At 62.7% G+C, this 230,686-nt stretch carries 202 protein-coding genes, 2 tRNA genes, 13 pseudogenes and 1 riboswitch (2 of these 218 only partly in view); of the genes and pseudogenes, 96 read left to right on the top strand and 121 right to left on the bottom strand.

All coding sequences use genetic code 11. From position 1 onward, the window contains the following. Positions 1 to 927: the 5' portion of a bifunctional phosphopantothenoylcysteine decarboxylase/phosphopantothenate--cysteine ligase CoaBC gene (coaBC, locus tag A7A09_RS02365; RefSeq protein ID WP_106689867.1), read on the bottom strand. It extends 300 nt beyond the left edge of the window; only the first 927 of its 1,227 coding nucleotides appear in the window; its start codon is at positions 925 to 927; its stop codon lies off the left edge, out of view. A gap of 121 nt (positions 928 to 1,048) precedes the next feature. On the opposite strand from coaBC, the gene A7A09_RS02360 reads away from it, so the two are divergent. Next, the gene (locus A7A09_RS02360; protein ID WP_106690047.1) at positions 1,049 to 2,563 is read left to right on the top strand and encodes a YifB family Mg chelatase-like AAA ATPase; all 1,515 of its coding nucleotides are present in this window, start codon (positions 1,049 to 1,051) and stop codon (positions 2,561 to 2,563) included. Positions 2,564 to 2,625: 62 nt separating this feature from the next. Here the strand turns inward: A7A09_RS02360 and gshB are convergent, their stop codons facing one another. The 3 genes from gshB to rsmI all read right to left on the bottom strand — a co-directional run bounded on the left by gshB (position 2,626) and on the right by rsmI (position 4,987). Next, positions 2,626 to 3,582, bottom strand: a complete 957-nt coding sequence (gshB, locus tag A7A09_RS02355) for a glutathione synthase (RefSeq protein WP_106689866.1) — start codon at positions 3,580 to 3,582, stop codon at positions 2,626 to 2,628. Between the two features lie 66 nt (positions 3,583 to 3,648). After that, positions 3,649 to 4,029, bottom strand: coding sequence for a YraN family protein (locus A7A09_RS02350; protein WP_245999110.1), 381 nt, complete (start codon positions 4,027 to 4,029; stop codon positions 3,649 to 3,651). A gap of 100 nt (positions 4,030 to 4,129) precedes the next feature. Beyond that, the gene (rsmI, locus tag A7A09_RS02345; RefSeq protein ID WP_245999109.1) at positions 4,130 to 4,987 is read right to left on the bottom strand and encodes a 16S rRNA (cytidine(1402)-2'-O)-methyltransferase; all 858 of its coding nucleotides are present in this window, start codon (positions 4,985 to 4,987) and stop codon (positions 4,130 to 4,132) included. Positions 4,988 to 5,188: 201 nt separating this feature from the next. On the opposite strand from rsmI, the gene A7A09_RS02340 reads away from it, so the two are divergent. The 6 genes and pseudogenes from A7A09_RS02340 to gfa form a co-directional block, all read left to right on the top strand. Beyond that, on the top strand, positions 5,189 to 6,400 hold the full coding sequence (locus A7A09_RS02340) for a penicillin-binding protein activator (protein WP_106689863.1): 1,212 nt from the start codon (positions 5,189 to 5,191) through the stop codon (positions 6,398 to 6,400). A 29-nt stretch (positions 6,401 to 6,429) separates the two neighbouring features. Next, positions 6,430 to 9,186 (top strand): [protein-PII] uridylyltransferase, encoded by a 2,757-nt coding sequence (locus A7A09_RS02335; protein WP_436277774.1) that lies wholly within the window; start codon positions 6,430 to 6,432, stop codon positions 9,184 to 9,186. Positions 9,187 to 9,190: 4 nt separating this feature from the next. Beyond that, positions 9,191 to 10,717 (top strand): murein biosynthesis integral membrane protein MurJ, encoded by a 1,527-nt coding sequence (gene murJ, locus A7A09_RS02330; RefSeq protein ID WP_106689861.1) that lies wholly within the window; start codon positions 9,191 to 9,193, stop codon positions 10,715 to 10,717. A 156-nt stretch (positions 10,718 to 10,873) separates the two neighbouring features. Continuing rightward, positions 10,874 to 11,038 carry a hypothetical protein gene (locus A7A09_RS20715; protein WP_170166995.1) on the top strand — a complete coding sequence of 55 codons (165 nt, stop codon included), beginning with the start codon at positions 10,874 to 10,876 and terminating at the stop codon, positions 11,036 to 11,038. A 58-nt stretch (positions 11,039 to 11,096) separates the two neighbouring features. Continuing rightward, the gene (locus tag A7A09_RS02325) at positions 11,097 to 11,609 is read left to right on the top strand and encodes a CAP domain-containing protein (RefSeq protein WP_245999085.1); all 513 of its coding nucleotides are present in this window, start codon (positions 11,097 to 11,099) and stop codon (positions 11,607 to 11,609) included. A gap of 120 nt (positions 11,610 to 11,729) precedes the next feature. Further along, positions 11,730 to 12,299 (top strand): annotated as a pseudogene (gene gfa / locus A7A09_RS02320) (S-(hydroxymethyl)glutathione synthase); the annotation flags it as partial. A 187-nt stretch (positions 12,300 to 12,486) separates the two neighbouring features. Here gfa and trpS read toward each other — a convergent pair. Beyond that, positions 12,487 to 13,521 carry a tryptophan--tRNA ligase gene (trpS, locus tag A7A09_RS02315; protein WP_106689858.1) on the bottom strand — a complete coding sequence of 345 codons (1,035 nt, stop codon included), beginning with the start codon at positions 13,519 to 13,521 and terminating at the stop codon, positions 12,487 to 12,489. Between the two features lie 76 nt (positions 13,522 to 13,597). Here trpS and A7A09_RS02310 point away from each other — a divergent pair, with 76 nt between their 5' ends. Next, complete coding sequence (locus A7A09_RS02310; protein WP_106690046.1) at positions 13,598 to 14,299, top strand: rhomboid family intramembrane serine protease; 702 nt, start codon at positions 13,598 to 13,600, stop codon at positions 14,297 to 14,299. An 87-nt stretch (positions 14,300 to 14,386) separates the two neighbouring features. On the opposite strand, the gene A7A09_RS02305 is transcribed toward A7A09_RS02310, so the two are convergent. The 9 genes from A7A09_RS02305 to thiC all read right to left on the bottom strand — a co-directional run bounded on the left by A7A09_RS02305 (position 14,387) and on the right by thiC (position 26,360). Next, positions 14,387 to 15,631: an AGE family epimerase/isomerase gene (locus A7A09_RS02305; RefSeq protein WP_106690045.1), complete on the bottom strand. Its 1,245-nt coding sequence runs from the start codon at positions 15,629 to 15,631 to the stop codon at positions 14,387 to 14,389. A 14-nt stretch (positions 15,632 to 15,645) separates the two neighbouring features. Then, positions 15,646 to 17,973, bottom strand: a complete 2,328-nt coding sequence (locus tag A7A09_RS02300) for a Tex family protein (protein ID WP_106689857.1) — start codon at positions 17,971 to 17,973, stop codon at positions 15,646 to 15,648. Between the two features lie 60 nt (positions 17,974 to 18,033). Then, entirely contained in the window at positions 18,034 to 20,553 is a 2,520-nt protein-coding gene (locus A7A09_RS02295) for a cation:proton antiporter (protein ID WP_106689856.1), read from the bottom strand. A 285-nt stretch (positions 20,554 to 20,838) separates the two neighbouring features. Next, positions 20,839 to 21,840, bottom strand: a complete 1,002-nt coding sequence (locus A7A09_RS02290; RefSeq protein ID WP_106689855.1) for a HesA/MoeB/ThiF family protein — start codon at positions 21,838 to 21,840, stop codon at positions 20,839 to 20,841. Beyond that, positions 21,827 to 22,438, bottom strand: coding sequence for a thiamine phosphate synthase (locus A7A09_RS02285; protein WP_106690044.1), 612 nt, complete (start codon positions 22,436 to 22,438; stop codon positions 21,827 to 21,829). The genes A7A09_RS02290 and A7A09_RS02285 overlap by 14 nt, the downstream gene beginning before the upstream one ends. 2 nt (positions 22,439 to 22,440) lie before the next feature. Continuing rightward, on the bottom strand, positions 22,441 to 23,199 hold the full coding sequence (locus A7A09_RS02280) for a thiazole synthase (RefSeq protein ID WP_106689854.1): 759 nt from the start codon (positions 23,197 to 23,199) through the stop codon (positions 22,441 to 22,443). A 3-nt stretch (positions 23,200 to 23,202) separates the two neighbouring features. Beyond that, positions 23,203 to 23,400, bottom strand: a complete 198-nt coding sequence (gene thiS, locus A7A09_RS02275) for a sulfur carrier protein ThiS (protein ID WP_106689853.1) — start codon at positions 23,398 to 23,400, stop codon at positions 23,203 to 23,205. After that, positions 23,390 to 24,319, bottom strand: coding sequence for an FAD-dependent oxidoreductase (locus A7A09_RS02270; RefSeq protein ID WP_106689852.1), 930 nt, complete (start codon positions 24,317 to 24,319; stop codon positions 23,390 to 23,392). The genes thiS and A7A09_RS02270 overlap by 11 nt, the downstream gene beginning before the upstream one ends. Positions 24,320 to 24,536: 217 nt before the next feature. Further along, a complete protein-coding gene (gene thiC, locus A7A09_RS02265) occupies positions 24,537 to 26,360 on the bottom strand; it encodes a phosphomethylpyrimidine synthase ThiC (RefSeq protein ID WP_106689851.1) in 1,824 nt (607 codons plus the stop codon). Positions 26,361 to 26,457: 97 nt separating this feature from the next. Beyond that, a riboswitch (TPP riboswitch) is annotated at positions 26,458 to 26,599 on the bottom strand. A gap of 255 nt (positions 26,600 to 26,854) precedes the next feature. Between thiC and A7A09_RS02260 the strand changes: the two genes are divergently transcribed. Continuing rightward, positions 26,855 to 27,808: an alkene reductase gene (locus A7A09_RS02260; RefSeq protein WP_366465314.1), complete on the top strand. Its 954-nt coding sequence runs from the start codon at positions 26,855 to 26,857 to the stop codon at positions 27,806 to 27,808. 536 nt (positions 27,809 to 28,344) lie between these two features. Further along, positions 28,345 to 29,118 (top strand): hypothetical protein, encoded by a 774-nt coding sequence (locus tag A7A09_RS02255; RefSeq protein WP_106689850.1) that lies wholly within the window; start codon positions 28,345 to 28,347, stop codon positions 29,116 to 29,118. Positions 29,119 to 29,197: 79 nt separating this feature from the next. Here A7A09_RS02255 and A7A09_RS02250 read toward each other — a convergent pair whose 3' ends face one another. After that, positions 29,198 to 30,850, bottom strand: coding sequence for an NAD(P)H-hydrate dehydratase (locus A7A09_RS02250; RefSeq protein WP_106689849.1), 1,653 nt, complete (start codon positions 30,848 to 30,850; stop codon positions 29,198 to 29,200). Between the two features lie 155 nt (positions 30,851 to 31,005). Between A7A09_RS02250 and A7A09_RS02245 the strand changes: the two genes are divergently transcribed. Together A7A09_RS02245 and glnA are read left to right on the top strand one after the other, a co-directional pair. After that, complete coding sequence (locus A7A09_RS02245; protein WP_106689848.1) at positions 31,006 to 31,344, top strand: P-II family nitrogen regulator; 339 nt, start codon at positions 31,006 to 31,008, stop codon at positions 31,342 to 31,344. A gap of 72 nt (positions 31,345 to 31,416) precedes the next feature. Then, on the top strand, positions 31,417 to 32,823 hold the full coding sequence (gene glnA / locus A7A09_RS02240) for a type I glutamate--ammonia ligase (RefSeq protein WP_106689847.1): 1,407 nt from the start codon (positions 31,417 to 31,419) through the stop codon (positions 32,821 to 32,823). A gap of 100 nt (positions 32,824 to 32,923) precedes the next feature. Here glnA and arsJ read toward each other — a convergent pair whose 3' ends face one another. The 4 genes from arsJ to parC all read right to left on the bottom strand — a co-directional run bounded on the left by arsJ (position 32,924) and on the right by parC (position 38,552). Next, positions 32,924 to 34,177: an organoarsenical effux MFS transporter ArsJ gene (gene arsJ / locus A7A09_RS02235; protein ID WP_148043604.1), complete on the bottom strand. Its 1,254-nt coding sequence runs from the start codon at positions 34,175 to 34,177 to the stop codon at positions 32,924 to 32,926. Then, positions 34,174 to 35,175 (bottom strand): ArsJ-associated glyceraldehyde-3-phosphate dehydrogenase, encoded by a 1,002-nt coding sequence (locus A7A09_RS02230; RefSeq protein ID WP_106689846.1) that lies wholly within the window; start codon positions 35,173 to 35,175, stop codon positions 34,174 to 34,176. Before A7A09_RS02230 ends, arsJ begins: the two co-directional genes overlap by 4 nt. Then, positions 35,172 to 36,011 (bottom strand): arsenate reductase/protein-tyrosine-phosphatase family protein, encoded by an 840-nt coding sequence (locus A7A09_RS02225; RefSeq protein WP_106689845.1) that lies wholly within the window; start codon positions 36,009 to 36,011, stop codon positions 35,172 to 35,174. Before A7A09_RS02225 ends, A7A09_RS02230 begins: the two co-directional genes overlap by 4 nt. A 318-nt stretch (positions 36,012 to 36,329) precedes the next feature. Next, positions 36,330 to 38,552 carry a DNA topoisomerase IV subunit A gene (parC, locus tag A7A09_RS02220; protein ID WP_106690042.1) on the bottom strand — a complete coding sequence of 741 codons (2,223 nt, stop codon included), beginning with the start codon at positions 38,550 to 38,552 and terminating at the stop codon, positions 36,330 to 36,332. A 136-nt stretch (positions 38,553 to 38,688) separates the two neighbouring features. Between parC and A7A09_RS02215 the strand changes: the two genes are divergently transcribed. The 9 genes from A7A09_RS02215 to betC all read left to right on the top strand — a co-directional run bounded on the left by A7A09_RS02215 (position 38,689) and on the right by betC (position 46,193). Then, entirely contained in the window at positions 38,689 to 39,222 is a 534-nt protein-coding gene (locus A7A09_RS02215) for an SH3 domain-containing protein (RefSeq protein WP_106689844.1), read from the top strand. Positions 39,223 to 39,226: 4 nt separating this feature from the next. Further along, a complete protein-coding gene (locus A7A09_RS02210; protein ID WP_106690041.1) occupies positions 39,227 to 40,045 on the top strand; it encodes an SDR family NAD(P)-dependent oxidoreductase in 819 nt (272 codons plus the stop codon). Positions 40,046 to 40,069: 24 nt separating this feature from the next. Further along, complete coding sequence (locus A7A09_RS02205; RefSeq protein WP_106689843.1) at positions 40,070 to 40,270, top strand: twin transmembrane helix small protein; 201 nt, start codon at positions 40,070 to 40,072, stop codon at positions 40,268 to 40,270. After that, the gene (locus A7A09_RS02200) at positions 40,270 to 40,842 is read left to right on the top strand and encodes a cob(I)yrinic acid a,c-diamide adenosyltransferase (protein WP_106689842.1); all 573 of its coding nucleotides are present in this window, start codon (positions 40,270 to 40,272) and stop codon (positions 40,840 to 40,842) included. The genes A7A09_RS02205 and A7A09_RS02200 overlap by 1 nt, the downstream gene beginning before the upstream one ends. 112 nt (positions 40,843 to 40,954) lie before the next feature. Continuing rightward, positions 40,955 to 41,713 (top strand): electron transfer flavoprotein subunit beta/FixA family protein, encoded by a 759-nt coding sequence (locus A7A09_RS02195; protein ID WP_106689841.1) that lies wholly within the window; start codon positions 40,955 to 40,957, stop codon positions 41,711 to 41,713. After that, entirely contained in the window at positions 41,713 to 42,639 is a 927-nt protein-coding gene (locus A7A09_RS02190) for an electron transfer flavoprotein subunit alpha/FixB family protein (protein ID WP_106689840.1), read from the top strand. Before A7A09_RS02195 ends, A7A09_RS02190 begins: the two co-directional genes overlap by 1 nt. A gap of 170 nt (positions 42,640 to 42,809) precedes the next feature. Continuing rightward, positions 42,810 to 43,685, top strand: coding sequence for a 3-hydroxybutyryl-CoA dehydrogenase (locus tag A7A09_RS02185; protein ID WP_106689839.1), 876 nt, complete (start codon positions 42,810 to 42,812; stop codon positions 43,683 to 43,685). A 73-nt stretch (positions 43,686 to 43,758) separates the two neighbouring features. After that, positions 43,759 to 44,703 carry a choline ABC transporter substrate-binding protein gene (gene choX, locus A7A09_RS02180; RefSeq protein ID WP_106689838.1) on the top strand — a complete coding sequence of 315 codons (945 nt, stop codon included), beginning with the start codon at positions 43,759 to 43,761 and terminating at the stop codon, positions 44,701 to 44,703. Continuing rightward, positions 44,700 to 46,193 carry a choline-sulfatase gene (gene betC, locus A7A09_RS02175; protein WP_281277330.1) on the top strand — a complete coding sequence of 498 codons (1,494 nt, stop codon included), beginning with the start codon at positions 44,700 to 44,702 and terminating at the stop codon, positions 46,191 to 46,193. The genes choX and betC overlap by 4 nt, the downstream gene beginning before the upstream one ends. A 41-nt stretch (positions 46,194 to 46,234) precedes the next feature. Here the strand turns inward: betC and A7A09_RS02170 are convergent, their stop codons facing one another. The 6 genes from A7A09_RS02170 to A7A09_RS02145 all read right to left on the bottom strand — a co-directional run bounded on the left by A7A09_RS02170 (position 46,235) and on the right by A7A09_RS02145 (position 49,626). Continuing rightward, on the bottom strand, positions 46,235 to 46,603 hold the full coding sequence (locus A7A09_RS02170; protein ID WP_245999084.1) for a DUF2852 domain-containing protein: 369 nt from the start codon (positions 46,601 to 46,603) through the stop codon (positions 46,235 to 46,237). A 228-nt stretch (positions 46,604 to 46,831) separates the two neighbouring features. Continuing rightward, a complete protein-coding gene (locus tag A7A09_RS02165) occupies positions 46,832 to 47,449 on the bottom strand; it encodes a TetR/AcrR family transcriptional regulator (RefSeq protein ID WP_106689835.1) in 618 nt (205 codons plus the stop codon). Positions 47,450 to 47,461: 12 nt separating this feature from the next. Further along, positions 47,462 to 47,740 carry an HPr family phosphocarrier protein gene (locus A7A09_RS02160; RefSeq protein ID WP_106689834.1) on the bottom strand — a complete coding sequence of 93 codons (279 nt, stop codon included), beginning with the start codon at positions 47,738 to 47,740 and terminating at the stop codon, positions 47,462 to 47,464. Beyond that, positions 47,737 to 48,159, bottom strand: a complete 423-nt coding sequence (locus tag A7A09_RS02155) for a PTS sugar transporter subunit IIA (RefSeq protein WP_106689833.1) — start codon at positions 48,157 to 48,159, stop codon at positions 47,737 to 47,739. Before A7A09_RS02155 ends, A7A09_RS02160 begins: the two co-directional genes overlap by 4 nt. 28 nt (positions 48,160 to 48,187) lie before the next feature. Further along, entirely contained in the window at positions 48,188 to 49,162 is a 975-nt protein-coding gene (gene rapZ, locus A7A09_RS02150) for an RNase adapter RapZ (protein ID WP_436277773.1), read from the bottom strand. Positions 49,163 to 49,203: 41 nt separating this feature from the next. Further along, the gene (locus tag A7A09_RS02145) at positions 49,204 to 49,626 is read right to left on the bottom strand and encodes an HPr kinase/phosphorylase (protein WP_245999082.1); all 423 of its coding nucleotides are present in this window, start codon (positions 49,624 to 49,626) and stop codon (positions 49,204 to 49,206) included. Positions 49,627 to 49,822: 196 nt separating this feature from the next. Here A7A09_RS02145 and A7A09_RS02140 point away from each other — a divergent pair, with 196 nt between their 5' ends. Continuing rightward, positions 49,823 to 51,418 carry a phosphoenolpyruvate carboxykinase gene (locus tag A7A09_RS02140; RefSeq protein WP_106689831.1) on the top strand — a complete coding sequence of 532 codons (1,596 nt, stop codon included), beginning with the start codon at positions 49,823 to 49,825 and terminating at the stop codon, positions 51,416 to 51,418. A gap of 101 nt (positions 51,419 to 51,519) precedes the next feature. Here A7A09_RS02140 and argF read toward each other — a convergent pair whose 3' ends face one another. The 4 genes from argF to A7A09_RS02120 form a co-directional block, all read right to left on the bottom strand. Continuing rightward, positions 51,520 to 52,446: an ornithine carbamoyltransferase gene (gene argF, locus A7A09_RS02135; protein WP_106689830.1), complete on the bottom strand. Its 927-nt coding sequence runs from the start codon at positions 52,444 to 52,446 to the stop codon at positions 51,520 to 51,522. A gap of 121 nt (positions 52,447 to 52,567) precedes the next feature. Beyond that, positions 52,568 to 53,044, bottom strand: a complete 477-nt coding sequence (locus A7A09_RS02130; RefSeq protein WP_106689829.1) for a GNAT family N-acetyltransferase — start codon at positions 53,042 to 53,044, stop codon at positions 52,568 to 52,570. Beyond that, positions 53,037 to 54,209: an aspartate aminotransferase family protein gene (locus tag A7A09_RS02125; protein ID WP_106690039.1), complete on the bottom strand. Its 1,173-nt coding sequence runs from the start codon at positions 54,207 to 54,209 to the stop codon at positions 53,037 to 53,039. The genes A7A09_RS02130 and A7A09_RS02125 overlap by 8 nt, the downstream gene beginning before the upstream one ends. A 144-nt stretch (positions 54,210 to 54,353) precedes the next feature. Next, positions 54,354 to 55,172, bottom strand: a complete 819-nt coding sequence (locus A7A09_RS02120) for an ABC transporter permease (protein ID WP_245999080.1) — start codon at positions 55,170 to 55,172, stop codon at positions 54,354 to 54,356. A 116-nt stretch (positions 55,173 to 55,288) separates the two neighbouring features. On the opposite strand from A7A09_RS02120, the gene A7A09_RS02115 reads away from it, so the two are divergent. Beyond that, positions 55,289 to 55,882, top strand: coding sequence for a GcrA family cell cycle regulator (locus A7A09_RS02115; RefSeq protein ID WP_106689828.1), 594 nt, complete (start codon positions 55,289 to 55,291; stop codon positions 55,880 to 55,882). A gap of 4 nt (positions 55,883 to 55,886) precedes the next feature. Further along, entirely contained in the window at positions 55,887 to 56,315 is a 429-nt protein-coding gene (locus A7A09_RS02110; protein WP_106689827.1) for an NUDIX hydrolase, read from the top strand. A gap of 139 nt (positions 56,316 to 56,454) precedes the next feature. Here the strand turns inward: A7A09_RS02110 and fmt are convergent. From fmt to def (A7A09_RS02095), 3 genes and pseudogenes are all read right to left on the bottom strand, one after another. Further along, positions 56,455 to 57,339 (bottom strand): annotated as a pseudogene (fmt, locus tag A7A09_RS02105) (methionyl-tRNA formyltransferase); the annotation flags it as partial. Positions 57,340 to 57,405: 66 nt separating this feature from the next. Beyond that, positions 57,406 to 57,909, bottom strand: a complete 504-nt coding sequence (gene def, locus A7A09_RS02100) for a peptide deformylase (RefSeq protein WP_106689826.1) — start codon at positions 57,907 to 57,909, stop codon at positions 57,406 to 57,408. A gap of 15 nt (positions 57,910 to 57,924) precedes the next feature. Beyond that, complete coding sequence (gene def, locus A7A09_RS02095; RefSeq protein WP_106689825.1) at positions 57,925 to 58,446, bottom strand: peptide deformylase; 522 nt, start codon at positions 58,444 to 58,446, stop codon at positions 57,925 to 57,927. Between the two features lie 82 nt (positions 58,447 to 58,528). Here def (A7A09_RS02095) and A7A09_RS02090 point away from each other — a divergent pair, with 82 nt between their 5' ends. The 4 genes and pseudogenes from A7A09_RS02090 to A7A09_RS02075 all read left to right on the top strand — a co-directional run bounded on the left by A7A09_RS02090 (position 58,529) and on the right by A7A09_RS02075 (position 61,923). Then, positions 58,529 to 59,713, top strand: coding sequence for a MalY/PatB family protein (locus A7A09_RS02090; RefSeq protein ID WP_106689823.1), 1,185 nt, complete (start codon positions 58,529 to 58,531; stop codon positions 59,711 to 59,713). Beyond that, on the top strand, positions 59,710 to 60,258 hold the full coding sequence (locus A7A09_RS02085; protein ID WP_106689821.1) for a L,D-transpeptidase family protein: 549 nt from the start codon (positions 59,710 to 59,712) through the stop codon (positions 60,256 to 60,258). Before A7A09_RS02090 ends, A7A09_RS02085 begins: the two co-directional genes overlap by 4 nt. Positions 60,259 to 60,334: 76 nt before the next feature. After that, a pseudogene (locus A7A09_RS02080) lies at positions 60,335 to 61,293 on the top strand (acetyl-CoA carboxylase carboxyltransferase subunit alpha). Positions 61,294 to 61,692: 399 nt separating this feature from the next. Next, entirely contained in the window at positions 61,693 to 61,923 is a 231-nt protein-coding gene (locus A7A09_RS02075) for a hypothetical protein (protein ID WP_148043603.1), read from the top strand. A 26-nt stretch (positions 61,924 to 61,949) separates the two neighbouring features. Here A7A09_RS02075 and A7A09_RS02070 read toward each other — a convergent pair whose 3' ends face one another. Genes A7A09_RS02070 through A7A09_RS02055 form a run of 4 tightly spaced genes read right to left on the bottom strand, consistent with a single transcriptional unit; the run spans position 61,950 to position 64,912 of the window. Beyond that, positions 61,950 to 62,552 (bottom strand): pyridoxamine 5'-phosphate oxidase family protein, encoded by a 603-nt coding sequence (locus A7A09_RS02070; protein WP_106689818.1) that lies wholly within the window; start codon positions 62,550 to 62,552, stop codon positions 61,950 to 61,952. Further along, positions 62,530 to 63,315: a lysophospholipid acyltransferase family protein gene (locus A7A09_RS02065; RefSeq protein ID WP_106689816.1), complete on the bottom strand. Its 786-nt coding sequence runs from the start codon at positions 63,313 to 63,315 to the stop codon at positions 62,530 to 62,532. Before A7A09_RS02065 ends, A7A09_RS02070 begins: the two co-directional genes overlap by 23 nt. After that, positions 63,312 to 64,217: a cell division protein FtsX gene (locus A7A09_RS02060; protein ID WP_211341024.1), complete on the bottom strand. Its 906-nt coding sequence runs from the start codon at positions 64,215 to 64,217 to the stop codon at positions 63,312 to 63,314. The genes A7A09_RS02065 and A7A09_RS02060 overlap by 4 nt, the downstream gene beginning before the upstream one ends. 20 nt (positions 64,218 to 64,237) lie before the next feature. Then, a complete protein-coding gene (locus A7A09_RS02055; protein WP_106689812.1) occupies positions 64,238 to 64,912 on the bottom strand; it encodes a cell division ATP-binding protein FtsE in 675 nt (224 codons plus the stop codon). Positions 64,913 to 65,005: 93 nt separating this feature from the next. On the opposite strand from A7A09_RS02055, the gene A7A09_RS02050 reads away from it, so the two are divergent. Then, complete coding sequence (locus tag A7A09_RS02050) at positions 65,006 to 65,779, top strand: zinc-ribbon domain-containing protein (RefSeq protein WP_170166994.1); 774 nt, start codon at positions 65,006 to 65,008, stop codon at positions 65,777 to 65,779. A 23-nt stretch (positions 65,780 to 65,802) separates the two neighbouring features. Here the strand turns inward: A7A09_RS02050 and A7A09_RS02045 are convergent. The 4 genes and pseudogenes from A7A09_RS02045 to argH all read right to left on the bottom strand — a co-directional run bounded on the left by A7A09_RS02045 (position 65,803) and on the right by argH (position 71,159). Then, positions 65,803 to 68,240 (bottom strand): annotated as a pseudogene (locus A7A09_RS02045) (DUF4175 domain-containing protein). A gap of 113 nt (positions 68,241 to 68,353) precedes the next feature. Then, positions 68,354 to 69,619 carry a diaminopimelate decarboxylase gene (gene lysA, locus A7A09_RS02040; RefSeq protein ID WP_106689809.1) on the bottom strand — a complete coding sequence of 422 codons (1,266 nt, stop codon included), beginning with the start codon at positions 69,617 to 69,619 and terminating at the stop codon, positions 68,354 to 68,356. After that, positions 69,619 to 69,756 carry a hypothetical protein gene (locus A7A09_RS20710; RefSeq protein ID WP_170166993.1) on the bottom strand — a complete coding sequence of 46 codons (138 nt, stop codon included), beginning with the start codon at positions 69,754 to 69,756 and terminating at the stop codon, positions 69,619 to 69,621. The genes lysA and A7A09_RS20710 overlap by 1 nt, the downstream gene beginning before the upstream one ends. After that, entirely contained in the window at positions 69,753 to 71,159 is a 1,407-nt protein-coding gene (gene argH / locus A7A09_RS02035) for an argininosuccinate lyase (RefSeq protein ID WP_106689808.1), read from the bottom strand. The genes A7A09_RS20710 and argH overlap by 4 nt, the downstream gene beginning before the upstream one ends. Before the next feature lie 21 nt (positions 71,160 to 71,180). Between argH and A7A09_RS02030 the strand changes: the two genes are divergently transcribed. Beyond that, positions 71,181 to 71,729 carry a TlpA disulfide reductase family protein gene (locus A7A09_RS02030; protein ID WP_106689806.1) on the top strand — a complete coding sequence of 183 codons (549 nt, stop codon included), beginning with the start codon at positions 71,181 to 71,183 and terminating at the stop codon, positions 71,727 to 71,729. Here A7A09_RS02030 and A7A09_RS02025 read toward each other — a convergent pair. Beyond that, entirely contained in the window at positions 71,704 to 72,282 is a 579-nt protein-coding gene (locus A7A09_RS02025) for a DNA-3-methyladenine glycosylase I (protein ID WP_106689804.1), read from the bottom strand. The genes A7A09_RS02030 and A7A09_RS02025 overlap by 26 nt on opposite strands. A 54-nt stretch (positions 72,283 to 72,336) precedes the next feature. On the opposite strand from A7A09_RS02025, the gene A7A09_RS02020 reads away from it, so the two are divergent. The 3 genes from A7A09_RS02020 (at position 72,337) to phbB (ending at position 75,314) form a co-directional block, all read left to right on the top strand. After that, positions 72,337 to 73,194, top strand: a complete 858-nt coding sequence (locus tag A7A09_RS02020) for an EAL domain-containing protein (RefSeq protein ID WP_106689802.1) — start codon at positions 72,337 to 72,339, stop codon at positions 73,192 to 73,194. 132 nt (positions 73,195 to 73,326) lie between these two features. Continuing rightward, positions 73,327 to 74,499 carry an acetyl-CoA C-acetyltransferase gene (locus A7A09_RS02015; RefSeq protein ID WP_106689800.1) on the top strand — a complete coding sequence of 391 codons (1,173 nt, stop codon included), beginning with the start codon at positions 73,327 to 73,329 and terminating at the stop codon, positions 74,497 to 74,499. A gap of 89 nt (positions 74,500 to 74,588) precedes the next feature. Then, on the top strand, positions 74,589 to 75,314 hold the full coding sequence (phbB, locus tag A7A09_RS02010) for an acetoacetyl-CoA reductase (protein ID WP_106689798.1): 726 nt from the start codon (positions 74,589 to 74,591) through the stop codon (positions 75,312 to 75,314). A gap of 83 nt (positions 75,315 to 75,397) precedes the next feature. Here the strand turns inward: phbB and A7A09_RS02005 are convergent, their stop codons facing one another. From A7A09_RS02005 to A7A09_RS01995, 3 genes are read right to left on the bottom strand one after another with little or no spacing between them, the layout of a single operon-like run. After that, positions 75,398 to 75,562 (bottom strand): YdcH family protein, encoded by a 165-nt coding sequence (locus A7A09_RS02005; protein ID WP_106690035.1) that lies wholly within the window; start codon positions 75,560 to 75,562, stop codon positions 75,398 to 75,400. A 60-nt stretch (positions 75,563 to 75,622) separates the two neighbouring features. Continuing rightward, positions 75,623 to 76,381 carry a tRNA1(Val) (adenine(37)-N6)-methyltransferase gene (locus A7A09_RS02000; RefSeq protein ID WP_106689796.1) on the bottom strand — a complete coding sequence of 253 codons (759 nt, stop codon included), beginning with the start codon at positions 76,379 to 76,381 and terminating at the stop codon, positions 75,623 to 75,625. Next, positions 76,374 to 76,583 (bottom strand): putative signal transducing protein, encoded by a 210-nt coding sequence (locus A7A09_RS01995; RefSeq protein ID WP_106689794.1) that lies wholly within the window; start codon positions 76,581 to 76,583, stop codon positions 76,374 to 76,376. Before A7A09_RS01995 ends, A7A09_RS02000 begins: the two co-directional genes overlap by 8 nt. Positions 76,584 to 76,658: 75 nt before the next feature. On the opposite strand from A7A09_RS01995, the gene A7A09_RS01990 reads away from it, so the two are divergent. After that, complete coding sequence (locus A7A09_RS01990; RefSeq protein ID WP_106690034.1) at positions 76,659 to 77,660, top strand: polyprenyl synthetase family protein; 1,002 nt, start codon at positions 76,659 to 76,661, stop codon at positions 77,658 to 77,660. An 81-nt stretch (positions 77,661 to 77,741) separates the two neighbouring features. Here the strand turns inward: A7A09_RS01990 and A7A09_RS01985 are convergent. Further along, positions 77,742 to 79,072, bottom strand: a pseudogene (locus tag A7A09_RS01985) (ammonium transporter). A 353-nt stretch (positions 79,073 to 79,425) separates the two neighbouring features. Here A7A09_RS01985 and A7A09_RS01980 point away from each other — a divergent pair. Continuing rightward, on the top strand, positions 79,426 to 81,732 hold the full coding sequence (locus A7A09_RS01980) for a transglycosylase domain-containing protein (protein ID WP_106689792.1): 2,307 nt from the start codon (positions 79,426 to 79,428) through the stop codon (positions 81,730 to 81,732). 399 nt (positions 81,733 to 82,131) lie between these two features. On the opposite strand, the gene A7A09_RS01975 is transcribed toward A7A09_RS01980, so the two are convergent. The 12 genes and pseudogenes from A7A09_RS01975 to A7A09_RS01920 form a co-directional block, all read right to left on the bottom strand. Beyond that, positions 82,132 to 83,208 (bottom strand): flagellar basal body P-ring protein FlgI, encoded by a 1,077-nt coding sequence (locus tag A7A09_RS01975; RefSeq protein WP_170167003.1) that lies wholly within the window; start codon positions 83,206 to 83,208, stop codon positions 82,132 to 82,134. A 20-nt stretch (positions 83,209 to 83,228) separates the two neighbouring features. Further along, the gene (locus A7A09_RS01970) at positions 83,229 to 84,245 is read right to left on the bottom strand and encodes a flagellin family protein (RefSeq protein ID WP_106689788.1); all 1,017 of its coding nucleotides are present in this window, start codon (positions 84,243 to 84,245) and stop codon (positions 83,229 to 83,231) included. Positions 84,246 to 84,247: 2 nt separating this feature from the next. Then, positions 84,248 to 85,705, bottom strand: a complete 1,458-nt coding sequence (gene flgK, locus A7A09_RS01965) for a flagellar hook-associated protein FlgK (RefSeq protein ID WP_170166992.1) — start codon at positions 85,703 to 85,705, stop codon at positions 84,248 to 84,250. Between the two features lie 40 nt (positions 85,706 to 85,745). Continuing rightward, positions 85,746 to 87,062 (bottom strand): flagellar hook protein FlgE, encoded by a 1,317-nt coding sequence (locus A7A09_RS01960; protein WP_106689784.1) that lies wholly within the window; start codon positions 87,060 to 87,062, stop codon positions 85,746 to 85,748. Positions 87,063 to 87,145: 83 nt separating this feature from the next. After that, on the bottom strand, positions 87,146 to 87,910 hold the full coding sequence (locus A7A09_RS01955; RefSeq protein WP_106689782.1) for a flagellar motor protein MotB: 765 nt from the start codon (positions 87,908 to 87,910) through the stop codon (positions 87,146 to 87,148). Between the two features lie 96 nt (positions 87,911 to 88,006). Next, positions 88,007 to 89,227 (bottom strand): phenylacetate--CoA ligase family protein, encoded by a 1,221-nt coding sequence (locus tag A7A09_RS01950; RefSeq protein WP_106689780.1) that lies wholly within the window; start codon positions 89,225 to 89,227, stop codon positions 88,007 to 88,009. Positions 89,228 to 89,236: 9 nt separating this feature from the next. Further along, positions 89,237 to 90,058 (bottom strand): ABC transporter ATP-binding protein, encoded by an 822-nt coding sequence (locus A7A09_RS01945; protein ID WP_106689778.1) that lies wholly within the window; start codon positions 90,056 to 90,058, stop codon positions 89,237 to 89,239. Positions 90,059 to 90,110: 52 nt separating this feature from the next. Beyond that, a complete protein-coding gene (locus tag A7A09_RS01940) occupies positions 90,111 to 91,394 on the bottom strand; it encodes an ABC transporter substrate-binding protein (protein WP_106689776.1) in 1,284 nt (427 codons plus the stop codon). Positions 91,395 to 91,452: 58 nt separating this feature from the next. Beyond that, positions 91,453 to 92,529 carry a branched-chain amino acid ABC transporter permease gene (locus A7A09_RS01935; RefSeq protein WP_106689774.1) on the bottom strand — a complete coding sequence of 359 codons (1,077 nt, stop codon included), beginning with the start codon at positions 92,527 to 92,529 and terminating at the stop codon, positions 91,453 to 91,455. Positions 92,530 to 92,667: 138 nt separating this feature from the next. Next, on the bottom strand, positions 92,668 to 93,651 hold the full coding sequence (locus A7A09_RS01930; protein ID WP_436277769.1) for a branched-chain amino acid ABC transporter permease: 984 nt from the start codon (positions 93,649 to 93,651) through the stop codon (positions 92,668 to 92,670). Positions 93,652 to 93,675: 24 nt separating this feature from the next. Then, positions 93,676 to 94,488 carry an ABC transporter ATP-binding protein gene (locus tag A7A09_RS01925; protein WP_106689770.1) on the bottom strand — a complete coding sequence of 271 codons (813 nt, stop codon included), beginning with the start codon at positions 94,486 to 94,488 and terminating at the stop codon, positions 93,676 to 93,678. Further along, a pseudogene (locus A7A09_RS01920) lies at positions 94,485 to 96,460 on the bottom strand (AMP-binding protein). The gene A7A09_RS01925 and the pseudogene A7A09_RS01920 overlap by 4 nt, the downstream one beginning before the upstream one ends. A 208-nt stretch (positions 96,461 to 96,668) precedes the next feature. Here A7A09_RS01920 and A7A09_RS01915 point away from each other — a divergent pair. From A7A09_RS01915 to A7A09_RS01905, 3 genes are all read left to right on the top strand, one after another. Next, entirely contained in the window at positions 96,669 to 98,540 is a 1,872-nt protein-coding gene (locus A7A09_RS01915) for a PAS-domain containing protein (protein WP_106689769.1), read from the top strand. Continuing rightward, positions 98,537 to 99,238, top strand: coding sequence for a response regulator transcription factor (locus A7A09_RS01910; RefSeq protein ID WP_106689767.1), 702 nt, complete (start codon positions 98,537 to 98,539; stop codon positions 99,236 to 99,238). Before A7A09_RS01915 ends, A7A09_RS01910 begins: the two co-directional genes overlap by 4 nt. 137 nt (positions 99,239 to 99,375) lie before the next feature. Beyond that, positions 99,376 to 99,762: a PaaI family thioesterase gene (locus A7A09_RS01905; RefSeq protein ID WP_211341011.1), complete on the top strand. Its 387-nt coding sequence runs from the start codon at positions 99,376 to 99,378 to the stop codon at positions 99,760 to 99,762. A 110-nt stretch (positions 99,763 to 99,872) separates the two neighbouring features. Here A7A09_RS01905 and A7A09_RS01900 read toward each other — a convergent pair whose 3' ends face one another. Then, entirely contained in the window at positions 99,873 to 101,327 is a 1,455-nt protein-coding gene (locus A7A09_RS01900) for an aldehyde dehydrogenase family protein (RefSeq protein ID WP_106689765.1), read from the bottom strand. A gap of 174 nt (positions 101,328 to 101,501) precedes the next feature. Between A7A09_RS01900 and A7A09_RS01895 the strand changes: the two genes are divergently transcribed. Both A7A09_RS01895 and A7A09_RS01890 read left to right on the top strand, forming a co-directional pair. Then, entirely contained in the window at positions 101,502 to 102,158 is a 657-nt protein-coding gene (locus A7A09_RS01895; protein WP_106689764.1) for a peroxiredoxin, read from the top strand. Positions 102,159 to 102,237: 79 nt separating this feature from the next. Then, positions 102,238 to 103,035: a hypothetical protein gene (locus tag A7A09_RS01890; protein WP_148043602.1), complete on the top strand. Its 798-nt coding sequence runs from the start codon at positions 102,238 to 102,240 to the stop codon at positions 103,033 to 103,035. Between the two features lie 3 nt (positions 103,036 to 103,038). On the opposite strand, the gene A7A09_RS01885 is transcribed toward A7A09_RS01890, so the two are convergent. From A7A09_RS01885 to A7A09_RS01860, 6 genes are all read right to left on the bottom strand, one after another. Beyond that, complete coding sequence (locus A7A09_RS01885; protein WP_106690033.1) at positions 103,039 to 103,815, bottom strand: hypothetical protein; 777 nt, start codon at positions 103,813 to 103,815, stop codon at positions 103,039 to 103,041. Positions 103,816 to 103,988: 173 nt separating this feature from the next. After that, positions 103,989 to 106,133 carry a polyribonucleotide nucleotidyltransferase gene (gene pnp, locus A7A09_RS01880; RefSeq protein WP_106690032.1) on the bottom strand — a complete coding sequence of 715 codons (2,145 nt, stop codon included), beginning with the start codon at positions 106,131 to 106,133 and terminating at the stop codon, positions 103,989 to 103,991. A 110-nt stretch (positions 106,134 to 106,243) separates the two neighbouring features. Next, positions 106,244 to 106,513 carry a 30S ribosomal protein S15 gene (gene rpsO / locus A7A09_RS01875; protein ID WP_106689760.1) on the bottom strand — a complete coding sequence of 90 codons (270 nt, stop codon included), beginning with the start codon at positions 106,511 to 106,513 and terminating at the stop codon, positions 106,244 to 106,246. Positions 106,514 to 106,688: 175 nt separating this feature from the next. Beyond that, positions 106,689 to 107,192: a DUF1643 domain-containing protein gene (locus A7A09_RS01870; protein ID WP_106689758.1), complete on the bottom strand. Its 504-nt coding sequence runs from the start codon at positions 107,190 to 107,192 to the stop codon at positions 106,689 to 106,691. A gap of 128 nt (positions 107,193 to 107,320) precedes the next feature. Then, positions 107,321 to 107,446, bottom strand: coding sequence for a type B 50S ribosomal protein L36 (gene ykgO / locus A7A09_RS01865; protein ID WP_076527305.1), 126 nt, complete (start codon positions 107,444 to 107,446; stop codon positions 107,321 to 107,323). Between the two features lie 81 nt (positions 107,447 to 107,527). After that, positions 107,528 to 107,602 (bottom strand) — tRNA-Val (locus A7A09_RS01860). 175 nt (positions 107,603 to 107,777) lie between these two features. Here A7A09_RS01860 and A7A09_RS01855 point away from each other — a divergent pair. Then, entirely contained in the window at positions 107,778 to 108,629 is an 852-nt protein-coding gene (locus A7A09_RS01855) for an N-formylglutamate amidohydrolase (RefSeq protein WP_106689757.1), read from the top strand. A 30-nt stretch (positions 108,630 to 108,659) separates the two neighbouring features. After that, on the top strand, positions 108,660 to 109,556 hold the full coding sequence (locus A7A09_RS01850) for an SPFH domain-containing protein (protein WP_106689755.1): 897 nt from the start codon (positions 108,660 to 108,662) through the stop codon (positions 109,554 to 109,556). A 340-nt stretch (positions 109,557 to 109,896) separates the two neighbouring features. Here the strand turns inward: A7A09_RS01850 and glgX are convergent, their stop codons facing one another. From glgX to glgB, 4 genes are all read right to left on the bottom strand, one after another. Further along, the gene (glgX, locus tag A7A09_RS01840) at positions 109,897 to 111,987 is read right to left on the bottom strand and encodes a glycogen debranching protein GlgX (protein ID WP_106689753.1); all 2,091 of its coding nucleotides are present in this window, start codon (positions 111,985 to 111,987) and stop codon (positions 109,897 to 109,899) included. Between the two features lie 127 nt (positions 111,988 to 112,114). Next, a complete protein-coding gene (gene glgA / locus A7A09_RS01835) occupies positions 112,115 to 113,536 on the bottom strand; it encodes a glycogen synthase GlgA (protein ID WP_106689752.1) in 1,422 nt (473 codons plus the stop codon). Then, positions 113,533 to 114,792, bottom strand: a complete 1,260-nt coding sequence (glgC, locus tag A7A09_RS01830; protein WP_106689750.1) for a glucose-1-phosphate adenylyltransferase — start codon at positions 114,790 to 114,792, stop codon at positions 113,533 to 113,535. Before glgC ends, glgA begins: the two co-directional genes overlap by 4 nt. A gap of 31 nt (positions 114,793 to 114,823) precedes the next feature. Then, positions 114,824 to 116,983 carry a 1,4-alpha-glucan branching protein GlgB gene (glgB, locus tag A7A09_RS01825; protein WP_106689748.1) on the bottom strand — a complete coding sequence of 720 codons (2,160 nt, stop codon included), beginning with the start codon at positions 116,981 to 116,983 and terminating at the stop codon, positions 114,824 to 114,826. A gap of 148 nt (positions 116,984 to 117,131) precedes the next feature. On the opposite strand from glgB, the gene A7A09_RS01820 reads away from it, so the two are divergent. Both A7A09_RS01820 and A7A09_RS01815 read left to right on the top strand, forming a co-directional pair. Beyond that, a complete protein-coding gene (locus tag A7A09_RS01820) occupies positions 117,132 to 118,736 on the top strand; it encodes an alpha-glucosidase (RefSeq protein WP_106689746.1) in 1,605 nt (534 codons plus the stop codon). A 12-nt stretch (positions 118,737 to 118,748) separates the two neighbouring features. Further along, on the top strand, positions 118,749 to 119,291 hold the full coding sequence (locus A7A09_RS01815) for a 5' nucleotidase, NT5C type (RefSeq protein WP_106689744.1): 543 nt from the start codon (positions 118,749 to 118,751) through the stop codon (positions 119,289 to 119,291). A gap of 12 nt (positions 119,292 to 119,303) precedes the next feature. Here the strand turns inward: A7A09_RS01815 and A7A09_RS01810 are convergent, their stop codons facing one another. From A7A09_RS01810 to A7A09_RS01785, 6 genes are all read right to left on the bottom strand, one after another. Next, positions 119,304 to 119,486, bottom strand: coding sequence for a hypothetical protein (locus tag A7A09_RS01810; protein WP_106690031.1), 183 nt, complete (start codon positions 119,484 to 119,486; stop codon positions 119,304 to 119,306). Between the two features lie 160 nt (positions 119,487 to 119,646). Beyond that, positions 119,647 to 121,155 (bottom strand): malonate--CoA ligase, encoded by a 1,509-nt coding sequence (locus tag A7A09_RS01805; RefSeq protein WP_106689743.1) that lies wholly within the window; start codon positions 121,153 to 121,155, stop codon positions 119,647 to 119,649. Beyond that, positions 121,152 to 122,459, bottom strand: a complete 1,308-nt coding sequence (locus A7A09_RS01800) for a malonyl-CoA decarboxylase (RefSeq protein ID WP_106689741.1) — start codon at positions 122,457 to 122,459, stop codon at positions 121,152 to 121,154. Before A7A09_RS01800 ends, A7A09_RS01805 begins: the two co-directional genes overlap by 4 nt. Then, on the bottom strand, positions 122,456 to 123,772 hold the full coding sequence (locus A7A09_RS01795; protein ID WP_106689739.1) for a TRAP transporter large permease: 1,317 nt from the start codon (positions 123,770 to 123,772) through the stop codon (positions 122,456 to 122,458). Before A7A09_RS01795 ends, A7A09_RS01800 begins: the two co-directional genes overlap by 4 nt. After that, positions 123,772 to 124,278 carry a TRAP transporter small permease gene (locus A7A09_RS01790; RefSeq protein ID WP_170166990.1) on the bottom strand — a complete coding sequence of 169 codons (507 nt, stop codon included), beginning with the start codon at positions 124,276 to 124,278 and terminating at the stop codon, positions 123,772 to 123,774. Before A7A09_RS01790 ends, A7A09_RS01795 begins: the two co-directional genes overlap by 1 nt. A 5-nt stretch (positions 124,279 to 124,283) precedes the next feature. After that, positions 124,284 to 125,273 (bottom strand): TRAP transporter substrate-binding protein, encoded by a 990-nt coding sequence (locus A7A09_RS01785; protein WP_211341010.1) that lies wholly within the window; start codon positions 125,271 to 125,273, stop codon positions 124,284 to 124,286. A gap of 117 nt (positions 125,274 to 125,390) precedes the next feature. Here A7A09_RS01785 and A7A09_RS01780 point away from each other — a divergent pair, with 117 nt between their 5' ends. The 4 genes from A7A09_RS01780 to A7A09_RS01765 all read left to right on the top strand — a co-directional run bounded on the left by A7A09_RS01780 (position 125,391) and on the right by A7A09_RS01765 (position 129,043). Next, the gene (locus A7A09_RS01780; RefSeq protein WP_106690030.1) at positions 125,391 to 126,056 is read left to right on the top strand and encodes a GntR family transcriptional regulator; all 666 of its coding nucleotides are present in this window, start codon (positions 125,391 to 125,393) and stop codon (positions 126,054 to 126,056) included. A 187-nt stretch (positions 126,057 to 126,243) separates the two neighbouring features. Then, a complete protein-coding gene (locus A7A09_RS01775) occupies positions 126,244 to 126,681 on the top strand; it encodes a c-type cytochrome (RefSeq protein ID WP_106689734.1) in 438 nt (145 codons plus the stop codon). 191 nt (positions 126,682 to 126,872) lie between these two features. Beyond that, on the top strand, positions 126,873 to 128,549 hold the full coding sequence (gene ctaD, locus A7A09_RS01770) for a cytochrome c oxidase subunit I (RefSeq protein ID WP_106689732.1): 1,677 nt from the start codon (positions 126,873 to 126,875) through the stop codon (positions 128,547 to 128,549). Continuing rightward, a complete protein-coding gene (locus A7A09_RS01765) occupies positions 128,465 to 129,043 on the top strand; it encodes a DUF2244 domain-containing protein (RefSeq protein WP_436277768.1) in 579 nt (192 codons plus the stop codon). Before ctaD ends, A7A09_RS01765 begins: the two co-directional genes overlap by 85 nt. Before the next feature lie 69 nt (positions 129,044 to 129,112). On the opposite strand, the pseudogene A7A09_RS01760 reads toward A7A09_RS01765, so the two are convergent. Beyond that, positions 129,113 to 129,900 (bottom strand): annotated as a pseudogene (locus A7A09_RS01760) (phosphatidate cytidylyltransferase). A 161-nt stretch (positions 129,901 to 130,061) separates the two neighbouring features. Then, entirely contained in the window at positions 130,062 to 130,727 is a 666-nt protein-coding gene (locus tag A7A09_RS01755) for a lysophospholipid acyltransferase family protein (RefSeq protein WP_106689728.1), read from the bottom strand. Between the two features lie 539 nt (positions 130,728 to 131,266). On the opposite strand from A7A09_RS01755, the gene A7A09_RS01750 reads away from it, so the two are divergent. The 6 genes from A7A09_RS01750 to A7A09_RS01725 are packed head-to-tail and all read left to right on the top strand — an operon-like array spanning position 131,267 to position 137,849. Then, complete coding sequence (locus tag A7A09_RS01750) at positions 131,267 to 132,859, top strand: ABC transporter substrate-binding protein (protein WP_106689726.1); 1,593 nt, start codon at positions 131,267 to 131,269, stop codon at positions 132,857 to 132,859. Between the two features lie 55 nt (positions 132,860 to 132,914). Further along, positions 132,915 to 134,009, top strand: coding sequence for a M24 family metallopeptidase (locus tag A7A09_RS01745; RefSeq protein ID WP_106689725.1), 1,095 nt, complete (start codon positions 132,915 to 132,917; stop codon positions 134,007 to 134,009). Continuing rightward, on the top strand, positions 134,009 to 135,016 hold the full coding sequence (locus A7A09_RS01740) for an ABC transporter permease subunit (RefSeq protein WP_106689723.1): 1,008 nt from the start codon (positions 134,009 to 134,011) through the stop codon (positions 135,014 to 135,016). The genes A7A09_RS01745 and A7A09_RS01740 overlap by 1 nt, the downstream gene beginning before the upstream one ends. Then, on the top strand, positions 135,016 to 135,918 hold the full coding sequence (locus tag A7A09_RS01735) for an ABC transporter permease subunit (RefSeq protein WP_106689721.1): 903 nt from the start codon (positions 135,016 to 135,018) through the stop codon (positions 135,916 to 135,918). The genes A7A09_RS01740 and A7A09_RS01735 overlap by 1 nt, the downstream gene beginning before the upstream one ends. Positions 135,919 to 135,921: 3 nt before the next feature. Continuing rightward, complete coding sequence (locus A7A09_RS01730; RefSeq protein ID WP_106689719.1) at positions 135,922 to 136,899, top strand: ABC transporter ATP-binding protein; 978 nt, start codon at positions 135,922 to 135,924, stop codon at positions 136,897 to 136,899. Next, positions 136,896 to 137,849, top strand: coding sequence for an ABC transporter ATP-binding protein (locus tag A7A09_RS01725; protein WP_106689717.1), 954 nt, complete (start codon positions 136,896 to 136,898; stop codon positions 137,847 to 137,849). The genes A7A09_RS01730 and A7A09_RS01725 overlap by 4 nt, the downstream gene beginning before the upstream one ends. Before the next feature lie 202 nt (positions 137,850 to 138,051). Here A7A09_RS01725 and A7A09_RS01720 read toward each other — a convergent pair. Then, a pseudogene (locus A7A09_RS01720) lies at positions 138,052 to 138,515 on the bottom strand (GatB/YqeY domain-containing protein). Positions 138,516 to 138,697: 182 nt separating this feature from the next. Here A7A09_RS01720 and carA point away from each other — a divergent pair. Then, the gene (gene carA, locus A7A09_RS01715) at positions 138,698 to 139,846 is read left to right on the top strand and encodes a glutamine-hydrolyzing carbamoyl-phosphate synthase small subunit (RefSeq protein WP_106689715.1); all 1,149 of its coding nucleotides are present in this window, start codon (positions 138,698 to 138,700) and stop codon (positions 139,844 to 139,846) included. A gap of 79 nt (positions 139,847 to 139,925) precedes the next feature. Continuing rightward, complete coding sequence (locus A7A09_RS01710; protein ID WP_106689714.1) at positions 139,926 to 141,980, top strand: glycosyltransferase; 2,055 nt, start codon at positions 139,926 to 139,928, stop codon at positions 141,978 to 141,980. Between the two features lie 33 nt (positions 141,981 to 142,013). Here the strand turns inward: A7A09_RS01710 and A7A09_RS01705 are convergent, their stop codons facing one another. Then, a complete protein-coding gene (locus A7A09_RS01705; protein WP_106689712.1) occupies positions 142,014 to 144,815 on the bottom strand; it encodes a [protein-PII] uridylyltransferase family protein in 2,802 nt (933 codons plus the stop codon). 188 nt (positions 144,816 to 145,003) lie between these two features. Here A7A09_RS01705 and A7A09_RS01700 point away from each other — a divergent pair. The 3 genes and pseudogenes from A7A09_RS01700 to ilvN all read left to right on the top strand — a co-directional run bounded on the left by A7A09_RS01700 (position 145,004) and on the right by ilvN (position 148,390). Further along, positions 145,004 to 145,842, top strand: a pseudogene (locus A7A09_RS01700) (arginyltransferase). A gap of 163 nt (positions 145,843 to 146,005) precedes the next feature. Then, positions 146,006 to 147,760, top strand: a complete 1,755-nt coding sequence (locus tag A7A09_RS01695) for an acetolactate synthase 3 large subunit (protein ID WP_106689710.1) — start codon at positions 146,006 to 146,008, stop codon at positions 147,758 to 147,760. Between the two features lie 69 nt (positions 147,761 to 147,829). Then, entirely contained in the window at positions 147,830 to 148,390 is a 561-nt protein-coding gene (gene ilvN / locus A7A09_RS01690) for an acetolactate synthase small subunit (RefSeq protein WP_106689708.1), read from the top strand. 47 nt (positions 148,391 to 148,437) lie between these two features. On the opposite strand, the gene A7A09_RS01685 is transcribed toward ilvN, so the two are convergent. Beyond that, positions 148,438 to 148,764, bottom strand: coding sequence for a hypothetical protein (locus A7A09_RS01685; RefSeq protein WP_148043601.1), 327 nt, complete (start codon positions 148,762 to 148,764; stop codon positions 148,438 to 148,440). A 269-nt stretch (positions 148,765 to 149,033) separates the two neighbouring features. Then, a complete protein-coding gene (locus A7A09_RS01680; protein ID WP_106689704.1) occupies positions 149,034 to 149,795 on the bottom strand; it encodes a M48 family metalloprotease in 762 nt (253 codons plus the stop codon). A 141-nt stretch (positions 149,796 to 149,936) separates the two neighbouring features. On the opposite strand from A7A09_RS01680, the gene A7A09_RS01675 reads away from it, so the two are divergent. Then, a complete protein-coding gene (locus tag A7A09_RS01675; protein ID WP_106690029.1) occupies positions 149,937 to 150,182 on the top strand; it encodes a DUF8831 family protein in 246 nt (81 codons plus the stop codon). Here the strand turns inward: A7A09_RS01675 and A7A09_RS01670 are convergent. After that, positions 150,179 to 150,427, bottom strand: coding sequence for a DUF167 domain-containing protein (locus A7A09_RS01670; protein ID WP_106689702.1), 249 nt, complete (start codon positions 150,425 to 150,427; stop codon positions 150,179 to 150,181). The genes A7A09_RS01675 and A7A09_RS01670 overlap by 4 nt on opposite strands. A gap of 118 nt (positions 150,428 to 150,545) precedes the next feature. Between A7A09_RS01670 and A7A09_RS01665 the strand changes: the two genes are divergently transcribed. Then, on the top strand, positions 150,546 to 151,118 hold the full coding sequence (locus A7A09_RS01665; protein WP_106689701.1) for a nitroreductase family protein: 573 nt from the start codon (positions 150,546 to 150,548) through the stop codon (positions 151,116 to 151,118). Further along, positions 151,115 to 151,834 carry an EI24 domain-containing protein gene (locus A7A09_RS01660; RefSeq protein WP_106689699.1) on the top strand — a complete coding sequence of 240 codons (720 nt, stop codon included), beginning with the start codon at positions 151,115 to 151,117 and terminating at the stop codon, positions 151,832 to 151,834. The genes A7A09_RS01665 and A7A09_RS01660 overlap by 4 nt, the downstream gene beginning before the upstream one ends. Here the strand turns inward: A7A09_RS01660 and A7A09_RS01655 are convergent. Further along, complete coding sequence (locus A7A09_RS01655) at positions 151,785 to 152,057, bottom strand: DUF1467 family protein (protein WP_106689697.1); 273 nt, start codon at positions 152,055 to 152,057, stop codon at positions 151,785 to 151,787. The genes A7A09_RS01660 and A7A09_RS01655 overlap by 50 nt on opposite strands. After that, on the bottom strand, positions 152,057 to 152,461 hold the full coding sequence (gene mce / locus A7A09_RS01650; RefSeq protein ID WP_106689695.1) for a methylmalonyl-CoA epimerase: 405 nt from the start codon (positions 152,459 to 152,461) through the stop codon (positions 152,057 to 152,059). The genes A7A09_RS01655 and mce overlap by 1 nt, the downstream gene beginning before the upstream one ends. A 173-nt stretch (positions 152,462 to 152,634) precedes the next feature. Here mce and A7A09_RS01645 point away from each other — a divergent pair, with 173 nt between their 5' ends. After that, positions 152,635 to 153,327 (top strand): response regulator, encoded by a 693-nt coding sequence (locus A7A09_RS01645; RefSeq protein ID WP_106689693.1) that lies wholly within the window; start codon positions 152,635 to 152,637, stop codon positions 153,325 to 153,327. A gap of 15 nt (positions 153,328 to 153,342) precedes the next feature. On the opposite strand, the gene A7A09_RS01640 is transcribed toward A7A09_RS01645, so the two are convergent. From A7A09_RS01640 to A7A09_RS01620, 6 genes and pseudogenes are all read right to left on the bottom strand, one after another. Beyond that, positions 153,343 to 154,056, bottom strand: a complete 714-nt coding sequence (locus A7A09_RS01640; protein ID WP_106689691.1) for a GNAT family N-acetyltransferase — start codon at positions 154,054 to 154,056, stop codon at positions 153,343 to 153,345. A 14-nt stretch (positions 154,057 to 154,070) separates the two neighbouring features. Beyond that, positions 154,071 to 155,845, bottom strand: a pseudogene (aspS, locus tag A7A09_RS01635) (aspartate--tRNA ligase). A gap of 61 nt (positions 155,846 to 155,906) precedes the next feature. Beyond that, complete coding sequence (locus tag A7A09_RS21255; protein WP_245999076.1) at positions 155,907 to 156,224, bottom strand: CPBP family glutamic-type intramembrane protease; 318 nt, start codon at positions 156,222 to 156,224, stop codon at positions 155,907 to 155,909. Beyond that, entirely contained in the window at positions 156,185 to 156,565 is a 381-nt protein-coding gene (locus A7A09_RS21250) for a hypothetical protein (RefSeq protein ID WP_245999074.1), read from the bottom strand. Before A7A09_RS21250 ends, A7A09_RS21255 begins: the two co-directional genes overlap by 40 nt. Continuing rightward, complete coding sequence (locus tag A7A09_RS01625) at positions 156,538 to 157,326, bottom strand: glycoside hydrolase family 25 protein (RefSeq protein ID WP_106689689.1); 789 nt, start codon at positions 157,324 to 157,326, stop codon at positions 156,538 to 156,540. The genes A7A09_RS21250 and A7A09_RS01625 overlap by 28 nt, the downstream gene beginning before the upstream one ends. 108 nt (positions 157,327 to 157,434) lie before the next feature. Continuing rightward, positions 157,435 to 158,814: an FAD-binding oxidoreductase gene (locus A7A09_RS01620; protein ID WP_106689687.1), complete on the bottom strand. Its 1,380-nt coding sequence runs from the start codon at positions 158,812 to 158,814 to the stop codon at positions 157,435 to 157,437. Positions 158,815 to 158,956: 142 nt separating this feature from the next. Between A7A09_RS01620 and A7A09_RS01615 the strand changes: the two genes are divergently transcribed. The 3 genes from A7A09_RS01615 to A7A09_RS01605 all read left to right on the top strand — a co-directional run bounded on the left by A7A09_RS01615 (position 158,957) and on the right by A7A09_RS01605 (position 162,445). After that, entirely contained in the window at positions 158,957 to 159,850 is an 894-nt protein-coding gene (locus A7A09_RS01615) for a glycosyltransferase (RefSeq protein WP_245999073.1), read from the top strand. After that, positions 159,850 to 160,674 carry an NAD-dependent epimerase/dehydratase family protein gene (locus A7A09_RS01610; RefSeq protein WP_106689685.1) on the top strand — a complete coding sequence of 275 codons (825 nt, stop codon included), beginning with the start codon at positions 159,850 to 159,852 and terminating at the stop codon, positions 160,672 to 160,674. The genes A7A09_RS01615 and A7A09_RS01610 overlap by 1 nt, the downstream gene beginning before the upstream one ends. Positions 160,675 to 160,810: 136 nt before the next feature. Beyond that, positions 160,811 to 162,445: a chloride channel protein gene (locus A7A09_RS01605; RefSeq protein WP_245999072.1), complete on the top strand. Its 1,635-nt coding sequence runs from the start codon at positions 160,811 to 160,813 to the stop codon at positions 162,443 to 162,445. 47 nt (positions 162,446 to 162,492) lie between these two features. Here A7A09_RS01605 and A7A09_RS01600 read toward each other — a convergent pair whose 3' ends face one another. Continuing rightward, complete coding sequence (locus A7A09_RS01600; protein WP_245999071.1) at positions 162,493 to 163,920, bottom strand: alkaline phosphatase D family protein; 1,428 nt, start codon at positions 163,918 to 163,920, stop codon at positions 162,493 to 162,495. Between the two features lie 256 nt (positions 163,921 to 164,176). Here A7A09_RS01600 and A7A09_RS01595 point away from each other — a divergent pair, with 256 nt between their 5' ends. The 6 genes and pseudogenes from A7A09_RS01595 to A7A09_RS01575 all read left to right on the top strand — a co-directional run bounded on the left by A7A09_RS01595 (position 164,177) and on the right by A7A09_RS01575 (position 171,623). Next, positions 164,177 to 165,973 carry a TonB-dependent siderophore receptor gene (locus tag A7A09_RS01595; protein WP_281277324.1) on the top strand — a complete coding sequence of 599 codons (1,797 nt, stop codon included), beginning with the start codon at positions 164,177 to 164,179 and terminating at the stop codon, positions 165,971 to 165,973. Continuing rightward, a complete protein-coding gene (locus A7A09_RS21745) occupies positions 165,970 to 166,269 on the top strand; it encodes a TonB-dependent receptor domain-containing protein (RefSeq protein ID WP_281277323.1) in 300 nt (99 codons plus the stop codon). Before A7A09_RS01595 ends, A7A09_RS21745 begins: the two co-directional genes overlap by 4 nt. Beyond that, positions 166,263 to 167,171 carry an ABC transporter substrate-binding protein gene (locus A7A09_RS01590; RefSeq protein ID WP_106689683.1) on the top strand — a complete coding sequence of 303 codons (909 nt, stop codon included), beginning with the start codon at positions 166,263 to 166,265 and terminating at the stop codon, positions 167,169 to 167,171. The genes A7A09_RS21745 and A7A09_RS01590 overlap by 7 nt, the downstream gene beginning before the upstream one ends. After that, a pseudogene (fhuB, locus tag A7A09_RS01585) lies at positions 167,168 to 169,143 on the top strand (Fe(3+)-hydroxamate ABC transporter permease FhuB). The gene A7A09_RS01590 and the pseudogene fhuB overlap by 4 nt, the downstream one beginning before the upstream one ends. Further along, entirely contained in the window at positions 169,107 to 169,913 is an 807-nt protein-coding gene (locus tag A7A09_RS01580) for an ABC transporter ATP-binding protein (protein ID WP_436277767.1), read from the top strand. The pseudogene fhuB and the gene A7A09_RS01580 overlap by 37 nt, the downstream one beginning before the upstream one ends. Positions 169,914 to 169,923: 10 nt before the next feature. Further along, a pseudogene (locus tag A7A09_RS01575) lies at positions 169,924 to 171,623 on the top strand (ABC transporter ATP-binding protein). A 76-nt stretch (positions 171,624 to 171,699) separates the two neighbouring features. On the opposite strand, the gene A7A09_RS01570 reads toward A7A09_RS01575, so the two are convergent. The 3 genes from A7A09_RS01570 to A7A09_RS01560 form a co-directional block, all read right to left on the bottom strand. Next, complete coding sequence (locus A7A09_RS01570) at positions 171,700 to 172,674, bottom strand: siderophore-interacting protein (protein WP_106689681.1); 975 nt, start codon at positions 172,672 to 172,674, stop codon at positions 171,700 to 171,702. 94 nt (positions 172,675 to 172,768) lie between these two features. Continuing rightward, positions 172,769 to 173,539 (bottom strand): SDR family oxidoreductase, encoded by a 771-nt coding sequence (locus A7A09_RS01565; RefSeq protein WP_106689679.1) that lies wholly within the window; start codon positions 173,537 to 173,539, stop codon positions 172,769 to 172,771. A 2-nt stretch (positions 173,540 to 173,541) separates the two neighbouring features. Next, positions 173,542 to 174,741, bottom strand: a complete 1,200-nt coding sequence (locus A7A09_RS01560; RefSeq protein ID WP_106689677.1) for a mandelate racemase/muconate lactonizing enzyme family protein — start codon at positions 174,739 to 174,741, stop codon at positions 173,542 to 173,544. A 98-nt stretch (positions 174,742 to 174,839) separates the two neighbouring features. On the opposite strand from A7A09_RS01560, the gene A7A09_RS01555 reads away from it, so the two are divergent. The 6 genes from A7A09_RS01555 (at position 174,840) to A7A09_RS01535 (ending at position 179,255) form a co-directional block, all read left to right on the top strand. Continuing rightward, on the top strand, positions 174,840 to 175,496 hold the full coding sequence (locus tag A7A09_RS01555) for a GntR family transcriptional regulator (RefSeq protein WP_170166989.1): 657 nt from the start codon (positions 174,840 to 174,842) through the stop codon (positions 175,494 to 175,496). Beyond that, entirely contained in the window at positions 175,493 to 175,633 is a 141-nt protein-coding gene (locus A7A09_RS20705; RefSeq protein WP_170166988.1) for a hypothetical protein, read from the top strand. Before A7A09_RS01555 ends, A7A09_RS20705 begins: the two co-directional genes overlap by 4 nt. Before the next feature lie 86 nt (positions 175,634 to 175,719). Beyond that, entirely contained in the window at positions 175,720 to 176,730 is a 1,011-nt protein-coding gene (locus A7A09_RS01550; protein ID WP_106689673.1) for a TRAP transporter substrate-binding protein, read from the top strand. A 120-nt stretch (positions 176,731 to 176,850) separates the two neighbouring features. Continuing rightward, positions 176,851 to 177,360 (top strand): TRAP transporter small permease subunit, encoded by a 510-nt coding sequence (locus A7A09_RS01545; RefSeq protein WP_245999105.1) that lies wholly within the window; start codon positions 176,851 to 176,853, stop codon positions 177,358 to 177,360. An 8-nt stretch (positions 177,361 to 177,368) separates the two neighbouring features. Continuing rightward, entirely contained in the window at positions 177,369 to 178,685 is a 1,317-nt protein-coding gene (locus A7A09_RS01540; protein WP_106690024.1) for a TRAP transporter large permease, read from the top strand. 54 nt (positions 178,686 to 178,739) lie between these two features. Further along, a complete protein-coding gene (locus A7A09_RS01535) occupies positions 178,740 to 179,255 on the top strand; it encodes a gluconokinase (protein ID WP_106690023.1) in 516 nt (171 codons plus the stop codon). 257 nt (positions 179,256 to 179,512) lie between these two features. Here the strand turns inward: A7A09_RS01535 and A7A09_RS01530 are convergent, their stop codons facing one another. From A7A09_RS01530 to chvE, 15 genes and pseudogenes are all read right to left on the bottom strand, one after another. Then, positions 179,513 to 180,136, bottom strand: a complete 624-nt coding sequence (locus A7A09_RS01530) for a 2-dehydro-3-deoxy-6-phosphogalactonate aldolase (protein ID WP_106689669.1) — start codon at positions 180,134 to 180,136, stop codon at positions 179,513 to 179,515. Then, positions 180,133 to 181,035 carry a 2-dehydro-3-deoxygalactonokinase gene (locus tag A7A09_RS01525; protein ID WP_106689667.1) on the bottom strand — a complete coding sequence of 301 codons (903 nt, stop codon included), beginning with the start codon at positions 181,033 to 181,035 and terminating at the stop codon, positions 180,133 to 180,135. The genes A7A09_RS01530 and A7A09_RS01525 overlap by 4 nt, the downstream gene beginning before the upstream one ends. After that, the gene (locus tag A7A09_RS01520) at positions 181,035 to 182,015 is read right to left on the bottom strand and encodes an aldose epimerase family protein (RefSeq protein WP_106689665.1); all 981 of its coding nucleotides are present in this window, start codon (positions 182,013 to 182,015) and stop codon (positions 181,035 to 181,037) included. Before A7A09_RS01520 ends, A7A09_RS01525 begins: the two co-directional genes overlap by 1 nt. After that, positions 182,012 to 182,858: pseudogene (locus A7A09_RS01515) on the bottom strand (SMP-30/gluconolactonase/LRE family protein). The gene A7A09_RS01520 and the pseudogene A7A09_RS01515 overlap by 4 nt, the downstream one beginning before the upstream one ends. Next, on the bottom strand, positions 182,855 to 183,829 hold the full coding sequence (yjfF, locus tag A7A09_RS01510) for a galactofuranose ABC transporter, permease protein YjfF (protein WP_106689663.1): 975 nt from the start codon (positions 183,827 to 183,829) through the stop codon (positions 182,855 to 182,857). The pseudogene A7A09_RS01515 and the gene yjfF overlap by 4 nt, the downstream one beginning before the upstream one ends. Beyond that, positions 183,826 to 184,839 carry an ABC transporter permease gene (locus tag A7A09_RS01505; RefSeq protein ID WP_106689661.1) on the bottom strand — a complete coding sequence of 338 codons (1,014 nt, stop codon included), beginning with the start codon at positions 184,837 to 184,839 and terminating at the stop codon, positions 183,826 to 183,828. The genes yjfF and A7A09_RS01505 overlap by 4 nt, the downstream gene beginning before the upstream one ends. After that, complete coding sequence (locus A7A09_RS01500) at positions 184,839 to 186,350, bottom strand: sugar ABC transporter ATP-binding protein (RefSeq protein ID WP_106689659.1); 1,512 nt, start codon at positions 186,348 to 186,350, stop codon at positions 184,839 to 184,841. Before A7A09_RS01500 ends, A7A09_RS01505 begins: the two co-directional genes overlap by 1 nt. A 57-nt stretch (positions 186,351 to 186,407) precedes the next feature. Continuing rightward, positions 186,408 to 187,367 carry a galactofuranose ABC transporter, galactofuranose-binding protein YtfQ gene (ytfQ, locus tag A7A09_RS01495; RefSeq protein WP_106689657.1) on the bottom strand — a complete coding sequence of 320 codons (960 nt, stop codon included), beginning with the start codon at positions 187,365 to 187,367 and terminating at the stop codon, positions 186,408 to 186,410. 48 nt (positions 187,368 to 187,415) lie between these two features. Beyond that, on the bottom strand, positions 187,416 to 188,927 hold the full coding sequence (locus tag A7A09_RS01490) for an aldehyde dehydrogenase (NADP(+)) (protein ID WP_106689655.1): 1,512 nt from the start codon (positions 188,925 to 188,927) through the stop codon (positions 187,416 to 187,418). Positions 188,928 to 188,938: 11 nt separating this feature from the next. Next, entirely contained in the window at positions 188,939 to 189,850 is a 912-nt protein-coding gene (locus A7A09_RS01485) for a Gfo/Idh/MocA family protein (RefSeq protein ID WP_106689653.1), read from the bottom strand. Further along, on the bottom strand, positions 189,850 to 191,592 hold the full coding sequence (gene araD / locus A7A09_RS01480; protein WP_106689651.1) for an L-arabinonate dehydratase: 1,743 nt from the start codon (positions 191,590 to 191,592) through the stop codon (positions 189,850 to 189,852). The genes A7A09_RS01485 and araD overlap by 1 nt, the downstream gene beginning before the upstream one ends. Before the next feature lie 8 nt (positions 191,593 to 191,600). Then, a complete protein-coding gene (gene araD1, locus A7A09_RS01475; protein ID WP_106689649.1) occupies positions 191,601 to 192,590 on the bottom strand; it encodes an AraD1 family protein in 990 nt (329 codons plus the stop codon). 3 nt (positions 192,591 to 192,593) lie between these two features. Beyond that, positions 192,594 to 193,781, bottom strand: coding sequence for a multiple monosaccharide ABC transporter permease (gene mmsB / locus A7A09_RS01470; protein ID WP_106689647.1), 1,188 nt, complete (start codon positions 193,779 to 193,781; stop codon positions 192,594 to 192,596). 6 nt (positions 193,782 to 193,787) lie between these two features. Beyond that, the gene (gene mmsA / locus A7A09_RS01465; RefSeq protein WP_106689645.1) at positions 193,788 to 195,308 is read right to left on the bottom strand and encodes a multiple monosaccharide ABC transporter ATP-binding protein; all 1,521 of its coding nucleotides are present in this window, start codon (positions 195,306 to 195,308) and stop codon (positions 193,788 to 193,790) included. 148 nt (positions 195,309 to 195,456) lie between these two features. Then, a complete protein-coding gene (gene chvE, locus A7A09_RS01460) occupies positions 195,457 to 196,512 on the bottom strand; it encodes a multiple monosaccharide ABC transporter substrate-binding protein (protein WP_106689643.1) in 1,056 nt (351 codons plus the stop codon). Between the two features lie 144 nt (positions 196,513 to 196,656). On the opposite strand from chvE, the gene A7A09_RS01455 reads away from it, so the two are divergent. Then, positions 196,657 to 197,610, top strand: coding sequence for a LysR family transcriptional regulator (locus A7A09_RS01455; protein WP_106689641.1), 954 nt, complete (start codon positions 196,657 to 196,659; stop codon positions 197,608 to 197,610). Between the two features lie 82 nt (positions 197,611 to 197,692). On the opposite strand, the gene A7A09_RS01450 is transcribed toward A7A09_RS01455, so the two are convergent. From A7A09_RS01450 to A7A09_RS01435, 4 genes are read right to left on the bottom strand one after another with little or no spacing between them, the layout of a single operon-like run. Further along, positions 197,693 to 198,406, bottom strand: coding sequence for a chloride channel protein (locus tag A7A09_RS01450; protein WP_106689639.1), 714 nt, complete (start codon positions 198,404 to 198,406; stop codon positions 197,693 to 197,695). Further along, positions 198,328 to 198,858, bottom strand: a complete 531-nt coding sequence (locus A7A09_RS01445) for a voltage-gated chloride channel family protein (protein ID WP_148043600.1) — start codon at positions 198,856 to 198,858, stop codon at positions 198,328 to 198,330. Before A7A09_RS01445 ends, A7A09_RS01450 begins: the two co-directional genes overlap by 79 nt. Continuing rightward, positions 198,855 to 199,193 (bottom strand): potassium channel family protein, encoded by a 339-nt coding sequence (locus A7A09_RS01440; protein WP_106689635.1) that lies wholly within the window; start codon positions 199,191 to 199,193, stop codon positions 198,855 to 198,857. The genes A7A09_RS01445 and A7A09_RS01440 overlap by 4 nt, the downstream gene beginning before the upstream one ends. Positions 199,194 to 199,218: 25 nt before the next feature. Continuing rightward, entirely contained in the window at positions 199,219 to 200,769 is a 1,551-nt protein-coding gene (locus A7A09_RS01435; RefSeq protein WP_106689633.1) for a phospholipase D family protein, read from the bottom strand. A gap of 230 nt (positions 200,770 to 200,999) precedes the next feature. Here A7A09_RS01435 and A7A09_RS01430 point away from each other — a divergent pair. The 8 genes from A7A09_RS01430 to A7A09_RS01390 all read left to right on the top strand — a co-directional run bounded on the left by A7A09_RS01430 (position 201,000) and on the right by A7A09_RS01390 (position 209,649). Further along, positions 201,000 to 201,076: transfer RNA gene (locus A7A09_RS01430), tRNA-Arg, on the top strand. A 318-nt stretch (positions 201,077 to 201,394) separates the two neighbouring features. After that, positions 201,395 to 202,426 (top strand): substrate-binding domain-containing protein, encoded by a 1,032-nt coding sequence (locus tag A7A09_RS01425; RefSeq protein ID WP_106689631.1) that lies wholly within the window; start codon positions 201,395 to 201,397, stop codon positions 202,424 to 202,426. Between the two features lie 74 nt (positions 202,427 to 202,500). Further along, a complete protein-coding gene (gene pstC / locus A7A09_RS01420; RefSeq protein WP_106689629.1) occupies positions 202,501 to 203,706 on the top strand; it encodes a phosphate ABC transporter permease subunit PstC in 1,206 nt (401 codons plus the stop codon). Beyond that, positions 203,703 to 205,058, top strand: a complete 1,356-nt coding sequence (gene pstA, locus A7A09_RS01415; RefSeq protein ID WP_106689627.1) for a phosphate ABC transporter permease PstA — start codon at positions 203,703 to 203,705, stop codon at positions 205,056 to 205,058. Before pstC ends, pstA begins: the two co-directional genes overlap by 4 nt. A gap of 24 nt (positions 205,059 to 205,082) precedes the next feature. After that, complete coding sequence (gene pstB / locus A7A09_RS01410; RefSeq protein WP_106689625.1) at positions 205,083 to 205,880, top strand: phosphate ABC transporter ATP-binding protein PstB; 798 nt, start codon at positions 205,083 to 205,085, stop codon at positions 205,878 to 205,880. Between the two features lie 17 nt (positions 205,881 to 205,897). Beyond that, entirely contained in the window at positions 205,898 to 206,626 is a 729-nt protein-coding gene (phoU, locus tag A7A09_RS01405; RefSeq protein WP_170166987.1) for a phosphate signaling complex protein PhoU, read from the top strand. 3 nt (positions 206,627 to 206,629) lie between these two features. Next, positions 206,630 to 207,319, top strand: coding sequence for a phosphate regulon transcriptional regulator PhoB (gene phoB, locus A7A09_RS01400; RefSeq protein WP_106689623.1), 690 nt, complete (start codon positions 206,630 to 206,632; stop codon positions 207,317 to 207,319). Between the two features lie 467 nt (positions 207,320 to 207,786). After that, positions 207,787 to 209,649 carry a PhoX family protein gene (locus A7A09_RS01390; protein ID WP_106689621.1) on the top strand — a complete coding sequence of 621 codons (1,863 nt, stop codon included), beginning with the start codon at positions 207,787 to 207,789 and terminating at the stop codon, positions 209,647 to 209,649. A gap of 545 nt (positions 209,650 to 210,194) precedes the next feature. On the opposite strand, the gene A7A09_RS01385 is transcribed toward A7A09_RS01390, so the two are convergent. The 3 genes from A7A09_RS01385 to A7A09_RS01375 are packed head-to-tail and all read right to left on the bottom strand — an operon-like array spanning position 210,195 to position 213,549. After that, positions 210,195 to 211,088, bottom strand: a complete 894-nt coding sequence (locus A7A09_RS01385) for a plasmid partitioning protein RepB C-terminal domain-containing protein (RefSeq protein ID WP_106689619.1) — start codon at positions 211,086 to 211,088, stop codon at positions 210,195 to 210,197. Beyond that, on the bottom strand, positions 211,085 to 211,981 hold the full coding sequence (locus tag A7A09_RS01380) for a plasmid partitioning protein RepB C-terminal domain-containing protein (RefSeq protein ID WP_232845092.1): 897 nt from the start codon (positions 211,979 to 211,981) through the stop codon (positions 211,085 to 211,087). Before A7A09_RS01380 ends, A7A09_RS01385 begins: the two co-directional genes overlap by 4 nt. Beyond that, positions 211,978 to 213,549: a recombinase family protein gene (locus A7A09_RS01375; RefSeq protein WP_106689618.1), complete on the bottom strand. Its 1,572-nt coding sequence runs from the start codon at positions 213,547 to 213,549 to the stop codon at positions 211,978 to 211,980. Before A7A09_RS01375 ends, A7A09_RS01380 begins: the two co-directional genes overlap by 4 nt. Positions 213,550 to 213,613: 64 nt before the next feature. On the opposite strand from A7A09_RS01375, the gene A7A09_RS20485 reads away from it, so the two are divergent. Further along, a complete protein-coding gene (locus tag A7A09_RS20485; protein WP_147391963.1) occupies positions 213,614 to 214,003 on the top strand; it encodes a hypothetical protein in 390 nt (129 codons plus the stop codon). Between the two features lie 139 nt (positions 214,004 to 214,142). Here the strand turns inward: A7A09_RS20485 and A7A09_RS01370 are convergent, their stop codons facing one another. The 5 genes from A7A09_RS01370 to A7A09_RS01355 form a co-directional block, all read right to left on the bottom strand. Continuing rightward, the gene (locus A7A09_RS01370; protein ID WP_106689616.1) at positions 214,143 to 215,978 is read right to left on the bottom strand and encodes a TniQ family protein; all 1,836 of its coding nucleotides are present in this window, start codon (positions 215,976 to 215,978) and stop codon (positions 214,143 to 214,145) included. Then, positions 215,975 to 216,952: a TniB family NTP-binding protein gene (locus tag A7A09_RS01365; RefSeq protein WP_211341009.1), complete on the bottom strand. Its 978-nt coding sequence runs from the start codon at positions 216,950 to 216,952 to the stop codon at positions 215,975 to 215,977. Before A7A09_RS01365 ends, A7A09_RS01370 begins: the two co-directional genes overlap by 4 nt. After that, positions 216,924 to 218,294, bottom strand: a complete 1,371-nt coding sequence (locus tag A7A09_RS20980) for a TnsB C-terminal domain-containing protein (RefSeq protein ID WP_211341008.1) — start codon at positions 218,292 to 218,294, stop codon at positions 216,924 to 216,926. The genes A7A09_RS01365 and A7A09_RS20980 overlap by 29 nt, the downstream gene beginning before the upstream one ends. A gap of 170 nt (positions 218,295 to 218,464) precedes the next feature. After that, the gene (locus tag A7A09_RS20975) at positions 218,465 to 219,070 is read right to left on the bottom strand and encodes a hypothetical protein (protein ID WP_211341007.1); all 606 of its coding nucleotides are present in this window, start codon (positions 219,068 to 219,070) and stop codon (positions 218,465 to 218,467) included. Next, entirely contained in the window at positions 219,067 to 219,747 is a 681-nt protein-coding gene (locus A7A09_RS01355) for a PDDEXK family nuclease (RefSeq protein WP_123225467.1), read from the bottom strand. The genes A7A09_RS20975 and A7A09_RS01355 overlap by 4 nt, the downstream gene beginning before the upstream one ends. Positions 219,748 to 221,029: 1,282 nt before the next feature. Here A7A09_RS01355 and A7A09_RS21740 point away from each other — a divergent pair. From A7A09_RS21740 to A7A09_RS01310, 8 genes are all read left to right on the top strand, one after another. Further along, positions 221,030 to 221,152 (top strand): hypothetical protein, encoded by a 123-nt coding sequence (locus A7A09_RS21740; protein ID WP_281277315.1) that lies wholly within the window; start codon positions 221,030 to 221,032, stop codon positions 221,150 to 221,152. Between the two features lie 536 nt (positions 221,153 to 221,688). Continuing rightward, positions 221,689 to 221,913, top strand: coding sequence for a hypothetical protein (locus A7A09_RS20970; protein WP_106689610.1), 225 nt, complete (start codon positions 221,689 to 221,691; stop codon positions 221,911 to 221,913). Next, on the top strand, positions 221,906 to 223,129 hold the full coding sequence (locus tag A7A09_RS01335) for an AAA family ATPase (RefSeq protein ID WP_106689609.1): 1,224 nt from the start codon (positions 221,906 to 221,908) through the stop codon (positions 223,127 to 223,129). The genes A7A09_RS20970 and A7A09_RS01335 overlap by 8 nt, the downstream gene beginning before the upstream one ends. Before the next feature lie 481 nt (positions 223,130 to 223,610). After that, on the top strand, positions 223,611 to 225,539 hold the full coding sequence (qatA, locus tag A7A09_RS01330; RefSeq protein ID WP_106689607.1) for a Qat anti-phage system ATPase QatA: 1,929 nt from the start codon (positions 223,611 to 223,613) through the stop codon (positions 225,537 to 225,539). Beyond that, positions 225,539 to 226,411: a Qat anti-phage system associated protein QatB gene (qatB, locus tag A7A09_RS20480; RefSeq protein WP_148043599.1), complete on the top strand. Its 873-nt coding sequence runs from the start codon at positions 225,539 to 225,541 to the stop codon at positions 226,409 to 226,411. Before qatA ends, qatB begins: the two co-directional genes overlap by 1 nt. After that, on the top strand, positions 226,408 to 227,751 hold the full coding sequence (qatC, locus tag A7A09_RS01320; RefSeq protein WP_106689603.1) for a Qat anti-phage system QueC-like protein QatC: 1,344 nt from the start codon (positions 226,408 to 226,410) through the stop codon (positions 227,749 to 227,751). Before qatB ends, qatC begins: the two co-directional genes overlap by 4 nt. Continuing rightward, complete coding sequence (gene qatD / locus A7A09_RS01315; RefSeq protein ID WP_106689601.1) at positions 227,741 to 228,487, top strand: Qat anti-phage system TatD family nuclease QatD; 747 nt, start codon at positions 227,741 to 227,743, stop codon at positions 228,485 to 228,487. The genes qatC and qatD overlap by 11 nt, the downstream gene beginning before the upstream one ends. Before the next feature lie 347 nt (positions 228,488 to 228,834). Then, on the top strand, positions 228,835 to 229,815 hold the full coding sequence (locus tag A7A09_RS01310; protein ID WP_106689599.1) for an Abi family protein: 981 nt from the start codon (positions 228,835 to 228,837) through the stop codon (positions 229,813 to 229,815). Between the two features lie 106 nt (positions 229,816 to 229,921). Here the strand turns inward: A7A09_RS01310 and A7A09_RS01305 are convergent, their stop codons facing one another. Further along, positions 229,922 to 230,686, bottom strand: the 3' portion of a protein-coding gene (locus A7A09_RS01305; RefSeq protein WP_245999070.1) for an HNH endonuclease. The gene runs 225 nt beyond the window's last position; the window shows 765 of its 990 coding nt (coding positions 226-990); its start codon lies beyond the right edge, outside the window; its stop codon occupies positions 229,922 to 229,924.

Genomic DNA, 230,686 nt, shown 5'->3' with positions numbered 1-230,686 from the left:
CAGCGCCGGAGGATTGCCCGAACCGTCCTTCTTGATCTTCCTTTCCACCGCGTTGGTGACGCGCCAATCTGCTACCGCCGCCGCCATGACGGCAACATCGGCGGGCAGCGCGGCCTCGACGGCATCGCGCATCTGCCGGGCCGTCTCGACCCGGATGACATCGACGCCATCGGGCGGCGGAACACTCGCCGGGCCGGTGACGAAACTGACCTTCGCGCCCAGATCACGCAGTGCCGCCGCAATCGCCGCCCCCTGCGCTCCCGAAGAGCGGTTGGCGATATAGCGTACCGGGTCGATCGGCTCATGCGTCGGCCCGGACGTCACCACCACATGCCGCCCCAGGAGTGGTCCCGGCATCGTCCGCGCTTCCGGCTGTAACTTCAGCGGAGCATCCAGCGCCTCGCGGATCGCCGCCATGATCGCCTCGGGCTCGGCCATCCGGCCCGGTCCGAACTCGCCGCAGGCCATGTCACCCTCGTCCGGGCCGACGGTCAGGATACCGTCATCGCGCAAAACGGCCAAGTTGCGCTGCGTGGCCGGGTGGTTCCACATCCGCACATTCATCGCGGGCGCGATCAGCACCCGCTTGTCGGTGGCCAGCAGCAATGTCGAGGCAAGATCGTCGGCCAGCCCCTGTGCCATCTTGGCCATCAGATCGGCCGTCGCGGGCGCGACCACCACCAGATCGGCATTGCGGGAAAGCTGGATATGCCCGATCTCGGCTTCGGTCGAGATCTCGAACAACCCTTCATGCGCCGCCTCTCCGGCCAGCACCGAAAGGGTCATCGCCGTTGTGAACTCGGCCCCCGCCCGCGTCAGCACGGGCGTCACTGCCATGCCCTCGGCCCGGATCAGCCGAATCAACAGCGGCAGCTTGTAGGCCGCGATACCGCCGCCGATGATCAGAAGGATACGCTTGCCGTTCATTTCACCCCCAGGTTCTGTCCGACAGATAGCGATGCAACCCGCAACCCGCAAGAAAACCCGCCGATTAACCTGTTCTTAGCCGGGAGCGTTCATGTTCCCGATAAACGCAGACGGGGTCATGATGGTCGCAATCGCCTATTCGGTCGCCTTCGAAGGGATCGAGGCGCGCCTGGTCGAGGTGCAATGCTCGGTTGCGGCCGGGTTGCCGGGCTTTGCCATCGTGGGCCTGCCCAACAAGGCCGTCAGCGAGGCGCGCGAACGGGTCAGGGCGGCGTTCGGTGCGCTGTCGATTGCCCTGCCCAGCAAGCGGCTGACGGTGAACCTGTCTCCCGCCGACATGCCGAAAGAGGGATCGCATTTCGACCTGCCCATCGCATTGGCGATCCTTGCCGCGCTCGAGATCATCCCGGTCGAGGAACTGGGCCGCTGCGTCTGTCTTGGGGAACTGGCGCTGGACGGAAGGCTGGTGCCGGTCGCCGGCGCCCTGCCCGCCGCCATGACTGCCGCCGAGGACGACCGTGCCCTGATCTGCCCCCGCCCCTGCGGCGCCGAGGCGGCATGGGTCGAGACGGTTCCCGTCTTCGCCCCTGCCACGCTGCGCGACGCGGTCGATCACCTGACCGACCGCCGCCCGATGGCCCGCGCCATCCCCGGCACGATCGGCGACATCCCGGCGGCAGGCTGCCTGTCGGAGGTCAAGGGCCAGGAACGCGCGAAACGTGCCCTCGAGATCGCCGCCGCGGGACGCCATCATATGCTGATGGTCGGACCGCCAGGTGCAGGAAAATCCATGCTGGCGGCGCGATTGCCCGGCCTGATGCCACCACTCAGCCCGATCGAGGCGCTGGAAACCTCGATGATCCACTCCCTGGCCGGATTGCTGAAGGATGGTGGTATCTCGCGGCTCACGCCATTCCGCGAACCCCATCACACCGCCTCGATGGCCGCGATCGTCGGAGGCGGGCGGGGCGCCAAGCCGGGCGAGATCAGCCTCGCCCATAACGGCGTGCTGTTCATGGACGAGTTCCCCGAATTCCCCCGGCAAGTGCTGGAAACCCTGCGCCAACCCATCGAGACGGGCGAAGTCACCGTCGCCCGGGCCAATGCCCATATCCGCTATCCATGCCGCTTCCTGCTGATCGCCGCCGCCAATCCGTGCCGCTGCGGATATCTGGCGGATGCGGCACGGGCTTGCTCACGCGCGCCGAATTGCGGTGCCGATTACATGGGCAAGATTTCCGGGCCGCTCATGGATCGATTCGACCTGCGCCTCGAGATCCCTGCAGTCAGCTTCCACGATCTCGAATTGACCGCCGATGGCGAAAGCTCGGACAAGATCGCCTCCCGGATCGCGGCCGCGCGTGCGGTTCAAGCGCATCGTTTCCGGGACCACCCCCGCCTGCATGTCAATGCCGAAGCCTCTGGTGCGCTTCTGGACGACATCGCCAGCCCCGACAGCGAGGGCCGAGACCTGATCGCCAGGGCCTCCGAACGCCTCGGGCTGACAGCCCGAGGCTATCATCGCATTCTGCGTACAGCCCGCACGATTGCCGATCTCGATGGTGCCGAAAATGTCCGGGCGCCGCATCTGGCCGAAGCCATAAGCTATCGCCTGCCCTTCATCACGGGCGGCTGAACCGCCGATTCTTCTTTGTGGAAATACCTTCAAGGGCCACCGGAACGGCAATGGCCGCGTCGCTAGGACGGCCCCTGCCCCGAGGCCCGTTTCTCGATCGCCTCCCATATCAACGCCGCCGCGTTGATGCCATCGAAACGTTCCAGCTCCTGGATCCCGGTCGGAGAAGTGACATTGATCTCTGTCAACCAGCCGTCGATGACATCGATACCGGTGAAGATCAGCCCCTTCTCGCGCAGCACCGGCCCGATTCGCCGGCAAATCTCGCGCTCCCTCCCGGTCAGGTCGATCTTCTCCGCCCGCCCTCCGACATGCATGTTCGAACGCGCCTCACCCTCTTGCGGAACGCGGTTTATCGCCCCGACGGGCTCTCCATCGACCAGGATGATCCGCTTGTCGCCGCGCGCGACCGCCGGCAGGTACTTCTGCGCGATCATCGGCTCCCGGTTGATCCCGGCAAAGGTCTCGAGCAGGGCGGAAAGGTTGGGATCGCCGGGACGAAGATGGAACACGCCGGCCCCGCCATTGCCGTAAAGCGGCTTGACGATGATCTCTCCGTGACGCTCGCGAAACCGCCGGAAATCGGACAGGTCGCGAGCGATCATGGTCGGTGGGGTCAAATCCGGGAAATCCAGAACCATCAGCTTTTCGGGGCAGTTGCGCACCCAGAACGGATCATTGACGACCAGCGTTCCAGGATGCACCCGATCCAGCAGATGGGTCGAGGTCACATATCCCATGTCGAAAGGCGGATCCTGCCGGAGCCAGACAACGTCGAATTCGGTCAGTTCGACCTCGGCCCAATCACCGAAAGTCACATGATCGCCTTCAATGCGCCGCAACGTGACCGGACGGCCCCGCGCGATAACGCGCCCCTCGTCATAGCGAAGCTGATCGACCGTATACTGGAACAACCGGTGCCCGCGTGCTTCAGCCTCCAACCCGATGCGGAAGGTGCTGTCACCGTTGATGTCAACAGCCTCGATCGGGTCCATCTGCAATGCGACGTAAAGGCTCATCCCGCCCTCCTGAAATTCGTCGCTCGCTTGTCGCCCGAGGAACGGGCGGATGCAAGTGGCCCGGCATTAGCCGCCAAAAGCGTTCTCGATCACCTGGACCCGCCCCAGGCCATCCACCAACGCCGCATCGAAGCGCATCTCGCTCAGCAGCCCCGCGGGACGATCCCCGCAAAACTCGCAGGCAGCCATGCAGATGCGGTCCATCTGCCTGCGCAACAGCCGCTCCGCCGCCTGTGCATGGCTGGGGGCGGATTTCACCTCGACAAAGATCAGGGCGCCGCCGTGCTCACAGACCAGATCGATCTCTCCCGCCTTGCCCCGCCAACGCCGCGCAAGCACCTGATATCCCTGAGCCTCGTATTGAGCTTCCACCCGCTCCTCCGCGAGCAGGCCCGAGATCGCCGCGACCGCGCCCCGCCTTGCCCGCCCGCCGGAGTTCCGCCGCACTCGCGGGGTGGCGCGCCCGACATCGACATGGGTCTGATCTTCGAAAAACCGTGGTTGATAACCCATTGCGAACCATTCTCCTCAAAGGCAAAGCGTCGCCTCAATCCTCATCGCCTGCACCCCGCCCGGCAAGCGCGAGAGCGGTCTGATACACATCCCTTCTGCGAAGCCCCAGATCAAGCGCCACCTCGCGCGCGGCATCCTTGACCGTCATGCTGCGCAATCTTTCCTGCAGGGCAGACCGAAGCTGATCCTCATCGACGACAGCCGGAGCAGGACGATCCAGCACCAGAACCACCTCGCCCTTCAGGCTTTGCATACGCGGATCGGCCACCAGTTCTGCCGCCGTTCCCCGAATCACCTCTTCGAATTTCTTCGTCAGTTCCCGGGCCACGACGATAATTCGATTCGCCTCGATTTCGAACAACTCTTCCACTGTCTGGTTAACCCGCCTCGGGCTTTCGAAAAGGATCACCGTCGCATCGATCAACGCCCATTGCCGCAGCCATGTCGCGCGGGCAGCCTTGGTCGCGGGCGGAAATCCGGCGAACAGGAACCGATCGCTCGGCAGGCCCGACAGGCTCAGAGCCGCGAGTGCAGCGGACGGGCCGGGAACCGCATGCACCCGGCTCCCCTGTGCGGCCGCGTCGCGCGCCAGCCGATAACCGGGATCGGCGACCAGCGGCGTGCCGGCGTCGGATGCATAAGCCACGCTGCGCCCCTCGCGCAGCGCAGCCAGGATCGCCGGGCGCTGCCGGTCGGCGTTATGGTCGTGATAGGCCATGATCCGGCGCCCGCGCAGGGGCACTCCATGGATATCCATCAGGTGGCGCATCACCCTTGTATCCTCGGCCGCCAGCAGCTCCGCCGAGTTCAGAACGTCCAGCGCATGCAGGGTGATGTCCCGCGCCGCACCGATCGGGGTGGCAACCAGGTGGAGGCCGGGCTCCAGCGCCACCGCCTCGACATGCGCCGAAAGTCGGCGCGCCGGCTCGTCCGGGGTGGCACGGCCGCCTGTATTTCGGGGTGCTGGCCTTTCGCTCACGGGCATCTCCTTTTGCCGCTTTCGGACCCTTCGCCTGATTGCCAATCGCGGGCGATGGACATAGGCTGCTGCCCGTGATCCGCCGATACCTACATTACAGCAGGGAAATTTCATATGTTCGCAATTATCACAAGCCGGGGACCGAATCCGTTCCGCCGTCTGGCATTGCGTGCCGGGGCAGTCCTGTCCGCCTTCGTCATCGCCGCCTGTGAGCCGACGGGCGGAGGCAATGTCACCTCGGTCGGACCCGAGGCCGGCCAGATGATCGACCCCGGCCAGCCGGTCAAGGTGGCCTTGCTGGTGCCCGGCGGCACCGGAAACCCCAATATCGAGACACTGGCGCGCAGCCTGAAGAACGCCGCCCGCATGGCCGCCTCCGACGCGCAGGGGGCAAGCATCGACCTCGCCATCTACGACACGGGCGGAAATACCCAGCAGGCCGTCGCGCGGGCGAATGCCGCCGCCGATGCCGGGGCCCAGATCATCGTCGGGCCGCTTTACGCCGAGGCGGCGAATGCCGTCGGCGCAGCCATGATGCCCCGCAATATCAACGTATTGTCATTTTCCAACAATACCGAGGTGGCGGGTGGCAATGTCTTCGTGATGGGCACCAATTTCGCCAATATCGCCGATCGATTGGTCGGATATGGCGTCCGCCAGGGCAAGCGCAACGTCTATGTCGTGGCCGAGGACGACGTGGCGGGCCAGATCGGCGGCCGTGCCATCGAGGCCGCCATCGCCCGCAAGGGCGCAAGGCTGGCCGGGCGCAGCAATCACCCGGTCTCGATCACCGGCATCGACTCCGTCGCCCCGCAGATCACCGCGGCAGCGAAATCGGGCCAGGTGGATGCGATATTCATGACCGCCAATCATCAGGCCGTCCTGCCCTATCTGACCGAGAAACTGGCCGCTGCGGGCGTCACCTCGCAGGTCACCCAGTTCATGGGGCTGACCCGTTGGGACGAACCCCGCTCGCGCATGACATTGCAGCAGTTGCAGAACGGCTGGTTCGCGATCCCCGACCAGCGGCTCGCTCAGCAATTCAACGCCCGCTACCAGGCCGCCTATGGCGAAGCACCACACGCGCTGGCCCCCCTGGCCTATGACAGCATCGCGGCGATCGCCTCTCAGGTTCGTGCCGGCAAGCGCAACGCCCTGACCACCAGCGGGCTGACCCAGCGTTCCGGCTTCGCAGGGGTGGGCGGAGTCTTCCGGCTGCGGCCCGACCGCACCGCCGAACGAGGACTGGCCGTGGCCACGATCCGCAACAACCAGATGGTCGTCCTCGACCCGGCCCCGCGCGGCTTCGGCGGCTTCGGCTTCTGACCTTGAGCGACGCATCCACCGATACCGTCGTGCAAAGCGCCCCGGCATTGCCCGGGGCGCATGCCATATTCGAACCCGGCAATTTCCTGCCCCGACTGGACGCCGAATTGTCGGGCCTGGACCAGCCGCGCAACATCCGGAGCGCGACGGTTGCGGCGCTCGCCGAAGCGCGCGCCGCCGCGATGGCCGATATCGAGGCGGGCTTCCTCGGTCATCCGCGCGCCGCCCGCGAGTCCGTCCGTGCCATCGCCATGCTGACCGACGGCATCGTCACCGCGATCCATCACGTCGCCACGACCCACCTGCATCCGCTGCGCTCCCCTTCGGATGCCGAGCGGCTGGCGGTTCTGGCCGTCGGAGGATACGGGCGGGCCGAGATGGCCCCGGCATCCGATGTCGACCTGCTGTTCCTGACGCCCTACAAGATCACCCCTTGGGCAGAGAGCGTGGTCGAATCCATGCTCTACATGCTGTGGGACCTGAAGCTGAAGATCGGCCATTCGATCCGCACCGTCGATGACTGCCTGCGCCTTGGCACGGGCGACATGACCATCCGGACCTCGCTGGTGGAGCATCGGCTCGTCACCGGCCACGCCCCGCTCGCGCAGGAGCTCGGCACCCGGTTGTGGTCCGAACTGTTCGAGAAGACCATCCCCGAATTCGTCGAGGCCAAGCTGGAGGAGCGCGCCGCGCGCCATCAACGCCAGGGCGGTCAGCGCTATGTGCTGGAACCCAATGTCAAGGAGGGCAAGGGCGGGCTGCGAGACCTGCAGACGCTCTACTGGATCGCGAAATATATCCACCATGTCGATCGCGCCGTGGAACTGGTCGACCTGGGCGTCTTCACCCGCGACGAGCATCTCGCCTTCTGGCAGGCCGAGGATTTCCTCTGGGCCGTGCGCTGCCATCTGCACCTGATCGCGGGACGGCCGGTGGACGTGCTGTCCTTCGACATGCAGGTCGAGGTGGCGAAACGCATGGGCTATGCCGACAATGCCGCCCGGCGCGGGGTCGAATATTTCATGCAGGACTACTTCCGCCACGCCACCCGTGTCGGCGAGCTGACCCGGGTCTTCCTGACCGAACTCGAAGCCCGCCATGTCCGCAGCGCCCCGTTCCTCGGCCGCCTCTTCCGCAGGCGGCGCAAGCTGAAGGCGGGCTTTGTCGATCAGCATGGCCGGCTGGCGATCCAGGACGAGGCAGCGTTCGTCCAGGACCCGCTGAACATCCTGCGCCTGTTCGAAGAGGCGCTGCGCACCGGCATCCTGATCCATCCCGACGCCATGCGTCTTGTCGCCGCTAATCTCGACCTGATCGACGACCAGGTCCGATCGGATCCCGAGGCGATCCGCATCTTCATGGATCTGCTGCTCAGGCACGGCAATCCCGAACGCTCGCTGCGCCGGATGAACGAGCTTGGCGTGCTGGCCGCCTTCATCCCGGAATTCGAGCCGGTCGTGGCGATGATGCAGTTCAACCTGTATCACCATTACACGGTGGACGAGCATTCCATCCAATGCGTGGCCGCCCTGGCCGAGATCGAACGGGGCGAACACCCCGAGGATCTGCCCCTATCCAGCGAGATCATCAACGAGGGCATCAACCGGCGCGTCCTCTACCTGGCCACCTTGCTGCACGATATCGGCAAGGGCCGGCCCGAGGATCACTCGATCCTCGGCGCCCGCATCGCCCGCCGCATCGCGACCCGCTTCGGTTTTTCTCCCGAGGATGTCGAGACGGTGGAATGGCTGGTGCGCAATCACCTGCTGATGTCGGACGTGGCGCAAAAGCGCGACATCTCGGATCCCCGCACCCTGCGCGATTTCGCCAAGGCGGTGAAAACCCGCAAGCGGCTGGACCTGTTGCTGGTTCTGACAACCTGCGACATCCGCGGTGTCGGCCCGAACACATGGAACAACTGGAAGGCGGTTCTGCTGCGCAAGCTGCACCAGGAAACCGCCGCCGCCCTGGATAACGGGCTGGAAGAACTGAACCGCGACAAGCGCCAGAACGAGGCGAAACGCTCCCTGCGCCACCTGCTGATCGCCAAGGGTTGGGAAGCCAGGGAGATCCGCTCCGAGATCTCGCGCCATTACGACGCCTACTGGCCCGGATTGCCGACCGAGACACAGGCGGTCTTCGCCCAGCTTCTGCACCGGATCGGCCATGACGAGATCCGCATCGACCTGCATCCCGACACCGACCGCGACGCGACGCGCACGGCCTTCGTGCTGGCCGATCATCCGGGCATCTTCTCGCGGCTGTGCGGGGCGCTGACGCTGATGGGGGCGAATGTCGTGGACGCGCGCACCTACACGACGCGCGACGGCTATGCCACGGCGGTGTTCTGGATACAGGACGCCGAGGGCCATCCCTTCGCCGAAGACCGCCTGCCCCGGCTGCGCCAGACCATCCTGCGCACGCTCAAGGGCGAGATCGTCGCGCGAGAGGCTTTCGCCACCCGCGACAAGCCCAAGAAGCGCAACCGCGAATTTCGCTTTCCCACCCATGTCACCTTCGACAACGAGGGCAGCGACATCTACACGATCATCGAGGTCGATACCCGCGACCGTCCGGGCCTGCTCTATGACCTGACCCGGACGCTTGCCGCCAATCATATCCAGATCGTGAGCGCCGTGATCGCCACCTATGGCGCGCAGGTGGTTGACAGTTTCTACGTCAAGGACATGTTCGGGCTGAAGCTGCACAGCGAGTCCAAGCGGCTTTCGCTGGAAAAGAAACTGCGTTCGGCGATCGCCGACGGGGCAAAACGGGCAGAGGAATAGGCCAATGAAATCGGGGCTGGTGCGCGGATTCCTGTCTGTGGGGATCTGGACCTTCATTTCCCGCGTGTCGGGTTTCGTCCGCGATATCCTGATGGCGGCATGGCTGGGCACCGGGCCGGTGGCCGAAGCCTTCCTGATCGCGCTGTCGCTGCCCAACATGTTCCGCCGCTTTTTCGCGGAAGGCGCGTTCAATACCGCGTTCGTGCCGATCTTTTCCAAGAAACTGGAAGACCGTGCCGATGCCGAACGATTTGCCGCCCAAGCATTTTCGGGTTTGTTCACGGTGGTTCTTATCCTGACGGCGTTGGCGATGATTGCCATGCCCGGACTGGTCTGGCTTATGGCCTCGGGCTTCGCGGGGGACGAACGTTTCGCGCTGGCGGTCGAATATGGCCGGATCACGTTTCCCTATATCCTGCTGATCTCGCTGGCCTCGATGATCTCGGGCGTGCTGAACGCCAATGGCCGTTTCACCGCCGCCGCCGCCGCGCCTGTCCTGTTGAACCTGTTGTTCATCGTGGCGATGGGGCTGGGCCGCTGGCTGGGCTGGGACCTGGGGCTGACGCTGGCATGGGCTACGCCGCTGACGGGAATTGCGCAGCTTGGGCTGGTCTGGTGGGACGCGCATCGCAATGGCTGGACCTTCCGGCCGCGCCGCCCGCGCCTGACGCCCGATATGCGCCGCCTGCTGGCCGTGGCCCTGCCCGCCGCCTTTGCCGGGGGCGTGGTGCAGCTCAACCTGCTGATCGGGCGGCAGGTCGGCTCGCGTTTCGAGGGCGCCATCGGTTGGCTGGCCTATTCCGACCGTCTCTATCAACTGCCCCTTGGCGTCGTAGGAGCGGCTGTCGCCGTGGTCCTGCTGCCGGAACTGGCCCGTCGGCTGCGGGCCGAGGATCACGCTGGCGGGCAATCCGCCTATTCCCGCGCCACCGAGTTCGGGCTGTTCCTGACCCTGCCCGCCGCCTTCGCCATCGCCGTCATCGCCGAGCCGATGGTCGCGACCCTGTTCGAGCGCGGCCAGTTCAGCGCCCATGACACCAGCCAGACCTCCAAGGCGCTGATCGTCTATGCGCTTGGCCTGCCCGCCTTCGTGCTGCAGAAGATCCTGCAGCCGCTCTATTTCGCACGCGAGGATACGAAGACCCCGTTCCGCTTTGCCGCGATGTCGATGGTCGTGAACGCGGTCGTCGCTTTCGGGCTGATGCCGCTGATCGGGTTCCTTGCCGCCGCCATCGGCACTACCGTCGCGGCATGGGTCATGGTCGGCCAGCTCTGGTGGGGAACCGGCGCCATGGGACAGGCCGCCCGCGCCGATGCCCGGCTGCTGCGTGCCGCCCCCCGGATCGCACTGGCCTCGGCGCTGATGGCGCTCGCCCTGTGGTTCATGAAGGGCTGGCTCGACACCGCCGGAATCGGCCGCATTCCCGGCCTCGCCATCCTCGTCTTCGGCGGCGCCGTGATCTACTTTGCCCTCAGCTTCGCGACCGGGGCCTACCGGCTGTCGGAATTGCGGGCGGCGGTCCGGCGCTAGGACAGATCGGTTCCCGCCGGAACCGGCTGCCTGCTGCACCCTCTTCGGATCGGGTCCAGCGAAACACTGCTCACCTCTGCCCGGCTTTGCGCAATATCCGGCCATAGGGAAATCCACCCTCTGCCGTTCCACAACTCTACGGGGTATCCTGCGCAGATGCCTATTCTGCTTTTACTTCCCATCGCGGCGGTCGCCGCATTCCTGGCGGGATGGGACCGCCATGGTCTGCCCCGCTTACTGCTGCTGACATTCGGTATATTCGCAGCCGCGATCTGGCTGTGGATCGCGATCGCCTTTCTTGCCGTGAACAGGCCGCTGTGACGCATCGCAAGTCGTTCAGCCCGCCGCCGAACATCCCGACCGTCCAAGGAGAAGGACGGTGAGGTCCTCTCTGGTGGCGCTATGCTGCATGGCGCTCGGTGCATGCGCCGGGCCGGATATTTCGGGCGGTCCTCTGTCGCATGGGGCTTCGCCGGGAAATGTGACCTGCCTCGGGACCTCGTCCGGGATGAACGGCGCGGCGGTGCGGACTACCAATGCGACTCGCAGCCGCAGCGGTCTTTCGCCACTTCAATCCGACACGGTGCTGGCCAAGGCGGCGGCCCAGCATGCCTGCGACATGGCCAGGCTGGGCCGTATGAGCCATCGCGGCAGTGCGACCAGCAGTCCGGCCGACCGCGTGAAAGCCGGAGGATACAGGCCGAGACTGGTGGCCGAGAATATCGCGGCGGGCCCTTATGACATGGACCAGGTCCTGCGGGTATGGACAGACTCGCCCGGGCATCTCGGCAATATCATGATCCCGCAACTGCGGGATTTCGGCATCGGGCAGGCGATCGGCGCGGATGGGAGAACACGCTATTGGACAGCGGTCTACGCTACGCCCGAATGATTTCCTTCCGGGTGTTCCCACGGCATTCCGGGCTTCCGGATGCTGCCACCTTCCGCTGACTTGCCGATTCTTCCCGTCTGCGCGACGCTGTGACATGCTCGGTCATCGGAGGAGAGGACCATGGCGAATACAGATGGGGTGTTGATCCACCCTGCCGTCGATAACGGCATCAAGCAAACCGATCCGAATTTTTCAGGCGGCGTATTGAGTTGTCTCTGTAGTACCAACCCGGTGAAAGTCCGGGTCAGCGCTCAGACCGCGCATAACCATGTCTGCGGTTGCACCAAGTGCTGGAAACCCGAAGGGGCGGTCTTCAGCCAGATCGCGGTGGTTTCGCGCGATGCGGTCGAAGTGCTGGAAAACGGCGACAAGCTGGAGATCGTGAATGCCGATGCGCCGATCCAGCGGCACCGCTGCCGCGAATGCGGCGTGCATATGTATGGCCGGATCGAGAATACCGGCCATCCGTTCCACGGGCTCGATTTCGTGCATACCGAATTGTCGCCCGAAGAGGGCTGGTCGGCACCGGAATTCGCGGCCTTTGTCAGCTCGATCATAGAATCAGGTGTTGATCCGTCGCGGATGGATGGCATCCGGGCGCGCCTGCGCGAGTTGGGCCTGCATCCCTATGACACCTTGTCGCCGCCGCTGATGGACGCCATCGCCGCGCATGTGGCGAAAACCTCGGGTGTCACCAGCAGGGCCGCGCCGCAAGAGGAAAAATCGGACACTCGCCGCGACGAGGAAACCGCAGCCGGAAACGAAAACCGGGAAACGGCCAGCGCGAGCACGCCGCCCCCGCCGCCGCCGCCCGCCGAATCCGGTTCGATCATCGGCAGGCTCCTGAACCGCTTGCTGGGCGGCAGCCGCTAGGGAATCAGGAGCGGCTGCGAAGCAGCCCCATGATCTCCTTGGTGCGCTCAAGGATCGGGGTTGCCACTTCGTCGGCACGATCTGCGCCATCGCCAAGGATTCGGTCGATCTCGGCCGGGTCGTCCATGAACTCGCTCATCTTGCGGGTGATGGGCGAGAGCGCCTCGACGGCGACTTCCGCCAGCGCGGGCTTGAAGGCCCCGAAACCCTGCCCCTCGAACCGGGCCAGAACCTCGTCGGGGGTCTGATCCGCGAGGGCGGCAAAGATATTGACCAGGTTCCGCGCCTCCGGACGATCCTTGAGGCCCTCGATGCTGCCGGGCAACGGATCGGCATCGGTGCGGGCCTTGCGGATCTTTTGCGCGATGGCGTCGGCATCGTCGGTCAGGTTGATGCGGCTGGCATCCGACGGGTCGGATTTCGACATCTTCTTCGAGCCGTCACGCAGCGACATGACACGGGTGGCGACGCCTTCGATCAGCGGCTCGGTGATCGGGAAATGCTCGATCTTGTAATCGTGGTTGAACTTGGCGGCGATGTCGCGGGTCAGTTCCAGATGTTGCTTCTGATCTTCGCCCACCGGCACGGCGGTGGCCTGATAGGTCAGGATGTCAGCAGCCATCAGCGCCGGATAGGCCAGCAGGCCGAGGCTGGCATTCTCGCTGTTCTTGCCCGCCTTGTCCTTGAACTGGGTCATCCGGTACATCCAGCCGACCCTTGCCACGGTGTTGAACAGCCAGGCCATCTCGGCATGGGCGCTGACTTGCGACTGGTTGAACAGGATCGACTGGCGCGGATCGACGCCCGAGGCCATGAATGCCGCCGCACCCTCGCGGATGCGCTGGCGCAGGACATCCGGATCCTGCCAGACGGTGATCGCGTGCAGATCGACGATGCAATAGACCGTTTCCGAGCCACTGCCCTGCAATGCGGCAAAACGCTTCAGAGCGCCCAGGTAGTTCCCGAGCGTCAGCCCGCCTGAGGGTTGGATTCCCGAAAAGATGCGGGGGGTAAAGCGCGTATTGGTCGTCTCGCTCATGTCCGGGCCTGCTTGGAATTTCTTCGAAGCTGGCTTAGCTGTTGGCGCAAGCGACCGCAACAGCGAAGGAACGCCCATGCGCGAGGGGACAAACGAACCACCCATCAACCCGCTGCCCGCCGTTGTCTGGCTGCTGGCCATGCCCATCATCGCCAGCGAGGCGGTGTTCGGGCTGGGCCGGCTTGGGCTGATCGGCGGAGCCGAAGGGGTGGGGCTGCGCCTGTCCGGGCTGCAGATGAGTGCCTATGCGCCCGAGATGGTGCAGCGGATGTGGGCCGTGGGAGAGATCGATTGGGGGCAGGCCTACAGGTTGCTGAGCTATCCCTTCGTCAATTCCTCGATGATGCAGGCATTGTTCGTGCTGGCCTTCACGCTGGCGCTCGGCAATCTGGTCGCACGGGAATTCCGGCCCTGGGCGGTGGTGGCGCTGTATCTGGGATCTGCTGTGGGCGGGGCGCTGGTCTACACGGTGGCGATGTCCTTCCTGCCCGGCCGTCCCGCACCGCTGATCGGCGGCTATCCGTCGGTCTACGGGCTGGTCGGCGCCTTTACCTTCCTGCTCTGGACAAGGCTTGCGGCGGCGAATGCCAACCGGATGCGGGCCTTCACGCTGATCGGGATGCTGCTGCTGTTCCAACTGGTTTTCGGCATCGTCTTCGGTGGCGCAGGCTATGGCTGGATCGCCGAGATCGCCGGTTTCGCCATGGGCTTCGGGCTCAGTTTCCTGCTGGTGGATGGCGGAATGGCACGAGCCTTGCGGCATCTCAGGCAAAGATGATCGACGCGATCACAGGAGCCGGACATCCCGGGACCGCGTCGGAATTTGCCGATATGGCGGGTATACGGGTTCGGCCAAGCGCGCCCGTCAGGCCATTGGCCGCGCCTTGTCCAACACCTCTGCCGCGCGAGACAAGCCCGGCGCCAATGGCAACAGATCGGCTTGCAAGGCATGGTAAATATCCGGTTTGCCCGGGAATTGCGTCGCTGCGGGGAGATTGTTTTCGTCCAGTTCCGGGAACCAGCCGCCTCGCGCATGATCAATCAGACTGGCATCGGCGAATTGCCAGAGCCGCCGATACCATGCCTCATCGCTGTCCCGGCCTTCCAGCTTGATCAGCGCGGCCAGCGCCCCGATCGCCTCGGTCACCGGCCACCAGTAGCGCGCCGGGTTATCGACCTCTCCGCCGAATTTCAGCGTATAGGCAAAGCCCTGCCTTTCCTCGTTCCAGGCATCCGCCAAGGCGCGTTCGACCAGCGCCCGCGCGTGCATGGGCGCCTGCCCCTCCGGCCGTCCCGCGAGATCCCAATATTGGAGCAGCAAACGCGCCATCTCGAAGGAATGGCCCGGAGTGGTCCCGGCGGGTCGGAACATCGGATTGCCCGCATAGCCCCGATCGGGCTGCCAGTCCTCGTCGTAATGTTCGGGGATGCGCCAATCCTCCGCCGCCGCCTGCCCGGCGATGAAGAAATCCAGGATACGCCCGGCGCGGGCCAGGTATTCCGCCTCTCCGGTCGCCTCATGGGCGGTCAGCAGCGCCTCGACCCCGTGCATATTGGCGTTCATGCCGCGATAGGTCGAAAAGGGCTGCCAGTCGTGGGCGAACTCGTCGCGGAACAGACCCCGTTCCTCGTCCCAGTAGTGCCGGTCCAGCACTTCGGCGATATCGGCCAGTAGCCGGTCGGCATCCGGATGGCCGGCCATTTTCGCGCTCGAGGCCGCCAGCAGCACGAAGACATGACCGTAAGCCAGCTTGGTGCCATCCGCCGCGCCGTTCCCGTCAACCGACCACAGATAGCCGCCATGCTGCGGGTCGCGATGCTTGTTCCACAGGAAATCCATGCCCCGGTCGATGATACCGGCGCGATCCTCGCGCCCGGCCATCCGCGCCAGGGCATAGGAATGCACCAGCCGCGTTGTGGTATGCAGTTCCTGCACTTCCCCCGCCAGCGGCCTGCCCGCCAGATCCAGCGTATGGAAGCCGCCGCCCTCGCGCGGGCTGGCATCGAAGAAATCCAGCGCAAGCCGCGCATCGCGGACCAGCCAGGCATGATGGGCCGGGTCTTCCAGCCAATGGGTTTGCGCCTCGGTATTGCCGGGTCCGTCGATCATCCGTTCCTCCACATTCAGCGTTTACGCATGGCGTCCATGAGCGCGGCCCCGAAAGAGCCTTGCCCGCCATTCTCGGCTCGCGGAGCCGCTTTTCCACCCTTTGGCCCGTCCCGCCCCGGCTTGCCGTTCTGCATGGGGGCGCCCTTCTTCGCCGGACCTCCTCGCTCTGCCTGTCCGCCGCCATCCTTGCGCATGGTCAGCCCGATGCGCTTGCGGGGAATATCTACCTCGGTCACGCGCACCTTCACCACGTCGCCAACCTTGACGACCTCTCCCGGGTCCTTGACGAAACGGTCGGCAAGCTGGCTGATATGCACCAGCCCATCCTGATGCACGCCGATATCGACGAAGGCTCCGAAAGCCGCGACATTGGTCACCGTGCCCTCCAGAGACATGCCCGGACGCAGATCCTTGATATCCTCGATCCCGTCGGCGAATGACGCGGTGACAAAGCCGGGGCGCGGGTCGCGGCCCGGCTTTTCCAGCTCGGTCAGGATGTCGCGGATGGTGGGCAGGCCGAAATGCGCATCCACGAAATCCTCGGCCCTGAGGCTCTTCAGTGCCGACCCATCGCCCATGATCGCGCGAATGTCGCGCCCGCAGGCCTTCACGATCCGGCGCGCAACCCCATAGGCCTCGGGATGGACCGCCGAAGCGTCCAGCGGTTCGTCGCCTTCGCGGATACGCAGGAAACCGGCGCATTGTTCATATGCGCGGGGGCCAAGGCCCGCCACGTCCTTCAGCGCCGCGCGCGAGCGGAACGCGCCATTGCCGTCGCGATGCGCCACGATGGACCCGGCAAGCCGCGGCCCCAGCCCGGCCACATGGGCGAGCAAGGCGCTTGACGCCGTGTTCAGGTCGACGCCGACCGCGTTCACCGCGTCCTCGACCACCGCTTCCAGTGCCTTGGTCAACTGCCGCTGGTCCACGTCATGCTGATATTGCCCCACGCCGATGGATTCGGGCGGCACCTTGACCAGTTCCGCCAGCGGGTCCTGCAAGCGCCGGGCGATCGAGACCGCGCCGCGCAGCGACACGTCCAGATCGGGGAATTCCTTCGCCGCCAGTTCCGAGGCGGAATAGACCGAGGCCCCCGCTTCGGACACGACCACCTTGGTCGGCGCCTTCACACCCTTGGGCAGGCGTTTCAGCATATCGGCAACCAGCCGTTCGGTCTCGCGACTGGCGGTGCCGTTGCCGATGGCGATCAAATCGACATCGTGACGCGCGATCAGCGCCAGCAGCGTGGCCTCGGCCCCCGCGACGTCTTTCCTGGGCGGAAAGGGATACAGCGTCGCGGTATCCAACAGCTTGCCGGTCGCATCCACCACCGCCAGCTTGACGCCGGTGCGGATGCCGGGATCGAGCCCGATGGTCGCCTTGGCCCCGGCGGGTGCGGCCAGCAGCAGATCCCGCAGGTTGCGGCCAAAGACCCGGATCGCCTCGTCATGGGCGCGGTGCCGCAACTCGGTCAGCAGGTCGATATACATGGTATTCGACAGCCGCACCCGCCATGTCCAGCCCGCCACCTGCCGCAGCCATTGGTCCCCGGGCTGATCGCCCAGCCTGCCCATCGCCTGCACGACGATCCCCTCGGCCCGCGCCGCGCCGGTTTCGGGATCGGGCGAGATGTCGATGGTCACGACCTCTTCCTTGGCTGCCCGCAGGATCGCCAAGGCCCGGTGCGCGGGAATATCGGCCCATTTCTCGCGATGGTCGAAATAGTCCGAGAATTTCGCCCCCACCTCTTCCTTGCCCGTCACGACCTTGGCAGCAATATGGGCCTCCATCCGCATGAAGTCGCGCAGCTTCCCCAGCAGTGCAGCATTCTCGGACAGTTCCTCGACCAGAATATCGCGCGCACCGTCCAGCGCCGCTTTCACGTCCGGCACAGCCTCGGTCACATAGCCTTGCGCCAGCACCTGCGGATCGGCCGCGCGCTCGTTCTGGATGGCGCGCAGCAGGGGTTCCAGCCCGTTCTCGCGGGCGATCATCGCCCTGGTGCGGCGCTTGGGCTTGAAGGGCAGGTAGATGTCCTCGAGCGCGGCCTTGGTTTCGGCCCCGGCGATGGCGCGGGCCAGATCGTCGGTCAGCTTGCCCTGCTCGCGGATCGAACCGAGGATCGTCTCGCGCCGTGCTTCCATTTCGCGCAAGTAACCCAAACGATCGGCCAGGTTCCGCAACTGCGTGTCGTCCAGCCCGCCCGTCACCTCCTTGCGATAGCGCGCGACGAAGGGAACCGTTGCCCCGCCATCCAGCAATTCGGCCGCCGCGGTCACCTGCGCGGGACTGGCACTGATCTCGGTCGCGATGATGCGGGCGATGCGTTGGGCTGAATCCATGTGATCCTCTCTCAGTCCGGGACCGCAGTCTTAGCCTTGCCGCGCATTCCCGCCAAGCATCTAATCAAGCTGCAACTCCGGCATATTCGCCGCCTCCTCCTGCAGGGCCTTGTCGCCCACGCTGTCACGCACCGCCTCGCGCAGCGCGCGAGAGCGTTTCAGCACCCGGCGGAAACTGGTCTCGTTGAGTTCCAGCAGGCTGGTCGGCGTGATCGCCCTGACCTCGGCGCGCCGTGGCTTGCCGGTCAGGACCCCGATCTGCCCGAACATGTCGCCACGTCCAAGGCGGGTGGTCTGGCCGGCGATCTCCTGTTCGACCGCGCCCGAGGCCACGAAGAACACGCTGCGGGACGGGCTGTCCTTGCGCGCGATGATCTTGCCTGCGTTGATATAACGGGTGCGCAACGCGCGGCCGAGCCGGCGCAGCTCGGCCTCGTCCAGATCGGCAAAAAGCGGAAATTGCCGGACCAGTTCCTCCTTGCGCAGGGCAAGATCCAGATGCGGGCGGCCTTCGGTTTCCGTGCGGCGGCGGCCGATATCCTGCATCAGGGCAGTGTGCAGCTCGGCCCCGATCAGCCCGTCCTCGCGCATGGCGTTGTATTCGCCCTCTTCGAGCCGCAGCGCCGTTCGGCGGATGAAACGGCGCTCCAGCTTTTCGGCATAGCCGGGATATTGCAGCCTCAGCCCCTCGATCGCCGTGGCCACGGCCTCGACCCTGCGGTTCAGCAATTCATGCAGCAGTTCCGCCACCCGGCGGCCATGAATACGGCGGATGCGGTGGTCGATGAAGCCATGCAGATCGCGCAGGATCAGCCGCTTGGCCAGCAGCATCTCGAACCGGTCGGCGGTCATTCGCGCCAAGGGCCGCGCGATCCTGAGCCGGTTGCGCAGGAACGCCGCCAGCCGGAAATCCGCGCCATAGCGCAGGCTGCGCCGGGCCGCCCGCTGATAGCCCGTTCGCCCGCCGGTCCGCGCCGCCTCGATCAACCGGTCGGCGTCGAACAGCATCTGCTCGGACAGCCGGGCGCTGATGGCGCGTTCGCGAAAACGCTCGAGGATCACCTCGCGTTCATAGCCCGCCAGCGCGATCAGCCCCAGGGTGATGCGGTCACGGTCGAGGATCTCGGTATTGTCCTCGGCCTCGGCGCGCTCGACCGCCGCATCCAGCCGCTCGGCAAAACGCTTGGCCTCGGAGCGGACGGTTTCCCGCGTCAGTTCGTAATTCTCGGTGGTCTCGGCGATCTCCTCGCGCACCGTCTGCAGGGAGACGGCGATCACCTGGTTGGAGAGCGCCACGTCCAGCGGGGACAGCTTGTCCAGCCCCAGCCTGCCGATCACCCATCGCAGGCTCGTGCCCTGCACCAGCAGCGTGAACAGGGTGAAACCGGTCGCGAGGATCCCCACCAACCGCTTGGTCTCGACCGGCACGCGCAGGCTTTCCGTCACCGCCAGCGCCAGCGCCAGCGTGACCGCACCGCGCAGCCCGCCCCACAGGATCGCGGTGCGGTAGCGCCGGTCTACATTGGGCGAGACGCGCAGCGCCGACAGCAGCGGCATCAGCCCGAACAGCACGATGGCACGGGCGAGCAGTGCCGCGCCGATGACCACCAGCACCAATGCGAAATCACCGGGCCGAGCCTCGCCCAACAGGCGGGGAATCAACAGCGCGGCAAGGATGAAGATCAGCGCCCCGGCCCAATGCGCCAGCAGGTCCCAGACCTCGCGCAGATTGGTCCAGAAAGCGGGCGACAGCCGCCCGGGTCCGATGATGTTCATGGTCAGCCCGGCCACCACCACACCGATCACGCCCGAGGCTCCGAAAAGCTGCTCCGAAATGATGTAGGCAAGGTAGGGCACTGCGACCGAGACCGAGATCTGCGCCAGTTCGAACCGCGCGAACAGGACCATCATCGCCACGGCGACACGCGCGGTCAGCCAGCCCCCTATGGTGCCGCCGACGAACAGCATCGGAAAGCCCCTGATCGCCTCGCCCAGGCCAGGATCGGGCAGGCCCAGCATGACGAAGCCCATGAACAGGCCGAACAGCGCAATGGCGGCGGCGTCATTCAGCAGGCTTTCGCCCTCGATGATCCGTGCCAGCCGGCGCGGGGCCGAGAGAGAGCGGAAGATCCCCACAACCGCCGAGGGGTCCGTGGTCGACACGATCGAGCCGATCAGCAGGCAGACCACCAGCGGCAGCCCGCTGACCCAGGACAGGGCGTAGCCGATGGTCGCCGTGGCAACGAAGACCGCCACCACCGCCAGCGTGAGGATCGGCACCCAGTCATCCAGCATCCGCCTGACATTCATCCCCAGTGTCGCCTGGAAGATCAGCGTCGGCAGGAAGACATAGAGGAACACGTTCGAGCGGATCGGAAGTCCCAGGATCGCCTCGGCCACCGGGTTCAGCGCATCGGTCAGTTCGGTGCGCAAAAAGAAGATCGCCCCCGCCCCGATCAGCGTGCCCAGAACCGCAAGGATCACGCTGTAAGGCAGCGACAATCGCGCCGCCAAGGGTTCCGCGAGGCCGATGACGACGAAAAGCGATGCCGCGATGGTAGTCAGAAGAACGATATCCATATCCTTGCGATAGCGGGAAAACCCCGGGCAGGGAATATCACGGAGCGTCTCGGGGGTCGGATATTTTCCAATCTGCCTTGCGGCGCGCGCGCCGGATCGGGATCTGCCCGGGTTGCGGTTCGATCGGACAAACCCACGCTAGGGCTTGCGTCCTGCGATGGCCGGGGGATTTCGCATCCCCGTCGCCGGATGGTTCTCAAACCAGTGGTGCACCACCCGACAACCCTCAGCGGGATATTTGCATGAAGAAGAACGGCCATAACTCTGGCGAACCGCCAGCCCGGCCTATGACTGGTGTTCAACGATAGCGTTTGATGTGTCAGCAGCCCCGGCCGCCAGAAGCGCCAGATCGTGATGCCCCCTCCCGGCCAGTTCCACCGCCGCGCGCCATGCCCGCAACCCGCTGCGGCAGCACAGCACCACGCGCCGCCCCGCCGGGGGCTGCCACGCGGCCATCGCCTCGGGGGCAAGCCGCAGGGCACCGGCCGTGATCTTGCATGGAGCCTCGCTTTCGGGACGCAGCTCGACCACGCAATCGGCGTCGCGCAGATCGGCCCGTGCGACAAAGGGCAGCGCGGGTCCCTCGGGCTCGGGCGCATCGTCAAAGCGGAAACTGCCGAAACGCCACGCGGCCAGATCGACCGTCACCGCTTGCCCGATAGGCGAGGGCTTTACCCCCAGTAGAATCGACAGCGCCATCTGCGCCTGCAACGCCCCCATCACTGCGACGACAGGCCCCATGACCCCTGCCGTCGCGCAGCTTTGGGCCTGTCGCGGCAGATCGGGAAACAGCGCACGCAGGCTTGGCCCGGTGCCGCAGAACCCGCCCACATATCCCTGCCGCCCCAGCACCGAAGCGGCGATCAGCGGCAGGCGGCGGTGCATGCAGGCATCCGAGAGGATATAACTTACGGCGAAACTGTCCGCCGCGTCGATCACCAGATCGGTGTCCTCCAGCATCGCACCGACCGTCACCGGGTCCAGCCAGCCGCGAACCGCCTCGGCCATGATCTGCGGGTTCAGCGCCATCGCCTCGCGCGCGGCGCAATCGGCCTTGGGCCTGCCTATATCGGCTTGGCGGAACATCGTCTGGCGATGCAGGTTGCTTTCATCGACGCGATCGCCATCGACGATCCGCAGATGCCCCACGCCCGCCCCGGCCAGCGCCGGAATCACGGTCGCACCCAGTCCCCCCGCACCGACGATCAGCACCCGGGCAGCGGCCAGCCTCGCCTGCCCCTCGGTACCGATCTCGGGCAGGATCACCTGCCGGTCATAACGGGACATGCGCACCCTCCCGCGTGGCCGCGATCCATTCCCGGCAGCGCGCCTCGGGATCGGAGGCGGTCTGGATGTCAGTGACCACCGCCGCGCTGTCCGCGCCCGCCGCAAAAACACCGGGCAGGCGTTCGGGTGTCAGCCCGCCAATGGCAACCAGCGGCACATCGCCCACCCGCCGTTTCCAGTCGCGAACACGATCCAGCCCCTGCGGACCCCATTTCATCTTTTTCAGCAGCGTCGGATAAACCGGCCCAAGCGCCACATATTCCGGGCCGAAGGACAGTGCGCGGTCCAGTTCCGCCTCGTCATGGGTGGACAGGCCAAAGCGCACCCCGCCCCGGCGCAGCGCGTCGAAATCGGTGCTGTCCATATCCTCCTGCCCCAGATGGACGAAATCCACGCCCATCTCCAGCGCCAGTTGCCAGTAATCGTTCAGCACCAGTTGCGCCCCATGCGCCGCGCAGCAATCGCGCGCCCGTGCCACCTGATCGCGCAGGGCAGCACCTTCGGCGTCCTTGACCCGCAACTGCACCAGCCGCACGCCCAGGGGCACCAGCCGCTCCAACAGGTCCGCGCTGGCAGTGATGAGGTAAAATCGATCCAGCCTCATGACAGCGCCGCCATGCCGAATATCGGGGTCGAGGCCACCGCCATGTCGCGCTGCCCCATCAGCCCCGCCTCATGCGCCAGCCTCCCGGCCTGAACCGCCCCGGCAAAGGCTCGCGCCATCGTCACCGGATCGCCTGCCTTGGCCACGGCAGTGTTCAGCAATACCGCGTCAAAGCCCATCTCCATCGCCTTCGCCGCCTGTGACGGAGCGCCGATCCCCGCGTCGATGACCAGCGGGACATCCGGGAAATGCGCCCGCATCGTGCGCAGCGCATCCTCGTGCCGCAGCCCCTGCCCCGAGCCGATCGGCGCGCCCCATGGCATCAGCACTTGGCACCCGGCCTCGACCAGCTTCTCGCCCAGGATCAGGTCCTCGGTCGTATAGGGAAACACTTCGAAGCCATCGGCACACAGGATTCGCGCCGCCTCGACCAGCGCGAATGGATCGGGTTGCAATGTATCGGCATGGCCGATCACCTCCAGCTTGATCCAGTTGGTGCCGAACAACTCGCGCGCCATCTGCGCCGTGGTGACTGCCTCGCGGGCGCTGTGGCAGCCCGCCGTGTTGGGCAGAAGCCGGCAGCCGCTGGCCTTGATCAGGTCGCGAAACCCCGCGCCCCCTGCCCCTTCCCGGCGCAGGCTGACAGTGATGATCTCTGCCTCCGAAGCGGCAATCGCGTCACCCAGCACCCTGGGTGAAGGATATTGCGCCGTTCCCAGCATCAGCCTTGATTTCGGCGTAATCCCGTAAAACATCGCTCAGCCCCCTTGCATGGGTGACAGCACTTCGATCCGCGCGCCATCGGTCAAGACGGTCCCGTCCCGCATGCCGCGCGGCACGAACTCACCATTCAGCGCTGTGGCGACCGAGGGCGCGGCAAGCCCCTGCTCCTCGATCAGTTCGGACAGGGTGGCGGCGGCGGTCTCGACCTGCTCGCCATTCAGTTCAACTCGCATCTCGCATCTCCATCTTCAGGCGGTCCGCCAGGGTTTCGGCCAGTGCCGGAGCCATCAGGAAGCCGTGGCGATACATGCCGTTGACATGGATGCGCCCGTCTTGCTCGCGGATCGCGGGAATATTGTCGGGGAATGCAGGGCGCAGCCCCGCACCTGCCTCGACCAGCCGCGCCTCGGCAAAACCGGGATGCAGGGCATAGGAGGCGGAGAGCAGTTCCATGATCGCGCGGGCAGTGATCGGGCCGGGATCATCGGTCTCGACCATGGTTGCGCCGATCATGTAGCGCCCCTGCCCGCGCGGCACGACATAGCAGGGAAAGCGCGGATGCAGCAGCCGGACCGTTCGGGTCAGTTCCAGATCCTGGGCCTCGACGATCAGCATCTCGCCCCTGACCCCGCGCAGATCGGGCAGCATGTCGCGCGCGGCCATCCCCCGGCAATCGATCACCCGCCCACGCGGCTCGCCCCGCCGGATCGGCACGCCCTTGCCGGTCAATTGGTCCCGCAGAGCGGTCATGGCGGCGCGCGGATCCAGATGCGCCTCGTCGGGGAAGCAAAGCCCGCGTGCAAAACGCCCCGCAAGCTCAGGCTCCAACGCGCCGGGATCAGCGGCGTCATGCCCCCGCGTCAGCCGCGCGAAACGGTCCAGTTCCACAGCATCCCGAGGCGGAGCCACGACCAGCGTGCCGCGCCGGACCACCCCCGGCACCCGCGCCGCCCACCAATCGGCGGCACCCGCCCCGGCGGTCACGACCTCGGATGGCGCGGATTCCCCTTCGCATCCCGGAGCCAGCATTCCCCCGGCCCAATGCGAGGCCGGGGTGGAGTTGTCAGTGAGCAGTTCGACGGGCAAGCCCCGCTCGGCCAAGGCGGTTGCGACGCAAAGGCCGGTGACACCGCTACCGATGATCGAAAACATCAGCTTGCCCCACGCGCGGAATCAACACCCAACAAGCCGCCGCGTAGCGCCCGTCCGCCCCGTCGTGCCTTGCATGCATTCGCATGTTGGGCAGGCGCTTTGGTGCCGTCATCCTGCAGGACAGAAGTTGTCCGGGACTGCACCATGAAATGCAGTCCAAGACCTGATGCCGCCCACGCAACGGACGGGTGCCGCGCAGCCCGGTTCCGAAACAGGGTCATCCCTCCGCCTTCTCGATTTCCTCGACCGGCATGTAGAGATCACCGCCCTCGCGATATTTCCCTGCCATTTCCTCCATGCCCTTGGCGCGCGCCTCGGCCCGGATGTCATGGCTGATCTTCATCGAGCAGAATTTCGGCCCGCACATCGAACAGAAATGCGCCACCTTATGCGCCTCTTTCGGCAAGGTCTGGTCGTGGAACTCACGCGCCGTGTCAGGATCGAGCGAGAGGTTGAACTGATCCTCCCACCGGAACTCGAACCGGGCACGCGACAGCGCGTCATCACGCAATTTCGACGCCGGGTGTCCCTTGGCCAGATCGGCCGCATGGGCGGCAATCTTGTAGGTGATCACGCCGGTCTTCACATCGTCCCGGTCGGGCAGACCCAGATGCTCCTTGGGCGTGACATAGCACAGCATCGCCGTGCCGAACCAACCGATCATCGCCGCGCCGATGGCACTGGTGATATGATCGTATCCCGGCGCAATGTCCGTCGTCAGCGGCCCGAGCGTGTAGAAGGGCGCCTCGCCGCAATGGGTCAGCTGCTTGTCCATGTTCTCCTTGATCTTGTGCATCGGTACATGGCCGGGGCCCTCGATCATGACCTGGCAGTCTTTCGCCCAGGCGATCTGCGTCAGCTCGCCCAGGGTTTCCAGCTCGGAGAATTGCGCCGCGTCATTGGCATCGGCAATCGAGCCGGGGCGCAGCCCGTCGCCAAGGCTGAAGCTGACATCATAGGCGCGCATGATGTCGCAGATCTCGTCGAAATGTTCATAGAGGAACGACTCGCGGTGGTGATGCAGGCACCATTTCGCCATGATCGAGCCGCCACGGCTGACGATCCCCGTCACCCGCTCGGCGGTCAGGTGAATGAAGGGCAGCCGCACGCCCGCATGGATGGTGAAATAGTCCACCCCCTGCTCGGCCTGTTCGATCAGCGTGTCGCGGAACACCTCCCATGACAGGTCCTCGGCCACCCCGTTCACCTTCTCCAGCGCCTGATAGATCGGCACGGTGCCGATGGGAACGGGGCTGTTGCGGATGATCCAGTCGCGAATATTGTGGATATTGCGCCCGGTGGACAGGTCCATGACCGTATCCGCGCCCCAACGGATCGCCCAGACCATCTTTTCAACCTCTTCCTCCATCGAGGAAGTGACCGCGGAATTGCCGATATTGGCGTTGATCTTGACCAGGAAGTTGCGGCCAATCGCCATCGGCTCGATCTCGGGATGGTTGATATTGGCCGGGATGATTGCGCGGCCCGAGGCGATTTCCTGCCGCACGAATTCCGGCGTGACGTGATCGGGAATGGCCGCGCCCCAGTCATTGCCATCGCGGATCAGCTTTTCCTTCGCCGCCTTCCGGCCCAGGTTCTCGCGGATGGCGACGAATTCCATCTCGGGCGTGATGATTCCGGCGCGGGCATAGGCCATCTGCGTCACCGCCCCGTTCTTCGCCCTGAGCGGTTCATGCCGCAAAGGGAACCCCGGCACCAGCCGCTCGCCCGTGGCAAAGCCGTTATCCTCGGGTTTGACCACCCGGCCATCATAGCGCTCGACATCCCCGCGCCCGGTGATCCAGTTCTCGCGCAGACGCGGCAGCCCCTTGGCGATATCGATCACCTCCTGCGGATCGGTATAGGGTCCCGAGCTGTCATAGACCGTCACCGGCGGTTCCATGGCCGAAGGGTGCAACTCGATCTCGCGCATCGGCACGCGGATATCGCGATGCATCTCTCCCGGGTGCCAGGCCTTGCGCGAGGCGGGCAAGGGGCCGGTGGTGATTTCCGGTGCGGCGGGTTGGCTGTGCTTATTCATGGCGTCTCCTCAAGCATCACTCGAAAAGACCCAGAATGACGTTTGAGGCAGAAAGCGACCGGTCTGCGGTCCTTGCGGGGCCGCCACGGCCCAAAGAGCGGATGCCCTTCGGTCTTCCTACGCCAGTATCAACTGGGTCAGGTTCAAAGGGTCGCTGCACCGTGACACAGGTCATTCGCATGACACATGGCACCAATCAGCCTCTCAGTCCCTTGGGCGGGACTCCCCTGACATCCGTTACGGTCACAAACGCGGCGGCACTTGTCAAGCGCCCGTTTGCGCAGCGCGGGATACGGCTATGCGCGAGGGCATATTGAAAGGCTCTGTCGGGGGGCACAGTTCATATCGGCAAAAGCATTCGTCACGAAGAAAGGACATTCGATGACATCCCTTTTCGATCCGCTGAAACTGGGGCCGCTCAACCTGAAAAACCGCGTCATCATGCCCCGCTGACCCGCAGCCGGGCCGGGACAGAGCGTGTCGCGAATGCGCTGATGGCCGAATATTACCGCCAGCGCGCAGGTGCCGGGCTGATCCTGACCGAGGCAACCAGCGTCACCCCGATGGGTGTCGGCTATGCCGACACGCCCGGCATCTGGAACGAGGAACAGGTCGAGGGCTGGAAGGCTGTTACCAGCGCCGTACACGAGGCGGGCGGGGTGATTTTCCTGCAGCTGTGGCATGTCGGACGCATCTCGCACCCGATGTTCCTGGGTGGCGAATTGCCGGTTGCACCAAGCGCGATCCAACCCGCCGGCCATGTCAGCCTGGTGCGCCCGAAAACCACCTATGTCACGCCACGGACGCTTGAAACCGACGAGATCCCCGGCATCGTCGAAGCCTATCGCCAGGGTGCCGAGAACGCGAAACGCGCCGGTTTCGACGGGGTCGAGATCCATGCGGCCAATGGCTACCTGATCGATCAGTTCCTTCAGGATCGCAGCAACCGGCGGACCGACCGCTATGGTGGTTCGATCGAGAACCGGGTGCGGCTGCTGAACGAGGTCACCGATGCGGTGATCGATGTCTGGGGCGCGGATCGTGTCGGCGTGCATCTGGCTCCACGTGGCGACAGCCACGACCTGGGCGACAGCGATCCCGCCGCCCTGTTCACCCATGTCGCCCGTGACATGGCGGCACGCGGCGTGGCATTCCTCGCCCTGCGTGAGCGTATCGCAGAGGACAGCCTGCTGCCCGCAATCAAGCAGGCTTTCGGCGGCGTGATCATCGCCAATGAAGGACTGACCGGTGAAAGCGCCTCGCGATTGTTGGCCGAAGGCCAGGCCGACGCCGCCGCCTTCGGGCGCGACTTCATCACGACGCCCGACCTGCCCGAACGCCTCCGCAAGGGGTTGCCGCTGAACGAGGCGAGGCCGGACAGCTTCTATGCCGGTGGGGCAGAAGGCTATACCGATTACCCGATCGCGGAAACGGTCGCCGCAGGGTAGCAACTGCCGTCCCGCGCCACCTTCCCGGCGGGCGCGGGACAGGATGGCGATCAAAGCGGATCGCCGCCCAGATTGCGCGCATCAAAGCACGCAAGACAAGATCGGCATGAGATCCTCACCCGTCGGGGCCGAATGGTTCCGGCGGGATATTTCGACGGCGCTGCCCGCTACGCAGCGACGGCAGAACAAGCCTGTCCGGACCACGCGCTCCCACCCGAATACCGAAATGGCTGACGCGGCTGAAAATTCCGGATTGGCTCTCTGCCGGGACGCTCTCCACCCCAAGACCTTCGCGGTTCCGAACCCGATTTCCGCCCTGCCCATATCGCTTTCGTGACCGGGCCAGCGGGAACTTGCCGTGTCGAATCGGGATTTCGGGGCAAATGGGACATCCAAATCCGGAGAGGTGACATGCTCGTGAAAACCCGGCCGGAACCCATGCATGGCAGAGGTGTTGCGGTGCCACGGTCCGCAGGCGATCGCCGCCTTCGGATCGAACGGAAGAACCGAGCAGAAAGATCTGAAGGAGATCCGCTATGAAAAACCATGCGATGCTGACCGGCGCCGCCGCACTTCTTGCCGCGGCACTAGCGACGACCTCATACGCGCAGGACGACGCGACCAGCTCAACCGGGCTGAGCGCAGATGCGGAGCTGTCCACCGAAGCTGGCTCTGCCGAAGTTGGGGCCGGGCTGGAGGGTTCGGCTGAAACCACCGACGGCCTGGCAGCCGATGCAGAAGCCGAAGGCAGCCTCACTGCCGGAACCGAGGACGAGGCCGCTTCGACGGACGCGGTGACGGCTGAAGGCTCTGCCGAAACAGAGACCGAAAGCGTCGAGGGCGAAACCACCGATCTCGAAGCCGGAGCCGAGACGGCGACAGATACGGAACTCGACAGCGAAACCGGCATGGAAGCCGAAACGGATGCCGGGATGGAAGCCGAGACCGAGACCGAGACCGAGACCACCGAGATGTCCTCGGACGAGGAGTCCAAGCTCAATTATGGCTCGCTGATCTCGACACTGCGTTCGGGCTCGGATACCGCGGTCGATCTGGAAACGATCGATGACACGGCAGAGATCGAGACCGTGAAGCTGAGCGAATTCCAGGGCGAGGCCGCATCCAATGCGCAGGCGCTCGACAAGGCACTCGAGGATGGCGCGGACGCGCTCGCTGCAACGCGCGAAGCCGTCAGCGCAAATGCCACGATCGGCGCGCTTCTGGAAGCGGAGGGCTTCACCGCCGATGATGTGATCGCGGTCAGCAGCGACGCCAGCGGCGCCGTCCAGATCATCGTCGACGACCGCTGATCATTCCATCACGCAGGGCTACGCGGACCCGATGCCGCGCGGTCAACGGCAAGGCTGTCCCGGGAAACCGGGGCAGCCGTCATTTTCGCCCCCACTCATCCAGGCCCAGTTCCCGGAAGAGGAAGGGTAGTTGTTCAGGCAGATCGTCGGCGATCAGGCCGGGGCCGAAGCGGCGGGCGGCCCGGGCATGGAGCAAAACGGCAAGCGCCGCAGCTTCAAAAGCCGCAATGCCGCGCGCCAGAAAACCGGTGATCAATCCGGCGAGGACGTCCCCCGTTCCTGCCGTGGCCAGCCATGGCACATCGCTGGCCGAATGGATGCAGGCCTGCCCGTCGGGCGCGGCGATCACCGTATCGGGGCCTTTCAGAAGCACGACGGCACCGCAACGACTTGCCGCCTCGCGCAGGGCATCTGTGCGGGAAAAGGCGGGCCCGCGCATGGGCGTCTCGGCCAGCCGCGCGTCAAGATCGGGAAAGAGCCGGGCGAATTCCCCGGCATGGGGCGTCAGAACACAGTTATCCGAAAGCCCCCCCGGCCAATGCGGCGCCTGTGCCAATGCCGTCAGGGCATCCGCATCCAGAACGCAGGGGCCTGCATGATCCAGCACCACTGGCAACAGACCAGCGGCACGATTCACGCCACAACCGGGACCGAGGCAGAGCGCGGTAATGCGCGGGTCGGTCAACATAGCCCGCATCTGCGTGGCATTGTCCAATCCCCGCCGCATCAGCGCATCGGGCGGTCCGGCATGCTCCGCCATGGCGGCGGCGGGCGGGCAGAGAGTCACCAATCCGGCCCCGCCCCGTAACGCGGCCCGTGCGGCCAATCTTGCCGCTCCGCCATGCCCGGCGGGACCCGCCACGACCAACGCATGACCATGGCTGTATTTGTGCCCGGCGGGATGCCCCGCCGATATTCCCTTGCCTAGGGCGATCCGGGCGCAGGACCCCACATCGACCATTCGGCTGTCCCGAACGGGAAATTCCGGCCAGATGGCACGAAGCGCAGGCGGGCACATGGCATCCGCCCGCGTATCCGCTCGCCTTTCGCGCCAGTGCCGCAATCCGATATCGGCGATCATCAGCTTGCCGCAGGCTGTGGGCCCCCACTGCAAGAGATGACCGGGCTTGGGGCTGTCGAACGCGACCGTCAGACCCGCATGCAGCGGCACGGGAGCCGTATCTTCCCCATGGTCCGGATGCAGCCATTCCCCGCTATCCATGCACAGCCCCGACGGGCAATCGACGGCGACAAGGCACGGGTAGCCTTCACCATCGCCGGTCATCCTGCCAAGTTGGCGCAGGACGGCGGCGATCTGCCCTTCGGGCGGACGGGTCAGGCCGGTCCCGAAAATGGCGTCGATGCAGATATCGCTGGCAGGGGATTGCCGCAGTCCGGCTTCGGTCAGCGGCGCGATGGGACCGATCCGCCGCCAGCGGCGCTTCATCTCGGCGGCATCCGGACCGGGAGCGTTATCCAGCCCCAGGACATGCAGCTGCCAGCCCGCTTGCGCCAACAGGCGGGCGATCACATAGCCATCACCGCCATTATTGCCCGGCCCGCACAGAACTGTCGCGCGTCCCGGTTTGGGCCAGCGCAGGCGAATCTCTCCTGCCACCGCCGCGCCGGCCCGCTCCATCAATGTCAATCCGCTCACCTTGCCGCTCACCATGGCGGCGGATTCGATGGCGCGCATTTGGGCGGTGGTGAGGATTTCTGTGCCAAATAGCATCGCATCTGCCTATATTACGTGCAATCTGCCCAAAAAACAGACATGCGGGCCCAGAGCACGGTTTATGCCGCCCGATCCGGAGCGTGCCGCATTTACCCGCGCCATGAAACCCGCCAATCAGGCTTCAGGCAAGCCGCGAGGAAGGATCAATAGCGATGAAGAAGATCGAGGCGATCATCAAGCCGTTCAAACTGGACGACGTGAAAGAGGCGCTGCAGGAAGTGGGCGTGCAGGGGCTGTCGGTCACCGAAGTCAAGGGCTTCGGGCGTCAGAAGGGCCATACGGAACTTTATCGCGGCGCTGAATATGTCGTCGATTTCCTGCCCAAGGTGAAGATCGAGATGGTGCTGCCCGACGATCAGGTCGAAGCGGCGATCGATGCTATCGTGGATGCCGCGCGCACCGAGAAGATCGGCGACGGCAAGATTTTCGTGTCCCCCGTCGAACAGGCCATCCGGATCCGGACTGGCGAAACCGGCGACGACGCGGTTTAAGGATAACTGACGACTGATACCTGCGCCCGGCCGTGATGACTGCCGGGCCGCATCTACGAAGAAAGGGAAGAGATGCAGATCAAAGAGGTATTGAAGCTGATCGAGGACGAGGACGTCGCCTATGTCGATGTCCGCTTCACCGATCCCAAGGGCAAGCTTCAGCATGTGACGCTGGACAAGGACCTGGTGGACGAGGACTTCTTCGAGGAAGGCTTCATGTTCGACGGCAGCTCGATCGCCGGCTGGAAGTCGATCGACCAGTCCGACATGAAGCTGATCCCGGATACCGCGTCAGCCTATATCGATCCGTTCTATGCCGAGAAGACGCTCTGCGTGCATTGCAATGTCGTCGAGCCGGACACGGGCGAGCCCTATAGCCGCGACCCGCGCGGAACCGCCGTGAAGGCAGAGGCTTACCTGAAATCCTCGGGCATCGGCGATGCCGCCTATTTCGGGCCGGAAGCCGAATTCTTCATCTTCGACGACGTCCGCTACTCGGTGACGCCGCAAAAGGTAGCCTACGAGATCGACGCCGTGGATGCGGCCTGGAACACCGATAGCGAATACGAGATGGGCAACCAGGGTCATCGCGCCGGTCACAAGGGCGGCTATTTCCCGGTCAACCCGGTTGACGCGGCCCAGGATATCCGCAGCGAAATGCTGTCCACGATGAAACGCATGGGCATGAAGGTGGACAAGCACCACCACGAGGTCGCCTCGGCGCAGCATGAGTTGGGACTGATCTTCGGTTCGCTGACCGAACAGGCGGACAACCTGCAGAAATACAAATATGTCATCCACAATGTCGCCGCCGCCTATGGCAAATCGGCGACCTTCATGCCCAAGCCCATGAAGGGCGACAACGGGTCCGGGATGCATGTGAACATGTCGATCTGGAAGGACGGCAAGCCGTTGTTCGCAGGCGACAAATATGCCGATCTCAGCCAAGAGGCACTGTATTTCATCGGCGGCATCCTCAAGCACGCCAAGGCGCTGAACGCGCTGACCAACCCCTCGACCAACAGCTACAAGCGGCTGATCCCGGGCTTCGAGGCTCCGGTCCTGCGCGCCTATTCGGCTCGCAATCGTTCGGGTTGCGTACGGATTCCGTGGACGGAAAGCCCCAAGGCCAAGCGCGTCGAGGCCCGCTTTCCCGATCCGGCGGCGAACCCCTATCTGTGCTTTGCCGCCCTGCTGATGGCCGGGCTGGACGGGATCAAGAACAAGATCGATCCGGGTTCGGCCTCGGACAAGGACCTGTATGATCTGCCGCCCGAGGAACTGGCCGAGATCCCGACCGTCTGCGGCAGCCTGCGCGAAGCGCTGGAAGAGCTGGAGAAGGACATGGACTTCCTGCTGGCGGGGGATGTCTTTACCCGCGATCAGTTGGAAGGTTACATGGCGCTGAAATGGGAAGAGGTCTATGCCTATGAGCACACGCCTCACCCGGTCGAGTATCAGCTTTACTACTCGGTCTGATCCGGCACGGATTGAAGAAAAGGGCGCCTCTTCGGGGGCGCCCTTTTTCGGTTTCGGGACATGTCGCATCGCGCGGCCCCGGGCCTCCACGGTCAGCGGATCACGCTGACCGCAACCGCCCGGCCCCCACCCAGCTGAGAGCGATCAGCAAGGCCGCGGTCGCAAGGCAGAGCGACAGCCCGCCAAGCTGGTAGCTGAGCCCCGACAACAGCGTGCCAAGCAACCGGCCAGCTGCATTGGCCATGTAGTAGAACCCCACATCCATCGTCACTCGCCCGGAGGTCGAGAAGGCGAGGATCAGGTAGGAATGCAGCGAGGAATTGACCGCGAAGATGGCACCAAAGACCAGCAGGCCAATGACGATCGCGGCCGTCAGCCCCGCGCCCGGTGCGCCCACGCTCCAGATCAGCACGGCCAGAACCGCCGGGACGACGAACAGGAACCCGGCCCATCGCCGGGCCTCCCGGATCAATTCCGCCTCGGGGCGCTTGGCTGCGCCAAGCAGGCGCGGCGCCGCCGCCTGCACCGCCCCGTAAAGGATCGTCCAGACCGCCATGAACGTGCCGATCATGAAGAAGGCGGCGCGGTTGCCCTCTTCCGATCCGTCGGACAGGACCGCGTAGAAATAGATCGGGATGCCGACGACGAACCAGACATCGCGGGCGCCGAACAGGAACAGCCGCGCTGCTGACAGCCGGTTGATATTCCGGTCCTTGGAAAATACTTCGCGGAACTTCGCGCCTTTCCTGCCCTGCGGCAGCCCCGCCGGCATCTTCAGCAGCACCGCCAGCAGGATCAGCGCCAGCACCGCCGCCATCGACAGGATCGCGGGCACGAAGCCCAGAACGGCCAGCAGCACCGCCCCAAGCAGGAAGCCCGCCCCCTTCACCGCGTTCTTGGAACCGGTCAGCAGCGCCACCCACCGAAACAACCCGCCCTCGCCCGAGGGGGCAAGCAGCTTGACGGCGCTTTTCGCGCTCATCTTGGCGAGGTCCTTGGCCACGCCCGAAGCACCCTGCACCGCCATGACATAGATAACCGAGGCCCAAAGGCTCCAGCCCGGATCAAGCGTCGCCAACGCCAGAAGCGCCAGCACCTGGATGCCCAGCCCCGCGTAAAGCGTCGAGGTCAGGCCGAAGCGCGCGGCGATCCAACCCGCCGAGAGATTGGTGACGATGCCCGCCACTTCGTAAAGCAGGAACAGGTAGGCCAACTGCACCGGCGAGAAACCAAGCGTGTGGAAATGCAGCAGCACCAGCATCCGCAGGGCGCCATCGGTCAGCATGAAGGCCCAATAGGCGGCGGTCACCGTGATATAGGCGGCAAGCCCTTCGGGCCGGGCCGCGGCACTCACAGTGACGCCCCGACCATGCGCGCGACATCCACCAGCCGGTGAGCATAGCCCATCTCGTTGTCATACCATGCGTAAATCTTGACCTGCGTGCCCGCGACCACCATCGTTGACGGTCCGTCCACGATGCAGGACCTTTTATCGTTCACGTAATCGGCCGAAACCAGCGGGCGGTCCTCGAAGCCAAGGATACCTTGCAGCGGCCCCTCGGCGGCGGCGCGCAGCATCGCGTTCACCTCGTCCACGCTGGTCTCGCGGGCCAGTTCGAACACGCAATCGGTCAGCGAAGCGTTGAGCAACGGCACCCGCACCGCGTGACCGTTCAACCGCCCCTTGAGCTCGGGATAGATCAGGGTGATCGCCGTGGCCGAGCCGGTCGTGGTCGGGATCAGCGAATTCAACGCCGAGCGGGCGCGGCGCAGATCCTTGGCCGGGCGGTCCACGATGGTCTGGGTATTGGTCACGTCATGGATCGTGGTGATCGAGCCATGGCGGATTCCCAGCCCCTCATGGATGACCTTGACCACCGGGGCGAGGCAATTCGTCGTGCAGCTTGCCGCCGTGATAATGTCATGCCGGGCAGGGTCATAGGTTTCGTGATTGACGCCATAGACGATATTCGCGACCGGCCCATCCTTGACCGGCGCGCTGACAACCACTTTCTTCACACCGGCGGCGAAATAGGGGGCGAGCTTCGCCTCGCTCTTGAACACCCCGGTGCAATCGATCACCACATCGACGCCCCCCAATGGCAAATCCTCGATGCGCTTCGCGTTATGCACCGGCAGGCGGGTGCCATTGACGCCGATACTGTCCGGGTCATGGCTGATCTTGGCGGGCCATCGGCCATGCACGCTGTCGAATTCCAGCAGATGGGCATGCATCTCGGGATCGCCCACCGCATCGTTGATCCAGGCGATTTCGGCCCCGTTTTCCAGCAGTGGCCGCAGCGCCAGCTTGCCGATCCGGCCAAGCCCGTTCAGCGCATAGGTGGTGGTCATTGCGCCTCCAGGTCGCGGGCGATGTCGTCCACGCGATGTTGCAGGGAAATGCGATCAAGGCTGTCCAGCGGCAAGGCGGTAAAGGCGAGGATGCGGTTGCGCAAACCGGCATAGGCTTGCTGGAAGGCCAGCTTCCGTTCGGCCTCGGTTCCCTCGGCTTTCACCGGATCGGGCATACCCCAATGCGCGCTGATGGGCTGGCCTGCCCATGCCGGGCATTCCTCGTTCGCGGCGCGGTCGCAGACGGTGAAGACGAAATCCATGACCGGCGCGTCATCACCCTGGAACTCGGCGATATTCTTGGCCCGCAGGGCGCCGATGTCATGCCCCTTGTGATCGAGCATCTCGACAGCGAACGGGTTCAGTTCGGAATAGGGATGCGTGCCGGCGGAATAGGCGTTGAAGCGGTCCCCGGCCTCGAAACGCAGGATCGATTCGCCAAAGATCGAGCGGGCGGAATTGCCCGTGCAGATGAACAGGACATTGTATTTCCGATCGGACATGGGTCTTTCTCCGGAAGGGACGGGTTGGACAAATGGCTGGCAAAGATCGGGGCGTCCACGGCAGCAATCGGCGATCAGGTAGCTGATCAGCGCTGCGGATTGCTCCATCTCGGCGCGGTAAAGCAGGGATCGACCCTCACGGGCCTGGGATATCAGCCCGGCGGCACGCAGCGATGCGAGGTAAGACGACAAGGTATTCTGTCGCGCATCGATGGCCTCGGCCAATTCTCCGGCGGAAACCCGATCCGGATAGCGCCGCACCAGCAGGCGGAACAGGGCCAGCCGTTGCGGATGGGCGAGCGAGGCGAGTTGATCGATGCGATTCGTATCCATATTTCGAGAATATTCGATATATTAGATTTTGGCAACCCATGAATTGTGCCGCCCTAACTCGAAGTAGCGCCTTGCATGGAGGGTCGGCCACGTGCCAATCCCACCTCTCTCACGGTTAATCCTGACGAAACGGTTTCTTCACCAAGCGTTCACAGATGACCTGGCGTCAGCCGCGCAACAGGCGCAATCTGTGTACGTTCTGTGTACAGGTTGTGTACGCGCGGTGTACGCATTGTGCAGCCGAAATCCCAGCATTTGCCGTGTCAACGGCATGATCAACCGCGCACGCCCGCAACAGCAACGTACGCTGCTGTTGCGTCAGGCGAATTTGTTGTCGCGCGGGAACCCTCTCGGCGCCATCCGGCCCGCCCCGGCCCGCTTGCCCAGCCATTCACCAAGATCGCTTTCGGTGCGCGTCTTGCCGCCCGTCATAGGCCAGCTAAGCCCGTCGGTCAGCGTCAGGCAGATCGCGTCGGACAACCCGCCATCCTTGTATTTCTGCAACCGGACGCCCTTGCCACGACCCATCTCGGGCAATTCATCCAGCGGAAATACCAGCATTTTCCGGTTCTCACCGACTACCGCGACATGATCGCCGCTGACCGGCCTACACAACAGCGCCTCGCCGTTCAGCACCTGCTTGCCGGTCTTGGTCTGCGCGAGGATATCACCCGATTGCACCACGAAACCGTTGCCCTCTTTCGAGGCCACCAGGTATTTCTCGCCCTCACGCCACGGAAAGACCGAGATCACCTCGGCCTCATTGGGCAGATCGACCATCAGCCGCAGCGGCTCCCCCATCCCGCGGCCTCCGGGCAAGCCATTGGCGGGCAAGGTATAAAACCGCCCGTTGGACGCGAATACCATCAGCTTGTCGGTGGTCTCGGCATGCAGCGCAAGACCCGGCCCGTCGCCATCCTTGAACTTCAGTTCGGCATCCAGCGGCTGATGGCCCTTCATCGCCCGGATCCAGCCCATCTTGGACAGGATGATTGTCAGCGGTTCGCGTTCGATCATCGCGTCCATGTCGATCGGCGCGACATCTTCGGCCTCGGTGATCTGTGTGCGGCGCAGCCCCTCTGACGTTGATTTTCCAAAGAGATTCCGAACCTCTTTCAACTGGTCCGCGATCCGCGCCCATTGCGCGCCCTCATCGGCCAGCATCGCCTCCAGACCCTCGCGCTCTTCCAGCAGGTTGTCGCGCTCGGCCCGCAACTCGATCTCTTCCAGCTTGCGCAAGGCGCGCAGGCGCATGTTCAGGATCGCCTCGACCTGCACATCGGTCAGGCCGAATTCGGCCATTATGATCTTCTTGGGCTCGTCCTCGTTGCGGATGATCTCGATCACCCGGTCGAGGTTCAGATAGGCGATCAGGTAACCTTCCAGCACCTCCAAACGCGCGGCGATCTTTTCCAGCCGGTAATTCGCGCGCCGGACCAGCACCTCGCGGCGGTGATCCAGAAAGGCCCGCAGAACCTCCTTGAGACTGCAGACCTTGGGCACCCGCCCGTCGATCAGCACGTTCATGTTCAGGCTGAAACGAACCTCCAGGTCGCTAACCTTGTACAGCGCGGCCATCAGTTGATCCGGGTTCACGCTGCGCGATTTCGGCTCCAGCACGATGCGGACATCCTCGGCGGATTCGTCGCGCACATCGGCAAGGATCGGGATCCTGCGGGTCTGGATCAGCTCGGCAAGCCGCTCGATCAGCTTGGATTTCTGCACCTGATAGGGGATCTCGGTGACGACGATCTGCCATTGGCCACGGCCCAGATCCTCTTGCTCCCACCGGGCGCGGACACGAAAGGCTCCGCGCCCCGTCCGGTAGGTCTCGGCGATCGTTTCGCGGCTTTCGACGACCACCCCGCCTGTGGGGAAGTCCGGTCCCTGGACGATCCCGGCCAGCGTATCGTCACGCGCGTCGGGCGTCTTGATCAGGTGCAGGCAGGCGTCGATCACCTCGTGCAGGTTATGCGGCGGGATATTCGTCGCCATCCCCACCGCGATTCCCGAGGCGCCATTGGCCAGCAGGTTCGGGAATGCCGAGGGCAGCACCACCGGCTCTGTCAGGGTGCCGTCGTAATTGGGACGGAAATCGACCGAATCCTCGGCCAGCCCGTCCATCAGCGCCTCTGACGCCATCGCCAGCCGCGCCTCGGTATAGCGGGCGGCGGCGGGATTATCGCCGTCGATATTGCCGAAATTGCCCTGCCCGTCGACCAGCGGATAGCGCATGGCGAAATCCTGCGCCAGCCGCGCCATGGCATCATAGATCGCGGCATCGCCATGCGGGTGGTAATTGCCCATCACGTCGCCGGTGATCTTGGCGGATTTGCGGAAAGCGCCATTCGGGGCCAGCCGCAATTCGCGCATCGCGTAAAGGATGCGGCGATGCACCGGCTTCAGCCCGTCGCGGGCATCCGGCAGGGCGCGGTTCATGATCGTGGACAGCGCATAGGTCAAGTAGCGCTCGCCGATGGCGCGGCTGAGCGGCTCGGCCTGGGTGTTCCGTTCGGGGTCGATGGGCAGATCGTCTGACATGTCGCATTGGATAGGCCCCCACGCGCCGGCGGTCCAGATGAAAATCATGCCGGGAACAAGCTGCCACATAATGGCGTTGGAAACGCGAATAGGGTAACGAAGCTGTGAGAGGCCAGCAGGGGACGATGGCAGCGGAATGATACGATTGTTGTTTCTACTGGTGACGACGCTGGCGGCAATTTTCGTCGTGCTGTCGGTTTACGGCTCGGGCAACCTCCGGGCAGGACACCAGACCGACGAGACCGGGCAGGCCGCATCGCAGGAAAGCGAGGCCGCCACGCCCCCCTTGCCGGAGTTGCCCGAAACACCTGCATCGGTGGGCGCAGATGGCAAACCACCGGCCGACCTCGTGCAGGCAGCCACGCAAACCCCGGAACGCGTGCAGCAATTTCCTGGCCCGGATCTGCGTCCGTCGCCCGAATATGCGGGTGAGACTCCGGAACCCGCCGCAGCGCCCACGGATGCGCAAGGACCAATCCTCTATGTCACGGGAACCAGCGTGAATTTCCGCTCCGGCCCTTCCACCAATGACCGGGTGATCGGCGCGCTGGAGGGCGGCGCGGCGGTCGAGGCGCTTGGGCCGACCAATGGTGACTGGGTGCATATCCGCGATGGCGGTGGGCGCATCGGCTATATTTCGGGGCAATTCCTGTCCGCCGATGTCCCATGACAGCATGACGAAGCGGGTTCTCATCACCGGCTGCTCCTCGGGCATCGGACTTGACGCGGCAAGGCGGATGCAGGCCGAGGGCTGGCAGGTCATCGCCACCTGCCGCAAGGACGAGGACATCGCCGCCCTCCGGGCCGAGGGGATGGAGTGCCATCACCTGGAACTCGCCGATCCCGACAGCGTCGTAGGGCTAGTGAATCAGGTGCTCGACGGCGGAACATTGCATGCGCTGGTCAACAATGCGGCCTTCGCCCTGCCCGGCGCGGTCGAGGACATGCCGCGCGGCGCTCTGCGCGCGATTTTCGAGGCGAATCTCTTTGGCACCCATGACATGACCGTCCGGCTGATCCCGCATTTCCGCCAGCATGGCGGTCGGATCGTGAATATCAGCTCGGTCCTCGGACTGGTCGGCATCCCGTGGCGCGGTCCCTATGTCGCCACCAAGTTCGCGCTGGAAGGGCTGACCGACGTGCTGCGGCTGGAAATGCGGGGAACCGGCGTCAAGATCGTGCTGATCGAACCCGGCCCGATCACCAGCCGCATCCGCGAAAACGCCATCCCGCATTTCGAGCGATGGGTGAACTGGCAGGACAGCGCAAGGGCAGAGGAATATCGCGCCGGTTTGCTGAAGCGGCTCTATGAACCGGGCGGCAAGGATCGGTTCGAACTGCCGCCCTCTGCCGTCAGCGACCGGATCCTGCATGCGCTGACCGCAGCGAATCCCGACCCGCGCTATTATGTCACGGCACCGACATGGATTTCCGGGATCGGCCGCAGGCTTTTGCCCACCCGCGCACTGGACTGGTTCGCCCGCCGCAGCTAGGCTCGCCCGCGAAAGGCGGTTCCCATGCAAGACAAACCCCTCTTCTTTCTCGTCATCCTCGCGGGACTCGTGGTCCTGGCCATCCTGGCGACCGGGATCGGCGGCTTTGCCCGCGGCGGCGAGTTCAACCGCAAGCACGGCAACCGGCTGATGCGCTGGCGGATCATCGCGCAGGCGATCGCCATTGCATTGATCATGCTGTTTATCTGGATGAGGTCTTCCTGATGGTTGTTCTGAACAAGATCTATACCCGCACCGGCGACAAGGGCGACACGGCGCTGTCGGATGGCAGCCGCGTGGCCAAGCACGACCCACGCGTCGAAGCCTATGGCACCGTGGACGAGTTGAACGCGACGCTCGGACTGTGCCGTCTTCACGCCGCCGACAAGCTGGCGGACAGGCTGTCGGTGATCCAGAACGACCTCTTCGACCTGGGTGCCGACCTGTCGCGTCCGAACATGGATGCCGACGACCAGGCAGGCTATCCGGTCCTGCGAATCGTCCAGTCACAGGTCGAACGGCTGGAACGCGAGATCGACGAGATGAACGCCGACCTGCAGCCGCTGCGCAGCTTCATCCTCCCCGGCGGCTCGGTGCTGGCGGCGCATCTGCACCTGTCGCGCACCGTCGCCCGCCGGGCCGAACGCCACGCGACCGAACTGGCCCAGGCCGGGGATGTCAATCAGGCGGCGGTGCGTTATCTCAACCGCCTGTCGGATTGGCTTTTCGTGGCGGCGCGTCAGGCAAATGGCGGCGGCACCGAGGATGTCCTGTGGGTGCCGGGGGCGAGCCGTTAGCGGCTGACAGCCGCAAACGTCACGTCGGAAGGCGTTTTTATGCTGTAAATCCGCAAAATCTGTCGATAACACTGCCCCCGGACAGATGACGCAAACTAAGGGAGAGAGGCCGATGAAGGTTCTCGTGCCGGTCAAGCGTGTGATCGATTACAACGTGAAGGCCCGTGTGAAAGCGGACGGATCGGGTGTCGATCTGGCGAATGTGAAGATGTCGATGAACCCGTTCGACGAGATCGCGGTGGAAGAGGCAATCCGCCTGAAGGAAAAAGGCGTGGCCGAAGAGGTCGTCGCCGTCTCCATCGGCGTGAAACAGGCCGCCGAAACGCTGCGCACCGCGCTCGCCATGGGCGCCGACCGCGCCATCCTGGTGGTCGCCGCCGATGACGTGCATCAGGACATCGAGCCGCTGGCCGTCGCCAAGATCCTCAAGGCCGTGATCGACGAGGAACAGCCGAAGCTGGTCATCGCCGGCAAGCAGGCCATCGACAACGACATGAACGCCACCGGCCAGATGCTCTCGGCGCTGTTGGGCTGGTCTCAGGCCACCTTCGCCAGCAAGATCGAGATCGAGGGCGAAGCCGCCAAGGTCACGCGCGAAGTAGATGGCGGCTTGCAGACCATCGAGGTCAAGCTGCCCGCCATCGTCACCGCCGACCTGCGCCTGAACGAGCCGCGCTATGCCTCGCTGCCCAATATCATGAAAGCCAAGAAGAAACCGCTCGATGAGAAGACGGCGGCGGATTACGGCGTCGATGTGACCCCGCGCCTCGAGATCGTCTCGACCGGCGAGCCCGAGGGCCGCAAGGCCGGGATCAAGGTCGGATCCGTCGATGAGCTGGTGTCGAAACTGAAAGAAGCGGGGGTTGTGTGATGGCTGTTCTGCTGCTGGGAGAAGTCACCGGGGGTGAACTGAACGTTGATGCGACCTCCAAGGCCGTGGGCGCAGTGAAGGCACTTGGCGATGTGACGGTGCTCTGCGCCGGATCCTCGGCCAGGGAGGCCGCGCAGGAAGCGGCGAAGATCGACGGCGTCGCCAGGGTCCTGGTCGCCGAGGATGCGCGCTACGGCCACCGCCTGGCCGAGCCGACGGCGGCGCTGCTGGTCAGCCTCGCGGGCGATTACGAGCATATCGTCGCCCCGGCCACGACGGACGCCAAGAACATCATGCCCCGCGTGGCGGCGCTGCTGGATGCGATGATCATCTCGGATGCCTCGGCGGTGATCGATGCCGAGACCTTCGAACGCCCGGTCTATGCCGGCAATGCCATCCAGACGGTGAAATCGAAGGATGCCAAGAAGGTGCTGACAGTCCGCACCGCCAGCTTCGAGGCGGCGGGCGAAGGCAGCCCGGCACCGGTCGAGGACGCCACGCTGGCGGACGATCCGGGCCTGTCGAAATGGGTTGCCGACGAGTTCGCCGAAAGCGACCGTCCCGAACTGACCTCGGCTGGCCGCGTGGTCTCGGGTGGCCGCGGTGTTGGCTCCAAGGAGGACTTCGCGCTCATCGAGAAGCTGGCCGACAAGCTGGGTGCCGCCGTGGGCGCCAGCCGCGCCGCCGTCGATTCGGGCTATGCCCCGAATGACTGGCAGGTTGGCCAGACCGGCAAGGTCGTCGCGCCCGAGCTCTACGTGGCCGTCGGCATCTCCGGCGCGATCCAGCACCTCGCGGGGATGAAGGACTCCAAGGTCATCGTCGCGATCAACAAGGACGAGGAAGCCCCGATCTTCCAGATCGCCGATTACGGCCTCGTCGGCGACCTTTTCAGCGTCGTCCCGGAACTGACCGAAAAGCTCTGACAGCTTCTTCTTCATGAAAATATCCCGGGGGAGTCGCGCAACGCGCGGCGGGGGCAGAGCCCCCTTTCCCGGCGAAACCTCACCGCCTCCGGCCATCCCGGAGGCGGTTTTGCATTGCGACAGGGAACCGCTCCCCCTATCGTCGCGGCGATCAGACAAGAGAGGCGGACATGGCGATTCAAAAGGTAGGCGTGATCGGAGCGGGGCAGATGGGCAACGGGATCGCCCATGTCTTTGCGCTGGCGGGCTATGACGTATTGCTCAACGACATCAGCCAGGACGCGCTGGACAAGGCCGTCGCGCTGATCGACCGCAACCTGGAGCGCCAGGTCAGCCGTGAAAAGATCAGCGCCGAGGACAAGAAGACCGCGATGGGGCGGATTTCGACCACGCTGACCCTGACCGATCTTGGCCAGACCGACCTTGTGATCGAGGCCGCGACCGAGCGGGAAACGGTCAAGCAGGCGATCTTCGAGGACCTGGTCCCGCATCTGAAGCCCGACACGATCCTGACCTCGAACACCTCGTCGATCTCGATCACCCGGCTGGCCAGCCGCACCGACCGGCCCGAGAAATTCATGGGCTTCCATTTCATGAACCCGGTCCCGGTCATGCAACTGGTCGAGCTGATCCGCGGCATTGCCACCGACGAGGCGACCTACAAGGCGCTGCACGAGGTGGTCAACAAGCTGGGCAAGACCGCAGCCTCGGCCGAGGACTTCCCGGCCTTTATCGTGAACCGGATCCTGATGCCGATGATCAACGAGGCAGTCTATACGCTTTACGAGGGCGTGGGGAACGTCAAATCCATCGACGAATCGCTGAAACTGGGCGCCAACCATCCGATGGGGCCGCTGGAACTGGCCGATTTCATCGGGCTCGACACCTGCCTTGCGATCATGAACGTGCTGCATGATGGGCTCGCGGACACGAAATACCGCCCCTGCCCGCTTTTGACCAAATATGTTGAGGCGGGCTGGCTTGGCCGCAAGACCGGGCGTGGCTTTTACGATTATCGCGGAGAAAGCCCCATCCCGACGCGTTAACTTTTTGGATGAAATCCTGCCGGGAATCTGTCATTGATTGGACAGTCAATCAAAAACCGACAGGAGAGAAACAATGCCGATTCTGAAACGCATGAGTGCCGCGCTGATCCTGACGGTCGGTGCGGCGATGCCTGCGATGGCCGATGATCCCGCGACATGCGGCACGGTGCATCTGTCCGATCCGGGCTGGACCGATATCACCGCCACGAATGGCGTTGCCGCCGTCGTCCTGTCAGCCCTTGGCTATACACCCGACATCGCCACCCTCTCCGTCCCGGTGGGTTACGAGGCGCTGAAGAACGGCCAGACCGATGTCTTCCTGGGCAACTGGATGCCCGCGCAGCAGAAATTCCGCGACGACCTGGACGCGACCGGAGATATCGAGGAACTGGTCCAGAATCTCGAAGGCGCGAAATTCACGCTTGCGGTGAACAAGGCAGGCGCCGATGCGGGCGTGGCCGATTTCGCCGATCTCGACGCGCAGAAGGACGCTTTCGAAGGCAAGATCTACGGCATCGAGCCCGGCGCCCCCGCGAACCAGTCGATCCAGGCGATGATCGAGGCGGATGAATTCGGACTCGGAGACTGGGAGCTGGTCGAAAGCGGTGAACAGGCGATGCTTGCGCAAGTGGGCCGGAACGAGGGCGCGGGCACGCCAACGGTCTTCCTGGCATGGGCCCCGCATCCGATGAACGAGGCGATCGAGATCACCTATCTCTCGGGCGGCGACGAACAGTTCGGCCCGGATTTCGGCGGCGCGACCGTGCATACGCTGGCGCGCAAGGAATGGGTTGCCTCCTGCCCCAATGCCGCGAAACTGTTCGGCCAGCTGACATTCGATATCGGCATGGAGAATGTCCTGATGGGCAAGATTCTCGATGACGGCATGGATGCGCAAGACGCGGCGAAGGAATGGATTGCCGCCAATCCCGACGCGGTCAAACCATGGCTCGACGGCGTGACCACGCTGGAAGGCGAACCGGCAGAAGACGCATTGATGGCAGCGGTGGCAGAGTGAAACCGAATATCCTGATCCTGATGGCGGATCAGCTGTCGGGGGTCTTGTTCCCCGACGGCCCCGCCCCTTTCCTGCATACTCCAAATCTGCGGCGGCTGGCGGAGCGTTCGACGCGTTTTGCCAATACCTATACTGGCAGCCCGCTTTGCGCGCCCGGTCGCGCCAGCTTCATGTCGGGGCAATTGCCCCGGCGCACGCGGGTCTATGACAATGCGGCCGAGTTCGCCTCGGACATCCCGACCTATGCGCATCACCTCCGCCGGGCGGGTTATCAGACCTGCCTGTCGGGCAAGATGCATTTCGTCGGCCCGGACCAGTTGCATGGTTTCGAGGAACGGTTGACGACCGACATCTATCCCGCCGATTTCGGCTGGACGCCGGATTATCGCAAGCCGGGCGAGCGGATCGACTGGTGGTATCACAATCTCGGCTCGGTCACGGGCGCGGGCGTGGGCGAGATCAGCAACCAGCTCGAATATGACGACGAGGTTGCCTATAACGCCTGCCGGAAACTGTATGATCTGGCGCGCGGCGGGGACGAGCGGCCCTGGTGCCTGACGGTCAGCTTCACCCATCCGCATGATCCCTATGTCGCGCGGCGCAAATACTGGGATCTCTATGAGGACGCGCCCGAGCTGACCCCGCCCGAGGCTGTCGCATACGAGGATCAGGACCCGCATTCGCAGCGGCTGATGGATGCGTCGGACTGGCGGGCCTTCGACATCACCGAGGATCACATCCGCCGCGCACGGCGGGGATATTTCGCCAATATCAGCTATATCGACGACAAGATCGGCGAGATCATGGACGTGATGGAGACCACCGGGCAGGAAGCGATCATCCTGTTCGTGTCCGACCACGGCGACATGCTGGGCGAGCGTGGCTTGTGGTTCAAGATGAGCTTCTACGAAGGCTCGGCGCGGGTGCCGCTGATGATCTCGGCCCCTTCCATGGCGCCGGGGCGGGTCGATCAGCCTGTCAGCACCATCGATGTCCTGCCGACGCTCTGCGACCTTGCGGGTTTGCCGATGGACGAGATCGCGCCATGGACCGACGGCGTATCGCTGGCCGATGGCGGGGCCAGTCGCGGGCCGGTGCCGATGGAATATGCCGCGGAAGGCAGTATCACTCCACTGGTCGCGATCCGTGACGGGCGGTGGAAATATATCGCCTGTGACGCCGATCCCGAGATGCTGTTCGATCTGGACACCGACCCGGATGAGCGGCGCAACCTGGCCGGCGATGCGGACCAGGCCGATACGCTGGAGCGTTTGCGGGACATGGCAGGTCAGCGTTGGGATCTGGGCGCCTATGACGCCGAAGTGCGCCAATCGCAAGCCCGCCGCTGGATCGTCTACGAGGCATTGCGGAACGGATCCTATTACCCGTGGGATTACCAGCCGCTCATGCAGGCGTCAGAGCGTTACATGCGCAACCACATGGACCTGAACGTTCTCGAAGAGAACCAGAGATTTCCGCGCGGTGAATAAGCGAAGGGGCCGGTCGTCCCGGCCCCGTTCATCTGTCCCGATCAGTGATCGGCCTTGGTGTCGCGCTGCTCCATGAACTGGTCGAACTCCGCCTTGTCCTTGGCTTCGCGCAGTTTCTGCAGGAAGTCCATGAACTCGCCGTGTTCGTCCTCCAGCCGCTTCAGCGTTTCCTCGCGATAGGCGTCGAAAGCCGAGTTTCCGGTCGGCACCGCGTGATAGCGGGAAGCGTGACTGCGCTTGTTGCATCCGAACATACGTTTACTCCAGATCATATAGGCGAGAAGGGCGAGGCCAATCGGCCAGAAGACGACAAAGCCCAGGATCATGGCGATGAGCCATGCGGCCTTGCCGCGTTCGTCCAGCCAGTCGCGTGCCCGTCCGATAGGCCCCGGACCCGCATTTCGCGGCATGTGATAGTTTGGCAAGCTGTGCGAGGCACTGTGCATTTTCCGTGATCCCCTCATGTTAATGTTAATCACATTTACATAGATGGGCTCGGCAATCTCCGCGTCAAGAGGTATCTGCGGATTTTTATTCCGGGCAAGCCGAGACAGTGATTTGGCGGGCATTTCCGCGGCAGTTCGAGCCGGGCTTTCGGCTCGCGCACATCGAGCCACCATCTGCCGCCGGATCACCGGTCAATCGTCGGGAATCAGCCCCAACCCGCGCAGATAGATGATCACGCCGCTTTCCAGCATTTCTGCCGGTTCGACCGGCGCCCGCCTGCCCGGTCTGCCGCGCGAGAACAATTCGACCACGCCATGGCTCATTGCCCAGATATGATTGGCGACCATCCGGGCAGGCGGGCGCTGGTTCTCGGGCAAGCGGCTGGCCAAGGCCTTTGCCGCGTGCAACAGAACCCCCTGCGCCTTCTCGGATGCCTGCGACAATTCGGCATTCCCGGCAATCGAGATCCCCGATTCGAACATCGCCATGTAATAACCGGGCCGTTCCCGCGCAAAGTCCAGGTAAGCCTGACCCATCCGCAGGAACGCGGTCAGGGTCCGGGGGTGGCCGTCGTCGAAGGCTGCATCCAGCCTTTCGGTGAATTCGAGAAAGCCGAGACGCGCTACCTCTTCGATCAGGTCGTCGCGCCCCTTGAAATGCCGGTATGGCGCCGCCGGGGAAACCCCTGCCCGGCGCGCTGCCTCGGACATGGTGAATGCCTGCGGGCCAAGTTCCTCGATCAGCGCGGCGGTCGCCTCGACCAGCGCCTGACGCAGATTTCCGTGATGATAGCTCTTGCGGTCGGCCAATTCACTGCCGCCCTACATGCCTTCGCCGAAATAATCGGCCACCAGTTCCTCGAGCGCATCGGCCAGCGCCGCCGCGTCGGGCCCGGTCGTCGTCACGGTGATCTCGCTGCCGCGTGGAGCGGTCAGCATCAGCAATCCCATGATCGAATCGCCCGACACGCTCATCCCGTCCTTTTCGACCGTCGCCTGCGCGTCGAAACGCTCGACCACATCGACGAATTTCGCGCTGGCCCGTGCATGCAGGCCCTTGACGTTGATGATGGAAAGGTCACGGGTGACGGAAGAACTCATCTCGCATGGGTTCCCGTATTGAGGACGGCCTCGATCGGAACGTTGTAGGAATTGATGTATTTGCGCCCCGCCTCCTTGGCAAAGGCCACCGCGTCGGACACCGGCAGATGCCGCGACTTGGCCAGCTTGACCAGCATCGGCAGATTGGCGCCATACAGGATCGTGCGGTTCCGCATCGCGCAGGCGGGCACCGACAGGTTCGAGGGCGACCCGCCGAACAGATCCGTCACCACCACCACGCCATCGCCGTGATCGACGGCATTCGCGGCGGCCTGGATCTCGGCCGTCTTCACCGCCCGGTCGTGATCGTCCTCGATCGAGACAGCGGCGATGCCGCTTTGCGGCCCCACGACATGCTCGACCGCAGACAGATATTCCCGTGCAAGTCCGCCATGTGCGACGATGACAATTCCGATCAACGCGTTCCACCAGTACTAAAGCCATGCATCACGACGCGTTCCCCGGGTTAGTGGACGCCTGCCCTGCCTTGCCGACAGGCAAATCATCGCCAATAGCCGAGGGCACCGTCATGCGGCGTTCGAGTTCCCTATGCCTTATTGACACCGGCCATCCCGCATCTGCAAGCGCTACTGCCATTTTTTCAACCAAAGTAACCGAACGGTGTTGCCCTCCGGTACACCCGAAGCCGATTGCCAGATGAGTCTTGCCTTCCTCGAGATGCGCCGGCAGCAGAAAAAGAATCAGATCTCGAATCCGCGAAAAGAATTCCCCGTAGCGCGAATCACCACAGACGAAGTCCTGGACCTCGGCCTGTGTTCCGTTCAGTTCACGCAAGCCCTTCTCCCAATGCGGATTGGCCAGGAACCGGCAGTCGAACATCAGGTCGAGGCCGCGCGGAACGCCCCGCTTGTAGGAAAATGAATGAACCGACACGCTCAATCGCCGGTCGGGCCGGGTATCGAACCAGCGCGCAAGCTCGGCCTTTAGGTCATGGGGCGACAATTCCGTCGTATCCACCAGCACATCCGCCCGCCCCTTGATCGGTGCAAGAAGGTCGATTTCGCTTGTCACCCCCATCAGCGGCGATCCGTCAGGGGCCAGCGGATGCCTGCGCCGCGTCTCGTTATATCGGCGCAGCAAGGTGTCGGGCGCGCAGTCAAGATACAGCACCTCGGGCGCATAAAGCGGATCGCGGGTCAGGCGGTCGATCAATTCGATCACGTTCGTCGCCGAGAAATCCCGGTTGCGCACATCCAGCCCCAGGGCCAGCGGACCCGGACGCGACGGCCCGTCCAGCAGGCGCGGGACCAGCGACAGGGGCAGGTTGTCGATTGCCTCGAAGCCCAGGTCCTCCAGCACATTGATGGCCGTCGAACGTCCCGCACCGGACGGGCCCGTCACCAGGACGACGCGCTGCATCGCCCTCGGGTCGAGATCGTTTCGGTCACCCTCGCGAGCCATCCGGTTTTCGGCCATGCGATCCGGTCTCCTTCCGCTTGCTGCTAATCGGCGCGTCCGGCCAGCAGATACTGCCGCAATGCAGCATAAAGATGCGGTCGATAAGGGCCCAGTGCAAGTGGCAACCGGATTCCCAGCAACTCGCGATACCGATGAGGCGGCAGCCGCATATCCTCGCCCTGCCCCAGATCCACCACCAGCGACAGTGCCACCGGTCCTGCCGCCTTCGCGTGCAGGATGCCCAGGCCCCGCGCCTCGATCCGGCCGGACAGGGTGGAAGGGGCCGCGGCGATGATCCTGTCCCCTTCCCGTTGCAGAACGGTCCGGTCGTCGCTGACCAGCCCGGCCCCCACTGCCATGAGTTGCAGCGCAAGGGTGGATTTTCCCGAACCGGACGGCCCGAGGATCAACAGCCCCTTGCCGTCCAGCGCGACCGTGGTCCCATGTAGCTGCTCGGTCCGAATCACTTTGCCTCCGATCATGGGCGAGCTTGCCAGCTTTTCCAGCTTTCACCATTCCGCAAGCCGCTTGATGGCGTTAACATATGAAGTTTGCGCTAACTAGGATCGCTAGCTTCTTTTTTAACGGGAACCCTGTGCTATAGGCCCGACTTACTGCGTCACATTCCTTTGCAGGCGCCCAGTAAGTCAGGAGCAATATCACATGACCACGCGCGTAAACCCGAATTGCCGGTTGGAGGATCAGGGAATCGAAGGACTCGGCCGGGTTTATTACAACCTGCTGGAACCTGCCCTGATGACCGAGGCCGTTGCCCGTGACGAGGGCAGGATCGGCCTTGGCGGCACCTTCCTCGTCACGACCGGCGCGCATACTGGCCGCTCCCCCAAGGACAAGTTCGTCGTCCGCACGCCCGCCGTCGAAGACTCGATCTGGTGGGAAAACAACAAGCCGATGACGCCCGACGCCTTCGACCGGCTGCATGCCGACATGCTAGCCCATATGAAGGGGCGCGACTATTTCGTGCAGGATCTCTTCGGCGGCGCCGATCCCGAGGAGCGGCTGGATGTCCGGGTCGTGACCGAACTGGCCTGGCACGGCCTTTTCATCCGCCACATGCTCCGCCGTCCCGAAGCCGGGGAACTGGCCGGTTTCACCCCCGAGTTCACCATCATCAACTGCCCCAGCTTCAAGGCCGATCCCGAACGTCACGGCTGCCGCAGCGAAACGGTGATCGCGCTGAATTTCGAGAAGAAGCTGATCCTGATCGGCAACTCGGCCTATGCGGGTGAGAACAAGAAATCCGTCTTCACGCTGCTCAACTACTTCCTGCCGGCCAAGAATATCATGGCGATGCATTGCAGCGCCAACCACGCCCCCGGCAATCCCGATGACAGTGCCGTCTTCTTCGGCCTTTCTGGCACCGGCAAGACGACGCTTTCGGCCGATCCTTCGCGCGTGCTGATCGGCGATGACGAGCATGGCTGGTCCGATCGCGGCATCTTCAATTTCGAGGGCGGCTGCTATGCCAAGACCATCAGCCTGTCACCCAAGGCCGAGCCCGAGATCTACGCCACCACATCGCGCTTCGGCACCGTGATCGAGAACATGGTCTATGACGAGGACAGCCTGGAGCTGGATTTCGAGGACAACTCGATCACAGACAACATGCGCTGCGCCTATCCGCTAGACGCGATCTCGAACGCCTCGGAAACCAGCCTCGGCGGGCATCCGAAGAATATCATCATGCTGACCTGCGATGCCTTCGGCGTGCTGCCCCCCATCGCCCGCCTGACTCCGGCGCAGGCGATGTATCACTTCCTCTCGGGCTTCACCTCGAAAACGCCGGGCACCGAGGTCGGTGTGAAGGAACCGATCCCGACCTTCTCGACCTGCTTCGGCGCACCCTTCATGCCGCGCCGCCCCGAGGTCTATGGCAAGCTGCTGCAGGAAAAGATCGCCAAGCATGGTTCAAGCTGCTGGTTGGTCAATACCGGCTGGACCGGCGGGGCTTTCGGCACCGGCTCGCGCATGCCCATCCAGGCGACCCGCGCCCTGCTGGCCGCCGCACTGGATGGCAGCCTGAACGATGCCGAGTTCCGACGCGATCCGAATTTCGGCTTCGAGGTTCCGGTCAGCGTGCCGAATGTCTCGGATGTGCTGCTCGATCCGCGCAAGACCTGGGACAGCCCGGAAGCCTATGACATGCAGGCCCGGAAGCTGGTGCAGATGTTCAGCGACAATTTCGCGCAATATCTGCCGGGTATCGATGATGAGGTTCGCGCCGCTGCAATCGGGTAACCGCCCTTATTGCATCCCGCGACTGTCGGGGGGCTGCCTGCCCCCCGCGCCCTAGCAATACAGCCTGCGCCTGCTGTCACCGTCAGGGATAAGCGGCAGCCCTACAGCCCCAGGCAGTGCCGCATCACCGCCTTTTGCGCGTGCAGCCGGTTCTCGGCCTCGTCCCAGATCACCGAATGCGGCCCGTCCATGACGGCGCTGGTGACCTCGTCCTCGCGATGGGCGGGCAGGCAATGCATGAACAGCGAGTCGGGCTTGGCCCGCGCCATCAATTCCTCGTTCACCTGGTAGCCGCGCAACTGGTTATGGCGACGCTCCCTGGCGGATTGCGGATCATGCATGCTGACCCATGTATCTGCAAAGACCAGGTCGGCACCCTCGACCGCCTTGTGGGGATTGCGCTCGATGGTCACGCCAACCCCTTGTTTCCGAGCGAATTCCAGGGCTTCGTTCTCGGGGTCCAGCGGTGGCGGGCCGGTGAAGGTGAAATCGAAGCCGAACTGCCCGGCGGCGTGGATCACGCTGGCGCAGACATTGTTGCCATCGCCCACCCAGACCACTTTCCGGCCCCGGATCGGGCCGCGATGTTCCTCGAATGTCATCACATCGGCCATGATCTGGCAGGGATGGGTACGGTTGGTCAGCCCGTTGATGACCGGCACGCTGGCATATTCGGCCATCTCCTGCAGCGTCGCCTCTTCGAAGGTGCGGATCATGATCAGATCGACATAGCGCGACAATACCCGCGCCGTGTCGGCGATGGTCTCGCCATGGCCGAGCTGCATTTCCGAGCCCGACAGCACCATGGTCTGCCCGCCCATCTGCCTCACACCAACATCGAAGCTGACGCGGGTACGGGTCGAGGGTTTCTCGAAGATCAGCGCGACCATACGCCCCGCAAGCGGCAATTCGTCATCGGGCGTGCCCTTGGGGCGGCCGTTTCTGGCGGTTTTCATGGCATGCGCCTGGTCGATGATCGAGCGGAGTTCGTCCTTGGAGGTCGCGTGGATGTCTAGAAAATGTTTCATCTGGATGTCTTTCGGCGATTTGGGCCAGCAAGCCCGCTTGTGGCGGCGGGGTCAAGGGGGCGCTGCCCCCGCCACCGTATCGGTGGCTCCCCCGGGATATTTGCATGAAGAAGAAAGGGCGTCATCGTAGGCGGGTCATGATCCGCACGGACTGCCCCTCGGAATCGAGGCGGACGGTATCGCCTGTGAAACCGGCCTTTTCATAGGCGCGGATGGCGCGGCGATTGTCCGGGGATGGGTCGATCACGAGCAGCGAGGTTTCGCGCAGCAGCAGATCTCCGAGTGCGCGCAGCCATGCACCGCCATGACCCCGGCCCTCGGGCGCGCCGAAGACGTCGATGGCGATGGTATCCGGGGGCAGGTCGTGGAAATGCGGGGCGGGCCAATGATGGGCCGGGTAGCATTGCGCATAGCCGACAGGCTTTTCACCATGCAGCGCAATGAATTGCCGCATGACGGCCCGATCCAGGTCCTCGGTCACCAGGGTGAGCTGATGATCCGGAACCGGCCACCATTCGGCGACCAGCGGATCGCGCAGCCATTCGGCCAGCATCGGCAGGTCGTCCCGATCTACCGGCCTGAAGTGATAATCAGGCATCGAGACTTTCCGCCGCCTTGTCGAGCCTTGCCACGGCTTCGGCGATCTCCTCGTCCGAGATGTTCAGCGGAGGCAGCAGGCGCAGCGTATCATCAGCGGCAGGCACGGTCAGGATATGCTGGGCATAGCCCGCCCTGACCAGATCGGCGGGCGCGGATTTGCATTTCAGGCCCAGCATCAGCCCCTGCCCGCGCACGGATTCGAACAGGTTGGGATGAGCAGCGATCAGCCCTTCCAGCTTTTGCCGGAACAGGGCGGCCTTGCGGTTCACCTCGGCGAGGAAGGTATCATCGGCGACGATCTCCATCACCCGCGCGCCGACCGCGCAAGCCAGCGGGTTGCCGCCATAGGTCGAGCCATGCGTGCCCGCGACCATCCCCGCCGCCGCCTGTTCGGTGGCCAGCACCGCGCCCAGGGGAAAGCCGCCGCCGATACCCTTGGCCACCATCATGATATCGGGTGCGATTCCCGCATATTCATGCGCGAAGAGCCGCCCGGTCCTACCCATGCCGCATTGCACCTCGTCCAGCACCAGCAGGGTGCCGGTCTTGTCGCAGAGCGCCCGGATTTCACGTAGCTCCGCATCGTCGAGCGGACGGATGCCGCCCTCTCCCTGGATCGGCTCCAGCAACACTGCGGCGGTGCGATCGGTGATGACGGCTTTCAGCGCCTCGATATCGCCCCAGGGCAATTGCCGGAAACCGGGCATGAGCGGGCCGAAACCCTTGACCATCTTGTCCGATCCGGCCGCCGCGATGGCCCCGGTCGAGCGGCCATGGAAGGCGCCGTCGAAGGTCAGGATCTCGATGCGCTCGGGATCGCCCTGGTGATCCCAGAACTTGCGCACCATCTTGATTGCCAGTTCCGCCGCCTCGGTGCCGGAATTGGTGAAGAATACCGTATCGGCGAAGGTTTTCTTGACCAGCAGATCGGCCAGTTTCTCCTGTTCCGGGATCTGGTAGAGATTCGAGACATGCCAGATCCGCCCCGCCTGTTCGGTCAGCGCCGCCACCAGATCGGGATTGGCATGACCCAGCACATTCACCGCGATCCCGGCGCCAAGATCGAGATATCGGGTTCCGTCCGTGGCGATGGCCCAGCTTCCTTCCCCCCGCTCGAAGGCAAGAGGGGCGCGGTTATAGGTCGGCAGAACATGCGAAATCATGGCGGATTCCCCGGATGGCATGACAGATTTTATGAAGGGCAGACGTGATCGGACGGTGACGAAGCGTCAACGTCGGGAGCGGGCAAAACTGGCGGTCCGTGTGATCATGACATCGCCCATAGCGCGCTTTTGCCGGTCTTGCAATCACGGTTTCATCCGGTAGCCCGATTTCAGCCAGCGCCAGCACAGATACAACACCGCCGCCACCACCAGCAGGCAGATCGCCAGCCCCCGCAGCGGCGGTGCGTCACTGATGCCGGTGACGCCGTAGCGCGCCCCGTCGATCAGGTAGAAGATCGGGTTCCAATGCGACAGGCTGCGGAAGGGTTCGGGCAGTGCATCGACGGAATAGAAGGTGCCCGACAGGAAGGATAGCGGGGTGATGACGAAATTGGTGATCGCCGCCATCTGGTCGAATTTCTGCGCCATGATCCCGGCCAGGATACCAAGCCCTCCCAACAGCAGCGCCGCCAGCAGCACGAAAGTCACCGCCCAGAGCGGATGCGCGATTCCCGCCCCGGTGACCAACATCATGCCCGTCCCGATCACGATGGCGACAAGCCCCGCCCGGGCGACGGAACCGGCCAGGTAACCGGCCAGCAACTCGCCCGCCGACAGCGGTGGCATCAGCGTATCGACGATATTGCCCTGCACCTTGGCACCGGTGATCGACGATGACGTATTGGCGAAGGCATTCTGGATCACCGTCATCATCAGGATGCCGGGGCCGAGGAATTGCAGGTAGGGCAACCCCATGACCTCGCCCCGTCCCTGGCCAAGGGCGAGCGCAAAGACCAGCACGAACAACCCCGCCGTCATCAGCGGCGCAAAGACCGTCTGCTGCCAGACCGCCAGGAAGCGCATCACCTCGCGCGTGGCCAGAGTGCGCAGCCCCAGCCAGTTGACCCGGCCGAATCTGCGCACGCCCATGGCGGTCTGCTTGTCTGACATCGTTCCGCTCATGCTGCTGTCCTTGAATTCCTGTCGCGTGAAGGCTAAATCTCGGCATCCCGTTTGTGACGGGGTCAATCGCGGGTTTCAAGATGGGGCGGCGGACGAGTCCGCCCGGAAAGGCAACCATGTCCTGGACGGATGAACGTGTCGAGACGCTGAAGCGCATGTGGGCCGAGGGTCAGTCGGCCAGCGCCATCGCCAAGGAACTGGGCGGGGTGACCCGCAATGCCGTCATCGGCAAGGTTCACCGGCTTGGCCTGTCGAACCGCAATGACGAGGCCGAGGCCAAGCCCGCCCCTGCCCCGGCGGCCGAGAAGAAGCCCGAGAAGAAATCGGCACCGGCCAAGCCCGAACCCGCGCCGCAACCGGCAGCGGCCAAACCCGACCCCGCCCCCGTGAAAGAGGAGGCGCCGCAACCGGCCTTTACTCCCGCGCCGCGCCGTCCCATCGTTCCGGCAGGCCAGCCGTTGCCGCCGCAACCCTCGGCCAACGAGATCAGCCCCGAGGCACTGGCCTCGGTCCGCGAAGTCGAGAAGAAGGCCCGCAAATTGTCGCTGATGGAACTGACCGAGCGGACCTGCAAATGGCCGATCGGCGATCCCGCGACCGACAAATTCTGGTTCTGCGGCTTGCCCAGCCAGCCCGGCAAACCCTATTGCGAGGCGCATGTCGGGGTCGCCTTCCAGCCGATGAGCTCGCGCCGCGACCGCCGTCGCTGAGCAAATGCCCGGTTTTCCCCGGCTGGCCGCGCTCGCAGTCACACTTCGCGGTGACGAGGTGCTGCTGGTGCGCCGCCGCAACCCACCCGATGCGGGACTTTGGGGCTTTCCCGGCGGCCATGTCGATCCCGGGGAAACCGCACTGGCCGCCGCCGCCCGCGAACTGGCCGAGGAAACCGGGGTCACGGCGATTCCGCGCTTCTATCTCGACAATGTCGACCTGATCCGGCGCGGTCCCGATGGCGGGATCGAGTTCCATTTCCTGCTGGCAGCGGTGCTGTGCGACTATGTTTCGGGCGAGCCCGTGGCTGCCGATGACGCGCTGGATGCGGGATGGTGGAAAATCGCCGATATCCTGGCCGGACATGTGCCGCTGAGCGCCCATGTGACCGACATCCTGCACCGCGCTGTCAGGCATCGGGAACTGGCCTGACATCGGCTTTCAGCCTGCCGCTCTCCTGCAGCATGAAACCTCTCAGGCGCTGAGCTTGGATAGACCCTTGGACAAAGAAGGAGGAGCCGGGACATGGAAGAAAGCGGCCAGGATCCCGGCTATATCCGCATTCAATCCAGCCGGGCGGCAGTTCCCAGCCACGCAGCAATTCCGCGGCTTCCATCGGCTTCTTGCCTGCGCGCTGAGCCTGCAGGATCTCGACGGCACCTTCGCCGCAAGCAATCCGGAACCCGGACAGGACCTGTCCCGGCGCGCCCTGCCCTTCGGATAACCGGCTGCGCAGCAGCTTGACCCGCTCTCCATCGATCTCGCACCACGCCCCGGGAAAGGGGGAAAGCCCACGGATCTGGCGGTCCAGTTCCGTCGCGGGACGGCTCCAGTCGATGCGCGCCTCGGCCTTGTCGATCTTGGCCGCATAGGTCACGCCCTGCTCGGGTTGCGAGCGCGCTTTCATGGGCAGGCCGGTCAGGACTTCGGCGATGAGCTCCGCCCCCATCTCCGCCAAACGGTCATGCAGATCGGCGGTTGTCTCGCGGACCCCGATCGGAGTCCGCGCCTCGGCTAGGACCGGCCCGGTATCCAGCCCTGCCTCCATCTGCATGATCGCGACGCCCGTTTCGACATCGCCGGCCATCACCGCCCGATGGATCGGAGCCGCCCCACGCCAGCGCGGCAGCAGCGAAGCGTGAATATTCAGGCAACCGAAGCGCGGCATCTCCAGGACCGCCTGCGGCAGGATCAACCCATAGGCCACGACGATCGCTACATCCGCCTGCAACGCGGCAAAAGCCTCTTGCGCCCCGGTATCCCGCAACCGCAACGGAGTCCGAACCTCGATCCCCAACCGTTCCGCCTCGGCATGTACCGGGGACGGCCGCAGCTTTTGCCCTCGCCCCGCCTCGCGCGGCGGCTGCGAATATACGGCGGCGACCTCATGCGATGCGGCCAACACCCGCAGGGCCGGAACCGAGAAATCCGGCGTTCCCATGAATACGACGCGCATCCCCGCCTCCCTCTTCTTCATCAAAATATCCCGCGGGGGTCCGGGGGCGCGAAGCCCCCGGCCAGCTTACCCCCGCCGCGCCAGCTTGGCCGATTTCTGCACCAGCATCTTGCGCCTGAGCGGCGACAGGTGATCGACATAGATCCGCCCATCGAGATGGTCGATCTGGTGCTGCACGCTGGTCGCCCAGAGCCCGACGAAATCGCGTTCCTCTATCTCGCCGTCCATGTTCAGGAAGCGGACCGTCACCGCACGCGGTCTCTCGATCCGCGCAGAGACACCGGGCAGGTTCGGGCTGGCCTCCTCATGGCTACGCATTTTCACACTCACATGCAGCAATTCGGGATTGGCCATCCGCACGACCTGCCCTCGCGCCTCGGACGCATCCACGACCGCCAGCCGCAACATGATGCCGATCTGCGGCGCAGCCAGCCCCACCCCGGGCATCGCCTCCATCGTGTCGATCATGTCGTCCCAGATCATCCGCACGGTTTCGGTCACCGCCTCGACCGGATCGGCGGGGCTATGCAACCGGCGGTCGGTATAGGGCAGGAAGGGGCGGACCGTCATGCGCTGCCCCACGCCTCAGCCACGTGCAAGATCCCGCTTCAGCTTGACCATCTTGCGGGTGATCATCTGCCGCCTGATCGCCGACAGGTGGTCAATGAACAGCACCCCGTTCAGGTGATCCAGCTCATGCTGCGCACAGGTCGCCCAGAGCCCGTTGAACTCCTGCTCATGGGTCTTGCCGTCCAGCCCCAGCCAGCGCATCTTCACCTGCGCGGGCCGGGTCACCTCGGCATATTGCTCGGGGATGGACAGGCAGCCTTCCTCATGGGTGTTGGTCTCGTCCGAGGACCATGTCACTTCGGGATTGATCAGCACCATCGGCTGACGCTCTGCCTCCGGATCGCGATTCGCATCCATCACGAATATCCGCTTGAGCACGCCCACCTGCGGCCCGGCCAGGCCGACCCCCGGCGCGTCATACATCGTCGCCAGCATGTCATCGGCCAGCGCCTCGATCTCGGGCGTGACGCTTGCAATGGGCTCCGCCAGCTTTTTCAGGCGCGGATCGGGATGAATCAGGATCGGTCTAATGCTCATGACAGCGATTTAGGCGATGGCTTCACCTTACGCAACAAGCAGCGTATGCATATGACGGAACGCGGAAACGAGGGAGCCCGCCATGACCCAGCCCGATTTCGACGAGGTGATCGACCGCATCGGCACGCATTGCTCGAAATGGGACGACATGGAGGGCGCCTATGGCGTCTCGCCCGGCCAGGGCGGGCTGGCGATGTGGGTGGCCGACATGGATTTCCGCCCCCCCACCGCCGTCCAGCGCACCGTCGAGGCAACCGCGGCGCATGGAATCTATGGCTATCCCGGCGCGAACGCCCCTTATCTCGACGCCATCCAATGGTGGATGGCGAACCGGCATGGCTGGCAGATCGAGCGCGAATGGATCCTGACCTGCGCCGGGCTGGTCAATGGCGTGGCGATGGCGCTGGATGCTTATACCAACCCCGGCGACGGGGTGATCGTGATGAGCCCGGTCTATCACGCCTTTGGCCGCGTCATCCGCGCCAGCAGGCGCGAGTTGGTCGAGCTGCCGCTGGCCATCGAGGATGGCGGCTATCGCATGGACTGGTCGCATTGGGAAACCATGCTGACAGGCGGTGAGCGGCTGCTGATCCTGTGCTCGCCGCATAATCCCGGCGGCCGGGTCTGGACCGAGGAGGAACTGCGCGAGGTGGCCGATTTCTGCACCCGCCACGAGTTGATCCTGGTCTCGGACGACATCCATTGCGACCTGCTCATGCCCGGCCAGCGCCACCGCATGATCGCCGATGTCGTGCCGGATATCCGCGACCGGCTGGTGACGCTGACCGCCGCCACCAAGACATTCAACATCGCCGGCGCCCATATCGGCAACGCGATCATCGCCGATGACGACCTTCGCGCGAAATTCAAGGCTGCGCTGATGGCGCGCGGCGTCTCTCCCGGCCTGTTCGGCATGGATATGGTCGCGGCCGCCTATTCCCCCGAGGGCGCGGCCTGGGTCGATGCGCTGGTCGAATATCTCGACAACAACCGCCGCCTCTTCGACGAGGGTGTGAACGCCATTCCCGGCCTGCGCTCGATGCCGCTGCAGGCGACCTACCTGTCATGGGTCGATTTCTCCGGCACCGGGATGAGCACCGCCGAATTCACCGCCCGCGTCGAAAAGACCGCCCGCATCGCCGTCAATCACGGCACCAGTTTCGGCAAGGGCGGCGAAAGCTTCCTGCGCTTCAACATCGCCACCCCGCGCGCCCGCGTGACCGAAGCGGTGAAACGGCTTCGGGAGGCCTTTTCCGACCTGCAATGAAGCTGCTTGCCCGGCTTTTTTCTGCCCTGACGCTGGTGGCGCTGATCTGCGCCATCTGGATCGCGCTGCTTCCGCAACGCCCCACCGCACCGGATCGCCCCGCGCCCGATCCCGCTGTGCTGACCGGGCCGGTAGACCGTATCCTGATCGAGAAATCTGCCCGCCGAATGGTCGCTTACCGGGATGGCGCACCGCTGAAAACCTATCGCATCGCCCTTGGCTTCGCTCCCGATGGCGACAAGCGCCAGCAGGGCGACGGCAAGACCCCCGAGGGCATTTTCCGTATCGATCGCCGCAATGAGGCCAGCGCCTATCACCTGTCGCTCGGCATCGACTATCCGCAAGCCAAAGACCGTGCCCGCGCCGCCGCCGAAGGCATCGATCCCGGCGGCGATATCTTCATCCACGGCCAGCCGAACCAGTTGCCGCGCGGGATCCTTTTGCCCGGAGACTGGACGGCAGGCTGCATCGCCATCTCGAACGCCGAAATTGCCGAGCTTTTCGCCGCCACCGCCATCGGCACCGAGGTCGAGATCCGGCCGTGAAGCAACCCACGTTGCAATCCGCTCCACGGACAAGCATATAGGGGCGCAAAGCGAACAAGCCCGGAGCATCTCGCGCATGGTCTATCTGGACTTCGAAAAACCGCTGGCCGATGTTGAAGGCAAGGCCGAGGAACTCCGCGCCATGGCCCGGAAATCCGAAGACGCGGTCGATGTCGAAAAAGAGGCGGCGGCGCTGGACAAGAAGGCCGGCGATCTCCTGAAGGACCTGTACAAGAATCTCGATCCCTGGCGGAAAACGCAGGTCGCCCGCCATCCCGACCGGCCGCATTGCCGCAACTATATCGACGGGCTTTTCACCGAATACACCCCGCTTGCCGGCGACCGCGCCTTTGGCGACGATCATGCCGTGATGGGCGGACTCGCGCGGTTCAACGATTCGCCATGCGTGGTGATCGGCCATGAAAAGGGGCATGATACCAAGTCCCGGATCGATCATAATTTCGGCATGGCCCGCCCCGAGGGTTACCGCAAGGCGATTCGCCTGATGGACATGGCGCACCGCTTCGGTCTGCCGGTGATCACCATCGTCGACACGCCCGGCGCCTATCCCGGCAAGGCGCCGAAGAGCGCGGCCAATCCGAGGCCATTGCCCGTTGCACCCAGAAATGCCTGGAGATCGGCGTGCCGCTGGTCAGCGTGATCGTCGGCGAGGGCGGCTCGGGCGGTGCGGTGGCTTTCGCGACGGCAAACCGCATCGCGATGCTGGAACATTCCATCTATTCGGTGATCTCACCCGAGGGCTGTGCCTCGATCCTGTGGAAGGATTCCGACAAGATGCGCGACGCCGCCACAGCCCTGCGCCTGACCGCGCAGGACCTGAAGAAGCTCGATGTGATCGACCGGATCATCGCCGAGCCCCTGGGTGGGGCACAGCGCAAGCCCGAGGATGCGATCAAGGCGGTCGGAGAGGGAATCGCCGACATGCTGAAAGACCTGTCGGGCAAGAAACCGGCGGAACTGATCAAGGATCGCCGGCAGAAATTCCTGTCGATGGGCTCGAAATCTCTGGCCTGAGACCAGGCCCTTCGCTTCGGAAGGCTTAGCCGGACAAGCACCTGTCACGGGATCACCGAATCTCCCGACTGCGGCATTATGGCAACAGTTCATCCTCTTTCCCGGCGATCACGCCTTGAAGTCTTGCCGTCTTTCCTTCGCTGCGGCAGTCATTAGCCCTGCCCATTGTTCAAGCCGAGAGAGGAGGGGCCTGCATGACTGAACCTTGCATCGCATACGCCTTTCTCATGGTGGATCCCCTGTCGCTGAACCGACAAGGCTGATCCGCCCCGCAAGGGCAGTTTCCAAGCTGACATGATCTGACCCACCACGTTTTGCGTGGCGTTCCGTCATGTCTTTTATCAACACAACCAACCACTTGCATCCCATGTCCAAGCATGGGTGATTATGGAGACCGCAATGATTGCGCAACTTCCCGCACGCGTGCTGACGCCGCGCCCCACCATCGAACGCCTGATCCACCGTTATGGTGCGATGCCGGTCTTATGGGCCACGATCCGGGCGCTCCTGATGCCACGGAAAAGGCGGGCGAGGCCGCCCGACCCCTACCATCTCTGCCCGCATCTGCGGCGCGACATCGGCCTTCCGCCAGAACGGCCCTATGTCCCGAAATATTACGAGTTGAGATAATCCGGTGGGCCGCGCTTCGGCGCGGCCTACCACATGGTCCTGGCGGCTCTTTGCGGCCATTCGGCGTCATAAGAGACGCCGCCGACCCCGCCTTCGGTCATGTTCGCAAGGATTTGCCCCGGCGTCGGCAACCCGTCGCTATCGTCCCCGCTTTCCCACAGCCCCGAGCGGATCACCGCCCGCGCGCATTGGAAATATATCTCGGCCACCTGCACCACGATCACCGTGCGTGGCAGCTTGCCTTGATGCGCAAAGCTTTCCCGCAATTCGGCATCATCGGTCAGCCGCGCCGTCCCGTTGACCCTGATGGCGTTGTCTGAGCCGCGCACCAGGAACATCAGGCTGACCCGTCCGTCGCGGACAATATTGCGGATCGAATCGATCCGGTCATTGCCTCGCCAATCGGGAATCGCCAGGTGCCGCTCGTCCAGCGCCCGCGCCACCGGCCCGTCATCAACACGGGGACTGGCATCGGTCCCCTCGGGTCCGACCGTCGCCAGGACGCAAAACCGCGCCGCCGCGATGAAACGCGCGTAATCCGGGGTCAGCCGGTCGGCCACCTTGCGCGTCGATGCCGGGCCGGGAGCACGGTAAATCCCTGTCAGATCAGTCTCTTTGAGCCAGTTCATGCATGAACCCCGCCTCTGCCATCAACCGGTCTGAATTGTGCTCGATCTGTTCCGACAATTGCGCCATGAATGCCTGTGCCGGAAAATCCGGCCCGATGGCGGGCAGGAATTCGATCACCGCGCGCCCCGGACGCACGCCCCAGCCCTTGCGCGGCCAGAACAACCCGGCATTCACCGCGACGGGCACCACCGGCAGGCCGGTCGCCGAGCGGATCGTGCCGACACCGTGCTTGTAGCTCCGCCGTTCGCCCGGGCGCGTCCGCGTGCCCTCGGGATAGATGATCAACTGCCCAAGCCCCTCTCCCACCAGCCGCTTGTTGATCGTTTCACCGATAGCACGCATCGCGTCGCGCCCCCGCGCCCGGTCAATCGGAATGCAGCCCACCTTGTAGGCATACCAGCCCATCACCGGCACCCGCATCACCTCGCGCTTCATGATGAAATTGCGCTCCGGCAGGGCATGGGCAAGGGCCAGGATGTCGAGGAAACACTGGTGCTTGGCGGCGACGATGCAGTCGCCTGCGGGCGGCGTGCCGCGCAACTCGCAGGTCACGCCCATATGTATTCGCGCCGCCCAGAGCACATAGCCGATCCAGCGCGTCGCCACCCGGTTCGCGCCGGCCCGTCCCCGGCGCATCACTTCAGGGATACCAGCCAACCCCATCAGCAGGGTCGCCACGCCCACATGCAGATAGAACAGGGCATTCTGCAGGTATTGCCAGGGTCCCAGGAGGCCCGGCTCGGGCGTCGTCCTGCGGCTCATCGCACCGATTCCAGCATTTTCAATGCCGCCCATTTGGTCGCAAAGAAACCCACCGCGGCAGCCACGACGGGAATCAGCAGCGGTATCAGCCAGCCCCAGCCATGGAAGCCAAGCCCGGTCAGGAAGCCCCCTGCAGCATCCATGTTCGGCAGCAATGCCATCGCACCCATGCCCAACACGGTCCCCGCCCCGGCGCCGATGGCGGCGCGATGGGTAAAGCGGCGCACGAAAGCGATGGCGATGGTGATGTCGCGCGCACCGATCAGCCTCAGCACCTGGATCACCTGCCCGTTCGCGGCCAGCGCCGCCTTGGCGGCAAGGGTAATCATCGCCGCCGAAGCCGCCGCGATCAATACCAGCGATATCACGCCCAGGGCCCGCAGGCGCTGCGCGGCGGACACCAGGGGCCGCCGCCATTCGGTATGATCGTCCAGGATCGCCCCCGGAGCCTCTGCCTCCAGTCGCAGCCGCAGCCCTTCGGAATCGAAATCCGGACCGGCGATCGGCATCTCGATCAGGTCGGGCACCGGCAGGGCGTCGATCGGCAGATCCGGGCCGAACCATGGTGTGAGCAGTTCCGCCACTTCGTCATCGGGCAGCAACCTGGGTTGGCCAACCCCCGGCGTAGTCTGCAGGATCTGCATGACGGATTGGGTCAATGCGTCCTGGTTTCCCTCCGAGGCGCCGACCCGCACCGTCACCGATTGGGCCAGTTCCGACGACCAGCGCTCGGCCAATCGGCCCGTCGCCAGCGCCAGCGCCAACGCGAAAACCGCCAGGAACGCCATCGCGCCAGCCGAGAACAGGGTCAGATGGGCGGTGAACCCGGTTGGCGGCACGATGCGGTTTCCCGCCCCGCCATCGCGCCCGACCAGGCCTTGCCACAGCGCCTTTAGGTTCAGCGTCCGGAATTCGCCGCGCTTCACAGGTCCGCCCCCGCCAGTTGCAAGGTGCCGCCCGCGATCCGCAGGACCCGGGCCGAGACCTGCGCCTTGACGGCACGGATCAGGTTCAGGTCATGGGTCGCAACCAGCACGGCCTTGCCCGTCTTGTTCAACTCGATCAGCAATTGCATCAGCCGCATCGACATGTCCCAGTCCAGATTTCCCGTCGGCTCATCGGCCAGCACGACATCGGGCGACAGGATCACCGCCCGCGCCAGCGCCGCCCTCTGCCGCTCTCCGCCCGAGAGCGATGGCGGCAGCGCGCGGGCATGTTGCGCAAGCTGGACCCAACCCAGCAGATCGCGCATCGCCGCCATGTCAACCGGTTGCCCCGAGACGCTCAGCGGCAGCGCCACATTCTCGGCCACCGGCAGGTGGTCAAGGAATTGCGTGTCCTGGTGCACCACCCCCACCCGACGGCGCAGCATGGCGATGCCGTCACGCGAAAGCCCCGCCACATCCTGGCCGAAGGCGCTCAGCCGTCCGGCGGTTGGCAAGAGATCGGCATAGCACAGCCGCAGCAGCGTGGTCTTGCCCGAACCCGACGGTCCGGTCAGGAAATGGAACATGCCCGGCTGCAGACTCAGCGTCATCCCCGACAACAGTTCGGAGCCGGCACGATAGCCAAAGCTCACATCCTGCATCTCGATCAAGCGCGCTCTCCCAATTCCTGTTCCTCGGTCTTCCGCTTGGAAGCCGGCCTCGCGCTTGATAGAACAGCCGCACAGCGAATGCGAGAGGGTGGCATGGGTGAAATAAGGCTGGGTTGTCCGAAATGCGGAACCGAATACCGCCTGCCCGAAGACGCGATCCCCGAAACCGGGCGAGAGGTGGAATGCACCGCCTGCGGCCGGGTCTGGCTGGCCGTCGCCCCGGCAAGCGAGGGATCCGGCGAATCACAAAAGCCCGCGGTCGTGCGCCACGCGCCCTCCGCCACCTCTCCCACCACGGATGACGACAAGAAGCATCCTCCGGTTCCCGGCGACATTCCACCGCTCAGGCGCCGCCTTCCCGACAATGTCCTTAATATCCTCCGCGAAGAGGTGGAATACGAACGCCGCGCCCGGCAGGGAGAGCTTATCACGCAGAATTCATCGGACGCACCCGATCCGGACTGGCCGGCGACAACCGTGACCGATCCCGAGGCCAGGCCGGATATTCGCGATCTGCCACACAGCCTGCCCAGGAGCGATTTGACGACGGAAACACCACCGGAGCCGGGTGTGACGCCTCCAGGGACAGAACCTCGTGATATGGCCACCGCATCCGAACCTGCCGCCCCCCCGATGGCAACCATGCGGAACGAGAGTGCACCGCCCGAAAAAACCGGCAAAGGCTATTTCGCCGGTTTCGGGCTGGCGGCGGGTATCGCGGCATTCGCGCTTGCCCTCTATGCCATGGCGCCGGGGATGGCGGGAAATGGCGAGTTCGGCCGTCAGTTGATGCAATATCGCCAGCATGTGGATGCCGGGCGGCAATGGTTGCAGCAACAGGGATCGGCGCTGATCCGGCGCGATTGAGGCATGCTGCGGGCCGGCGGACATCAGAACCGGTCCAGCAACCGCCCCAGATAGTCGCGTTCATCCCGCGGCCGTTCACGCTCGCCGCTCCGGCGCCGGATTTCATCCAGAAGATCGCGCGCCCGCGCCGCAGGATCGCTTCCCTCCGCCAAGGGATCGCCAGAGGTGATCACATTGCCGTTCCCGGGCTGCTGCCGCCCCAACGGGTCCAGCACCGGGCGGCCATCACGCGGAGAGGCCGATCCGCTCTGCCGCTCCTGCTCCTCTGAAGGTCCGGATGGCTGACCGGGCTGATCCTGCCCTCCCTCCCGATCATCGCCTGCCCGACGCTGTTCGCCTTGCCCCAGCATGTCGCCAAGCGCACGCATCCCCTCGCGCATCGATTGGATCGCATCGGCCTGCCGCTGCAACGCTCCGCCCAGGTCACCGTCTCGCAAGGCCTGCTCGGCATCTTCCATGGCGCGCCCGGCATCGTCCAGCCGTTGTCCCGCATCGTCGCCGGATTCGGAGCCTTGGCCGGGAAGCATGCCCCGTTGCTGCCCCAACTCTTCCCGCAATTCGCGCTGGCGCTGCGCCAGTTCATCGGCGCTTTCCGGGGTCTGGCCAAGCCGCCCTTCTCCGAACTGCTCCTGCATCTCGCGGAAGGCCTCATCCGACAGGCGCTGCTGTTCGCGCAAGGTATCTGCAAGGCGGTTCATCGACTGATTGCCCTCGCCGCCACCCTGACGGCCTTCGCCGCCCTGACCCTGGGTGACCTGAAGGTTTTCCATCATGCGGTTGAACTGCTCCAGCAGTTGCTGGGCCTCGGCCATCCGGCCCTCGTTCATCAACCGCTGGATCTCATCCATCATCTGCTGGATCTGGTCTCCGGTGATCTCCTGCCGCTCCTGGTTCCGGGTGAAGCGTTCGGACGGATCCTCCTTGCCCTGTTCCGCCAGCATCCGCGTATAGGCGTCGGTGGCTTCCTTCAGCTCGTTCATCAACCGCTGGATCTCGTCGGGACTGGCACCATTGCGGATCGCCTCGGACAGCTTTTCCTGCGCCTGCTTCATCCGCTCAAGGGCATCGGCCAGCCCGCCATCCTCGACCAGCACGGCCGCCTTCCACAGGGCCTCGGCCAGCTTGTCGCGCGCCTCCTCGCTCAACGGGCCGGATTCAAGCACCCGCACCGCACCCCGCAATTGCAGATATAGCGGCTCTTCGACAAAACCCTCCGGTTGCCATGTGACCGCCCGCAGGATCTCGGCGCTCCGCCCGGCATTCTCGCGCGACCACAGCAGATCGCGGCGCAACTCGATCAACGCGGCAGCCAGCGGGTCGAAGAACCGCCGCCCCGGCAAAACCATCTCGGCCGGGGGAGCTTGCCCTTCTTGCTCGATTCCGTCGATTGCCCGCAGGGTGAGATTGACGGGCATGTTCGCCCAGGGATGCCGCGACAGGTCCTGAACCAACTGCCCGCGCAGAACGCTGCGATCGCCTGATCGCGGCAAGGGTAGATCGAGAGACAGGGCTTCGCGCGGTTCCGGTTCCACCGCCAGCCCGAATTCCCGAGACACATCCGGCAGGTTCAACTCGATCCGGGCCTCGCCCGAAACGACCCCGTGATCGTCCTCGGCCTCGAAAGGCTGCACCATCCGCCCGTCGCGCGCCGGGTTGCCGCCGCCCCGGCCCGGATGACCGGCGGCAGATCCGGCAACACGGTCACGGCAAAGCGGCGGCCGGCGATCCCGATCACGCCCGAGCGCTCGGCACGGAATTCCGGGGCACGCGCATCCTCCCCCCGCTCCGGCCCGATATCCTGCGTCAGTTCGGCGGTCTCGCCATAGAGCCGGAACGTCACGATGCTGCCCTTCGGCAGTTCCAGCATTTCGCCCTCGGGCAATGCGTTCAGGTAGATCGTCGGGCGCCGGGTATAGGCCGGAGGTTCCGCCCAGCCTTCCCATCCGGGACCACGCGCACCCTCTTCCACACCCGGAGATGGCGGGTTGATGGTCGCCGCGATGGCCGAGATCCCCTGCCCCATCTGGGCGGTGCCGCCGAAAATCAGCGCCATGACCAGCGCGACCAACGCGGCCAGCCGCAGGGCGAACGGATCGCGCCGCGCGAGATCGGCATCGGGACGCACCGCCCGCGCCCGCGCCGCCTCCATCTCCATCTGTGCCAGATGTGCCTGCCAGAGCGCCCCCTCGCCGCCAATCGCCGCCCGGTCCCGCAGCGCCGTCAGGGGCCGCCCCGGCAAGGTCCGGTCCAACCGCTCGACCGCCTCGGCCTCGCGAACCCGGCGAAAACGCAGCCCGCCCCGGATCGCCGCTACCAGCAGGGCAACCAGCGCCCCACCTGCCAGCCATGGCAGAATGGCGGGCGGCACCGCGCCAACGCCGCCCAAGGAGAATGCCGCGAACAGGCCCGACAGCAATCCGGCCAGCGGCCAAAAGGCCCGCGCCGCACGCTCCCACACCATGCCCCAACGGGTCAGCCGCAGTGCAAGGGACACCTGCCCCTTCTTCTTTGCCCAAATACCTCGGGGGTCCGGGGGCGGTGCCCCCGGCTGTGACATCCGATCCCTGTGCCGCCTCAAAGCCATTCCGGGATGGTATCGCGCGCCAGCATTTCCTCAAATGTCGGTCTCGCCCTGATGACGGCGAATTGATCGCCGCTGACCAGCACCTCGGGCACCAAAGGCCGGGAATTATATTCCGACGCCATCACCGCGCCGTAAGCCCCGGCCGAGCGGAACGCGACCAGATCGCCCGCCACCAGCCCGGGCAACTGGGTGCCTTTCTGGAAGGTATCCCCTGATTCGCAGACCGGCCCGACCACGTCGAAGGCCCTGACATCGGCCCCCACGGCAGGTTCGGTTACCGGCACGATGTCGTGATGCGCGCCATACATGGACGGGCGCAGCAGGTCGTTCATCGCCGCGTCCACGATCAGGAAATCGCGGCCCTCGCCCTCTTTCAGCCAGATCACCGAGGTCAGCAGGACCCCGGCATTGCCGACGATATTGCGGCCCGGCTCGATCTCGATCTCGCAGCCCAGATCACCCACGCTGTCGCGGATGACCTGGCCATATTCGATCGGCAGGGGCGGAGCGTTGTTGTCGCGGCGATAGGGGATCCCCAATCCCCCGCCCAGGTCCAGCCGGGTGATGGAATGGCCGTCGGCCCGCAATGCGCGGGTCAGTTCTGCAACCTTGCCATAGGCCAGCCGGTAGGGTTCCAGGTCGGTCAGTTGGCTGCCGATATGCACATCCACGCCAACGACACGCAGCCCCGGCAGGCGCGCCGCCTCGGCATAGACCTCGCGCGCGCGGGCGATGGGGATGCCGAACTTGTTCTCGGATTTGCCCGTGGCGATCTTTTCATGCGTCTTGGCGTCCACATCCGGGTTCACCCGGATCGCCACCGGAACCTCGGCTCCCATCGAGGCGGCCAGTTCCGACAGCGCCCGCATCTCGGGCTCGCTTTCGATGTTGAACTGGCGGATGCCGCCCTCGATGGCCTGCCGCATCTCGGCCAGCGTCTTGCCGACACCCGAGAAGACGATCCGGTCCCCCGGCACGCCCGCGGCACGCGCCCGCGCGTATTCCCCGCCCGAGACGACATCCATCCCCGCGCCCATATCGCCCATCAGCTTGAGCACGGCGAGGTTCGAATTCGCCTTGACCGCGAAACAGACCAGATGCTCGGTCCAGTCCAGCGCCTGCCGGAACAGCCCGAAATGCCGGGTCAGGGTCGCCGCCGAGTAGACATAGACCGGGGTGCCGACCTCTGCCGCAATGCGCGACAGCGGCACCTCTTCGGCATGCAACGCGCCGTCATGGTAGTTGAAGTGATCCATCAGAGCTCGGTGACGGCTCCGACCGTCGCATGCCCGGAGATCGACACGCCCGGCTTCTGCGCCACCGGTCGTTCGGGCGGACCATCGACGCCGCAGGCGGTCACGGCGAGTATCGCGAACAATGCCAGGAATCTCATGCAAGTATCTCCTTCCAGCGCGCGATCTGCGCGCGAACCTGATCGGGGGCAGTCCCGCCATAGCTTTGCCGCGAGGCGACGGAATTGTGAACACCAAGAACGGAATAGACCGACTGATTTATCGCCGGATTGACCGATTGCATCTCGGTCAGGGACAACTCGTCCAGATCGCAGCCCTTCTTCTCGGCCAGTGCGACGAGCGAGCCGGTGACGTGATGCGCCTCGCGGAAGGGTAGCCCCGCCTCGCGCACCAGCCAGTCGGCAAGGTCGGTCGCGGTCGAGAAGCCGCTTGATGCCGCCGCCTCCATGTTCTCGCGATTGGCGCTCAGATCCGACAGCATCCCCGCCATCGCGGCCAGCGCCAGCATCAGGTGGTCGGCGGCGTCGAAGACCTGCTCCTTGTCCTCCTGCATGTCCTTGGAATAGGCCAAGGGCAGCCCCTTCATCACCGTGAACAGCGCCACCGTCGCCCCCAGGATCCGGCCGATCTTGGCGCGGATCAGCTCTGCCGCGTCGGGGTTGCGCTTCTGCGGCATGATGCTGGAGCCAGTGGACCATTTGTCCGACATCGACACGAATCGGAACTGCGCGGATGACCAGATCACCAGTTCCTCCGACAGCCGTGACAGATGCACCGCGCAGATCGAGGCCGCAGACAGGAATTCGAGCGCGAAATCCCGGTCGCTGACGGCATCGAGACTGTTGGCCATCGGCCGGTCGAAGCCAAGCGCAGACGCCGTGGCCTCGCGGTCGATGGGATAGCCGGTTCCGGCCAGTGCCGCGGCACCAAGGGGTGATTCGTTCATCCGGCGGCGGGCGTCCCGGAAGCGCGACAGGTCGCGGCCGAACATCTCGGCATAGGCCATCATGTGATGCCCCCACGTCACCGGCTGCGCGGTCTGCAGATGGGTAAAGCCCGGCATGACCCAATCCGCGCCCGCCTCGGCCTGCGACAATGCGGCGCGGATCAGCGCATCCAGCCCCGCGATGGCCGCGTCGCACTGATCGCGCACCCATAGCCGGAAATCCGTCGCCACCTGATCATTGCGCGAGCGGCCCGTATGCAGGCGGCCTGCGGGTTCCCCGATGATCTCCTTCAGCCGCGCCTCGACATTCATGTGGATGTCTTCCAGCGCCGTCTGGAACGGGAAATCCCCGGCCTCGATCTCTGACAAGACCGTGAGGAGGCCTTCCCCGATCGCGCTTGCATCGCTATCGCTGATGATGCCTTGCGCGGCGAGCATCGCGGCGTGGGCCCGGCTGCCCCGGATATCCTGGGCGTAGAGCCGCCGGTCGAAACCGATCGAGGCGTTGATCGCCTCCATGATCGCGTCGGGCCCGGCGGCAAAGCGCCCGCCCCACATGCTGTTGGCGGCATCCTTGTTTTCGGGCCGGTCGGTCATTGTCAGTCCTTCGGAGGTCAAATGCTGCGTCGAGTCCTGCTTTATACGGCACTGGTTTTAGGTGCAAACGCCGCGTTCGCGGGTGAGATCGACTGGCAGGCGGCCAAGGATGGCGGGCTGGTCAAGCTGGTGCCCTCCGAGGACGCACCGGCCATACCGGAAACCACCTTTACGGATCCGGATGGCAACACCCACAGCCTCATCGATTACAAGGGCAAGGTCATCCTGGTGAATTTCTGGGCCACATGGTGCTATCCCTGCCGCGAGGAGATGCCCTCGCTGGATGCGCTGCAGGCCGAACTGGGCGGGGATGATTTCCAGGTCGTGACCATTGCGACCGGCCGCAACCCGCCAGAGAAAATAGATAAATTTTTCAATGAAACCGGTGTCGAGAACCTGCCCGTCCTGCTGGATCCCAAGCAGAAGCTGGCGCGTGACATGGGTGTGGTTGGGCTTCCGGTCAGCGTGCTGATCGACCGCGACGGCAACGAGGTCGCCCGGCTCGTGGGCGACGCGGACTGGTCGAGCGATGCCGCCAAGGATGTCATCCGCCAGTTGACAGCGCCCTGACCTCGGCATGTCGCGGGCAGGTGGTGAGGTGATCGTTCACCATCCCGGTGGCCTGCATGAAGGCATAGGTGATGACTGGACCGCAGAAATTGAACCCACGCTTTTTCAATGCCTTGGACATGGACGCCGATTCAGCCGTGTCGGTCGGCACCTCGGCCAGCGTCGCGAAACGGTTCTGAACGGGCCTGCCGCCCACGAATGACCAAAGGTAGGGTGAGAACCCCTCGCCCTGCTCGATTTCCAGAAAAAGCTGCGCGCCGCGCACCGTTGCGGCGATCTTGCCGCGATGCCGGATAATCCCCGGATTCTTCAGTGCCTTTTCTATCCGCGCCTCGTCCCACCGGGCAACACGCTCGGGGTCGAAACCCTCGAATTCCTCGCGGAACCCGTCACGCTTGCGCAGGATGGTAATCCAGCTCAACCCCGCCTGGAAACCGTCGAGCACCAGCTTTTCCCACAATGCGCGGGCATCGTATTCCGGCACACCCCATTCGCTGTCGTGATAAGCGACGTAAAGCGGGTCATCGCCGCACCAGCCACATCTCTTGTCCATGCGCGTTAACCCCGAGTTCAGATTTTCTGCCTGTTTGCGCCAAGTTAGGCAAACATGACCGGAGTGCAAGGAATCTATCCGGAAGAAGAGGTAGACGTGAGCGACGCGATCTCTCCCATCGGTTCACCGCTGGATTATGTCATCAGCCAGCAGGACCGCATCACCCTTTCCTCGGTCCGTGCCGCTGTTGAAAAGGGGCGCGGGCTGCTGGCCTATCAGCCGATCGTGCAGGCCAGGCAATCGCAACGGGTTGCTTATTACGAGGGGTTGATCCGAATCGTCGACGATAGCGGTCGTCTCGTGCCACTCAAGGATTTCATGCCCAATGCGGAAACGACGGAACTGGGGCGCCAGATCGACTGCCTGTCGCTCTCCCTCGGCCTGCAGGCCCTGTCCGAGACCCCTACGCTGCGACTGGCCGTGAACATGTCTGCAAGGTCCATCGGCTACCCCGAATGGAACCGTATCCTGCGCGAAGGCCTGAACGGTAATCCACATGTTGCGGAAAGGCTGATCCTCGAAATCACCGAAAGCTCGGCGATCAAGTTGCCCCAACAGGTGGTAGAATTCATGCGAGAGGTTCAGCGGCACGGTGTCAGCCTTGCCCTGGACGACTTCGGAGCCGGTTATACTTCTTTCCGTTACCTGCGGGATTTCTGTTTCGACATGATCAAGATCGACGGTCAGTTCATCCGCCGGATCACCGAACATCCCGACAATCAGGTGCTGACACGCGCACTGCAATCCATCGCACATCATTTCGACATGTTCACTGTCGCGGAATCGGTGGAAACCGCGGAAGAGGCCGGTTTCCTGATCGAAATGGGGATCGACTGCATGCAGGGATACTATTTCGGCGCTCCGACCATCGCCCCGCCATGGAAAGCGCCGCCCTCGATGGCGCGCCGCTGAACCCGGAGAAGTTGGACGAGTCAGGTATTCCTTCGGAATGCGCATCTTGGTGATTAACTTGACGCCAAGGCATGAAACCGCATTCTAAGCTAGATTCGCCGAAATCCCGGCAACGATCGGAAGGAGCCCGACATGACCAAAGCCGTAATCGTATCCGCCGCCCGCACACCGGTGGGCAGTTTCCTCGGCTCGTTTGCCAATGTGCCTGCACATGATCTTGGTGCAGCCGTCCTGAAAGAGGTCGTCGCCCGCGCCGGCGTTGATCCGGCAGAGGTCAGCGAAACCATCCTTGGCCAGGTCCTGACGGCTGCGCAGGGCCAGAACCCGGCACGTCAGGCGCATATCAATGCCGGTCTGCCCACGGAATCCGCGGCTTGGCTGATCAACCAGGTCTGCGGGTCGGGGCTGCGCGCCGTCGCCTTGGCGGCACAACAGGTGATTCTCGGTGATGCCGACATCGTCCTGGCAGGCGGTCAGGAAAGCATGTCGCTGGCAACCCATGCCGCCTATCTGCGCTCGGGTCAGAAGATGGGCGATCTGCAAATGATCGACACCATGATCCGCGATGGGCTCTGGGACGCGTTCAACAACTACCACATGGGTCAGACGGCCGAGAATGTGGCGGAAAAATGGTCCATCGGCCGCGAGCAGCAGGATGAGTTCGCCGTCGCCTCGCAAAACAAGGCCGAGGCGGCCCAGAAGGCCGGAAAATTCGACGACGAGATCGTCGCCTATACGGTCAAGACCCGCAAGGGCGACACCGTCGTGGACAAGGATGAATATATCCGCCATGGCGCCACGCTGGAGGCGATGCAGAAACTGCGCCCGGCTTTCACCCGCGACGGCTCCGTCACGGCGGCGAACGCTTCGGGGCTGAACGACGGGGCCGCCGCCGTGATGGTGATGACGGAAGACGAGGCGAATCGCCGGGGCCTGACACCCCTGGCCCGCATCGCATCCTACGCGACGGCCGGTCTTGACCCTGCCATCATGGGCACCGGACCGATCCCCTCCAGCCGGAAGGCATTGGAGAAGGCCGGCTGGAAGACCGACGACCTCGACCTGGTCGAAGCCAATGAAGCCTTTGCCGCGCAAGCCTGTGCCGTGAACAAGGACATGGGCTGGAATCCCGATATCGTGAACGTGAACGGCGGAGCCATTGCGATCGGTCATCCGATCGGCGCCTCGGGCTGCCGTATCCTCAATACCCTGCTGTTTGAAATGAAGCGCCGGGACGCCAAGAAGGGCCTTGCCACGCTTTGCATCGGTGGCGGCATGGGTGTCGCCATGTGCCTCGAACGCTGATATGAAAAATTCTGCGCGCAATCATCTTGCGCGCAGAACATCAGTTCGATAGCAATATTTCAAGCGAGCTTAACCTACAGGGGGGATGAATGGCAAAAGTTGCATTGGTAACCGGGGGATCGCGCGGCATCGGCGCAGCGATTTCCAAGGCGCTGAACGCGGCGGGATATACCGTTGCGGCCAATTATGCCGGCAATGACGACGCGGCGAAGGGCTTTACCGAGGAAACCGGGATCAAGACCTATAAATGGTCTGTCGCCGATTATGACGCCTGCGCCGCGGGCATCAAGCAGATCGAGGAGGAATTGGGGCCGGTCGAGGTGCTGGTCAACAATGCCGGCATCACCCGCGACGCGATGTTCCACAAGATGACTCCGCAACAATGGAAAGAGGTCATCGACACGAACCTGACCGGCGTCTTCAACATGACCCACACGACCTGGGGCGGCATGCGAGAACGCAAGTTCGGCCGGGTCATCAATATCAGCTCGATCAACGGGCAAAAGGGGCAGGCCGGGCAGGCGAATTACTCGGCTGCCAAGGCAGGTGATCTGGGCTTCACCAAGGCGCTGGCCCAGGAAGGTGCCCGGGCGGGCATCACCGTCAACGCGATCTGCCCCGGATATATCGGGACAGAGATGGTTCGCGCCATCGACGAAAAAGTGCTGAACGAGCGGATCATCCCGCAAATCCCGGTCGGCCGTCTCGGCGAACCCGAAGAGATCGCGCGCGCCGTCGTTTTCCTGGCTTCCGATGATGCTGGCTTCATCACCGGCTCGACCATCAGTGCGAATGGCGGTCAGTTCTTCGTCTGATCGGCAAGCCCTTACAGCTTGATAAACAAGGCCCGCGCCATTGGCGCGGGCCGGTTTCATTTCAGCGTCAGCATTTGGCAGGATCAGTGCGACAGCCGGGAAATTTCCTCCTTGAGACGGAGCTTTTCACGTTTCATCGCCGCAATCTCCAGATCACTCGTTCCTGGGCTCTTCTGTGCCTTTTCAACGGCATCTGACAGAACCTGGTGTTTTTTGCGAAGTTCCTGAACGTGGGAAGCAACCGACATCGCGTCCTCCTCTATATGTGTAGCGAACATCCGGGATTGCAGCACAGAACTCTGATTCTGTCACGGAACTTTCGCAAAATACCTGGCCATCGAGTCTCCTTCGCGAAGAACAGCCGATGCGGGGCCGGAAAAATCCTCTCCATCCCGCAGATGCCGGTCGGCATCATGCATCACGAAGGGCGCCAGAAGGCGCAAGGGCGCGCGGGATCCCTTGCGCGCGGTCAGGATGATTCGCCCGGCCTCGCGCCCCGTCCGGGCGGAGACGGGCAGGATCGTCACCGCCCCCGCGCGCGCCTGCAAGGCCGGCAGAAGAGCATCCAGACGATCCGCGCGCTGAATGACCGTCATCATCCCGCCCGGCTTCAACCGGCGCAATCCCGCATCAATCCACTCGGCCAGGGGCAGGCTTTCCTGCCGCGAGACATCGCGCCCCGAATCGACCGCCCGACTGCCCGACAGGAAATAGGGAGGGTTGGCGATCACATGGTCGAAACTTTGTTCCCGCAATCCAGGGGGCATGGCGGCAAGATCTCCGGTCACGACATCCAGCGGGATATCGTTTCGCACGGCGTTTCGACGGGCAAGGGCGGCATAATCCTCCTGCCGCTCCAGCCCGGTCAGTTTCAGGGAGGGAACGCGCCAGCCGAGACACAGGCTGGCAACCCCCGCGCCGCATCCCAGTTCCAGCACGGTCTCCCCTGGCTGTGCGGGACAGGCGGCGGCCAGCATGACGGCGTCGGCGCCCGAACGAAAGCCGCGGACGGGCTGCGCGATCTGCAAGCGCCCACCAAGGAACCCATCCTCCCGGGTTTCACTCATCCAGCCCCGCATCGCGCAAGATGCTGCGGGCCATGAATGCATCGCGATCCGCGACCATCAGCCGCCGCGGCAGGATACCGATCGACCCATCCAGGATGCTCATATGCCGGTCCATCTCGAAGACGGCGATGCCCTCCTGCTCCAGCAGGCTGACGGCACTGGATATCCTGACGGGATCTGTGCTGCGAAACAGTTCTTTCATCGGGAAAAGGATATGTGGCGGTTGCGCAATTGTCGATGGCATGGCAATGCGTTGGGCCAGAAATGGGGTATGGCCATGGGTGTGAACGAAAACGTTCTGAAGCCGCTGGACCGGCTTGCGTCGACATTGTCGGCCGAGATGGACGCGGTCAACGCGCTGATCCGCAAGCGGATGTCCAGCCGCCATGCGCCGCGCATTCCCGAAGTCACCGCGCATCTTATCGAAGCCGGGGGTAAACGCTTGCGCCCGATGCTAACGCTGGCGGCGGCGAAAATGCTGGATTATCCGGGCGAGTATCACATCCATCTCGCCGCGACGGTCGAGTTCATCCATACCGCCACGCTGCTGCATGACGATGTCGTCGATGAAAGCCGGCAGCGGCGCGGGCGCCCCACCGCCAACCTGCTATGGGACAACAAGTCCTCGGTGCTGGTCGGCGATTACCTGTTCGCTCGCAGCTTTCAGTTGATGGTCGAACCGGGAAACTTGCGGACGCTGGAGATCCTGGCCAATGCCAGCGCCACGATTGCCGAGGGCGAGGTGCTGCAACTGACCGCCGCCCAGGATCTGGCTACGGATGAGAATGTCTATCTGCAGGTGGTCCGGGGCAAGACGGCGGCGTTGTTTTCCGCCGCGACCGAGGTCGGCGGCGTCATCGCCGGTGCTCCGGCAGAGCAGGTGCAGGCGCTGTTCGATTATGGCGATGCTTTGGGAATCGCCTTCCAGATCGTCGATGACCTGCTGGATTATGGCGGTGCGACCGAGACCATCGGGAAGAATATCGGTGACGATTTCCGCGAGCGGAAACTGACGTTGCCGGTCATCAAGGCGGTCGCGAAAGCCGATGCCGAGGAACGCGCCTTCTGGTCGCGCGTCATCGAGGCCGGGGATCAGCGCGATGGGGACCTGGAACATGCGCTGACCCTGCTTGCCCGGCATGGCGCGATGGAAGCGGCTCGGGCGGATGCGCTGGATTGGGCCGGACGCGCCAAATCCGCACTCTCCACGCTGCCGAAACACCCGATTCGCGAGATGCTGTCGGACCTGACCGATTTTGTCGTCAGCCGGGTCGCCTGATCTTCCGACCATCTTATCCAAACGGAAAGGCGGGCCGATCACTCGGCCCGCCCCTCTCCGGGAAGAGACTGTCGATACTCTTTATTTTGCCTGCACGAAGTCCGGATAGGCTTCCATCCCCATTTCCGAGATATCCAGCCCGGTGATTTCGGCTTCCCGATCCACGCGAATCCCCATCGTCATCTTGAGGATCGTCCAGATCGCGAAGCTGACCACGAAGGTGAAGACCCCGATCACGACGATGCCGATAAGCTGGGTGACATAGCTCGCATCGGGATTCGAGGCCGGCACGATCAGCGTGCCCCAGACACCGGCGACCAGGTGGACCGGGATGGCACCGACCACGTCTCGATCTTGAACCTGTCCAGCATCGGCACCACCAGAACCGCGATCGCGCCACCCACGGCTCCGATCAGGACCGATCCGAAGATCGACGGGAAAAGCGGCTCGGCGGTGATCGCGACCAGCCCGGCCAGGGCGCCGTTGAGCACCATCGTAAGATCGATCTTGCGATACATGATCTGCGTCACGGCAATTGCGGCGAGCGCACCGGCCGAGGCAGCCATATTGGTATTGACGAAGATACGGCTGACATCCGCTGCGTCATTGACCGTGCCCAGGGCCAGTTGGGAGCCGCCATTGAAGCCGAACCAGCCAAGCCACAGGATGAACGCCCCCAGGGTGGCAAGGGCAAGGTTCGAGCCCGGCATCGGTTGCATGCGTCCATCGGCACGGTATTTTCCGTCACGGGCACCCAGGATGATTGCGCCCGCCAGCGCGGCAAAACCGCCGGTGGCGTGAACCAGGGTGGAGCCCGCGAAATCCGAGAAGCCCATCTCGCTGAGGAAACCCCCGCCCCACTGCCAGCTAGCCTCGATGGGATAGATCACACCCGTCAACAATGCGGTGAAGATCATGAAGGGCCATAGTTTCACCCGCTCGGCCAGCGTGCCCGACACGATCGAGGCCGTGGTTGCGCAGAACATCAACTGAAAGAGGAAATCGGACCCGGCGGAATAGCCGGCGGACACATCACCCGCACCGACCGGATCAAGCGTCGCCGGATTGAAGATCGCCCCGATCACCCCGGTCACGGTCCAGCCGTCCCCCGGATACATCAGGTTGTAGCCGATCAGCCAATACATGAGACCCGCGATGGCGAACAACGAAACATTCTTGAAAAGCTGCGTCGTCACGTTCCGGGACCGGACGAGCCCGGCCTCCAGCATGGCGAAACCCGCCGCCATCCACATCACGAGGAAACCCCCGATCAGGAACAGCAACGTGTTGAAAATATAGGCCACGTCCGCGCTGACCGCGGGGGCTGCATCCGCTGCGGCGGTCTCCTGCGCGACGGCTGGCAGGGCAATCGACAGTGCCAATGCCGCGATTAACGGGGAAGTCTTTCTCATGTCATTCACCTGTCTGCGTTTCAAGCCGCCGGACCGGCTGCCTTCCGCTTCGTGATCGGCAATCGGATGTCGTTTCGACAAGGCTGTGGGCATTTTATGGCCAGCGGATACAGGAAATGCCTGTTTGATAGGCATATTTGACCCGATATGCGCTCAAATTACGCAGGATTCAGTTGCGGAGCCTGCTATTCTGCCCGATCTCTTTGCAGCAATCCCGAACTCTGGGTCGATCAAGCAAAAGGTGATCGATCACGGATTGGTCAGCGCAATTCCATGTTCAAAACTTCTCATGTATGCTGCGGGTTTAATTGGCCATACCCCATCGGCCAGGTAACGAGCAGGCAAAAGCAGGCATGAAAAGACCGACCGGCACTCCAAAGCGCACGGGCCGCAGCCCGGTTGCCGACAAGCGTAACCAGCCCCCGGCAAGCGCGCCGTCAAAGATGCGCCGCAAGACTGGAAAACGTGGCAGTCAACCTCGCAAGGGGAATGTGCTGCTGCGCGGCATTGCCGGTACAGTCAGCCTGATCTGGCGGATTCTATGGGGTTCCGTATGGCGCCTTGCCATGGTCATGGCGCTCATTATCGGCGCGGCGACAGCCTATTATTACAGTGGCCTGCCCGAACCCGAAGAGCTTTTCGACGCGCGGGCACGCGGCTCGGTCACGATGCTGGACCGCAACGGCAAGGTCTTCGCATGGCGTGGCGAAACCTTCGGCACGGTCAATAGCGACCAGATCGCCCCGGTGCTGAAACACGCCGTCATCGCAACCGAGGATCGCCGCTTCTACGGCCATCTCGGTGTTAGTCCCCGCGGCGTTGCAGGCGCCATCAAGATCAACCTCGCCGAGGGGCGCGGCCCGCTTGAAGGCAATGGCGGCTCGACCATCACGCAGCAGGTCGCGAAGCTTCTTTGCCTGGGCGAAACCTTTGACCCGATCCAGTGGAAGAACGAAGCCGAGTTCGAGGAAAGCTGCCGGGTCAGCAGCCTGTGGCGGAAGGTCAAGGAGGTTCCCTTCGCTTTCGCGCTCGAAGCGAAATATTCGAAGGACGATATCCTCAACATCTATATGAACCGCTCCTATCTCGGTGCCGGGGCGCGCGGTTTCGAGGCCGCCAGCCAGCGGTATTTCAACAAGCCCGCTTCGGATGTGAATGCGGCAGAGGCGGCAATGCTGGCCGGATTGCTCAAGGCGCCCAGCTATTTCGCCCCCACGGCGAATCTCGAACGCAGCCAGGGCCGTGCCGGGCTGGTCCTGGGCCTCATGCATGAGCAGGGTTACCTGGACGACAAGCAATTCGCCGACGCCAAGGCGCATCCGGCCGTGCTGTCGCAGGCCGCCGCCGAACGGGCGGGGGGATATTTCGCGGATTGGGTGATGGATACCGGCCCCGGCTTCCTGACCAGCGAAACGACCGAGGATGTCACGCTCAAGACCACCTTCGACCAGCGCATCCAGAAAGCCGCCGAACGGGCGCTGAAACGCGTTTTCGACGAAAAGGTCAAGGATGGCAGCAAGGCCGAAGCCGCTGTCGTGATCATGTCGGCCGATGGCGCTGTCCGGGCAATGATCGGCGGGCGGGACACGACCGTGAATGGCGCCTTTAACCGGGCCATTCAGGCCAAGCGTCAAACCGGTTCCAGCTTCAAGCCCTTTGTCTATGCCGCCGCACTGGAAGCCGGTTATTCGCCATCCGATGTGGTGCAGGACGGGCCGCTGACCATTCGCATTCCCGGCGGCAAGCCATGGTCTCCCAAGAACTACACCCGCCGTTACTACGGCTCCGTGACGCTGACCGACGCCCTGAAACGCTCGCTGAACACGGCGACAATTCGCCTGCAAGAAGCGGTCGGGCGCGACGCCGTGAGAAGCGTGGCACATGATTTCGGCATTGTCAGCAACCTGACGTCCAGCCCTTCGCTTGGTCTCGGAGCGTCCGAGGCAACCCTGCTGGAACTGACCGGCGCCTATGCGGGCATCCGCAATGGCGGCACCTCGGTCGCACCCTATGGCCTGATCGAATTGAATATCCGGGGCGACGAGCAGCCGCTTATGGGGCAGCTCGGCGGTTTCGGCGAACGTGTCATCAGCCAGAGGGCGGCAGGTCAGCTGATCTACATGATGCAGCAGGTGATCCAGTCGGGGACCGGCACACGCGCCAAGCTGGGCGACCGCCCGACAGCCGGGAAAACCGGCACGACCAGCAGCTATCGCGATGCCTGGTTCGTCGGTTTTACCGAACAATATGTCGCCGGCGTCTGGATGGGCTATGACGACAACACGCCGCTTTCCGGCGTAACCGGAGGCGGGCTTCCGGCGGAAATCTGGCAGGCGGTCATGTCGGATATTCACGAGGGCCTGCCCGTCCTTCCGCTGTCGACCGTGTCTCCCGATGGCAGCGGCATTATCGTCTCCAGCGGAGAGAACACGCCCAAGGTGGTGACCTCCGGCTCTCCCGATGATCCACTGGCCGCAGCGCTGGCGGGGGCGATGCAGGATGCCGAAAGCCAGCGGCAGGCGCAAAACCAGGGAGGACGAGTCGTCACAGCCCCTACCGAGATCACCGGAAATGCACCGCAAACCGAAGGTTCCTCGACCTCATCCAGTTCGGATGACGCGCTGAGCCGGGCACTGAACGGGATCCTGGGAGGGAATTGAGCCTCCCTTTCCCGCGCGATGCATCGAGTGACGCCGGGATCATATTGGACAGCTCTCGACATGGTCTCGGCCAGAGCACCAGCCGCACTGACTGGCTGATCTCGATCATATACAAGGGACCACCTCGTCGGGATGCCGCATAACCCCAACCTGGCCGCGCGAAGCTGATTTCCTTGTCGCGATTGCAGAGAGCGCCGACATGCGTTCGGCAAAACGAAGGATGTCTTGACCGAAGAAATCGTGAAGCATGTTCCCGGTCTCGAAAACCGCAGCCTCCCTGCTTCGATCTCGGGGCGCTTCGTGATAAGTCCCGAAGTCGCCGCAGGATGATGACTGCAAACGAACCATAATTAGCCGCCACAACATCGCGGTTCCATGGCTCTAGACATCATGGCTCGCCTACTCGACGATCAGATCGGCATGCAAGGCACCCGCCGCATGTATGGATTTCAAAATATCGATCATGTCGCGTGGCTGCACCCCGAGCGCATTGAGTCCATCAATCACGTCGCTGAGCGAAGCCTCGCCCGCCACCTCAGCAAAACCGATACCGGGTTCCTCTCTCAGTTCGGCAAATGACCTTGGCAGGGTGACGGTTTCGCCATCCGCGAAGGGGTTCGGTTGGGACGCTTGCGGCGCTTCACTGACCCGCAACGTCAGATTCCCTTGCGACACAGCCACATGTGAAATGCGAACATGCTCGCCCATGACGATCGTACCGGCCTTGTGATCGATGACCACTTTCGCACGATCTTCGGGTTCGACTTCCAGGTTTTCGATTCTTCCCAGGACCCGGGCGGGGTTGATCTGGCCAAGCTTGCGAAACTCGACAATCACGGTGCCACCATCTTGCATCACCGCGACAGAGCGGCTGAACTCACGATTGATCACATCCTCGATCCGTCCCGCAGTGGTAAAATCCGCATTGCGCAGGGCGATCCGGATGTTCTGGATTTGCGAGAAATCGAAAGCCACCTCACGCTCCACCCGCGCTCCCGCCGGGATTTTCCCTCCCGTAGGGACACCTTCGACCACGCGCGATGCCTCGCCCGCGATGGCCGCGCCGCCGGAAATGATAGATCCCTGGGCAACTGCATAGATATCGCCATCGGCGGCCTTCAGCGGCGTCATGACCAATGTGCCCCCCAGCAGGCTTTGTGCATCCCCGATGGCCGACACACCGACATCGATACGGCTGCCGGATCGCGCAAAGGGCGGCAAGGCCGCGGTCACGACGACGGCCGCAACATTCTTGGACCGCAGGGCATCATCCGTCACATTCACCCCTAATCGTTCCAGCAACCCCGCAAGCATCTCTTCGGTAAACGGAGCGTTGCGAAGACTGTCCCCGGTCCCATCCAGGCCGACCACGAGGCCATAGCCGATCAGATCATTCCCGCGAACGCCATCGAAATTCGCTATATCCTTGATGCGAACCGGTGCCGCGGCAGATGCGGTGGACAGCACTATCAACATCAACAAGGCCGCAAGCCGTTTCACCGCAGATATTCCGTCAGGTTCAGCTTAGACAACCGCGCTGTTAATGTATAAAGGGTGTTCATCTGGCTTTCGGCTTCAATCAATGCGACCGCTGTCTCGTAAGGATCGACCTGCCGGATGTCGTTGCGCGCCTTTTGCAGCACCGAGAGAGAGGCCGCATTCTCTGCTCCTTGAGTTTCAAGTGCTTTTTGCCTGGTACCAATTCTTGCCATCGCAGCGACAAGTGCAGGCTGATTGTTGAATACGATCTCCCCTCCCTTGCGCGCCAGTGCAAGCCTTTCGGTATGTTGATCATCATCGGTGCTGCTACCGGCCAGTGCCGTCAACGCCACGCCCTTCAGCACATCACGAACGGCAGGATCAGCGGCGCTTGCACCCAGTTCTATGAAACTGCTGCCGGATATTCTGGATTGACGCATGCTGTCCAAGGTTCCCTTATAGGCGACATCGAGAAACCCGCCGCTTCCCGGTGGTGCGTCAAACCAGTCGGTCACGGCCTGAGCGATATCTTCAGCCAGGGTCAGCCCGTCCGTGAGGCTCTGAAGCTCTTCCAACATTGCTTTGGCCGAGATCAGGGGAGGCCTGTCGACCGCTTGCCCTGAGAACAGATATTGTCCGCCATAATCAAGGTTCAACCGCGACACCACGGTGTTCAGCGCCTGCGCGGCCTCAATTGCATGTAAATCGAGCATCTTCGCATCTGCCGGTATCGGCTGCGCCAGGATTGTATCTGCAAGTTTGGCCGTAACCTTATGGGCGACACCGAGCGCTTCCTGCTCTTCGTTGGTTTGGGTCGCCGCATCCTGCACATTCTGCTGATATTGCTCGGTCAGGGTAAGCCGCGCCTCGATATCATGCAATATGCCCGCATTTCCTCGCAAGCGTTGACCAAGATCCGCCACCTCACCATTGGCGATCTCTTTGGTCAGCACATGCAATACTGTCCGAAGATGCCCGCTGTTCGATCGCATCGCATAGGCCCGAGCCTGATCTCCTATCGAATTTGTCAACATGATTACCACCTTAGAACCTGATCCATCATTTCATCGATCGCCTGGATGACCCGCGCATTGGCCGCGTAGGCTTGCCCATATTCGAGCAGCCGCTGCAGCTCGGCATCGCTGTTCACCCCATCGGACAAAAAGCGTTCGGATATTGCATCTGCCTGACTGTTCTTTAGAGCGCTGTCTGTCTCGGCCGAATTGCGGCGAGATATCACGCGCGACTCGAGCGTCGCCAAGCGGCGGCCCAGTGACGCATTCTCTCCAAACACACTTCCAGCAGGTGGAACGCGACCGCGCGACAACGCGTTCTCCAACCCGATGAGAAGAGACGAATCCCCGGTGGGGCCTGCCTCATAGGCGCCCAGCCCGTCTCGCAAGCGCCATAGTTCGCCACCAGCGGACGGATCGACAACAGGATTGAGCGCGATGCGGGCGGCCAGCCCCTTCATCTTTTCGGAGGTAGCAGGTTCACCGCCATCGACGAACAACCCCAAGGCATCTGCAGCGATTGTCGAATCGACAGTGGGATCGGCAAAACGATCATGCAGCTCCAACACGAATGAATCGAGTTCCTGCTGGATTTGAGGACCCAAATGGTCACGAATTTCAAAATTGGCCGAAAGCGTGCCACCAGAGAAAAAATGCATGCGGGACGCGGGAAGCACTTTCCCGTCAACGATCAGGCTCCCAATGGATCCGTTCTCAACCGATAGCTCGGCAGACAGACGCGGCGCCGGCTCGAACTCGATCTGACTGGGCTTCGTGCCGTCCAGCAGCGGCGCACCGCTGATCGTGAAAAGGGCTACGTTTCCGGCGCCTCGTGCAATCTCTTGCACCGGGACGATCACGTTGACCTGATCGATTATCGCCTGACGCTCATCTATCAATGGCGATGGATCTTTCCCCTGACTGCCGACGCTCGAAATCCGGCGGTTCAGATAGGCAACCCGGGCAAGCCCATCGTTCAATGTCTTCACGTCCAGAGCAATGGCTGCATCCGCATCCGTCCTGGCGGTTTGAACGATGTCCGAGACGGTATTGAGCCGGGAGGTCAATTCAATTGCCGACTGTGCAAGGTTCAACAACCGGTTCTCATCTTCAGGCCGTCCGCTCGCATCGAGAAGCCTTGTCTGAAAGGTCGTCAACGCCTCGCCAAGCCCCCCTACAGAGCCTGGAACCCCGATCACGTCTTCCACCTTCTGCAAGAACTCCAAACGCTTCGACGCCTCGGCCCTTGCCGCGCCGGCGAGGCGTTGTTCCGCCAGAAGCCCCGCATTCACCACGCGCGAGATATTGTCGATGCGGACTCCACCTCCATTGCCGCCCAAGCTGCGCGCCTGGAGAACCATCTCGCGGCGAGCAAATCCAGGTGTCTGGATATTTGCCAGGTTGTCGGAGACCACTCCTGTTCCACGGGCTACGGCAGACAATCCGGTTGCCGCATTGGAAAGCGCTTTGGCGAGGCTCATCGCTGTCATTCCTTATCTGGTCGTATCGCCGCATCAACAGTCAGCGTTTGATATTCGTGGTTTCCTGAAGCATCTCATCCACCGTCTGGATCACCTTCGCATTTGACGAATAGGCGCGTTGCGTCTCGATCATATGCGTAAGTTCTTCGGCGATGTCCGTGGTCGAAGCTTCGCGGGCATAGCCCCGAATCTCTCCCGTCGGTCCATCACCGGCGTTCCAGAGAAAGAAACTTCCCGAGCTCTGCGAAATGCTGAAGGTTTGCGCGCTTCCCGCCTGCAGGCCATTCACATTCGGAACGGATACCAACGGAATCTGATACAGCGTTTTCACGGCTCCCGTGTCATAGGTCACCTTGATGAAGCCGTTCTCGTCGATTTCTCTCGACTTCAGCCTGGCCGCCTCGGACCCGTTTTTTTGAACATTGGTAGGCGCGTAGTCTTTGCCGATCTGCCTGAGGTAACTGTCGGGACTGCCAAGTTTGCCAATCTCGATTTCCATATCACCATCGGCCACCTGAAGGGCCAGTGCCCCGGTGTCCGGATCATATTCACCTCCCGATAGCCGTGTCACCTCGGAGATTCCCCCGGCAAGTTCGGCACTGCCATCAAATTTGATCCGGTATGAACCGATCAGGTTTGCCGCAGGATCCGAGTCGAGATCTCGGATATCAACTTGCCATGTGAGCGACATCCCATCGGGATTCGAGACATCCGGGGTGAAGGTCAGCTCCAACTGCTTGCTGATTCCAAGATTTCCAAAATATTCAAGTGGATAAACAATCGGATCACCTGATGCCGTCGGCGATGTTTCACTTGCAGGCAGGGTGATGCCCAGCTTGATCTGGGTGGTCGGATCACTGATCGTACGATCAGCCGGAATCCGAACGGGTTCGAGCCCTTTCATCGCATCTCGTGAAAAGGACGGAATGGTGCCATCCTTTGACGCGGGCCATCCCAACAGCACCAGTCCCGAATCCGTGCGCAGGTAGCCATTTGCATCGGGACCGAAGCCACCCGTGCGCGTCATCAGCAGCGGCAGTTGTGACGAACCTCCCGTCACGCTGGTGATATTGGTCACGGGCAACATGCCAGCACCCGCGATGGCAATATCCAAGGGATTCGAGCTTGGAATCAGCGTACTGGTCTGATCGATTTCACGGCTCGACGATGCCCGGACACCCCCCGCAGCATAAGCACCCCCCTGCGACTGGCTCAGCACGAGAGAATCGAACTCCGTCTCTACCCGTTTGTAGCCGTAGGTCCCGGCATTGGCGATATTGTCCGAGATGGTCGCTATGCGCGTCGAGTTCGCCATGAGGCCTGCGACACCCGCACCCATTGCTGAAGTCATGGACATGTTGTGAGTCCTTTCCTTGACATGTTGCCGGTAGGATCGAAGGGACAGTTTAAGATCAGCCTAACGCGCGGAACGCTTTCGGCTTATCTCAATAAAATCACTTCAATGCGGTTATTGGCAGGCGCCATCGGATTGCCTTCACGGTTCTTGCGATCCGCATAGCCCGTGACCCGTTGCACGCGCCGGTCCGGCAATCCCGCCTGATCAAGCAGGTTACGCATCGTATGTGCCCGTGCGTCCGACAGCGCCCATACCGGCGAGGAGACCAGGGTTTCCGGATAGGCACGGACATGGCCGGATATTGCCAGATCGTTCCGGGTCCCTTTCAGGACACGTGCCAGCAACGAAGCCAGATCCTTCAGGACAGGCCGAGCCTGGGCCGTGTCATCGACGAACAGGGGCTCGTCCGTCAGGTCGGTTACCTCGATCACCAGCCCTTCATCCGTCATCCGTGTCACGACATGACGAAGGAGATTGCTCATCTGCATGGACTCGGCCCCGGTCCCGGTCAATGCGTCCTGAACCTGCTTGGCCACCTGTTCGAAATCGCCGGCCTTTTCCGAATCAGGAAGGTTTTCAGTGATCGCATGCCGGACGCCTATCTCGATATCGTCGCCATCCGCTCCGGATTTGTGGACGATCGTCGGGTTGAAGTAGTCGGCGAGGCCGGATCTTTGCTGTTCGGTTGTGGCGTTCAGCAGCCACATCAGCAGGAAAAAGGCCATCATCGCGGTGACGAAATCCGCATAGGCCACTTTCCATGCACCACCATGATGCCCGGCTTCGCCGCCCCCGACATCGCGCTTGATAATAAGTACGGCCCCTGCGGACCCCTTGTTCGCCGCCATTTCGCCACCCGGATCAATGTTTCATCAACGAGAACATCCGGGCAACATGCCACTAAGACAAGTTAACCGCTCAAATACGAATATTTAAAGATTTCTTCACTTATAACTGCGCCTGTCCTCGATCACCTTGCCATCATTGGGCAAGCTCCCCGGCGGCACGATCTCGACCCGCCCCCTGAGCTTCAGCATATCCACGACTGAAGCCGCATAGGCCTCGGAGGAATCGGCCAGCGATTCAACCTGCACGGTCATCACATCCCGCTCTCCGTCGCGTTCGGCGATCACGCGGGCGCGGACGATCTCGGGGTGGCGGGCCATGAAGGCCGCCACCTGTTCGGGGCGCACGAACATCCCCTTGATCTTCGTGGTCTGATCGGCACGGCCCAGCCATCCCCTGATGCGCATATTGGTTCGGCCGCAGGGCGAGAGGCCCGGCATCACAGCCGACAGATCCCCGGTGGCAAAACGCAGCAGCGGATAATCGGGGTTCAGCGTCGTCACTACGACCTCCCCCACCTCTCCTGCGGGAACCGGATCGCCGGTGCCGGGACGGACGATCTCGACGATCACGCCCTCATCGACGATCATGCCGTCAAGCGCATCGCTTTCATAGGCGATATTGCCCAGATCGGCTGTGGCATAGCATTGCCGCGTGACGATTCCGCGATCCGCATAGCCCTGCCGCAAGGAAGGGAACAAGGCCCCCCCTCCGACAACGGCCCTGGTTATCGACAGGCGTTTGCCCATCTCGTCCGCGCGCTCAAGGATGACCTTCAGGAAATCCGGAGTGCCCGCATAGCAGGTCGTGCCGATATCGACAGCGGCAGATACCTGCAGATCGGTCTGGCCGGTGCCGGCAGGCAGCACGGCGGCATCCACGGCCCGCGCCCCGGATTCGAACATCATCCCGGCAGGTGTCAGGTGATATCCGAAACAATTCTGCACGATATCGCCGGGTCCGACCCCCGACGCATGCAGGAACCGGCCCAATCGCCACCAGTCCCCGGAATGCCGGCCCGGTTCATAGATCGGACCGGGACTTTGGAAAATCTGATCGAACTCATTGGCGGGCCGGGTAGTATACCCCCCAAAAGGCGGAGATTTCTTCTGCGCCTCGGAAAGTTCAGCCTTCCGGATCACCGGCAGCCGTGCGAGGGCGGCAGGATCGGCGATATCCTCCGGCTCGATATCGCGCAGAAGCCGCGCCAGGGCGGGAGCGGTCTTGGCACGCGCGATCACGAGCGGCAAAGCCTCGGCCAGCGCGGCCTCCCGCGTCCCGGGATCGCGGGTTTCCAGATCATCATAATAGCCGGTCATAATCGCTCCTCAGGCCAGCCAGCGTTTGCGGCGGCGATAGCTTCGCACGTCGCGGAAGGATTTGCGGCCCTCGTCCGACATGCCCAGGTAGAATTCCTTCACATCGGGATTTTCCCGCAATGCGGCGGCGGGGCCGTCCATCACCACCCGGCCATTTTCAAGGATATAGCCGTAATGCGCGTATCGCAGGGCGACATTGGTGTTCTGCTCGGCCAGCAGGAAGGTCACCCCTTCGCCCTCGTTCACCGCCTTCACGATCTCGAAAATCTGCTCGACCAGTTGCGGGGCCAGTCCCATCGAGGGCTCATCCAGCAGGATCATCTCGGGGCGGGACATCAGCGCGCGCCCCATCGCCGTCATCTGCTGTTCCCCGCCCGAGGTATAACCGGCCTGCGATTTCCGCCGCTCGCGCAGGCGCGGGAAATATTCATAGACCATCTCGAGGTCACGCTTGATGGCCGCAGCCCCGTCACGGCGGGTATAGGCGCCGGTCAGAAGGTTTTCCTCGACGGTCAGGTGCTCGAAGCAATGCCGCCCCTCCATCACCTGGATAACACCCCTGGTCACCAGTTCGGCGGGATTGCGGGCTGCGACCTTTTCACCGCGATAAAGGATGCTGCCCTTGGTGACCTCGCCCCGCTCGCTGGCGAGCAGGTTCGAGATCGCCTTCAGCGTGGTCGTCTTGCCGGCCCCGTTTCCGCCCAGCAGTGCGGTGATCCCACCCTTGGGCACCGCCAGGCTGACACCCTTCAATACCAGGATGACATGGTTATAGATCACCTCGATATTGTTGACTTCCAGCAGGGTTTCACTGTTTTCGGCGTCAAACATGGCGGTTCTCCACGATTCGGCCCGGCGGCGGTAACCGCCGCCGGGATTGGCATCAGCAGTCGCGCGGGGTGATCCCGGCTTCCTTGGCATAGGCTTCGCTGTCCTCGGCGATCAGCGGAGCGATGATCTCCTGATCCGGCTCGGTGAACTCCGAAATCAGGTTCCATGCCTTCGCCTCGGCATCCCATTGCTGCATGCGGGCCATGCCGCTGCCGCCATGGTTGTCACAGCTCAGCTTGATCTCGGGTCCGAAATCGGGAAGCCCCAGCTCCTCCAGCCGCTCGGGAGTTATATCGAGCTGTTCGAAGCCGTCACGCAACTGCTCGGGAGTGATCTCCGACACCCCGGCCAGTTCCTGCGCCTTGCGGATCGCCTCGGAAATTACCAGCGCCGCATACATTCCCCGCGAATACAGCACCGAGCCGACATGTTCGCCGCCCTGCGACGCCTTGCCCGGATCGATCACATATTCCTGCAACTCGTCGTAAACCGGGTAATCCTTGCCGACACCATGGAAGGTCAGCGCCTTGTAACCATCGGCCTTGGCTCCGACCGGCATCACATCGACCTCGGAACCAGACCACCAGATGCCGATGAAATTCTCCATCGGAAAACGGATATTGGCGGCCTCCTGGATCGCGGCCTGGTTCATCACGCCCCATCCATACATGATGACGTAATCGGGACGATCCCGGCGGATCTGCAGCCATTGACTTTTCTGTTCCTGCCCCGGCGCGTCGATCGGGATCTCGGACAGGCTGAAACCGTGTTTCTCGGCGAGTCCCTGCAAGGTCCGGATCGGTTCCTTGCCATAGGCCGAGTTATGATAGACCAGCGCGATCTTCTTGCCGCTCAGATCGCCGCCGTTCTCGTCCAGCAGATATTTGATCGCAACCGAGGCACCGTCCCAGTAATTCGCAGGCGCGTTGAAGACCCATTCGAACACCTTGCCGTTCTTGCCCGAGGTCCGTCCGTAACCCGGCGTATACAGCACCTTCTTGTCCACCGCGACCTTCGGGATCAGCTGGTAGGTGATGCCGGTGGACAGCGGGTTATAGATCAGCGCGCCGGTGTCCTTGGTCGCCTCGTAGCATTCGACCCCTTTCTCGGTATTATAGGCCGTCTCGCATTCGGGCACCTGGATCTTCTCGCCGCCGATGCCGCCGTCGCGCTCGTTCAGCAGCGTGAAATAATCGTTGAAACCATCGGCATACTGCGTGCCGTTGGCACCGTAGGCCCCGGTGCGATAGGACATGTTCGGCACCACAAGGTCGGCCATTGCGGGTGCCGCCGCCATCATCCCGGCTACAACAAGTGCTGTGAGTTTCGGTTTCATTCGGGTCTCCTCCCCAGAAAGTTGAACATTGCCGGCTCTCCGGCCGTTTCATTTGAAATCAGTGCGGGAACGGCCAGAGCCGCAGCTTTTCCTTGGTCAGCGCCCAAAGCCGCGCCAGGCCATGCGGCTCGGCGATCAGGAAGAACACGATCAGCGCACCGACGATCATCAACTCGATATGGGCGGCCAGATCGGTAGGCCAGCCCAAACCACCCACCAGCAGGTTTTTCAGCAGGACCGGCAACAGCACCATGAAGGCCGCTCCCGCGAAGCTGCCGAAGATGCTGCCGAGCCCGCCGATGATGATCATGAACAGGACCAGGAAGCTCTTGTTGATCCCGAAGGCCTCGCCCACCTCCGCTGCGCCCAGGTAGACCGAGAACAACAGCGCGCCGGCAATACCGACAAAGAAACTGGACACGGCAAAGGCCGACAGCTTGGCGGTCAGCGGGTTCACCCCGATGATCTCGGCGGCGATATCCATGTCCCGGATCGCCATCCATTTACGCCCCGACATGCCACGCGTCAGGTTCCGCGCCACCCATGCGAGGGCAAAGGCGAAGACCAGGCAGATCAGGTATTTCGCCGGGGCGCTGGTGGCCGGGCCGGTGACGGCAAAGCCGAGGATCGTGCGCTCGGGCGCATTGATCTGGCCCGAGGCCGAGTAATTGTAGAACCACGGCACCTTGTTGAAGAGCCAGACAAGAAAGAACTGCGCGGCCAGCGTGGCGACGGCCAGGTAGAACCCCTTGATCCGCAGCGAGGGCAGCCCGAACAGCATTCCCACGATCGCGGTGATTCCGCCGGCCAGCAGGATGTGGATGACGATGTTGATCTCGGGGAAAGAGGTCATCAGCTTGTAGACGGCATAGGCGCCGACCGCCATGAATCCCCCGGTCCCCAGGCTGACCTGCCCGGCATAGCCGGTCAGGATATTCAGCCCCAATGCCGCGATGGCGTAAATCAGGAAGGGCACGAACACCGCATTCGCCCAATAGTCGTTAATGATGAACGGCACGATCAGGAAGGCCACCGCAAGTGCCGCGTAATAAGCCCACCGGTCCAGCCGGATCGGGAATGTCTGCCCGTCATCACGGTAGCTGGTCTTGAAATCGCCTGCCTCACGATACAGCATCGCGGCGCTCCTCTTCTATGCCTTGCCGCGGGGGCTTCGCGCCCCCGCACCCCCGCGGGATATTTCCGTGAAGAAGAAACGCGAAATCCCTCTTCTTCATGCAAATATCCCCGCCGGAGGCATGAAATCGCTCCATCATCAGACCCTCTCGATGATCCGCTCGCCGAACAGCCCTTGCGGGCGGAACACCAGGAAGAGCAGCGCCAGCACATAAGCGAACCAGTTCTCGGTCGCGCCGCCGATCATCGGGCCGACGAAGAACTCGAACAGCTTCTCGCCTACGCCGATGACCAGCCCGCCGACGATGGCGCCGGGGATCGATGTGAAGCCGCCCAGCATCAGCACCGGCAGCGCCTTGAGCGCGATCAGCGAGAGGCTGAACTGTACGCCCGACTTGGTGCCCCACATGACACCCGCGACCAGCGCCACGAAACCCGCGATTGACCAGACCATGACCCAGATGAAACGCAGCGAGATGCCCACCGACAGCGCCGCCTGATGGTCATCGGCAACCGCCCGCATGGCGCGGCCCTGCTTGGTATATTGCGCAAAACCGACAAGGGCGGCCACCAGCAAGGCGGCGATCAGGGTCGCCCAGATATCCAGACGGTCGATGAAGAAGCCGTAGCCGAACCATTCCGCCGTGGCGGTCTCGATGGTTTCCGAGATCCCCTGCGGCAGCCCGACATCCAGGTTCTTGATATCGGCTCCCCACATCACGTCGCCCAGCCCTTCGAGGAAATAGGCCAGCCCGATCGTCGCCATGAAAAGGATGATGGGCGCCTGTCCGATCAGATGCTGAAGCACCAGTTTCTCGATCAGGAAGGCCAGCAGCACCATCACCGCGCCGGTCAGGAGGATCGCCAGCACCGACGGCACGGTCCAGCCGAAATGCTCGATATGTGTCCCGAACATGGCATTGATCATATGGGCGAAGGGCACCTGTCCCTGCTGGATGCCGACCAATGTCAGCGCCGCGAACAGCGCCAGCACGCCCTGCGCATAGTTGAACACGCCCGAGGCCTTGAAGATCAGAACGAAGCCAAGCGCGACCAGCGCATACATGACCCCGGTCATGAGCCCGTTCAGGAGCACTTCGGCGGCGAAAAACATCTGGTCCATCAGGTTGCCTCCCATGGGCATAGATCAGTCATGGGCCACCCCCAGATAGGCATCGATGACCTCCTGGTTGTTGCGCACCTCGTCGGGCGTGCCGTCGCCGATCTTGCGGCCGTAATCCATCACCACCACCCGGTCCGACAGGTCCATGACCACGCCCATGTCATGTTCGATCAGGGCAATGGTGGTGCCGAACTCGTCGTTGACGTCGAGGACGAAGCGGGACATGTCCTCCTTCTCCTCGACATTCATTCCCGCCATCGGTTCGTCCAGCAGCAGGATCTGCGGCTCGGCGGCAAGCGCGCGGGCCAGTTCGACACGTTTTTTCAGCCCGTAAGGCAGGCGGCCGACCGGGGTCTTGCGGATATTCTGGATTTCCAGGAAATCGATGACGCGCTCGACCCGCTCGCGGTTCTCGATCTCCTCGCGTTCGGCCGCGCCCCACCACAGGGCCTGCGACAGGAACCCGGCCCGCATCCGGTTCAGCCGCCCGGTCATGATATTGTCCAGCACGGTCATGCCATCGAACAGGGCGATGTTCTGGAAAGTCCGGGCGATGCCGAGGCGCGCGACCTGGTAGGGTTTCATCGGTCCGCGGCGCTGACCCTTGAACCAGACCTCGCCCTCCTGCGGGACATAGAAGCCCGAGATCACGTTCAGCATCGAGGACTTGCCCGCGCCATTGGGGCCGATGATCGCCCGGATCTCGCCCTCGCGGATGTCGAAGCTGATATTCTTGATCGCCTCGACCCCGCCGAAGCGCAGGGTGATGTTCTTCATCTCCATCAGCGTGCCGCCGATCTGGCGGCCATCGGCAGTGATTTCCGTCTGCTGGTTCATTGCGCCGCCACCTTCTGCGCTTGCGCCGCACCGAAGACCTGCACGTCCTCGATCTTCAGCGTCGCCTTGATCTTGCCCTTGCGGCCGTCCTCGTAAGTGACCTCGGTCTCGGTATAGATACTGTTCGAGCCGTCATAGAGCGCATCCACCAGATCGGCGAATTTCTCGCCGATGACGGCACGGCGGACCTTGCGGGTGCGGGTCATCTCGCCGTCATCCGGGTCCAGTTCCTTGTGCAGCACGAGGAAACGATGGATCTGGCAGTTCGACAGCATCTCGTCCCCGGCGACCGAGCGGTTGACCTCTTCGACATGGGCCTTGATGGTCGCGTAGACCTGTGGATGGCCGGCCAGTTCCTGATAGGAGGCATAGGCGATATTGTTCCGCTCGGCCCAGTTGCCGACGGCGTTCAAGTCGATATTGATCATCGCGGTGCAATAGTCGCGCCCGTTCCCCAGCACGACGGCTTCGAGGATATTGGGATAGAATTTCAGCTTGTTCTCGACATATTTGGGCGCGAACATGCTGCCATCGGCCATCTTGCCGACATCCTTGGCCCGGTCGATGATGCGCAGATGGCCCGTGGATTCCTCGAAGAACCCGGCATCGCCCGTGGCCACCCAACCTGCCGCGTCCTTGGTCGAGGCAGTGCTGTCGGGATTCTTGTAATATTCGACGAAGGTGCCGGGGCTGCGATAGAAGACCTCGCCATTGTCGCCGATCTTCACCTCGACACCGGGAGAAGGCACGCCGACCGTATCGGAACGCACCTGCCCGTCCGGTTGCTGGGTGATGAAGACCGAGGCCTCGGTCTGGCCGTAAAGCTGTTTCAGGTTGATCCCGAGCGAGCGGTAGAAGTCGAAGATCTCGGGACCGATCGCCTCGCCGGCGGTATAGCCACGCGGATACGGCTGTAGCCAAGGGTGTTTTTCAGCGGTCCGTAGACCAGCAGATGGCCCAGCCCATAGGCCAGCCGGTCGCCGAAACCGACCTGCTCGCCATCAAGGATCGTCGGGCCGACGCGCCTTGCCACCGCCATGAAGCGATGGAACAGCCAGCGCTTGAACCGGCCCGCATCCTCCATCCGGATCATCACCGTGGTCAACTGGCCCTCGAATACGCGGGGCGGGGCGAAGAAATAGCTTGGCCCGATCTCGCGCATGTCGGTCATCATGGTATGGGCGCCCTCGGGACAGTTCACGGTAAAGCCCGCCCAGAGCGCCTGCCCCATCGAAAAGATGAAATCGCCGACCCAAGCCATCGGCAGATAGGCGACGATCTCCTCGGCTTCCGTCAGGCGATCGAAATCGCAGCTGTTCTTTGCCGTCTCGATGATGTTGCGGTTCGACAGCACCACGCCCTTGGGCTTGCCGGTCGTACCTGACGTATAAAGCATCACGCAGGTGCTGTCGTAATCCAGCCAGGCAATCCGGCTGTCCAGTTCAGGCCCCAACCGCGTTGCCGCCGCCCGCCCCTCTTGCTGCACATCGGCCAGCGCGTTCATGCGGGAATGGTCGTATTTCCGCATGCCGCGCCTGTCGGTATAGACGATCTGCTCGATCCCCTTCACCGTCTCCTCGACCTCGAGGACCTTATCGACCTGCTCCTGGTCTCCGCAGAGGACGAAGCGCGCGCCGCAATGTTCCAGCACATAGGCCATCTCTTCGGCCACCGCGTCCTGATAGAGCGGCACCGGAATGGCGCCGCACATCTGCGCCGCGATCATGCCCCAGTAGTGCGCTGGACGGTTGCGTCCGATGATCGCGACGTAATCGCCGGGCTTAAGGTCCAGAACCAGAAGCCCGAGCGCCAGGGCGCGGACCTCTTCGGCCGCCTCTGTCCAGCTCCAGCTTTGCCAGATGCCGAATTCCTTCTCGCGATAGGCGGGCCTGTCGCCGAAACGGACCGCATTCCGCGCCAGCAGCGCCGGAATGGAATGCAACTCACCCGTGGGCGCGTGCTGCTCCGTCATGTCTCCTCCCTGATGCGCGCGATTCTTTTGCGCGTCGCCCGGAACCTCCTCCGTCCCGGATGGCGATCACATTTGCCGCCAATCTTTGCCGCAGTTTTGCGCGAATCCTACGAAATGTTACAGCACTTCCGCGAATTGCAAAGCGGTGCTATCGGAGAACAGAGGGCGGAGGAGGGCAGATGACGGATCACCGGAGCAGGAGCAGGCCATGACGCCCGAGGAACTCCGTGCCGATCTGACGCGTTCGGGGCTCAATCTCATCGGGCAGGCGCTGTCGATCTTCGACGCCGACCTGCGGCTTGCCGTCTCGAATCGTCAGTACCAGGCGATGTTCGCCCTACCAGACGAATTGGTGCAACCCGGCACCAGTTTTGAAGAAACCATCCGCCAACTCGTCCATCGCGGCGAATACGGGCCGCAGGACGATCCCGAGGCAGCCGTGGCCTCCCGCGTGGAACAGGCCCGCACCTTTCAGCCACATTACTTCGAGCGCCAGCGCGCCAACGGCAGATGGATCGCCGTGGAAGGCGCACCACTGTCGCAGGGCGGCTGGATCACCGTCTATACCGACATTACCGAGATCAAGCGTCAGGAATCGCTGCTGCGTGCCCGTTCCGAGGAACTTTCCGAACAGGTGCTCGACCATGCCGAGCGCCTCGCCGCCGCCAATCGCGAACTCGCCGCCACCAATGCCGCCCTGCAAGAGGCACAGCATGTCCTGATGCGCACCGAGGCCCGCACGCGGCAGGTGACCGAGATGGTTCCCGCGCATATCGCCCATCTGGACACCGATTACCGATATACCTTCTCCAATCGCCAGCAGCCGATGGTCTTCCCCGGCAGCATCGGCGATGTCATCGGCAGCACCGTCGAAGAGGCCCTGGGAGCGCAGGCCTTCGCCACCTTGCGCCCCTGGATCGATCGCGCATTGGCCGGCGAATCGCAGGTCTTCGAGATGACGCACAAGCCCTCGGGCCGGCGTATCCGCATCGCCCTGACCCCGGATCGGATCGGCAAGGGGGCCTATGTGCTCTCGACCGATGTCAGCGCCGAGGTGCAGGCCCGCGAGGCACTGAGCCATGCCAGCAAGCGCAGCCTCGCCGCGCAGCTCACTTCGGGCATGGCGCATGATTTCGGCAACCTGCTGACCATCATCCTCGGCTTGCAGGGGAGGCTGGCCGCGATGCCCCTGCCTGCCGAGGCCGCCGATGACGTGCAGGCCACCCTTGCCGCCGCCCGCCGTGGCGCCGCGTTGCTCGAACGATTGGCCAAGATCAGCGGCCCGCGCGAGATGTCGCTGCAACCCGTCGAACTGCCGCCCCTTCTGCGCGAGGTGGTGGCGCTCGCCCGGCCATCTCTTGGTGACGGGGTGACGCTTGGATTATCCGTCGAACTGCCGGAAACGTCCCTGCTGCTCGATCCCGGCGCCTTGCAGGATTCGCTTTTGAACCTGATCCTGAACGCCAATGCCGCCATGGCCGGCCCGGGGCATATCGCCCTGACCGCATCCACCAGCGGCGAGTGGATCGAGATCACCGTCGCCGATACCGGCCCCGGCTTCTCGGACGAGGCCCTGATCCGCGCGACCGAGCCCTTCTTCAGCACCAAGAAGAACCAGGGTTCCGGCCTTGGCCTGTCGATGGTCTATGACCAGACCAAGCTGGTCGGCGGCACGATGCGGCTGGACAATGGCCCCGACGGCGCGCGCGTCACCCTGCGCCTGCCCCGCCGTCCCGTGACACGCCAGATGGTTCTTCTGGTCGAGGATGACGACATGATCCGCACCGATATCCGCAGCCAGTTGACCGGTTTGGGGCACGCGGTCATCGAGGCCGCCAGCCTGAGCGAAGCGCAGGCGATGACCGATCTGCCGGGGCTGACGATGATCCTGTCGGATATCCAGCTTGGCGACGGGTTGGGGTTGGACCTCGTGGCCGATCGGCTACCAGTCGTGCTGATGACCTCCATGCCGCCGGGCGATCCGCTCCGCAACGATGCGCCGGGGCCGGTCCTGACCAAGCCCTTCACCACCTCCAGCCTCGCCACTGCCCTGGCCGAGGCAAGCAAGGATTCCGCATGACCGATGCCCCACTGATCGCGATTCTCGATGATGAACCCGAGATCCGCCGCCTGCTGTCCTCGGCACTGGAAGAGGCCGGGTTCCGGACGCAGAGCTTTGCCCGCGCGTTGGAATTCGAAGCGGCATTGCGGCGCATCACCCCCGATGCCTGCCTGATCGATCTTGGCCTTCCCGACCGCGACGGATTGGCACTGGTCCATCGCCTCGCCACGGAATCGGGTGCCGCGATCATCATCATCTCCGGCCGCGCGCAGGTGCAGGACAAGGTGACCGGGCTGGAACTTGGCGCCGATGACTACATCATCAAGCCATTCGAGCCTGCCGAGGTCGTCGCCCGTATCCGCGCCCGCCTGCGCCGCCCCGCCCAGCCACCGGGCCGCAGCGGTCAGACAGTCCGCTTCGCCGATTGGACCGCCGATTTCGACCGCTACATGCTGACAGCCCCGGACGGCACCGAAGCCCCGCTCAGCCACGCGGAGGCCGAGGTCCTGCGCATGTTCATCGACAATCCCCGCCGCCTGATCACCCGAAGCCAGATGCTCGACACGCTAGGCGGCACGGCGGGAGACAGCTTCGACCGGGCCATGGATGTCCGCATCTCGCGGTTGCGCACCAAGCTGGGCGAAGACCCGAAAAATCCGCGCCTGATCAAGACGATCTACGGTGCGGGCTATATATTCCTCGCGGAGATCACGTGACATTGCCGCCATCCGCATGATTCCGTTCGGAGGCACCCCCTTGTCAACCGGACGCGACGTCATGCTGGCCTGCTCATCAAGAGGCATCGATACTGCCGCTGCAAGGAATTCGGGAGCCCGGCATGAATCAGGATGCGATGCTCGATCTGGCGCGTTCGATTTTCACGCAGCAGGCCTTCACCCGGTATCTGGGCGCAGAGCTGGTGGAACTCCCGGGGAACGGGGCGGTCATAGAACTGCCCTTGCGCGACGAGCTTCGGCAGCAGCACGGATATGCCCATGGCGGAGCGTTGTCATATCTTGCCGATAATACGCTCACATTCGCCGGGGGGATGGCATTGAAGGGCGACACCCTCACATCCGAATTCAAGATAAACTACCTGCGGCCGGCGAGGCGGCATTGCTGCGGGCCGAGGCCAGCGCGATATCCGTTTCCGGACGCCAGGCGGTCTGCCGATGCGATATCTTTGCCGTTGATGGCGAAGGGAAAACACTCTGCGCGACTGCTCAGGGAACCGTGGTGAAAGTGTCGAAAGAGTAAAGCATTTCCAGCAAAATCGGATAGCGGGATTTCGCGGCAGGATCGAAAAGCAGCCCATCGGGCTGCTTTTCATGGCGATGTCAGCAGGGCAAGTTACCCCGCGTCGCGGTCCCAACCGCTGATGAACTTGGAATCCATGAATTCTTCCAGACCCATCACGCCGCCTTCCCGCGCCCGGCCCGACATCTTGACCCCGCCGAATGCCGATCCCGCCCCGCGCGATTCGCCATTCATCTCGATCATGCCCGCGCGCAATTGCCGCGCCACCCGGTTGCGCTTGGCGCCGTCCTGCGTCTGGACGTAATTGGTAAGCCCGTAAGGTGTGTCATTTGCGATCGCGACGGCCTGTTCCTCGTCGTCGAAAGGAATGATCGACAGAACCGGGCCAAAGATTTCCTGCTGCGCGATGGTCATGTCGTTGCGGACATCGGCAAAGACCGTCGGACGCACGAAATAGCCACGATTGACGCCTTCGGGCAGGCCGGGACCGCCCGCGGCCAGGCGCGCGCCTTCGTCGATACCCGCCTGGATCAGACCCTGGATCTTGTCCCATTGCTGCTTGCTGACCACCGGCCCGATATGATTGCCGGATTGATGGGCGGTCGCGACCGATGTCTCTTCCGCCACCTTCGCCGCCGTCTCGACGGCGCGGTCATAGGCCGAGCGCTCGACCAGCATCCGGGTCGGCGCGTTGCAGGACTGGCCGCTATTGTTGAAGCAATGCTGCGCACCACGGATCACCGCCTTGTCGTCGGCATCGGCAAAGACGATATTCGCGCCCTTGCCGCCCAGTTCCAGCACGACCTTCTTCAGCGTGTCCGCCGCCGCCTTGCTGATCGCGATCCCGGCGCGGGTCGAGCCGGTGAAACTGATCATCTCGACATCCTCATGGGTGGACAATTGCGTGCCCACGCCCGCGCCATCGCCATTCACCAGGTTGAAGACACCTTTCGGCAATCCCGCCTCGTCCAGGTATTCGGCGAATACCATCGAGGACAGGGGCGCGATCTCGGACGGTTTCAGGACCACGGTATCGCCAGCCAGCAGCGCGGGAATCACCTTGAGCGTCACCTGGTTCATCGGCCAGTTCCAGGGCGTGATCAGCCCGACAACCCCGATCGGCTCCCAGGCCACCATCGTGGTGGGGGCGTGATCGCCAAGCGGTCGAATGAATTCGAACTCCTTGAAAGCCTTGATGAAGTTCTTGATATGCCCACGTCCCGCGCCGACCTGAGCGGCCAGAGACATATCCTGCGGCGCGCCCATTTCGTGGCTGATCGCCCATGCCATGTCACCAGCTCGGCGTTCGTAGATCTCGAGGATCTTCTCGACATAGCCCAACCGCTCGGTCGGGGAAGTCCGCGACCATGCAGGGAAAGCCGCCTTCGCAGCCGCCACGGCGGCATCCGTGTCTTCCTGGCCGCCGAGACTGATCACGGCCACCGCTTCCTCGTTCGACGGATCGACAACTTCCAGATCATTGGCCCTGGCCGGATCGACCCATTGACCGTCGATATAGAATTTGCGTTTATCAAGCAGCGTGTCCATCTTGTCCTCCTGAGATATGCCGATCAGAAAGTGACATCGCGCCCCGCCCTCCGCAAGGGCCGTATGGCGGGCGATCTGCCCGGGGGCCGGTCAATCTGCGACATCCTGACAGGCTGGCAATCCCCGCCCGGACACCTATGTTGATGGCAACGCAACCAGACGAAAGGACCGCCCATGTCTCTGCGCATCAATGATACCGCTCCGGATTTCACGGCCAACTCGACCCAGGGGGAAATCCGCTTTCATGAATGGCTGGGCGACAGCTATGCCATCGTCTTCAGCCATCCGCGCGATTTCACCCCGGTCTGCACGACCGAATTCGGCGTCGTCGCGCAATTGGCGAGCGAGTTCGAGAAACGCGGCACCAAGGTTATCGGCGTCTCGGTCGACTCCGTCGGAGATCACGAAAGATGGCAACGCGACATCGAGCAGGTCGCCGGAACGCCTGCGAATTTCGCCATCATCGACGACAGCACGCTGACGGTCGCCAAGGCCTATGACATGCTTCCCGCAGATTACTACCTGCCCACCGAGGGACGCACGCCCCAGCATTCGGCCACGGTCCGCACCGTCTTCATCATCGGCCCCGACAAGAAGGTGCGCCTGACGATGACCTATCCGATGTCGGTCGGCCGCAACTTCGCCGAGATCCTGCGGGCGCTTGACGCGGTGAAGAAAACCGATGGCGCGCCGCTGGCGACCCCCGCCAACTGGGTGCCGGGTCAGGACGTGATCGTCGCGCTGGCGCTGGACGACAAGGCAGCCGAGGAAAAATACGGCAAGCTGGATTTCAAGCTGCCCTATCTGCGTTTTGCCAAGGATCCGGCGTGAGAGGCCAACGGCCCCATTCCCGCATATTGTACCGGGCCGGCGATATCGTCGGCCCGAATATCAATCACAGCGACGATGCATGACGAAGTTTACCGCGAAATTGATCCTTTTCGGGATGCCACGCCACATTCCCTCCTTTGTCGATAGTTTTGAAGAGAACATCCTCGCTCCGTTACATGAGCTAGGCGGCGCCGTAGAAGTGGTCGGTCAGCTCAACCTTCCGCGACAAATAGAAAATTCCCGATCAGGTGAATTGGGGCAAATCGCCGAACCGAATGCGATCATTCACCGCTTCCCCGATATCTCGCTGCGGAGCCAGGCCGATGATGAAATCGCCGGGGAACTGGAATTCTACAAGCGTTATCCCGACCGTTGGGACGACGATTACGCCTCGTTGCGCAACCTGTTGCATCAGCAAAAGTCCCTCCAAGCCGGAACGAAACTGGCATTGACCGATCCGGCCGATCTTTATGTCTTTCTTCGCCCCGATCTCGTCTATCTCGATTCGCTGCACCCGGTCTTTGCAAGGGCTCTCGCGCGTCCCGGACCTGCGATCCATACCCCGGCATGGCTGACTTGCCGGGGCCTCAACGACCGAATCGCCATTACCACCTCGGGCCGGTCGGCTGACATCTACGGTTCGAGGATGAAATTCGGTCCCAGCTTTGTAGGCGAATATGGCAGGGGCCTGCATTCCGAACGCTTGCTTGCCTATACCCTGGGCACGCAGCGCATTCCAAATCGGTTTTTCCCGGAACGCGCGGCACGTTGCCGGATCGGCGGACAGACGGTAGATGAAGATTTCACCATAAAATGGCGCGTCAAGGCTCGCACGCTGGCGAGGCTGCAACTCGCGCCGAGCAGCTTTGCAAAATAGAGTTCATCCTTCCCACGCGCGGCGCAGCCAGCCGATATTGCCGATGCGACGATACCAGCGATGCCCGCCTCCGGCGAAGACATCGGCCATTTTCGGCTCGCCCGCGAAAAGGACGATCTTCGCGCCGTCGGGCAGGCCGGGAGCCTTGACATAGCTGAGCAGGTTTCGCGGCACGCAATCATTCTTGAAACTGACGCACCAGCCCCTTGGCCAATAGCTCAAATACCCATACTCCGCCAGTTGCGCCGACTGGAATTGCTGGCTGATCTCGTATCGCGCGGTCGCGGCGGCAGGATCGGCAAGATAGGCGTCGAGGATATAATCATGCGCGCCGATCTCGAAGCGGAAGACACTGGAATTGCCGACACTGTGCAGGAATGCGTCACGCTCGGGATTGATCTTGCGCAGCGGCTTGGGGCGGAACAGGTCGTCATCGCGGATGATGAAGAAGTCCCCCGGCAGGTCGAAAAACGGCGACAGGTCATCAACCACAACCAGATCGATATCCAGAAACAGGGCAGTTCCCCGCAACCCGCCCAGATCACGGCGGAACAGGGCCAGCTTGCGCCACCGCGTATCCCCATGCCCCTCGGGCAGTCCCAGTTCCGGCAATGGCTGCGCCTCGATCCCGGAATCGAGCCCCGAAGTGTCATCGGTGAAACAGACGAAGCGATGCGGGCGGGACAGGTGGCGGCGAACCTGCCGAAAAAGCCGGTTCACATCATCGGCACTGTAGAGCGTGCCCCATTTCATGCAAATAACGCTTACCGGTTCCGTCATCATGGCTCCTTCGCTCGTCCGATGGGCGTGAATATTCGGTCGCGCAATCCTGTCATCATTACCGGCGGTGCCGGAACAAGGATGGGCCAGTCAGACATCACGCATCACCGTGGAATGTCGGGAACAGGAAACCGGCCCCGATGCAACCATCGGGGCCGGGAACGGAAAAGAGCTTACCCTTCGGTCGTCTCTTCCTTCTTCTCGGTGATTTCCTCGCCGGTCTCCTGGTCGACCATCTTCATGCCAAGGCGCACCTTGCCGCGGTCGTCGAAGCCCAGCAGCTTGACCTTCACTTCCTGGCCTTCCTGCAGAACCTCGGACGGATGGCCAAGGCGGCGATTGGCGATCTGGCTGACATGCACCAGCCCGTCGCGCTTGCCGAAGAAGTTCACGAAAGCGCCGAAATCGACCAGTTTCACCACCTTGCCGGTGTAGACCTGGCCCTCTTCGGGTTCGGCCACGATCGAGTGGATCATGTCATAGGCCTTCTTGATCGAATCGGCATTGGCCGAGGCGATCTTGATCACGCCGTCGTCGTTGATATCGACCTTGGCGCCAGAAACCTCGACGATCTCGCGGATGACCTTGCCGCCCGAGCCGATCACTTCGCGGATCTTGTCGGTCGGGATGTTCATCGTCTCGATGCGCGGGGCATGGGCGCTGAACTCGCGGCGGCCTTCGGTCAGGGCCTTGCCCATCTCGCCCAGGATATGCATCCGGCCATCACGCGCCTGCGCAAGCGCCTGCTCCATGATCTCGGGCGTGATGCCCGCGACCTTGATATCCATCTGCAGCGAGGTGATCCCCTGATCGGTCCCGGCAACCTTGAAGTCCATGTCGCCGAGGTGATCCTCGTCGCCCAGGATATCGGTGAGGACGGCGAAACGCCCGTCGTCTTCGAGGATCAGCCCCATGGCGACGCCCGCGACCGGAGCCTTGAGCGGCACGCCCGCATCCATCATCGACAGGGACGATCCGCAAACCGTTGCCATCGAGCTCGAGCCGTTCGACTCGGTGATCTCGGAGACCAGGCGGATGGTATAGGGGAAATCCGTCTGCGCCGGCAGCACCGCCTGAAGCGCGCGCCATGCCAGCTTGCCATGACCGATCTCGCGGCGGCCCGGAGGGCCGAAACGCCCAACCTCGCCGACCGAATAGGGCGGGAAGTTGTAATGCAGCAGGAAGTTCGAGCGGAAATTGCCGTGCAGCGCATCGATGATCTGCTCGTCATCGCCGGTGCCGAGCGTGGTCACGATCAGGCCCTGCGTCTCGCCGCGGGTGAACAATGCCGAGCCATGGGTGCGCGGCAACAGGCCCACTTCGCAATCGATCGGACGGACAGTCTTGTTGTCGCGGCCGTCGATCCGTGCGCCGCCATCGATGATGTCGCCGCGCAGGATGCCCGATTCGAGCTTTTTCAGCGCCGAGCCGAGGTTCTCATCGGCCAGTTCCTCTTCGGTCAGGCTTTCCTTGACCTTGGTCTTGGCGGCAGCAATGGCGTCCTGGCGCTCGCTCTTGTCGCGGATCGCATAAGCGGCGCGCATATCGGCCTCGCCCAGTTCCTTCACGCGGGCGTAAAGCACCGAGTAATCCGGCGACTGGAAGTCGAACGGCTCCTTGGCGGCTGCCTCGGCAAGCTGGATGATCAGGTCGAGGACCGGCTGCATCTGCTCATGGCCGAATTTCACGGCACCGAGCATCTCGGCCTCGGAAAGCTCATAGGCTTCCGACTCGACCATCATCACGGCGTCCTTGGTGCCGGCGACGACCAGGTCCAGGCGCTGCTCGGGGTTCTGACGCAGGTTGTCCATGTCCGAAACCTCGGGGTTCAGGACATATTCACCATCGACGAAGCCCACCCGGGCGGCACCGATCGGCCCCATGAAGGGCACGCCCGAGATCGTCAGTGCGGCCGAGGCGGCAATCATGGCGACGATATCGGGATCATTGACCAGATCGTGGCTGAGCACCGTGCAGATCACCAGCACTTCATGCTTGAAGCCCGGCGCGAAGAGCGGGCGGATCGGACGGTCGATCAGGCGCGAGGTCAGCGTCTCTTTTTCCGAGGGACGGGCTTCGCGCTTGAAAAAGCCGCCGGGCACCTTGCCCGCGGCATAGAATTTCTCCTGGTAATGCACCGTCAGCGGGAAGAAGTCCTGACCGGGCTTCGGTTCCTTCGCGAAGGTGACAGCGGCCATGACGCTGGTCTCGCCCAGGGTGGCGATGACCGAGCCGTCGGCCTGACGGGCGACCTTGCCCGTTTCCAGCGTCAGGGTTTCCTGGCCCCACTGGATCGATTTCTTCACTTCATCAAACATCGTTTTCCTTACCGGCACGGCCCCTGCCGCGCCTTCATCATGCCGGCGCCCGGCCCCATTGCCCGGCACCATAAGAAAACGCGCCCGTCCAGCGGGCGCGTTTCAAAAGATCAGCGGCGCAGACCCAACTTGCCGATCAGGGCAGTGTAGCGCGCTTCATCCTTGCGCTTGAGATAGTCCAGCAGCTTCCGGCGCTGCGCGACCAGCTTAAGCAGACCACGACGCGAGTGGTTGTCTTTCTTATGCGTCTTGAAATGCTCGGTCAGCGTCGAGATACGCGACGTCAGAATCGCGACCTGCACCTCGGGCGAACCGGTATCGCCTTCCTTGGTGCCGTAATCCTTGATGACCTTGGCCTTTTCCTCAACAGTAATCGACATCGGGGTCCCCTTTCATATCAGAGCGTTATGGCGCAGGCCGGGATGTCGTCCAGCACTGGCCCATGGAGTATCGCCGCCAGGCGGAAGCCATGCGGATGAGGGCGTATAGAAGGTTTTTCCACAAAAGAAAAGCGTTCTGTGACGATGACACCAACCGGCTGCCGAACGCGTCGAATCACCGCCACGGCACCGGCTGCGCGGCATAACCGATATACAAGGGATGCCGCGGCGCGCCATGCCTCGTCTGCCCGAGATGCCACAGGCCGCGCCCGGTTGCCCGGAGCATCCGCTCGACCGCCTGACCACGGCCCAGATGATCGCCATGCGCGCCCCATGCGCAAAGGATGCGGTCGGCCCAGGCTGCACTGTCAAGCAATATCCGGTCATTCTCGGCCCCGACCGGCTCGGGCGCCCGTTTCAAATCCTGCGGGCGGGTCGCCCGGTAGGCAAAGATATTCACCACCCGGAACGCGCCGAAGCCCAGGGCACGCGCCCGGCGCTCGCAGCGCTCGACGGTGGGATCGTTGCGCTGCTCATCCGCGGTCGAAGGGTTGAGCATGACGAAAAGCAGCCGCTCGCCCGCGGCCCATTCCCGGGTCAGCGCATAGCGATAGGCCTCGCATTGCGAATAGAGCGCGGTGGATCGCATATTGCCATCCTGGTGGTGACGCTCGATCATCGCTCTCCCCCAAAAGGCATTGCCGGAAAAATGGGCACCGGTCGCCTTGGAACCGAACCAATACGCAACCGCATGAAAAAACCCGCCGGAAAGGGCGGGTGATTTCGTCTTCGCGGTGATCCCGCCGATCAGCCCTGACGGGCCTTGAAGCGGCGGTTGGTCTTGTTGATCACGTAAACGCGGCCCTTGCGGCGCACGACACGACAGTCGCGATGCCGGCTCTTGAGCGAGCGGAGCGAGTTGCGAACCTTCATCGGCCTTCTCCTTCATCGCGGCGCGTCGCAGCCGCCAGGAAAACGAAATGCCCCCGACACCAGCCGGGGGCGGCGAAATAATGGTGGGCGGTACTGGGATCGAACCAGTGGCCACTACGATGTCAACGTAGTGCTCTACCGCTGAGCTAACCGCCCGAACCTCTGGTGATTCCGCCGCAATCGATGAAGAATTGCAGGCGCAACCGCCTCGGTCCGCGTGTCTATACAGACGCCTTAAGCAGGTTTCAAGACCTATTGGAACAGCCGCGCTCTGGTCTATAAGGTAATTGTATCTTGGAGGTTGGGGAATGGTTTTTTGACAAGGCCTGACATGCCGTTTTCATTGCAACGCCCGGATCACTGGACGAGTGGCGTCATTTTCGCCTCACCCCATTCGGGCAGCGAGTATCCCGACTGGTTCCTCGAGAACACGTCATTGCCGATGAATGCCCTGCGCTCGTCCGAGGATGCTTTCGTCGACAGGCTCATCGATTCCGCTCCGGATCATGGCGCGGTGGCCCTCTCCGCCCGCATGCCGCGCTGCCTGATCGACTTGAACCGGGGGCCGGACGAGATCGATCCGCTGGTGGTGCGCGGCATTCCCCGGCACCCTCTCAACCAGCGCACGATTGCCGGGCTGGGGGTGATTCCCCGTGTCGTCGCCCAGGGACGCGCGATCCACAACCGTCCCATCGACCGGGCCGAGGCCGAGCGTCGAATCGATGCCTATTGGCGCCCCTATCACCAGGCGCTTAACGCCCTGATCACCGAGGCACAGGCACGTTTCGGCCAGGCAATCCTGATCGACATGCATTCCATGCCGCATGACGCCCTGTCCCATCTGCATGATCCCCGCCCGGAATTCGTTCTGGGCAATCGCTATGGCCTGTCGGCGGCCGCCCGGGTTCTGGACGCGATCGCCGGCGTAATCGAGGACGAAGGATGGAGGGTCCGCCGGAATTCTCCCTTCTCGGGGGCCTATATCTGCTCGACCTATGGGCGGCCGGGGCACAACATCCATGTCGTGCAGGTCGAGATCGACCGATCGCTTTACATGAACGAGTCGACGATCACGCCGCTCCCTGAATTCGACAATTTCTCCGGCCGGCTGGCCAATGTGATTCGCAGGCTCTCGGCCTTCGATTCAGGTGCGATCTCCGGGGAAAGCATCGCCGCGGAATAATTCATTAATCTGGAATAAAAAGGTTTTCTCATGCAAGATTTGACGACGATCCTTGGCGATCTGCTTGGCCGGAACCTGGTCCTCATCGTTCTCGCAATCGTGATCTTCCTGGCGATCAGCCGCGCCGTCCGCATCGTTCCGCAATCCCAGAAATATGTCGTGGAACGTTTTGGCCGGCTGCGGTCCGTGCTGGGGCCGGGCATCAATTTCACCGTGCCGTTCCTGGATCGCGTGGCGCACAGGATCTCGATCCTCGAACGCCAGCTGCCCACCAATCGCCAGGACGCCATCACCGCCGACAACGTGCTGGTGGAGGTCGAGACATCTGTCTTCTATCGTATCATCGAGCCGGAAAAGACCGTCTACCGGATCCGCGACATCGACCCCGCCATCGCCACCACGGTCGCGGGGATCGTGCGCTCCGAGATCGGCACGGTCGAGCTGGACCAGGTGCAGTCGAACCGCTCGCAACTGATCCAGCGCATCCGCGAATCGCTGGTGAATGTCGTCGATGACTGGGGAATCGAGGTGACCCGGGCTGAAATCCTCGACGTCAACCTGGACGAGGCGACGCGGGCGGCCATGCTGCAACAGTTAAATGCCGAACGCGCCCGCCGTGCACAGGTGACCGAGGCCGAGGGCAGGCGCCGCGCGGTCGAACTGGCCGCCGATGGCGAGCTCTATGCCGCCGAGCAACAGGCCAAGGCCAGACGCATATTGGCCGAGGCCGAGGCCTTTGCGACCTCGACCATCGCCGAGGCGATCTCGAAGAACGGATTGCAGGCGGCGCAATACCAGATCGCGATGAAACAGGCGGATGCGCTGACCGAGGTCGGCAAGGGTGCCGGCAAACAGACTGTCATCCTTCCCTCCGCCGCGCTGGAATCATTCGGTGATGCATTCAAGCTGTTGGGAGGCAAGGCGTAATGATCTGGCTCAACGGTTGGCTCTGGATCATCATTGGGCTGGTCCTGGCGGTGCTGGAACTTTTTGCGCCGGGTTGGTTCTTCATGGGAATCGCTGCGGCCATGGGGCTGATGGGTTTGCTGCTGGTCAGCGGCATCTGGTCGGCAGAGCTGCCCCTGACGCTGGTCGTGACGGCAGTGTTGTCGGGCGTGATCTGGCTGATCCTGCGCCGGGTCGCGGGCGCAACAAGGGACAGGTGCGGACCTGGGATCGCGATATCAACGACTGACGAGCGGCAACCCCAAGCAGGTATTTTCCACGATGAAGAAGGGGCGGGACGTCCTGACTGCCACTGCTCCGGTCATCCCGCTTCCCCGGCCCCGCACATGACGAAGGCCGTGACGCTGTCGGCCGCGATCGTCTCGGCCTCTGCCGCCAGATCATCGGTCTCGTCGTCGCGGGAACTGTCCAGACGCCGCCGCCATGCCTTGCCATCTGCGATGTCGGGCAAGCGCACCTGCGCCTCCGCCCCGGCGTTGAAGACCAGGAAGACCGCTCCGGGCAGGGCCGCGTAGGGGGGCGTGCCCGAGGCCATCCGCATCTCGACCGCCAGCAGGCGCAACTCGGGATTGGTCCAGTCCTCCTCGCGCATCGGCTCGCCATCGGCGCGGCGCCAGAACAGGTCGGGCAGACCGTCCTCGCGGCGCGGGCGGCTGTGCAAGAAGCGCCTTTGCCGCAGAATCGGGTGGGCCTTGCGGAAGCCGATCACCCGGCGGCAGAACTCCAGGAAATCCCGGTCGGCGCTGTCCCAGTCCACCCAACCCGTTGCATTGTCCTGGCAATAGGCATTGTTGTTGCCGCCCTGCGAATTGCCCAACTCGTCACCCGCAAGGATCATCGGCGTGCCCTGCGACAGCATCAGCGTCGCCATCAGGTTGCGGCGGCGGCGGGCGCGGCGGGCTGTCACCTCGCTGTCATCGCTCGGCCCCTCGACACCGCAATTATCCGAGACATTGTGATCGTGGCCGTCGCGGTTATCCTCGCCATTGGCCTCGTTATGTTTCTGGTTGTAGCTGACCGTATCCATCAGCGTGAACCCGTCATGCGCGGCGATGAAATTGACCGAGGAGGTTGCCGCCCGTCCGTCATGATCGAACCGAGCCGCCGATCCGGCGATGCGCTTGGCCAGCTTGCCGATCAGCCCGGCATCGCCTTTCCAATATCCGCGGATCTGGTCGCGGAAACGGTCGTTCCATTCCGCGAAGGGCGCGGGATAGGAGCCGAGCTGATAGCCTCCCGGCCCGATATCCCATGGCTCGGCGATCAGCTTGACCCGGTTCAGCACCGGGTCCTGACGCACCGCGCGAAAGAAGGGGCCGTCGCGGTCGAACGCCCCGCCGGTCCGGCCCAGAACCGAACAGAGGTCGAAGCGGAAACCGTCCACATGCATCACCTCGACCCAGTAACGCAATGAATCCATGACCAGCCTGAGTGTGAAGGGGCTGTCCATGTTCAGCACATTGCCGGTGCCCGCGTCATTGACGTAATAGCGCCGATCCTCGGTCAGCCGGTAATAGGCGGCGTTGTCGAGGCCGCGAAAAGACAGGGTCGGCCCCAGTTCATTGCCCTCGGCGGTGTGGTTGTAGACCACGTCGAGGATCACCTCGATCCCCGCCCGGTGGAACTGCGCGACCATCTGCTGGAACTCGGCTATATCGCCGTCGCGCATGTAGCGCGGCTCGGGCGCGAAGAAGCCATAGGACATGTAGCCCCAGTAATTGACCAGCCCCTTCTCGGTCAGGAAGCGGTCGTCCTTGAAGGCATGCACCGGCAAAAGCTCGATCGCGGTCACGCCAAGATCGTTCAGGTGGTCGAGGATCGGGTCGGAGGCCATCGCCAGATATGTGCCCGGTTCGGGGATGCCGTGACGTCCGGCGGTCAGGCCCTTCACATGCGCCTCGTAGATCACCGTTTCGGTCCAGGGATGGCGCAGGGGGCGGTCGTCTCCCCAGGCAAAGGTGGGATCGACCACCAGCGATTTCGGCATATAGGCCGCGCTGTCCCGCCGGTCGAAGCTGAGATCGGCATCCGCATGTCCGGCGCGGTAACCGCAAAGCGCATCGTGATTGACGGGCTTGCCGCTGAGGCGCTTGGCATAGGGATCGATCAGCAGCTTGTTGGGATTGAAGCGATGGCCCTCTTGCGGGGCATAGGGGCCGTGGACGCGATAGCCGTATCTCTGGCCGGGCCGAAGCCCCGGGATATAGCCATGCCAGACATGTCCCTCGCGCTCGGGCAGGTCGATACGGGTTTCGCGGCCCTTTGCGTCGAACAGGCAGAGCACCACCCGCTCGGCATGTTGCGAGAAGACGGCGAAATTCACCCCGGCGCCGTCAAACGTGGCGCCCAGGGGGGTCGGGAGTCCTGCGGTGATCGCGTATCTGTCAGTCATTCCCGGTGCTTATCAGCGAATTGTAAAGGTCCGGTTGCCAATCCGGCCCAATCCGGGAACCGCGTCCCGCGATGGCTTGGAAATAGCCGCATCGGCACGAAGCTGCAATGGGATGCCCATTCGGTGCTCAGCCGATCAACTCGGCATACATGGCGGCATAGGCCCTGGCCGATTGATCCCAGCCAACGGGCTGCGCCATCGCGTTCGCCTGCATCCGCGACCATGTTTCGCGGTCCCTGTAGAGCGCACAAAGCCGGGTCAGCGCATTGCGCAGCGACTCGGCGGTGATCGGCGAGAACTGGATACCCGTGGCCACTCCGCGCGCCAGAGCGGCGGGAGAGGCGTTGATCACCGTGTCGGCCAGCCCCCCGGTCAGGCCAACCAGCGGCAGCGTGCCATAGCGCAGCCCGTAAAGCTGCGTCAGCCCGCAGGGCTCGAAGCGCGAGGGCACGAGGATCGCGTCGCCGCCCGCGATCATGCGATGCGAGAGCGCCTCGTCATAGCCGATGCGAACCGCGACATGCGGGTTCTTCGCGGCGCGCTCGAAGGCGGTCTGCAGGGCGGGATCGCCCGAGCCCAGCAGGGCAAGCTGGCCCCCGCCTTCCAGCAAGGTAGGCAGGGCCTGCAGCACGAGGTCCAGCCCCTTCTGCTCGGTCATGCGCGAGACGATCACGCAGAGCGGGCCATCGCTTTCGGGCAGGCCCATCTCGCCCCGCAAGGCGGATTTGTTGGCGGGTTTGCCCTTGAGATCGCGATAGGTCTTGATCGCCGGGTCAGTGGCAGGATTCCAGACCGTCTCGTCGATGCCGTTCAGGATTCCTGTCAGCGCATCGCGGCGGTGGCGCATGACCCCGTCCATGCCAAGGCCGAATTCCGGCGTCATCAGTTCCTCGGCATAGGTCGGCGACACAGTGGTCAGCCGGTCCGCCCCGATCAGCCCCGCCTTCAGCGCCGAGATCGCGCCCCAATATTCATATCCCTCGCTGTGGAAGCGCCCGGGATCGAGGCGCAGGGAATGCAGCCGCCCTGGATCGGCGGGACCGTTGAAGGCGATATTGTGGATGGTCAGGACCGTGCGCAGGTCATCCGCCTGCATCCGCCGCAGATATTCGGTCATGAAGCCCGCCTGCCAGTCATGGCCATGCAGGATCTGCGGGCGCCAGCCCCCTGCCCCCTTGGCCCCGACATGCGCGCCGACCCATGACAATGCGGCGAAACGTTCGGGATTGTCGGGCCAGTCGCGGCCGTCCGGCCCCAGATAGGGATTGCCCTCGCGGGCAAACAGATGCGGCGCATCGATCACCAGCAGATCGAGCCCCGCCGCCTGACCGGCAAGCAGCCGGGCCGGTCCTCCGAAAAGATCGTCGAACCGCTCGGCCTCGGTCTTGCCTTTCAGCGCCGCCATGACGGCGGGATAACCGGGCAGCAGGGTGCGCATCTGCACCCCGTGCCCCGCCAGCGCCGCAGGCAGGGCGCCGGCCACATCGGCCAGCCCGCCGGTCTTGACCAGCGGTGCGCATTCCGAGGTGACCGACAGGACGCGGATCACAGCGCCGCTGCCCGCTTGTCCAGCATGTCCTGCGTGATCAGCGTCACGCCGCCTTCGCTGACCCGGAACCATTTCGCGTCCTCCTGCGGATCCTCGCCCACGACCAGCCCTTCGGGGATCACCACCCCACGGTCGATCACCGCATGGGACAGTTTCGCATGACGATGCACCGTCACATAGGGCAAAGCGACCACGTGATCCAGCGAGGCATAGGAATTGGTATGCACTTCGGTGAACAGCAGCGAGTTGCGGATCTCGGTTCCCGAGATGACGCAGCCGCCGGACACCATCGAGGATACCGCCAAGCCGCGCCGTCCCTTTTCGTCATGGATGAATTTCGCCGGAGGCACGCTTTCGGAATAGGTCCAGATCGGCCAGTCGCGATCCCACAGGTTCAATTCGGGGGTAAAATCGGTCAGGTCGATATTGGCCTGCCAGAAGGCATCGACCGTGCCGACATCCTTCCAATAGGCGGGCGCCCCTTCGCGCCGCACGCAGGAATCGTCGAAGCGATGCGCCATCGCCTTGCCGTTCTTCACGATTTCGGGGATCAGGTCATTGCCGAAATCATGGCTGGAATCCGGATCCTCGGCATCGCGCAGCAGCAGGTCGCGCAGGAAAGCCCAGTTGAAGACATAGATCCCCATCGAGGCCAGCGCCTTGTCGGGCTGACCGGGCATGGCGGGCGGATCCTTGGGCTTTTCGAGGAAAGAGGTGATCCGGCCGGTATCGTCCACCGCCATCACCCCGAAGGCGCTCGCCTCCTTGCGCGGGACGGTCAGGCAGCCGATGGTCACATCGGCGCCATTCTCGACATGCTCGCGCAGCATGATCTCGTAATCCATCTTGTAGATGTGATCGCCGGCAAGGATCACGACGTAATCGACGCCATAGCTGTCCACGATGTCGATATTCTGCGTCACCGCATCCGCCGTGCCGCGATACCAGCTTTCCTCGTCTACCCGCTGAGAGGCGGGCAGGATATCCAGGAACTCGCCCCGCTCGGCCCGAAAGAAGTTCCAGCCGCGCTGGCAATGACGGATCAGGCTATGCGCCTTGTATTGCGTGGCGATGGCGATCTTGCGAATGCCCGAGTTCATCGCGTTGGACAGCGCAAAATCGATGATCCGGGTCTTGCCGCCGAAATAGACGGCGGGTTTCACGCGCCTGTCGGTCAGTTCCTTCAACCGGCTGCCACGCCCGCCGGCCAGAACGAAGGCCATCGCCCGCCGGGTCAGTCTCTTTGTCTCGGCCATCTGTCATCCCCTCTCCCATTTTTATGAAAAATCATTCCGACGCGGTAAAAATCACGACGGACAAGGGCGGCAGGGTGATCGCCATCGAGGCGGGCTGCCCGTCCTGCGGCCCCCCATCCGCCTCCGCTCCTCCCAGGTTGCCCATGCCGCTGCCGCCATAGATCACCGCATCGGTGTTCAATGCCTCGGCCCAGTATCCCTCGCACGGGACCCCGATGCGGAAATTCTCGCGCGGGACCGGGGTGAAATTGCAGATCACGATGGCGGGGGGATCTCCCTCGTCCCCCCACCTGATCCAGGCATAGGTCGATTGCTCGGGATCGGTCGCGATCCACTGAAACCCCTCGGCCTCGCAATCGCGCCGATGCAGCGCGGGCGTATGCGCGTAAAGCCAGTTCAGGTCGCGCACCAGCGTTCGCACCCCCTTGTGCGGGGGCTGTTCGGCGGCGTGCCAATTCAGTTCGGCATTGTGGTTCCATTCCTCGGGCTGGGCGAATTCGCAACCCATGAACAAGAGCTTCTTGCCCGGATGCCCCCACATGAAGCCGTAATAGGCGCGAAGATTCGCGAATTTCTGCCATTCGTCGCCGGGCATCTTGCCCAGCATGCTGCCCTTGCCATGCACGACCTCGTCATGGCTGATCGGCAGGATGAAATTTTCCGAGAAGGCATACATCAAGCCAAAGCTCATCAGGTCGTGATGGTGCTGCCGATGCACCGGATCACGCTGCATGTAGCGCAGCGTGTCGTTCATCCAGCCCATGTTCCATTTATAGCCGAAACCCAGCCCGCCGACATCCACGGGACTTGAGACCTGCGGATAAGAGGTGCTCTCCTCGGCCACGGTCATGATGCCCTCGGCCTCGGCATAGGCGGCGATATTCATGTTCTGCAGGAAGGCGATGGCCTCGTAATTCTCGCGTCCGCCATCCTTGTTGGGGATCCATTCGCCCTCTTTGCGCGAATAGTCGCGATACAGCATCGAGGCCACCGCATCCACGCGCAGCCCGTCGACATGATATTCCTGAAGCCAGTAGATGGCGTTGGCGATCAGGTAGTTCTGAACCTCGGTGCGGCCGTAATTGTAGATCAGCGTGTTCCAGTCCTGATGGAACCCCTCGCGCGGATCGGCATGCTCATACAGCGCGGTGCCGTCGAAATGCGCGAGCCCATGCGCATCGGTCGGGAAATGCCCCGGCACCCAGTCCAGCAGCACGCCCAGCCCGGCCTCATGCGCCGCATCGATCAGATCTCGGAATTCATGCGGCGGGCCAAAACGGATCGTCGGTGCGTAAAGCCCCACCGGCTGGTAGCCCCATGAACCGTCAAAGGGAAACTCGCTGACCGGCAGCAATTCCAGATGGGTGAAGCCCATATCCTTGGCGTAATTTACCAGGTCGCGCGCCATTTCCTTGTAGGACAGGGGCCGCCCGCCATCATCCCAACGCCTGCGCCACGATCCCAGATGCACCTCGTAGACCGAGATCGGCGCACGGCGGTCATGCGCCTTGGCGCGGTCCTTCATCCAGGCCGCGTCATGCCAGCCATAGCCCGAGATGTCGCGCACCACGCTGGCCTGTTCCGGCGGGTGCTGCGAACCGAAACCGACCGGATCGGCCTTGAGTTGCAGGGCATCACTGGCATCGAGGATCTCGTATTTATACAGCGCGCCCTCCGCCACATCGGGCAGGAAGATCTCCCACAACCCGTTGCCTGCGCGCCGCATCGGGTGACGCCGCCCGTCCCACCGGTTGAAATCCCCGACAACCGAAACGCGGCGGGCATTCGGCGCCCAGACCGCGAAATGCGTGCCCCGAACGCCCTCATGCGTCATCACATGCGCGCCGAGTGCCTGCCACAGCCGCCGATGCGTACCCTCGCCGATCAGATACAGGTCCGTCTCGCCCAGCACCGGGCCGAAGCGATAGGGATCGTCGAACTCCCATTCGACCCCGCCGCCCGAGCGCGCCTTCAGCCGGTACGCGCCGGAACCGACCGGCCCCGCGAAGAGATCGCCGCCAATCCGCTCCAGCGGCATCTCGCCCTTGCCGGTCAGCGCCACCAGCGCCGCGACATCCGGCACCAGGGCCGCGACGCATATCCGCCCGCCCCTCTCATGCGGTCCCAGCACATCGAATGGCTGGCCGTGCCGCGCATCAAGCAGCAGGGCAAGATCCTCTGCACCAATCATAGCCGTGTTCGTTACGTGTTCCATGACCCCACTCTATCCGGCGCAAAGATTCGAGCAATGCGTTAGTTAACGCTAACAATTTCTTTCGCTCCCGGCTACAGTCATGATTTACTCGGGCCGAATCTCATTGAGGACACAGGAGCAGCCGATGGCGGAATGGTGGCGTGACGCGGTGATCTACCAGATTTACCCCCGCAGCTTTCAGGACAGCGATGGCGACGGGCTTGGCGATCTGAAGGGCATCACGCAACGCCTCGACCATGTCGCCGGCCTTGGCGTGGATGCGATCTGGCTGTCGCCGATCTTCACCTCGCCGATGAAGGACATGGGGTATGACGTGTCGGATTATACCGATATCGACCCGCTTTTCGGCACGCTCGCGGATTTCGACGCGCTGGTCGCACGGGCGCATGAACTGGGGCTGAAGGTCATCATCGACCAAGTCATCAGCCATTCCAGCGACAAGCATCCATGGTTCGCCGAGAGCCGCCAGAGCCGCGACAACCCGCGCGCCGACTGGTATGTCTGGGCCGATCCCAATCCCGATGGCACGCCCCCGAACAACTGGCCCTCGGTCTTCGGTGGCCCGGCATGGGAATGGGAGCCGCGCCGCAGGCAGTATTACCTGCATAATTTCCTGATCGAACAGCCGGATCTGAACATGCACAACCCGGCCGTGCAGGATGCGCTGCTGGAAACCATGCGCTTCTGGCTGGAGCGCGGCGTGGACGGTTTCCGGCTGGACACGGTGAACTATTATTTCCACGACGCCGAACTGCGCGACAACCCGCCCAATCCCGACCATACCGGGCCGGAAACCTATGGTTTCCAGCAGCATGTCCATTCCAAGAACCGCCCCGAGAATATCGGTTTCCTGAAACGGATGCGGGCCCTGACCGACGAATACGACGCGCGCATGATGGTGGGAGAGGTCGGGGATGGCGGTCAGACTGCCATCGACATCATGGCGGAATACACGACGGGCAGCGACCGGCTGCACATGTGCTACAGCTTCGAGATGCTCAGCCCGGATTTCACCGCCGCGCATTTCCGCCGCTGCATCGAGGGCGTGCAAAAGGGTGCCCCGGACGGGCATTCCTGCTGGAGCTTCTCGAACCATGACGTGATCCGCCATGTCACCCGCTGGCAGGACCATGCAGGCAACCCGGATGCGCTCGCCCGGCAGGCGGCGGCGATGCTGCTGTCCTTCCCCGGCACGATCTGTCTCTACCAGGGCGAGGAACTGGGCCAGACGGAGACCGAACTGGTCTATGAGGAACTCACCGACCCGCCCGCCCTGCGTTTCTGGCCCGAGGTCAAGGGCCGCGACGGCTGCCGCACCCCGATGGCCTGGGATGCGGACGCCCCGAATGCAGGCTTCAGCACCGCCAATCCATGGCTGCCGGTCAAGGCGGCGCAGGCAGGCCGGGCCGTCTCGATCCAGCAGGCCGACAATGACAGCGTGCTGGCTGCCTATCGCGCCACCCTGTCCTTCCGCAAATCGCAGACCCCGCTGCGCATGGGACAAACCGAATTCCTGGGCCTGCCCGAACCGATCCTTGCCTTCCGCCGGATCCATGACGGCGAAGCCCTGACCTGCGTCTTCAACCTGTCGCAAACCCCGCGGCAACTGACCGTCACGGGCGGTGCCTCACTATCCGGCCCCACCCATGCGTCACTGTCGGAAGACAGGCTCGACCTGCCCGCGAACGGTTTCGCATGGCTGAGCGGCGCCATTGATCTGCAAGCCTGACAGGACCATTCCATGACCAGCACAAGATACCGGATCGGCGTCGATATGGACGATGTGATCTGCAACACCCATGCCAGCCTGATCGGATGGGCCGAGCAGGAATTCGGCCTGTCCCTCGGCGACCGGGCCGATGAGCCGATCGAGACGCTGCTGACCTCGTCGCAGAATGCCGCCATGGCCGAGATGCTGAACGAAGGCTCGATCTTCCGGCATCTCGCCCCGATGGATGATGCGGTCGAGGTCTTGGCCGAACTCTATCGCGCCCATGATATCTTCATCGTCACGGCCGCGATGGAACATCCCGGCAGCCTTCGCCACAAATTTGCATGGGTGGGTGAGCATCTGCCGTTTTTCGACCCGCTGCGGCTGGTGTTCTGCGGCCACAAGCATGTCGTGAATGTCGATTACCTGATCGACGACACCCCCCATCATTTCGAAAGGCTGGACGGGCGCGGCCTTCTTTACGACGCCCCCAAGAACCGCCGGGAAAACCGGTATGACCGGGTCCGGAACTGGCAGGACATCTCGCATTTCTTTGCAGGCGCCCTGGCCTGAGCGTCAGCACGGTCAGTCGCCCTTGCGGCGGAAGAACAGTTCGAATCCCAGGTAAAGCCCTGCCGCTCCGAACAGGATCGCCCAGAAAGGACTGTCATTCGACAATTCGACCCAAGCCCAGATCAACGGCAGCGCAACACACAGCACCCGCACCCAGAGCGGCCTGAAAAAAGGCGCATTCGGATCGACCAGCATAATCCCCTCCGTTTTGCCCTCCTTACATGACGACAGCCTGCCGCGCAGCCCTTCTTCTTCATGCAAATATCCTCGGGGGTGAATTGCGGCCCGCCGGGACGCAAGAGGGGGCGCGAGCGCCCCCTCCCCCCGCGCCGTCAGGTGCAATATCGGCCGGCTTTCAGCCCTTGAACAGAGCCTCATGCTCGGCCTGCAGCGCCGCCTTCTGCACCTTGCCCATGGTGTTTCGCGGCAATTCATCCACCACGATCACCTTCTTGGGCTGCTTGAACCGCGCCAAGCGGTCGGCCAGCCCGTCGATGATCCCCTGCGGGTCGGGCTCGGCATCCTTCGCGCGCGCGACCACCGCGACCACCCCCTCGCCGAAATCGGGATGCGGAACGCCGATCACCGCGCTTTCCAGCACGCCCGGCATCTCGTCGATCAGCAGTTCCACCTCCTTGGGGTAGATGTTGAATCCGCCCGAGATAATCAGATCCTTGCCGCGCCCGACGATGGTCACGTAACCATCCGCGTCGATCATCCCCAGGTCGCCGGTCTTGAACCAGCCATCCGCGCCCAGTTCCTCGGCGGTCTTTTCCGGCATCCGCCAATAGCCCTGGAAGACATTGCCGCCACGCACCTCGATCTGCCCAATCTCGCCCTGCGGAACCTCCGCTCCGTCCTCGCCGATGATCCGCAGTTCCACCCCCGGCAGGGGGAAGCCGACGGTTCCCGCCCGCCGCTCCCCGTCATAGGGGTTCGAGGTGTTCATGTTCGTCTCGGTCATGCCATAGCGTTCGAGGATGCGATGCCCGGTGCGGTCCTCGAAGGCGCGGTGGGTTTCCGCCAGCAGGGGCGCACTGCCCGAGGTGAACAGCCGCATGTCCCTGACCAGCTCGCGGTCGAAATCGGGACGATCCAGCAGCCGCGTGTAGAAGGTCGGCACGCCCATCATCGTGGTCGCCTGCGGCAGCAATCCGACCACCTGCGCGGCGTCGAATTTCGGCAGCCAGATCATCGCTCCGCCCGACAGGATCATCACGTTCGAGGCCACGAAAAGCCCGTGGGTATGAAAGATCGGCAAGGCATGCAGCAGCACGTCATCCGAGGTGAAGCGCCAGGCATCCTTCAGCGTGCGGGCATTGGAGAGCAGGTTGTCATGGCTCAGCATCGCGCCTTTCGAGCGGCCGGTGGTGCCCGAGGTATAAAGGATCGCCGCCAGGTCGCCGCCTTCGCGTGCGACCGGATCATGCGCCTCGTCATGGGCGGCAGCGGCTTCCATCAGGCTGCCCCTGCCATCCGCGCCAAGCGTCATCAGCTTGCCGTCAGCGGGCATGAAATCGGCCCGCTTGGCCTCGCGCGCCGGATCGCAAACGACCAGTGCAGGCTCGGCATCGCCGACGAAATAGGCGATCTCGGCGGGGGTATAGGCGGTATTCAGCGGCAGGAACACGCCCCCCGCCCGAACCGTCGCCAAATAGAGCGCCAGCGCCTCGGGCGATTTCTCGACCTGCGCGGCGACACGGTCTCCGGGCTTCACCTCCTCGGCCTGCAGCAGGTTGGCCAGGCGCCCGGACAGTCGATGGATCTCGTCATAGCTGATCCGCTTGCCGTCCCCGAGGATCAGGAAGTCACGGGTCGAGCCCTCATGCGGGCCCATCGATGCGTCAAAAAGCGTGTTGGTCATTTCTTCTTCTTTCCGTCCGTCTGCCTTGCCTCGGCCTCGGTCTTGCGGGCCAGTTCCTGCAATTTCTTCGGCGCTGCTATGGTACCGCTTTCGGTGAACTCGTCATGCTGCGCCTCGATCCGGCGGCGGTCATAAAGGTAATTCACCATCATCCCAAGCGACTGTTTCTGCCCGCGTTTCGATATATCGGCGCCGGGGATCACCCGATGCGCCTCGGCCCCGTTGCCAAGATGGAACCGCGCCACCGGATCGCGCGGGCGGCCCCTGCCATCCTTGGCCAGAAGCAGATAGCGGGCGGTCTGCGCCGACAGGGCGGCGGGTGTAGGCTCGTCCAGCAGCTTGGCGATGGCGGTCTCTCCCGCCTTGGCGCGTTCCTCCATCCATGCCCGCAGGCCGGGAATGGGCGAAAGCGTGACGAAAACCGAAAGCCCCGGCAGTTCCCGCGACAATTCGGCCACGACATTCTTGATCAGCAGGTTGCCGAAACTGATCCCGGCCAGCCCCGCCTGGCAGTTCGAGATCGAATAGAACACCGCCGTATCGGCCTTTTCCGGCGGCAGCAATTCGCGGGTCTCGTCGATCAGCCGCTGCACCGAATCCGGCAGGCCTTCGGTCAGCGCCACCTCGACGAAAATCAGCGGCTCGTCCGGCATGGCCGGGTGCATATAGGCATAGCAGCGCCGGTCGGGCGGCAGCACCCGCATCTGCAGATCGCGGAAATCTCGGATCTCGTGCACCGCCTCGTATTCGATCAGCTTTTCCAGCAGCAGCGCCGGGCTGCGCCAGTCAATCCGCACCAGCTCCAGGAAGCCGCGATTGAACCATGATTTCAGCAGGTGCCGGAAATCGGCATCGACGCGGGCGAAATCCTTGTCGCGCCCGGTCAGCCGCAACAGGTCGGCCCGCATCCCCACCAGCCGCGCCGTCCCGCCCGGAGCCATGTTCAACCGCCGGAGCAATTCCTGCCGTGGAGGCTCGGCGAGGCGCGACAATGTCTCCAGCGCCGCCGGATCGCCGATGTCCAGATAGGCGCGTGCGGCGCCTGCCAGCGCCTCGGGGTCGGGATCGAAACCGTCGCGCAGCGCATCGAAGAACACTTGCTTGCCGGCATCGTCCAGCGCCGCGTAACCGTCCAGCACCTCGACGGCCAGCGCCATCACCCGCGTCTCGGAGCGCAGCCCCGGCAGGGCGCGGGCGGATTCGATCAGTGCCTCAGGCCTGGGCGCGGCCTCTTTCCCCCGCCGCCAGCCGGAGCTGACGACGAGGCTACTGAGCCGGTCATAGATCTGCGCGGTCAGGGTCATTGCGCCGCTCCCATGATGAGTTCGGGCAGGAACAGGGCGATCTGCGGGAAGATCGCCAGCAACAGCATACCCAGCACCATCATCCCGACAAAGGGCAACGAGCCCATCAGGATGTCGCGCAGCGATATCTGCGGCGCGATGCCGTTGATGACATAGAGGTTCAGCCCGACCGGAGGCGTGATCAGCCCGATCTCCATGTTGATCGTCAGCATGACCGCAAACCAGTAGGGATCGAACCCGGCCGAATCGAGGATCGGCATCAGGATCGGCGCGGTCATCAGGATGATCGCTACCGGCGGCAGGAAAAAGCCCGCGACCAGCAGGAAGATGTTGATCACGATCAGCAGCACCCACCTGTTGACCTCGAGGCTGGCGATCCCGTCCGCCACCGTCTGCGTGATGAACAGCGAGGACAGCGCGAAGGCGAACAGCTCCGCCGCACCGAGGATCAACATGATCATCACCGCCTCGCGGATCGTGTCGCGGAAGATCGCGACCATCGGCCCGGCCTTCCACATGCGATAGATCACCGCGACCAGCAGCAGGCAGATCAGCGCCCCGGTTCCCGCCGCCTCGGACGGCGTGGCGACGCCGCCGTAAAGCACGAACAGGATCAGCGCCACGATGATCAGGAAAGGCAGCACCCGCGGCAGCTTCTCCAGCCGTTCGGCCAACGAATAGCGGCGCGTCACATCCGACAGACCCAGCCCGTGCCGCCAGCAATCGAACAGCGCCCAGGCCATGAACAGCGCGGTCAGCATCAGCCCCGGCATCAGCCCGGCCAGGAACAGCCGCCCGATCGAGGTCTCGGTCGCGATGCCATAGACGATCATCGTCACCGAGGGCGGGATCAGGATGCCAAGCGTGCCGCCCGCCGCGATGGAACCTGCGGCCAGCGAGTTGGGATAGCCGCGCTTGGTCATCTCGGGGATGCCCATCTTGCCGATGGCGGCGCAGGTCGCCGGGCTGCTGCCAGACAGCGCCGCGAACAGCGCGCAAGCGCCGATATTCGACATCACCATGCCGCCCGGCACGCGATAGAGCCAGCGATCCAGCGCCTCGTACAGATCCTTGCCCGCAGGCGACGACGCCACCGCCGCACCCATCAGGATGAACATCGGCACCGAGACCATGCCGAAATTCGCCAGCCCCGCGAAGAAGGTCTCGGACAGGCCGCCGATGGCGAACCAGCCCTCGGACAGGACCAGCGCGGCGACGGCCACGAAACCGAGGGCAAAGGCAATCGGGGTGCCCGACGCCAGCAGCACCAACATGGTGACAAGAACGGCCAGCCCGGCCATGCTTGGCGACATCACGAGCCTCCTTCCGCCGGAGTCATCTCGGGGAAAACCGTGACGACCAGTTGCGCAACCAGCTGTAGCGCCATCAGCGTGAACGCAAACGGCACCGGCCAGAACGGGATCCACAGGGGCAAGGCCCAGATCGTGTCCGTGGTCCAGCCCTTCATCGTTGCCTCGAAGAGGAAATGCGCCCCCGACCACGCCAGCGCGCCGACAAAGAAAAGCGACGCCAGCCCCGAGACCAGCGCCAGCACCCGGCGCATCCCGCCACCCGCCCGCTCGACCAGCAGATCGACGCCAACATGACCCTTCAGCGCCAGCACATAGGGCGCGCCCAGCATCATCGCCGCCGTGGTCGAAAAGATGACGTATTCGGTCTGCCAGACGGTCGAGGCGCCCAGGAAATAGCGCCAGATGACCATCTGCGTGACCACCACCGTCGCCGAGGCCAGGAGCAGCATCGCAAGGATGCCGCTCAGCCGCGCCAGACCGTCCAGAACCCGCAAGACCGCGCCCATGCCTATCATTCCACCGCCAGCGCCTGATCGATCAGTTCCTGACCGCCATCGACCTCTTCGGCGAAAGTCTTGTAAGAGGTCTCCTTGGCGATGGTAAGCCATGCGTCGTAATCCTCGGGGCTCATCTCGGCGACTTCCACTCCGGCTTTCTCGAACTCCTCGATCATCTTGCTGTCCAGCCCGGCGGCCTGCTCGGCGAACCAGTCCTCGGCCTTCTGCCCGGCATCGATCAGCGCCTGTTGCTGTTCCTCGCTGAGGCGTTCGAATTTCTTCTTCGAGATCAGCACCGGCTCATACATGAACCACAACGCGTTCTCTCCCGGCGCGGTCAGGCATTCGGCCTGCTCGAACAGCCGATAGCTGACCATCGAGCCGGACGAGGTATTCGCCGCGTCCAGAACCCCGGTCTGCATGCCGGTGTAAATCTCGGAAGACGGCATCGAGGCGATAGAGGCCCCCGCGCCGACAAGCATCTGCTCGAAGGCGGGGCCTGCGGCGCGCGTCACCTGCCCCGAGATCGAATCCGGCGCGGTGATGCAGTTCTTCTTGCTGACGAACCCGCCCGCGAGCCAGGCATCCGACAGGACCAGCGCGCCGCTTTCCTCGATCAGCCGGTAGATTTCCTCCATGAAGGGCGAATCGTTCAGGCGTTGCGCGCGTTCATGGTTGCGCACCAGCCCCGGCATCAGCGTGACGCTGAACTGCGGCACCCGCCCGGCGGCGTAATCCAGCGGAAAGGACGTCATGTCCAGTTGTCCGCTGGTCACGGCACTCCATTGTTCGCGGGCCTTGTAGAGCGATTCCCCCGGATAGACGCGGATCTCCAGATCCACACCGGCATCCGCGACCTCCTTGGCGATCAGTTGCACCATCTCGTCACGCGCATCGCCCTTGCCGCCCGGAAACTGGTGGCTGGCCTTCAGCACCTCGGCCCCGGCGGTCAGCGGCATGGCGGCGACTGCGGCGATTGCTGCTGCGGTCATTATTCTGGTCATGTCATTTCCTCCCTTGCGGCGCATCGCACCGAATCTCATACTCCCGGATGCATACTGTCTCGACTTTTGTGTATACACAAGTCATAATTATGCATGCAGATTGATGAGGGTTGCAGGATGGCCAGTGTCGCCGATGACATCAGCGAAAGGTTGGAGACCGAAATCGTCGAAGGGCTGCTTCCCCCCGGGACGCGGCTGGAGGAACCTGCGCTGGCCGAACGATTCGGCGTCTCGCGCACCCCGGTGCGGGAAGCGTTGCAACGGTTGTCGGCCTCGGGGCTGGTCGAGCTGAAACCGCGCCGGGGCACGAGGGTTCTGAACCCCTCGATCGGGCGCATCGTCGAGATGTTCGAGGTCATGGCGGAACTGGAAGCGGTCTGCGCGCGCCTTTGTGCCCGCCGGGCGGATGCGGAACTGATCAGGACGCTGAAAGCATGGCTGATGTCCTGCGAAACCACGGCGGCGGCGCAAGATGTCTCGGCCTATTACGAGGCGAACCGCCAGTTCCATCACACCATCTATCGCGGCTCGGGCAACGGTTTCCTGGCCGAACAGGCCGAAGCCCTGCATCTGCGCCTGACGCCCTTTCGCCGCCAGCAACTGCGCGTGCCGCGCAGGCTGCGGCAATCGCTGGCCGAGCATACGCAGGTTGTCGCCGCCATCGAAGCCGGAGACGAAGCCGCGGCAGAGTCGGTGCAGCGTGACCATATCCTGATTCAGGGCGAGCGTTTCGGCGATTTCCTGTCGCAATTCGGTGCGGCGGCGCAAGCGGATGCGGGGTGAAAGCGCGAATCGCCGCACCGAAATCGGGATGACACAAGGATATCCGCTCAACATTGGCTATCGCTGCCCTCATCCCTCCCTTTTTTCGCATGAAACCGCTATGCGACCTTATGCCGGGTGGTCTTGCAGGATTCGGTTTCCTATAACCTTTCCCGGACACCCAGCTAGTGTGAGTGAGGAGAGCCAAATGAAACTTGCAATGATCGGCGGCGTTCTGAGCGTCGTCCTTGCCCTGCCCGCCTTCGCCCAGGAAGGGGGCGATGTCGCCGCGGGGGAAAAGGAATTCCGCAAATGCAAGGCCTGCCACATGATCCAGAGCGCCGATGGCGAGGATATCGTGAAAGGCGGCAAGACCGGCCCAAACCTGTGGAACATCGTTGGCCGCCCCGCCGGCAGCCAGGAGGATTTCAAATATTCCGACGCTCTGCTGGCGCTTAACGAGACCGGCGAGGTCTGGACCGAGGAGGATCTGGCCGCGTATGTCACCGACCCGAACGCCTTCGTCCAGGAAAAGACCGGCGATTCCAGCGCCAAGACCAAGATGACCTTCAAGCTGCGCAAGGGGCAGGCCGATATCGCGGCTTATCTGGCCAGCGTCTCGCCCGACGCTCCGGCGGCCGAGTAGGACGGCGCGGGTTCTGCGGCAATCCGTCGCATGACAGGAAGACCTTACCCCCGCGGAATGTGATATTCTTGCGGGGGTAATCAATTTTTGGTCAGCGTAACGCATTGCCCGGTGCCGTAGGCTGGTCTAGAAGAACGCGAGACACCGCCGGTCGGCCAGACCGGCTCGACGATATCTGAGGGAGTTCGGGTATGGCAGACGCAGCCGCTCACGGCCACGAAGACCATCACGACCAACGCGGGTTCTTCACCCGCTGGTTCATGTCCACCAATCATAAGGACATTGGTATCCTTTACCTTCTGACGGCCGCGGTGGTTGGCCTGATTTCGGTCTGTTTCACCGTCTACATGCGGATGGAACTGCAGCATCCCGGCGTGCAATACATGTGCCAGGAAGGCGCGCGGTTCATCGCCGATTCGACGGCTGAATGCACGCCCAACGGCCATCTGTGGAACGTCATGATCACCTATCACGGGGTGCTGATGATGTTCTTCGTGGTGATTCCGGCGCTGTTTGGCGGTTTCGGCAACTACTTCATGCCGCTGCATATCGGCGCCCCGGACATGAGCTTTCCGCGCCTGAACAACCTGTCCTACTGGATGTATGTCGTCGGCGTCTGCCTCGGCGTCGCCTCGCTTTTGGCACCGGGCGGCAACCAGCAGGCAGGTTCCGGCGTGGGCTGGGTGCTTTACCCGCCGCTATCCACGACCGAGGGCGGCTATTCGATGGACCTGGCGATCTTCGCCGTCCACGTCTCGGGCGCATCCTCGATCCTTGGCGCGATCAATATCATCACCACCTTCCTGAACATGCGTGCCCCCGGCATGACGCTGTTCAAGGTGCCGCTCTTCGCCTGGTCGGTCTTTATCACCGCGTGGCTGATCCTGCTGGCGCTGCCGGTTCTGGCCGGGGCCATCACCATGCTGCTGATGGACCGCAATTTCGGCACCAATTTCTTCAACCCGGCGGGCGGCGGCGACCCGATCCTGTATCAGCATATCCTGTGGTTCTTTGGCCATCCCGAGGTGTATATCATCGTCGTGCCGGGCTTTGGCATCATCAGCCACGTCATCTCGACCTTCTCGAAAAAGCCGATCTTCGGCTACCTGCCGATGGTCCTGGCCATGGCCGCGATCGGGGTGCTGGGCTTCGTGGTCTGGGCGCACCACATGTATACCGTCGGCATGTCGCTGACCCAGCAGAGCTATTTCATGCTGGCCACGATGACCATCGCGGTGCCCACCGGCATCAAGGTCTTCTCGTGGATCGCGACGATGTGGGGCGGTTCGGTCGAGTTCAAGACGCCGATGCTCTGGGCCTTCGGCTTCCTGTTCCTGTTCACCGTCGGCGGCGTGACCGGCGTCGTGCTGTCGCAGGCGCCGCTGGATCGCGTCTATCACGACACCTATTACGTGGTGGCGCATTTCCACTATGTGATGTCGCTTGGCGCGGTCTTTGCCATCTTTGCCGGTATCTATTACTGGATCGGCAAGATGACTGGCCGCCAATATCCCGAATGGGCGGGCAAACTTCACTTCTGGATGATGTTCATCGGCGCGAACCTGACCTTCTTCCCGCAGCATTTCCTGGGCCGTCAGGGCATGCCGCGCCGTTATATCGATTACCCGGTCGAGTTCGCATATTATAACAATATCAGCTCGCTCGGCGCCTATCTGTCCTTTGCCTCCTTCCTGTTCTTCTTCGGCGTCATGTTCTACACGCTGCGCTTCGGCCAGCGGGTGAACGTGCCGAACTACTGGAACGAGCATGCCGATACGCTGGAATGGACCCTGTCCTCGCCGCCGCCCGAACATACGTTCGAGCAGTTGCCCAAGCGCTCGGATTGGGATCACGGCCACGCCCACTGATGCCCTATGAATGGCAAGAAACGGCCCCGGAGGATTCCGGGGCCGTTTCACATCGGCTGATCCTCTGGCCCCATCGGTCGCTGCCCCGCCGCGGCTTCGTTTGGTTCATCGGGGCAACCGCCGTGCTGATGGCATTGCCGCTGGCTGCGGTGCTTGGCACATCGGCGTTATGGGGGCTCCTGCCCTTCGTGCTGGTTGCGATCTGGGCGATCTGGACCGCTCTGCAACGCAGTTACCGCAGCGGCGAAACCCGCGAAGAGCTGCGGTTGAGCCGCGACAGGCTGGAGATATGGCGCCACGATCCGGGCAGGGCCGACCGGGTATGGCAGACCAACCCCTATTGGGTCCGGGTCGCGTTGCGGGAAGGCCCGGTCGAGCGCTACCTGACGCTGACCGACGGGCAACGTGAAATCGAACTGGGCGCCTTTCTGACGGTGGAGGAACGGCAGGAGCTATGCGACGAGTTGATCCGGCGATTGGCCGGGCTGCGATAGCCCTTCATCTGATGGCCGCTGACCCTGTGCTTGGCCGGTTACAGTGGTCCGGCGCAGGATCGGACAGGATCATGTCGTTGACCAGAAATAACGCGTCAGGTGAAAGAAGATCGGCGCCGAGAACACCACCGAATCCAGCCGGTCTATGAAACCGCCATGCCCGGCGATGGCGTGGCCCCAATCCTTGACACCACGGTCACGCTTGATCGCCGACATCACCAGCCCGCCCAGGAACCCGAAACCGGTGATGATCGCCCCCATCAGTCCCGCCTGCACGGGGTGAAGGGCGTCATCCACCACAACCCCGCCGCCAGCAATGTCGCCGATCCCGCTCCGCCCAGGAAGCCCTCGACGGTTTTCGAGGGTGAAAGCGAGGGGGCGATCTTTCGCTTGCCGGCCAGCTTGCCCCAGACATATTGCAGCACATCGCTCATCTGCGCGGCGATCACCAGGAAGGCGATCAGCAGCAGGTTGCGCCCCTCATAGCCCGAAATCGTCAGGTTCAGCAGGGCCGGCACATGCGAGGCGCAGAAGACGCAGATCATCAGCGCCCATTGCATCTCGGCGACACGGACCAGGAAATTGCGGCTCTCTCCCCGCAAGGCCGAAACGATCGGCAGAAGCAGGAAGACATAGACCGGGATGAAGACAGCGAAAATGCCGTATCTCTCTGCCCAAACAAGGTAATACTGGCCCGGAAGCACGATGAAGAAGGCGCCGACAAGGGACCAGTGATCGGCGCGGGTGGCATTCGTGAGCGTCATGAACTCCCGCAGTGCCGCGAAGGAGCAGAGCGCGAACAGCAACATGACCCCCATGCGCCCCCCCAGGAACGCGAGCGCCAGCGCGATGACCATGATCCACCAGGCACGGATTCGGTCATTCAGGTTCTCGATCGCGGCATTGCCGCCCTCTGGCGAGAAACGCAGCCGGAGCGCCCAACCGACCAGCGAGGCCAGGATCAGGACGCTCCCCACACCCATGAAAACCGTCAACAGATCGTCACGAGCTTGCAGCATCAATTGCCATCCTTTCCCGGGCGCAGGTTCAGCAGGGCCTCGCGGCTGCGGGTGAGAAACGCCTCTTTTCCCTCGTCCGGCCCGAGGCGCAGGGCCTCTCCGAAAATCACCTTGCACATCAGCGGCACCGGGATAAAGCTCCCTTTCGGCAAGACCCTGTTAAGATTGTCGATCCAGACCGGAACCAGGTCGATCCCGGGCCGCGCCTCGGCAAGATGGAAAAGCCCGCTCTTGAAGGGCAGCAGTTCCGCGTCGGTCAGGTTGCGCGTGCCTTCGGGGAACAGGATCAGCGATGCACCGTCATCGAGCGCCCCGGTCATCACCGACACGGGATCCGCCGCGTTCCCGTTGCGCTGCCGGTCGATCAGCACGGCGTTGAAGACATCCCTGCCGACAAAGCTGCGCAACCCGGTGCCGCCCCAGTAATCCGCCCCCGCAACGGGACGGGTTTTCTGCCGAAGCGGCGCCGGCAGGACGGACCAGACAAGGATGAAATCGCCATGGCTGGCATGATTGGCGAAATAGATGCGCTGCCGCCGGTCGAGCGGGTCGATGCCTTGCCAGAATGGCTGAACGGCCGTGACAAGACGTGCGAACAGGGCGATCGCGCGCCCGGAAACGCGCGCCGAAGTCTTGCGCAGCAATAGCCTGCCCTCTCGCCCCATCCCCTGCTCCCCCCGAACCGCACCGGCGGCGAGGCTACCGGCTACGAGATCGGATGCAATCCCTGATCCACCGGGGCTGCGGATCGCAACCGCCGGCCCGCCCGCAACAATACAACTCGATGCACAATTCCTGCGCATCTTTAATTCCCAGCTTAGCAATTGAAATTAATAAAAATTTTTCTTGACCGCAGGGTGTTTTCTCTCTGTAATGCCCGGAACGGGGCAGAAAGCCCCCGGTAAACAGTGGTCGATAGGGTGGGAATGGCGCGTCGTCCGGAAAGCCGCATCTGCAAGGCAATTGGTCCGCGCATTCGCGACGCGGCGGCATATTCCATATGCGCCCGCCATCCGCATCATTTGGGACGGTTCCCGGATAATGCTATGATTTCCACATATGCCCCATCCCCCGCATCTTGCGCCCCACGCAAGGAGGCGCCGACGATATGAACTGACCACAGTTCACCCGAACAGGCCAGCATTGAAATGGCCGCCACGAAGCGAGCAGAGAATCGGAACTGCCAGCCAACAAGGAGCTTGACATGTCACTGCAAAAGAAAATCGCCATCGGCGCCGCCGCGCTATTGCTTGGCGGGACCGCCGCCTCGGCCAAGACGCTGGTCTATTGCTCGGAAGGCTCGCCCGAGGGCTTCGATCCAGCCCTGTTCACGGCGGGAACGACCTTTGACGCCTCGGCGCAGCCGGTCTTCAACCGGCTTGTCGAGTTCGAAACCGGCACCACCAATGTCATCCCGGGCCTGGCGGAAAGCTGGGACGTCTCGGAAGACGGGCTGGAATATACCTTTCACCTGCGGCAGGGCGTCAAGTTTCACACCAATGACAGCTTCACCCCTTCGCGCGACTTCAACGCCGATGACGTGATCTTCTCCTTCGACCGGCAGCGGCTGGAGGATAACCCCTATTTCAAGGTCTCGGGCGGAACCTGGGAATATTTCAATGGCATGTCGATGCCCGACCTGATCAAGGAGATCGTGAAGGTCGACGACTACACGGTGAAATTCGTTCTGAACCGCCCCGAGGCGCCGATGATCGCGAATCTCGCCATGGATTTCGCCTCGATCCAGTCCAAGGAATATGCCGATCAGATGCTCGAGGCGGGTACGCCGGAAATGCTGAACCAGGCGCCCGTCGGAACCGGGCCGTTCCAGTTCGTCGCCTATCAGAAAGACGCGGTCATCCGCTACAAGGCCAACCCGGATTATTGGCGGGGCAAGGCTGCCATCGACGATCTGGTCTTTGCCATCACCCCCGACGCCTCGGTTCGCTATCAAAAGCTGAAGGCCGGGGAATGCCATGTCATGCCCTATCCGAACCCCGCCGATATCGAGGCGATGAGCTCGGATCCCGATATCAACCTGCTGGAGCAGGAGGGGCTGAATGTCGGCTACCTGGCCTATAACACCCAGATGGAGCCTTTCGACGATCCCAAGGTCCGCAAGGCGCTGAACATGGCGATCAACAAGGAAGCCATCATCGACGCGGTCTTCCAGGGTGCCGGCAGCATTGCCAAGAATCCGATCCCGCCGACCATGTGGTCCTATAACGACGCGGTCGAGGACGATCCCTATGATCCGGAAGCCGCCAAGGCGATGCTGGAAGAGGCCGGGATCACCGATCTGTCGATGAAGGTCTGGGCGATGCCGGTGCAGCGCCCCTATAACCCCAATGCCCGCCGGATGGCCGAACTGATCCAGAACGACTTCGCCGAGGTCGGGGTGGATGTCGAGATCGTGTCCTATGAATGGGGCGAATATCTCGAACGCTCGAAGGATGTCGATCGCGACGGCGCGGTGCTGATGGGCTGGACCGGCGACAACGGCGATCCTGACAATTTCCTCGCGACCTTGCTGGGCTGCGATGCCGTCGGCGGTGCGAACCGCGCGCAATGGTGCTTTGAGCCCTTCGAGGAACTGGTCCAGAAGGCCAAGACATCTTCCGACCAGGAAGAGCGCAGCAAGCTTTACGAAGAGGCGCAGGTGATCTTCAAGGAACAGGCCCCATGGGTCACGGTCGCCCATTCGGTAGCCTACAAGCCGGTGCGCAAGGAGGTGACGGGCTTCAAGGTCCATCCGCTCGGCACCCATATCTTCTACGGCGTCGATATCGCCGAGTGAGCTTTGGTCCTGAGGGGCGCGCCTTCATGCGTCCCTCAGGACCGGATGCCAGATCATGCCAGACAGATACACAGATTTCCGCCGCATCGCGGCCGAGCTTGGAGCCGACGCGGTCGCGCTGGTTCCCGGCGCCAATTTCACGCGCCTCTACCGCCATGAGTTCATGAGCCATGAGCGCCCGTTGGTGGTGGTGATTCCCGTCAACGGACCTCCGGCGGCGGTGGTGCCCAACCTCGAATTGTCCAGCTTTGCGGAGCTCGGATTCGAGGGCGAGGTTTTCGACTGGCGCGACCAGGTGGGTTACGCCGGTGCCTTCGCCGCCCTGGCCGGGCATCTGCCCCTGGATTCGGTCGCGGTCGAGGGGCAATCCATGCGGGTCTTCGTCGAGCTTGCGCTGCGCGAGGCCTATCCGGGCCTGGGCATCGTGGATGGCGAGGCGCAGATCACCGGTCTCAGATACAGCAAGACACCGGATGAAATCGCCGCGATGGAGCGCGCCATCGCCATATCCGAGGCCGCGCTTGGCGAAACGCTGGACCAGGTGCGCATCGGGCAGACCGAGAAACATGTCGAACGGACGCTGGTGCAGGCCCTGTTCGCCCATGGCGCGGAGGAACAGGCCTTCGGTGCCCTGGTTGCCGCCGGGGCGCATAGCGCCGCCTCGCATGCCCATGCGCGGGACGATTACGCCTTGCGGGCGGGCGATCCTCTGCTGATCGATTTCGGCGCGCGTTGGGGCGGGCTTTGCGCCGATATTACCCGCACCGCTTTCGTCGGGCATGTCACTGACGAGGCCGCCTCGGTCTATGAAACCGTGCTGGCGGCCAATCGGCGCGGGCACGAGATCGCCGCACCCGGCGTGACCGCGCATGAGGTCGATGACGCGGTGATCTCGATGCTGGAGGCATCCCCCTATGCCGACCGGATCCGGACCAAGACCGGCCACGGGCTGGGCCGCGATGTCCATGAGGCACCCTATGTCATGCGCGGCAATCATCAGCGGCTGGAGCCGGGCGTCGTATTCACCAACGAACCGGGTCTCTACAAGACCGGCAGCTTCGGTATCCGGATCGAGGACGATGTGCTGATCACCCCTTCGGGCAACCGCTCTCTGACGACATTCCCACGAGATATCAGGATCGTAGGCTGATGCTGAAATTCATCCTTTCGCGGCTGCTGACCTTCCTGCCCACCTTTTTCGGGGTAACGCTGATCTCGTTTGCCTTCATCCGCCTTCTGCCCGGCGATCCGATCACGGTGCTGGCGGGCGAGCGCGGCATCTCGGCCGAGCGCCATGCCGAACTGATGACGGAATTCGGCTTCGATCAACCGATGCTGATCCAGTATTGGGACTATCTCAAGGGCGTCGTCCAAGGCGATCTCGGGCAAAGCCTGGTGACCAAGAAACCGGTATGGGACGAGTTCTTCACGCTGTTTCCCGCGACGCTGGAACTGTCGATCTGCGCGATCATCTTCGCGGTGGCGCTCGGATTGCCCGCCGGCGTGATCGCGGCGGTGAACCGGGGCAAGTTCTTTGACCGGCTGCTGATGTCCTCGGCGCTGGTCGGCTATTCGATGCCGATCTTCTGGTGGGCGCTTTTGCTGATCATCGCGTTCTCCGGCTGGCTTGGCTGGACCCCGGTCTCGGGACGCATCAGCCTGATGTATTATTTCGACAGCGGCACCGGCTTCATGCTGATCGATTCACTCCGGTCCGGGCAGGATGGCGCCTTCTGGTCGGCGGTTCACCACCTGATCCTGCCGACGATCGTGCTGGGCACCATCCCGCTGGCCGTGATCGCGCGGCAAACCCGCTCGGCCATGCTCGAGGTGCTGTCCGAGGATTACATCCGCACCGCTCGCGCCAAGGGCCTTGCGCCCTTTCGGGTCAACGGCGTGCATGCCCTGCGCAATGCGCTGATCCCGGTGATCACGGTGATCGGCCTGTCGGTCGGCACATTGCTGGCCGGGGCGATCCTGACCGAGACGATCTTTTCCTGGCCCGGCATCGGCAAATGGATGGTCGATTCGATCTTCCGCCGGGATTACCCGGTCGTGCAGGGCGGGCTGCTGCTGATCGCCGTGATGGTGATGATCGTGAACCTGATCGTGGACATGCTCTACGGTTTCATCAACCCCAAGATCCGGAAACGCTGATGACCGAAACGAGCGAAACAGCATCCCAAGCCACCGACCGTCCCGGTCCGCTGCGCGAATTCTGGTATTATTTCCGCGAGAACCGGGGCGCGGTCATGGGCCTGTGGATCTTCGTGGCCTTCGTCCTTGTCGCCCTGTTCGCGGATCTGATCGCACCGCATGATCCGACCGCGCAGTTCCGCAAGAACCTGCTGCAACCGCCCTTCTGGCAGGAAGGCGGCAGCATCGCCTTTCCCCTGGGCACCGACGCGCTCGGGCGGGATATCCTGTCAAGGCTGCTGCACGGGGCGCGATATTCATTCTATGTCGGTATCGTCGTGGTTACGGTGGCGGCCTCGGGCGGGATCGTGATCGGGCTGATCGCCGGTTTCGCGCCGCGCTGGCTGGACGCGATCATCATGCGGATCATGGATATCATCCTGGCCTTTCCCTCGCTGCTGCTGGCGCTGGTGCTGGTGGCGATCCTCGGCCCTTCGCTGACCAATGCCATGATCGCCATCGCCATCGTCCTGCAGCCCCATTACGTCCGCCTGACCCGCGCCAGCGTGCTGTCGGAACGTAGCAAGGATTACGTGACCGCCGCTCGCGTGGCGGGTGCGGGCAGGCTGCGGCTGATGTTCGTCACCGTGCTGCCCAATTGCCTTTCGCCGATCATCGTGCAGGCGGCGCTGTCGTTCTCGACCGCCATCCTGGATGCGGCGGCCCTGGGTTTCCTGGGCATGGGCGCGCAGCCGCCCACCCCCGAATGGGGCACCATGCTGGCCGAGGCGCGCGAATTCATCCTGCGCGCATGGTGGGTGGTGACCTTCCCCGGCCTTGCCATCCTGGTCACGGTGCTGGCCATCAACCTGATGGGTGACGGGCTGCGCGACGCGCTCGACCCGAAACTGAAGCGGAGCTGATCCATGCCCCTGCTTGAAATCCGCAATCTCTCGGTCGATTTCGCCACCTCCTCGGGGCAATTCCGCGCCGTGGACGGAATCGACCTGTCGGTGGACAAGGGCGAGCTGCTGGCCATCGTCGGCGAGAGCGGCTCGGGCAAATCCGTGTCGATGCTGGCGATGATGGGCCTGCTGCCCTGGACCGCGACGATCACCGCCGATGTCATGAGCTTTGACGGCCATGACCTGCGCGCGCTCGGCCCGCGGCAGCGGCGGCGGATCGTCGGCAAGGACATGGCAATGATCTTCCAGGAGCCGATGTCCTCGCTGAATCCCTGTTTCACCACCGGTTTCCAGATCAAGGAGGCGCTGCGCCTGCATCTTGGCCTTGACCGCAAGGCCCGTCACCGGCGCGCGGTGGAACTGTTCGAGATGGTCGGCATTCCCGCCCCCGAGGACCGGTTGAAGGTCTTTCCGCACCAGATGTCAGGCGGCATGAACCAGCGGGTGATGATCGCCATGGCCATCGCCTGCGGTCCCAAGCTGCTGATCGCGGATGAGCCGACGACGGCGCTGGACGTGACGATCCAGGCGCAGATCCTCGACCTGCTGACCGGCTTGCAGCGCGACAGTGGCATGGCGCTGATCCTGATCACCCATGACATGGGCGTGGTGGCCGAAACGGCCGAGCGGGTATCGGTGCAATATGCCGGCCAGAAGGTCGAGGAACAAAAGGTCGCCGACCTGTTCGAGACACCGCATCATCCCTATACCGCCGCTCTGCTGGCCGCCCTGCCCGAGCGCGCCACCTCGCGCCATTTGCCGACCATTCCGGGCGTGGTGCCGGGGCAGTTCGACCGGCCCAGGGGGTGCCTGTTCAGCCCACGCTGCAAATTCGCCGACGATCGCTGCAAGGCCGAGCCTCCGGCCCCGGCGGGCTCCGGGCTGGGCCTCGCGCGGTGCCACTATCCCCTGAACGCCAGATCGGAGGTTTCGGCATGAATGCCCCCGTGGTCAAGGCAGAGAACCTGTCGCGTCACTACTCTGTCAGGGGCGGGCTGTTCTCGGGTTCCCGTATCCTGCGCGCGGTCTCGGACACGAGCTTCGAATTGCAGCCCGGAAAGACACTGGCGGTGGTCGGGGAATCCGGTTGCGGGAAATCCACCCTCGCCCGGCTGATCACCATGATCGAGGAACCGACCTCGGGCAGTTTCACGATCGGCGGCGTCGAGGCCAGCCCGGCCAATCGCAAGCAGTTGCGGACCGATGTGCAGATCGTGTTCCAGAACCCCTATGGCTCGCTCAACCCGCGCCAGAGGATCGGCGCCGTCCTGACCGAGCCGCTCAAGATAAACCGCCCCGACATCACGGCCGGGGAACGCACCCGCCGCGCCCGCGAGATGCTGGCGCTGGTCGGGCTGCGGCCCGAGCATTACGACCGCTACCCGCATATGTTCTCGGGCGGGCAAAGGCAGCGCATCGCGGTCGCCCGCGCGCTGATGCTGGAGCCCAAGCTGCTGGTGCTGGACGAGCCTGTCTCGGCGCTGGACCTGTCGATCCAGAGCCAGATCCTCAACCTGCTGGTCGATCTGCAGGAACGGCTCGGCCTTGCCTACCTGTTCATCAGCCATGATTTGTCGGTGGTGAAACACATGGCCGACGACATCATCGTGATGTATCTGGGCCGCCCGGTGGAAATGGGCAGCAAGGACGCCATCTTCGCGCATCCGCGCCACCCCTATACCAAGGCGCTGCTCTCGGCCACGCCGGTCGCGGATCCGCAAGGCAAGCGCAACCGGATCAAGCTGGAGGGTGAGTTGCCCTCACCCCTGGACCTTCCCACCGGCTGCGCCTTCGCGCCGCGCTGCTGGAAGGCGCAGGAGCGTTGCCGCGCAGAGAGGCCCGAACTGGGGGCCGTCACGCACGGGGCCGCCTGCTTTTTCCCGGAATGATCCCCAAACCGGTTCCGGATGGCCGCTGCTACTTCAAAGACGGCCCGGCACTTCTTCTTCACGCAAATATCCCGCAGGGGGTTGTCGGGTGGTGCGCCACTGGTTCGAGAACCACCCGGCGACGGGGATGCGAAATCCCCCAGCTCTTGTGGGATACCCCCGGCATTCCGATCCCCGGCGAGGATACGGTGCCGACCGGGTCTCAGTGCAGCAGGCGCTGCTTGACCATTGCGCCGACCGCTCCGAAATCCATCTGCCCGGCATGGCGTGCGCGCAGTTCGGCCATCACGCGCCCCATGTCGCGGACGCTGGATGCGCCCAGATCCGAGACCACGGCATCCACGGCCTGCGCGACCTCTGCATCGTTCAGCTGGCGCGCAGGAATTCCTGCACCACCTTGATCTCGTCCTCTTCCTTCTGCGCAAGCTCCAGGCGGCCGCCCTCTTCATAGGCCTTGGCCGATTCCTGGCTTTGCTTGACCATCTTCGACAGGATCGCGATCAGATCGGCATCGCTCAACCCGGCCTCGTCGCCGCCTTCTCCGCGTGCGGCGATCTCCCTGTCCTTGATGGCGGCGGAAATCAGGCGCAGCGTCGAGAGACGCGCATTGTCCTTGGACTTCATCGCCTCCTTGGTGGCAGCTTGCAATTTGGCTCGCAGGTCCATGATACACTCCCGGGATGATCCCATATGCCTTGCGCCCCGGTCCGGGGCAGGCGGAAAGATGGCGATCTAGGCAAAACGAACGCAAAATTCAAGCTGTCATCGTCCTCAAATGGGATGGCAGCGCTTGACCTCGACCGCTGCCACCCCTATTCACCGGCTGATTTCACGACAGAGGTGCCGACATGGCCACAAAACCCACCGCCTGCCTTGTGCTCGCCGACGGGACCGTTTTCTACGGTCGAGGCTTCGGGGCCACCGGCGAGGTCGTGGCCGAGCTGGTCTTCAACACGGCGATGACCGGCTACCAGGAGATCATGACCGATCCTTCCTATGCCAGCCAGGTCGTCACCTTCACCTTCCCCCATATCGGCAATACCGGGATCACCCCCGAGGATGACGAGGCGCAGGATCCGGTCGCAAGCGGCATCGTCGTGCATTGGGACCCGACCGCACCCTCGAACTGGCGCTCGGCCGGCGAGCTGTGCGACTGGATGGAGCGGCGCGGCCGGATCGGTATCGGCGGCGTGGACACGCGGCGCCTGACCCGCGCGATCCGGCAGCAGGGCGCACCGCATGTGGTGCTTGCCCATGATCCCGATGGCGATTTCGATCTCGAGGCGATGATCGCCCGGGCCCGTGACTGGAAGGGGCTTGTCGGGCTCGACCTGGCCAAGGAGGTCAGTTGCGCGCAAAGCTATCACTGGGACGAGGGAAGCTGGGAATGGGGCGAGGGCTTCGGCAAGAATCTCGAAGAAAAGCCCTTCAAGGTCGTGGCGCTGGATTATGGCGCCAAGCGGAACATCCTGCGCTCGCTGGTCACGCATGGGGCCGATGTCACGGTCCTGCCCGCGACGGCTACCGCCGAAGAGGTGCTGGCACATGAGCCCGAGGGGGTCTTTCTGTCGAACGGCCCCGGGGATCCCGCCGCAACGGGCAGTTACGCCGTGCCGATGATCCGGGAACTGCTGAACCGCGACCTGCCGATCTTCGGCATTTGCCTGGGGCACCAGATGCTGGCGCTGGCCCTGGGCGCACAGACGGTCAAGATGAGCCACGGCCATCACGGCGCCAACCATCCGGTTCGCGACAACGAGACCGGCAAGGTCGAGATCACTTCGATGAACCACGGTTTCGCGGTCGATTCGCAAAGCCTGCCCAAGGAAGTGATCGAAACCCATGTCAGCCTGTTCGATGGCAGCAATTGCGGTATCCGCGTCGCCGACAAGCCGGTCTTCTCGGTCCAGTATCATCCCGAGGCCGCACCGGGACCGCAGGACAGCATGTATCTGTTCCGCCGCTTCGTCGATTCGATGCGCAAGCGCAGGGTCTGATTCGCGGCTGCGGGCGGCTTAACCCCGTCTTAACAGAAGCTGTGCGATGACGGGATGTTCCCCAGAGGACATCCCGACCATGACCAGTTTCCGTCATACGACACCGATTGCCGTCACATCCCCGCCAAAGGCGATGCCCCCGGCGGGGCCGTCGCATCCTCCGGCTCCGACAGCTTCGCTTGGGCAATGCCTGATCGATGACGGCGCGGTTGATCCGGCCCATCTGCTGAAAGCCGCGGTGATGCGCCATCGGCAATATGTGCCGCTCGAGCGTATTCTCCTGATCAATGGCTGGGTCACGGCCGAGGCGCTGCTCCGGGCCCAGTCCCGGCAATGGCGCGTGGATGTAATCGATCCGCAAGAGTCCCCCCCGGATCCGCGCCTGATCGATCTCATCGGGGCGGAGCATTGCCTTGCCCGCAATATCCTGCCCTGGCGCCGCATGGGCGGTGTTACCTGGATCGCGACCTGCGATCCCGAGCGTTTCATGGAATCGATCGCCGAACTGCCATCCGAACTTGGCAGGATACGCATGTTGCTATGCCGGGAAGACCAGATAGAGGCCGCCATCCTTTCGCTGCGCCGAGGCGAGCTGATCCGCAAGGCCGAGGCCCGAGTTCCGGCCCGCGAAAGCTGCCGGACACGAAATCACCGGTTGTTTGGCTGGGCGCTTGTCGTGGTCATGGCGGTGCTGGCACTGGGTTTCTGGCAAGCCCCCCGGTCTGCCCTGACGGCATTGACGATAATCTGCACCCTGGGCTTGCTTGCCCAGACCGGGCTGAAGCTGATCTGCTTTATCACGGCTTTGCGATCCGCCCGGGAAGAGCGGCGGCGAGGCCGATTTCCCGCCGCCCACGATACCGGGGATCGACAGCAGCCGCCGCCTTTGCCCACCATATCGGTTCTTGTGCCGTTATTTCAGGAGGGCGACGTGGCACGCGCCCTTGTCGCGCGGTTGTCGCGAATCCGCTATCCGCGGGAACTCATGGATATCCTGATGGTCGTCGAGACCGGCGACAAGATCACCAGGGACGCGCTGAGCACTGCCTGCCTGCCCCGCTGGATCCGTGTGATCGAGGTGCCGGACGGTCCGATCCGGACCAAACCCCGTGCGTTGAATTATGCCCTGAACTTCTGCAAGGGCAGCATTGTCGGCATCTGGGATGCCGAGGATCAGCCCGATCCTGATCAGTTGCATCGCATCGCCCGGCATTTCCGTGACGCGCCGCGAAAGCTCGGCTGCGTTCAGGGGGTGCTGGATTACTACAATCCCCGCAGCAACTGGCTGGCTCGATGTTTCACCATCGAATATGCCGCATGGTTCCGGGTCATGCTGCCCGCGATCGCTCGCCTGGGGCTGGTGCTTCCACTGGGCGGCACGACCTGCTTCTTTCGCCGCGAAGCTCTTGAGGATGTCGATGCCTGGGATGCCTGGAACGTCACCGAAGACGCGGATCTGGGGGTGCGTCTCGCCCGGCGCGGCTGGCGAACCGAGATGATCGACACCACCACCGAAGAAGAGGCCAATTGCCGTCCCCTGCCATGGATCAGGCAGCGCTCACGCTGGCTCAAGGGCTTCGCCATGACCTGGGGGGTTCATATGCGCTCTCCGTGGCGATTGTGGCGGGATCTCGGGACATGGCGCTTCATCGGTTTCCAGGTCCAGTTCCTGGTCATGCTGACCCAGTATTTGCTGGCTCCGGCGATCTGGGGCTTCTGGCTCTTGTGCCTCGGCCTGTCCTATCCACTCCAGGAACCGTTGCAGGCCATGTTCGGAGCCTCCGCGATACCGCTCCTGCTCGGGTTCCTGCTTGGTTCGGAAATGCTCAATATCGCTGTCGGGATGTTTGCGGTCCGCAAGCACACGCACCGGCACTTGCGGCCATGGGTGCTGACGATGCAGGTGTATTTCCCGTTGGGATGCATCGCGGCCTGGAAAGCGTTCCATGAATTGCTCAGGCGCCCATTCTACTGGGACAAGACCGCCCATGGCATCTTTCCGGCCACGACCCCGGACATCGCGGCAGAGGGTCCGCCGGAAACGGTCGCATTGCCGGTTCTGGGGCATATCGGCACGGACGCGGCGGAAAAGCCGACCACCACGGACCGGGATCGGACCGGCACGGCGGCGTGACTTTCCCATTTCGCGCTCCGGACGGACCTTGGATCAGCCCTCCGAGCCGGTGACCCCTCGCAATTCATCCGCGATCCTGTCGGCGGCGTGGTCCGTGGCCTCCTTCAGAGACGAGGTGAGTTCCCCGGGATCGGCGCAATCACATTCCCGCAGCAGAAACTCCTGTCCTCCTCGCCCGATTTCATCGAAATTCATCGCCTTCTCGGTAAGCAATCGCCCCGAGGCGTGCAAACGCCACAGGAAGCGGTGAACCGACGACAGCCGATCGGCGGCCTCGCCTGCCAGTATTCCAGAGCGGCGGCCCGCCCGCAATTGGGCGATGGTGCCGCGCGCCGGGTCTCCGGCCCGCAATGCGCAGGATTGCGCGATCAGGTCGATATCCTGCAGCCGACCGGGACCGATCTTCGTCTCCCATGCCCCGCTTGCGGATTTGGCCGCGAAAATCCTTTCCCTCATTGCCGCGAGATCGGGCATCACGCGCGGATCCTGCCCGCGTTCCCGCAGCACCGACAGGCGCAGCGCCTCGACCTGCTCGGCCAGCCCGGTGGCCTTCTCACCGGCCATCGCGACGACGCGGGCACGCGTCAGGGCCAGATGCTCCCATGTCCAGGCCTCGTGCATCTGGTAGTTCTCGAAGCTTTGGACCGAGGTCGCCACCGGCCCCTGCCGCCCGGAGGGGCGCAGCCGCATATCCACCTCGTAAAGCCGTCCCTCGGCGGTGGGGGCCGAGATCGCGGTGATCATCGCCTGCGTCAGCCGCGAATAATAGGGCCGGGGCGCCAATGGGCGCGGGCCATCGGAACTGTCGGCCCCGTCGGCATCGTAGATCACGATCAGATCGAGATCCGAGCTGGCATGCAGTTGCCGCGCGCCCAGTGAACCCATTCCCAGGACCACCGCCCCCCGCCCCGGCGGCGCGCCATGGCGGCGGGCGAAATCGGCGGCCGTCACCGGCATCATCGCCGCAAGGCAGGCATCGGCCAGATCCGCGTATTGGATCCCGGCCTCATCCGCATCGATCAGCCCGCGCAGGTGGTGCACGCCGATCCGGAAATGCCATTCATGCGCCCATCTCCGGGCCGCGTCCAGCGCCCGCTCGTAACCACCATCCGGAGCGGTCAGCGCCCCCTGCAACGCCCCCGCCAGTTCTTCGCGCAACGCCTGCGCCCCCGGCCATGGCGCGAAGAAACTCCCTCCGAGAACCGCATCCAGAACTGCCGAGTGGCGGGCCAGGTAGTTGGCCAATCCCGGCGCCGTACCGCAAATATCGACGATCAATTCGATCAGTTGCGGATTGGCGTCGAATAACGAGAACAGTTGAACCCCTGCGGGCAATCCGGCAAGAAAACTGTCGAACCGCACAAGAGCCTCGTCCATGTGACCCGAGCGGGCCATGCGCGACAGCAATTCGGGCTCGACCCGGTTGAAAATCTCGCGTGCCCGGTTCGAGCGTATCGCGGGATATCCGGCCCATCGAGCGATGATCGCCTGCGCGTCCTGCGAAAGCTCGGGGCGCTCGCGGCTGTCACCGGGGGCAAAGAAGGATTCGGTCAGCTCATGCACCCGTGCCAGCCGTGATTTCAGCCGGGCGGACCAGGCGTCCACGTCGCTTTCCCCCATCATCGCCGCGATCACCGCCAGGCCCTCGCGATCCTTGGGCAGGCTGTGGGTCTGCGCGTCGTTCACCATCTGGATGCGATGCTCGATCTCGCGGTGCTCGCGGTAATGCTCGGTCAATTCGCGCGCCACGTCTTCGGGAATCCAACCCTTCGCCGCCAGCGCCGCCAGCCCGCCCACCGTATCGCGCCGCCGCAGGTCGGGATCGCGCCCACCGGCGATCAACTGCCGGGTCTGGGTGAAGAACTCGATCTCGCGGATGCCGCCCCGGCCCAGCTTGATGTTGTGGCCGGGAACCTCCAGCCGCCCGCCCAACCCCTTGTGATCGCGAATGCGCAGCCGCATGTCATGGGCATCCTGAATGGCGGCGAAATCGAGATGCTTGCGCCAGACGAAAGGCCGCAGCTCTTGCAGGAAACGCTCGCCCGCCGCGATATCGCCCGCCGCCGCACGGGCCTTGATGAAGGCGGCACGCTCCCATGTGCGCCCTTCCGCCTCGTAATAGGCCAGCGCGGCAGAGGCCGAAATGCAGACCGGCGTCACCGAGGCATCCGGGCGCAGGCGCAGATCGGTGCGAAAGACATAGCCATGCTCGTTCACATCCGACAATGTCGCGGCCATCTTGCGGGTGGCGCGGATCAGGGCCGCGCGGGCCTCGTGCTGATCGTCATCGGCATAGGCCGCATCGTCATAGATCACGATCAGGTCGATATCCGAGCTGTAATTCAGCTCGCCCGCGCCGCCCTTGCCCATGGCCAGCGCAAAGATACCGCCCGCATCCGCCTGCGTCTCGGGCAGCTTGCCGCGCCGGATTTCATGGGCGACATGCACCCGCAAGGCCAGATCGACAGCACGATCCGCCAGGTCGGAGAGCGCGCCGGTGACCTGCTCCAGCGACCAGACCCCGCCCAGATCGGCCAGCGCGGCGAACAGTGCAACCCTCTGCTTGGCTCGGCGCAGCGCGGCGGCCAGCCCGGCCGCATCGAGATCTTCGAACCCGGCGGTTTCCCGCGCCACCACGTCTTCATGCCGCAAGGCCCCGGGCAGCCATTCGGCCTCGCGTTCCAGCAGGCCTGCGAGATAGGGGCTGGTGCCCGCCACGCCTTCGATCAGTTCCTGCACGGGTCGCGGCAAGCTGACAAACAATTCACGCAGCGACTCTGCGCGGTTCCGGTCCAGGGGCAATGGTTTGCGGGTGATACGGGCTGCGAAATCCATGCCCGTCACACTATCCGAAGCCCCCGCCCCGTCAACGCGCAAACATCGCGCAGGCCATGCCTTTCCGCGCTTGGCCTGCCCGGGAAAGATTGTTAGGCTTCGTCCCGTAACAGTATCCTGACAGGGTGTTCAGCCCGCATGCGCATGATTGGCACCGACACGCAAATTCACCATACCGGACAGGCCTGATGCGCCACACATTGCCACAGGCGCCCCAGTTCTATGTGACGGCTCCGCAACCCTGCCCCTATCTGCATGGCCGGGCGGAACGGAAGCTGTTCACCGCCCTTCAGGGCGAGAATGCGACGGAACTGAACAATGCCCTTTCGCGGCAGGGCTTCCGGCGTTCGCAGAATGTCCTGTACCGGCCCAGTTGCGAAAGCTGCGTGGCCTGCATGTCGGCGCGGATACGGGTCTCCGATTTCACGCCCTCGCGGACGCAACGGCGGCTGCTGCGGCGCAATGCCGGTTTGCGCCGCATGAACATGACGCCCTGGGCAACCGAAGAGCAATATGAACTGTTCCGCAGCTATCTGGATCGCCGCCACGCGGATGGCGGCATGGCGGATATGGACGTGTTCGAATTCGCCGCGATGATCGAGGAAACGCCGGTTCAGACCCGTATCATCGAATATCGCTGCGACGGGGCCGAGCCCGAAAAACTCGTGCAAGGCGACGATCACCTGGCGGCGGTCTGCCTGACCGATGTGCTGGATGACGGGCTGAGCCTTGTCTACAGCTTCTATGATCCGGCGCTGCAATCGGCGAGCTTGGCACCTATATCATTCTCGATCATGTCGAGATCGCACGCGCGAGCGGGCTGCCCTATGTCTATCTGGGCTATTGGGTGCCCGGCAGCCGCAAGATGGATTACAAGGCCCGCTTCTCGGCGCTCGAAATCTACAAGGGCGGTGTCTGGCAGGCGCTCGGACGGCCGGAGGACCACTCCAACGAGGCGCATCCCCTTTCCATCGATCCCATCGTCGAGCAGGTCGCGCGTATCGCCCTGCCGCAGTTCGATCGCTGAGATTTCTGCCGACTCGCGAAAGAAAATTTCAATTTCAGGGCGATTGGCGTCATTTTTACCGCCGAATCCCATTGACCCTTCCGAATGGCGACCATAATTTGCGCCGACGCGGCGGCGGGCCCTGCTCGTGCGCCGCGAGATTTTGTCAGATGGAGTAGAGAAGATGTCCCGAATCATGACGGGTGCGAGAATGGTCATCGAAGCGCTGCGCGATCAGGGCGTCGATACCGTATTCGGCTATCCGGGCGGGGCGGTACTACCCATCTATGACGAGCTGTTCCAGCAGAACGACATTACCCATGTGCTGGTGCGTCACGAACAGGGCGCAGTGCATATGGCCGAGGGCTATGCCCGTTCGACCGGCAAGCCCGGGGTTGTCCTGGTGACATCGGGGCCGGGCGCGACCAATGCCGTCACCGGGCTGACCGATGCGCTGATGGATTCGATCCCGCTGGTCGTCCTGTCGGGGCAGGTTCCGACCTTCCTGATCGGCACCGACGGGTTCCAGGAAGCCGATACGGTCGGGATCACGCGTCCCTGCACCAAGCATAACTGGCTGGTGAAGGACACGGCGGATCTGTCGGCCACGATTCACAAGGCTTTCCATGTCGCCACCTCGGGCCGTCCCGGGCCGGTGCTGATCGACATCCCCAAGGATGTCCAGTTCGCCGAGGACGCGTATCAGGGGCCGAAGCAGATCGATCCGCCGCGTTATCAACCCGTGCGCAAGGGGAGTGTCACCGCGATCACCCGGCTGGTCGAGCTGATCGAACAGGCCGAGCGACCGATCCTGTATACCGGCGGCGGCGTCGTCAATTCCGGTCCCGGTGCCAGCCAGTTGCTGCGTGAACTGGCCGATGCGACGGGCATTCCGGTCACCTCGACGCTGATGGGGCTGGGCGCTTATCCCGCCTCGGGCAAGAACTGGATCGGGATGCTGGGGATGCACGGTCTCTACGAGGCCAACCTGGCGATGCATGGTTGCGACCTGATGATCAATATCGGCGCGCGCTTCGACGACCGGATCACCGGCAGGATCGCCGAATTCAGCCCGGATTCGGTCAAGGCGCATATCGATATAGATCCCTCCAGCATCAACAAGGTGATCCATGTCGATATTCCGATCATCGGCGATGTAGGTCATGTGCTGGAGGATCTGCTGAAGATCTGGAAATCGCGGGGCCGCAAGGTGAATACGGCGGCGCTTGGCAAATGGTGGGAACAGATCGAGGGCTGGAAGAGCAAGAACTGCCTGTTCTATCGAAACAGCGACACGATCATCAAACCGCAATTCGCCCTGCAACGGCTGGAGGCGCTGACCAAGGGGCGTGACCGCTACGTTGCCACCGAGGTGGGCCAGCACCAGATGTGGGCAGCCCAGTTCCTGCATTTCGACGAACCCAACCGCTGGATGACCTCGGGCGGGCTGGGGACGATGGGTTACGGCCTGCCCGCCTCGATCGGTGTGCAGATGGCCCATCCGGAAGCGCTGGTCATCAATGTTGCGGGCGATGCAAGCTGGCTGATGAACATGCAGGAGATGGGAACCGCAGTGCAGTTCCGCCTGCCGGTCAAGCAGTTCATCCTGAATAACGAGCGGCTTGGCATGGTGCGGCAATGGCAGCAATTGCTGCATGGCGAGCGCTATAGCCAGAGCTGGTCGGACAGCCTGCCCGATTTCGTCAAACTGGCCGAAGCCTTTGGCTGCAAGGGGGCACAGGTCCAGGATCCGAAGGACCTGGATGACGCCATCCAGCAGATGATCGATTATGACGGGCCCTTCATCCTTGATGTGCTGGTCGAGAAACATGAGAATTGTTTCCCGATGATCCCCTCGGGCAAGCCGCATAACGAAATGCTGCTGGGCGATGCCGAAACGCAGGGGGCGATCCAGGGGGCCGGGGCGGCGTTGGTCTGATCATCTGCGGGCGGGGGCCAGCCCCCCGCACCCCCGGGATATTTACATGAAGAAGAACAGGGGCGAATCATGAATGCGTTGAACATCCAGAAGGGCGCGTCGAGTCATTCGGCCTATGATCTGCGCGATCCGAATGCGCAGGTCGAGGAGAGCCATACGCTGGCCGTGCTGGTCGAGAACGAACCCGGCGTGCTGGCCCGCGTGATCGGGCTGTTTTCCGGGCGCGGTTACAATATCGACAGCCTGACCGTGGCCGAGGTGGATCATACCGGGCATCAATCCCGGATCACGATGGTCACCAGCGGCACCCCCGCGGTGATCGAGCAGATCAAGGCCCAGCTTGGGCGGATCGTGCCGGTGCATGAGGTGCATGACCTGACTGTCGAAGGCCCCGCGGTCGAGCGTGAGCTGGGACTGTTCAAGGTCTGCGGTCAGGGCGACAAGCGGGTCGAAGCGCTGCGGATCGCCGAGATTTTTCGCGCCAATGTCGTCGATTCGACACTTGAGAGCTTTGTCTTCGAGCTTGTCGGGACACCTTCGAAACTGGACGCCTTTGCCGAGCTGATGCGCCCGCTTGGATTGTCCGATCTGGCCCGGACCGGGGTCGCAGCCCTGGCGCGGGGCATCTGAAACGAATTTCGGCGAGGACGGTTCCCGTTGTCGCCGAAAACGCGGACTTACCCGCAGCGCGTCTTGCAGGGCGGACAGGTATAGTCGCAGACCGGAAAGGCAACACTCGTGCAATTGGGATCATAGGGGCATCGCAATTCCCGGGGGACCGTCGTGCCCTTCTCTTGCGGGACATGTGAAACGCGCCGGGCGTGACGTGTTGTGCCGACGAGTTCATTCTCGAGTTCGACCAGATCGCCGGGGCGGGGCCAGTAAGAGGGATCCCGCAACTGCCCGCGCCCTTCGAGATAGGCCAGCGATGCCTGATCCTCACACCAGATCACGGCACGTTCACTCTCTTCCCTGTCCCAGATGACCACGCCGATCATTGGCATTCCTTCTTTCTGCGCCCGCCATCCGGCGAGCGGGTTACTCGCGCATTCCCCGCGATCACCACTAGCATGCCGGATCTGAAAGAGCGCTTAACAAAAACCGAATATCGGGGCGGTCACGCGCCCCGCCGTCCTGAGCGCAGCAGATAGGAGATGAAAGGCGCGAACACAACCTAAAGAAGAATTGAGTTACCCGACGTCACCTCACGGGCGACACACCCGTCGCTCGGAACAGCGTGTTCCGGGGACAGTAGAATGTAAAAACTGGCGGTTCAGCGGGTTTTTCCGCTACGCACATCCGCGATCGCCCGTTCAACCTGAGCAAGCCTCGCGGCCCTGGGAGGATGGCTGCCAAGCACGCGGTTCCCCGGATCGGGCAGCCGTTCGAAGAAGCGGGCACCGTTCCTTGGATCAAAGCCGGCGTTCAGCGTAATGACCGCGCCCAGATAATCCGCCTGAAGCTCCCACTCCTTGGAATAATAGCTCGCCCCGACCGAGGCGCCGATCTTCTGCGCCGTCGCGATTGCCGATTCGTTGCTGCCATAGACCGAGGCAATGCTTCCCAGGATCACCGCGCCCGCCGTGGCCGCACCCGCCTTGCGATCCAGGTGGTTCAGGATGTGATGGCTGGCTTCATGCCCGACGACAAAGGCGATCTCATCCGCGTTGCGGGTTGCGGCGATCAGGGAAAGGGTGAAGCCGATGATCGGGCGGCCATTGTTATCGATGGTCTGGAAGGCGTTCGGTTCAAGCCCCGGCCGATCATCGACGACAAACTGGAAATCGCAATTGATCGGCTGCGTACGCCGCTGCAGGCATTCGCGTTCGACCGCCGGTTCCATCCTGCGCATCACGCTGACAAAGGTACGGGCGGCCGCGTCGGGAGAGCTGATATTCGTCGCCGGGGCGGGCTGCGCCGCGACCGGCTGCGGCGCCGTCTGCCCTGCGGGTGGGAGCGGTGCGCAAGCGGACAGGGCGGCCATCCCTGCCAGAACCAATGCCGCTATCTGCGATTTTCCCGGAGTTCTGCTCATCCCGCCTTGTTCCCTCGTCTCGTTTGACGCGATTACCCATCGCGTGATTGCCACTTTATCCCGACACTGTTGCCGCGCAAGCCCCACCCCTTGTCCGCCCCCCTGTTTCACGCGATTGTCGGCGGAATCAAGGAGGCCAAGATGTTCACCATCGAGCACGAGTTCGACGCCACGGTCATAACCCTCATAGACGAAACCGAGCCGCATACCCGCCCGCTGAACGAGGATGTGGTGATCCTGACATTCGATGACCGGGTGGTCGTCGAACAGATGAATCCCGATGGCAAAGAGGTCACCCGGATCACCTTCACGATGCATCAGCTTGCCGAATTACGGCTGGCGCTGAACCTACCGGAAGGGAACTATCGCATAGAAAAAGAAGATTAATCCAACCGGAATACCTTGTCGCGCGAGGTGGCTCCCCGCAAAAGCGTCAACCGCGATTTCGCCACTCCCATCGATTTCGCGAGCAGCTTGACAACCGCGGCATTCGCCTTTCCATCCTCGGGCGGAGCCGTCACATGGACGCGGATCGTATCCTCATCGAGGCTGATCGCATTGCGCCGAGCCCTGGGTGTCACCCGCAACCGGATTTCGGCGCCTTCACGGGCAAGATGGCTGAGATCGATCATGCCGCCCAGAATGCCGCCCCACCCGTATACCTGCAATCCCTTACAGCTTGCATCGCCGCACGGGCTCTGGGAAAACCGCCTTCGCCTCCCTATCTGTGGCCCGCCAAAGGAGAGTTTCATGGAATACCGCAACGAGGCGGCGCTGGAATTTCTGACCGCGCGCCGCTCGCATCCGCCAAAGCTGCTGAACGAACCTGCGCCCGACCGCGACCAACTGTCGGAACTGCTCACGCTGGCTGCCCGGGCACCTGATCACGGCAAGCTGGAGCCCTGGCGTTTCGTCGTGCTTGGCCGTGCGACGCTGGATCGTTTGCAGCCAGTCCTGCGGCAAGAGGTGCTGGCCGAAGGACAGGACATGGCAGCAGCGGAAAAGGCCGCTTCGGCCTTTGCCTCCCCGGTGATCGTCGCGGTGATCTCCTCACCCGTGGAAAGCGCGAAGATCCCGCGATGGGAGCAGGTCCTGTCCGCCGGCGCGGTCTGCCTGGGCCTGGTGAACGCCGCGCTCGCCTCGGGCTGGGGCGCGGCATGGCTGACGGGTTTCGCAGCGACGAACGAGAATTTCGCGCGCACCCATCTGGGCCTGCGGGATGGTGAGCGGGTGGCCGGGCTGGTTCATATCGGCACGCGGGGCAGTCAGCCGCCGGAACGCCCCCGCCCCGATATCGCGGCCAAGACGAGCTGGCTGGAATGACCCTTACCACCGCTTTGTTCCGTGCATGGGGCGACTTGCTGCGCCCGCGCATCCTTTCGCTGGTGCTGCTGGGGATCGGGTTGACCATCGGGCTGTTCATCGCCTTGCAAGCCGGAGCATTCTGGCTGATCCGGCTGTTCACCCCCGGCAGTCTCACCCTGCCCTGGATCGGCGCGATCGATATCGGCAATGCGCTGTCGTGGAGTTCGCTGGCGCTGTTTCCGCTGATGGGCTTTTTCCTGATGGCTCCGGTTGCCGCCGGTTTCTGCGGCATTTTCGCTGAACGCGTGTCAGAGGCGGTCGAAGATATCCATTATCCGGCGGCCCGGGGCCAGCCGATGGATTTCCTGGACGGGTTGCTGGAAACGCTGGCCCTGATGGTTGCCATGATCGGCGTGGCGATCCTGTCGCTGGCGCTGACGCCCTTTCTGGGGCCGCTCGCGCCGATCCTGTTTTACGGTGCAAATGGCTGGCTGCTGGGAAGGGAGTTCTTCCAGATGGCCGCAAGGCGGCATCTGCAGGGACCGCAGGCCACCGCCCTGCGCAAGCAGAACAGCGGCAGGATCACCCTGGCAGGGGCGCTGATCGCGGTGCTGTTGACGGTGCCGGTGGTGAATATCATTGGGCCGCTTCTTGCCGCCGCGGCCTTCACCCATCTGTTCCACCTTATCCGCGGAAGATCAGGTCAAAGCGCTCCAGTTCCTCGCGGCCGATGACGCCGCCCAGGATCACCCAGGCAATGACGGCCCAGATCACGCCGGCAATCACCGTCGTCCAGATCAGCTTGGGCCCGATCACGAAATCCGCAGGGGCACCCGCCGGCGTGCCGGGAACGACCTCACCGGCATCGGCCTGCGATCTCTGCCCGATCAGCACGACGATGAACAATGTCAGGAACCACAAGACCGCGTATAGGACGATTCCGCCTGTCAGGTTCATCAGATCTGCTCCAACTCGATCAGGCAGCCATTGAAATCCTTGGGATGCAGGAACAGCACCGGCTTGCCATGCGCGCCGATCTTGGGCTCGCCATTGCCCAGGACCCGCGCGCCCTCAGCTTCGAGCCTGCCCCGTGCGGCAAGAATGTCCTCGACCTCGTAACACATGTGATGGATGCCGCCTGACGGGTTCTTCTCGAGAAAACCCTTGATCGGGCTGTCATCGCCCAGGGGATGGAGCAACTCGATCTTGGTATTGGGAAGCTCTATGAAAACGACGGTCACACCGTGATCGGGCTCGTCCTGCGGAGGGCGGACGGTCGCCCCGAGCGTATCTCGATACTGGGCCGCCGCCGCCTGCAGGTCGGGCACGGCGATGGCAACATGGTTCAGGCGTCCGATCATATCAACCTCCGTTTGCCCGTGTTTCTAGGCCCTGCGCGGCCGGAGTGAAAGCAAAACCGGAACGATTAACCTGGCGTTAGCACCCCGCAAGCAAGCTGGTCCTGTTTCCAGAGAATCGCGGGGTGAAAGATATGATATCAGTAGTCACGACGGAACCCGGGCCTCCCTTGCCGATGCGGATCGTGGCACGGCCTGAACGCCCACTCGCCGGATTGACCGTGCTTGCGGTGGAGGATTCGCGCTATTCGAGCGAAGCCTTGCGGCTTCTCTGCATGCGTTCGGGCGCGCGCATGCGGCGGGCGGATTGTCTTCGTTCGGCCAATCGGCATCTGCTGAGCTATCGCCCCGACGTGGCGATCATCGATCTCGGCCTGCCCGATGGCGATGGCACCGAACTGATCCGCTATCTTGCCAGGGCCACCCCCCGGCTTCCGGTGATCATCGGCCTTTCCGGCGATCCGGGATCACGCGAAGAGGTCATCGCAGCGGGTGCGGACGGTTTTTTGTCGAAGCCGCTGGAAAATCTCGCGATCTTTCAGCAGGCAATCCTGTCGGTCCTGCCCGCGAATATGCGGCGGTGGAGCCCGATCGCCGTTCCCAATGACCTGATCATGCCCGACGCTGCTTCCCTGCGCGAAGATCTGGCCCATGTGGCGGATATTATCTCCGGCATCACCGACACGTCCCGGATCGCCTATATCGCCCGCTTCCTGGAAGGCATTGCCCGGTCGGCACATGACGAAGCCCTGGAAGCGGCGGCCACCGCATTGGTCGAAGATCACCGGGCAGATCGTGCGGTCGCGACCGATCTGGCGCGAATCAGCGGCATGGTGCAGGACAGGCTCACCCGGACCGCAGGACATTAGAACCGCCCGGCACGCTCACCGCCGGCCTGGATCATCCCTACGCCCCGGCAGCGCCTGTTCGGTCAGCGAGGACAGGTTCCGCAGCTGCCGCCCCTCGGCGTCGAAATTCGAGGCCGCCAGCCATTGCCTATAGGCAGCGTCCAGGGCGGGCCATTCATCATCGATGATCGAGAACCACGCCGTATCGCGGTTGCGGCCCTTCACGATCATATGTTGCCGGAACTCGCCCTCGAACCGGAAACCGAAGCGGAGCGCCGCGCGGCGGGAAGGAGCGTTCAGCGCATTGCATTTCCACTCGACCCGGCGATAGCCGGCCTCGAAGGCCCAACGGATCATCGCCATCAGGGCGGCGCTGGCGGTCCGACTGCGCTGCAGGGCCGGGCTCAGCATGATATTGCCGATCTCGATCACGCCATTGGCACGGTCGATGCGTATGAAGGACGCCACGCCCGCCGCCTGTCCGGTCTGCGGATCCATGATGGCGTAAAAGCAGGGGTCGGACGGCGCGGCCACCTGTGCCTGCCAATCGCGATAGGCTTCGAGATCGGGAAAGGGGCCGTTGGGCAGGTAATCCCAGACATGATCGGCATCCCGCACCGCGTTGAAGATCGGCTCGGCATGGCGTTCGGGATCAAGCCGTTCCAGCCGCACCCAGATCCCATCGATGTCCGGGACATCCGGAGCGGGCGGTGACGTGAAATCCGAAAGCGTTTTTCCCATCCCGCTCATTCCGCCCCTCTCATTCACTCTTGCGGCAGCACCCGCAGCCGCAATTCGCGCAGCTGCTCATTCGTAGGCTCGCTCGGAGCGCCCATCATCAGGTCCTCGGCACGCTGGTTCATCGGGAACATGATGACTTCGCGGATATTGGCCTCATCTGCCAAAAGCATCACGATCCGATCGATCCCCGCCGCACAACCGCCATGCGGAGCGCGCCATATCGGAACGCCTTGACCATGCCGCCAAAGCGGCTCTCGACCTCCGAGGCCGGGTAGCCAGCCAGTTCAAAGGCCTTGAACATGATTTCCGGCTTGTGATTCCGGATCGCGCCCGAGACCAGCTCGTAGCCGTTGCAGGCAAGATCGTATTGATAACCCTTGATCGCCAGCGGATCGCCCTCAAGCGCCTCCATCCCGCCCTGCGGCATGGAGAACGGGTTATGGCTGAAATCGATCTTGCCCTCGTCGGTCTTCTCATACATCGGGAAATCGACGATCCAGGCGAATTTGAACTGGTTCTCGTCGGTCAGCCCCAATTCGCGGCCGATCTCGTTGCGGGCACGGCCAGCCACCGCCTCGAAACTTTCCGGCTTGCCGCCAAGGAAGAATGCCGCGTCGCCTTCACCCAGCCCAAGCTGTTGGCGGATCGCCTCGGTACGTTCGGGACCGATGTTTTTCGCAATCGGACCGGCGGCCTCTGTCTGGCCATCCTCGCCCTTGCGCCAGAAGATATAGCCCATGCCGGGCAGGCCTTGTTGCTGCGCGAATGCATTCATCCGGTCGGCGAATTTACGGCTGCCACCTGTGGGCGCAGGAATGGCGCGGATCTCGGTGCCGTCCTGTTCCAGAAGTTTGGCGAAGATCGCAAAGCCCGAGCCACGGAAATGCTCGGACACGACCTGCATCTCGATCGGGTTACGCAGGTCGGGCTTGTCGCTGCCATATTTCAGCATCGCCTCGGCAAAGGGAATGCGCGGCCAGTCGGCATCGACCGGGCGCCCGTTGCCGAATTCCTCGAACAGGCCCTGGATGACCGGCTGGATGGCGGCAAAGACATCCTCCTGCTCGACGAAAGACATTTCGAGGTCGAGCTGGTAGAAATCGGTGGGCGAGCGGTCGGCGCGGGGATCCTCGTCGCGGAAGCAGGGGGCGATCTGGAAATACTTGTCGAAGCCCGCCACCATGATGAGCTGCTTGAACTGCTGCGGGGCTTGCGGCAGCGCATAGAACCTGCCCGGATGCAGCCGCGACGGCACCAGGAAGTCGCGCGCGCCCTCGGGGCTGGAGGCGGTGATGATCGGGGTCTGGAATTCGTTGAAATCCTGGTCCCACATGCGGTTGCGCAAGCTGCGGATCACCTTGGAGCGCAGCATGATATTGTCATGCAGGCTTTCGCGGCGCAGGTCGAGGAACCGATAGGCCAGCCGCGTTTCCTCGGGATATTCCTGATCGCCGAAGACCGGCAGCGGCAATTCCTCGGCGGGGCCGAGCACCTCGAGCTCCACCGCGTAGACCTCGATCTCGCCGGTGGGCAGCTTGGGATTGACCAGCGAAGCGTCGCGCAGTTTTACCTTGCCGTCGATGCGGATGACGGTCTCGGCCCGCAACCGCTCCATCGCGGCGAAGGCGGGGCTGTCGCTGTCGGCCAGCACCTGGGTCATGCCGTAATGGTCGCGCAGATCGACGAACAACACGCCCCCATGATCGCGAACGCGGTGCACCCATCCCGACAGGCGGACGGTTTCCCCGGCATTGGCGGCAGTCAGATCGCCGCAGTTATGGCTGCGATAGGCGTGCATGATCGATCCTCAGGTTGTTCAGCACCCGCATGAACCGCCTGAAAGCCGGGAAGTCAACCGGTCAGAAGGGCCGGACGACATTGCTGGACCAGAAATAATAGCCCATGCCCACCGCGAACAGCAGATTTCCGGCGACCGCATGCAAAATCCATGCGGCGGGAAAGCCGTGGCGCAGATAGGCGCGGGCGAATATCCAACCGCCGACGAAGGTCATCGCCGCCACGACCCAGGACCAGTACATCAGATGCGCGAAGGAAAAGATCAGCGCATTGATCGCGATTGCGCCCCGCCCCTCGGGCAAAAGCGAGCCGTAGCGGTGAAAGAACAGCGGGCGAAAGATCAGTCTTGCGGCAATGCCGACAGAAGCGGGTAAAAACACCAGATGACCGCCAGAAAGCCCGGGTTCGTCCTCAGGATCGCGAATAGCGCATCGGGACGGACCAGTGACAGGATAGCAATGCCCGAGACCAGCGTGGCAAGGGCGATGCCCAGCACCTCCCACCACGGGATGCGCCGGCCACGGGCAAGGTTACGCCAGCGGAAGCCGCCCGTCCGCCAAAGCAGCAGCAGACCTGCGACGCTGAAGACGAACAGGGCGGTGAACATCCGCTGCGGCGGCAGGAACAAGGCGATGGCCAGCGGCGCCCCGATATAGAGCGCCGCGAACTCGGCCATCAGCCAGAAACGCGGTCTTACCGCGTCAGACGTGTCTGCAACCATCGCGACCAATCCGCAGCAGAGCCTGCAAAGGCGTTCAGATCGACATTCCCCCGAATGCCGGGAACGGTTCCGGTGCCAGTATATTGCCAGAAGCCCCAACGCTGACCCGGATAGACCTTACTTGGGTGGTCGGCGACCGAACGCAACCAGAATTCAGCCCGCAAATCGCCCAGCCTGTTGTCGCGATAGAAATCGACGGTGGTATAGACGATCGGCCTCTGCCCGTAATGGCGTCCGACGATATCGAGGAAGATCGACGCCTCGCGCTTGACCTCGGATGCCGGGGGACGGCGCGGGCAGGTCTTGGAATGGGTCCATTCGATATCCAGCACCGGCGGCAGCGAACCGCGCTCGCGCGGGACATTGCGGATGAACCAGCGCGCCTGTTCCGCCCCGCTGCGGCAGAAGTAATAATAGTGATAGGCGCCACGGGGGATCCGTGCACCGGCGGCCTCGCGCCAGTAGCGATGGAAATTGGGGTCGATATGATCGCCGCCTTCGGTCGATTTGATGAAGGCAAAGCTGATTCCCGCACCACGCACCCGCCGCCAGTCGATATCGCCCTGCCAACGGGAGATGTCGATGCCATGCACCTGATGCTTGTAGGGATGCCCCCAGCCCCAGTCATGCGGCGCACTGTCGCCAAGCTGCGGATTGGCGCCCGGCCCCGGCGCACCATATCTGCCGCCTGACGGCGTCCTTGCACAGGCCACTGCCAATACCAGCATGAGACCCAGTAGTACCTTGGTAAAATGGCGCATTGCTGCCCTCGCTCCTGCCTCGTTTACCCTGCCGCGTTTGCCGCGGCTTTTGTCCGTTATCGCAAACCCGTGAGATAAAGTCACCGGGCCGTGACGGTCACGAAAGCGTCAGTTGCGGTCCGGGACCAGTTTTCCGGGGTTCAGGATATTGCCGGGGTCCAGAGCGGCCTTGATCGCTCCCATCACCTGCCAGCCTTCGCCATGTTCCGCCGCCATGAGCGGGCGCTTGCCGATGCCGATGCCATGTTCGCCGGTGATCGTGCCCCCGACTGCCAATGCGCGCTCGGCCATGCGGGTGGCGATGCGCTTGGCCGCCGTGATCTCGGCCTCGTTGCCCGGCTCGACCAGCAGTTGCGAATGGAAATTGCCGTCCCCGACATGGCCGACGATCGGCCCGATCAGCCCGGCTTCGCGGATATCCTCGGCGGCGGCGGCCACCGCTGCGGGCAGATGCGACATCGGCACGCAGACATCGGTGACGACACCGGTCGCGCCGGGGCGCAGGATAAGGCAGGCGTGATAGGCTCCGTGCCGCATACGCCACAACCGGGTGCGGTCCTCGGGAGAGGTAGCCCAATCAAAGCCCTGGGCTCCGAACTCGCGCGCCAGTTCGCCGAACCGTTCGGCGTCCTCGCGCACGGCAGAGGGCGAGCCGTGGAATTCCACCATCAGATGCGGGGTCTCGGGCAGGGTCGTGCCGGCATAAAGATTGAAGGCCCGGGCGGCGACGGCATCGACGAACTCGATCCGCGCCATCGGGATTCCCGACTGGATCGTTGCGTTGACGCATTCGACCGCGTGTTCCAGGCTGTCGAAGGCGCAGACCGCCGCCGCCACATCCTCGGGCTGACCATGCAGGCGCAGGGTCAGTTCGGTGATGATGCCGAGGGTGCCTTCCGAGCCCACGAACAGCCCGGTCAGGTCGTATCCGGCGCTGGTTTTCGCCGCCCGCGTGCCGGTGCGGATGATGCGCCCGTCCGCAAGCACCACCTGCAACCCCAGGACATTGTCCCGCATGGTGCCATAGCGCACTGCGGCGGTGCCGCTGGCACGCGTCGCGGCCATGCCGCCAAGACTGGCATTGGCGCCGGGATCGACGGGGAAGAACAGGCCGGTCGCCCGCAACTCGGTATTCAGCGCCTCGCGGGTGACGCCGGGCTGGACGCTGGCCTGCATGTCCTCGGCCCGGATATCGGTGACCTTGTCCATCCGGGTCAGGTCGATGGTCACACCGCCCCGCGTCGCCAGCGCATGACCCTCCAGCGAGGTTCCGGTGCCCCATGGGATAACCGGCACGCCCGCATCCGCGCAGGCCCGGACGATTTCGGACACCTCCTCGGCGCTCTCGGGCCAGACGACCGCATCGGGAGGCGGCGCGCGGTGAAAGCTCGCCGATTCCGCGTGGTGATCGCGATCGGCAGCGCCCTGCGACAGGCGCGGGCCCAAAAGCTTTTCCAGCTGCTGAACGAGATCGGGTGGCAATGTCATCGGCAATCCTCCGCTTGTCGCCGGGAGGTTAGCCGCATCATCAAACTTGGCAAACCCCCATATCTTCTGTCATTTACTGGTCACGGAATTGCCATAGCATGGCGCTCGCATTTGCAGGATCGAAGGCAGGACGCAGTTCTATATGGATACCACCCGCATTTCTTCTTTTCGCCCGACCCGGTCGCAGGATGCAAGCCGGGCATTGCCCGAGGGCCTTGTCGCCGAGACGGCCCGGCAGTCCGATCATGCCTATGTGACATTGGTCAGCAATCCCGACTACCTGCCCGGGGCCGAGGCCTTGCTGCGATCCCTGAGACTGACCGGGACAAGGGCCGACCTGGTGGTGATGCATCGGGGCCTTTCCCCGGCGCATCTGGCACGGCTGCGGGGGCATGGCGCGCGGCTGATCGCCGCCGAATTGCTGCCGACATCCGGTGCTTTCGACGCCACGCATGCCCGCGACGCCTTGCACAAGCGCGCCGCCTTCACCCGTGGCGGAAAACCCGATTTTCACACCCCGCTGGACAATTTCGTCAAGCTGCGCCTGTGGCAGCTCGATTACGAGCGCTGCGTCTTCATCGACGCCGATGCCGTGGTCCTGCGCCCGGTCGACAAGCTGTTCGAACTGCCGGAGTTCTGCGCCGCGCCCAATGTCTATGACGGGCTGGACGGGTTCCACAGGATGAATTCCGGCGTATTCACCGCCCGTCCCGATATCCGCACCTATCGCGACATGCTGGCGCGGCTGGACCAGCCGGGAGTCTTCTGGCGCAGGACCGACCAGACCTTCCTGCAGGATTACTTCCCCGACTGGCACGGGCTGTCGATCCATCACAACATGCTGCAATATGTCTGGTTCAACATGCCCGAATTGTGGAGCTGGGACGATATCCGCATCCTCCATTTCCAATATGAGAAACCTTGGCAGGATCACGACAAGCTGCATTTGCTGCGCCCCCTGATCGAGCTTTGGCGCGCCATCGCCTCCGGCAAGCCGGTCCCGGATCTCTCCGCCCAGGCCCGTCCCGCCGCGTGATGCGGATCGCCCTGACCGGTGCGGGCGGGATCGTCGGCGGCTTCGCATTGCGGGCCGCGCGGTCTGCCGGACATGAGGTCACGGTCCTTGATCGCCGCGGCGGCTACATGCTTGGCCATGCCCCCGACCTGTCGGGGCATGACGCGTTGATCCATTGCGCCTTCGCCCATCGACCCGGCCGCTATCGCGGCGGCGAAGGAGACGATCCCGAAACTTTCCGCCGGGCGAATCTGGACGGCACGATCCGGCTGTTCGATGCCGCGGCGGGTTCCGGTGTGGGGCGCATCCTGTTTCTCTCATCCCGCGCCGTTCACGACGGCCATCCCCCGGATATCGAACTGACCGAGGATTTGCCCACCCGCCCGGCAAATCTCTATGGCGAGGTCAAGGCCAGGGCCGAAGAGCATCTGCGCAGCCTTGGCCTGCATGGCACCTCGATCCGGGCCACCGGCATCTATGGCCCCGGGCCCGCGCATAAATGGCGCGACCTGTTTGCGGATTACCTCGCCGGCAGGACAATCACCCCGCGTGTCGGAACCGAGCTGCATGGCGGTGATCTTGCCGATGCGATGCTGCTTTTGCTGGGGCAGAAGGCGCCGCCGTCCAGCGTGAATGCCAGCGACCTGGTGCTTGACCGGCATGACCTGCTGGCAGAGGTCCGGCGCGTGACCGGCAGCACCTCGCCCCTGCCTCCGCGCGCGGATACCGCGACGCTGCGGGTCCTGAAATGCGACCGGCTCACGGCGATGGGCTGGCGGCCCGGGGGATTTGAGAAACTACATAAAACTATACCCGAAATGCTCGACCGGGCATGGGATTTGTGATCCGCTGGAACTATCGGAAAATTACTGTGAAAGCGGAATGAGTGATATGCCCCCTGTAAGTGGTGACAACTTGCATAGATGGTTTGCATCAGGCTGGCAGGGCCTTCACGGTCATTGCTGCCGGGCGGTTCGTATCATGCGCGACAATGGGCCAAGCCAGATACAGTTCTGGCTGCTGGCGCTGCTGATCGGTATCGCGGCTGGCTTTGCTGCCCTGGGATTTCGCCTGAGTATCAGCGCGTTGGAGCATCTCGTCTACGGTGCCGACGACCTGACCCTGGCCACCATGGCCGAGCGGCTTCCCTGGTACTGGGTGCTGATCGTGCCAGTGACCGGCGGGTTGATCGTGGGGCTGATCCTGGATCGCTTCACCCCCGACGGACGCGTCCGCGCCGTGGCCGATGTCATCGAAGGCGCGGCGCTGGAAGGCGGGCGGGTCGAAACGCGCGAGGGGCTGGCATCGGCGGCGGCCTCGCTGATCACCCTCGGAACGGGCGGCAGTTCCGGCCGCGAGGGACCGGTGGTGCATCTGGCCGGGGTGATTTCGACCGCCATCGCCGGGCGTATCAAGGCCAGCCCGATGACCGGCCGCGACCTGCTGGGCTGCGCCGTCGCGGGCGCGGTCGCCGCCAGCTTCAACGCTCCCATCGCCGGTGCACTTTTCGCGCATGAGGTGGTGCTGCGCCATTTCGCCCTGCACGCATTCGCGCCCATCGCCATCTCTGCCGTGGCGGGAACCGTGATCAACCGCCTGCAATTCGGCGGGCTGACCGAATTCGATCTGCAGCAGGAAATCGGCCTCGCATTCTATGTCGAATTGCCCGCCTTCATGCTGCTGGGCCTCGTCTCGGCACTGGTGGCGGCGGCGATGATGAAGGCGATCTTCCGGGCCGAGAAGATCGGTGACCGGGTCATGGGCCGGATCGGCTGGCCGCGCTGGTCGCGCCCGGCCATCGCCGGATTGCTGCTCGGGCTGATCGCCATCCCCTTCCCGCATATCATCGGCGTCGGCTACGAGACCACGGCGGCGGCGCTGGCAGGCCAGATCGGGTTCGCCGCCGCGATCATCTTTGCCGTGGTCAAGGCCATCGCCGTGGCGATCACCTTTGGCGGGCGGATGGGTGGCGGCATATTCTCACCCGCGCTGGTCATGGGATCGCTGACCGGGCTGGCCTTCGGCATCGTCGCGACGGCGGTGCTGCCCGATGTCTCGGGCTCGGTCAATCTCTATGCTTTCGCGGGCATGGGCGCTGTCGGAGCGGCGATCCTGGGTGCACCGATCTCGACTGCCCTGATCGTATTCGAAATGACCGGGGACTGGCAAACCGGCATTGCGGTGATGACCGCCATATCGCTCAGTTCCGCCCTCGCGTCACGGCTGGTGCATCGCTCGTTCTTCCTGACGCAGCTTGAAAACCGCCATGTCCATGTCGCCGAGGGGCCGCAGGTATGGCTGCCGCATAAGATGCGCATAACCGCCATCATTCGCCCGATGGATGCCGAGAACACCCCATCGCCCGACCTGACCCGCAACCTGCTGGCCGCCGGCCAGGCACTGACCGAAGGGACCAGGTTCGACCAGGCGCTGCGTGAATTCGACCGGACCGGAGCGGCCTTCCTGCCGGTGATCCGCCCTCCGGAACCTTCGGAGACCGGGGAAGCGGCAAGCGATCTTCCGGGTCCCGAGATCATCGGCGTCGTGTATCATATCGACGCCCTGCGCGCACTGAACCAGGCATTGGCCGAAACCGCCGCCGAGGAACATAGCTAGACTGCGCTGCCCCGGCCCTTGCAACGCGCAACAGGTCACGGGTTGGATCAGTCCGATATCGGCAATGGCGGCGTCGGGCCGCTTTCTTCCAGGTGCCAGACGGCTTGCCAGGCCCCGCCTTGCCGCTCCAGCACCAGGAAATTCCGTTCGGCGACATAGCGCTGCCTTTGCCCCGGCAGCGGCAGGATGCGAATCTGACGATCCGGCAACGGCCCCTCGCCCAACCCGGCCAGCCAGCCCAAGCCCTTCGCATAGCCCTTGGGCGGAGCACGGTGCGAGATGCCCGAGGCCACCAGCTGGTGGATATGCTCTTCCCCCACGCCCATTTCGGCCCGTGTCGCCAGGTGAATCTCGCCCGAGATCACCGTGAGCGGACCGGCCTGGCGCAGTTTCAGCACCTCGCGCAGCATCTCGCGCCATTCGGCGCGATGGGCGCGGCTCTGCCACTGGTCGCGCAGATCGTCCTCGTAATGCTGCATGCGGGGGATCGCCATCATCAGCATCTCGACCAGCGAGAGGCGGGGACCGAGCAACGGCACGCTGGAGACCAGCATGACCTGCCCCTCGACCGGCCGGACCTGGCGCAGACCGTGCCATCCCGCCTCTCCCATGACCCGGTGGCGCGTACGTTCCGAGCGCAGATCCGGCGCGATGATCGTCAGGCCCGGCAAGCTTCGCCACCAGCCCAGGCTGGCGCCCTGCTGATCCATGAAGAGATCGGGGATATCCGCCTCGGTCGCGGCATGCTGGAACAGCAGATACATTTCACGCGCGGATTGGAACAAGGCCCGCCCCACGGCGGAATTGGTCCGGTTATCCTTGAGCGATCCCCAGCCATCGCAGATATCGTGATCGTCCCAGACCGACAGGCTGGGAACCGAGGCCGCCAGCCCGGCATATTCCGCCGCTCCCATCACCTCGAGATAGCGGCGCACAAAGCGCTCACGCAGGTAATGGCGCAATTCCTCGATTTCCGACGCAGAAGCATCGCGCGGGACCCTGTCGGGCCAGTCATCGCTCAACGGATGGCCCCTTGTGACCTCATCGGCATAGATCTGGTCACCCCCCTGCAGCATCAAGGCAAAGGGCGCCGCCTCATGCTGGGCGGCAAGGCGCGCCCACATGGCGTTGCGTTCTGCACCATCACGTTCCAGATCGCCCTCTTCCTCGCCATTGCAGGAAACGAACGCGATCCGCATATCGCCGGTCACATCGGTATTGACGGGGTGGAAACGGCCCTCGAACTCATAACCGTCGTCATCGGGGCCAAGCTGGAAATCGTAGCGCCAGACCGAGATCCCGGCCGGTTCGGCCAGCAGGGTGGCTTCGAACACTGTGTTCCCGGCCCGCAATCCGCCCGGAGCCTCCATGCCATGAGGACGAATGACCAAGGCGGCCAGCCGCGTGATTCCGTCGGCATGGCTGCGGAAATACAATGCGGGACCCAGTGATCCCTCTGGATTGGCGATTGTCACGTCTCTGTCTTCCCTATCCCGCTCCGGCGACAGATAGGCGGGATGGCCGCGATGTCGAGACCAGGCATGCCGAGATAACCTATCCTTGATCCGGCCCAGGGATCGCGATCCTGCCGGACCGATCGTTGTGATTCGGTCACAATCAGTGAATATCCCGGGCCGCGAACCGGAAAACTTGGCTGATCGATTTGACATTCCTTAGTGTTTTAGTCGATTTGTCGGCATATCAGTTCCTCTTCCTTCAGGCAGGTCCCGTATGTCTCCCAGCTTCCGTATCCTCCGCCTTGCCGGCGTCAGCAGTATCGCCCTTGCCACGGCAGCACTGGCGCAGGACGATCAGAATGTCATCGTCCTGGACCCGATCGTCCTGACGGCAACCACCGATACGGCCGCCGCGTCCGAGGGTTATGTCGCCAGCTACGGGCAGATTGCAACGAAGTCCGACACGCCGCTGGCGGAAACCCAGCAAAGCGTTTCGGTCGTGACCAACCAGCAGATCAGGGATCAGGGGGCCGAGAACCTGGGGCAGGCCCTGTCATACACCTCGGGTGTGCTGGGCCAACCCTTCGGCGAAGACCCTCGCTTCAACAACCCCACCTTCCGGGGCTTTTCGGCCGAGAGCGCGCAATATGTGAACGGGCTTCGGCAGTTCCGTTATTTCGGGGCGCTGTCATATGAAACCTATGGCATGCAGCAGGTCGAGGTTCTGCGTGGTCCATCCTCGTCCCTGTATGGCGCCGGCTCCCCCGCCGGGATCATCAACCAGGTGCAGAAACGTGCGCAATCGACCGATTTCGGAGAAGTCGGTATCGGCTATGACAGCAATCAGAGCGCGCAGCTGTTTTTTGACGTCAACCGCACCGTCACGGAGGATCTGTCCTGGCGCCTGACCGGCATTACCCGCGACGACAGCACCCAGATCGAGGATCTGACCAACAAGCGGGGTTATCTCGCCGGTGCAGCCCGCTGGAATCCCGGCGATGGGACCACGATCGACTTCCTCGCATCCTACACGAATGATTCACCCATTTCGCCAACGGGTGTACCAGTCGCACTGGCGCAGAACCCCGATGTAGATCACGACTATCTGCGCGAGCTTTATACCGGCCAGAAGAACTGGGATGACAGCGACCGCACGATGTGGAACCTCGGCGTTGAGGTCAGTCATGAGCTGGACAATGGCTGGACGCTCAGCCAGGGCTTCCGCTACGAAAAACTGGACTGGGAATACAAGGGCACCTATGCCGGAAGCATGGTCGAGGGTAACCCCGACGCCTTTACCCGCGGCTCGAGCCACCAGATCGAGGAAAGCGACGCCATCAGCCTTGATACCCGCCTGTCCGGCGAGGTGGTGACGGGCCAGGCCACCCACCAGATCCTGGTCGGCGTGGACGTGCTGAAATATGAAGCCGACGAGAGCAGCCATTTCGGCTCCGCCTCTGATCTGAACTGGCGCGATCCGGACTATTACGGCACGGCTCCGGTCTTCACCGGAGAACCGAGCGCCGGAAGCATCACCTTCAAACAGGTCGGGCTGTATGTGCAGGACGAGATTGCCTATAACAACTGGCGCGGGTCATTTGGCCTTCGCTATGATTGGGTCGAACAGGCCGGCAGCCAATACGGCAATCCCGCCGAGTTCAAGGATAACGAACTGACCGGCCGCGCCGGACTGTCCTATGTCCTTGCGAATGGCGTGATGCCCTATGTCAGCTATGCGACATCCTATGATCCTGAAACCGGGCTCGATCTCGACGGCAACATGCTGAAGCCCACCGAAGGCAGGCAGTGGGAAATCGGCGTCAAGTATCAGCCAACCGTATTTGACGGCCTGATCACGGCCTCGGTCTATGATCTGCGCCAGACCAACGTGAAATACGCCATCCCGAAGACCACCCCAACCCGCTATCAACAGATCGGCGAGGTGAAATCCCGTGGCTTCGAGCTGGAAGCCACAGCCGAGATCGCAGATGGCTGGGACCTGCGCGCCGGCTATGCCTATAACAAGACCGAACAGGTTGCCAAAGGCGAAGCCACTCATGGCAATGCATGATAAACGCCCCCCGGCATCTGGCCAGCATCTGGCTCGACCGCGATTTCGGCAACGGCTGGCGTGTCGGCGGGGGTGTGCGCTATATCGGCTCGCGTTTCACCGACACCGCGAATACGATTGAACTGGACAGCGTCACACTGGTCGATCTCGCGGCAAGCTATACCCGCGGCAATATCGAGACTTCGCTGAATGTCAGCAACCTCACCGACGAGACCTATGTGGCAAGCTGCGGCTTCTCCTACTGCTCTTATGGCGAGGGCCGCACCGTGTCGGCCAAGGTCAGCTACAAGTGGTAACAGGCCGGGCCGTGTCCCTGCGGCCTGATCGTCGCGCCTTCCTGACCGCCGCCGGCATGATGCTGGCGGCGGGCCTGCCTTTGCGGGCGGCGTCAGTGCGCCCCCGGCTGGCCGCAATCGATTGGGCGATGCTGGAAACCGCCATCGCCATCGGGCATATGCCGGTTGCGGCCTGTGAACTGATCCGCTTCCGCGCCGATGCGGTCGAGCCGGTGGTCCCCGATGATGTCGTCGATCTGGGCCTGCGCGGGGCGCCGAATTACGAACTGCTGCAACTCACCCGCCCCGACCTGATCCTGAGTTCGCCCTATTACACCCATTACGAAGGGCGGCTGAAGGCGCTGGCCCCGGTCCTGTCGCTGCCCTTCTATACGCCCGGCGAAGCTCCCTTGCCCAAGACCTTGGCCGCGCTGGATGCGCTCGCCGAAGTGGTGGACGATCCGCAGGCAGGCAAGCAGGCCCGGAGCGATGCCGAAGCCACGCTCGACCGGCACGCGAAGGAGCTGGCCGGGTTCGCCGACCGGCCCGTCTGCCTGGTCAATATCGGCGATGCCCGGCATCTGCGCGCCTTCGGTTTCGACAGCCTGTTCGGCAGCACCTTGAACCGGCTTGGCCTGCGCAATGCCTGGAGCGGGGAAACCAAGTTCAGCTTCATGGCCCCGGTGCCCATCGAGCGGCTGGCAACAATGCCCGAGGCGCGGCTGGTCATCATCGGAGAAATCCCCGCCGAGGCGCAGCGGGGGCTGTCGCGCAGCGTCTTGTGGCGGGCCCTGCCGCCGGTCAGGCAGGGACGGCTTTACAGGCTGCCCGATATGAATGCCTTTGGCGGGATTCCATCGGCGCTACGCTTTGCCCGGCTGCTGGAGCAGGCATTTCGCGACGGACCGGCAACCGACATATGAGCCGCGGCATCCGCATATGGCTGCCGCTTGCGGCATTCCTGGCATTCGGCCTGTGGTGGCTGGCGGCCATCAGGCTGTTGCCCTTGGCGGAATGGCCCGCCCTGCCCTTCCGGCCCGGCGGGATGAGCCTTCAGCAGATCCTGCTGGCGTTCGGCCTGATGCCGCGCGGAATGATCGCGCTGCTGGCCGGGGCTGCGCTCGGGTTGTCGGGGGCAATCCTGCAGGCGGTGCTGCGTAACCCGGTGGCAGATCCCACCACGCTTGGCATCTCGTCCGGGGCACAATTGGCGTTGGTGCTGGCAACGATCATCGCCCCCGATTTGCTGGAGGTCGGGCGCTGGCCCGTCGCCATGACCGGGGCGGGGCTGGCCGCCGGACTGGTCCTGCTGATCGGAGCGCAGCGGGCCTTTGCCCCCGTCACCATGGTCATCGCCGGGATGCTCGTCGGCATGACCGCCAGCGCCATCGCAACCGCCGTCACGCTTGCCCAAGGGCAATACCTGCTGTCGCTGGTGATCTGGAACGGCGGCGCATTGGTCCAGCAGGACTGGTCGGGCGTGCAATCGCTGGCACTGGTTCTTGTGCTTGGCGGTCTTGGCGCGGCGCTGCTGGCACGCCCCCTGCGTGTGCTGTCGCTCGGGGCAGAGGGGGCTGCGGGGCTGGGATGAATGTCGCGCTGGTGCGGCTGGCGGCGGCGGCGCTTGCGGTGTGGATCGCGGCCTGCGTCTCGGCCGAGTTGGGGCTGATCGCCTTCGTAGGCCTCGCCGCCCCGGCACTGGTGCGGACGATGGGGGCACGCGGGATCGGGCCGCTGCTTGCCCTGTCGCCGCTGGTCGGCGCGTTGATCCTGTCGGTCTGCGACGGGCTGGTTCTGACCGTGGCTGGTACGACCGGAGAGATGTTCCCGACCGGCGCCCTGACCGGTCTGATCGGCGGACCGCTGCTGATCTGGCTGCTGCCACGCCTGCGCGGCTCCACACCGCCGGGAACAGAGCGCGCCGAAGGCCCCGCCCCGCGCCTTGCCCGCCCTCGTCGGATCCTGCTCGGGTTGGGGATGCTGCTGATCGCAGCCGCGCTGGTGCTGGTCTGGATCGGGCGCGTGCCGGATGGATGGGCGGTGCTGGACTGGTCCAGCTTCAACGCCTTCCTGCCGCTGCGCCTGCCGCGTCTGATCGCCGCAGCCTCGGCCGGGGCGGCACTGGCGCTGGCAGGGGCGTTGCTGCAACGGCTGACGGCAAACCCGCTCGCCTCGCCCGAGGTGCTGGGCGTGTCCGGAGGCGCATCTCTGGGCTATGCCGCCGTCACATTCGCGCTGGCCGCCCCGACGGCGGCGGCGCTCAGCACCGGTGCGATGACCGGCGCAGCATTGTCGCTTGCGCTGGTCGCCGCTTTCGTCAGCCATCGCGACATGCCCGCCGAGCGGGTATTGCTGGCCGGAATCGCGGTCTCGGCCCTGGCATCGTCGGTGTTGCTGGCGATCATGGCAACGGGCAGTCCGCAGGCATGGATGATCCTCGGCTGGCTGAGCGGCTCTTCCTCGGCCATCGGCATGGGCGGAGCATTGCCGCTGCTGGCACTGGCCCTGTCGGTCTGGATCATGGCGATGGCATCGCGGCGCTGGCTGGCGACCCTGCCCCTGGGGGCGGAGACCGCAGGCGGTCTTGGCCTGCCCCTGCGCCTTGCGCGATTGTCGCTGATCGGGCTGGCTGGTATCGCCACGGGCGCGGCGACGATGCTGGTCGGCCCGCTCAGCTTCGTCGGGCTGATGGCCCCGCATCTGGCCCGCCGGATCGGGCTGGCCCGCGCCACGGATCACGTCACCGGCGCGGCGCTGATCGGCGCGATCCTGATGCTGGCCGCCGATTTCGGCGCCCGGATGGCCGGATTTCCCTATGAATTGCCGCTTGGCCTGTTCGCGTCCCTGATCGGGGCGCCATGGCTGATCTGGCTGATGACGAGGTCGAGAACATGACCCATACGCTGTTCGGGATCGAGAACCTGTCCGTTGAGGTCCCCACTCGCCGCCTTCTGGACGGTATAACCCTGCAACTGCCCGCCGGGCAGATGGTCGCGCTGATCGGGCATAACGGCTCGGGCAAATCGACGCTACTCAAGGTGCTGGCCCGGCAAATTCCAGCCTTGGGCCGCGTCACCTTCGAGAACCGCAGACTCGAAGACTGGGCCTCCCGCGATTACGCGCGGCGGCTCGCCTTCCTGCCGCAGACCACCCCGCCCGCCGAAGGCATGACCGTGCGGGAACTGGTCGCGCTTGGCCGTTATCCATGGCATGGCGCGCTTGGCCGCTTCGGCCCCGCCGATCATGCCGCCGTCGAAAGGGCGCTTAACGAATGCGGCGTGGCGGATTTCGCCGACCGGCTGGTGGACACCCTGTCCGGGGGCGAGCGGCAACGCGCGTGGCTCGCCATGATGATCGCGCAAGAGGCCGGAACCCTGCTGCTGGACGAACCCATCTCGGCGCTCGACATCGCCCACCAGGTCGAGGTGCTGGCGCTGGTCCGCCGCATGTGCCACGCCCAGAGCCGCAGCGCGGTGATCGTGCTGCACGAGGTCAACATGGCCGCACGCTTCTGCGATCATATCGTTGCGCTCAAGGGCGGCCGACTGGCGATGCAGGGCAGCCCCTCGGACCTGATGCGGCCCGAGGCATTGCAGGCCATCTACGGCTTGCCTATGCAGGTGCTGACCCGGCCCGACGGCCAGCCCGTCGCGATCCCCGCCTGAAAGAAACCGGATGCTGCGCAAGTTCTTTGCCTATTATCGCCCATGGCTCGGCCTGTTCTGGCTGGATTTCGGCTGCGCGGTCCTGTCGGGCCTGTTCGAACTTGCCTTCCCGCTGGCAATTACCGGCTTCATCGACGTGCTCCTGCCGCGCGGCGATTGGACGCTGACGCTGGCCGCGGCGGCGGGGTTGCTGCTGCTCTACGCGATCAATGCCGGTTTGCTGACCGTGGTGATCTATTGGGGCCACAAGCTGGGCATCAATATCGAGACCGAGATGCGCGCCCGCGCCTTCGACCACCTGACCCGCCTGTCATGGCGCTGGTATGACCGCGCCCGGACCGGCAAGCTGGTCGCCCGCGTCACCCGCGATCTCGAAGAGATCGGCGAGGTCGCCCATCACGGTCCCGAGGACGCCTTCATCGCGATCATGACCTTTGTCGGCGCCTTCCTGCTGATGTTCTGGATCCATCCGCAACTGGCGCTGGTCATGGCCCTGATCGTGCCCGCGATGCTGGCGCTGGTGATCGTCTGTGGCGGTCGCATGACCCGGACATGGCGAGCGATCTATTCCCGTGTCGGCGATTTCAACGTCCGCCTGGAAGAGGCGCTCGGCGGCGTCCGGGTGGTGCAGGCATTCGGCAACGAGGCCCATGAAAACCATCTTTTCGCGGGCGACAATGCCCGTTACCGACAGGCCAAGCTGGATGCCTATCGCGTCATGGCCGCCTCGTCGGCGCTGCAATATATCGGGCTGCGGCTGGTGCAGGTCGTGGTGATGGTGCTGGGGGCGGGGTTCGTGCTGTCGGGCGATCTCAGCACCGGCGGCTTCGTGGGCTTCCTGCTGCTGGTCGGGGTATTCTACCGCCCGTTGGAAAAGATCGCCGCCGTGATCGAGACCTATCCCCGTGGCATCGCAGGCTTTCGCCGCTACCAGGAATTGCTGGCGACCGAGCCCGAAATCGCCGATGCGCCGGATGCGGTCGAAGCGCCCGCGCTGAAAGGCGACATCCGCTTCGACAAGATCGGTTTTGCCTATGACGAAGGCGCCCGATCCTGCAAGACATCGACCTCACGATCCGCGCCGGTGAAACCATCGCCTTCGTCGGCCCGTCGGGCGCGGGCAAGACGACATTGCTGGCGCTGTTGCCCCGCTTCTACGACCCGACCGAGGGGCGGATCTCCATCGACGGTCTCGAATTGCCGCAAATGCGACTGACAGGATTGCGCCGCCAGATCGGGCTGGTCAGCCAGGACGTGTTCCTCTTTGGCGGCACGCTGCGCGAGAATATCGCCTATGGCCGCCTGAACGCCTCGGAACAGGAAATCCGCGACGCCGCCCGGCAGGCGCTACTGACCTCGCTTATCGAGACCCTGCCCGAGGGGTTGGAGACCATCGTCGGTGAACGTGGCGTAATGCTCTCCGGAGGCCAGAAACAGCGTGTCGCCATCGCCCGCGCCTTCCTGAAGAACCCGCCGATCCTGATCCTGGACGAGGCGACCAGCGCATTGGACAGCCAGACCGAGCGCGAAATCCAGTCCGCGCTGGACGCACTGGCAGTCGGACGCACGACGCTGATCATCGCCCATCGCCTCGGCACGATCCGCAATGCCGACCGTATCGTGGTCATGAAGAAAGGCCGCATCGCCGAGATCGGCACACATGCCGAACTGATCGCGCAAGGCGGCATCTATGCCGCGCTGGCGGCCTGAAGGCATGCATTTTCTTCTTCACGAAAATATCCCGGGGGAATCCGGCATAGCCGGATGGGGGCAGCGCCCCTCCGCCTCAGCCCCAGTAAGCGGCTGACATGAAATCCTTCTTCGCCACACCAAGCGACAACAGATGCTTACGCGCGGCACGGACCTGTTCCGCGGGACCGGCGAACCAGACGAAATCGCCCTCTCCCGGTTCCGGCAAACCGGACAGCGCCGCCAGCAGGTCATCCGTCCTTCCAACGCGGGCATCACCAGCCAACGCCCCCATGTCCTCGGGCTGAACGCAAAGGGTCGCCCGCACCTGTCCCCGGGCAAGGTCCAGCATCCGGGCGATCGCGGGCAAGGCGGTCTCGTCGCCGAACAGCCACAGGCGATCGGCTTCGGGGCACCAGCCGCCGCCGGGACCGAGAATGCCGACCTCCTGGCCGACCGGATTCGACATGGCCCAATCGCAGGTCGGGCTGTTCTCGTGCCGGAAGATATCGAAATCGAGCCAGTTCCCGGATTGCGCGGCAACCGTATAGACCGGGCGATGCAGCGCATCCTCGCCTTCGGGCCATGCGGTGCGCCCGGTCTCCGCGATCCGGGGCCAGACGGGGACACGGCCCTCCGGAGGCAACAGAAGGCGGAAATGCAGGCTTCTTTCACCGAATCTCGGCGCATCGGCACCCGACAGCCGCACGCGGATGAAACCGGGCGTCAGCGGAGTGACGGCCTCGACCCGCATCAGCGACAGGCCGGGGGCAAGTGCGCCGACATCGAGCTGATCCCATTTCGCGCTCAGCCCAACCTCGGCGAACAACTCGGTCGCGCTGTCGCGCAGGATGCCGATGAGCCGCGCCTCGGGGCCGCTCAGATCGATCCGAAGGCTGTCCGCTTCGATCTTCAGCCGCAACTCGCAATCCCAAACGAACATGCTGAGCTGTTCGGGCGTCTCGACCAGCGGCACATCCCATGCCGCCGCCCGCGCCTTGAGCGCCGCCACGGCCGCGCCCGAGGCCTGTGGTATGATCCCGGTGCTACGGTGATGTCTGATATGGGACACGCTGCCTCTCCGCCTCTCCTGCCCGATGGGCGTTTCGCGGGTGACGCTATATCAAACTGTTTTTATCGGCAATACGCCATTGCCAGCGGCGCGCCTACAAGACCGAGATCATCCCGCCATCGACGAAGATCAACTGGCCATTGACATAATTCGAGGCATCCGAGGCCAGGTAGATCGCGGTGCCGACCAACTCGTCGGGGCGTCCCCAACGTCCCGCCGGGGTGCGCCCCTTGACCCATGCGTCGAATTCCGGGTTCGAGACCAGCGCCTCGTTCATGTCAGTCAGCATGTAGCCCGGCCCGATGGCATTGGCCTGGATGCCATGCGCGCCCCATTCGGCGGCCATGCCCTTGGTCAGCATCTTGATCCCGCCCTTGGCCACCGTATAGGGCGTGACCGTTGCCCGTGCCAGATCGCTGGTCAGCGAGCCGATATTGATGATCTTGCCCCGCTTGCGCGGAATCATCCGCCGCGCCGCCTCGCGCCCAAGCAGGAAGGCGCTGGTCAGGTTGGTGTCGATGACACGCTGCCAATCGGCGAGGCTCAGTTCGACCATCGGCTGGCGATGCTGGATGCCCGCGTTGTTCACCAGGATATCGACCTCGACCCCGTCGGCATCCAGCTCGTGGAAAGCCGCCTCGACCGCAGCCTCGTCGGTGACATCGAATGATGCGGCACGGGCGCTCAGCCCCGCATCGCGCAATTCCTGCGCCGCCGCCTCGGTCGCCTGCGGGTCGCGGCCATTGACGATCAGGGCCGCCCCCGCCTGCCCCATACCCTCGGCAATGGCGCGGCCCAACCCACGGGTCGAGCCGGTGATCAGCGCCGTGCGCCCGGTAAGGTCGAAAAGCCTGGTTGCGGTCATGATCAAAGCTCCGTCTTGCGGGTGGTCAGGTCGCTGCGCTCGAACACGGCAGACAGCAGGTCGGTGCCGAGGCCCGGCCCCTCCATCGGCAGGGCATGGCCGTCGCGGATCACCGGCATCTCGGTGACAAGCTCGCGATACCAGCCGTCATAGAAGGCCCGGACGCTTTCCTGGATCAGCGTGTTGGGCTGGCTGAACGAGGCATGGATGGCGGCGACGAACCCGACCGGGCCCGTGCAGTCATGCGGCGCGAAGGGGCGGTGATAGGTATCGGCCAGCGCGGCGATCTTGCGCCCTTCGGTCAACCCGCCGGTCCAGCACAGATCGACCATGGCGATATGGGTGGCGCCGCGGTCCAGCATGTCCTTGTAGGGAAAGCGCGAACCCAGGGTTTCGCTGGCACAGACCCAGACATCGGTTGAATCCGCGTATTCCGCCAATGCCTGCGGAGAGTTCATGCGGATCGGGTCCTCGAACCAGAAGGGGTTGTAAGGCTCCAGCGCGCGGGCGATCTGCTTGGCGGCGGGCAGGTTCCACAGCGAATGGAACTCTACCATGATATCCATCTTGTCGCCGACGCGTTTGCGGATCTTCTCGAAGGGGTCCAGCGCGGTTCGCATCTGCTCGGCGGTGATATACATGCCGCGATTTTCCTGCGCGGGCGGATCGAAGGGCCAGATCTTCATCGCCGTGATGCCGCTTTCCAGCAGGTTCTCGGCCAACGCGCCGGCATCGGTCATGAAGGCGTTCAGGTCTTCATACGGCCCCTCGGCATCGCCGATATTCCAGGTGTCGACCGGGCGGATATTGTTGCTGCGCACATAGCCGTAACCCGCACAGGTATTGTAGATCCGTAGCTTGTCGCAATTCAGTCCACCCAGCAGGTTATGGACCGGCTGATTGCATATCTTGCCGAACAGATCCCATAGTGCGATATCGATGGCAGATGCGGCACGGTATTCCACCCCGGTCGAGCTTTGCGCCATGGGCAGGTCGGTCATCGCCCGGTTCAACGCCTCGATCCGGGTGGGATCGCGCCCCAGCAGCCTTCCGGCCAGCGTGTTGTGGATATGCGCCTCGACGGCCTCGGCGCCGTAGAAGGTCTCGCCCAGTCCGATGCTGCCATCGTCGCTGTGCAACCGGACCCACAGGACATTCGAGAACTCTTCTGTCCGCAGCGTTTCTATCGCGGTGATCTTCATTTGTCTGCTCCTCCGGGCATGGTGCGGCAATGTTGCGAATCGCGTTGACTTTTACGATATGTCGTGAAATATCAGAAAACATCAATAAGGGGGAGCAGATGGCGCCGCAAGCCGAAACATCGGACAAGCCTGACGGGATTGCGAGTTCCGCAACCGGGCGGACCGATTCTGCGGTGATGCCGCCGGCGGGCGATCTGACCAGCGCCGCCTATGAGCGGATCGAGGAATTGTTCATCTCGATGAAGCTCGCTCCCGGCGCTACATTGCGCACACAGGATCTGCAGGGCATGACCGGGCTGGGGCGCACCCCCGTGCATCAGGCCGTGCGCCGCCTTGCCGCAGAGACGCTGCTGGACGTCCAGCCCCGCAACGGGTTGCGCATCGCCCCCATCGATCTGGAGCGCGAACGGCGGCTGACCGATCTGCGCCGCGACATGGACCGTTTCGTCTTCACCACCGCCATCGCGGGGATGGAGGGAAACGAGCGCGCCCGGCTGTCCCATATCATGCGGCGCCTGGAAACAGAGCGCCCGGCGATCACGCTCGATCAGTTCAACGTGCTCGACAAGGCTTTCGACATGCTGATGATCCAGGCGTCGGGCGAACGCTTCCTTGAACGCTGCCTGCGCCCGCTCAAGGCATTGGGACGCGCGCCGGCTACCTGGATATCAGCCATGTCAGCGGCCAGCAGGGGCTGGACGAGACTGTCGGCCATCACCTGGCCATCATGCAGGCGGTATTGGAGTGCGATGTGATCCGCGCCCGGGCCATGTCGGACGACCTGGTGGAATTCGGCCTCGTCATGCTTACACGGCTTGAAAGGAATATCGATCCGGCTTTGCTGGATATCAGCTTCGGCCTCGAAGGAGGTGAAGGAGGACGGGCGATATAGCCCGCAACCGGCATGAGAACCGTCGATGATTGACGCGACATGCCTTGAACCAATCGGACAATCTGACTGCTTTAGGGAGGACCCAGATGAAACTGATCCAAACGGCCGTGACGGCCATGTTCCTGATGACCGGCGCTGCCGGAGCGCAGGAATACAGCTTCAAGTTCCAGTCATCCGACCCCGCCGGGAACCCGAATTTCGAGTTCCAGCAAGGCTGGGCCGATCTGGTCGCCGAAAAATCGGAAGGCGCGATCAAGATCGAGCTTCTGCCGGTCGGCTCGGTCGTCGAATATAACGAAACGCTGGACGCGGTCGCCGCCGGCATCCTGGACGGACAGATCTGCGACAGCTCCTACTGGGCGGGCAAGGATCCGGCTTTCGGGCTGATCTCGAACCCGGTCGGTGCCTGGTCGGATCCCGAACAGATGATCGATTTCGTCGAGAATGGCGGCGGCAAGGAGCTGATGCAGGAATTGCTGGGCAGTTATGGTCTGCATTTCATCGGCGTTTCCACTCCGGGGCTGGAGGCCTTCGTGTCGCGCGTTCCGCTGGACGGGGTAGACGACCTGAAGGGCGTCAAGATGCGCTCGCCCGAGGGACCGATCGCGAATGTCTTCGCCGCTGCGGGTGCCTCGCCGGTCAACCTGCCGTCATCCGAGGTCTATACCTCGCTGGACAAGGGCGTGGTCGATGCCGCCGATTACTCGGTGTTGTCCGTGAACCAGCAGCAGGGCCTGAACGAGGTCGCACCGCATCCGGTCTATCCGGGCTTCCATTCGCTGCCACTGGTGGAAGTGTCGATGAACCAGGCGAAATGGGACGCGCTGCCCGATGACATGAAGGCGCTGCTCGAGGAAACCGTGAAGGAATTCCAGCAGACGCAGATCAAGGGCAATCGCGAGGCCGACGAGGCCGCGCTGGCCGAGGCCGAGGCGGATCCGAACATCACCGTCCACAACTGGTCCGAGGACGAGCGCGCCAAGTTCCGCAAGCTGGGCGTGGCCGAGTGGGAAAAGACCGCCAGCCAATCGCCGATGGCACAGAAGGTCTTCGACACTCTGACCGCCTACATGCAGGAAAAGGGCATGCTGAACTAAGGCTGCCAGGGCTGCCCCGCCCGCGTGGGGCAGCCGCATTTTCAGGGAGATCACCGCATGACCGAGGATCAACGCGAGGGCGAGATCGACCTCGCCGCCATAACCGAGGGCACAAGCCACATGGCCCCGGAGGCCGGGCTGATGGGACGCCTCGTGGACCGTGCCGCCTATATTTTCGCCGCCGGGATCGTCATCGCCGCCGCCATCCTGCTGATGGAGGTGTTCCTGCGCTACATCCTGAACCGCCCGACCATCTGGGCGCATGAGACGACGGTGTTCCTGTGCGGGCTGGCCTTTACCTTTGGCGGTCTCTACTGCACCAGCCGCAACAGCCATATCCGGGTCGTGCTGCTATATGACTGGCTGCCCGGAGGCGTGCGGCGCGTGTTCAACGTGATCATATCGATCGTCAGTGCCATCGCCTCGGCTTTCTTTGCCTATGCGGCCTGGCACATGGTGACGCGTGCGGTATTCGCACCCTCGGGCGGAATCCGGCTGGAGACCACCGGCAGCGCCTGGAGCCCACCCACCCCCGCGCTGATCAAGATATTCGTCTTCGTCATCATGATCCTGCTGGTTCTGCAGTTCCTGATACTTGCCGTGAACTATGCCCGCCGGGCGAAAGGATAACGCCGATGATGGATCTTGGCTTCAATCTGCAAGCGCTCGGGATCGAATGGGGCACGGCGCTGATGTTCGGCATGCTGATCGTGCTGCTGCTGACCGGCATGCCGCTGGCCTTCGTGACACTTCTGGTCGCGCTGATATTCGCGCTTGGCTGGTTCGGACCGATGTCGATCCCGCTGATCACCAGCCGCGTCTATTCCTTCGTGATGAATTTCGTCTTCGTCTCGGTGCCGATGTTCGTACTGATGGCGGCGATCCTCGACCGATCCGGCATCGCCCGCGACCTCTTCGACGCGATGAAGCTGTTCGCAGGGCGGGTGCGGGGCAGCGTGGCGATCCAGACGGTGTTCGTCTCGGTCATCCTTGCCGCCATGTCCGGCATCATCGGCGGAGAAATCGTGCTGCTCGGCCTGCTGGCACTGCCGCAAATGCTGCGGCTCGGCTATGACCGCAACCTCGCCATCGGTGTGGTCTGCGCGGGCGGTTCCCTTGGCACCATGATCCCACCGTCGATCGTGCTGATCATCTACGGCCTGACCGCCAATGTCTCGATCGGGGATCTGTTCACGGCCTCGTTCCTGCCCGGCTTCATGCTGGCGATGTTCTATTGTGCCTATATCCTTGCCCGCGCCTATCTGACTCCCGGCGCGGTGCCCGATATCGACCCCACCCCGGTCCCGCGCGAAGAAAAGCTGCGGTTGCTGAAAGGCCTGGCGCTGCCGATCCTGGTCGTCTTCATGGTGCTGGGCTCGATTTATGGCGGCATCGCTTCGGTAACCGAGGCCTCGGCCATCGGCGTGGGCGGGGTGCTGCTATCCACGGTGCTGCGAGGTGAGTTCTCTTACAAGCTGCTGCGGGATGCGGCGATGCAAACGCTGGCGACGGTGGGCATGATCGTCTGGATCGGGATCGGCGCGACCGCGATCGTCGGCGTCTACAACCTGATGGGCGGGGTCGATTTCGTCTCGGCCATGATCACGGGCATCTCGGACAACCCGACGGTGATCGTGCTGGTGATGATGGCGATCCTGTTCTTCCTCGGCGCCTTCCTGGACTGGGTCGGTATCGCATTGCTGACGATGCCGATCTTCGTGCCGATCATCACCGAACTGGGTATGGACCCGGTCTGGTTCGGGGTGCTGTTCTGCATGAACATGCAGGTCAGTTTCCTGTCTCCGCCTTTCGGTCCCGCCGCATTCTACCTCAAATCGGTGGCACCGCCCGATATCTCGCTTGGCGTCATCTTCCGTTCCCTGTTGCCCTTCATCGCGCTGCAAATACTGGCGGTGGGATTGCTGATCGCTTTCCCCGGCATTACCGGACGCTGATCCTTCCCGCCGCCTTTCCGGCGGCGGGCAATCATGAACCAAGGCAGGACCACGATGACGAGCCCCGCAAATCCGCCCCGGTTATGTATTCTGGTGATGGGCCCGAGCGGCGTGGGAAAATCCACCTTCGCCCAAGCGCTATCCAAAGAACTGGGGGCGTGTTTCATCGAGGGCGACGATTATCACACGCCGGAAAACCGCGCCGCGATGAGCGCGGGCCGTCCATTGACCGACGAGATGCGCATGCCATGGCTGTCCGCACTGGCCGAGGCTGTCCGGCAATCACGGGTGACACAAGACACGGTCTTCACCTGCTCGGCCCTCAAGCGCAGCTATCGCGACCTGCTGCGCGAGGGGATCGGCGGGATGCGCCTGCTCTGCCTGTCCGCCCCGCGCGACCTGATCCGGCAACGCATGATAGCGAGGCAGCATTTCATGCCCGCCGAATTGCTGGATTCGCAGATCGAGGCGCTGGAGACTCCGACGCCCGACGAAAAGGCGATCATGCTGGAGATGTCGGAAGGGCTGGACGCGAATGTCGCGCGGGCGCTGAAATTCATTGGGCGCTGAAAGTGTCTGCGTCCCGCGATGGCCGGGGCGCTTCGCCCCCCGGACCCCCAGAGGATATTTCGGTGAAGAAGAAATCGGGAAGGGTCTGAAGAGGGGGCGGAGCTTGTAACGGTCTCCCTTGGCATACTTCTGACGACCTGAGAATGATCATGCCTTCTCCTGCGAAGGTATAGCGGCAGGAAGACCTGATCATTTCAAAGTCGTCACGTTATGGTTGCCACGGGGCTTAACCCGTAAACCACCCACCATTTCACGTTTCACCTAGCTCGCAGTGCCACCATGAAACCGGCTGCACGCTTTGCCACCTCTTCCGATGTCATTCCGGCCTTATACAATGCCGAGCCGAGCCCGAAACCATCCGCCCCGGCTGCGCGATAACCGGCCATGTTGTCGGGCTGGATGCCCCCCACCGGCAAGAGCTGCGCCTCGCGCGGCAGGACGGCCCGCATTGCCTTGACGGCCACGGGCGGGATCATCTCGGCCGGGAACAGCTTGAGGAAAGCTGCCCCTGCATCCAGCGCCGCGAAAGCCTCGCTGACGGTGCCAATGCCGGGGCCGTAGATCAACCCGCGATCAGAGGCCGCCCGGGCCACCCGGGGATCGAAATTCGGCGCGATGATCAGGCGGCCACCCGCGTCTTCGACCCTTGCAACCTGCTCGGCGGTCAGTACCGTGCCGGCGCCGATCACCGCCTGGTCCGCGAACCGCCGGGTAAGCCGGCTGATGCTGTCATAGGGCTGCGGCGAGTTCAGCGGCACCTCGATCAGCGCGAAGCCCGCCTCGATCAACTCTTCCGCGATGCCCTCGACCTCATCGGGCTTCACGCCGCGAAGGATCGCCACCAGCGAGCAGGTCTTGAAGCCAGTATTCCAGTCCATCATCCGATCACTCCGGCCAGTTTCGCGATTTCCCAAAGCCCGGCACGCGCCATCCCCGGCGCCGCCAGTGCCGCCTCTGCCCCGGCATGGGACAGTGCCACCCGATAGCGCTCGGCCAGATCGCCCCGCCCGATGACCGTGACTGCCCCCCGTGCAGAGGCCAGCGCCGCCGCGACCTCGTCCCCGATCAGCAGGCCGGAAAGGTAATCCGCGACCTCTCCCCCCTCCAACCTGTCCATCAGAGCCAGTGACCGCGCCGAGAAAATCCGTGCCAGCAAGGCCCCATTGGCACGGCCGGTCTCCAATCCGCGCAGGAACGCATCCGGCGAAAGCGGGCCGTCACCAGCCAGCTTTCCGAGGATCGAATGATCGCGCAGGATGGCAAAGACCTCGCCGGTCATGCAAGTGTTGAAACCCGTCAGCCGCCCGCCCTCGACCCGGGCCCATTTGCTGTGGGTGCCGGGCAGGACGAACAGACCCTCGCGCGCGCCGCTGGCTGCGAGATGACCGATGATCTCGGTCTCTTCGCCGCGCATCACATCGGGCAGCCCATGGTCGGGATTGCGCACCGCGCCAGTGACAAAATGCACGCGCCTTCCCCGCTTGGTGACATGCGCGGTCAGGGCATGCGCCAGCGTCCGCGCATCGAGCGGCAGCGGCAGGTAGGGTGTCTCGACCCAGCCATTGCGGCTGGTGATCATGCCCGAGGCGATCACCGGCAGGTCCGGATTCGCGGACAGCCAGTGGCCAAGAGCCGTCTCGAACGCGGCATCGAAATCGCCGTCGGGCACGGAGAGGATGCCGGGGCCAGAGGGGATCTCGTCCAGCACCGCGCCGCCCGCACCCAGCAGCCACGCGCGGAAGGAAGAGGTTCCCCAGTCAATGGCGATCAATTCCGGCATCACGCGATGAACCTGTAGATCGTGGTTTCCGAATAGACCTGACCGGGGCGCAGAACGGCATCCGGAAATCCGGGCCGGTTCGGCGCATCGGGCCAGTGCTGCGTTTCCAGCGCCAGTCCGGCATGGGGGCCATAGCTTTGGCCATCCAGCCCCGGCACATCCCGCATATAGGTTCCGTCATAGAATTGCAGCCCGCAGGCGGTGGTTTCCACCTGCATCGACAAGCCGCTTTCGCCGGTCAGCCGGGCGACCGGGCGCAGGGGGCGCTGACCTTCCGAAAGGCAGAAATTATGGTCATAACCGGCCGAGCCGATCCGGCGGAGACTGCGGAAGTCGAAATCGGTGTCGGCGACCGGCCTGATTTCACCGGTCGGGATCAGGTCGTCATCGACGGGCAGGTAATGCCCGGCATCGATCATCAGCGAATGGTTGCGGATGTCGCCCCGCCCGTCCAGATCGAAGAAACCGTGATGCGCCAAGCTGCAAACCGTCGGTGCATCCGCCCCGGCGGAAAGGGTGAAACTCAGCCCATCCCCGGCAAGGCCTATCTCGGCGGCGATCCGTATCCTGCCGGGAAAGCCCATATGGCCGTCGGGCAGTTCCATCGTCAGAGTTGCGCGATCCGGCGAGAGTGACTGGACCTGCCATATCTGCGCATCGGTCCCCTCACCCCCTCCATGCAGAGTGTGGCGGTCCCGGAAATTCAGGTCGGTGCGGTATGTCTTCCCATCGAGCGTGAAGCGCCCCTCTCCGATCCGGTTCGCGAAACGTCCAACGATGGCTCCGAAATAGCGCGCCGAGCCCAGATAATCCGCCACATCGGGAGCGCCCAGCACCAGGGGGTAGCCGACGCCCTCCATCCGCAGATCCTGCAGGATAGCGCCGAGGGTCAGGACCTTGGCGCTCAGCCGGCCGGATTGCAGGGAAAGGCAATGCACCTCGCGCCCGTCCGGCAGGTTCCCTAACAGCGTCTTGCTCACAGGATCACCCGCGATTCCGGCAGGCCCGCCACCTCGGCGCGGGCCAGATAGGTCAGGCCCTGCGCCGCGTCAGGCGCCTCGATCCCCTGTCGCGCGGTCGTCACCAGCAGGTCGCGCAGATCCGCGCCGCCGAAGGCGGGCAACTGCTATGCCGTCCGCCAACCTCGATCCGGTTCAGCAGCCGCCCGTCTGGCGCGAAGCGGACCACCGCGCCCGCCCCCCAGCAGGCCACGCATAGCGCGCCTTCGCTGTCGATCACGGCACCGTCGGGTCTCAGCCCTTCGGATCGCAGCTCCAGGAACAGCCGAGGCTCTCCCTGCGGCCAGCCGTCCCGGTCCAGAGGTTGCGCCCAGATCTTCGCCTCTGGCGTATCGGCGTAATAAGCAGCCCGCCATCGCGCGAAAAGCAGATGGCATTGGGGATGGAGATTCCTTCGACCAATTGCCGGACCTCGCCCCGATAATAGCGGTAGATCGCGCCCTGCCCGGTCTCGGCCTGTTTGCCCATGGTTCCGATCCAGAAGCCGCCCTGCCGGTCCGCCTGCCCGTCATTCGAGCGGGTTATCGGGTTGTCCGCCTCGATTTCGGCGACAGGCTCCAGCGCTCTGTCCCGAAGGTCGAGCAGGGCCAGCCCCGTCTCGGTCCCGATCAGCAGGCGGTCGCGATCAACCCAACCCGCCGCCGAGGCCATGCGGTCGAACCCCCACTCCCGCGGCCCCTCCGCATCGCGCGACAAGAGCCTGCGCCCGGTGATGTCGAACCAGAAGAATTGCCCGCGTTCCGAATGCCATAGCGGCCCCTCTCCCAACTGGCAGATACGGTCGTCAAAGATGGTTGCGGTCATGAAACGCCTCCGGCCAAACGGGATTGCGACAATTTCAGCAGCCCTTTCTGCAACAGGATGAAGACCAGCAGCAAGACGCCGATCACGATCTTGGTCCACCAGCTCGAAAGCGTGCCGTCAAAGACGATATAGGTCTGGATCAGCCCCATGGTCAGAACACCGATCAAGGTGCCGAACATGTAGCCCGCCCCTCCGGTCAGCAGCGTGCCCCCGATCACCACGGCGGCGATGGCGGTCAGTTCGGTGCCGACGGTCGCCAGCGAATAGCCCGAGCCGGTATAGATCGAGAAGACGATCCCCGACAGGCCCGCCATGCATCCCGAAAAGGCATAGACGAGGATCGTCGTGCGCCCCTGCCGCACCCCCATCAGCCGCGCCGTGGCCTCTCCTCCGCCAAGCGCGTAGACGCTGGCGCCGAAACGGGTCTTGTGGGCGATGATCATGCCTGCGAGCACGATCAGCAGCATCAGCACGCCGATCAGTCTCAGCCGGCCCTTGCCGGGCATCAGCCAATAGGCGTTCTGGATCATGTCATAGAACGGATGCGTGATCGGGACCGAGTCGATGGACAGCATATAGGCCGCGCCACGCGCCAGGAACATCCCGGCCAGCGTGACGATGAAGGCGGGCATCGCCAATCGGTGGATCAGGAAACCCATCGCCGCGCCGAAGGCCGTGGTCAGCGCCAGGAGCATCGCGAATACCACCAGCGGATGCAGCGAACTGTCGCGCAGCAGCACCGCGATGAACACGCCCGAGAAGGCGATGACCGAGCCCACCGACAGATCGATCCCGCCCGACAGGATCACCAGCGTCATGCCGACCGCGACGATCCCCAGATAGGCATTGTCGGTCAACAGGTTGGCGATCACACGGGTGGACAGTATCGCCGGAAACTGCAGCCAGCAGATCGCATAGGCCAGCAGGAAGATCACGATGGTCGCGTAAAGCGGCAGGGCGCGGGTATTCATGTCCGGCTCCTTTCGGCCAGCGCTTCGCGGCTGGCGCGCTGGCTTTCGCGCCATATCCGCCACTCGGCAGCGATACGGGGCGATTGCAGCACGAGGATCACCAGCACCAGCGCCGCCTTGATGACGAGATTGTATTCCGAGGGGAACCCGGCCAGCAGGATCCCTGTATCGATGGTCTGGATGATCAGCGCGCCCAAAAGCGCCGCGAGGATCGAGAACCGCCCGCCCAGCAGGGAATTGCCGCCGATCACCACCGCGAGGATCGCGTCCAGTTCCAGCCACAGCCCGGCATTATTGGCATCCGCCCCGCGAATATCGGCGGTCACGACGATCCCGGCCAGGGCGGCGCAAAGCCCCGAGGCCATGTAGACCGCGATCAGAAGAACGGTCGCGTTGACCCCGGCCAGGGCACTGGCCCGCCGGTTGATACCGGTGGCCTCGATCAGCATGCCAAGAGCGCTGCGCCGCATCAGCAGCGCCACCCCCACCCCGGTCAGCAGCCACAGCCATGCCGGAACCGGCAGGCCAAGAACCGTGCCCGAGCCGAAGAACGCGAAGCCCGGATGGTTGAAGGTCAGGATACGCCCCTCGGTGATCAACTGGGCGATGCCGCGCCCCATGGTCATCAGGATCAGCGTGGCGACGAAGGGCTGGATGCCGACCACGGCGACCAGCAACCCGTTCCACAGGCCTGCCGCCGCGCCTGCTGCCAGCGCCAGCAGCAACGCCGGTGCAAGTCCCCAGCCAGAGGCGATGGCCCATGCCGCCACGGCACCGCAGATCGCCATGACGGTGCCGACCGACAGATCGATGCCGCGGGTGGCGATGACCAGCGTCATGCCCACAGCCAGCAGGGCCACCGGCGCGCCGCGCTTGAGCACGTCGATCACCGGGCCGACGAGACGGCCGTCCCTGAAGGAAATGTCGAGGAAATCGGGATAGACCAGTGTCACCAGCAGGATCAGGGCAGCGAGTGCAATCAGTTGCGGAGCAATCCGTTTCAGCAGCATCAGGCAGCCTCCCCGCCCTTGGCGCCGCCACCGGCGATGGCGCGCATGATCGTGTCGGGGACGACGCGCGAGCCGCTCAACTCGGCCACGTGACGGCGGTCGCGCAGGACGATGACGCGATCCGACGCCGCCACCAGTTCCTCGATCTCGGAACTGATGACCAGCACCGACATGCCCGCATCGGTCAGGTCGTGGATCAGCCGCAGGATCTCGGCATGCGCACCGACATCGATGCCGCGCGTCGGTTCGTCCAGGATCAGGAAGCGCGGATTCATTGCCAGCCAGCGGGCCAGAACGACCTTTTGCTGGTTGCCGCCTGACAGGTCCCCGACAGGTTTCTCACGGCCCGACGTGCGGATATCGAGACGCTTGATGTAATCCTCGGCCAGCCGGTTCTGCTCGGCCCGTGGGATGGGCCGCGCCCATCCGCGCCGTGCCTGCAGGCCAAGGACGATATTCTCGCGGATGGACAGATCGGCAACGATGCCGTCGGTCTTGCGATCCTCGGGGGCGAAGCCGAAACCCGCGGCAATGGCAGCGCGGGGATTTTTCAGGTCCAGAGGCCCCTTGTCATCGCGGATGCTACCGGTTTGGGCGGGGCGGATGCCGAACATCAGTTCGGCGCTTTCGGTGCGGCCCGAGCCCAGCAAGCCGGCCAGCCCCACGACCTCGCCCTGTCCGATGGTCAGATCGAAAGGCTCGATCACGCCGCGACGGCCGACACCATTGAAATGCAGTAAGTCGGGGTGGGTCGTGTCGGCCCCCTCGGCGCTTTGCTGCTCGACCTCGTTTTCCAGCGCCCGGCCCAGCATATGCTCGATCAGGCCCATCCGGTCCAGATCGGCGGTGCGTTCGGTCACGATCTTGCGGCCATTGCGCAGCACGGTGACGCGGTCGGTCAGTTCGAACACCTGATCGAGGAAATGCGATACGAAGACGATCCCCAACCCGCGCTCGCGCAATCCGCGCACGACATCGAAAACCATCTCGACCTCGCGCGCGTCGAGGCTGGCGGTGGGCTCGTCGAGGATCAGCACCTTGCCCGACAAGGCAACCGCGCGGGCGATGGCGATGATCTGCTGGATGGCGACGGAATAATTGCCAAGGTCGCGATCGACATCGAGTTCCAGCCCGTATTGACGCAGCATCTCGCGCGCCTCGGCCCGCATGGCGCGGGTATCGATTAGGCCGAAACGGCGTGGCTCGCGCCCGAACATCAGGTTCTGCGCCACGGTCAGGTTCGGCAGCAGGTTCACTTCCTGGTAGACCGTTCCGATACCCAGTTCCTGCGCCTCGACGGTGGAGCGGGGTGCGATCTGCGCTCCGTCCAGCGCAACCGTCCCGCCATCGCGGTGATAGGCGCCGGTCAGGCATTTGATCAGTGTTGATTTGCCCGCGCCGTTCTCGCCCAGCAGCGCATGGACCTCGCCCGCGGCCAGGTCGAAATCGACCCCGTCGAGCGCAAGCGTGCCGGGAAATGTCTTGGTCAGCGAACGGATGGAAAGCAGCATGGCGTCATTCCCTGCCGGAACGGCCGGGCCGCGACAGGCGCGGTCCGGCCATGGTCATCAATAACCCAGACCCTTGCGGGCCTCGTATTCACCCGTCGGATCGTCGTCCTGCGTGAACAGCCTGGACTCGGTCTGGATGAATTTCTCGGGCGCGGTGCCATCGGCCCAATAGGCCTCCAGCACGTCAAAGGCCGGACCCGCCATGTTGGGCGTCAGCTCGACCGTGGCATTGGCCTCGCCATCCGCCATGGCCTTGAAGATATCTGGCACGGCATCGATCGACACGACCAGGATATCCTCGCCCGGCGCCAGCCCGGCCTCCTTGATCGCCTGGATCGCGCCCACCGCCATGTCGTCATTATGGGCGTAAAGCGCGCAGATATCCTTGCCGCCATTCTCGGCCTGCAGGAAGCTTTCCATCACCTCCTTGCCCTGGGCGCGGGTAAAATCGCCGGTCTGGCTGCGGACGATCTCCATGTTGTCATGACCCTCGATGGCGTTCTCGAAGCCGGTCTTGCGGTCGATGGCCGGGGTCGAGCCTGTCGTTCCCTGCAACTCGACGATACGGCATTCCTCGTCGCCGACCGCATTCACCAGCCATTCGCCCGCGACCTCGCCCTCGTGGACAAGGTTCGAACCCACTGCGGTCAGATACAGTTCATCAGAGCTGTCCACCTGCCGGTCGAGCAGGACCACCGGGATCTCGGCCTCCTGCGCCTCTTCCAGCACCGAGTCCCAACCCGTGGCCACGACCGGGGCCAGTAGGATCGCATCCACGCCTTGCGCGATGAAGGACCGGATCGCGGCGATCTGGTTCTCCTGCTTCTGCTGCGCGTCCGAGAAGCGCAGATCGATGCCTCGCTCTTCGGCCTGCTGCTTGGTCAGCGTGGTTTCCGCCGCCCGCCAGCCCGATTCCGAGCCGATCTGGGCAAAGCCCACCGTTTCACCCTCGGCCAGCGCCGAAGCTGCCGTCACCGCCAATATGGCGGCGCTTCCCAGCAAAGTCCTGATCTTCATCTTTTCCCCTCCCTCCGGGTTTTGAAATTCTCGCGAAACCGTTTCTTTTCAGCCTCGCAGGTCTTCGGGCAACAGCGCCTCGGGCAGGTTCTGGAAACAGACCAGCCGCAGGAAGCGGCGGATCGCCAGGGTGCCGACGCTGGTGGCTCCGAAATTCGTCGATGCGGGATAGGGGCCGCCATGCACCATCGCATCGCAAACCTCGACCCCGGTGGGCCAGCCATTGGCCATGACCCGTCCCGCCTTGCGTTCGAGTACCGGCATCAGGCGGCGGGCAAGCGGCGTGTCCCCTTCGTCCATCTGCAGGGTCGCGGTCAACTGCCCCTCCAGTCCGCGTGCCAGCTCCAGCATCTGGTCCTCGTCGCGGGTGGTGACGATCAGGCCGAGCGGGCCGAAGACTTCCTCGCCAAGCGCATGGTCGCGCAGGAAATCATCGGCGCTGGTCTTGTAGATATTCGGCAAGGCATTGCGGCCGGGGCTTTCGGTCTCGACCACCGCCGAGGCCAGTGCGGCCACGCGCCCAGCCCCCTGACGGTAAGCCTCTGCGATACCGTCGGTCAGCATCACCTGCCCTGCCGGATCGGCCAGTGCGGCACGGGCGGCCTCGGTAAAGCTTTCGGCCGTATCGCCCTCTGGCAGGATCACCAGTCCCGGATTGGTGCAGAACTGCCCCGCCCCCATCGTCAGGCTGCCCGTCCAGCCCTCGGCAATCGCCTTGCCGCGAGCCGCCAGGGCCTGCGGCAGGACGAAGCAGGGATTGATGCTGCCCAGTTCCCCGAAAAACGGGATCGGCTCGGGCCGCGCGGCGCAAAGATCGAACAGCGCCCGGCCGCCACGCAGACTGCCGGTGAAGCCTACCGCCTTGATCAGCGGGTGCTGGACCAATGCCGCTCCAACCTCGTGGCTGTCGCCATGGATGAATGAAAACACGCCCTTGGGCATGCCGGTTCGGGCGATGGCGGCATGGATCGCCTCGGCCACGATCTCGCCGGTGCCGGGATGGGCGGGATGGCCCTTGACCACCACCGGACAGCCTGCGGCCAGCGCCGAGGCGGTATCCCCCCCGGCGGTCGAGAAGGCGAGCGGGAAATTCGAGGCACCAAACACCGCGACCGGGCCAATGGGCCGCTGGATCATTCGCAGATCGGGGCGCGGCAAAGGCTGGCGGTCAGGCAAGGCCTTGTCATGGCGGCGGTCGAGATAGTCGCCCTTGCGGATATGTTCCGCGAACAGGCGAAGCTGGCCGGTGGTGCGCCCGCGCTCGCCCTGCAGCCGTGCCTCGGGCAAGCCGGTTTCCTGCGTGCCGATCTCGGTGATCGCATCGGCTCGCGCCTCGATCTCGTCTGCTATCGCGTCCAGGAAAGCGGCGCGCTCCTCTCGGGTCGTATAGCCATAGGACCAGAAGGCCTCTTCGGCGGCCTCGACAGCGCGGTTCACCAGATCGACGGTCCCGGTGCTGAACTCATGCACTGGCCCATGCGCGGGAGTCGAGGAAAAGCTGTGATCCGCCCCGACCCATTCGCCTGCGACCAGATGTTTGCCATGCGGTGTGAAAGTCATTGCGTTTCCTTCTAGAATTCAAAATCTTCGACAATGTTGCGGCGACCCAATGTGAAGGCGTCCGAGACCTGCACCATCGGCGACAGATCGACATCCGAGACCCCGCCCCGGACCAGTTCCGCCATCCGGGCATAAAGCGCGGGATACTCGCCCATGATGCTGTCCTCGCCCCCGGCGGGCTGGCCGTCGATCTCGATCACATTACCACCCATGCGCAGCGCCAATTTCCCGGCATCGGTGAAAAATTCCATGTCCCAGGTCTGCGGGCCTTCCTGCCGGAAATCGAAATCGGCCGAGATGTTCTGCGTGAATGCCAACCGGGCAGCGATGGGTGCCTGGCGATTGGCCGGGAAATCCAGTTCGGCGCCTGTCAGATGCACCGGATCGGGCAGGATTTCGGTCAGGATCGACAGTGCGTTGATGCCGGGATCGAACACGCCCATGCCACCGGGCTCGAAAATCCAGTCTTGCCCGGGATGCCATTTACGCACATCCTCGCGCCAGGTGATGCGGCCTTCGCGGATCGTCTTGCCCGCCAGCCACGCCTTGGCCCCGGCGACCGCATGAGCCATGCGCGAATGCCATGTCGCGAACAGGCTGACGCCTTGCGCCTGTGCCAGATCGGCCAAAGCATGAACCTCGGACAGGGTCGCACCGGGAGGCTTTTCCAGCATCAGGTGCCGCCCCGCCCGCAGCGCCGCCTGCGCCGCGGCAAAGCGCGGCACCGGCGGTAGGCAAAGGCTGACGAGTTCGATGTCGGGACGCGCTTCCAGCATGTCCTCGATCCGGGTGAACGCCTCGACACCCTCGACGGTGCCACTGCGCGAGACCGTGGCGGCCAGTTCCCAATCCGGGCTGGCCGCGATCGCGGGGACATGCTGATCGAGTGCGATCTTTCCGATGCCGACAAGTGCAAGCTTCATCAATGGCTGTCCTTTCCGACCGGATTGCCCCGGCAGCCTTTCAGGAAGTCCAGATCGGCGCCGGTATCCGCGCCGCCGACATGTTGCTGATGCAGCCATGCATAACCGCTTTCGGCCTGCTCATGCCTTGGTTGCCACTCGGCCAAACGGGCGGCGAGATCCTCGTCGCTGATTTCAAGATGCAGGCGGCGGTTCGGCACATCCAGCTCGATCATGTCGCCATCCCGCACCACGGCCAAGGGACCGCCCGCCGCAGCTTCGGGGGAGGTATGCAGAATGACGGTGCCATAGGCCGTGCCCGACATGCGCGCATCCGAGATCCGAACCATGTCGGTGATGCCCTTTTTCAGCACCTTGGGCGGCAGGCCCATATTGCCGACCTCGGCCATGCCCGGATAGCCCTTTGGCCCGCAATTCTTCAGCACCATCACGCAGGTCTCGTCGATATCCAGCGCGTCACCGTTGATCCGCGCCTTGTAGTCGTCGATATCCTCGAACACGACCGCCCTGCCCCGATGGGTCAAAAGATGCGGGCTGGCGGCGGAAGGTTTCAGCACCGCGCCGTTCGGGGCAAGATTGCCGCGCAGAACGGCAATGCCGCCTTGCTGCGTCAGTGCCTTCTCGGTGGGCCGGATGACATCATCGTTGTGGTTGATGACGTCCTTGACCTCGTCCCATATCGCCCGGCCCGAAACCGTCAGCGCATCGCGGTTCAGCAGGCCCGCCTCGCCCAAGCGCTTGATGACGACGGGCAGACCGCCCGCATAGAAGAACTCTTCCATCAGGTATTCGCCCGAGGGCATCAGGTTGACGATGGTCGGCACGTCGCGCCCGCAGCGGTCCCAGTCATCCAGCGTCACGTCAACCCCCACCCGGCCCGCAAGCGCCAGCAGATGCACCACCGCATTGGTCGAACCGCCGATGGCGCCATTGGTGCGGATCGCGTTCTCGAACGCCTGCTTGGTCAGGATGTCCGAGGGTTTCAGATCGTCCTTGACCATCTGCACGATCCGCCGCCCGGAAAGCTGCGCCATCACGCGGCGGCGCGAGTCCACAGCCGGAATCGCGGCATTGCCCGAAAGCGCCATGCCCAGGGCCTCGGCCATGCTGGCCATCGTCGATGCCGTGCCCATCGTGTTGCAGGTGCCGGATGACCGCGACATGGATTGCTCGGCCTCCAGGAATTCTTCCTGCGTCATCTCGCCCGCCTTCACGGCTTCCGAGAACTTCCACAGATGGGTGCCCGAACCGACCCGCTCACCCCGGAAATAGCCGTTCAGCATCGGCCCGCCGGTGACGACGATGGAGGGGATATCGGTCGATGCCGCCGCCATCATCAGCGAAGGCGTGGTCTTGTCGCAGCCGACCAGCAGCACCGCGCCATCCATCGGCTGGCCGCGAATGGTTTCCTCGATGGCCAGCGCGGCGAGGTTGCGGAACATCATCGCCGAGGGGCGGAAGGTGTTTTCCGAGGCCGAGAATACCGGCACCTCGACGGGAAAACCCCCGGCCTCCCACACACCCGCCTTCACCTTTTCGGCCAGCTCCCGCAGATGGCCGTTGCAGGGGGTCAGGTCCGACCATGTGTTCAGGATGCCGATGATCGGGCGCCCATCGAACAGGTCATGCGGATAGCCCTGATTTTTCAGCCAGCCGCGATGATAGATCGTATCGCGCGAATTGCCGCCATACCATTCCTGCGAACGCAGCTTGCGGGGCCAGGGTGCGGGAGTGAAGGACATTCAGGGCCTCAGAGTGCTTGGACGGAGACGGGTTCCGACCCGGCCGCCTGCTGTTCCAGGGGATTACGCAGCGCGTGCCCGAAGGCGTCGCAGGCAATCTCGAATTCGTCGCCCGGCTGGACGGTTACCCCATCGGCGAATGACAGGGTCGCGGTGCCGAAGAAATGCACATGCACGTCACCGGGCTGGCGGAACAGCTCGTATTTGAAATGGTGATGTTCCAGGTTGGCAAGGCTGTGGGACATGTTCCCTTCGCCCGACAGGAACGGCTTTTCCCAAACGGTCTTGCCGTCGCGAAGGACCCGGCTGGCGCCTTCGACATGCTGCGGCAGATCACCCAGCAGCATCTCGGGGCCGTAGCTTGCGGGGCGCAGCTTGGAATGGGCGAGCCACAGGTAATTGCCGCGCTCGGTCACATGGTCCGAGAACTCGTTGGCAAGCGCGAAGCCAAGGCGGAAGGGCCGCCCATCCGGACCGATCACGTAGAGCCCCGCGATCTCGGGCTCCTCTCCGGCATCCAGCGCGAAGGGGGGCGAGGTCAGCGCCGCTCCCGGTGCAACGGCGGCATGACCGTTGCCCTTGTAGAACCATTCGGGCTGCACGCCGGCCTCACCCGCACGCGGCTTGCCGCCTTCCAGCCCCATCCGGAACATCTTCATGCTGTCGGTCATGTCCTCGGGATCGGCTTTCTGGTGCATGGAATCCCGCGTCGAAGCGGATCCCAGATGCGTCAGGCCCGTCCCGGTCAGGTGCAGATGCGCCGGATCAGGATGATCCAGCGGCAAGAGCATCCGTCCCTCGGCCAAGGCCGCCGCCAGATCGACCGTCTCGCCCAGCCCGCGCGCAGCGATCTCATCGCCCAGCTTGCGACCAGCCGCGATCGCGGCCAGCGCCAGGTCGAGCGTGCTTGCAGCGCCGGAAACGACCCGGGCCTCCTCTCCTTCACGCATGGCGACGGCACGGCTGCCATCGGGCAATCGGATTTGCGACAGAAGCATGGGTCAGCCTTCCTTGTTCTTGTTGTAGACGTCGAAAAACACGGCGGCGAGAAGCACCAGGCCCTTGATGACCTGTTGGTAGTCGATGCCGATCCCAAGGATCGACATGCCGTTATTCATCACCCCCATGATGAAGGCACCCACGACCGCGCCGACGATCTTGCCGGAACCGCCCGCCATCGATGCCCCACCGATGAAGACGGCGGCGATCACGTCCAGCTCGACCGCGAAGCCCGCTTTCGGGGTGGCGGTGTTCAGCCGCGCCGCAAAGACCAGCCCGGCCAGCGCCGCCAGAAGCCCCATATTCACGAAGGTCAGGAAAGTCAGCCGCTCGGTCCGGATGCCGGACAGCTTGGCGGCCTTGGCATTGCCGCCCACGGCATAGATGCGGCGTCCAAGCGTCGTGCGCTCGGTGATGAAGACATAGATCACCGTCAGGATCACCATCGACAGCAGCACATTGGGCAGGCCACGGAACCATGCCAGCTTCCATGTCACGAACAGAAGCGCGAAGGCGACGACGGCGTTGCGTGCCACGAACAGCCCCCATGGCTCGTCCTCGATACCATAACGCATGTTGCGGGAGCGGTTGCGCAGGGCCAGCCAGACCAGCACCAGCACCGCCGCCACTCCGACCGCCAGTGCCACCATGTTCGGCTTGTCCGCACCGAACAGGTCGGGGATGAAGCCGGTGGAGAGCGACTGGAAATTGCCCGGGAACGGACCGATGGACTGCCCGGCCAGAAGCCACAGAGACAAGCCCCGGAACACCAGCATCCCGGCCAGTGTCACGATGAAGGAGGGGATTTTCCAATAGGCGACGAAATAGCCCTGAACCGCCCCGATCAGCATGCCGACGATCAGGCAGATCGCCATCGCAACGCCGACAGGCAGTTTCCACGATACGATCATCACCGCGGCCAGCGCGCCGATGAAGCCCATGACGGATCCCACCGACAGATCGATATTGCCGCCGACGATCACCAGCAGCATGCCAAGCGCCATGATGATGATATAGCTGTTCTGCAGGAACAGGTTGGTGATGTTCACCGGCCGCAGAAGCGTGCCGCCGGTCACGATCTGGAAAAACGCCATGATCGCGATCAGCGCGAATAACAGCCCGTATTCTCGGATATGCTTGGCGATATATGCGCCGATCCCGAGACCCGGCGCGCGTTCGGTCTGTTCCATGCTGTCCTACTCCCTGACGATCAGCGACATGATGCTTTCCTGCGAGGCGTCCTCTGCCTGCAATTCGCCCACGAAACTGCCCTCGTTCATGACATAGATCCGGTCGCACATGCCCAGCAGTTCGGGCATCTCGGACGAGATCATGATGACGGCCTTTCCGGCCGCGCTGAGATCGTTGATGATATTGTATATTTCGTATTTCGCGCCGACATCGATGCCACGTGTCGGCTCGTCCAGGATCAGCACCTCGGGCTCGGTGAACAGCCATTTGGCCAGCACCACCTTCTGCTGATTGCCGCCCGACAGGTTCATCACCTTCTGGAACACGCTCGGCGTGCGGATATTCATCACCTTGCGGTATTTCTCGGCCACCTCGGTCTCGCGGTTCTCATCGACCACGCCGCGATTGGCGACCCCATCGAGATTCGCCAGGATGGTGTTGCGGCGGATCGTCTCGTCCAGGATCAGGCCAAGCGTCTTGCGGTCCTCGGTCACATAGGCAAGCCCCGCCGCGATCGCCTTGTCCACCGCCGACAAATCGACCGGCTGGCCGCGCATCGATGCCTGACCCGAGATATTGCGGCCATAGCTGCGGCCGAAGATGCTCATCGCAAGCTCGGTGCGCCCCGAGCCCATCAGCCCGGCGATGCCCACGACCTCTCCGGCACGGACATTCATCGACAGGTCACGGATCACCTGCCGGTCGGCATGCTCGGGATGCCAGACATTCCAATCCTTGACCTCGAACACCACGTCACCCGCCCGCCGCTCGCGATCCGGATAGCGATGCGCCATGTCGCGCCCGACCATGTCGCGCACGATGCGATCCTCGGTCAGGTCGCCGCCGCGCGCGTCGATGGTCGAGATGGTCGCCCCGTCGCGGATCACCGTGACGCTGTCGGCAACCCGGCGAACCTCGTTCAGCTTGTGGCTGATGATGATCGAGGTGACCCCCTGCCCCTTCAGTTCCAGCAACAAATCCAACAGTGCCTGGCTGTCGGCCTCGGACAGGGCCGCGGTGGGCTCATCAAGGATCAGCAGGCGGACATCCTTGGAGAGCGCCTTGGCGATCTCGACCAGTTGCTGCTTGCCGACGCCAAGACCGTCCACCTTGATCCCCGGAGCCTCGCGCAGCCCAACCTTGGCCAGCAGGCCCTCGGTCTGGCGGAAGGTCTCGCGCCAGTTGACGACACCGTTGCTGGCGCGTTCATTGCCCAGGAAGATATTCTCGGCAATCGACAAGAGCGGCACCAGCGCCAGTTCCTGGTGGATGATGATGATGCCGCGATCCTCGCTGTCGCGGATGCCGCCGAACTCGGCGGTCTGGCCGTCATAGACGATCTCGCCCTCGTAGCTGCCGGCGGGATAGACGCCTGACAGCACCTTCATCAGGGTGGATTTGCCTGCACCATTCTCGCCGCAAATCGCGTGGATCTCGCCCTCGCGCACCGAGAGACTGACATTGTCCAGGGCTTTCACGCCCGGAAATGTCTTGGTGATATTACGCATCTCCAAAAGCGCGGTCATGCAACTTCCCCTGTAACGGCTGCGGATACCCCCCTTCTTCTTTACCGAAATACCTTCGGGGGGCCGTCGGTTGCGGCGCCACTGGTCCGAGAACCAGCCGGCGGCGGGGGGCAGACAGCCCCCGACGATCACGGGACGCAGATACCGGTTATTTCAGCTGATCTTCACTGTAATAACCCGATCCGATCAGCACCTCTTCCCAGTTCGAGGAATCCACCGGCAGCGGCTCCAACAGATAGGAGGGCACGACCTTGACGCCATTGTCATAGGTTTCGGTATCGTTGATCTCGGGCTCCTCGCCCTTCAGCATCGCATCGACCATGCCGACGGTGACCTTGGCCAGTTCGCGCGTATCCTTGAAGATCGTCGCATATTGTTCGCCTGCGACGATCGACTTGACCGACTGCACCTCGGCGTCCTGCCCCGAAACGATCGGCATGGCCAGATCGCCCGAGCCGTATCCCACGCCCTTCAGCGAGGACAGGATACCGATGGACAAGCCGTCATAGGGCGACAGCACGCCATGCAGGGTCTTGTCGGTGTAATTTGCCGAAAGCAGGTTATCCATCCGCGATTGCGCGGTCGCCGGATCCCAACGCAGCGTGCCGACCGTATCCATGCCCATCTGGCCCGACGGAATCACGACATCGCCCGCGTCGATCAACGGCTGCAAAACCGACATCGCGCCATCATAGAAGAAATAGGCGTTGTTGTCGTCGGGGCTGCCACCGAACAATTCGACATTCCAGGGCTTCTCGTCGGGGAAACGCTCTTCCAACCCCTGGACCAGCGTGTTCGCCTGCTGCACGCCGACCTTGAAATTGTCGAAAGTGGCATAGTAATCGACATCCGGCGTGTCGCGGATCAGGCGGTCATAGGCGATCACCTTGATATCGGCGGCCTTGGCATTGGCCAGCGCGTTCGACAGCGTGGTGCCGTCGATGGCCGCGATCACCAGGACATTGACGCCCTTGGTGATCATGTTCTCGACCTGGGCAAGCTGGTTCGGGATATCGTCCTCGGCATATTGCAGATCGGTCTCGTAACCCGCTTCCTGGAACTGCTTGACCATGTTGTTGCCATCATCGATCCAGCGGGCCGAGGATTTCGTTGGCATCGAGATGCCGACGGTTTCAGCCATGGCGCCAAAGGCAAGCCCGGAAACGCCGATCGCAAGCGCGATAGCGGCAGTGGTGAATTTCATCGTAAACCTCCCTCTGAGCGGCAGAACCCTTTCGTCCTGCCCAAATGACCACCCCTTCGCCGGAGCGGCATCCGCGAAACGCTTACCAAGCCGACAACATGATGGTAAAATGACATCTTCCGCCATCTGCATAGCGAAACTGATATGTCAAAGCCTCCATCTCGCCTGATGCTCAAGCCTGCGCAGCTCCGGCTGATCCACGAGATCGCCCGGCACGGGCAACTCCAGATGGCCGCCGAAAGCTGCGCGATGACGCAACCCGCCGCCTCGCGCATGCTGGCCGAGATCGAGCGACTGGTGGATGCGCGGCTGTTCCTGCGTCAACCCAAGGGCATGGAGCCGACCGAGATCGGCCAGACCGTCCTGCGCCGCGCCCGGGTCATCCTGCGGGAGATGTTCAGCATGGCAACCGACGTCCAGGAAATGCAGGGCGGGATTGCCGGGTCGGTGCGGGTCGGTGCGGTGACCGGACCGGCGGTCGGCTACCTCGTCTCGGCCATCCGCGAGATCAAGGCACAGGCGCCCGAGGCCGATATCACCGTCGATGTCCTGCCGTCACGCGATCTGCTGACGCATCTGGCGGCCGGGGACATGGATTTCGTGCTGGCCCGGATCCTGCCCGAGTTCGACAGCCGGGATTTCAACATCCTGCCCATGCGCGACGAGAAGGTCAGCTTCCTGGCGCGGGCCAGCCACCCTCTCTCGCGTGCGGCCTCGGTCACACTGACCGAATTGATCGATTACGAATGGATCATGCAGCAACGCGGCGCCCCGATCCGCGAGGCCACGCTGGCTGCCTTTGCCAGTGTCGGGCTGCCCGATCCCCGCAATATCGTGAGCAGCCCCTCGCTCTTGCTGACCATCGCCTATCTGGCGCAAAGCGACGCGGTATCGGCAATGTCGGACGAGGTCGCGCAATTGCTGCTGCGCCCGCCGATCAGTGCGGGGCTGACAACCCTGCCCATGCCGCATGAGATCCGCGTTTCGCCCTATTATCTGCTCAGCCTGCGCCGTCGCCCTCTATCGCCGCTGGCATTACGGTTACGGGATTCAGTCATCCGGCATTCGAAACTCCTGACCCGGAATGACATGGTCTAAAGACAGCGCGGCTTGCCTGATATGCCTCAACCATACGGGAAGGTCGAACACCCGTCGGTGATCTGGAGATCCCGGGCCCCGCCTAGTGCAATTCCGCCTTAGGCAATTGCTGCGAGGCCAGCCAGCCGATCAAGAGCCCGGTGCAAAGCGGACCCATGGCGGTCGGCCCGATCAGCAGCAATGCGATCAACATCGCAGCCAGCGGCTTGCCCATACCCACGGTCAGGGCACCGCCGATCCCCGCCACCAGGGCGACAGTCACCGGGATCTGGGGCAACATCCAGACCGCCGCACCACCCGCCGCCGCGCCGGCAAAGATCAGCGGGAACACGGCTCCACCACGCCATCCAGACGCCAAGCACAAAGCAAGAGCCAAGATCTTCAGGGCTGCCAGTGCCAGCAAGGCGATCATTCCATTCTCCTGCCCCAGAAGCAGCATCTCCTGCAATTCGTGATGGCCGGAAAACCGCAGGATCGGGAAGGCGCTTGCCAACAGCGCGAACAGGACGGTTCCGATCAGCGTCTGCTGCCATATCGTCCCGAATCGCGACAAACCGCCCCGTATCGCGATCAGCGATCCATGAAACAGCCAGCCCATGGCAGCCCCAAATATACCCGGCAGCACCGCAAGAATGATCTCGCTGCCGTCTCCTGCCGCGACATGGGTGGGCAAATCCACATGCAATGCATCCTCGGGTAAAATCCGCCGCGCCACCATCAGGAAGCCTGCGAGTCCGGCCAGCGCAGCGGCAAATAGCTGCCATTTCGGGGCTTGCTGCTCCTCTCCCAGCAACATGCTCCGCCAGGGGGCGATCCATAAAGCCCGCCAAGGGCACCGGCCGCGCCGATTTCGCCAACCATGTCAACGGGATGATGCAGCCGCGCCAGCAAAGCGGTAACCAGCACCGATAATTCCGCCACGACAGCCAGGATTCCAGCCTCGGGACCGACCGCGCCGCCGAAGCCTACCGCGATGACTGCGGTCAGCGCCAGAATTCCGGTCTTGCGGATCTGCGTGGCGGCAGGCTGATGCGCCAGGGCGATCTGCCTCGACAGGCCGATCCCGTCGCTGCGGCTGCGAAGCAGCGCGATGATGCCGCCGCCGGCAAGGATCACGACGAAGATATACCACGGGGTTTCAGGTCCGGACCAGACCAGATGCGATACCAACCCCATGCCCCACAAGACCGACGCCGCAGTCATCCCCGCAATGAAACCATAGGAAACGGCAATCACCCCCCTGATCACTGCTGACCCCGTTTCCCGCGGCCACCGCGTCGCGAGGAGATGATGGCATCGGCAATAGCGCTGGCCGAAGCAACGAACAGCCCCAACCCTACCAGCACATAACCCATGGTGAACAACTTGCCTGGAACGGTCTGCGGGACCAGATCCCCGTAGCCTATCGTCGAGATGGTGATGACCGAAAAGTAGAAAGCGTCGAGCAGCCCCCATCCCTCGGCCCAGCTATAGAAAAATGCCGCACCGGCGATCAGGCTGAAGGTCAGCGCCATCAGCCCGCGCACCTGCCCGTCCCTTAGCGCCACCCGCAACCCAAGCCAAAGATCCTGTATTGGTCTCATCGCGTGTCTCCCTTCGGGTTCCGGTTCACAGCAACCATTCGACGGGCAGCAGACCGATCACTGTCAGCATCACCTGCTGCATCCATGTCGCGCCGGGTTCCTCCTGATAAACCCGGGAATCATCGGGTCCGACATCCTCGCGCCATATCATTTTGCCCTCCGGCGTCAGCGCCGGACGATAACTGACCTGCGCAAGCCCGTTATCGAATGCATCACTGATCTTTCGGGCCATCGACGGGCTGCGGATCAGGAAACCCATTTCGCAGTTCAACAGGGCCGAACGGGGATCAAAGTTGAACGAGCCGATGAAAACGCGTTCATGATCGACCGAGAATGTCTTGGCATGCAGGCTGGCACCCGACAGGCCAAGCGGCTTGACCTGAAGCCCCTCCTCGTTCGACTGAGCGCCTCGCAGCTTGAGTTCGAACAGTTCGACACCTGCCTGCAAAAGCTCGCGGCGATATTTCGCATAGCCGCCATGGACCAGAAGAACGTCGGTCGTGTTCAGCGCATTGGTCAGGATCCGGACCCGCTTGCCGGATTGCGCGAGTCCTTCGAAATAGGCCGTCCCCGCCTGGCCCGGAACGAAATAGGCCGAAACCAGGTCCACCCCTTGCCGGACATCACCCAGAATCCGCCCAAGCCTGACGATCATCAACTGGTCACGACGCGCCTGCCCCTGACCCTTGGCCGGATCGTCGACAACCAGATCGACATCCGTCCATTCGGGCCTGATCTGACCTTTTACGAAGCTTTCTGCGCTGGTCTGCGTTTCGGTGATGATCTCCTTCAATCGCTCACCACCCTCCTGCGCGGTGACATGTGCGTGGAACGCGTCCAGATCGGCGGCAAGATCGATGATCCGCTCCAGTTCGAACACCGAGGCGCTGTTCCAGTATCGATCGAACGCATCGCTGGTCTCCGACACGATCGGGCCGACGGCCAACACGTCAAGATCGACATAGAATTCCCTCCCGACCTGGAAATATTCATCGCCGATATTACGCCCTCCGATGATCGCCACCGCATTGTCGACGATCATCGCCTTGTTATGCATCCGCCTGTTCATGCGGAAGAAATCCAGCGCGTAGCCAAGCAGCTTCGGTTGACGGATGGTCGAGGGATTGAACAGTCGGATCTGGATATTTGGCTGCGCGTTCAATGTTGCCATGATCTGGTCCAGCCCGGGCACGCCATTGTCATCCAGCAGCAGCCGGACGCGCACGCCGCGAGCCCCCGCACGACGCAACGCATCGAGAAGCAGGATGCCCGAACTGTCATCATGCCAGATATAATATTGCGCATCGATAGAGTCTTCGGCCCGTTCGATCAGGGCCAAACGGCTGGCCAACGCATCCGCCCCTCCTGCCAGGGCGAGCACGCCGGATGTTCCCGGATGCGCGGCCATGCCGTCGGCAGCAAGCTTCCCCAATCCGGTTTCGGGATCCATATGGGCCGCCAGATCGGCGGGGCGTTCCGATATATCGGGAAGCGGCCAGATTTGTCGGCCAACGACGACAAAGGCCAGTGCCACAACCACGAGAATCAATACATATTTAAACAAACGCTTCAACATTCTTCCTACCGGATCACTCGTTCAATACATCGTGCAACCAGCCCACCCGAATTGTCGCATTATGGACCAGATCGGGTAGCTTCTGTCCCATATCGGACCAGTTCCGACCGATATGCAATTGAATTTACCATGATCCCTTGAGTAATAGTCAGACCATCCTGGTGCGGTCCCGTCCGAATCGACGACCGGCTTGCGCAAATCGGCTCGATCACGCATGAAGCGAGGATCGCGGTCCCGTAGCTCAACTGGATAGAGCAGCCGACTTCTAATCGGCAGGTTGAGGGTTCAAGTCCTTCCGGGATCGCCATGGCTTTCGCAACCGTCACTCGACACCCAAAATCCGGCGTTTCGACGAGCGCCGGTTATCGGGCCCAACGATCGATCCCCAAGGCGGATCACGGATTTCTCGACCTGCGCTCCGGCAATTGAACCGGAAAAGCCCGGCCCTGCCCTGTTGTGGCGTCCAAGCATAGCAGCGCGCGAAACATCCGATCGCCGCAGATAGGCCGGAAGGATCGGTGCGGGGCGATGTCACAAGAGTGACATAATTCAGTCGCGTAAGCGTCACAATTCGAGCGTAGTCAGCGACTCGCTAGTTTTCACACCCAACTCAGGGAGCATCCCTATGAAATCCATCGGCCTCACGGCAACGGCCATTTCCGTGATTGCATTGTCCGCGACCGCTGCCGCAGCTCGTGACCAGATCCAGATCGCCGGTTCCTCGACCGTGCTTCCCTATGCCACCATCGTCGCCGAAGCCTTTGGCGAGAACACCGACTTCCCGACCCCGGTCGTGGAATCGGGCGGCTCGTCGGCCGGTCTCAAGAAATTCTGCGAAGGCGTGGGCGAGAACACCGTCGATATCGCCAATGCCAGCCGCGCCATCAAGGACAGCGAGATCGAGACCTGCGCCGCCAATGGCGTGACCGATATCATCGAGGTTCGCATCGGCTATGACGGGATCGTCTTCGCCAATGCCTCCAGCGGTCCGGATTTCGTCTTTACCCCGGCCGACTGGTTCAACGCCCTGTCCGCCAAGGTCGTCAAGGACGGTGCGATTGTCGACAACGCCGCGGCCAACTGGAACGAGGTGAACCCGGATCTGCCGGAACAGCCGATCCTGGCCTTCGTTCCCGGCACCAAGCACGGCACCCGTGAAGTCTTCGAGGAAAAGGTCATCCTGGCCGGCTGCGAGGAATCGGGCGCGATGGAAGTCTTTGCCGCCGAGATGGGCGACGAGGACAAGGCTGAAGAAGCCTGCATGACGCTGCGCACCGATGGCAAGTCGGTCGATATCGACGGCGACTATACCGAGACGCTGGCCCGCATCGAAAGCGATCCCAACGGTATCGGCGTATTCGGCCTGTCCTTCTACGAGAACAACACCGACAAGCTGAAAGTGGCGACCATGTCCGGTGTAACCCCCTCGACCGAGAGCATCGCCTCGGGCGAATACCCGGTTTCGCGCCCGCTGTTCTTCTATGTCAAGAAACAGCATATCGGCGAAATCCAGGGCCTGAAGGAATATGCCGAGTTCTTCGTCGCCGATGAACTGGCCGGTCCCGATGGCCCGCTGGCCGAATATGGCCTGGTCGCGGATCCCGAACTGGCCGCGACGCAGGAAGCCGTGGTCAACGAAACGGTCATGTCGAAGTAACCCGTATCCGGGTGGCGCGGGTTTTCGCGCCACCCTGTCTTTACGCTAATTGCCATTACGCAAGGAAACGTCAGATGCCGCTGTCCTGGGCATTGCTTGCCAGCCTGCTATTGGCCGTTGCCGGTTACCTGATCGGACGCAGCCGGGCTTTCGCCGTTGCCGGTTCCGATATCCGCAGCCTGCATAGCCGCCCCATCTATCACGGTGCCAGCGTGGCGCTGATGACACTGACCCCTGCCATCATCGTGATGATCGCCGCATCGCTTCTGCGCATGGCGAAGGCGCTTTCTCCCGAAGCCGTGGGGCTTGTCGGATTGCTCGCATTGGCAGCAGGTATCGCCGGCCTGGGCTGGGGTATCACCCGTATCGGGGCCGGATACCAGGCGCGTAACGTGGTCGAGCGGATCGTGATGGGGGTGCTGATCTTCTGCTCTTCCATCGCCATTCTGACAACCGCCGGGATCGTGCTGTCACTGATTTTCGAAACCGGGCATTTTTTCCAGAAATACAATTGGCTGGACTTCTTCCTTGGAACCGAGTGGACACCGCGCTTCCAGGGCAATTCCGCATTGGGCATCCTGCCGCTGCTTTGGGGCACGCTCTATATCAGCCTGATCGCGCTGCTGGTCGCCGTGCCGATCGGGATGTTCGCCGCGATCTACATGTCGGAATATGCCAGCAAGCGCGTGCGCGGCATCGCCAAGCCCGCGATCGAGGTGCTCGCCGGGATCCCGACCATCGTCTATGGTCTTTTCGCCCTGATCACCGTCGGCCCGATGCTGCGGGATTACTTCGCACAGCCTCTGGGGCTGGGAAATTCCGGGTCATCCGTACTTACCGCCGGCCTGGTGATGGGCATCATGCTGATCCCCTTTGTCAGTTCGCTGTCCGACGACATCATCAACGCGGTGCCGCAAAGCATGCGTGACGGCGCGCTCGGCCTGGGCTCGACTCCGTCCGAGACGATCCGCCAGGTGGTACTGCCCGCCGCCTTGCCCGGCGTCGTAGGGGCGGTGCTGCTGGCCGCCAGCCGGGCCATCGGCGAGACGATGATCGTGGTGCTGGGGGCCGGAGCCGCCGCGAAGCTGGGGCTCAATCCCTTCGAGGCGATGACCACGATCACCGTCAAGATTGTCAGCCAGTTGACCGGCGACAATGATTTCGCCGCGCCCGAGACGCTGGTTGCCTTTGCCCTCGGATTGACGCTGTTTGTCATCACCCTGGGTCTGAACATTGTCGCGCTCTATATCGTGCGCAAATATCGCGAGCAGTACGAATGACCGATCTTCCGATGCCGCAATCCGGCGCCGCGCCGGTACCGAAATCCTCGCTGATGGTCGCGGATACACGCACCCGCCGCCGCAACGCCGCCGAGAAGCGCTTTCGCCTTTATGGAGCCGGTGCCATCGGGGTCGCGCTGATCGCGCTGGTCGTGCTGCTGACCTCGATCATCGGGGGCGGGGCTGGGGCGTTCCGGCAGACTTATCTGTCGATCCCCGTCGCGCTGGATGCCGAGACGCTGGACCCCAAGGGCAACCGCAACCCGGACGAGATGTCCAAGGTGCTGACCCTGTCCTATGGCAAGGTGCTGGACCGCGCGGTCGATGCCGCCGTGGGCTCGTCGGAGATCGAGATCACGGACCTGTCCGAAAAGGACATCAGCAGCCTGGTGTCGAAAGAGGCCTCGGCGCAACTGCGCAACCGGGTGCTGGCGGATCCCGAACTGGTCGGGCAGACGGTTGACGTAAACGTGCTGGTGAATGGCCGGATCGACGGTTATTTCAAGGGCCGCGTGACGATGGAAAGCGCGGCCGCCGATGCCAATACCTCGCCCCAGCAACTGATGCTGGCCGATGCGCTGAAAGAGCAGGGCATGCTGGTCACGCGCTTCAACTGGAACTTCATCACCAATCCCGATGCCTCGGACCAGCGACCCGAGGCGGCAGGCGTTGGCGTGGCGATCCTTGGCTCGTTCTACATGATGCTGGTGGTGCTGTTGCTTGCCGTGCCCATCGGTGTGGCAGCGTCGATCTATCTTGAGGAATTCGCGCCGAAGAACCGCTGGACCGACGTGATCGAGGTGAATATCTCGAACCTCGCCGCCGTGCCGTCCATCGTGTTCGGTATCCTCGGGCTCGCCGCCTTCATCAATTTCGCCGGCTTGCCGCAATCGGCACCTGTCGTTGGCGGGCTGGTCCTGACACTGATGACATTGCCGACGATCATCATCTCGACCCGTGCCGCGCTGAAGGCGGTGCCGCCCTCGATCCGTGACGCGGCGCTTGGTGTCGGCGCCTCCAGGATGCAATCGGTGTTTCACCATGTCCTGCCGCTGGCCATGCCCGGCATCCTGACCGGCACGATCATCGGGCTGGCGCAGGCCCTGGGCGAAACCGCGCCGCTGCTGCTGATCGGCATGGTGGCCTTCGTCCGCGAATTCCCCGCCGCCCCGCCCGAGGGGCTGTTCGATCCCGCCTCGGCCCTGCCGGTGCAGGTCTATAACTGGACGCAGCGCGCCGACCCGGCATTCGTCGAGCGGGCCTCCGGGGCAATCATCGTGCTGCTGATTTTCCTTTTCTGCATGAACTTGCTGGCCATTTTCCTGCGCCGCCGGTTCGAGCGCCGTTGGTAATATCGGCGAGAGGAGCCTAGAATAATGTACGACATCAACCGAGCGGAGAGCGCCGTGACCCAGCAGGATATCAAGATCTCGGCCAGGAATGTGCAGGTCTATTACGGTGACACGCATGCCATCAAGGATGTGAATGTCGAGATCCTCGACAAGACCGTGACGGCCTTCATCGGACCTTCGGGCTGCGGCAAATCGACCTTCCTGCGCTGCATCAACCGGATGAACGACACCATCGATATCGCGCGTATCGAGGGCCAGATCCGGCTGGACGGAGAGGATATCTACGATCGCCGCGTCGATCCCGTGCAGCTTCGCGCCAAGGTCGGCATGGTGTTCCAGAAACCGAACCCCTTCCCGAAATCGATCTATGACAATGTCGCCTATGGCCCGCGCATCCATGGCCTCGCCCGCAACAAGACCGAACTGGACGAGATCGTCGAGAAATCGCTGCGCGGATCCGCTTTGTGGAACGAGGTCAAGGACCGGCTGGATGAGCCGGGCACCGGCCTTTCGGGCGGTCAGCAGCAGCGTCTGTGCATCGCCCGCGCCGTGGCCACCGCGCCCGAGGTGTTGCTGATGGACGAACCCTGCTCTGCGCTTGATCCGATTGCCACCGGCCAGGTCGAGGAACTGATCGACCAGCTGCGCTCGGAATATTCGGTCGTCATCGTGACGCACTCGATGCAGCAGGCCGCCCGCGTCAGCCAGAAGACCGCCTTTTTCCACCTGGGCAACCTGGTGGAATATGGCGAGACCGACGATATCTTTACCAAGCCACAGGATTCACGCACCGAGGCCTATATCTCGGGCCGCATCGGCTGACCCCGGAGGAGACAGGAATGATCAACCGCGACAAGCATATATCCTCCGCGTTCGACCGCGACCTGGAGACGATCCAGGCGCAGGTCGTCAAGATGGGCGGCATGGTCGAGGTGGCCATCTCGGACGCCGCGACAGCGCTGGAAGCCCGGGACGAGGACCTGGCCGATGAGGTTCGCCGCCGCGACAAGGCCATCGACACGCTGGAATTGCAGATCAACGAGGAGGCCGCGCGGCTGATCGCCCTGCGCGCGCCCACGGCCACCGATCTGCGCATGGTGCTGGCGGTGATGAAGATCGCCGCCTCGCTGGAGCGCGTGGGCGATTACGCCAAGAACATGGCCAAGCGGACCGATGTGCTGACGCAGATGCCGGTGATCGAGGGCTCGGGCATGGCGATCCGCCGCATGTCGCAGGCGGTCAGCAAGATGCTGCAGGATGCGCTGGACAGCTATATCCGCCGCGATGGTGAACTGGCCGAGGATGTCCGCCAGCGCGACCTTGAGGTGGACCAGATGTATAACGCGCTGTTCCGCGAGTTCCTGACCCATATGATGGAGGACCCGCGCAACATCACCGCCTGCATGCATCTGCATTTCATCGCCAAGAATGTCGAGCGGATGGGCGATCATGCGACCTCGATTGCCGAGCAGGTGATCTACCTGGTGACCGGAGAATTGCCGGATGACAGCCGGCCCAAGGCCAGCAGCGTGTCTGCCGATGCGGGCATTGCGAGAAGTGAGGGATAAGAGATGACGACACAGGCCCCTTGCGTATTGGTTGTCGAAGACGAGAACGCGCAGCGCGAGGTCCTGCAATACAATCTCGAGGCCGAGGGCTTCGAGGTCGTGGTCGCCGATAATGGCGAGGACGCCCTGCTGCTGGTGCAGGAGGAGCAGCCCGATCTGCTGGTGCTGGACTGGATGCTGCCCAAGGTCTCGGGGATCGAGGTCTGCCGCCAGGTCAAGGCTGATCCGGCGACCCGCGGGATACCCATCATCATGCTGTCGGCGCGCAGCGAGGAAACCGACCGGGTGCGCGGCCTGGAAACCGGCGCCGATGACTACGTCGTCAAGCCTTATTCCGTGGTCGAGTTGATGGCCCGGCTGCGCACGCAACTGCGCCGCACCCGCCCTGCGACCATGGGCGAGAGGCTGAGTTTCGGCGACATCATCCTTGATGCGGCCGAGCACCGGGTCTTTCGTGCGGGACAACCGCTGCATCTGGGACCGACGGAGTTCCGGCTGCTGTCCACGCTGATGGAAAAGCCGGGCCGGGTCTGGACGCGCGAGCAGTTGCTGGACCGGGTCTGGGGGCGCGACATCTATGTCGATACCCGCACCATCGACGTGCATGTGGGGCGGCTGCGCAAGGCGCTGATGACCAATGGCGGTGACAATCCGGTGCGCACCGTGCGCGGCACCGGCTACGCGCTTGGCTGACAGTCTGCCCGATTTTGGGCCGGGCGGAGTCTCGGGGCGATTGCGTCGGCGGGCGGGTCTGCCCCATGTGCCGGGAACACGGCCCCTTGGCTCCGATCTTGCCGGGCTGGTGCTGGAACCCGCGCTGATTGTGGAATGCCCTTCCGGGGACGTGGCCTGATCCGACAGGCTGGGACATATGTACCGACGCGATGATCGCAAGGCAGGCTGGCGATCGCTTTCACGCCCTGCCCGCCCGACGAACGCGGTCCGGGCACAGATTGAAGGCCGCCTTTCCGTCCGGTTCACTCCGTCACATAGCCCGGGATCTGCAAGGTCCCGTTTTCGTCGCCGCGCCGCAAGCCAGGGCGATGGTGAGGCGAATATCCAGGCATTGTCACACAAATGAGATGCAGAATTTGTAACGACACCACATCCGAATATCCAATTCGGGACCAAGCCAACCGGATCAAGCGAGGAACTTCAAGATGGACCCTAAATCGACCGTGCACCTGTCCTGGGACGAGTTCGATGAATTGCGCAACCCGCGCTCTGCCGAAAACGATTTTGACCGCGTGGTCGAGGCGGCCATCTCGCGCCGGGGCTTCCTCGGTGGTGCGCTTGCATTCGGGTCGGGTGCGATGGTGTTCGGCTCCGGCGTGCTCGGCTCGGCAAGCTCGGCGCGGGCCCAGGCTGCTGCCTTTGCGTTCGAACCGATCAGCATCTCTACCGATTTCGATGTCCATGTCCCGCAAGGCTACCAGTGGCAGCCGCTCGTCAAATGGGGGCAGGCGCTGTTTTCCGAAGCCGAGGGTGCCTATTCTCCCGAAACCGGGGTTCCGGTCGCCATGTCGGACAAGGTGTTCGGAGAGAATACCGACGGGATGGAAACCTTCGAGGATGAAGGCCATGTGCTGCTCGCCATCAACTCGGAATATGTGAACCCCGAGACCAACCTGCCTGCCGCTTCGGAAGGTGTGCCGCAAAACGCGGATGAGGTGATGCTGCTCAAGAACATGCAGGGTGTCACCGTTCTGGAAATCGCGAATGATGATAACGGCTGGCAGGTCGTTCTCGACAGCCCCTATAACCGCCGTATCACCCACGAAACCCAGATGACAATGGACGGCCCGGCGGCCGGTTCCGATCTGGTCAAGACCAATGCCGATCCCGAGGGCATGTCCCCCAAGGGCACCATGAACAATTGTGGTTCCGGCAAGACGCTTTGGGGCACCTACCTGACCTGCGAAGAAAACTTCAATGGCTATTTCGGCGCCACCGGTGAATTCGAGGAGACCGATGGGTTCGTCCGCTACGGCATCGGTGGCGAAAGCCGCTATGCCTACGAGAAATACGACGAGCGCTACGATCTGTCGAAGGAACCGAACGAGCCTCACCGCCATGGCTGGGTGACCGAGATCGACCCGACGGACCCCGAAAGCACTCCAGTCAAGCACACTGCCCTTGGCCGCTTCAAGCACGAAAACGCCGAGATGGTGCAGGCGACGGATGGTCGTATCGTGGTCTATATGGGCGACGACGAACGCGGTGAATTCATGTATCGTTATGTCTCGAACGGCACCTGGTCCGAGGGACAGCCGACCGACGGGCTGATGTCCGACGGCACGCTTTACGCCGCCAGGTTCAACGAGGACCTGACCGGGGAATGGCTTCCGCTGACGCCGGAAACCACCGGCATGACCATCGAGGAAGTCCTGGTCTTCTCCCGGCTGGCCGCTTCGGCTGCGGGCGCCACCTCCATGGACCGTCCCGAGTGGATTGCCGCCAACCCGCTACGGGTCGAGGCCTATTGTGCCCTGACCAACAACTCGAAGCGAGGCGGCGAGGCGATGCCGGTGAATGGGCCCAACCCGCGAGAGACCAACGAATACGGCCAGATCCTGCGCTGGCGCCCCGCGAACGAGGATCACGGCGCCGATACCTTCACCTGGGATCTATACGTCATGGCCGGCAATCCCGAGGTCTATGACAACACCTATGGCGGCTCCGACAATGTAACCTCCGGCAATATGTTCAACTCGCCGGACGGCATGGCATTTTCCTCGGACGGGATGCTGTGGATTCAGACCGATGGCGATGACAGCAACGAGGGTGACTTCGCGGGCATGGGCAACAACCAGATGCTTGTCGGCAACCCCGAGACGGGTGAAATCGCCCGCTTCCTGACCGCGCCGAATGGTGCCGAAGTGACCGGTCTGACCTGGTCGCCGGACCGCAAGGTTGCATTCGTCGGCATCCAGCATCCCGGCGGTTCCTGGCCGGATGGCGAAGGCAAACCCCGCTCTTCCGTGATTGCGGTCTGGCGCGAAGACGGCGCGACGATCGGCTGAGCCGAGACATCCAGGCCTGGTCCGGGACCGGAAGGAACCCGTCACCGGACCAGGCCGCACAGCGTTCAAGGCGCTCTTGTCGTATCGATATGGATGCCGCTTTCCACCTTTTGAGCGGACATTCCGGGCAGCCGTGACCGCGCGGGCTCCCCCCGCAGCCGATCCCACAACTGCGCTGCCCCCCAAGTTGTGGATTGCCACGTAATTCTTCCTTACAGAACAAGAAGAATCAAATAGTTAGCCGGGATGCTGCTCACCATTTCTTCCTTTTTTGCCAAGAAAAACTTCCTTTGCCATTCCGAAAAGCCGTAGCGAAGCGGATGACAAGGCAGAGATACGCCGCCTGTCTTTCCTGGCCAGTATCGAGTTGGTATAGTGGTGGAAGCTGATCCGTCTTGAGGCTATGTGCTGTCAGCTACCGCCAGGGCAAAACACGGAGTGGGCTGCCGCTGCGGAATTTCCGGTAATCCTGACACATGAAAACCGGTCCAACAAAGTGCAGAGTGAAATCCTTATTCGGAGGAGAAATATCACTTTGGGCCACCTCATGCGGCCTCCAACATGTCTACAATCTTCTGTAGTTCAGTGAGGATATCAGCATGATGCTGCGCAAGATGCCTGACGATGCGAGCGTTTCCCAGCAAATGGTTCACATAACCAACAGCCTGAACCAGGTCGAGTTGGTCTGCGCCATAGCTCTGCTCGACCAATTTGAACTCTCGGTCTAGATTCTCCGATTCGCGCTGCATTACCGCGATTTGCTCTTCGGTTAGGCCGCGCGGGCGTCGCTCGCGACCTTCAACCAACTGGTCTTCTGGTGTCGACGCAACGAGAGAGCGGGCATAGCCTGTGGAGTAGCGGTTCATCGTAATCATCGATTGCGCCGCCTCTATCTGCCGCATGGGCTTCAGGTAGCGCAACTCTGTGAACACGCTAATCGGAACGTGCTTATCGCGTAGAAGTTCGGCTGCTTCGGGACAAATACCAACAAGCAGGTTCCGCTTCATGCGGATATTCGCGATATTGACATTTAGCGCTCGCGCCAGCCGTTCCTCGGAAACTCCCTTGCGGATCGCATTCAAAATCATCTTATGCTCTTGGATGATCGCGATCCGGCTGACACGCTTGTTGTAAGTGAAAGCCTCATCGTCAAGTGCAATCAGGCAGACAACCTCGGTCTCACCGCGACTTTTAAGGATGTCGATACGTAAATGACCGTCGAGGAGATGGAACCGATCCCTATCATCGCGGTCACGAACGATAACTGGAGGCTCGATAATGCCGACCTCCGCAATCGACGCGGCGATTTGACTATATTTGACCGACTTTCGAACTCTTTCAGAGATTTCGTGCAGCGGAAGTATGGCATCAATCGATATCCGCAGGCTGGTTTCCTCAAAGCCGATTTTCACCTGAGGTGCGGATTGTTTCCTTGTCATATCCGTGTCTCCCGGGCCTCCGCCAAGCGTGTGGCGATGCGCTCAGGCATGATCGCAAGCCCTTCATCCTCAAGTATTCCTATGAAGGTCTCGTCATGTGAAAGCCGCCTGAAGGCTTCGATGATCAGAACCAATCTGTCGCGGGCAGCGTTGGCTCGCCGGATCATGTCGCGCTTGCGCTCGGCTTCCTCCTGATAAGCCTTCATCAAAGCAGCGGTGGACAAGCGCTTTGTTGCCGAAGATTTTTGTGCAGTAAGGCCCTTACCCCGACGACGACGAGTCTCGACCAATTTCTTGGCTGCCAGCAAACGCTTGCCTCGCAGAAGCCCCTTGTCATAGGCGTCCTGCAACACTCGCTGGACATCGTGGTCGCCAGACTCCGCGATTTCCACGGCCACGCTAATAGGAACCGTTCGGGCTTCCACCGAACTCAGGAGGCGTTGCTCTCCTTTTTCGAGCAAATGAGCCACACCATTGACATATTCCGTCGACAAGCCGGTTTTTCTGGCAATATCAGCTGACGAATAACCGCGCTCGCGCATGGCACCAATATCTCGCAGCAAGTCGATTGCCTTATGCTGACGGCGGGCACAGTTTTCGACCAGACTCGCTATCATGCAATCTTCGGCATCCGCAGTAACCACGAGCGCAGGTACATCCTGCTGGCCAAGTGCCTGATAGGCTTCAAGCCGCCCTTGTCCACAAACGAGATCATAATAGGGACCGCCAGCTTCCATCCGACGGGTCACCGTAATTGGCCGCTTCAGACCAATTTTTGAAATATTTTCAACAATTTCCTTGAATACTCGCTTGTTCCGAAGGCGAGGGTTGAGGACATTGATGCGCTCAATTGGGATCCACTCGACGCGCTGTGCAGGCCGGGCACCCATCATGCCGCCCTCGGAAACGGCCGCCGCGCGGCCATCGCGTAAAAACTATCCAATGAAGCGAAGCGATACGCGTCGAGCGATAAACCGTTGTGTTCGCTCAACCTGAGCAGCGCGGTTCTCATGTCCAACCTCGGTAGCAAATAAAAATCATGGGGTTCATGATTGTCCGCATCCATGCGCACAGCGACGGTCAGATCAGGTTTCAACGCGGTGTCGAGCCGCAGCTTCCACCGCAAGGAGCCCGCTGACGTATGAAAACACCGGGCAATAACGATCGTTGCGGTGAATTCGTCATTGATCGTCAGGATGTCTGTTAGGGGATCCTGAGTGACCGTTCCCCCTGCCTGGCGCAAACCGGCAAGAACTTCGTCAACTACCGTCGGATGAAGTGCGCGCAGCTTCCGGTTGATCTCGATATAACGATAATCCCGGTCGGGTGAGAACCCGACCAAAGCGTAAGCCCGGAGCAGTCCGCCGAAGCGGGTACGGTAAGAGCTGCTTGAAGGCGCTCCTTCGAACTCGTCGATGATCAATCCGGACAACATTCCGTTGCGTTCGAAGATTTCTCGCAGGATCTCCAGCATGGCTCCATCACTCATATGCTGTGCACGCGCTGTGATGATCGCCTGCGCCCTATCGAACAATTCTTGATCGACAACAGGCGTGAACACACCGTCCGCGCGGACCCAAGCCTCACGAGGGTTGGACACATGTTGATTCTTTAATTTGAACGAGGTCCGCGCCCAAACATTGTTACCGATATACTTTTCGTTCGTCAGAAGCTGATGAACTGTCCCGCGCGTCCACGGTCGACCGAAATCGGTAAGTATACCACGGGCATTCAGCACGCCGGCGATGTCAGATTCTCTGCAACCCTCAACGAATAATTGGTAAACTTCCTGCACGACTTGCACCTCGGCCTCGGGGCCGGGAACGAGGATCACGCGATCGGTGGCAATGCTCTTTTGTTGTCCCTGTTCGAGTTGCTCTTTTTCCGCCCCATGCTGATCCACTAGGAGGCGTCGCAACCCGAAACCCGCAGTGCCGCCCTGACGAAAACCCAAACGAATAAGGTTTGATTGCCCTGCGAAGACTTTGACCGACAACTCCCGACTGTATTCGCCTGCCATTGCGCGCTTAACGGTCTTGATAATTGAGGAGCCGACGCTGCCGTCATTTTCGAACTGCTCGGCACAGTAATGGACCGCGATGCCTGCACGCCGGCAACGAAGTTCGTTACTGGCTGCCTCATCGGTATCTTGCCATCGGCCCAACCTGCTAACATCGTAGACAAGCAAAGCACGATAGTCGACGCGGTCGTTGTCAATGTCATCGAAGATCTTCTGTAGAGCGGGCCGGCCGCCAGTGGTGAGGCCACTCCGTCCCTCGTCAGCGTAAGTACGCACGATGCGGAATCCGCGTTCGTCAGCATATCTACGAATAACCGCAGTCTGATTATCGGTCGAATACCGCTGATGTTCGGTTGACATACGGACATATTCGGCAGCCGGTATGCCCTGCGGCTCGGTCGCAGGGTGCTCGTCACTGCCGTTGTTCCACTTAATGATCATCGCCGGCCCTGGTGGCTGCGCCGCTTAATCCGCAGAACAGCATTAACCCGAAAGGAGCAGAAGAATGCTTCCCAATAGCGGTAGAAAACTTCCTAAAATGCAGCGTGCACCAACAGAGGCCGAGTATATCGTGCAGATCAGCAATGCGCTGCGCGGCGAGTTGGGCGGAACTGGTATGGCTGTAAAGACAATTATGCGTTGGACAGGTGTTAGTGACCGCAGCGCCAGGACCTGGATGAACGGTTCAGGAAGCCCTAGCGGTTATCATCTCCTGCGCCTCGCCCGCGAATGCGACGCGGTATTTGAAGTTTTGCTCGATTTCACCGACCATCCGGAAGCGAGATTAGGGTTCGATTTGCACGCGGCAGAAGTAGCGATCGCAAGAGCGATGGGCGCATTTGAAGCCCTCAGACGACAGAGATCGGGAGGTGGCTCTGCACGTCGTCCAAGCTGATGCCGGGTCTGCGTACCGAACCACCGTTTCTCCTCCTCCGACCAAAACCGCCGACGACATCGAGTGATCCTTCAAATCCCATCACTATCTCTCACTGCTTCGCAGCGGCAGAGCGGGGACGACGGACGCTCATTATCGTTCATTCCTCGCGTTTGAAGGAGATGGTCTGCAGTTCTTCACGACGAAATATTGAGCGAAGGCCAGGATCGGAATTGATTGGTTTGGGACCCCACTTTCGGAGCAAATTGGCGCCGTGCTTCCCGTTGAGACCATTTTCTCGAGCGAACATGCCAGCCGTAATGAAAGACGCCGTGAATGATGACATCGAGTCTGCCGTTATATAGTCTCGAGTTGCACGCGTGACGCTGTGGCGCATCCGCTTCACTTCCAGGAAGTGATTTTCCACAAGATAATCGAGTGTCCGGGCGTTGATGAACAGACGGCGCCTTACCTCTTTCATGGAAAAACCGTTTGGCTCTGTAAAATTGAGAGCTTGTGCTACATCCTTGATCGAAACTACGAGCGAGTCCAAACGTAGCTCATCAGTCAAACGACCTACCGCTTGTATCTTGCCCTCCAGCATTAACTGCACGACATCCGGCACGCCGCAATTGAGCTTCCGCGCCACCAATTCAAGGGTACAGCGTCGTGGGTCTGTTGCTTCAGTACGTTCAGCATTGACACCCAATCGGGTCAGGAAATCCAGCACAGCAGGGCGATAGAATCCCTTCGGCCTCCGACGATTTTCACCTTCCGCCGGGCGCAGAATCCCTGCGCGCTGGAGTTTCTTGATCATGACATAGCTGCATCCGAGTAAATCTGCAGTCTGGTTCTGGTCGAGATAATCATGCTTATCACGTTTGATTTCTTCGATGAGCGTCCGCTTCAGGACGGTTTCAAGATTAAATTGTCCTGCGTCATCACGATATGCGAGGCCACGACGGATCAGGATTTCTTCCAGTAGCGACCGCCGGATGCCGATCTCGCGACAGGCTCCGCGAATTGAGAATACCCGAGTTTCAGTGATTTTCTGGCCAAGGACCGTCGTGCCCGATCGGAAAGGGTAGTGGTCGAGGAAGTATTCGCGCACGACATCACGAATAGGGTTGAGATCCGCACGCTGCTTGGCGTGAGAACCGAGCAACCGTTGAACCGCACCATTGCTGGGATGCGGTTGGTTCCCGCCACGCGACGGTGTTCGCCGGTTGAAGCGGTCGAGTGCTTGGCAAATTCCGTCGGAACCCTGGTTGAGAATCCGGAACCCCGTCAGCATCGCGTTACGCCGCTGATCAGTTTCGAGAGCAGAGACGTGCATATCCCGCCCGTGATCAATTAGCACACCGAAGGCTTCGCATGCTTTGATCAATGCGGGAATCTCCAGGCGGTTGCACCAGTTTTCTTCATGGGTGCCGTAAGCACGCTTGGTCAGATAAGTATCAAGTTCATCCGCTTCGGCGGGAGTCGGCTTTGGTAGCTGCCAGAAGTCATATCCGGCGTCACGAACAAAGGCCGTGAAATCATATCGCGATGACGCATCCACCATTGTACGGTGGCTTTGCAATGCAACGCCATGGCGCCAGCACCTTCGGATATGAATGAATTGCCAATGCAATTCGTGAATAACTTCCCAGGAGCAACCCCCTCCTTCGAGTGAATCGGAAATGCAAACCGGACAGTATCTGATTTCTCCACGCGCCAGTGTTTCGGTGTTCATCACCTCGTTGCCAAGTTGATACTTCATGCTTGAGGTTTTGATGACCGTGCGACCCTCGAAACTTTCTGCAGGAATGTTCGCCAAAGCACAGATGTCGGTAACGGAAGCCGGATCGCCTCTAGAAATCGCCGGAAAATCCAACCCGAGGTCAAGGCAAAAGGTCCAAAGGTCTGGAGATAGATTGCGATCAGCCAGCCTGGATAGATATGAGGTTGGCATCTCCAGTGGCGAAGACGGAAAGGTCAGCGCCAAGTGAGTCATGTCTCTCCTCCACGATCGAGAAGTCGTCGGCAGTCGATGCGTTCAAAATCCCCTGCGACAAATGGATTTAAGCCGTCAATGCAACCCGCACGTTTGCGAAACATGTGCGTGAAATGAATAACCTCCGGCTTTTCGGCCTCGGCTCGCATAGCTTCTTCCAATGCAGAGATGGCCAATTCGATCAACAGCCCGAATTCTCGATCTGCTGCATGAATCAGTCTCGCGGCGAATTCGGTGGTTGCGACATCATCACCTACCGACATGCCGGCCCGTTCGGTATAGTGACTTAACAGGTGAATGACGCGGTCTGTGTCGAGTAGCGGATTGAGCCGTGGAAACTCGACCGGGTAAACGCGACGCGCCAGTTGGGCATCATGATTGACGATTGTTTTGAGTTCCTCGGTCCCAGTCAAGATCAGACCGACCGGCCAAACTGGGTGCTGCATTAGGGATTTCAAGGTCGTGACTACCGAATTTAATTCTTTTGGGGTCTGATGCCGGGACAAATCCTGGGCTTCGTCATAATGTAGGAACAGCGTCCGGCGGGCAGCGAGGTGATCCTTCACCATGTCCCAGATTGTTTGGGCAGTTTTCTCCCTTCGCAAGGGGAAACCAAGTGCCGCAAGCGTGGTCTGGCCGACGAATTTCAAGGTTGCCGGTGTAGGTACGGACAGACTCGCAACATCCATTCGTCCAGTTTCCGGATCATTTGAAATCAGGTCTGTCTGCGTCGTGATCAAGTGTCGCACAGCAGTGGTCTTGCCACTACCCGATGCCCCGATCAATGCGACGCAGCGCGCCTCCGCGATTACGCCAGCCGCAATTTCGGCACGCCGCCGCTCGAGCAAGTAGCGGAAACGCTCCTCAAACTGCCGATAAGCTCGATTGGTTGAGAATATGGCCCGCAGCGCAAGAATGCGCCGCGGGATATTGGTGGGCAATTGATCAGTCATCGAAAGTCCAATCTTCGCCATCCTCATCGTTCGATTCGCTGTCGGTTCCTCCAACTCGGTATTCCGGCAGCGGCTTGTCGGTCTCGATAACGTCAGCAAGGAGATCGTCGGGACCGGGCCGCTTTCGGCCAACCGGCCGCTCGAGATCGCCCGATGCCGCCGAGCCTTCCGGACCGATGCGGAGACCGGTGAAAAGCTGCTTCTCATACTTGTCGAGGGCCTCGGCGGTGAAATGGTGCGGCTGCACTTTCCTGAGCTGTCGGGCACGAGCGTCAATCTCTCGAATCTTTTTTCGCGCTTCTCGTATTATGCCTTCCGAAAGCGTCGCCTCTTCTCGGAAACGCAGCCGAAGATTGCGCGCGATTTCTAGCCATTCACCAAGGCTCAGCCCCCACACGGACCGCGAGACCGCCGCCGCACTGAACCATTCATGGCCGATACAGACCGAAACATGCGTCAGATCTTCCGGATCGACTCGAATGGGAAGCTTGCCGCTCGCACCGCGCAGTAGTGCCTCCTGCATTTGCGGACAGGTATAGTTGATTCCGAATGCTCGAATTCCATGTCGATCAAGCTTGCGGTCGAGCGGGATACCGAAGATCGCACGGCGATGATTGGCATCGGGAGGCGGCGTTACTCCCTGTTCCGCAGAAAGCCTTTTCCACGCATTTGCCGGCGTTTCGCCCTTGAGTCCGCTGTGCGGCGTATTGTGATACACATCAACAATGAACAATGTGAGAATCTGCGCCAATTCGTCATCAGTCAGAGCTGCCCAATGTTCCGATGGATAGTCGCCGCGCTGCGTCGGGTTGCTAAAGGTGCGACCAATCAACATAGGAGCGAGTTGTTGACCAAAGGTTCGAAACAGACGTTCGATTCGGCCGCGAAGTTTTGGAACCCCGGCGGGGGGCGCTTCGTAGGTAGTTCCGAGGTCCACAACTGCGGAGCGAAATCGATCGGATGCGAAGGCGGATCCTTGATCGGTTACCAAAACGCCAATGCCGCCGCATTGGTGCCACGAGGATTGACAACCCGCAGCTTCAGCTATGGGAGTTTTATCCTGCGTGACAAGGTGTAGGGTCCTGATCGCGTCGTCGGCGTTTGGATTTGCGACAATGCGAAAGCCAAGCACCACCCGAGTGGCGCAGTCTACGGCGGCATAGATCCAGCGGCGACCAACCTCGAACTTTGCCCGGTCCTCATGCGACAGCCCGTCCAACGCGCCACTCTCGTTAAACAACGAGCAAATATCAACTTGCCACTCATCCATTTCGACACGCTGAAGCGGATAGTCGGCGGCGAGCCCGTTTTCGTAAAAGCCAAATTTCCGCCTTGCAGCATCGATTCCTCTGCGTTGTGCCACAGTTTCGAACGGATCCAGGGCCTGAATACGGCGTCGAACTGTACGGGCCGACGGTACAGGCAGTGGCGGTTTTCCGGCCGCGACCCGTCCGGAATTGATTTCTGCAAAGCGATCCCCAACGTTTTCGATGATCTTTTGCTGGGTGGGCTGGTTGCGATCAAGATAACCGGCTACGCATTCGGCGAGGATGGCTTCTGCTTCGGCGAACAGTTTTCGAACAGAAATATCAGGGCGCCGCTTGCGTAAAAAGACAAGAGGCTGCGCCCGCCAGCTTCATACATCCTGACCCATTGCAAAAGCCAACGAGCACATGGGAAACGGCGCCGTTCAAATTTTTGACCAGCACGCGGGGTGCGACCAACATCCTGGCCGCTTTCTTCAATTTCACGCACCCGATCTTCCAGAGAGGGTAGGATAGTTTGGACTGCCCGTTCGGAGCGCGTTGTTTCACCTCGGGCCTCTGCTTCGAGAAAAACGTTGGCGCAAGTGGTCTGCCAGAGAATCCGAGAACGGTCTTGCGCCGGTAGCGTGTGCAGATAATTGATATCGCAACGCAGTTTGCGGAATGCGGTCTGATCAGAGAAGGCACCCCGCCGGAGCCGAACATCGGGTCGCGAAAGCAATTTCAGAAACTCGTCGCCACTGAAGGACAGGCAAATCGACGGATCGTCGAGCCGAGTCCAGATCGAACCGTTACGGTCACTTTTCAGAAGCCGGTGTTCGGCACCAGCGATTAAAAGGCTATCGATTTCGCTAACACGGAAATGACGGGTCATTGGCCAATCTCCTGCATAATAAGCGTGGAAGGAAGAATGTCGCCGCTATCGACTGTACGGAGGATGCCGGCGAAGATGGCGCGAAAGATTGCACGGAAGGCACGGCCACCGAGTCCCGATCGCTGAACAAGCTCGGCAATCGAGGTTGGGCTAGACATGTCATGGACCAGTTCCGTAACGATCTTGTCGGCTTCGGGATCCGGGGTTCGGCGAAAGTCGTGCAGCTTCTGAGCGTTGCGTGCAGCAGAGGGGCAGTAATTCTGCTCCGTAATTAGCACGACCTCATCGGCGAATCTGAGCGGCGTCGCAGCCCGGACCCGTTGCAGAGTTTCGCGAAAACCTTGACGCTCAGCTACGGCTGCAGGTTTGACAGCTATCGCAATGCGACGGCCACCTGTAAGCGTGATCAAGTAGTCGAACGTATGCGTCTTGCGCCGGCCCTCGGCGTCCCGAAAATGCACGGGTGGTGGCTGGTCCCAGATGTCCATTACATCTTGATGCGCAAGAAGTTGAAAAAGAACGTTCTGTTCTTGTTTGCTTTCAAAATAGCGCAACCGGAGATGACCATCTTGTCGTGTCTGGCCCGGGATATGGCCGCGCGAGCTGGCTTTGGATCTCGCGGCAGGTTTCCTTGTTGCCCGGCTCGGCAGCGGCCGAATATAGGATGGATAGTTCATGCTGTGCTGGCCCGACGAATGGCGCAAGTTTAGGCATTCGCCCAAGGGCGCTTCTCCTTTGTGAGAACAAAAAGGGAGCGAAGGCCGCAAAGAGCGGCGCTCGGTCTTGACTTTCAGGAACTGTCGCAGGAGGATGAACCATCGAGATCCAATCGATTGGCGGCCTCGTAAGCGACAGCTTTCGGGGTCGTTTCTTATTCTGCTAGCTCATCTGCTGTGCCCCCTCATAAGTTGAACTGGAAAGAGTTGTGGAGAAGCGGTTTCCGCTGGCATAAGTGCAGGTTCCGGCGGCACGCAAGGCGGGCCTTCTGGCTTTGCTGGAGCTTCTCCGATAATATTCCTCTGTTCCGTCGTCTGTAGCTCAGACGGCGAATTGAGATAACGGTTGTTGGGAAGATGTTCACTATGTCAGGGATCACTGATACTGAACATCTGGGGCTTTGACCGACTTAGTCGGGGCTCGTCAGCCTTTTTAGATCAGTTCTTCATTTTTATTTTTCCTATGTCGGGGCCACAGAACATCGACTTGATGATCGACTTGGTCTGCGATGAATTGCCGGATTCTCCGGCTTGATCGTCGCGAGCAAATGACATCACCTACCGTTGTTCGTGAAACGTCAAGTTCTTCTGCGATTTGCGCTGCTGTAAACCCTGCGTCTCGAAGCTTGAGCCGGATCAGGTCTGCTCGATCCACGGGATCGTGCATGTCGAAAATGCGGTTGATCCTCATTTGAAAACGCCTGTGTTACAGCTTTATTGTAAGCTCACCACCACGCTGCCGCACGCGAATCACCAAGTCAAGCGCACGATTCGGATATGTCGGACCGGGGAATGTGATCGCGCGCCGGACTGTTGCGCCTTGAATACCACCAATAGAATACTCCCAAACAATATCCCGTAAAATCCGTAGCTTAGATTAGACAGGCAAGTCCATACTTATCAAAGACTTTCTGATTCGACCGACCCAATTGCCCGAAATTTAGGGGTTCAGTGGTGTCCTTTTACTTCACCTGCTGTCTGTGGCGGAACCCTCAAATTCAGCGCGATAAGATAGGCGAAAAATCGCTCATTTACGGGGTCTGGTCGAATGATCATGCAGAAATTCCCTCGCACTGATGCCGGTTTTCGCGGCGGCTCGATGTTTTGCTGCGAGGCTCCTCCCAAAATCCGAACAAGCCATCATGCTGAACGTCGCCCAAGCACCCCACTTCCTACGCCCGCCTCGTTCTGGCATTGTTCCTTCCCATCCGAACCTGCCCCCGATTCTTCGCGAGTGCCGCCGATGTACAATCTTTACTCCCAGACCAAGAGCCAAGACGCAATGCGTCGCGTCTTCGTCGATGACGTGCTGGACGACGAGGTCGAGGATGTCACCGGCGACCTGCCGCCAGAGCCGGGCATCTAACCGGATTATTCCGCGCCGATCCTCCGGCATGGCACTTCTGGCGGCTGGCAGCTTGCGATGGCGCGATGGGGTATGCCGACGCCGGCGAAGTTCCTGGAGGGCAGGCGCACCGACAAGGGCGTGACCAATATCCGCAATGCGGGTAGCTTACGGCACAGAACCGGTGGCGGTGTTCGGTTATCCGCCCGACATCCCAGGGAGCAAGCGAAGAAGCTGTTCCCGAGCCGGGATTTTCATTGAGGTGCTGTATCAACGGATTCAGTCTGGCGCCGCAATAGATTCAATTGTTGCTTGTTTGCAACGCTCCTGACCTACAAGTCAATTCTCAGTTGGATCGAATCGTCTGAGGCCGTTATCTGGCTTGCTTGGTTCACAAAGGCCACATTGAAATACCTCAAAGGAAAGGAGGGTAAAAGTACATGACAATCATCAGCTTCACCCTCCTCGGGCAGCTTCCCGCATAATTCGCTGCAAGCAGGGTGAATTTCGGTCCGGCAAGAAATCGGCCCAATCGCCCCCGACTTTGAGATATCACCATGGACAAACTTTCCATGGACCTCTTCTCCAACGCAAACCGCCCGGGGGAAGTGGTCCGCTTCCTAATTGAACATCCGGTCGCAACCGGACGCCTATGCGCGCGAGAAACGACGATTTTGTTCGTCGCTTTCGGCCCGACCCACGAATGCGCGTTGAAATCGATCTCGGCTCTTCGGTCGGCTGATTTCAATACCCGATACGGCTTTGAGGGGCACCATGTTTGATAGCTTTCAAATATGGCTGGGTGAAATGATGCTGAATGATATCTTCGTCGGCGGCATCGCACTTGGCAGCATCGGGATCGTCATGGCTGCGGCGCGCGTTATCATGATGCTGGTGGGGCGATTGGTATCGCGCCGTGCCTGGGTCCGGCTGACCATCGACAACCGGTCCGCAGCCTATCGTCACCTCTGCCTGTGGATGGAAACGAACAGAGTTTTGACCGAGGTTAAGCATGTGCGGGCCACCGATAACGAATGGAGCAATGGCACCCTTGACTACGCTCCTGCGCCCGGCCGTCACTGGTTCGTCTTTGGCGGCAGCCTCTGCTATCTGCGCCGCGAGATAGACGAGAAATCCCGCGTGGGTGGAGCCAGTCGTCAACGTCCGATGGAAACACTGGAAATCGGCATGCTGTTCGGGGCCCTTTCCACCATCCAAGACTGGATCGCGGAAGGTGCACACATCGCCGCAACGCGCGACCGTCGAGGCCCAATGCTTCATGTTTTCAAAGAAGGGTATTGGGATGATGTTGGCGAAATCCCCCGTCGATCCATCGCCGCCGTGATCGTCGAAGATGACCAGGCACAACGTGTTCTCGATGACATGCGCTGGTTCTATGATGCCAGTGAATGGTATTCGGTACGCGGTGTCCCGTGGCGGCGCGGCTATCTCTTCCATGGCCCGCCCGGCACTGGGAAATCCAGTTTGATACGGGCTTTGGCTTCGGAGCTCGATCTCGATATTGCGGCCCTCGACATCAGTCGCAGCAACATCACCGATGAGGACCTGCGTGAAGGGTTGATGTCCGCGCCTCGCCGTTGCCTGATCAGTATCGAAGATGTGGACTCGGTGTTCACGGGACGAGACGCGGGAGAGCGGCGACACGGTGTCAGTTTCTCAGGCCTTCTGAACGCAATTGACGGGGTCGGCTCTCAAGAAGGGCGGGCCCTGGTCATGACCACCAATCACTTCGAAAGATTGGATCCCGCGCTGATCCGTCCCGGTCGTGCTGATATGCATGTGGAGCTGGGGCTGGTCGGAGCAAGCGCTGCTCGCGCCTTGTTTGATCGGTTTTTCCCCGATCACCTCGCCGCAGCCGCTGAATTCGAGGCTGCGCTTGGCACGCATCGATTCAGTCCTGCGACGATACAAGGTTGGTTGTTGTGGAACCATGACAATCCCGAGGCGGCGGCGCAGCCCGGAGAACTGATTCCCTGAACCGAATCCAATTCCTGCGATGAGATCAGGACAGCATCCTGTAACATCCTGAAATCCAATGAATGACATGCGCTGCCGGATTAGGATGTTAATCAGCTGCCGGAAGGCCAAAATATGTTCTGTTCGTCATTCCTCACCCCACATCCTGTCAAATATAGCGCGACAGCTCACTTGAGAACGCCGCGACAACTAAGATGAGAATCTGCGAGGCGCCCGACAACGTTATCCACGGTAGCGAAGGCGGGAAGCGCGGAGACATCAATTATCGCAGCGTTTCCCGCCTTCGCGGTTCAACGGGTGGAAAGCCGACTTTCGCTGCACAAACGACCAGATCAGGTTAATTATGGTTTGCGGCCATTCGCCTCACTAAGTGCTGGCTTCAGAAAGTGCAGTCTTAAGTTGCACCTTTCAAATCACTCAATCTGGGGTAATCTTGCAGTAACTAATTCGAATTCGCCCAATAACATAGAAAAATACTTTCATGATTATTCCTGATAACGAGACCGCCATTGACATGATCTACTCCGAAGCCGTCTCCGCAACGGTCGCGAAAGTGATCAGAGACTCGGGGGACGAACCTCTGACGGTCGGCGTTCACGGGGATTGGGGCGCGGGAAAGTCGAGCGTATTGCTAATGCTGGAAGATGCGTTCTCCGAGGATGATCGCACATCAGTCGTTCGGTTCAACGGCTGGCTATTTCAGGGCCTCGAAGATGCCAAGACAGTCGTCATCGAAACGATCGTCGAACAGTTGTTGCAGGATCGGGCGCTCACGACAAAGCTGAAAGACGCATCCAAAAAACTGTTGAAGCGCGTCGATCTGATGAAGGTTGCTTCCAAGGCGGGTGGCCTAGCCCTCACCGGGCTCACTGGTATTCCATCCCCGGACATGCTCGGCGGCCTCGTGGAACAGGGGAAGAAACTTCTCGCCGGCGGTACAGATCTGACCGTTGGAGACATGACAGGGTACGTCAAAGATGTCACAGACTGTCTAAGCGATCCTGAGGCTGAAACATTGCCCGCTCACATACATGCGTTCAGGTCAGAGTTCGCGGAGCTGCTCGTGGCCGCAGATATAGATCGCCTCGTCGTTGTCGTTGACGATCTGGACCGCTGCCTTCCAGCAACCGCGATCGAAACCCTTGAGGCAATACGACTGTTTCTGTTTGTCCCTGGCGCCGCCTTCGTAATTGCCGCCGACGAGGGGATGATCGAATACGCCGTCAGGTCCCACTTCCCAGACCTGCCACTCTCGTCGGGCCCTTCCACCTACGCCCGCAACTACCTTGAAAAGCTCATTCAGGTTCCGTTCCGCCTGCCTCCGCTGGGATACCTCGAAACCAAGATTTACCTGACACTCCTCGTGGCCGGAAGCTCCCTCGACACCAATTCAACCGAGTTCGAGGCTCTTCTCGAATTGGGGCGCGAAGCGTTGAGACGCCCATGGGATGGGATCGGACTAAGCCGTGGCGTGATCGAGAAGCATATCGGAGCGGTCTCGGCGGAACTGGAAAATGCGCTCATTCTCGCCGATCAACTGGCGCAGCCACTGGCCGAAGGAGCTCAAGGCAATCCGAGGCAAATCAAGAGGTTTCTAAACACGCTAAACCTCCGTCTTGCGATCGCGGACGCACGCGGGATCGGAGACGACGTGAACTCCGCCGTCCTCGCCAAGCTGATGCTCGCAGAACGATTCAAAGTCGAGTTTTTCGAACGCCTCGAGGCCGAGGCGGCGGTGAGCGGCTCCTCCAAAACCATAGCAGTTTTGGAGAAGGCGTTGCGCAAAGATGAAGAAGAGTCTGAAAAGCCGGAGAAACCGAGCGCCGCCAAGGACGTGGGTCAAACCGCAAAGGCTCCGGAGGACGAATTTCTCAATAGCGAATGGGTTAGACGATGGGCTCAGGTAACACCCTCTCTCGCCGATGAGGATTTGCGTCCGTATTTGTTCGTGTCTCGAGATCGCAAAGCGCTCTTCACAGCAGGATCCAATCTTGCTTTGAAAGAAGACTGGATAGAGAAGCTATGTGGCAGCACATTGGGCGCGCGAGCAGCCGCGGTCGAAATCGCAAAACTCACGCCCGGGGAGATCGAACAGATTTTTGATGTGGTGGCCGCAAGGATCCGTGCTGCAACGGATCTGAAAAAACGGCCGGGTGGTATCGAAGGCCTTGCCGAACTTTGCAAGATTTCCGCCCATCTCCAGACACCGACCGTTCGCCTACTAGCTGACCTGCCAAGCGGTCAGCTAGGACCGTGGGCAGCCACGGGTTGGGATAAGGTGTTTACCGGAACGGAAGCCAAGCGAGAGTTCACCAAGCTGAAGGCGGATTGGGCCACTCTCGATGAAAACAAACCGCTCCAGCTCGCCGCGGGTGGCGGGCGGCGTAGCCACGGGAAGAAGACGGGGTAATGGGAACTTCGAGTTCGTACGGTGGGCCCGCATCCGGGCTCGTTCCAGATTGGGTCGACGATGTCGAGCCGGGCGCGGGCGGAGGTGAAGACGACTCCAATCAGGGTGGAAACGACGGGTCTGACACCGAAACCTCAAACGGGAGCGAGGGCGAAAATAGCGGAGAAGCGCAACAACCACCAGTGGCCGCAGCCGCTGGCGGCGCATTATCCTATCCACGCGGACAGTTTACCCGTTTTACGAACGGCGGCGGCAACAAATCGCTCGGACGGGCGTTAAAGGGCTACGTCAAAGCCGCTGGCGGGGGGGCTGGTGCTGCACGACGAATGCCTCATTCCACTCGGGTGGCGTCAGGTATCGCGGGGCTCGCGAGCGCAGTCGCGAACGAAGGAGCCGAGGCGGCTCTTGCACGCTTCAATCTTCAAGAGCTGGCGGGTCGACCGGCCGCGGAGGTCCTCGAAGCCGTCGCGGAAGTAATCTGCCCTGATGGCGGAACAATCGATGAATCGATCGCCCGTGATGCGATGCTCGAAGCGATCGCAGAGGTCGCGGAAGATGACCCGGGCGCATTCGATGAACTTTCAATGGATCAACTTGATGAGTTTTTATGTGACGTGATCACCAGAAGCGTGGTGACCAAAGTCTTAAACGAGATTGGCACGAATGCTTTGCACGGTTCCGCCTCCGATGCCGATTTTCGGGAGGCGGAGCGGATCACGCGAGACTTCACGCAAGGGAGGGTCAGGGACGCGCTTGGCAGCAGGTTCGATGTTGGTTCGCGTCCTACACAAACCGAAATCGACCGAAGCATTTCTGAAGTTTATACCGATACCTTCGACATGCTCGGAGCCGTCCTGGAGACTATGCAATGAAACGAAAGATCTTCGTCCGTTTGGGGCGCGACGATGTAAAGCCTGCTTATGACGCCGCTGACATCACCATTGATATGATCGATAATTTCGGCGCTCTCGATAGGGGACTAGGCCAGTTGCTCGACCGGCTTTTCAAGCTAGGAGCGAAACCGAGCGAAGCCGCGGTCGACCTCATGATCTTGGCGGCTGCGGTTTACGCCGCCGACACCGGGGTCTCACGCGAACGGTACGCGGACGACGGCTGGACACGAATGATCGACCTCAACGTTCCTGTGGCGGAGGCAGGGTTCTGGAAGAACCAGCAAGATCATCTGTCCCAAATGCTGAAATTCTTGACCGGCGATCATTGGAGCTTCACGTTTCGGCATCGGCCCAATAATTTCCAAACCTTCACGAAACAACCCGAGAAGATGGATCTTACAGACTTCACGCAAGTAAGCCTGTTCTCAGGCGGATTGGATAGTCTCATTGGTGCGATCGACCTGCTCGCCTCTGGACAGCGCCCGCTCTTGGTCAGCCACTACTGGGACGGGGAGGCATCCAGCGCGCAACGGCAGCTACTCGAGGTATTGAAGGAACGACACGGCGATGCGTTCGAATCCGTCCGGGCCTATATTGGTTTTCGAAAATTGGATTTTGCCGAAGCTGGAAGTGACAACAATCAGAGGGCGCGTTCCTTCCTGTTCTATAGTCTTGCCGTGGTTGCGGCGGATGCCGTCGCCTCGACAAACAAGGTGCTAATCCCCGAAAATGGTTTAATCGCTCTGAACGTACCTATGGACGCGCACAGGCTCGGATCGCTTAGCACACGAACGGCCCACCCCCACTTTATCCGGTCAATGTCAGAACTGGTCAACGCACTGGGCATCGACGTGACGCTGGAAAACCCCTATCGCTTCAAGACGAAGGGAGAGATGGCCAGAGAGTGCAAAGATCGCGACCTTCTGGCCGAATTGGCCCCGGCTTCAATGTCTTGTTCTCACCCCGCGCAGGTCCGTTTCGAGGGGGCGCAGCCCCAGCATTGTGGGCGTTGCGTCCCTTGCCTGATCCGTCGCGCATCACTCGCAGCAGGACTGGTTGAAACGGACACCACACAGTACTTTCTGGATGATCTGAAGGGAAGTGTTCTGGACTCGAAGTCGGCCGACGGGAAGAATATCAGATCCTTCATGTTTGCCGCCGAGAATTTGCGGCAAAACCCCGGGCGTGCGCGGTTTCTGGTGCAAAAGCCTGGCCCTCTCAACCATGACGATCTGGACGCGTACGTAGGCGTTTATCGGCGAGGGATGGAAGAAGTGTCGGAGATCCTCAGGGGCGTGAGAGCGAAGCATGTGGGATGAGAGTCGAACCGGTCCTGTCGACTTTCATTGTCACCTCGACCTCTATCAAAACATGGAGGCAGAGTATGCTCGCTGCGAGGCCGAGCGGTGCCTGACCCTGGCGGTAACGACGACACCCAAGGCGTTTGCCCGAAACGCCGAGATGGCCCGTACTAGGCGCTTTGCGCATGCAGCCCTTGGAATGCACCCGCAGCTTGTCGCGCAGCGCGCGCCGGAGCTCTCTCTATTCGAAGAACTCGTTCACTCGACCAGATATGTTGGTGAGGTCGGTCTGGATGCGGGGCGCCGGTTCTACCCTTCATTCGAACGCCAGAAATTGGTGTTCGAACGCGTGATGATGCTATGTGCAAAGCTCGGCGATAAGGTGATCAGCATTCACAGTGTTCGGACTGCCAGACAGGTTCTTGACGTTATAGAACGAACGGGCGCACATCGCACATGTGTTCCGGTATTGCATTGGTTTAATGCCTCGGGATCAGAGATCAGAAGGGCTCTGGACCTAGGCTGTTACTTTTCTGTTAACGAACAGATGTTGCTGGTTCCACGGGGGCAAAACTTACTTGAAACCGTTCCCATTGAACGAATCCTAACCGAAACGGATGCCCCTTTTCAGTCTGATAAGACCCCAGGTGACGTGCTTGGTGCAATCCGATTGATCGCTAAAGCGTATGGCGCGGGTTTGCCAGATGTTAAGGATCGGATCAGACAAAACGCGACAGAACTGTTGATCGGCTGATTGCGTCTTGCTGGACGCCAACTACCCAAAGCTCAACCTCTTCCGACTATGGCCGCCTTTTGAAAGCCGCGCCGCAGCATGAGATTTTATGACGAAAGTCGGCTATGGGGAAGCGGACTTTTGCTGCGCCTTCCACGAATGATCGCGAAGCGTAGCCACGATCAACTCCGGACTCACCGAACTGACCTCCCGCGTTGCCCCACCGTTCGGTGCCCCATCTCCAATGTTGACATTGTCGGCCCCGACACTATTATCCGTTATTGCCTTATGACCGGTGCTCCCTGACTTGGCCTCAGTCGCCTCGTTACAGCCCGGTCTTCTAATTTCTGGACATTGCCGCATCAACATTGAAGTATCTCAAGCAGCACAAGTCGATCGATGAATGCATCGACATCATGTTGATGAGAGGTATGGACATCCCTGATCGGGGCCATGCCGAGCGCTCCCTGCACCGCATCGGATACTACCGGCTCAGCGCGTTTGGGTATCCGTACCGTGACTTCTGCCCGATTCCGACGCCAGAGGGCGAGGCGGAGCAGAAGGTTCGATGCGACAAGTTCAAAGAGGGCATGACGTTCGATCATGCGATCAATTTCTATCTCTTCGACAAAGCCCTCCGCATAGAGCTCCTGGACGCGATCGAGCGCATCGAGATTGCAGTCAGAACCGCGATGATTGAGGTCCTTGGGGAGCTGGGCCCACATGCACATCGCGACAGGCGCTCATACAAAGACCGCTTCAGCGAAGAAGATGCTGAAGGCAATACGCCGCTCGGCCTCTTCATAGATGGCTTGGATCAGCACTTCAGGAGCTCAAAAGAAGACTTCGCCAAGCACTTCTCGATGAAATACTTCGGCCCTCCCCCGATCTGGATCGAAGCAGGGACATGGACCTGGGGCAACCTGACCCACATCATCGCCCACCTGTCCGACAAAAACAAAATGGCAATCGCGGCGCGCATCCACCCGGACCTCCCCATGAAGACCTTCGCCTCATGGATCACAGCGCTCAACGATGTCCGCAACAGCTGCGCACATCACGCCCGGACGTGGAACAAGCCCCTGGTCAACAGCCCGGGCGTCCCACCAAAAACGACATTTGGACAGCTCGACCACCTCCGCCAGCCCAGGATAGGGGACGATGCGCCCACGAAAAAGATCTACAGCGCGATCGTCATCATGATCTTCATGCTGCGGCAGTACTATCCGCGCACGGAGTGGCACGTCCGTCTGCGCGACATGATCTTGACTCAGGACCTCCCTTACGAGATCCGCCCGCAGACCGCCGGGTTCCCGGAGGACTGGGAACACGAGGCCATCTGGAACTGACACCCCGACCTTCACCCATCCGAAATCGCTGCACGACGTCACGAAAGGGTTCGGGGAAGCTGCGTCGCAGCGACCTGTACGCCCTTCAATGACCGCAGAGGGCCGTTTAATGCTTGAAGCAATTTTCTCTGTGCCAGGTTAAAAATTCCGGCCTGGGCCGATTAGCCAGTCGCTCAGGCATCAAGAGCCTGGCCGAAGAATTGATCATCGCTCTCACGGCATTTGGGTCGTTGCTCTGCCGTGAAATGAGTATGTTCAGGTCGTTGGATAGTCCGACCAGCCCGCGATCGAACAACCAATGCGCGGTCCCGGATAACGCCAGGCCATTGCTCACGATGTCTGGGCCGTCGTGTTCCACTGGTCTGATATGCGCTGCTTCGACCTCTGCACGCCCACCACCATTGATGAGGCGCAGTCCTGTTATCGCGCAGCGTTCACCGTAGGCGCGGAGCACATTCTTTCTGAAGTTGCGGTCACGAATGATACGGTTGGTCAACTGGTTGACACGTTCGCGAACAGATAGGCGTTGAAATTCAGGGCGTGCTTCCTCGAAGCCGGAGATCCGCCAGTCTCTATCGGTCCGTGGCAGAATATTGTCATCTTGTCCGAGGCCACGTCCAACAATCCTCGCGAAATCTTCAGGTGAAAGCGCCCGAACGGCCGAACGAGCTCGACCGGAAAGTTTTCCACGGTCATTCAATAGGCCTTGCTCAACGACATCGTCAGCATCGCGGAATGGGACCGGATCACCAAAATCGAGATATGAACCTGGCTCAATGATGGCCAAGTACATGTCTGCGCTTCTTGGGTCCGCAATAATCTCTTGTACTTTGGCGACCGCGAAATAGCCCTTGGAATCTCTGATCTTGCT

Source organism: Paracoccus methylarcula, from assembly GCF_003007735.2.
In the GTDB taxonomy this organism is placed as follows: domain Bacteria; phylum Pseudomonadota; class Alphaproteobacteria; order Rhodobacterales; family Rhodobacteraceae; genus Paracoccus; species Paracoccus methylarcula.
The sequence above is the reverse complement of the archived record's forward strand: the minus strand, read 5'-3'. Positions and strand labels throughout refer to the sequence as shown.

Coding starts and splice junctions, on each gene's coding strand:
- A7A09_RS02360 (WP_106690047.1), top strand. CDS start 1,049: ATGGTCGCAATCGCCTATTCGGTCGCCTTCGAAGGGATCGAGGCGCGC.
- gshB (WP_106689866.1), bottom strand. CDS start 3,582: ATGAGCCTTTACGTCGCATTGCAGATGGACCCGATCGAGGCTGTTGAC.
- A7A09_RS02340 (WP_106689863.1), top strand. CDS start 5,189: ATGTTCGCAATTATCACAAGCCGGGGACCGAATCCGTTCCGCCGTCTG.
- murJ (WP_106689861.1), top strand. CDS start 9,191: ATGAAATCGGGGCTGGTGCGCGGATTCCTGTCTGTGGGGATCTGGACC.
- A7A09_RS20715 (WP_170166995.1), top strand. CDS start 10,874: ATGCCTATTCTGCTTTTACTTCCCATCGCGGCGGTCGCCGCATTCCTG.
- trpS (WP_106689858.1), bottom strand. CDS start 13,521: ATGAGCGAGACGACCAATACGCGCTTTACCCCCCGCATCTTTTCGGGA.
- A7A09_RS02310 (WP_106690046.1), top strand. CDS start 13,598: ATGCGCGAGGGGACAAACGAACCACCCATCAACCCGCTGCCCGCCGTT.
- A7A09_RS02305 (WP_106690045.1), bottom strand. CDS start 15,631: ATGATCGACGGACCCGGCAATACCGAGGCGCAAACCCATTGGCTGGAA.
- A7A09_RS02300 (WP_106689857.1), bottom strand. CDS start 17,973: ATGGATTCAGCCCAACGCATCGCCCGCATCATCGCGACCGAGATCAGT.
- A7A09_RS02295 (WP_106689856.1), bottom strand. CDS start 20,553: ATGGATATCGTTCTTCTGACTACCATCGCGGCATCGCTTTTCGTCGTC.
- A7A09_RS02290 (WP_106689855.1), bottom strand. CDS start 21,840: ATGTCCCGTTATGACCGGCAGGTGATCCTGCCCGAGATCGGTACCGAG.
- A7A09_RS02280 (WP_106689854.1), bottom strand. CDS start 23,199: ATGTTTTACGGGATTACGCCGAAATCAAGGCTGATGCTGGGAACGGCG.
- thiS (WP_106689853.1), bottom strand. CDS start 23,400: ATGCGAGTTGAACTGAATGGCGAGCAGGTCGAGACCGCCGCCGCCACC.
- A7A09_RS02270 (WP_106689852.1), bottom strand. CDS start 24,319: ATGTTTTCGATCATCGGTAGCGGTGTCACCGGCCTTTGCGTCGCAACC.
- thiC (WP_106689851.1), bottom strand. CDS start 26,360: ATGAATAAGCACAGCCAACCCGCCGCACCGGAAATCACCACCGGCCCC.
- A7A09_RS02260 (WP_366465314.1), top strand. CDS start 26,855: ATGGCCGAATATTACCGCCAGCGCGCAGGTGCCGGGCTGATCCTGACC.
- A7A09_RS02255 (WP_106689850.1), top strand. CDS start 28,345: ATGAAAAACCATGCGATGCTGACCGGCGCCGCCGCACTTCTTGCCGCG.
- A7A09_RS02250 (WP_106689849.1), bottom strand. CDS start 30,850: ATGCTATTTGGCACAGAAATCCTCACCACCGCCCAAATGCGCGCCATC.
- A7A09_RS02245 (WP_106689848.1), top strand. CDS start 31,006: ATGAAGAAGATCGAGGCGATCATCAAGCCGTTCAAACTGGACGACGTG.
- glnA (WP_106689847.1), top strand. CDS start 31,417: ATGCAGATCAAAGAGGTATTGAAGCTGATCGAGGACGAGGACGTCGCC.
- A7A09_RS02230 (WP_106689846.1), bottom strand. CDS start 35,175: ATGACCACCACCTATGCGCTGAACGGGCTTGGCCGGATCGGCAAGCTG.
- A7A09_RS02225 (WP_106689845.1), bottom strand. CDS start 36,011: ATGGATACGAATCGCATCGATCAACTCGCCTCGCTCGCCCATCCGCAA.
- parC (WP_106690042.1), bottom strand. CDS start 38,552: ATGTCAGACGATCTGCCCATCGACCCCGAACGGAACACCCAGGCCGAG.
- A7A09_RS02215 (WP_106689844.1), top strand. CDS start 38,689: ATGATACGATTGTTGTTTCTACTGGTGACGACGCTGGCGGCAATTTTC.
- A7A09_RS02210 (WP_106690041.1), top strand. CDS start 39,227: ATGACGAAGCGGGTTCTCATCACCGGCTGCTCCTCGGGCATCGGACTT.
- A7A09_RS02205 (WP_106689843.1), top strand. CDS start 40,070: ATGCAAGACAAACCCCTCTTCTTTCTCGTCATCCTCGCGGGACTCGTG.
- A7A09_RS02200 (WP_106689842.1), top strand. CDS start 40,270: ATGGTTGTTCTGAACAAGATCTATACCCGCACCGGCGACAAGGGCGAC.
- A7A09_RS02195 (WP_106689841.1), top strand. CDS start 40,955: ATGAAGGTTCTCGTGCCGGTCAAGCGTGTGATCGATTACAACGTGAAG.
- A7A09_RS02190 (WP_106689840.1), top strand. CDS start 41,713: ATGGCTGTTCTGCTGCTGGGAGAAGTCACCGGGGGTGAACTGAACGTT.
- A7A09_RS02185 (WP_106689839.1), top strand. CDS start 42,810: ATGGCGATTCAAAAGGTAGGCGTGATCGGAGCGGGGCAGATGGGCAAC.
- choX (WP_106689838.1), top strand. CDS start 43,759: ATGCCGATTCTGAAACGCATGAGTGCCGCGCTGATCCTGACGGTCGGT.
- A7A09_RS02170 (WP_245999084.1), bottom strand. CDS start 46,603: ATGCCGCGAAATGCGGGTCCGGGGCCTATCGGACGGGCACGCGACTGG.
- A7A09_RS02160 (WP_106689834.1), bottom strand. CDS start 47,740: ATGAGTTCTTCCGTCACCCGTGACCTTTCCATCATCAACGTCAAGGGC.
- rapZ (WP_436277773.1), bottom strand. CDS start 49,162: ATGGCTCGCGAGGGTGACCGAAACGATCTCGACCCGAGGGCGATGCAG.
- A7A09_RS02140 (WP_106689831.1), top strand. CDS start 49,823: ATGACCACGCGCGTAAACCCGAATTGCCGGTTGGAGGATCAGGGAATC.
- argF (WP_106689830.1), bottom strand. CDS start 52,446: ATGAAACATTTTCTAGACATCCACGCGACCTCCAAGGACGAACTCCGC.
- A7A09_RS02130 (WP_106689829.1), bottom strand. CDS start 53,044: ATGCCTGATTATCACTTCAGGCCGGTAGATCGGGACGACCTGCCGATG.
- A7A09_RS02125 (WP_106690039.1), bottom strand. CDS start 54,209: ATGATTTCGCATGTTCTGCCGACCTATAACCGCGCCCCTCTTGCCTTC.
- A7A09_RS02120 (WP_245999080.1), bottom strand. CDS start 55,172: ATGAGCGGAACGATGTCAGACAAGCAGACCGCCATGGGCGTGCGCAGA.
- A7A09_RS02115 (WP_106689828.1), top strand. CDS start 55,289: ATGTCCTGGACGGATGAACGTGTCGAGACGCTGAAGCGCATGTGGGCC.
- A7A09_RS02110 (WP_106689827.1), top strand. CDS start 55,887: ATGCCCGGTTTTCCCCGGCTGGCCGCGCTCGCAGTCACACTTCGCGGT.
- def (WP_106689826.1), bottom strand. CDS start 57,909: ATGACGGTCCGCCCCTTCCTGCCCTATACCGACCGCCGGTTGCATAGC.
- def (WP_106689825.1), bottom strand. CDS start 58,446: ATGAGCATTAGACCGATCCTGATTCATCCCGATCCGCGCCTGAAAAAG.
- A7A09_RS02090 (WP_106689823.1), top strand. CDS start 58,529: ATGACCCAGCCCGATTTCGACGAGGTGATCGACCGCATCGGCACGCAT.
- A7A09_RS02085 (WP_106689821.1), top strand. CDS start 59,710: ATGAAGCTGCTTGCCCGGCTTTTTTCTGCCCTGACGCTGGTGGCGCTG.
- A7A09_RS02075 (WP_148043603.1), top strand. CDS start 61,693: ATGATTGCGCAACTTCCCGCACGCGTGCTGACGCCGCGCCCCACCATC.
- A7A09_RS02070 (WP_106689818.1), bottom strand. CDS start 62,552: ATGAACTGGCTCAAAGAGACTGATCTGACAGGGATTTACCGTGCTCCC.
- A7A09_RS02065 (WP_106689816.1), bottom strand. CDS start 63,315: ATGAGCCGCAGGACGACGCCCGAGCCGGGCCTCCTGGGACCCTGGCAA.
- A7A09_RS02050 (WP_170166994.1), top strand. CDS start 65,006: ATGGGTGAAATAAGGCTGGGTTGTCCGAAATGCGGAACCGAATACCGC.
- lysA (WP_106689809.1), bottom strand. CDS start 69,619: ATGGATCACTTCAACTACCATGACGGCGCGTTGCATGCCGAAGAGGTG.
- A7A09_RS20710 (WP_170166993.1), bottom strand. CDS start 69,756: ATGAGATTCCTGGCATTGTTCGCGATACTCGCCGTGACCGCCTGCGGC.
- argH (WP_106689808.1), bottom strand. CDS start 71,159: ATGACCGACCGGCCCGAAAACAAGGATGCCGCCAACAGCATGTGGGGC.
- A7A09_RS02030 (WP_106689806.1), top strand. CDS start 71,181: ATGCTGCGTCGAGTCCTGCTTTATACGGCACTGGTTTTAGGTGCAAAC.
- A7A09_RS02025 (WP_106689804.1), bottom strand. CDS start 72,282: ATGGACAAGAGATGTGGCTGGTGCGGCGATGACCCGCTTTACGTCGCT.
- A7A09_RS02020 (WP_106689802.1), top strand. CDS start 72,337: ATGACCGGAGTGCAAGGAATCTATCCGGAAGAAGAGGTAGACGTGAGC.
- A7A09_RS02015 (WP_106689800.1), top strand. CDS start 73,327: ATGACCAAAGCCGTAATCGTATCCGCCGCCCGCACACCGGTGGGCAGT.
- phbB (WP_106689798.1), top strand. CDS start 74,589: ATGGCAAAAGTTGCATTGGTAACCGGGGGATCGCGCGGCATCGGCGCA.
- A7A09_RS02005 (WP_106690035.1), bottom strand. CDS start 75,562: ATGTCGGTTGCTTCCCACGTTCAGGAACTTCGCAAAAAACACCAGGTT.
- A7A09_RS02000 (WP_106689796.1), bottom strand. CDS start 76,381: ATGAGTGAAACCCGGGAGGATGGGTTCCTTGGTGGGCGCTTGCAGATC.
- A7A09_RS01995 (WP_106689794.1), bottom strand. CDS start 76,583: ATGAAAGAACTGTTTCGCAGCACAGATCCCGTCAGGATATCCAGTGCC.
- A7A09_RS01990 (WP_106690034.1), top strand. CDS start 76,659: ATGGGTGTGAACGAAAACGTTCTGAAGCCGCTGGACCGGCTTGCGTCG.
- A7A09_RS01980 (WP_106689792.1), top strand. CDS start 79,426: ATGAAAAGACCGACCGGCACTCCAAAGCGCACGGGCCGCAGCCCGGTT.
- A7A09_RS01975 (WP_170167003.1), bottom strand. CDS start 83,208: ATGTTGATAGTGCTGTCCACCGCATCTGCCGCGGCACCGGTTCGCATC.
- A7A09_RS01970 (WP_106689788.1), bottom strand. CDS start 84,245: ATGTTGACAAATTCGATAGGAGATCAGGCTCGGGCCTATGCGATGCGA.
- flgK (WP_170166992.1), bottom strand. CDS start 85,705: ATGAGCCTCGCCAAAGCGCTTTCCAATGCGGCAACCGGATTGTCTGCC.
- A7A09_RS01960 (WP_106689784.1), bottom strand. CDS start 87,062: ATGTCCATGACTTCAGCAATGGGTGCGGGTGTCGCAGGCCTCATGGCG.
- A7A09_RS01955 (WP_106689782.1), bottom strand. CDS start 87,910: ATGGCGGCGAACAAGGGGTCCGCAGGGGCCGTACTTATTATCAAGCGC.
- A7A09_RS01950 (WP_106689780.1), bottom strand. CDS start 89,227: ATGACCGGCTATTATGATGATCTGGAAACCCGCGATCCCGGGACGCGG.
- A7A09_RS01945 (WP_106689778.1), bottom strand. CDS start 90,058: ATGTTTGACGCCGAAAACAGTGAAACCCTGCTGGAAGTCAACAATATC.
- A7A09_RS01940 (WP_106689776.1), bottom strand. CDS start 91,394: ATGAAACCGAAACTCACAGCACTTGTTGTAGCCGGGATGATGGCGGCG.
- A7A09_RS01935 (WP_106689774.1), bottom strand. CDS start 92,529: ATGCTGTATCGTGAGGCAGGCGATTTCAAGACCAGCTACCGTGATGAC.
- A7A09_RS01930 (WP_436277769.1), bottom strand. CDS start 93,651: ATGGACCAGATGTTTTTCGCCGCCGAAGTGCTCCTGAACGGGCTCATG.
- A7A09_RS01925 (WP_106689770.1), bottom strand. CDS start 94,488: ATGAACCAGCAGACGGAAATCACTGCCGATGGCCGCCAGATCGGCGGC.
- A7A09_RS01915 (WP_106689769.1), top strand. CDS start 96,669: ATGACGCCCGAGGAACTCCGTGCCGATCTGACGCGTTCGGGGCTCAAT.
- A7A09_RS01910 (WP_106689767.1), top strand. CDS start 98,537: ATGACCGATGCCCCACTGATCGCGATTCTCGATGATGAACCCGAGATC.
- A7A09_RS01905 (WP_211341011.1), top strand. CDS start 99,376: ATGCTCGATCTGGCGCGTTCGATTTTCACGCAGCAGGCCTTCACCCGG.
- A7A09_RS01900 (WP_106689765.1), bottom strand. CDS start 101,327: ATGGACACGCTGCTTGATAAACGCAAATTCTATATCGACGGTCAATGG.
- A7A09_RS01895 (WP_106689764.1), top strand. CDS start 101,502: ATGTCTCTGCGCATCAATGATACCGCTCCGGATTTCACGGCCAACTCG.
- A7A09_RS01890 (WP_148043602.1), top strand. CDS start 102,238: ATGACGAAGTTTACCGCGAAATTGATCCTTTTCGGGATGCCACGCCAC.
- A7A09_RS01885 (WP_106690033.1), bottom strand. CDS start 103,815: ATGACGGAACCGGTAAGCGTTATTTGCATGAAATGGGGCACGCTCTAC.
- pnp (WP_106690032.1), bottom strand. CDS start 106,133: ATGTTTGATGAAGTGAAGAAATCGATCCAGTGGGGCCAGGAAACCCTG.
- rpsO (WP_106689760.1), bottom strand. CDS start 106,513: ATGTCGATTACTGTTGAGGAAAAGGCCAAGGTCATCAAGGATTACGGC.
- A7A09_RS01870 (WP_106689758.1), bottom strand. CDS start 107,192: ATGATCGAGCGTCACCACCAGGATGGCAATATGCGATCCACCGCGCTC.
- ykgO (WP_076527305.1), bottom strand. CDS start 107,446: ATGAAGGTTCGCAACTCGCTCCGCTCGCTCAAGAGCCGGCATCGCGAC.
- A7A09_RS01855 (WP_106689757.1), top strand. CDS start 107,778: ATGCCGTTTTCATTGCAACGCCCGGATCACTGGACGAGTGGCGTCATT.
- A7A09_RS01850 (WP_106689755.1), top strand. CDS start 108,660: ATGCAAGATTTGACGACGATCCTTGGCGATCTGCTTGGCCGGAACCTG.
- glgX (WP_106689753.1), bottom strand. CDS start 111,987: ATGACTGACAGATACGCGATCACCGCAGGACTCCCGACCCCCCTGGGC.
- glgC (WP_106689750.1), bottom strand. CDS start 114,792: ATGGCCGAGACAAAGAGACTGACCCGGCGGGCGATGGCCTTCGTTCTG.
- glgB (WP_106689748.1), bottom strand. CDS start 116,983: ATGATTGGTGCAGAGGATCTTGCCCTGCTGCTTGATGCGCGGCACGGC.
- A7A09_RS01820 (WP_106689746.1), top strand. CDS start 117,132: ATGGCGGAATGGTGGCGTGACGCGGTGATCTACCAGATTTACCCCCGC.
- A7A09_RS01815 (WP_106689744.1), top strand. CDS start 118,749: ATGACCAGCACAAGATACCGGATCGGCGTCGATATGGACGATGTGATC.
- A7A09_RS01810 (WP_106690031.1), bottom strand. CDS start 119,486: ATGCTGGTCGATCCGAATGCGCCTTTTTTCAGGCCGCTCTGGGTGCGG.
- A7A09_RS01805 (WP_106689743.1), bottom strand. CDS start 121,155: ATGACCAACACGCTTTTTGACGCATCGATGGGCCCGCATGAGGGCTCG.
- A7A09_RS01800 (WP_106689741.1), bottom strand. CDS start 122,459: ATGACCCTGACCGCGCAGATCTATGACCGGCTCAGTAGCCTCGTCGTC.
- A7A09_RS01795 (WP_106689739.1), bottom strand. CDS start 123,772: ATGTCGCCAAGCATGGCCGGGCTGGCCGTTCTTGTCACCATGTTGGTG.
- A7A09_RS01790 (WP_170166990.1), bottom strand. CDS start 124,278: ATGGGCGCGGTCTTGCGGGTTCTGGACGGTCTGGCGCGGCTGAGCGGC.
- A7A09_RS01785 (WP_211341010.1), bottom strand. CDS start 125,273: ATGACCAGAATAATGACCGCAGCAGCAATCGCCGCAGTCGCCGCCATG.
- A7A09_RS01780 (WP_106690030.1), top strand. CDS start 125,391: ATGGCCAGTGTCGCCGATGACATCAGCGAAAGGTTGGAGACCGAAATC.
- A7A09_RS01775 (WP_106689734.1), top strand. CDS start 126,244: ATGAAACTTGCAATGATCGGCGGCGTTCTGAGCGTCGTCCTTGCCCTG.
- ctaD (WP_106689732.1), top strand. CDS start 126,873: ATGGCAGACGCAGCCGCTCACGGCCACGAAGACCATCACGACCAACGC.
- A7A09_RS01765 (WP_436277768.1), top strand. CDS start 128,465: ATGGACCCTGTCCTCGCCGCCGCCCGAACATACGTTCGAGCAGTTGCC.
- A7A09_RS01755 (WP_106689728.1), bottom strand. CDS start 130,727: ATGGGGCGAGAGGGCAGGCTATTGCTGCGCAAGACTTCGGCGCGCGTT.
- A7A09_RS01750 (WP_106689726.1), top strand. CDS start 131,267: ATGTCACTGCAAAAGAAAATCGCCATCGGCGCCGCCGCGCTATTGCTT.
- A7A09_RS01745 (WP_106689725.1), top strand. CDS start 132,915: ATGCCAGACAGATACACAGATTTCCGCCGCATCGCGGCCGAGCTTGGA.
- A7A09_RS01740 (WP_106689723.1), top strand. CDS start 134,009: ATGCTGAAATTCATCCTTTCGCGGCTGCTGACCTTCCTGCCCACCTTT.
- A7A09_RS01735 (WP_106689721.1), top strand. CDS start 135,016: ATGACCGAAACGAGCGAAACAGCATCCCAAGCCACCGACCGTCCCGGT.
- A7A09_RS01730 (WP_106689719.1), top strand. CDS start 135,922: ATGCCCCTGCTTGAAATCCGCAATCTCTCGGTCGATTTCGCCACCTCC.
- A7A09_RS01725 (WP_106689717.1), top strand. CDS start 136,896: ATGAATGCCCCCGTGGTCAAGGCAGAGAACCTGTCGCGTCACTACTCT.
- carA (WP_106689715.1), top strand. CDS start 138,698: ATGGCCACAAAACCCACCGCCTGCCTTGTGCTCGCCGACGGGACCGTT.
- A7A09_RS01710 (WP_106689714.1), top strand. CDS start 139,926: ATGACCAGTTTCCGTCATACGACACCGATTGCCGTCACATCCCCGCCA.
- A7A09_RS01705 (WP_106689712.1), bottom strand. CDS start 144,815: ATGGATTTCGCAGCCCGTATCACCCGCAAACCATTGCCCCTGGACCGG.
- A7A09_RS01695 (WP_106689710.1), top strand. CDS start 146,006: ATGTCCCGAATCATGACGGGTGCGAGAATGGTCATCGAAGCGCTGCGC.
- ilvN (WP_106689708.1), top strand. CDS start 147,830: ATGAATGCGTTGAACATCCAGAAGGGCGCGTCGAGTCATTCGGCCTAT.
- A7A09_RS01685 (WP_148043601.1), bottom strand. CDS start 148,764: ATGCCAATGATCGGCGTGGTCATCTGGGACAGGGAAGAGAGTGAACGT.
- A7A09_RS01680 (WP_106689704.1), bottom strand. CDS start 149,795: ATGAGCAGAACTCCGGGAAAATCGCAGATAGCGGCATTGGTTCTGGCA.
- A7A09_RS01675 (WP_106690029.1), top strand. CDS start 149,937: ATGTTCACCATCGAGCACGAGTTCGACGCCACGGTCATAACCCTCATA.
- A7A09_RS01670 (WP_106689702.1), bottom strand. CDS start 150,427: ATGATCGATCTCAGCCATCTTGCCCGTGAAGGCGCCGAAATCCGGTTG.
- A7A09_RS01665 (WP_106689701.1), top strand. CDS start 150,546: ATGGAATACCGCAACGAGGCGGCGCTGGAATTTCTGACCGCGCGCCGC.
- A7A09_RS01660 (WP_106689699.1), top strand. CDS start 151,115: ATGACCCTTACCACCGCTTTGTTCCGTGCATGGGGCGACTTGCTGCGC.
- A7A09_RS01655 (WP_106689697.1), bottom strand. CDS start 152,057: ATGAACCTGACAGGCGGAATCGTCCTATACGCGGTCTTGTGGTTCCTG.
- mce (WP_106689695.1), bottom strand. CDS start 152,461: ATGATCGGACGCCTGAACCATGTTGCCATCGCCGTGCCCGACCTGCAG.
- A7A09_RS01645 (WP_106689693.1), top strand. CDS start 152,635: ATGCGGATCGTGGCACGGCCTGAACGCCCACTCGCCGGATTGACCGTG.
- A7A09_RS01640 (WP_106689691.1), bottom strand. CDS start 154,056: ATGAGCGGGATGGGAAAAACGCTTTCGGATTTCACGTCACCGCCCGCT.
- A7A09_RS21250 (WP_245999074.1), bottom strand. CDS start 156,565: ATGGTTGCAGACACGTCTGACGCGGTAAGACCGCGTTTCTGGCTGATG.
- A7A09_RS01625 (WP_106689689.1), bottom strand. CDS start 157,326: ATGCGCCATTTTACCAAGGTACTACTGGGTCTCATGCTGGTATTGGCA.
- A7A09_RS01620 (WP_106689687.1), bottom strand. CDS start 158,814: ATGACATTGCCACCCGATCTCGTTCAGCAGCTGGAAAAGCTTTTGGGC.
- A7A09_RS01615 (WP_245999073.1), top strand. CDS start 158,957: ATGGATACCACCCGCATTTCTTCTTTTCGCCCGACCCGGTCGCAGGAT.
- A7A09_RS01610 (WP_106689685.1), top strand. CDS start 159,850: ATGCGGATCGCCCTGACCGGTGCGGGCGGGATCGTCGGCGGCTTCGCA.
- A7A09_RS01605 (WP_245999072.1), top strand. CDS start 160,811: ATGCGCGACAATGGGCCAAGCCAGATACAGTTCTGGCTGCTGGCGCTG.
- A7A09_RS01595 (WP_281277324.1), top strand. CDS start 164,177: ATGTCTCCCAGCTTCCGTATCCTCCGCCTTGCCGGCGTCAGCAGTATC.
- A7A09_RS21745 (WP_281277323.1), top strand. CDS start 165,970: ATGATAAACGCCCCCCGGCATCTGGCCAGCATCTGGCTCGACCGCGAT.
- A7A09_RS01580 (WP_436277767.1), top strand. CDS start 169,107: ATGGCTGATCTGGCTGATGACGAGGTCGAGAACATGACCCATACGCTG.
- A7A09_RS01565 (WP_106689679.1), bottom strand. CDS start 173,539: ATGACCGCAACCAGGCTTTTCGACCTTACCGGGCGCACGGCGCTGATC.
- A7A09_RS01560 (WP_106689677.1), bottom strand. CDS start 174,741: ATGAAGATCACCGCGATAGAAACGCTGCGGACAGAAGAGTTCTCGAAT.
- A7A09_RS01555 (WP_170166989.1), top strand. CDS start 174,840: ATGGCGCCGCAAGCCGAAACATCGGACAAGCCTGACGGGATTGCGAGT.
- A7A09_RS01550 (WP_106689673.1), top strand. CDS start 175,720: ATGAAACTGATCCAAACGGCCGTGACGGCCATGTTCCTGATGACCGGC.
- A7A09_RS01545 (WP_245999105.1), top strand. CDS start 176,851: ATGGCCCCGGAGGCCGGGCTGATGGGACGCCTCGTGGACCGTGCCGCC.
- A7A09_RS01540 (WP_106690024.1), top strand. CDS start 177,369: ATGGATCTTGGCTTCAATCTGCAAGCGCTCGGGATCGAATGGGGCACG.
- A7A09_RS01535 (WP_106690023.1), top strand. CDS start 178,740: ATGACGAGCCCCGCAAATCCGCCCCGGTTATGTATTCTGGTGATGGGC.
- A7A09_RS01530 (WP_106689669.1), bottom strand. CDS start 180,136: ATGATGGACTGGAATACTGGCTTCAAGACCTGCTCGCTGGTGGCGATC.
- A7A09_RS01525 (WP_106689667.1), bottom strand. CDS start 181,035: ATGCCGGAATTGATCGCCATTGACTGGGGAACCTCTTCCTTCCGCGCG.
- yjfF (WP_106689663.1), bottom strand. CDS start 183,829: ATGAATACCCGCGCCCTGCCGCTTTACGCGACCATCGTGATCTTCCTG.
- A7A09_RS01505 (WP_106689661.1), bottom strand. CDS start 184,839: ATGCTGCTGAAACGGATTGCTCCGCAACTGATTGCACTCGCTGCCCTG.
- A7A09_RS01500 (WP_106689659.1), bottom strand. CDS start 186,350: ATGCTGCTTTCCATCCGTTCGCTGACCAAGACATTTCCCGGCACGCTT.
- ytfQ (WP_106689657.1), bottom strand. CDS start 187,367: ATGAAGATCAGGACTTTGCTGGGAAGCGCCGCCATATTGGCGGTGACG.
- A7A09_RS01490 (WP_106689655.1), bottom strand. CDS start 188,927: ATGACTTTCACACCGCATGGCAAACATCTGGTCGCAGGCGAATGGGTC.
- A7A09_RS01485 (WP_106689653.1), bottom strand. CDS start 189,850: ATGAAGCTTGCACTTGTCGGCATCGGAAAGATCGCACTCGATCAGCAT.
- araD (WP_106689651.1), bottom strand. CDS start 191,592: ATGTCCTTCACTCCCGCACCCTGGCCCCGCAAGCTGCGTTCGCAGGAA.
- araD1 (WP_106689649.1), bottom strand. CDS start 192,590: ATGCTTCTGTCGCAAATCCGATTGCCCGATGGCAGCCGTGCCGTCGCC.
- mmsB (WP_106689647.1), bottom strand. CDS start 193,781: ATGGAACAGACCGAACGCGCGCCGGGTCTCGGGATCGGCGCATATATC.
- mmsA (WP_106689645.1), bottom strand. CDS start 195,308: ATGACCGCGCTTTTGGAGATGCGTAATATCACCAAGACATTTCCGGGC.
- chvE (WP_106689643.1), bottom strand. CDS start 196,512: ATGAAATTCACCACTGCCGCTATCGCGCTTGCGATCGGCGTTTCCGGG.
- A7A09_RS01455 (WP_106689641.1), top strand. CDS start 196,657: ATGTCAAAGCCTCCATCTCGCCTGATGCTCAAGCCTGCGCAGCTCCGG.
- A7A09_RS01450 (WP_106689639.1), bottom strand. CDS start 198,406: ATGTTGCTGGGAGAGGAGCAGCAAGCCCCGAAATGGCAGCTATTTGCC.
- A7A09_RS01440 (WP_106689635.1), bottom strand. CDS start 199,193: ATGAGACCAATACAGGATCTTTGGCTTGGGTTGCGGGTGGCGCTAAGG.
- A7A09_RS01435 (WP_106689633.1), bottom strand. CDS start 200,769: ATGTTGAAGCGTTTGTTTAAATATGTATTGATTCTCGTGGTTGTGGCA.
- A7A09_RS01425 (WP_106689631.1), top strand. CDS start 201,395: ATGAAATCCATCGGCCTCACGGCAACGGCCATTTCCGTGATTGCATTG.
- pstC (WP_106689629.1), top strand. CDS start 202,501: ATGCCGCTGTCCTGGGCATTGCTTGCCAGCCTGCTATTGGCCGTTGCC.
- pstA (WP_106689627.1), top strand. CDS start 203,703: ATGACCGATCTTCCGATGCCGCAATCCGGCGCCGCGCCGGTACCGAAA.
- pstB (WP_106689625.1), top strand. CDS start 205,083: ATGTACGACATCAACCGAGCGGAGAGCGCCGTGACCCAGCAGGATATC.
- phoU (WP_170166987.1), top strand. CDS start 205,898: ATGATCAACCGCGACAAGCATATATCCTCCGCGTTCGACCGCGACCTG.
- phoB (WP_106689623.1), top strand. CDS start 206,630: ATGACGACACAGGCCCCTTGCGTATTGGTTGTCGAAGACGAGAACGCG.
- A7A09_RS01390 (WP_106689621.1), top strand. CDS start 207,787: ATGGACCCTAAATCGACCGTGCACCTGTCCTGGGACGAGTTCGATGAA.
- A7A09_RS01385 (WP_106689619.1), bottom strand. CDS start 211,088: ATGACAAGGAAACAATCCGCACCTCAGGTGAAAATCGGCTTTGAGGAA.
- A7A09_RS01380 (WP_232845092.1), bottom strand. CDS start 211,981: ATGATGGGTGCCCGGCCTGCACAGCGCGTCGAGTGGATCCCAATTGAG.
- A7A09_RS01375 (WP_106689618.1), bottom strand. CDS start 213,549: ATGATCATTAAGTGGAACAACGGCAGTGACGAGCACCCTGCGACCGAG.
- A7A09_RS20485 (WP_147391963.1), top strand. CDS start 213,614: ATGCTTCCCAATAGCGGTAGAAAACTTCCTAAAATGCAGCGTGCACCA.
- A7A09_RS01370 (WP_106689616.1), bottom strand. CDS start 215,978: ATGACTCACTTGGCGCTGACCTTTCCGTCTTCGCCACTGGAGATGCCA.
- A7A09_RS01365 (WP_211341009.1), bottom strand. CDS start 216,952: ATGGCGAAGATTGGACTTTCGATGACTGATCAATTGCCCACCAATATC.
- A7A09_RS20975 (WP_211341007.1), bottom strand. CDS start 219,070: ATGACCCGTCATTTCCGTGTTAGCGAAATCGATAGCCTTTTAATCGCT.
- A7A09_RS01355 (WP_123225467.1), bottom strand. CDS start 219,747: ATGAACTATCCATCCTATATTCGGCCGCTGCCGAGCCGGGCAACAAGG.
- A7A09_RS21740 (WP_281277315.1), top strand. CDS start 221,030: ATGTACAATCTTTACTCCCAGACCAAGAGCCAAGACGCAATGCGTCGC.
- A7A09_RS20970 (WP_106689610.1), top strand. CDS start 221,689: ATGGACAAACTTTCCATGGACCTCTTCTCCAACGCAAACCGCCCGGGG.
- A7A09_RS01335 (WP_106689609.1), top strand. CDS start 221,906: ATGTTTGATAGCTTTCAAATATGGCTGGGTGAAATGATGCTGAATGAT.
- qatA (WP_106689607.1), top strand. CDS start 223,611: ATGATTATTCCTGATAACGAGACCGCCATTGACATGATCTACTCCGAA.
- qatB (WP_148043599.1), top strand. CDS start 225,539: ATGGGAACTTCGAGTTCGTACGGTGGGCCCGCATCCGGGCTCGTTCCA.
- qatC (WP_106689603.1), top strand. CDS start 226,408: ATGAAACGAAAGATCTTCGTCCGTTTGGGGCGCGACGATGTAAAGCCT.
- qatD (WP_106689601.1), top strand. CDS start 227,741: ATGTGGGATGAGAGTCGAACCGGTCCTGTCGACTTTCATTGTCACCTC.